General features: G+C 49.8%; 197 protein-coding genes, 7 tRNA genes, 1 other RNA gene and 1 pseudogene (1 of these 206 cut by a window edge). 108 read left to right on the top strand and 98 right to left on the bottom strand.

Annotation, left to right across the window (positions count from 1 at the left end):
* Positions 1 to 176: 176 nt before the first annotated feature.
* The 6 genes from R3B84_14815 to R3B84_14840 all read right to left on the bottom strand — a co-directional run bounded on the left by R3B84_14815 (position 177) and on the right by R3B84_14840 (position 6,644).
* Positions 177 to 2,303: a prolyl oligopeptidase family serine peptidase gene (locus R3B84_14815; GenBank protein ID MEZ6141841.1), complete on the bottom strand. Its 2,127-nt coding sequence runs from the start codon at positions 2,301 to 2,303 to the stop codon at positions 177 to 179.
* Positions 2,304 to 2,443: 140 nt separating this feature from the next.
* Entirely contained in the window at positions 2,444 to 3,844 is a 1,401-nt protein-coding gene (gene fumC / locus R3B84_14820) for a class II fumarate hydratase (GenBank protein ID MEZ6141842.1), read from the bottom strand.
* Positions 3,845 to 4,231: 387 nt separating this feature from the next.
* The gene (locus R3B84_14825) at positions 4,232 to 4,408 is read right to left on the bottom strand and encodes a hypothetical protein (GenBank protein MEZ6141843.1); all 177 of its coding nucleotides are present in this window, start codon (positions 4,406 to 4,408) and stop codon (positions 4,232 to 4,234) included.
* 210 nt (positions 4,409 to 4,618) lie between these two features.
* Positions 4,619 to 5,260: a hypothetical protein gene (locus tag R3B84_14830; GenBank protein MEZ6141844.1), complete on the bottom strand. Its 642-nt coding sequence runs from the start codon at positions 5,258 to 5,260 to the stop codon at positions 4,619 to 4,621.
* A gap of 24 nt (positions 5,261 to 5,284) precedes the next feature.
* Positions 5,285 to 6,154, bottom strand: a complete 870-nt coding sequence (locus tag R3B84_14835) for a hypothetical protein (protein MEZ6141845.1) — start codon at positions 6,152 to 6,154, stop codon at positions 5,285 to 5,287.
* 178 nt (positions 6,155 to 6,332) lie between these two features.
* Positions 6,333 to 6,644, bottom strand: a complete 312-nt coding sequence (locus R3B84_14840) for a PEP-CTERM sorting domain-containing protein (GenBank protein MEZ6141846.1) — start codon at positions 6,642 to 6,644, stop codon at positions 6,333 to 6,335.
* Between the two features lie 337 nt (positions 6,645 to 6,981).
* Between R3B84_14840 and R3B84_14845 the strand changes: the two genes are divergently transcribed.
* Positions 6,982 to 8,487, top strand: coding sequence for a BBP7 family outer membrane beta-barrel protein (locus R3B84_14845; GenBank protein MEZ6141847.1), 1,506 nt, complete (start codon positions 6,982 to 6,984; stop codon positions 8,485 to 8,487).
* A 40-nt stretch (positions 8,488 to 8,527) separates the two neighbouring features.
* On the opposite strand, the gene R3B84_14850 is transcribed toward R3B84_14845, so the two are convergent.
* From R3B84_14850 to R3B84_14860, 3 genes are all read right to left on the bottom strand, one after another.
* The gene (locus R3B84_14850; GenBank protein MEZ6141848.1) at positions 8,528 to 8,827 is read right to left on the bottom strand and encodes a DUF167 domain-containing protein; all 300 of its coding nucleotides are present in this window, start codon (positions 8,825 to 8,827) and stop codon (positions 8,528 to 8,530) included.
* A gap of 45 nt (positions 8,828 to 8,872) precedes the next feature.
* On the bottom strand, positions 8,873 to 11,026 hold the full coding sequence (locus tag R3B84_14855; protein MEZ6141849.1) for a BatA domain-containing protein: 2,154 nt from the start codon (positions 11,024 to 11,026) through the stop codon (positions 8,873 to 8,875).
* 76 nt (positions 11,027 to 11,102) lie between these two features.
* On the bottom strand, positions 11,103 to 12,845 hold the full coding sequence (locus R3B84_14860; GenBank protein ID MEZ6141850.1) for a hypothetical protein: 1,743 nt from the start codon (positions 12,843 to 12,845) through the stop codon (positions 11,103 to 11,105).
* A 218-nt stretch (positions 12,846 to 13,063) separates the two neighbouring features.
* Between R3B84_14860 and R3B84_14865 the strand changes: the two genes are divergently transcribed.
* A complete protein-coding gene (locus R3B84_14865; GenBank protein MEZ6141851.1) occupies positions 13,064 to 14,431 on the top strand; it encodes a sulfatase-like hydrolase/transferase in 1,368 nt (455 codons plus the stop codon).
* Between the two features lie 39 nt (positions 14,432 to 14,470).
* Here the strand turns inward: R3B84_14865 and R3B84_14870 are convergent, their stop codons facing one another.
* Together R3B84_14870 and R3B84_14875 are read right to left on the bottom strand one after the other, a co-directional pair.
* Positions 14,471 to 15,013: a hypothetical protein gene (locus tag R3B84_14870; protein ID MEZ6141852.1), complete on the bottom strand. Its 543-nt coding sequence runs from the start codon at positions 15,011 to 15,013 to the stop codon at positions 14,471 to 14,473.
* An 18-nt stretch (positions 15,014 to 15,031) separates the two neighbouring features.
* Positions 15,032 to 15,511: a hypothetical protein gene (locus R3B84_14875; protein MEZ6141853.1), complete on the bottom strand. Its 480-nt coding sequence runs from the start codon at positions 15,509 to 15,511 to the stop codon at positions 15,032 to 15,034.
* Between the two features lie 132 nt (positions 15,512 to 15,643).
* Between R3B84_14875 and R3B84_14880 the strand changes: the two genes are divergently transcribed.
* From R3B84_14880 to R3B84_14915, 8 genes are all read left to right on the top strand, one after another.
* A complete protein-coding gene (locus R3B84_14880) occupies positions 15,644 to 16,270 on the top strand; it encodes a hypothetical protein (GenBank protein ID MEZ6141854.1) in 627 nt (208 codons plus the stop codon).
* Positions 16,271 to 16,349: 79 nt separating this feature from the next.
* Positions 16,350 to 17,189 carry a hypothetical protein gene (locus R3B84_14885; protein ID MEZ6141855.1) on the top strand — a complete coding sequence of 280 codons (840 nt, stop codon included), beginning with the start codon at positions 16,350 to 16,352 and terminating at the stop codon, positions 17,187 to 17,189.
* Between the two features lie 177 nt (positions 17,190 to 17,366).
* Positions 17,367 to 18,017 carry a hypothetical protein gene (locus tag R3B84_14890; protein ID MEZ6141856.1) on the top strand — a complete coding sequence of 217 codons (651 nt, stop codon included), beginning with the start codon at positions 17,367 to 17,369 and terminating at the stop codon, positions 18,015 to 18,017.
* 14 nt (positions 18,018 to 18,031) lie between these two features.
* Positions 18,032 to 19,021: an NAD(P)-dependent oxidoreductase gene (locus R3B84_14895; protein MEZ6141857.1), complete on the top strand. Its 990-nt coding sequence runs from the start codon at positions 18,032 to 18,034 to the stop codon at positions 19,019 to 19,021.
* Positions 19,022 to 19,050: 29 nt separating this feature from the next.
* A complete protein-coding gene (locus R3B84_14900; protein MEZ6141858.1) occupies positions 19,051 to 20,094 on the top strand; it encodes a DUF1080 domain-containing protein in 1,044 nt (347 codons plus the stop codon).
* Between the two features lie 186 nt (positions 20,095 to 20,280).
* Entirely contained in the window at positions 20,281 to 21,318 is a 1,038-nt protein-coding gene (fba, locus tag R3B84_14905) for a class II fructose-bisphosphate aldolase (GenBank protein ID MEZ6141859.1), read from the top strand.
* A 92-nt stretch (positions 21,319 to 21,410) separates the two neighbouring features.
* Positions 21,411 to 22,889: a serine/threonine-protein kinase gene (locus tag R3B84_14910; protein MEZ6141860.1), complete on the top strand. Its 1,479-nt coding sequence runs from the start codon at positions 21,411 to 21,413 to the stop codon at positions 22,887 to 22,889.
* A gap of 59 nt (positions 22,890 to 22,948) precedes the next feature.
* The gene (locus tag R3B84_14915; protein ID MEZ6141861.1) at positions 22,949 to 23,434 is read left to right on the top strand and encodes a DinB family protein; all 486 of its coding nucleotides are present in this window, start codon (positions 22,949 to 22,951) and stop codon (positions 23,432 to 23,434) included.
* A 56-nt stretch (positions 23,435 to 23,490) separates the two neighbouring features.
* On the opposite strand, the gene R3B84_14920 is transcribed toward R3B84_14915, so the two are convergent.
* From R3B84_14920 to R3B84_14930, 3 genes are all read right to left on the bottom strand, one after another.
* Positions 23,491 to 24,903, bottom strand: a complete 1,413-nt coding sequence (locus R3B84_14920; GenBank protein ID MEZ6141862.1) for a DUF1501 domain-containing protein — start codon at positions 24,901 to 24,903, stop codon at positions 23,491 to 23,493.
* Between the two features lie 16 nt (positions 24,904 to 24,919).
* Positions 24,920 to 27,607: a PSD1 and planctomycete cytochrome C domain-containing protein gene (locus tag R3B84_14925; GenBank protein MEZ6141863.1), complete on the bottom strand. Its 2,688-nt coding sequence runs from the start codon at positions 27,605 to 27,607 to the stop codon at positions 24,920 to 24,922.
* Positions 27,608 to 27,689: 82 nt separating this feature from the next.
* On the bottom strand, positions 27,690 to 28,505 hold the full coding sequence (locus tag R3B84_14930; protein ID MEZ6141864.1) for an arginase family protein: 816 nt from the start codon (positions 28,503 to 28,505) through the stop codon (positions 27,690 to 27,692).
* Positions 28,506 to 28,628: 123 nt separating this feature from the next.
* Here R3B84_14930 and R3B84_14935 point away from each other — a divergent pair, with 123 nt between their 5' ends.
* Positions 28,629 to 31,838: a PSD1 and planctomycete cytochrome C domain-containing protein gene (locus R3B84_14935; protein ID MEZ6141865.1), complete on the top strand. Its 3,210-nt coding sequence runs from the start codon at positions 28,629 to 28,631 to the stop codon at positions 31,836 to 31,838.
* Between the two features lie 171 nt (positions 31,839 to 32,009).
* Here R3B84_14935 and R3B84_14940 read toward each other — a convergent pair whose 3' ends face one another.
* Together R3B84_14940 and R3B84_14945 are read right to left on the bottom strand one after the other, a co-directional pair.
* Positions 32,010 to 32,735: a carotenoid biosynthesis protein gene (locus R3B84_14940; protein ID MEZ6141866.1), complete on the bottom strand. Its 726-nt coding sequence runs from the start codon at positions 32,733 to 32,735 to the stop codon at positions 32,010 to 32,012.
* The gene (locus R3B84_14945) at positions 32,732 to 33,421 is read right to left on the bottom strand and encodes a hypothetical protein (GenBank protein MEZ6141867.1); all 690 of its coding nucleotides are present in this window, start codon (positions 33,419 to 33,421) and stop codon (positions 32,732 to 32,734) included. Before R3B84_14945 ends, R3B84_14940 begins: the two co-directional genes overlap by 4 nt.
* Positions 33,422 to 33,791: 370 nt before the next feature.
* Between R3B84_14945 and R3B84_14950 the strand changes: the two genes are divergently transcribed.
* The 3 genes from R3B84_14950 to R3B84_14960 all read left to right on the top strand — a co-directional run bounded on the left by R3B84_14950 (position 33,792) and on the right by R3B84_14960 (position 36,773).
* Positions 33,792 to 34,586, top strand: coding sequence for a hypothetical protein (locus R3B84_14950; protein MEZ6141868.1), 795 nt, complete (start codon positions 33,792 to 33,794; stop codon positions 34,584 to 34,586).
* 63 nt (positions 34,587 to 34,649) lie between these two features.
* Positions 34,650 to 35,186, top strand: a complete 537-nt coding sequence (locus R3B84_14955) for a hypothetical protein (GenBank protein ID MEZ6141869.1) — start codon at positions 34,650 to 34,652, stop codon at positions 35,184 to 35,186.
* 393 nt (positions 35,187 to 35,579) lie between these two features.
* Complete coding sequence (locus R3B84_14960) at positions 35,580 to 36,773, top strand: choice-of-anchor A family protein (GenBank protein MEZ6141870.1); 1,194 nt, start codon at positions 35,580 to 35,582, stop codon at positions 36,771 to 36,773.
* Positions 36,774 to 36,833: 60 nt separating this feature from the next.
* On the opposite strand, the gene R3B84_14965 is transcribed toward R3B84_14960, so the two are convergent.
* The 8 genes and pseudogenes from R3B84_14965 to R3B84_15000 form a co-directional block, all read right to left on the bottom strand.
* A complete protein-coding gene (locus R3B84_14965) occupies positions 36,834 to 38,129 on the bottom strand; it encodes a hypothetical protein (protein MEZ6141871.1) in 1,296 nt (431 codons plus the stop codon).
* Positions 38,129 to 39,214: a DUF1573 domain-containing protein gene (locus R3B84_14970; protein MEZ6141872.1), complete on the bottom strand. Its 1,086-nt coding sequence runs from the start codon at positions 39,212 to 39,214 to the stop codon at positions 38,129 to 38,131. The genes R3B84_14965 and R3B84_14970 overlap by 1 nt, the downstream gene beginning before the upstream one ends.
* Positions 39,215 to 39,271: 57 nt before the next feature.
* Complete coding sequence (locus R3B84_14975) at positions 39,272 to 40,279, bottom strand: hypothetical protein (protein ID MEZ6141873.1); 1,008 nt, start codon at positions 40,277 to 40,279, stop codon at positions 39,272 to 39,274.
* A gap of 668 nt (positions 40,280 to 40,947) precedes the next feature.
* Positions 40,948 to 41,850 (bottom strand): DUF1559 domain-containing protein, encoded by a 903-nt coding sequence (locus R3B84_14980; GenBank protein ID MEZ6141874.1) that lies wholly within the window; start codon positions 41,848 to 41,850, stop codon positions 40,948 to 40,950.
* Between the two features lie 87 nt (positions 41,851 to 41,937).
* A complete protein-coding gene (locus R3B84_14985; protein ID MEZ6141875.1) occupies positions 41,938 to 43,068 on the bottom strand; it encodes a hypothetical protein in 1,131 nt (376 codons plus the stop codon).
* Positions 43,069 to 43,132: 64 nt separating this feature from the next.
* Positions 43,133 to 43,303 carry a hypothetical protein gene (locus R3B84_14990; GenBank protein ID MEZ6141876.1) on the bottom strand — a complete coding sequence of 57 codons (171 nt, stop codon included), beginning with the start codon at positions 43,301 to 43,303 and terminating at the stop codon, positions 43,133 to 43,135.
* Positions 43,300 to 46,749: a PQQ-binding-like beta-propeller repeat protein gene (locus tag R3B84_14995; protein MEZ6141877.1), complete on the bottom strand. Its 3,450-nt coding sequence runs from the start codon at positions 46,747 to 46,749 to the stop codon at positions 43,300 to 43,302. The genes R3B84_14990 and R3B84_14995 overlap by 4 nt, the downstream gene beginning before the upstream one ends.
* A gap of 185 nt (positions 46,750 to 46,934) precedes the next feature.
* Positions 46,935 to 47,426: pseudogene (locus tag R3B84_15000) on the bottom strand (tyrosine-type recombinase/integrase).
* Positions 47,427 to 48,240: 814 nt separating this feature from the next.
* Between R3B84_15000 and R3B84_15005 the strand changes: the two are divergent.
* From R3B84_15005 to R3B84_15015, 3 genes are all read left to right on the top strand, one after another.
* The gene (locus R3B84_15005) at positions 48,241 to 48,495 is read left to right on the top strand and encodes a hypothetical protein (protein ID MEZ6141878.1); all 255 of its coding nucleotides are present in this window, start codon (positions 48,241 to 48,243) and stop codon (positions 48,493 to 48,495) included.
* A gap of 225 nt (positions 48,496 to 48,720) precedes the next feature.
* Entirely contained in the window at positions 48,721 to 49,089 is a 369-nt protein-coding gene (locus R3B84_15010) for a hypothetical protein (GenBank protein ID MEZ6141879.1), read from the top strand.
* 434 nt (positions 49,090 to 49,523) lie between these two features.
* The gene (locus R3B84_15015; protein ID MEZ6141880.1) at positions 49,524 to 50,663 is read left to right on the top strand and encodes a hypothetical protein; all 1,140 of its coding nucleotides are present in this window, start codon (positions 49,524 to 49,526) and stop codon (positions 50,661 to 50,663) included.
* Positions 50,664 to 50,830: 167 nt separating this feature from the next.
* On the opposite strand, the gene R3B84_15020 is transcribed toward R3B84_15015, so the two are convergent.
* A complete protein-coding gene (locus R3B84_15020; protein MEZ6141881.1) occupies positions 50,831 to 51,607 on the bottom strand; it encodes an IS630 family transposase in 777 nt (258 codons plus the stop codon).
* On the opposite strand from R3B84_15020, the gene R3B84_15025 reads away from it, so the two are divergent.
* Entirely contained in the window at positions 51,554 to 51,703 is a 150-nt protein-coding gene (locus tag R3B84_15025; GenBank protein MEZ6141882.1) for a hypothetical protein, read from the top strand. The two genes, R3B84_15020 and R3B84_15025, sit on opposite strands and share 54 nt — an antisense overlap.
* Before the next feature lie 384 nt (positions 51,704 to 52,087).
* Here the strand turns inward: R3B84_15025 and R3B84_15030 are convergent, their stop codons facing one another.
* A complete protein-coding gene (locus R3B84_15030) occupies positions 52,088 to 52,234 on the bottom strand; it encodes a hypothetical protein (protein ID MEZ6141883.1) in 147 nt (48 codons plus the stop codon).
* A gap of 263 nt (positions 52,235 to 52,497) precedes the next feature.
* Between R3B84_15030 and R3B84_15035 the strand changes: the two genes are divergently transcribed.
* Complete coding sequence (locus R3B84_15035; GenBank protein MEZ6141884.1) at positions 52,498 to 53,007, top strand: hypothetical protein; 510 nt, start codon at positions 52,498 to 52,500, stop codon at positions 53,005 to 53,007.
* Between the two features lie 469 nt (positions 53,008 to 53,476).
* On the opposite strand, the gene R3B84_15040 is transcribed toward R3B84_15035, so the two are convergent.
* The gene (locus tag R3B84_15040; GenBank protein MEZ6141885.1) at positions 53,477 to 54,511 is read right to left on the bottom strand and encodes a hypothetical protein; all 1,035 of its coding nucleotides are present in this window, start codon (positions 54,509 to 54,511) and stop codon (positions 53,477 to 53,479) included.
* A 256-nt stretch (positions 54,512 to 54,767) separates the two neighbouring features.
* Here R3B84_15040 and R3B84_15045 point away from each other — a divergent pair, with 256 nt between their 5' ends.
* From R3B84_15045 to pnp, 9 genes are all read left to right on the top strand, one after another.
* Positions 54,768 to 55,577 carry an AAA family ATPase gene (locus R3B84_15045; protein MEZ6141886.1) on the top strand — a complete coding sequence of 270 codons (810 nt, stop codon included), beginning with the start codon at positions 54,768 to 54,770 and terminating at the stop codon, positions 55,575 to 55,577.
* 179 nt (positions 55,578 to 55,756) lie between these two features.
* Positions 55,757 to 56,149 carry a PDZ domain-containing protein gene (locus R3B84_15050; protein MEZ6141887.1) on the top strand — a complete coding sequence of 131 codons (393 nt, stop codon included), beginning with the start codon at positions 55,757 to 55,759 and terminating at the stop codon, positions 56,147 to 56,149.
* A 244-nt stretch (positions 56,150 to 56,393) separates the two neighbouring features.
* Positions 56,394 to 57,776, top strand: coding sequence for a Na+/H+ antiporter NhaA (gene nhaA, locus R3B84_15055; GenBank protein MEZ6141888.1), 1,383 nt, complete (start codon positions 56,394 to 56,396; stop codon positions 57,774 to 57,776).
* A 217-nt stretch (positions 57,777 to 57,993) separates the two neighbouring features.
* Positions 57,994 to 58,719 (top strand): HEAT repeat domain-containing protein, encoded by a 726-nt coding sequence (locus R3B84_15060; GenBank protein ID MEZ6141889.1) that lies wholly within the window; start codon positions 57,994 to 57,996, stop codon positions 58,717 to 58,719.
* Between the two features lie 148 nt (positions 58,720 to 58,867).
* Positions 58,868 to 59,230 carry a DUF1499 domain-containing protein gene (locus tag R3B84_15065; GenBank protein ID MEZ6141890.1) on the top strand — a complete coding sequence of 121 codons (363 nt, stop codon included), beginning with the start codon at positions 58,868 to 58,870 and terminating at the stop codon, positions 59,228 to 59,230.
* A complete protein-coding gene (purD, locus tag R3B84_15070; protein MEZ6141891.1) occupies positions 59,227 to 60,513 on the top strand; it encodes a phosphoribosylamine--glycine ligase in 1,287 nt (428 codons plus the stop codon). Before R3B84_15065 ends, purD begins: the two co-directional genes overlap by 4 nt.
* Before the next feature lie 13 nt (positions 60,514 to 60,526).
* Positions 60,527 to 61,537 carry a helix-turn-helix domain-containing protein gene (locus tag R3B84_15075; protein MEZ6141892.1) on the top strand — a complete coding sequence of 337 codons (1,011 nt, stop codon included), beginning with the start codon at positions 60,527 to 60,529 and terminating at the stop codon, positions 61,535 to 61,537.
* A 250-nt stretch (positions 61,538 to 61,787) separates the two neighbouring features.
* Positions 61,788 to 62,057: a 30S ribosomal protein S15 gene (gene rpsO / locus R3B84_15080; protein ID MEZ6141893.1), complete on the top strand. Its 270-nt coding sequence runs from the start codon at positions 61,788 to 61,790 to the stop codon at positions 62,055 to 62,057.
* A 125-nt stretch (positions 62,058 to 62,182) separates the two neighbouring features.
* The gene (pnp, locus tag R3B84_15085) at positions 62,183 to 64,270 is read left to right on the top strand and encodes a polyribonucleotide nucleotidyltransferase (GenBank protein ID MEZ6141894.1); all 2,088 of its coding nucleotides are present in this window, start codon (positions 62,183 to 62,185) and stop codon (positions 64,268 to 64,270) included.
* Positions 64,271 to 64,824: 554 nt separating this feature from the next.
* Here pnp and R3B84_15090 read toward each other — a convergent pair.
* Positions 64,825 to 66,126: a DUF1501 domain-containing protein gene (locus R3B84_15090; GenBank protein MEZ6141895.1), complete on the bottom strand. Its 1,302-nt coding sequence runs from the start codon at positions 66,124 to 66,126 to the stop codon at positions 64,825 to 64,827.
* A gap of 298 nt (positions 66,127 to 66,424) precedes the next feature.
* Between R3B84_15090 and R3B84_15095 the strand changes: the two genes are divergently transcribed.
* A complete protein-coding gene (locus R3B84_15095) occupies positions 66,425 to 66,883 on the top strand; it encodes an NUDIX hydrolase (protein MEZ6141896.1) in 459 nt (152 codons plus the stop codon).
* Positions 66,884 to 66,910: 27 nt separating this feature from the next.
* On the opposite strand, the gene R3B84_15100 is transcribed toward R3B84_15095, so the two are convergent.
* A complete protein-coding gene (locus R3B84_15100) occupies positions 66,911 to 67,417 on the bottom strand; it encodes an endonuclease V (GenBank protein ID MEZ6141897.1) in 507 nt (168 codons plus the stop codon).
* Between R3B84_15100 and R3B84_15105 the strand changes: the two genes are divergently transcribed.
* Positions 67,417 to 67,629: a hypothetical protein gene (locus tag R3B84_15105; protein ID MEZ6141898.1), complete on the top strand. Its 213-nt coding sequence runs from the start codon at positions 67,417 to 67,419 to the stop codon at positions 67,627 to 67,629. The genes R3B84_15100 and R3B84_15105 overlap by 1 nt on opposite strands.
* Here R3B84_15105 and R3B84_15110 read toward each other — a convergent pair.
* On the bottom strand, positions 67,617 to 67,805 hold the full coding sequence (locus tag R3B84_15110) for a hypothetical protein (GenBank protein ID MEZ6141899.1): 189 nt from the start codon (positions 67,803 to 67,805) through the stop codon (positions 67,617 to 67,619). The genes R3B84_15105 and R3B84_15110 overlap by 13 nt on opposite strands.
* Positions 67,806 to 68,296: 491 nt before the next feature.
* Between R3B84_15110 and R3B84_15115 the strand changes: the two genes are divergently transcribed.
* Entirely contained in the window at positions 68,297 to 68,785 is a 489-nt protein-coding gene (locus R3B84_15115; protein ID MEZ6141900.1) for an SUKH-4 family immunity protein, read from the top strand.
* 604 nt (positions 68,786 to 69,389) lie between these two features.
* Here the strand turns inward: R3B84_15115 and R3B84_15120 are convergent.
* Together R3B84_15120 and R3B84_15125 are read right to left on the bottom strand one after the other, a co-directional pair.
* Positions 69,390 to 69,686, bottom strand: a complete 297-nt coding sequence (locus R3B84_15120) for a hypothetical protein (GenBank protein ID MEZ6141901.1) — start codon at positions 69,684 to 69,686, stop codon at positions 69,390 to 69,392.
* A gap of 375 nt (positions 69,687 to 70,061) precedes the next feature.
* Positions 70,062 to 71,957: a C39 family peptidase gene (locus tag R3B84_15125; protein ID MEZ6141902.1), complete on the bottom strand. Its 1,896-nt coding sequence runs from the start codon at positions 71,955 to 71,957 to the stop codon at positions 70,062 to 70,064.
* A gap of 277 nt (positions 71,958 to 72,234) precedes the next feature.
* On the opposite strand from R3B84_15125, the gene R3B84_15130 reads away from it, so the two are divergent.
* Positions 72,235 to 73,356 (top strand): serine/threonine-protein kinase, encoded by a 1,122-nt coding sequence (locus R3B84_15130; protein MEZ6141903.1) that lies wholly within the window; start codon positions 72,235 to 72,237, stop codon positions 73,354 to 73,356.
* A 31-nt stretch (positions 73,357 to 73,387) separates the two neighbouring features.
* Here R3B84_15130 and R3B84_15135 read toward each other — a convergent pair whose 3' ends face one another.
* The 6 genes from R3B84_15135 to R3B84_15160 form a co-directional block, all read right to left on the bottom strand.
* Positions 73,388 to 74,938 (bottom strand): porin, encoded by a 1,551-nt coding sequence (locus tag R3B84_15135; GenBank protein ID MEZ6141904.1) that lies wholly within the window; start codon positions 74,936 to 74,938, stop codon positions 73,388 to 73,390.
* 226 nt (positions 74,939 to 75,164) lie between these two features.
* On the bottom strand, positions 75,165 to 76,010 hold the full coding sequence (locus R3B84_15140) for a fumarylacetoacetate hydrolase family protein (GenBank protein MEZ6141905.1): 846 nt from the start codon (positions 76,008 to 76,010) through the stop codon (positions 75,165 to 75,167).
* An 89-nt stretch (positions 76,011 to 76,099) separates the two neighbouring features.
* Positions 76,100 to 77,119, bottom strand: a complete 1,020-nt coding sequence (locus R3B84_15145; GenBank protein MEZ6141906.1) for a 2-oxoacid:ferredoxin oxidoreductase subunit beta — start codon at positions 77,117 to 77,119, stop codon at positions 76,100 to 76,102.
* 77 nt (positions 77,120 to 77,196) lie between these two features.
* Positions 77,197 to 79,095 carry a 2-oxoacid:acceptor oxidoreductase subunit alpha gene (locus R3B84_15150; GenBank protein ID MEZ6141907.1) on the bottom strand — a complete coding sequence of 633 codons (1,899 nt, stop codon included), beginning with the start codon at positions 79,093 to 79,095 and terminating at the stop codon, positions 77,197 to 77,199.
* A gap of 54 nt (positions 79,096 to 79,149) precedes the next feature.
* On the bottom strand, positions 79,150 to 79,617 hold the full coding sequence (locus R3B84_15155) for a CBS domain-containing protein (GenBank protein ID MEZ6141908.1): 468 nt from the start codon (positions 79,615 to 79,617) through the stop codon (positions 79,150 to 79,152).
* 317 nt (positions 79,618 to 79,934) lie between these two features.
* Positions 79,935 to 80,642: a hypothetical protein gene (locus R3B84_15160; protein ID MEZ6141909.1), complete on the bottom strand. Its 708-nt coding sequence runs from the start codon at positions 80,640 to 80,642 to the stop codon at positions 79,935 to 79,937.
* Positions 80,643 to 80,921: 279 nt separating this feature from the next.
* Between R3B84_15160 and R3B84_15165 the strand changes: the two genes are divergently transcribed.
* Positions 80,922 to 81,113 carry a hypothetical protein gene (locus R3B84_15165; GenBank protein MEZ6141910.1) on the top strand — a complete coding sequence of 64 codons (192 nt, stop codon included), beginning with the start codon at positions 80,922 to 80,924 and terminating at the stop codon, positions 81,111 to 81,113.
* Between the two features lie 339 nt (positions 81,114 to 81,452).
* Here R3B84_15165 and R3B84_15170 read toward each other — a convergent pair whose 3' ends face one another.
* Both R3B84_15170 and R3B84_15175 read right to left on the bottom strand, forming a co-directional pair.
* Positions 81,453 to 82,121: an SOS response-associated peptidase gene (locus tag R3B84_15170; protein ID MEZ6141911.1), complete on the bottom strand. Its 669-nt coding sequence runs from the start codon at positions 82,119 to 82,121 to the stop codon at positions 81,453 to 81,455.
* Positions 82,122 to 82,146: 25 nt separating this feature from the next.
* Entirely contained in the window at positions 82,147 to 83,202 is a 1,056-nt protein-coding gene (locus tag R3B84_15175; protein MEZ6141912.1) for a hypothetical protein, read from the bottom strand.
* Between the two features lie 75 nt (positions 83,203 to 83,277).
* Here R3B84_15175 and R3B84_15180 point away from each other — a divergent pair, with 75 nt between their 5' ends.
* The 3 genes from R3B84_15180 to R3B84_15190 all read left to right on the top strand — a co-directional run bounded on the left by R3B84_15180 (position 83,278) and on the right by R3B84_15190 (position 85,964).
* Entirely contained in the window at positions 83,278 to 83,502 is a 225-nt protein-coding gene (locus R3B84_15180) for a hypothetical protein (GenBank protein ID MEZ6141913.1), read from the top strand.
* A gap of 15 nt (positions 83,503 to 83,517) precedes the next feature.
* A complete protein-coding gene (locus tag R3B84_15185; protein ID MEZ6141914.1) occupies positions 83,518 to 84,201 on the top strand; it encodes a hypothetical protein in 684 nt (227 codons plus the stop codon).
* Positions 84,202 to 84,968: 767 nt separating this feature from the next.
* A complete protein-coding gene (locus R3B84_15190; protein MEZ6141915.1) occupies positions 84,969 to 85,964 on the top strand; it encodes a MoxR family ATPase in 996 nt (331 codons plus the stop codon).
* Positions 85,965 to 86,169: 205 nt separating this feature from the next.
* Here the strand turns inward: R3B84_15190 and R3B84_15195 are convergent, their stop codons facing one another.
* From R3B84_15195 to R3B84_15220, 6 genes are all read right to left on the bottom strand, one after another.
* Positions 86,170 to 86,619, bottom strand: coding sequence for a hypothetical protein (locus R3B84_15195; protein ID MEZ6141916.1), 450 nt, complete (start codon positions 86,617 to 86,619; stop codon positions 86,170 to 86,172).
* A 105-nt stretch (positions 86,620 to 86,724) separates the two neighbouring features.
* On the bottom strand, positions 86,725 to 88,389 hold the full coding sequence (locus tag R3B84_15200) for an FAD-dependent oxidoreductase (GenBank protein MEZ6141917.1): 1,665 nt from the start codon (positions 88,387 to 88,389) through the stop codon (positions 86,725 to 86,727).
* A gap of 45 nt (positions 88,390 to 88,434) precedes the next feature.
* Positions 88,435 to 89,148 carry a class I SAM-dependent methyltransferase gene (locus tag R3B84_15205; GenBank protein ID MEZ6141918.1) on the bottom strand — a complete coding sequence of 238 codons (714 nt, stop codon included), beginning with the start codon at positions 89,146 to 89,148 and terminating at the stop codon, positions 88,435 to 88,437.
* A gap of 47 nt (positions 89,149 to 89,195) precedes the next feature.
* The gene (locus tag R3B84_15210) at positions 89,196 to 89,597 is read right to left on the bottom strand and encodes a rhodanese-like domain-containing protein (protein MEZ6141919.1); all 402 of its coding nucleotides are present in this window, start codon (positions 89,595 to 89,597) and stop codon (positions 89,196 to 89,198) included.
* 69 nt (positions 89,598 to 89,666) lie between these two features.
* Entirely contained in the window at positions 89,667 to 90,230 is a 564-nt protein-coding gene (locus tag R3B84_15215) for a rhodanese-like domain-containing protein (protein MEZ6141920.1), read from the bottom strand.
* Between the two features lie 45 nt (positions 90,231 to 90,275).
* A complete protein-coding gene (locus R3B84_15220) occupies positions 90,276 to 90,569 on the bottom strand; it encodes a metalloregulator ArsR/SmtB family transcription factor (GenBank protein MEZ6141921.1) in 294 nt (97 codons plus the stop codon).
* Positions 90,570 to 90,773: 204 nt separating this feature from the next.
* Between R3B84_15220 and R3B84_15225 the strand changes: the two genes are divergently transcribed.
* The 7 genes from R3B84_15225 (at position 90,774) to R3B84_15255 (ending at position 97,437) form a co-directional block, all read left to right on the top strand.
* Positions 90,774 to 92,624, top strand: a complete 1,851-nt coding sequence (locus tag R3B84_15225; GenBank protein MEZ6141922.1) for a WD40 repeat domain-containing protein — start codon at positions 90,774 to 90,776, stop codon at positions 92,622 to 92,624.
* Positions 92,625 to 92,988: 364 nt separating this feature from the next.
* Complete coding sequence (locus R3B84_15230; GenBank protein ID MEZ6141923.1) at positions 92,989 to 93,744, top strand: GDSL-type esterase/lipase family protein; 756 nt, start codon at positions 92,989 to 92,991, stop codon at positions 93,742 to 93,744.
* 188 nt (positions 93,745 to 93,932) lie between these two features.
* The gene (locus tag R3B84_15235) at positions 93,933 to 94,748 is read left to right on the top strand and encodes a purine-nucleoside phosphorylase (protein ID MEZ6141924.1); all 816 of its coding nucleotides are present in this window, start codon (positions 93,933 to 93,935) and stop codon (positions 94,746 to 94,748) included.
* 82 nt (positions 94,749 to 94,830) lie between these two features.
* The gene (gene metF / locus R3B84_15240; protein MEZ6141925.1) at positions 94,831 to 95,736 is read left to right on the top strand and encodes a methylenetetrahydrofolate reductase [NAD(P)H]; all 906 of its coding nucleotides are present in this window, start codon (positions 94,831 to 94,833) and stop codon (positions 95,734 to 95,736) included.
* A gap of 107 nt (positions 95,737 to 95,843) precedes the next feature.
* On the top strand, positions 95,844 to 96,080 hold the full coding sequence (locus R3B84_15245) for a hypothetical protein (GenBank protein MEZ6141926.1): 237 nt from the start codon (positions 95,844 to 95,846) through the stop codon (positions 96,078 to 96,080).
* A gap of 38 nt (positions 96,081 to 96,118) precedes the next feature.
* Entirely contained in the window at positions 96,119 to 96,382 is a 264-nt protein-coding gene (locus R3B84_15250) for a hypothetical protein (GenBank protein MEZ6141927.1), read from the top strand.
* A gap of 815 nt (positions 96,383 to 97,197) precedes the next feature.
* Positions 97,198 to 97,437, top strand: coding sequence for a hypothetical protein (locus R3B84_15255; GenBank protein MEZ6141928.1), 240 nt, complete (start codon positions 97,198 to 97,200; stop codon positions 97,435 to 97,437).
* 495 nt (positions 97,438 to 97,932) lie between these two features.
* Here the strand turns inward: R3B84_15255 and R3B84_15260 are convergent, their stop codons facing one another.
* Positions 97,933 to 98,499 carry an ECF-type sigma factor gene (locus tag R3B84_15260; protein MEZ6141929.1) on the bottom strand — a complete coding sequence of 189 codons (567 nt, stop codon included), beginning with the start codon at positions 98,497 to 98,499 and terminating at the stop codon, positions 97,933 to 97,935.
* 203 nt (positions 98,500 to 98,702) lie between these two features.
* On the opposite strand from R3B84_15260, the gene R3B84_15265 reads away from it, so the two are divergent.
* The 3 genes from R3B84_15265 to R3B84_15275 all read left to right on the top strand — a co-directional run bounded on the left by R3B84_15265 (position 98,703) and on the right by R3B84_15275 (position 102,313).
* Positions 98,703 to 101,198, top strand: a complete 2,496-nt coding sequence (locus R3B84_15265; GenBank protein ID MEZ6141930.1) for a hypothetical protein — start codon at positions 98,703 to 98,705, stop codon at positions 101,196 to 101,198.
* A 125-nt stretch (positions 101,199 to 101,323) separates the two neighbouring features.
* The gene (locus tag R3B84_15270) at positions 101,324 to 101,998 is read left to right on the top strand and encodes a hypothetical protein (protein ID MEZ6141931.1); all 675 of its coding nucleotides are present in this window, start codon (positions 101,324 to 101,326) and stop codon (positions 101,996 to 101,998) included.
* A gap of 69 nt (positions 101,999 to 102,067) precedes the next feature.
* On the top strand, positions 102,068 to 102,313 hold the full coding sequence (locus R3B84_15275) for a hypothetical protein (GenBank protein ID MEZ6141932.1): 246 nt from the start codon (positions 102,068 to 102,070) through the stop codon (positions 102,311 to 102,313).
* Between the two features lie 14 nt (positions 102,314 to 102,327).
* Here R3B84_15275 and R3B84_15280 read toward each other — a convergent pair whose 3' ends face one another.
* The 3 genes from R3B84_15280 to R3B84_15290 form a co-directional block, all read right to left on the bottom strand.
* Positions 102,328 to 104,286, bottom strand: a complete 1,959-nt coding sequence (locus R3B84_15280; GenBank protein MEZ6141933.1) for a hypothetical protein — start codon at positions 104,284 to 104,286, stop codon at positions 102,328 to 102,330.
* A 206-nt stretch (positions 104,287 to 104,492) separates the two neighbouring features.
* Entirely contained in the window at positions 104,493 to 105,815 is a 1,323-nt protein-coding gene (locus R3B84_15285; protein ID MEZ6141934.1) for a DUF1552 domain-containing protein, read from the bottom strand.
* A 112-nt stretch (positions 105,816 to 105,927) separates the two neighbouring features.
* The gene (locus R3B84_15290; protein MEZ6141935.1) at positions 105,928 to 108,423 is read right to left on the bottom strand and encodes a DUF1592 domain-containing protein; all 2,496 of its coding nucleotides are present in this window, start codon (positions 108,421 to 108,423) and stop codon (positions 105,928 to 105,930) included.
* 185 nt (positions 108,424 to 108,608) lie between these two features.
* Here R3B84_15290 and R3B84_15295 point away from each other — a divergent pair, with 185 nt between their 5' ends.
* Positions 108,609 to 109,196: an alpha-ketoglutarate-dependent dioxygenase AlkB gene (locus R3B84_15295; GenBank protein ID MEZ6141936.1), complete on the top strand. Its 588-nt coding sequence runs from the start codon at positions 108,609 to 108,611 to the stop codon at positions 109,194 to 109,196.
* A gap of 54 nt (positions 109,197 to 109,250) precedes the next feature.
* Here R3B84_15295 and R3B84_15300 read toward each other — a convergent pair whose 3' ends face one another.
* From R3B84_15300 to R3B84_15330, 7 genes are all read right to left on the bottom strand, one after another.
* The gene (locus R3B84_15300) at positions 109,251 to 109,619 is read right to left on the bottom strand and encodes a DUF5615 family PIN-like protein (protein ID MEZ6141937.1); all 369 of its coding nucleotides are present in this window, start codon (positions 109,617 to 109,619) and stop codon (positions 109,251 to 109,253) included.
* A complete protein-coding gene (locus R3B84_15305; protein MEZ6141938.1) occupies positions 109,616 to 109,843 on the bottom strand; it encodes a DUF433 domain-containing protein in 228 nt (75 codons plus the stop codon). Before R3B84_15305 ends, R3B84_15300 begins: the two co-directional genes overlap by 4 nt.
* A gap of 157 nt (positions 109,844 to 110,000) precedes the next feature.
* Complete coding sequence (locus R3B84_15310; protein ID MEZ6141939.1) at positions 110,001 to 111,170, bottom strand: hypothetical protein; 1,170 nt, start codon at positions 111,168 to 111,170, stop codon at positions 110,001 to 110,003.
* 131 nt (positions 111,171 to 111,301) lie between these two features.
* On the bottom strand, positions 111,302 to 111,448 hold the full coding sequence (locus R3B84_15315) for a hypothetical protein (protein ID MEZ6141940.1): 147 nt from the start codon (positions 111,446 to 111,448) through the stop codon (positions 111,302 to 111,304).
* A 74-nt stretch (positions 111,449 to 111,522) separates the two neighbouring features.
* Positions 111,523 to 112,218 (bottom strand): YHS domain-containing protein, encoded by a 696-nt coding sequence (locus tag R3B84_15320; protein MEZ6141941.1) that lies wholly within the window; start codon positions 112,216 to 112,218, stop codon positions 111,523 to 111,525.
* A 133-nt stretch (positions 112,219 to 112,351) separates the two neighbouring features.
* Complete coding sequence (locus R3B84_15325; protein ID MEZ6141942.1) at positions 112,352 to 114,736, bottom strand: DUF1588 domain-containing protein; 2,385 nt, start codon at positions 114,734 to 114,736, stop codon at positions 112,352 to 112,354.
* Positions 114,733 to 116,046 (bottom strand): DUF1552 domain-containing protein, encoded by a 1,314-nt coding sequence (locus tag R3B84_15330; GenBank protein ID MEZ6141943.1) that lies wholly within the window; start codon positions 116,044 to 116,046, stop codon positions 114,733 to 114,735. The genes R3B84_15325 and R3B84_15330 overlap by 4 nt, the downstream gene beginning before the upstream one ends.
* A gap of 318 nt (positions 116,047 to 116,364) precedes the next feature.
* Here R3B84_15330 and R3B84_15335 point away from each other — a divergent pair, with 318 nt between their 5' ends.
* The 4 genes from R3B84_15335 (at position 116,365) to R3B84_15350 (ending at position 119,894) form a co-directional block, all read left to right on the top strand.
* The gene (locus R3B84_15335) at positions 116,365 to 116,625 is read left to right on the top strand and encodes a hypothetical protein (protein ID MEZ6141944.1); all 261 of its coding nucleotides are present in this window, start codon (positions 116,365 to 116,367) and stop codon (positions 116,623 to 116,625) included.
* Between the two features lie 128 nt (positions 116,626 to 116,753).
* Positions 116,754 to 119,402, top strand: a complete 2,649-nt coding sequence (locus tag R3B84_15340) for an alkaline phosphatase family protein (protein MEZ6141945.1) — start codon at positions 116,754 to 116,756, stop codon at positions 119,400 to 119,402.
* Positions 119,403 to 119,454: 52 nt separating this feature from the next.
* Positions 119,455 to 119,646, top strand: coding sequence for a hypothetical protein (locus R3B84_15345; protein ID MEZ6141946.1), 192 nt, complete (start codon positions 119,455 to 119,457; stop codon positions 119,644 to 119,646).
* Entirely contained in the window at positions 119,634 to 119,894 is a 261-nt protein-coding gene (locus R3B84_15350; protein MEZ6141947.1) for a hypothetical protein, read from the top strand. The genes R3B84_15345 and R3B84_15350 overlap by 13 nt, the downstream gene beginning before the upstream one ends.
* A gap of 176 nt (positions 119,895 to 120,070) precedes the next feature.
* Here R3B84_15350 and R3B84_15355 read toward each other — a convergent pair whose 3' ends face one another.
* Together R3B84_15355 and htpG are read right to left on the bottom strand one after the other, a co-directional pair.
* On the bottom strand, positions 120,071 to 120,337 hold the full coding sequence (locus tag R3B84_15355) for a hypothetical protein (GenBank protein MEZ6141948.1): 267 nt from the start codon (positions 120,335 to 120,337) through the stop codon (positions 120,071 to 120,073).
* A 123-nt stretch (positions 120,338 to 120,460) separates the two neighbouring features.
* Complete coding sequence (gene htpG / locus R3B84_15360) at positions 120,461 to 122,350, bottom strand: molecular chaperone HtpG (GenBank protein MEZ6141949.1); 1,890 nt, start codon at positions 122,348 to 122,350, stop codon at positions 120,461 to 120,463.
* Between the two features lie 269 nt (positions 122,351 to 122,619).
* Here htpG and R3B84_15365 point away from each other — a divergent pair, with 269 nt between their 5' ends.
* A complete protein-coding gene (locus R3B84_15365) occupies positions 122,620 to 123,708 on the top strand; it encodes a TIGR02996 domain-containing protein (GenBank protein MEZ6141950.1) in 1,089 nt (362 codons plus the stop codon).
* A 277-nt stretch (positions 123,709 to 123,985) separates the two neighbouring features.
* Here the strand turns inward: R3B84_15365 and R3B84_15370 are convergent, their stop codons facing one another.
* The 4 genes from R3B84_15370 to R3B84_15385 form a co-directional block, all read right to left on the bottom strand.
* A complete protein-coding gene (locus R3B84_15370; GenBank protein ID MEZ6141951.1) occupies positions 123,986 to 124,525 on the bottom strand; it encodes an SMI1/KNR4 family protein in 540 nt (179 codons plus the stop codon).
* 1,099 nt (positions 124,526 to 125,624) lie between these two features.
* Positions 125,625 to 126,602 (bottom strand): ROK family protein, encoded by a 978-nt coding sequence (locus tag R3B84_15375; protein MEZ6141952.1) that lies wholly within the window; start codon positions 126,600 to 126,602, stop codon positions 125,625 to 125,627.
* Between the two features lie 119 nt (positions 126,603 to 126,721).
* Positions 126,722 to 127,336, bottom strand: coding sequence for an imidazole glycerol phosphate synthase subunit HisH (gene hisH / locus R3B84_15380; GenBank protein MEZ6141953.1), 615 nt, complete (start codon positions 127,334 to 127,336; stop codon positions 126,722 to 126,724).
* Positions 127,333 to 128,442, bottom strand: a complete 1,110-nt coding sequence (locus R3B84_15385) for a prepilin peptidase (GenBank protein MEZ6141954.1) — start codon at positions 128,440 to 128,442, stop codon at positions 127,333 to 127,335. Before R3B84_15385 ends, hisH begins: the two co-directional genes overlap by 4 nt.
* Positions 128,443 to 128,645: 203 nt before the next feature.
* Here R3B84_15385 and R3B84_15390 point away from each other — a divergent pair, with 203 nt between their 5' ends.
* Positions 128,646 to 128,822, top strand: coding sequence for a hypothetical protein (locus tag R3B84_15390; protein MEZ6141955.1), 177 nt, complete (start codon positions 128,646 to 128,648; stop codon positions 128,820 to 128,822).
* Here the strand turns inward: R3B84_15390 and R3B84_15395 are convergent.
* A tRNA-Lys gene (locus R3B84_15395) sits at positions 128,788 to 128,860 on the bottom strand. The genes R3B84_15390 and R3B84_15395 overlap by 35 nt on opposite strands.
* 610 nt (positions 128,861 to 129,470) lie before the next feature.
* Here R3B84_15395 and R3B84_15400 point away from each other — a divergent pair.
* Positions 129,471 to 130,439, top strand: a complete 969-nt coding sequence (locus R3B84_15400) for a DUF1559 domain-containing protein (protein MEZ6141956.1) — start codon at positions 129,471 to 129,473, stop codon at positions 130,437 to 130,439.
* 197 nt (positions 130,440 to 130,636) lie between these two features.
* Positions 130,637 to 131,599, top strand: a complete 963-nt coding sequence (locus tag R3B84_15405) for a DUF1559 domain-containing protein (protein ID MEZ6141957.1) — start codon at positions 130,637 to 130,639, stop codon at positions 131,597 to 131,599.
* On the opposite strand, the gene R3B84_15410 is transcribed toward R3B84_15405, so the two are convergent.
* Positions 131,580 to 131,807, bottom strand: a complete 228-nt coding sequence (locus tag R3B84_15410; GenBank protein MEZ6141958.1) for a hypothetical protein — start codon at positions 131,805 to 131,807, stop codon at positions 131,580 to 131,582. The genes R3B84_15405 and R3B84_15410 overlap by 20 nt on opposite strands.
* Before the next feature lie 114 nt (positions 131,808 to 131,921).
* Here R3B84_15410 and R3B84_15415 point away from each other — a divergent pair, with 114 nt between their 5' ends.
* On the top strand, positions 131,922 to 135,542 hold the full coding sequence (locus R3B84_15415; GenBank protein MEZ6141959.1) for a hypothetical protein: 3,621 nt from the start codon (positions 131,922 to 131,924) through the stop codon (positions 135,540 to 135,542).
* Between the two features lie 48 nt (positions 135,543 to 135,590).
* On the top strand, positions 135,591 to 137,237 hold the full coding sequence (locus R3B84_15420; GenBank protein MEZ6141960.1) for a formylmethanofuran dehydrogenase subunit A: 1,647 nt from the start codon (positions 135,591 to 135,593) through the stop codon (positions 137,235 to 137,237).
* Between the two features lie 73 nt (positions 137,238 to 137,310).
* Here R3B84_15420 and R3B84_15425 read toward each other — a convergent pair whose 3' ends face one another.
* From R3B84_15425 to R3B84_15465, 9 genes are all read right to left on the bottom strand, one after another.
* Positions 137,311 to 137,664 carry a hypothetical protein gene (locus tag R3B84_15425; GenBank protein ID MEZ6141961.1) on the bottom strand — a complete coding sequence of 118 codons (354 nt, stop codon included), beginning with the start codon at positions 137,662 to 137,664 and terminating at the stop codon, positions 137,311 to 137,313.
* 109 nt (positions 137,665 to 137,773) lie between these two features.
* The gene (locus tag R3B84_15430) at positions 137,774 to 140,254 is read right to left on the bottom strand and encodes a DUF4159 domain-containing protein (GenBank protein MEZ6141962.1); all 2,481 of its coding nucleotides are present in this window, start codon (positions 140,252 to 140,254) and stop codon (positions 137,774 to 137,776) included.
* Between the two features lie 404 nt (positions 140,255 to 140,658).
* Positions 140,659 to 141,474, bottom strand: a complete 816-nt coding sequence (locus R3B84_15435; GenBank protein ID MEZ6141963.1) for an MBL fold metallo-hydrolase — start codon at positions 141,472 to 141,474, stop codon at positions 140,659 to 140,661.
* Between the two features lie 353 nt (positions 141,475 to 141,827).
* Positions 141,828 to 143,141 carry an FAD-dependent oxidoreductase gene (locus tag R3B84_15440; GenBank protein MEZ6141964.1) on the bottom strand — a complete coding sequence of 438 codons (1,314 nt, stop codon included), beginning with the start codon at positions 143,139 to 143,141 and terminating at the stop codon, positions 141,828 to 141,830.
* Positions 143,138 to 144,166, bottom strand: a complete 1,029-nt coding sequence (locus tag R3B84_15445; GenBank protein ID MEZ6141965.1) for a class I SAM-dependent methyltransferase — start codon at positions 144,164 to 144,166, stop codon at positions 143,138 to 143,140. The genes R3B84_15440 and R3B84_15445 overlap by 4 nt, the downstream gene beginning before the upstream one ends.
* 132 nt (positions 144,167 to 144,298) lie before the next feature.
* Positions 144,299 to 144,580, bottom strand: a complete 282-nt coding sequence (locus R3B84_15450) for a (2Fe-2S)-binding protein (protein ID MEZ6141966.1) — start codon at positions 144,578 to 144,580, stop codon at positions 144,299 to 144,301.
* Between the two features lie 9 nt (positions 144,581 to 144,589).
* Positions 144,590 to 145,624, bottom strand: coding sequence for a DUF1573 domain-containing protein (locus R3B84_15455; GenBank protein ID MEZ6141967.1), 1,035 nt, complete (start codon positions 145,622 to 145,624; stop codon positions 144,590 to 144,592).
* 193 nt (positions 145,625 to 145,817) lie between these two features.
* The gene (locus R3B84_15460) at positions 145,818 to 146,648 is read right to left on the bottom strand and encodes a sugar phosphate isomerase/epimerase (GenBank protein MEZ6141968.1); all 831 of its coding nucleotides are present in this window, start codon (positions 146,646 to 146,648) and stop codon (positions 145,818 to 145,820) included.
* A 217-nt stretch (positions 146,649 to 146,865) separates the two neighbouring features.
* Complete coding sequence (locus R3B84_15465; protein MEZ6141969.1) at positions 146,866 to 148,083, bottom strand: deoxyguanosinetriphosphate triphosphohydrolase; 1,218 nt, start codon at positions 148,081 to 148,083, stop codon at positions 146,866 to 146,868.
* Between the two features lie 154 nt (positions 148,084 to 148,237).
* Between R3B84_15465 and def the strand changes: the two genes are divergently transcribed.
* From def to R3B84_15530, 13 genes are all read left to right on the top strand, one after another.
* Positions 148,238 to 148,792, top strand: a complete 555-nt coding sequence (gene def / locus R3B84_15470) for a peptide deformylase (protein ID MEZ6141970.1) — start codon at positions 148,238 to 148,240, stop codon at positions 148,790 to 148,792.
* 183 nt (positions 148,793 to 148,975) lie between these two features.
* A tRNA-Thr gene (locus R3B84_15475) sits at positions 148,976 to 149,047 on the top strand.
* 112 nt (positions 149,048 to 149,159) lie between these two features.
* A tRNA-Tyr gene (locus R3B84_15480) sits at positions 149,160 to 149,243 on the top strand.
* Between the two features lie 7 nt (positions 149,244 to 149,250).
* Positions 149,251 to 149,322, top strand: a tRNA-Gly gene (locus R3B84_15485).
* A 118-nt stretch (positions 149,323 to 149,440) separates the two neighbouring features.
* Positions 149,441 to 149,513: transfer RNA gene (locus R3B84_15490), tRNA-Thr, on the top strand.
* Positions 149,514 to 149,628: 115 nt separating this feature from the next.
* Complete coding sequence (gene tuf / locus R3B84_15495) at positions 149,629 to 150,855, top strand: elongation factor Tu (protein MEZ6141971.1); 1,227 nt, start codon at positions 149,629 to 149,631, stop codon at positions 150,853 to 150,855.
* A 163-nt stretch (positions 150,856 to 151,018) separates the two neighbouring features.
* A tRNA-Trp gene (locus R3B84_15500) sits at positions 151,019 to 151,091 on the top strand.
* Between the two features lie 155 nt (positions 151,092 to 151,246).
* Entirely contained in the window at positions 151,247 to 152,320 is a 1,074-nt protein-coding gene (secE, locus tag R3B84_15505; GenBank protein MEZ6141972.1) for a preprotein translocase subunit SecE, read from the top strand.
* Positions 152,321 to 152,351: 31 nt separating this feature from the next.
* Entirely contained in the window at positions 152,352 to 153,305 is a 954-nt protein-coding gene (locus R3B84_15510) for a transcription termination/antitermination NusG family protein (GenBank protein MEZ6141973.1), read from the top strand.
* A 98-nt stretch (positions 153,306 to 153,403) separates the two neighbouring features.
* Positions 153,404 to 154,642, top strand: a complete 1,239-nt coding sequence (locus R3B84_15515) for an aminotransferase class I/II-fold pyridoxal phosphate-dependent enzyme (protein ID MEZ6141974.1) — start codon at positions 153,404 to 153,406, stop codon at positions 154,640 to 154,642.
* A gap of 4 nt (positions 154,643 to 154,646) precedes the next feature.
* Positions 154,647 to 154,928 carry a hypothetical protein gene (locus R3B84_15520; GenBank protein MEZ6141975.1) on the top strand — a complete coding sequence of 94 codons (282 nt, stop codon included), beginning with the start codon at positions 154,647 to 154,649 and terminating at the stop codon, positions 154,926 to 154,928.
* Between the two features lie 10 nt (positions 154,929 to 154,938).
* On the top strand, positions 154,939 to 155,352 hold the full coding sequence (locus R3B84_15525) for a hypothetical protein (protein ID MEZ6141976.1): 414 nt from the start codon (positions 154,939 to 154,941) through the stop codon (positions 155,350 to 155,352).
* Positions 155,353 to 155,368: 16 nt separating this feature from the next.
* The gene (locus R3B84_15530; protein MEZ6141977.1) at positions 155,369 to 155,644 is read left to right on the top strand and encodes a hypothetical protein; all 276 of its coding nucleotides are present in this window, start codon (positions 155,369 to 155,371) and stop codon (positions 155,642 to 155,644) included.
* Positions 155,645 to 155,944: 300 nt separating this feature from the next.
* Here R3B84_15530 and R3B84_15535 read toward each other — a convergent pair whose 3' ends face one another.
* Positions 155,945 to 156,751, bottom strand: coding sequence for an IS5 family transposase (locus R3B84_15535; protein MEZ6141978.1), 807 nt, complete (start codon positions 156,749 to 156,751; stop codon positions 155,945 to 155,947).
* Between the two features lie 81 nt (positions 156,752 to 156,832).
* On the opposite strand from R3B84_15535, the gene R3B84_15540 reads away from it, so the two are divergent.
* Together R3B84_15540 and R3B84_15545 are read left to right on the top strand one after the other, a co-directional pair.
* Positions 156,833 to 157,897, top strand: coding sequence for a suppressor of fused domain protein (locus R3B84_15540; GenBank protein ID MEZ6141979.1), 1,065 nt, complete (start codon positions 156,833 to 156,835; stop codon positions 157,895 to 157,897).
* 144 nt (positions 157,898 to 158,041) lie between these two features.
* Positions 158,042 to 158,995: an SMP-30/gluconolactonase/LRE family protein gene (locus R3B84_15545; GenBank protein MEZ6141980.1), complete on the top strand. Its 954-nt coding sequence runs from the start codon at positions 158,042 to 158,044 to the stop codon at positions 158,993 to 158,995.
* Between the two features lie 22 nt (positions 158,996 to 159,017).
* On the opposite strand, the gene R3B84_15550 is transcribed toward R3B84_15545, so the two are convergent.
* On the bottom strand, positions 159,018 to 161,342 hold the full coding sequence (locus R3B84_15550; GenBank protein MEZ6141981.1) for a serine protease: 2,325 nt from the start codon (positions 161,340 to 161,342) through the stop codon (positions 159,018 to 159,020).
* A 73-nt stretch (positions 161,343 to 161,415) separates the two neighbouring features.
* Here R3B84_15550 and R3B84_15555 point away from each other — a divergent pair, with 73 nt between their 5' ends.
* The 5 genes from R3B84_15555 (at position 161,416) to R3B84_15575 (ending at position 166,719) form a co-directional block, all read left to right on the top strand.
* Positions 161,416 to 161,634, top strand: a complete 219-nt coding sequence (locus tag R3B84_15555; protein ID MEZ6141982.1) for a hypothetical protein — start codon at positions 161,416 to 161,418, stop codon at positions 161,632 to 161,634.
* A gap of 134 nt (positions 161,635 to 161,768) precedes the next feature.
* Positions 161,769 to 163,118 carry an RHS repeat-associated core domain-containing protein gene (locus tag R3B84_15560; protein ID MEZ6141983.1) on the top strand — a complete coding sequence of 450 codons (1,350 nt, stop codon included), beginning with the start codon at positions 161,769 to 161,771 and terminating at the stop codon, positions 163,116 to 163,118.
* 21 nt (positions 163,119 to 163,139) lie between these two features.
* Positions 163,140 to 164,423, top strand: coding sequence for a hypothetical protein (locus R3B84_15565; GenBank protein ID MEZ6141984.1), 1,284 nt, complete (start codon positions 163,140 to 163,142; stop codon positions 164,421 to 164,423).
* Positions 164,424 to 164,907: 484 nt separating this feature from the next.
* Entirely contained in the window at positions 164,908 to 165,612 is a 705-nt protein-coding gene (locus R3B84_15570; GenBank protein MEZ6141985.1) for a hemolysin III family protein, read from the top strand.
* A 192-nt stretch (positions 165,613 to 165,804) separates the two neighbouring features.
* Positions 165,805 to 166,719, top strand: coding sequence for a peptidylprolyl isomerase (locus tag R3B84_15575; protein MEZ6141986.1), 915 nt, complete (start codon positions 165,805 to 165,807; stop codon positions 166,717 to 166,719).
* Between the two features lie 112 nt (positions 166,720 to 166,831).
* Here the strand turns inward: R3B84_15575 and R3B84_15580 are convergent, their stop codons facing one another.
* From R3B84_15580 to R3B84_15590, 3 genes are all read right to left on the bottom strand, one after another.
* Positions 166,832 to 167,968 (bottom strand): hypothetical protein, encoded by a 1,137-nt coding sequence (locus R3B84_15580; GenBank protein MEZ6141987.1) that lies wholly within the window; start codon positions 167,966 to 167,968, stop codon positions 166,832 to 166,834.
* Between the two features lie 169 nt (positions 167,969 to 168,137).
* Complete coding sequence (locus R3B84_15585) at positions 168,138 to 168,581, bottom strand: amino acid-binding ACT (GenBank protein ID MEZ6141988.1); 444 nt, start codon at positions 168,579 to 168,581, stop codon at positions 168,138 to 168,140.
* Positions 168,582 to 168,746: 165 nt separating this feature from the next.
* Positions 168,747 to 169,097, bottom strand: a complete 351-nt coding sequence (locus R3B84_15590; protein ID MEZ6141989.1) for a DUF3221 domain-containing protein — start codon at positions 169,095 to 169,097, stop codon at positions 168,747 to 168,749.
* A gap of 142 nt (positions 169,098 to 169,239) precedes the next feature.
* Between R3B84_15590 and R3B84_15595 the strand changes: the two genes are divergently transcribed.
* The 7 genes from R3B84_15595 to R3B84_15625 all read left to right on the top strand — a co-directional run bounded on the left by R3B84_15595 (position 169,240) and on the right by R3B84_15625 (position 175,990).
* Positions 169,240 to 170,547 (top strand): aconitase/3-isopropylmalate dehydratase large subunit family protein, encoded by a 1,308-nt coding sequence (locus tag R3B84_15595; GenBank protein ID MEZ6141990.1) that lies wholly within the window; start codon positions 169,240 to 169,242, stop codon positions 170,545 to 170,547.
* Between the two features lie 157 nt (positions 170,548 to 170,704).
* Positions 170,705 to 170,911: non-coding RNA, 6S RNA (ssrS, locus tag R3B84_15600), on the top strand.
* A gap of 125 nt (positions 170,912 to 171,036) precedes the next feature.
* Entirely contained in the window at positions 171,037 to 171,210 is a 174-nt protein-coding gene (locus R3B84_15605; protein MEZ6141991.1) for a DUF6800 family protein, read from the top strand.
* Between the two features lie 266 nt (positions 171,211 to 171,476).
* Positions 171,477 to 172,418 (top strand): hypothetical protein, encoded by a 942-nt coding sequence (locus tag R3B84_15610; GenBank protein ID MEZ6141992.1) that lies wholly within the window; start codon positions 171,477 to 171,479, stop codon positions 172,416 to 172,418.
* A 55-nt stretch (positions 172,419 to 172,473) separates the two neighbouring features.
* Positions 172,474 to 173,580, top strand: coding sequence for a 4-hydroxyphenylpyruvate dioxygenase (gene hppD / locus R3B84_15615; protein MEZ6141993.1), 1,107 nt, complete (start codon positions 172,474 to 172,476; stop codon positions 173,578 to 173,580).
* Between the two features lie 48 nt (positions 173,581 to 173,628).
* Complete coding sequence (locus R3B84_15620) at positions 173,629 to 174,753, top strand: hypothetical protein (protein ID MEZ6141994.1); 1,125 nt, start codon at positions 173,629 to 173,631, stop codon at positions 174,751 to 174,753.
* A gap of 28 nt (positions 174,754 to 174,781) precedes the next feature.
* Positions 174,782 to 175,990 carry a PQQ-binding-like beta-propeller repeat protein gene (locus tag R3B84_15625; protein MEZ6141995.1) on the top strand — a complete coding sequence of 403 codons (1,209 nt, stop codon included), beginning with the start codon at positions 174,782 to 174,784 and terminating at the stop codon, positions 175,988 to 175,990.
* Between the two features lie 11 nt (positions 175,991 to 176,001).
* Here R3B84_15625 and R3B84_15630 read toward each other — a convergent pair whose 3' ends face one another.
* From R3B84_15630 to R3B84_15655, 6 genes are all read right to left on the bottom strand, one after another.
* Positions 176,002 to 176,778, bottom strand: coding sequence for a prolyl oligopeptidase family serine peptidase (locus R3B84_15630; protein MEZ6141996.1), 777 nt, complete (start codon positions 176,776 to 176,778; stop codon positions 176,002 to 176,004).
* Positions 176,779 to 176,791: 13 nt separating this feature from the next.
* Positions 176,792 to 177,742: a DUF1338 domain-containing protein gene (locus R3B84_15635; GenBank protein MEZ6141997.1), complete on the bottom strand. Its 951-nt coding sequence runs from the start codon at positions 177,740 to 177,742 to the stop codon at positions 176,792 to 176,794.
* Positions 177,743 to 177,787: 45 nt separating this feature from the next.
* Positions 177,788 to 178,672 carry an MBL fold metallo-hydrolase gene (locus tag R3B84_15640; GenBank protein MEZ6141998.1) on the bottom strand — a complete coding sequence of 295 codons (885 nt, stop codon included), beginning with the start codon at positions 178,670 to 178,672 and terminating at the stop codon, positions 177,788 to 177,790.
* Positions 178,673 to 178,762: 90 nt separating this feature from the next.
* A complete protein-coding gene (locus R3B84_15645; GenBank protein MEZ6141999.1) occupies positions 178,763 to 179,446 on the bottom strand; it encodes a hypothetical protein in 684 nt (227 codons plus the stop codon).
* A gap of 4 nt (positions 179,447 to 179,450) precedes the next feature.
* A complete protein-coding gene (locus R3B84_15650; GenBank protein MEZ6142000.1) occupies positions 179,451 to 179,831 on the bottom strand; it encodes a hypothetical protein in 381 nt (126 codons plus the stop codon).
* Between the two features lie 7 nt (positions 179,832 to 179,838).
* Positions 179,839 to 180,225: a hypothetical protein gene (locus R3B84_15655; GenBank protein MEZ6142001.1), complete on the bottom strand. Its 387-nt coding sequence runs from the start codon at positions 180,223 to 180,225 to the stop codon at positions 179,839 to 179,841.
* 88 nt (positions 180,226 to 180,313) lie between these two features.
* On the opposite strand from R3B84_15655, the gene R3B84_15660 reads away from it, so the two are divergent.
* Together R3B84_15660 and R3B84_15665 are read left to right on the top strand one after the other, a co-directional pair.
* Positions 180,314 to 180,781, top strand: a complete 468-nt coding sequence (locus R3B84_15660; protein MEZ6142002.1) for a thioesterase family protein — start codon at positions 180,314 to 180,316, stop codon at positions 180,779 to 180,781.
* Between the two features lie 74 nt (positions 180,782 to 180,855).
* Positions 180,856 to 182,496 (top strand): arylsulfatase, encoded by a 1,641-nt coding sequence (locus R3B84_15665; GenBank protein ID MEZ6142003.1) that lies wholly within the window; start codon positions 180,856 to 180,858, stop codon positions 182,494 to 182,496.
* Positions 182,497 to 182,546: 50 nt separating this feature from the next.
* On the opposite strand, the gene R3B84_15670 is transcribed toward R3B84_15665, so the two are convergent.
* Positions 182,547 to 183,731 carry a M24 family metallopeptidase gene (locus R3B84_15670; GenBank protein MEZ6142004.1) on the bottom strand — a complete coding sequence of 395 codons (1,185 nt, stop codon included), beginning with the start codon at positions 183,729 to 183,731 and terminating at the stop codon, positions 182,547 to 182,549.
* A 317-nt stretch (positions 183,732 to 184,048) separates the two neighbouring features.
* Here R3B84_15670 and R3B84_15675 point away from each other — a divergent pair, with 317 nt between their 5' ends.
* The 4 genes from R3B84_15675 to R3B84_15690 all read left to right on the top strand — a co-directional run bounded on the left by R3B84_15675 (position 184,049) and on the right by R3B84_15690 (position 187,405).
* Positions 184,049 to 184,918, top strand: a complete 870-nt coding sequence (locus R3B84_15675) for a DUF488 family protein (GenBank protein ID MEZ6142005.1) — start codon at positions 184,049 to 184,051, stop codon at positions 184,916 to 184,918.
* The gene (locus tag R3B84_15680; GenBank protein ID MEZ6142006.1) at positions 184,837 to 185,715 is read left to right on the top strand and encodes a hypothetical protein; all 879 of its coding nucleotides are present in this window, start codon (positions 184,837 to 184,839) and stop codon (positions 185,713 to 185,715) included. Before R3B84_15675 ends, R3B84_15680 begins: the two co-directional genes overlap by 82 nt.
* Before the next feature lie 404 nt (positions 185,716 to 186,119).
* Positions 186,120 to 186,659, top strand: coding sequence for a PQQ-binding-like beta-propeller repeat protein (locus R3B84_15685; protein MEZ6142007.1), 540 nt, complete (start codon positions 186,120 to 186,122; stop codon positions 186,657 to 186,659).
* Positions 186,660 to 186,670: 11 nt separating this feature from the next.
* On the top strand, positions 186,671 to 187,405 hold the full coding sequence (locus R3B84_15690; GenBank protein MEZ6142008.1) for a PQQ-binding-like beta-propeller repeat protein: 735 nt from the start codon (positions 186,671 to 186,673) through the stop codon (positions 187,403 to 187,405).
* 98 nt (positions 187,406 to 187,503) lie between these two features.
* On the opposite strand, the gene R3B84_15695 is transcribed toward R3B84_15690, so the two are convergent.
* The 3 genes from R3B84_15695 to R3B84_15705 form a co-directional block, all read right to left on the bottom strand.
* The gene (locus tag R3B84_15695; GenBank protein MEZ6142009.1) at positions 187,504 to 188,280 is read right to left on the bottom strand and encodes a BON domain-containing protein; all 777 of its coding nucleotides are present in this window, start codon (positions 188,278 to 188,280) and stop codon (positions 187,504 to 187,506) included.
* Between the two features lie 231 nt (positions 188,281 to 188,511).
* On the bottom strand, positions 188,512 to 189,888 hold the full coding sequence (locus tag R3B84_15700) for a hypothetical protein (protein MEZ6142010.1): 1,377 nt from the start codon (positions 189,886 to 189,888) through the stop codon (positions 188,512 to 188,514).
* A 189-nt stretch (positions 189,889 to 190,077) separates the two neighbouring features.
* Entirely contained in the window at positions 190,078 to 190,845 is a 768-nt protein-coding gene (locus tag R3B84_15705) for a hypothetical protein (protein ID MEZ6142011.1), read from the bottom strand.
* Between the two features lie 360 nt (positions 190,846 to 191,205).
* Between R3B84_15705 and R3B84_15710 the strand changes: the two genes are divergently transcribed.
* Positions 191,206 to 191,802: an RNA polymerase sigma factor gene (locus R3B84_15710; protein ID MEZ6142012.1), complete on the top strand. Its 597-nt coding sequence runs from the start codon at positions 191,206 to 191,208 to the stop codon at positions 191,800 to 191,802.
* A gap of 768 nt (positions 191,803 to 192,570) precedes the next feature.
* Here R3B84_15710 and R3B84_15715 read toward each other — a convergent pair.
* The 5 genes from R3B84_15715 to R3B84_15735 form a co-directional block, all read right to left on the bottom strand.
* Positions 192,571 to 194,235: an EF-hand domain-containing protein gene (locus R3B84_15715; GenBank protein MEZ6142013.1), complete on the bottom strand. Its 1,665-nt coding sequence runs from the start codon at positions 194,233 to 194,235 to the stop codon at positions 192,571 to 192,573.
* A 19-nt stretch (positions 194,236 to 194,254) separates the two neighbouring features.
* Positions 194,255 to 195,580, bottom strand: a complete 1,326-nt coding sequence (locus R3B84_15720; protein ID MEZ6142014.1) for a DUF1501 domain-containing protein — start codon at positions 195,578 to 195,580, stop codon at positions 194,255 to 194,257.
* 30 nt (positions 195,581 to 195,610) lie between these two features.
* Positions 195,611 to 197,146, bottom strand: coding sequence for a DUF1553 domain-containing protein (locus R3B84_15725; protein ID MEZ6142015.1), 1,536 nt, complete (start codon positions 197,144 to 197,146; stop codon positions 195,611 to 195,613).
* A 355-nt stretch (positions 197,147 to 197,501) separates the two neighbouring features.
* Positions 197,502 to 197,774, bottom strand: a complete 273-nt coding sequence (locus R3B84_15730; protein ID MEZ6142016.1) for a hypothetical protein — start codon at positions 197,772 to 197,774, stop codon at positions 197,502 to 197,504.
* 237 nt (positions 197,775 to 198,011) lie between these two features.
* Positions 198,012 to 198,776 (bottom strand): SDR family NAD(P)-dependent oxidoreductase, encoded by a 765-nt coding sequence (locus R3B84_15735; protein ID MEZ6142017.1) that lies wholly within the window; start codon positions 198,774 to 198,776, stop codon positions 198,012 to 198,014.
* Between the two features lie 145 nt (positions 198,777 to 198,921).
* Here R3B84_15735 and R3B84_15740 point away from each other — a divergent pair, with 145 nt between their 5' ends.
* From R3B84_15740 to R3B84_15750, 3 genes are all read left to right on the top strand, one after another.
* Positions 198,922 to 201,726, top strand: coding sequence for a hypothetical protein (locus tag R3B84_15740; protein ID MEZ6142018.1), 2,805 nt, complete (start codon positions 198,922 to 198,924; stop codon positions 201,724 to 201,726).
* 136 nt (positions 201,727 to 201,862) lie between these two features.
* Positions 201,863 to 203,410, top strand: coding sequence for a DUF1549 domain-containing protein (locus R3B84_15745; protein MEZ6142019.1), 1,548 nt, complete (start codon positions 201,863 to 201,865; stop codon positions 203,408 to 203,410).
* Between the two features lie 6 nt (positions 203,411 to 203,416).
* Positions 203,417 to 204,703 (top strand): DUF1501 domain-containing protein, encoded by a 1,287-nt coding sequence (locus tag R3B84_15750; protein ID MEZ6142020.1) that lies wholly within the window; start codon positions 203,417 to 203,419, stop codon positions 204,701 to 204,703.
* Positions 204,704 to 205,367: 664 nt separating this feature from the next.
* Here the strand turns inward: R3B84_15750 and R3B84_15755 are convergent.
* Positions 205,368 to 205,865 carry a hypothetical protein gene (locus R3B84_15755; protein ID MEZ6142021.1) on the bottom strand — a complete coding sequence of 166 codons (498 nt, stop codon included), beginning with the start codon at positions 205,863 to 205,865 and terminating at the stop codon, positions 205,368 to 205,370.
* A 42-nt stretch (positions 205,866 to 205,907) separates the two neighbouring features.
* On the opposite strand from R3B84_15755, the gene R3B84_15760 reads away from it, so the two are divergent.
* The 6 genes from R3B84_15760 (at position 205,908) to R3B84_15785 (ending at position 209,825) form a co-directional block, all read left to right on the top strand.
* Positions 205,908 to 206,621: a hypothetical protein gene (locus tag R3B84_15760; protein ID MEZ6142022.1), complete on the top strand. Its 714-nt coding sequence runs from the start codon at positions 205,908 to 205,910 to the stop codon at positions 206,619 to 206,621.
* 77 nt (positions 206,622 to 206,698) lie between these two features.
* A complete protein-coding gene (locus R3B84_15765) occupies positions 206,699 to 207,301 on the top strand; it encodes a DJ-1/PfpI family protein (protein ID MEZ6142023.1) in 603 nt (200 codons plus the stop codon).
* Positions 207,302 to 207,424: 123 nt separating this feature from the next.
* Positions 207,425 to 207,895 carry a hypothetical protein gene (locus R3B84_15770; protein MEZ6142024.1) on the top strand — a complete coding sequence of 157 codons (471 nt, stop codon included), beginning with the start codon at positions 207,425 to 207,427 and terminating at the stop codon, positions 207,893 to 207,895.
* Between the two features lie 334 nt (positions 207,896 to 208,229).
* Positions 208,230 to 208,967: a class I SAM-dependent methyltransferase gene (locus R3B84_15775; protein ID MEZ6142025.1), complete on the top strand. Its 738-nt coding sequence runs from the start codon at positions 208,230 to 208,232 to the stop codon at positions 208,965 to 208,967.
* Positions 208,968 to 209,048: 81 nt separating this feature from the next.
* On the top strand, positions 209,049 to 209,276 hold the full coding sequence (locus R3B84_15780) for a hypothetical protein (GenBank protein MEZ6142026.1): 228 nt from the start codon (positions 209,049 to 209,051) through the stop codon (positions 209,274 to 209,276).
* Between the two features lie 174 nt (positions 209,277 to 209,450).
* A complete protein-coding gene (locus R3B84_15785) occupies positions 209,451 to 209,825 on the top strand; it encodes a hypothetical protein (protein ID MEZ6142027.1) in 375 nt (124 codons plus the stop codon).
* Between the two features lie 74 nt (positions 209,826 to 209,899).
* Here R3B84_15785 and R3B84_15790 read toward each other — a convergent pair whose 3' ends face one another.
* Positions 209,900 to 211,495, bottom strand: a complete 1,596-nt coding sequence (locus R3B84_15790; protein ID MEZ6142028.1) for a peptide MFS transporter — start codon at positions 211,493 to 211,495, stop codon at positions 209,900 to 209,902.
* 221 nt (positions 211,496 to 211,716) lie between these two features.
* Here R3B84_15790 and R3B84_15795 point away from each other — a divergent pair.
* Positions 211,717 to 211,790 (top strand) — tRNA-Val (locus R3B84_15795).
* Positions 211,791 to 211,970: 180 nt separating this feature from the next.
* Positions 211,971 to 215,609, top strand: a complete 3,639-nt coding sequence (locus R3B84_15800) for a protein kinase (protein ID MEZ6142029.1) — start codon at positions 211,971 to 211,973, stop codon at positions 215,607 to 215,609.
* A 101-nt stretch (positions 215,610 to 215,710) separates the two neighbouring features.
* On the opposite strand, the gene R3B84_15805 is transcribed toward R3B84_15800, so the two are convergent.
* Together R3B84_15805 and R3B84_15810 are read right to left on the bottom strand one after the other, a co-directional pair.
* Positions 215,711 to 216,703 (bottom strand): hypothetical protein, encoded by a 993-nt coding sequence (locus R3B84_15805; GenBank protein MEZ6142030.1) that lies wholly within the window; start codon positions 216,701 to 216,703, stop codon positions 215,711 to 215,713.
* 119 nt (positions 216,704 to 216,822) lie between these two features.
* Positions 216,823 to 217,791, bottom strand: coding sequence for a DUF1559 domain-containing protein (locus R3B84_15810; GenBank protein ID MEZ6142031.1), 969 nt, complete (start codon positions 217,789 to 217,791; stop codon positions 216,823 to 216,825).
* 454 nt (positions 217,792 to 218,245) lie between these two features.
* Between R3B84_15810 and R3B84_15815 the strand changes: the two genes are divergently transcribed.
* The 6 genes from R3B84_15815 to R3B84_15840 all read left to right on the top strand — a co-directional run.
* Entirely contained in the window at positions 218,246 to 219,328 is a 1,083-nt protein-coding gene (locus R3B84_15815; protein MEZ6142032.1) for a prenyltransferase/squalene oxidase repeat-containing protein, read from the top strand.
* 102 nt (positions 219,329 to 219,430) lie between these two features.
* Positions 219,431 to 220,489 (top strand): MoxR family ATPase, encoded by a 1,059-nt coding sequence (locus R3B84_15820; protein MEZ6142033.1) that lies wholly within the window; start codon positions 219,431 to 219,433, stop codon positions 220,487 to 220,489.
* Between the two features lie 63 nt (positions 220,490 to 220,552).
* Positions 220,553 to 221,512 (top strand): DUF58 domain-containing protein, encoded by a 960-nt coding sequence (locus R3B84_15825; GenBank protein ID MEZ6142034.1) that lies wholly within the window; start codon positions 220,553 to 220,555, stop codon positions 221,510 to 221,512.
* 85 nt (positions 221,513 to 221,597) lie between these two features.
* Positions 221,598 to 224,369, top strand: coding sequence for a BatA domain-containing protein (locus R3B84_15830; GenBank protein ID MEZ6142035.1), 2,772 nt, complete (start codon positions 221,598 to 221,600; stop codon positions 224,367 to 224,369).
* A gap of 117 nt (positions 224,370 to 224,486) precedes the next feature.
* Entirely contained in the window at positions 224,487 to 227,597 is a 3,111-nt protein-coding gene (locus tag R3B84_15835) for a hypothetical protein (GenBank protein ID MEZ6142036.1), read from the top strand.
* Positions 227,598 to 227,665: 68 nt separating this feature from the next.
* Positions 227,666 to 230,686, top strand: the 5' portion of a protein-coding gene (locus tag R3B84_15840) for a hypothetical protein (protein MEZ6142037.1). It continues 318 nt past the right edge of the window; the window shows 3,021 of its 3,339 coding nt (coding positions 1–3,021); its start codon is at positions 227,666 to 227,668; its stop codon lies beyond the right edge, outside the window.

The following is a 230,686-nucleotide window of genomic DNA, read 5'->3' on the forward strand; positions in this document are numbered from 1 at the left end:
ATGGAACGAGAGCGGTTCAATTCGAAGAAGCAGATTCCTCCGGTGATAAAAATCGTTCGATGGTGAAAATTCGACTTTGATTCATATGTCACGAAATTAGATAATAGACCCACACAGAGCAGGGGTGTGGGGCGTGATGGATCGATTCTGTTCCAATCGCTGTGTGACTACTGTGACTACTTGCCCATTTTCAGCACTTTGTAGAGGAAGCCGTATTCATCTGCCAATTCTTCAATCACTTTGGCAGTGGGTTTGCCGGCACCGTGGCCTGCTTTGCTTTCAATGCGTGCCAGCACCGGGTTGCTTCCAGAATGGCAGTGCTGTAACATGGCGGCAAATTTAAAGCTGTGCCCAGGCACCACTCGGTCATCGGTATCGGCCGTAAATACCATCGTGGGTGGGTAAGCAGTACCCGGCTTTAGGTTGTGATAGGGGGAATACTTGAGCAGTGCCTGAAACTCATCGGCGTTGTCGGCAGAACCGTAGTCATCTACCCAGTAACGACCGGCGGTAAACTTTTGGAACCGCAACATATCCATTACGCCCACGTGGGGCAGGCAGGCACCAAACAGGTCAGGTCGCTGGGTCATCACAGCACCGATCAGCAGGCCCCCGTTGCTGCCACCTTTGACGGCCAGTTTTTCTTTCGAAGTATACTTTTCGGCAATCAGGTATTCTGCACACGAAATGAAGTCGTCAAACACATTCTGTTTTTTCAACTTGGTGCCTGCTTTGTGCCAGTCGTTACCATATTCGCCACCACCACGCAGGTTGGCAACGGCATAAATCCCGCCCAGTTCCAGCCAGGCAGCAATGCCAGCAGAAAACCCAGGTGTCAGGCTGATGTTAAAGCCACCGTAAGCATATAACAGGGTGGGGTTGGTGCCATCTAGTTTGGTCCCACGTTTCATGGTGATGAACATGGGCACTTTCGTGCCATCTTTGCTGGTAACGAATACCTGTTTTACTTCATAGTCTTTAGCGGCAAACTTCACTGCAGGTGCCAGAAGTTGCTCTGATTTGCCTGTGACAAAATCGTACCGGAAAATCACCGGTGGGGAAGCATAACTGGAGAACGAATAGAAGGTTTCGGTATCAATACGTCGCCCGCCGAAACCACCAGCGGTGCCTATTCCCGGCAGTTCCAGATCGCGAATATATCGCCCGTCTGGTGCATACATCTTGATCTGCGTGTAGGCATCCTTTAAGTAGCTGGCCAGTAAGGTGTTACCCACAAAACTGACTCCTTCCAGCTTTTCTTTGGCTTCCGGGATAATTTCCTTCCACTGGGCACGGTCGGGCTTCCGCAGATCCACCGCAATCACGCGGCTGTTTTTCGCCTGGTAATCGGTTTTGAAAAAGAAGGTGGTGCCATCGTTATCAATCAGAGTGTAATCGTTTTCGAATTCATCAATCAGATCCACCGGCATTGCGTATGGTTCGGTCAGGTCGCGGTAGGTAATGCGATAACGATCGTCTGTACCTTTCCAGGTAGTGATCACCAGATAGCGGCCATCATCAGTTACCTGGGTGGTGAATCCCCACTCCGGGTGATCGGGACGTTTGTAAACCAGCACATCCGCATCCTGTGAGGTCCCCACGCGGTGATACATGACTTGCTGGTTGAGGTTCAGCGATTGAAATGCCTGGCCTTCTGTGGGTTCTGGAAATCGCGAGTAGAAGAAGCCACGAGAATCGGCAGTCCACGCCACTGAAGTAAACTTTGTCCAGCGAATGGCATCTTCGAGCACCTTTTTGCTGTCGATTTCCATGATCTTCCAGACAGCCCAGTCGGAACCGGCTTCGGAAACACTGTAGACAATGTAGCGACCATCCGGACTGATCGATGTACCACCCAGAGCTGCGGTGCCATCTTTCGTCCAGAGATTCGGATCGATTAATACTTTCGCTTCACCAGTCAGGGTTTCCCGCATGTACAGCACGGCCTGATTCTGCAAACCATCGTTTTTGCGGAAGAAATATCGCCCACCAACTTTGGATGGTGTGGAGTATTTTTCGTAGTTCCACAGCTCGCTGATTCGTTTTTCAATGGTGGCCCGCTCGGGAATGCTGGCCAGAAACGCATTGGTGATCTTGTTCTGGTCTTCCACCCACTGCTTCACTTCGGGCGATGTGCGGACATCATCTTCCAGCCAGCGATAGGGATCGGGCACTTCGACACCATGCAACTTGTCTTTCAGATCGAGTCGCTTGGCCTTGGGATATTCAATCGGATTTTGGGAATGAGACGGCAACGTCCAGCCTCCAACTACTACGATGCACAGCAAAATCAGTCGCTTCAAAACGGTTCTCCTTCGAAAGAGACAGTGATGGAATATTCTAGTACTTCACCGTATCTGAATGGAAACAAGAAATAGATCATGAAATCAATTCAATGGGATCGTTTGAGATCTCAATACAGCATTGCTGAGGAACACCATATCTATCCTTCCACGGTGGGGGAGGTCATTTTTTCTGGTCGCACGATGCTGTCGAATTCTTCCCCCGTCAGCAGTTGCAGTGCCAGGGCCGCTTCACGTAACGATGTCCCTTCCTGGTGGGCTTTTTTTGCCACTTTCGCTGCGTTGTCGTAGCCGATTTTCCTGTTCAACGATGTGACCAGCATCAGCGAATTCTGCAGGAAATAGTCGATCTGCTTGCGGTTTGGTTCAATACCCACCGCACAGTGCTCGTTAAACATTTTGCAAGCATCGGTCAGCAATGTAACCGAATGCAGGAAGTTGTGGATGATCACAGGTTTGAACACGTTCAGTTCAAAATTGCCCTGGCTGGCGGCAAAGCCGATTGCGGCATCATTGCCCATCACCTGCACGCACACCATGGTCATCGCTTCGGATTGCGTGGGGTTCACTTTACCGGGCATAATCGACGAGCCGGGCTCGTTTTCGGGAATGGTAATCTCGCCCAGGCCGCACCGTGGGCCGGATGCCAGCCAGCGAATATCGTTTGCAATCTTCATCAGTGCGGTGGCGAGCACCTTCAGAGCACCACTGGCGGCAACCAGTGGTTCGTGCCCAGCCAGGGCTGCAAACTTATTCGGTGCGGTAACAAACGGAAAGCCGGCCAGTTCGGCAATCTTCTGAGCCACTGTTACCGCAAATTGTGGGTGAGAATTCAAACCGGTTCCAACAGCAGTGCCGCCCAACGCCAGTTCATGCAGTGCGGGCAGCGTGGCATTGATTGCCTGCAGAGATAGATCAATCTGGGCCACATAGCCGGAAAATTCCTGCCCCAGGGTCAGCGGAACAGCATCCATCAGGTGCGTGCGGCCAATTTTCACAATTTCATGAAAATCTTCGGCTTTTTTCGCAAGAGTCTCACGTAGTTCACGCACGCTGGGGATCAGGTGCTGCAGCACCACCTGCACGCTGGCAATGTGCATCGCTGTGGGGAACGTGTCGTTTGAAGACTGGCTCATATTCACATGATCGTTCGGGTGGATGGGCGTTTTACTGCCCATTACCCCACCGGCCATTTCGATGGCACGGTTCGAAATTACTTCGTTCACGTTCATGTTGGTCTGGGTGCCACTGCCGGTCTGCCAGATTCGCAGTGGGAAATGATCGTCCAGCACTCCCGCAATCACTTCATCGGCCGATTTGGCAATCAGTGCGGCTTTGTCTGCGGGCAGCAGGCCCAGGTCGCTGTTGGTCAGTGCGGCAGCTTTCTTCAAAATGCCGAACGCACGAATGATGGAGCGGGGCATGGTATCGTGCCCGATGGCAAAGTGAATCAGCGACCGAGCGGTCTGTGCCCCATAATACTTGTTTGCGGGAACTTCGATGTTCCCCATGCTGTCTTTTTCAGTACGTGTGGTGGTCATGGTGTGCAATTCCAGCGGAAATCAGTGTTAAAGGAAGTGTATGGCAATCGCTCCTGGGATGGTACCTTCCGTTTCAAGGGAACAAGTAATCCGCACACAAATGTACGGAATTACAATAATATAGACGATTATAATGAACTTTTGTTCCCTAAAAATTTGCAAAAAGTGGAAAATTCCGGAAATTTTCTCTCATTAATTTCTCATTTTTATCCATTTGCTTTCTGATTTTTCCACGACGCACCCAGGAGGGAATCCAGTGCAGAAGATGGTAGCATCACGAGTCGGAAGCATTAGCGAAGTCCCGAAGTTCAAGCGGGACAATACGAGCCGGAAGCGTCAGCGGCGGAATTTTTTTACGTTGTTCTAACGCAATGCCACGAAGCGATTTTAATAACAACCGTCATTCCCGCGAAGGCGGGAATCCATTGCTTGAGGGACAGAAAGTGCTGAAGTTTCATCTGAGGGTGAATTGTAGGTAAGCTCCTGGTGAGATGATTGGCTAAGATCCAACTCAGAATGAGTGGATTCAATTTCAAGATTCATTGGTAATTCAGGGATTTTCATGGATTCCCGCCTTCGCGGGAATGACGATTCATGTGTGCACATTGATCAGTATGAGTTGCAATTGTGTTAAAAAATGCCTGTAAAAACATGCCAAAGAAACAACATACAACCAAAAAGCACTCATCCCAAGTCGCACCCGCACGGGGCATTATTTCTCTTCAATCAATTCTGACGCGTAATTTGCCTCGATTTTTTGTACTGTGGATCCTTTTAATAGCTGGTGCGAGGTTTCCGTGAACCCCAGCCGTCGTCATCATCTTCATTCTCATCTTCATCATCATAATCGCCATCTCTGCTGGAGCCACGTTCACGGCGTCGACGTTTCCGTTCGTAGTTGTCGAATTCGTAGCCACGCGACGGTCGATCTTCGCGCGAATTTCGCAAAGTACTGCCATATCCGGCGATTTGCACCCAATAGACTATCCAACATACCAACTGTACTAACGACAGAAAGTTACTCAGCAATCCGACGATCATTCCCGGTCCGGCTACGTCTAAATCATTTCCTCGAAGTGCGCCGCTCACACCAGAAAGAGCAATTGTTGCTATGGATAAGCCGGCAACAATCAGTCCCATCGTTTTGCCAAAAGAGTCTCCACGCGTATTCAAGCCACGATCCCGATACTCATTCGCCAGAGATTCTGAGATTTTCAGCACTACAAAGAACATCCAGAAAATATTTAGTATCGGTACCAGTAATAGCCAAACGAGACCAGGTGCCATGGTTCGATTATCAGGGTGAACTGAATTCATCGTGTTCTGCAGAGTCAGCAAAAACAAGATGTAAACCACTAACATTACTATGAGGAAGATACCGACACAAATCAGCATCCCCGCAATCATCTCTCCCATTTTGAGGCTCTCCCGATAAGGTTTCTATTTCTCTTCGATCCGTTCTGCCACGAAGGCGGCGTCACGTTCCAGTAATTTAGTGGTGCCAGCCAGCTTTTTCGCATCACCGGTAAAAATATGACCTGTAAACTGTTGAGTGGTGGCGGGGAACTTAATGTTAAAAGTAAATGAGTGTTTCTGAATTCCCACTTTGCCTTCCACTTCATACTCGCGGCCATCTTTTTCAGACGTGAACGAGCCACGGATGTCGCCCACTTCACTGACCTGCAAAATCAACTCCCCGGTGCGTCGGCCATCATCTTCCAGTTTATACCGTCCATTCAGGTGGTGGGCCTGCAATACCTCACCGGGAGTGAACTTTTCGCCCTTTTTGGGCTGAATTCCGGGAATCACCTTCTCCAGAATATATAGTTTTGCCCCACCGACAGGCACCAGTTCCGATTCCGCAGGTGCCTGAGGTGCGGTTAATTGCAGGTCGCCACCAATGCTTTCGGGTACGATCTGCCCCACATCCAGGCTGATTCGCAGGCCCGGATAAAGTTGAACGCCAGCATCTTTCACCTGAAATGCCCGTTCGGTGTTCCCTTTGTAGGTGATGTATTCATCAATCAGCAACATCGCATAAGGGCCTTTCATGCCAAATTTCTGGCGTGCGGGCCGTACCAGCAATTTGCTGTAGCGTCCATCGTTGGTGACCACTACCAACATCGTGGCTGTCTGGTCTGGCAGTACCCCAGCGTAATCGCTCAGGTCGTCCAGCACAATTTTCGGAACGCTTTTCAGCAATCCCTTACTGACGCCATTCGCCAGCACGGACTGGGTGTAGTGTTCAAATTGCCCCGCCGACAAACTGGCGGCGGAACAGAACAGGATAAGACTGCACCAACGATACATGGGAAATCTCCTTATTTGGAAGCATCTTAACCCGTAATATGTGGTACGGCCATCAATTTCCCATGCTCTGAATACAGAAAAGGCGGGAAATGGCGATTAGATGATATGTAAATAACTGATCAATCAACTAGCCTGTCGTGGGTGCCAGCAGCTGCACCCAGACTTCAACAAGAACTGGTTACGCAACTGGCTGGGTGATGGTTTTTCGTCGCAACCCGTATCCCAGCAAAGCAATCAGGCCCACGCCCAGGCCAATCCAGGTGGCTGGTTCGGGTGTATTGTTGACTTCTGGAACCAGTTCTTCCGGTTTCAATTCTTCTGGACCACCGACAATACCACCGGTACCTGGTGTGGTGGGCACGAACGGGTCGTTTGGCACGGGTGTGGTGGGTGTTACTTGCACCGGGGGTGGGAAAAACGCGTAACTGGTGCTTGTCAGTCCCAATGAGACAATCGCAGCACCGACAATCAATTTGCAGCGGGTGAACATACCCTATTCCTCCTGAATTACCACGCTGCCTGAATTTACCTATGTTGCAGCAGCGACGTGGGTGTCATCGACCGTGCATAACTGATGAATTTCATGGGATATGGGCATTTGAGAGAAAATAGGCAATTTTGAGCACTATTTCGCAGTTCGTTTGCTTTTTACCGTTTATGCGATTTGTTCAACTCGCCCACTTCACTTAATCTCCCCCACTTGCCGGTTTTCATTTTCTTTCATCTGGCGGGCGTCGATACAAGGATTACTTTTTGAACAATGAACGGTGCCGTGGAAACCTTGCCTTGTAGACGATGAAGCGCATCGGTGTGTTAGGAGGACGAATATGAAACGATATTGGATGTGCCTGGTGACAGCCGCAATTGCTGCACTTGGTACCAGTTCTGCACAAGAACGGGCGGCAACACTTGGCTTGCCCGCTGGTTTGTCCCCCGCACCTGCGGTAATTCGTGGCCAGTCGCCCGATTATTCGCCCGGCGAACTGAAGTTGATTCAGAACACAGTTCCCAAGGATATGCCGAAGGCGGGTGTGAAGGAAGACAAGAAGGATCCCGCGATTCTGCCACCGGCAACGAATCCGATGATTCCGATGCTGCCAGGCGGTTCCGCACCGATGATTCTGCCTCCTGGTGCTGCACCGACGATCGTACAGCCTCAGCCATACATGGGTTATCCGGCTGTACCTTACGATGTGGGTGCCCCCACCGATCCAAATGTGATCTATGGTGTCCCGCAGCCCATCGCCAGCACGATGAACATGCCGACCCAGCAAAACTGGTACGTGGGCGTGGAAGGGATGGTATGGTGGGTAAAATCTTACGGTACACCCGCACTGGTGAACGTGGGCCCCACCACCGGCATTGGTGCTGTGGGTGAACCTGGCGTAAAACGCGCTCTGCCGGTAGATAGTATCACCGAAAACCCTCGTTACGGTGCCCGGTTTACGTTGGGTTACTGGCTCTCTCCCCGCTGGGCAATCGAAGCGCAAGGCTGGTTCCTGGCGAACACCAACGGGGTCGGTGGTTCCGTTTCTTCGGAAGATGCTCCAGGGCAGATTGTCTCCCGTCCGTTCTTCAGTGCGAACCAGCAGATCGAGTTTGCTCAACAGGTCAGCAACCCTGGAATCTACCAGGGGAATGTGACCTTCAGCACACGAAGCTATCTCGGAAGTGGCGAAATCAACGGTCGGTATCGCTGGCGAGAAAGCTGTAATGGTCACCTGGATATTCTGTTTGGTGCTCGTTACATGCTGTTGGAAGAAAATCTGGAGATTAACGAGACAGTGGAAGGTTTAGCTGGTGCAGGACCATTCGCTGGCTATCGGAGGACCGTTCGAGACGCATTCAATACATCCAACGACTTCTACGGTGGTCAGATTGGGGTTGATTACGAATATAACTATGGCCGTTGGGTATTCAATGCTCGGGCGAAACTGGCTCTTGGTATTACCAACAGCTCTGCAACGATCGATGGAGCTCAACAGGCACTAGCTGGCCCTGTACCCAACCTGCCTGGTGGCTTGCTGGCTCTGAATAGTAACATTGGTGATAACAAACAGAATAACCTCTCTTACATTCCAGAAGTACAGTTAAATATTGGTTATAACGTTACAGATAATATTCGGATTTATGCTGGCTATACCTTCATCTACTGGAGCGACGTGCTGCGTCCAGGTGGTCAAATCGACCGCACACTGGATGAAAACCGCATCCCCGACTTCACCACTGGTCGCGTGGTGCCCAATGTTGAGGAAACCCGACCAGCCCGGACACTGAGCTCGGAAGGAATCTGGATGCAAGGTGCCACTTTTGGTATTGTCTTCCGCTGGTAAGACTCATTTCGCCCTTCCCCACCCGTGGGATCTTCTGAAATCACCCCAGGTGGGGTGATATTGCCGTAAGTGCTTCTTCTACAGTCACTTGCAGAAGTTCAAATTGTTTATTGCGATTCGTCGCACCTGCCACCAGCCGCACCTGATGTGGGCGGACTTCCAGAATACTCGCTAGAAAACTTTCCAGTGCCGCATTCGCTTTTCCATCCGTGGGAGGTGCAGTCACGGCAATTTTCAACGCACCCCCATGAATACCCACCACGGCATTGCGTTTGGCACCTGGCTGTGCCCGCACAGAAAGGCGACAACCATGTTCTGTGGCGACCAGCTGCAAATCCATGACTACCCCATGTGACAATGAAAATAATTTCATTAATGAGAAAATTCACCCCGACTGCTTGCGGGCAAAGCGTAGTTCCAGCATCAGAAGGCCAATGAAGCCGCACAATAACAGGAAACCCAGTTCTGTGCGTGGGGCGGAATTGGTGCTGCCTAATTGCCAGTCGTCGCCTTCCTGCACTTGAAACGATTTCCACTGCGTGGGGAGCGTGGCCAGTTCTTCCGTGCTGCAACGCGTTAAATTCGCCTCTCTGGGGTCACTTTGTACAACGTAATAACGAAAATCGCCAATATCGGTGCTAAGCTGGTAAATGCCGGTTTGCCAGGTTTCCGCATACAGAAATGGCCACTCATCGCATGGCAGGCGTTGCTGCTTGCCATCCGGAGTACTCACCGTGACTGGCCCTGGTAACTGCCCACCTTGAGGCTGAAAGATAATCGGTTGCCCCGCTGGAATATTCAGTTCATTCTGCCGAACATCCGTAAACAGGTAGATGGTTTCGTGCATCAACCGCACATAATCGCCCAGGTCGGTTAAGTTGGTTCGCCACGAAGAATCGAACGGAACCGCAGTCTGAACCACTTTCCCTTTGCCAAAGCGTTTCTGCAACATTAATGGCATCCGATTATTCAGCACCATCAGTGGGAATGATTTTTCGGGCGGTTGCAAGTGCCAGACCCGTGGGAAATAGGCCGTTGAAACCAGCCCACCCGGCTCATCCCCGCGTAGCAACTCCAGTGGGGTACCTTCGAGGCTATTCGCAACAATTCGAAATGCGTCCGGCAGTTGATCAACTTTGCCCACAGGTTCGACCAACTGTGCGGGCAGCCAGCCTTCTCCATTGCGGTAGAGGGATTCGTTGTAAAAAATTGCTTCTGCCCGCTCTCCAGTGGTAACCAGGCACCCACCACCCAGACTGATAAACTCTTCCAGAGCAAGCACTTGCGATGAAACCAGTCGCTTGATATCGGCCAGCACGACAACCTGAGGTGGGCCCAGATTGGCAATAGGTTGTTGCAGTGTCGTGGGTTCAAAATTGCCCGCACTGACAATTTTCAGCCGAAACGCCGGTTCGCGATCAATGGTGGGGGACAGTGCATCCCGCATGAAGTCGGAAGTTTTGTTGGTTGCACCAATCGGGCTGCCATCAATTACCAACACAGGAATGGCGGGTACCACTTCAAAAGCGAAGTCCTGCCGGTTATCCTGCGGAAGTGAGTCTCCATCCAGAATAAAACTAATCACGTGCGAACCAGGATTGCTTAGCCGTGCGACATGTCGCAGTAATTTTCGGCCATCGACATCCCCGGGGAATTGGCGAATTTCGCCCACTGGTTTTCGGTCGATTTCGACACGCACTGTCCCGGGTGGTGCAGTCATCTGGCCGAATTGCAGCAGTTCACTGCGAAAAGCAACTTCTTTGCCTTTGGCCACCACCGCCCGATTGGTTTGCAGTGGACTTAACGCCCGATTGGGCAGCACCGCTGGCCACGTGGCGGCAACATTCTTGCCCCACACGCGTGGCAGCGACTGCTCGGGTAGGCTGGCAGCAAACAGTTCCCAGTTTTCTCTGGTTTTGGCATCCAGCCAGCCCTGGTGCTGCATATCACTGAAAATGACCACATGCCGCTCGGTGCTGCTACTGCGATCAAACAGTTCACTTGCTTCCCGCACCGCTTTTGGGAAATCCGCCCCACCTTGAGGTGGGGGCAATTGCCGCAGCGAATCACGCACCAACGCCCGATCGCTGCTGAAGTGGTCAACGAGCCAACGTGGCTGATTTCCTGCCAGAATGATGGCAATTCGATCTTTGGGCCCCACCACGGACAGAAATTTGCTGGTTTCTTCTACCAGCAGTTGCTGGGCGGTCTGCCCCTGATACTGGTAAGCCATGCTTTGCGATTGATCGAGCACGATCACAATATCCCGCTGGGGTTGACTGGCTGAACTGCCCACCCCACCCACTTTGGTATACGGTGCGGCAAACGCCAGCACCAATACGGCGATTAATGCCATCCGCAACAGCATCAACAGCCATTGATCGAGTCGGCGTTTGCGTTGGGACGATTGTGAAAGCTGCAGAAACTGCATTGCTCCCCAATCGATCACATCGAAGCGTTTGCGTTGAAAAAGGTGCACCACCGGTGGGATGGCTATCGCCAGAAATCCCAATAGCAGCGCTGGTGCTAACAAACCCATAAGAACAATTTAGCTGGAATGTGCTTTCGGCCAATGGGCGTGTGAAATTCGGTAAAATGCTTGGTGATCAAGAAGATTACCGATAAATGGCACAATTGGGTAGTTTTTTACGCAGGGCGATCTCGCCAGCGAATGTGACGAGGGTACCGCGTAAATCAAGGGTCTTCAAGTTTTTCATTTTGGCAAGATCGTTCAGCCCCACATCGCTCACTAATGTATCGCGCAGTTGCAATGTCGTCAGATTCTTGAGTGGGATCAGTTCCTTCAAGCCAGCATCGGTAATTTGCGTTTTGTTAAGAAAAAAAATCGTAATGTCATCAGGATTCTTTGGCTTTTTAAATTCACTCTTCGCAAAATCTCCAGCGAGAGCACAGGTCAAGGCGTGGATTGAGCCTGCCTGTCGCAATGCTTTCAAACCTACATCGGTAATCTGTTCCCCATCCAGCGTGAGAGTAGTGAGTTTTTTTAAGTGTAAATGAACCAGACAATCTCCCGAAACCTTCGTATCGATCAAACTCAGTTCGGTTAGATTGTTCAGGTCTGCAAGTGCTTTCATACCTTCGTCAGTAACACTCGTAGTGTTCAGGTTTAGCATGGTGACCTCTTCAGGCTTGGTAGGTATTGCGAAATTCGCTCCGTACGCATAACCAAGTGTGTGTAACAGTTTTGCCTGTTTCAGAGCGTGCAGTGCTTCATCGGTCACCTGCTTTAAGTCGATGTAAATTCTGCTGAGGTTCCTGAGTGGTGCCAGATCTTTCAGCCCACTACCTTTCACCTGCGTGCCCCTGAGGGAGAGTCTGCCGAGTTTATCCAGCGGCGCGAGTTCTTTCAGGCCTGCATCCGTTATTTTGGTATTTACCAGAGAAAGGTCGTTCAGGTTCCTTAATTGTGCGATCCCTTTCAGGCCTTCATCGTTAACTGGCGTATCATGGAGGCTAAGTTTGATGAGATCTTTGTGTGAAGCAAGTTCTTTCAACCCTATCCCAGTGAGTTGTGCCTCTACGAAACCAAGTGACTTCAGATTGCGCAGAGGTTTCAGTTCCTTCAGCCCTGCATCGGTGATTTTTGTAGCATTGACCCCCAGCGAAGTAAGAGTTGGGATCTTTGCAATTTCCTTCAGTCCCGCATTAGTAATCGGTGTGCGAACGATGTTCAATGAGGTCAGTTTCTTCAGTGAAGTCAGATCCTTCAGTCCCAGATCGGTTGCTTGGCTCCCGTCGATACCAAGATACGTCAATTCGGAAAGTTGTGCGACTTCTTTCAGTCCCACATCGGTGATCTGTTTCCCACCGATCGTGAGGTAATTCAGATTCGCAAAGTGTGCCAGTTCTTTCAGTCCTGTATCAGTCAAGTCTGGGCCAAGCAAGTCAATCCCCTTCAAATTTTTCAGTGAATTGAGTTCTTTCAGTCCGGTACCTGTGACCCGCGTATTTCTGAGACTTAAATAGTTGAGATTCTGGAGAGGTGCCAGTTCTTTCAGCCCCGCATCGGTTACTGGGCTGCCTTGAATTGTCAGGCTTGTCAGATTCTGGAGAGGTGCCAGTTCCTTCAGCCCCGCATCAGTCACTTCAGAATTTTCTAAATAGAGTTTGGTCAGGTTTTTCAGTGGGGCGAGTAATTTCAGGTCTGCATCAGTCGCCTTGCGGTGGGAAAATTGCACCATGGTCACTGGTTTGCCAGGTGCTTTTTCATCCCGTTCTACACCAACCTTCATTTCAAATAATAACTTAACCGCGTTGTCTTCTGCTTCATCCGCCCACGCCGATGGGTGGGCAAACAGTACCGTAAATACAATTGGGATGATGAACTGTCGAAACATGGCGTCTCCAGAATTGAGGCTTCAACAAGTATAGACGATGCCACGTGGTACAACAACGAAAAAAGACCAGTCGTTTGTACGAATGTTCATCTGCAATCCGGAATCATGAGCTTTTCTTCATCTTTCACTGGAAATGAGAGGCATTTTCAGAAATTTCTATTCCTTTTCTCCCACTGTGGGGGCACAATAGTCCCACAACCTTTCCGGAGAACTGTGCGGTGCGATTATTCCTCTACGCAGCCATTATTTTCATCTGTGGCATGAAAATTCAGGCAGCAGAAAAACCCAATGTGCTCTTTCTGTTTACCGATGACCAACGACCCGACTGCGTAGGTGCGTTAGGGCATCCTGTGTTACAAACCCCCCACCTGGATAGTCTGGTAAAACGTGGTTTTACCTTGACCAACAACTATTGCCTGGGGGCCAACAGTGGTGCGGTCTGTTTACCCAGCCGGAATATGTTGCTCAGTGGGCGGGCCTATTTTCGCTTCAAGGGAATGGCAGAGCCCACGAAGCCCCACCTGCCAGGCTCGTTTAAGAAAGCTGGCTATGAAACCTACCACCATGGCAAAATTGGCAATACCGCCCGCCTGATTCACAAAGAGTTCGACCACAGCAAGTATTTGCAGCCGAATGATGATGCGGAACGGAGAAACGGCGAACCCGGCAAACAGGTGGTGGATGATGCAATTGGATTTTTGAAGCAACGCACCAGCGACAAGCCGTTTTTGATGTATCTGGCGTTTGGCAACCCGCACGATCCCCGCGTGGCAGCTGAAAAATACCTGAAAATGTATGATCGTAGCAAAATTCCGCTGCCGAAAAATTACATGCCTTACCACCCCTTTAATAATGGGGAACTGTTTGTGCGGGATGAACGCCTGGCACCATGGCCACGCACGGAAGATGAAGTCCGCAAGCAACTCCATGAATATTTTGCAGTAATTACCGCGATGGATGGACATATCGGTCGCCTGCTGGCCCACCTGGAAGAAACGGGTGCGATGAAAAACACCATCGTGGTCTTTTCCAGCGATCACGGGCTGGCGATGGGCAGTCACGGCCTGTTTGGCAAGCAAAGTATTTATGAACACAGCATGAAAGCCCCACTGATTGTGGCAGGGCCGGGAGTTCCCCACGGAAAAAGCGATGCGATGACCTATCTGCTGGATATCTTCCCCACCCTGTGCGATTTAAGTGGGGTGGAAATGCCGGAAAATATTGATGGAAAGAGCTTTGCACCCGTCATCCGAGGCAAAGCAACCACCCACCGAGATCGGATTTTTCTATCGTATCAGGGGGTTCAGCGATCAATCCGTATTGGCAATTGGAAGTGCATCCGCTATCCACAGATCAACAAAACGCAGTTATTTGACCTGGCAACCGATCCGGATGAACTGCACGACCTGGCAGGTGAAGCAAAACATGCCGACCGGATCACCATGATGTTGACGACATTGAAGGAAGAGCAAAAACATTATGGGGATATGCAACCTTTGGAAGTAGCAAAACCCAAAGACGGCACTGTGACTCTGGAAACCTTCAAAAAAGCCCCAAAAACAACGCCGAAGAAAAAGAAGAATTGATTAAATTTGTGTCAGAATATACTTCCACACCATACAGAATCAGGGTGCTCCATACGTTAAAGTGAACGATGACATCGGAAAGCACGTCCCTTCATAGTTGCTCAGAAAATTAACGATATCTTTTCGTCCAAAATATGCAGTAGAACGAGGAGATATGTGCATCAATATAATTGGGCGATTGTCAAATGCAGGCCCAAAAAAACTGATCATATTATTTGCTTCTTTGTCAGATTCTATAACCGTTCCTTTAACTGGAATTATCACAAATTCAACACATTGCTCTTCAACTTCACATGCGAGAAAGTTGAGCTTTTTCCGAGTGGGTGATGTAATTGGTTTGTTGGAAATCACAGGACTTTGGCCACTCATGCCGCCAATGTTGCCAATATTCCTAGATTGTCTCTTCTGTTCGTCTTCCAATCGTCTTAACCGCTCATCGTTCTGCTCTAAGTGCTTGTCAATGTTTTCGATGGATTTCAATATAGAAAGTAGTATTTTTCGATTAGTCTCAGCACTTTCTTGCCCATTAGCAAATTGAACTCCGAGATAGAGTATAGTAGCTAAACAAATGTAATATTTCATGATTATCTCCCAAGTAAATTAATTATCATTTAAACCTGTTTCAAGCTTCTTATTGAGCAACTCAAACTGCCGAAGCAATTCTTTATCTTCATCGGTAGGCGTTTCCAACCGTTTGACCTTTTCTTCTAAACGATCTAAGCGATCATTCACCTGTTGTCGGTATTTTTTTTCTAATGACAGATAATCATCTTTTTTCATATCTGAGACAAGCTTATCCCTTAGATCACTGACTGGTTCTGCGCATTCAGGACCTTTTGCACGCATGTCTTTCTCGACATAACTTAATCTCTTGTCGAGTTCTTTGATATCAGGCTTGCCAGTTGCTGAATCCCAGATCCCATCTGCGAGCTTACCCAGCAAAAACTTCGCGGTCCAATCAACAGCCACGACGGCCATTTTGGGAGTGTGTGGCCCACATCCTGCAATCATCGCAAATACAACAACTGCAATCATTCCGGGAATCGACTTTGCCAGAAAGAATCTTCCGGTGCTTTTCACGCTGTTCTCCTTAAGAAAGTAACTAACTGAATGGTATCCAAAGTTTTTTTTGAGTCTCCGGCGCACCGCGCCATAAAAAATGTCACAACAAAATTTAAAATGTATGCAGCTTACAAAAGGGTTGCAAACGAGATGAAACCTGCGGAAAAAATCGGGCTCTCTGATCACTGGTTTGCCAAACATCATCCAGCCTACCGAAAAGCAATTAAAATTGCATTTCAAATCCACTTTCTCGATACTGTAGAACAAATCTTTGAACAAAATAAATCTTGTAAAATTGATAGTTCTCCTCAATCATGGGCAGCATTTAACACAATGCGAGATCCCAGAAATGTAGATAGGGTTGTGGATGGAACAAATGGAATTACATTAGATTTTTTGCTTGGTGTCGCAGCAAAATTGAAGGTTGATGTAGCAAGACTTATACCAGATTTATCTGAATGGATCGCATTAGCAACGGTTCACTTGATCACATCGGTTAACAGGAATATTTACAATTTTCCAAATTTGAAGGATGTGGAGTTGTTCAGAGAAATTGTAGATTTTCGAGCACCTGACTTGGTAGAAAAAGCTCGACTCTATACGGAATTTATACTGGGTTTATCATTTTCAGAAAGTGATTTTGAGGACAAAATGAAAAGCAAGTGTGATTCTGCTGAACTTCAAGCAACACTTGATCGGCTTCCGAAGACACAATCGACTAAGATTCTTGAAATAGCGAGATTGATTGGTGAGATTGTACTAACTAATCGCAAGTAGCAAAGAAGCATTTAATATGAATAAAATAGATAATACTTTGCTAGTTCTTTTCATTAATAATGAACTAGATATAGACTTAATGAACCAGATCAGGCAATTAGCAGAATCTGATGAAGAACTGGCGGCCAAGATTGATCTGCTGCAGGGTTTTGGATTTTCTGATTCCCAGGATATTCCAATACAGGCAGTACCAGTGAAAAAGGTGGGCAGCTTGTATCGTCGCCTGCATTCTGCTGCTGCTGTAGCACTGCTGATTGCATTTCTGACAAGTGCGGCGATTACCAGTTATGCTGTCTTCCGCCAGAAACCGCTTGTAGAAGATTCTTTCAACGATGGGTGGTTTGATACGCGAATCTGGGATCCCTATCTTGGCCGGAAAGGTGTGCGTGAAGAACAAGGGCAACTACGCCTTCTGAATCGCGGGTCAATTGTGCCTCAGGCCGACATTCAAGGCGACTTTGAAATTGAATTTGACTGGGAATGGGTCGATCTGAGCAGCGACCCACTTTATCCTGATGCATTGACTGTGTGTTTGTTTACTTCTGGCAGGCATGCTACTCTTCATCCATTCCAGCCAGAAGATGGTCTGGAGATCACTTTCGAGGTGCGTCGGGGCAATATTGCGATTTGTCCCAGAATTGTTGGGCTGAGCAATACGACCAGTCCGCTTGGTTCACTTCCCCTGGCACCCGGCCAGAATTACCAGATACGCATCAAGGTGGTGGGGAAAGATATTTCCATTTATGCTTCTGGTAGTGGCATCGATCCGAAGTACCGCAAAACCCCTGTGATGACCTACCAAGTGAAACACGAATTCACTGGCAAACGTGTGGCCATCTACAATCGCGAATATGTCGGTGGCAGCAACCACGAATCCCGTCTGGACAATCTCATCATACGAAGTCTAAAAGGCAACTAACTACCTTCAAAATCGCCGTTTCCATCTGTGCGGAAAATATTTTTGAAAAAATCGAAAATTAGTGAACACCTTGCCAGTAAATGGTGTATATTATTGTTGTTGGACATTCTGTGCGAACAAACAGGTTGAAATAATCCTCGGGCACAGGAAGTCTGAAGTGTGGGGAGGATTAGAACAATGCGATGGAAAATGCAATTCACCATCTTGTTGCTGGTAGCATTCGGATGGTGCCAGGTGTTACAGGCTCAGACTTCGCAGGAAGAAGAACAATTACAACAATCGTGGTTCCCACTGAAGGGCGGATATTCCTGGACTTTCCGAATGGAAGGGGAAAAACAGAAGTTGGTTTGGCGGGTCATTCTGCAACCAGAGAGCGACCCTAACAGTTTTATTCTGGATGCCGCGCTTGGCACTCGAACTCTGGATGCCGAGGTGCTGCAAGTGCGTGAGGATGGGATCTATCGCACGCAGGTGGGGCTGGAACGAATTAGTCCCGGAGTACCCATTTTGTTGAACGAACAAACCACCTGGCAATCGAAGTTTCGCCTGCAGCGACGCGAAAACACCTTCGCTGCTACGAAAGAACCTGCTCAGATCAAAGTGCCCGCAGGCACATTTGAGACAATCCTGGTCACCTCCACCGTCACCGATCAGAATGTGAAGCACGAACTACTGACCTGGTATGCAAAAGGAACCGGGCCGGTGAAAATGGTGATCCGTGATGGCAAAAAAGATCTTGTTCTGGAATTGGAACGGTTTCGCAAAATCCCAGTGGTTCCCAAGCCGAAGTCGAAAGCTAGACAGCCCCGGACAACACCGAAAAACTAATTCACAGGTGTCAGATGAACTCTCCCAAATTACTGCTTACTGGTGCCACTGGTAAAGTTGGCCAGCATTTTCTGAAACGTTTTCTTGCCGATCCTGCCTATCAGAGTTGGCAGGTGGTGGCAATTTGTCATCAGCGAACTTTGCCAGAGCACCCACGCATTACCTGTGTGCGTGGGACGATTGCTGATGAAGGACTGGTGGCTCAGGCGATGCACCAGGTGACGCACGTGGTGCACATGGCCACCTGCAAAGAAACGCCACAGGACATCATGGATGTGGCAATCAAGGGGATGTTCTGGTTACTAGAAAAGGCACGCCAGCAGCCCGGTTTTCAGCGATTCATTCTGATTGGTGGCGATGCTGGAATGGGTCATTTTTTCTATCCCCACCCAGTGCCAGTGACAGAACAGCAACCCCACAGTGCCTACCCAGGGTGTTACGCACTCTCCAAGGTGCTGGAAGAAGTAATGCTGGAACAATACGGCATTCAGTACAACCTGGATGGCTGCTGCCTGCGGGCACCCTGGATTATGGAAAAGGACGACTTCAAATACCAGCTTTCTTTTGGTGATGATGTCTTTGGTGGCCCCAGGTGGTGCGACCTGGTTGGAAAAGAAGCTGCGACAGAGTATGCAAAGATCGGTGCAGTACCGGTAATGCAGGATGAAAACGGTCAGGCAGTCAAACGAAACTTTGTGCATGTGGATGATCTGGTAGATGCCCTGCTGATTGCGTTAACCCACCCCAGGGCCAGGCGGGAAACGTTCAATATCTGCATGAACGAGCCAGTGGACTATCAGGAATTGGCCGATTACCTGCACCGCACGCGACAACTGCCTGATGTGCCAGTAAAAACACCTTATCATTCTACTTGGTTAGATAACTCCAAAGCCAGATTCCTGTTGAACTGGCAACCCAAGTACGACCTCTTCCGCATGACAGATGAGGCGTTCTGTTATGTGCGTGCCGCGGACGATCCGCGAAAAATTTGGTATCCGGGCTGATTTGCAGCACGGATCAGGAGAACAACACGATGAAACAACAATGGATGACTTGCCTGCTGGCAGTGGTGCTGACAGCACCTGTGTATGCCCAGGGCAACGGTGTATGGACTAACCCACAGGATAAGGCCTTACCAGTTGATTTTACGATCCAGGGGGAATATTCTGCAGACCATATCGGTGTGCAGGTGATTGCACTGGATAAAGGAATGTTTCAGGCAGTGGTATACCCAGGTGGCTTACCAGGTGCAGGCTGGGATGGCAAAAACAAATCAATTCTGGCAGGCAAACTGGACGACAACAAAAAGACCGCCACTTTTGCAGCAGCTACCGGTAATCGAAAGTATCTGGCTGGTCCTGCCGAACAATTTTCTGCTACCCGCAAGTTCCCACCGGTGGGTCAGATGAATTATTCTGCAACAACAGATGGCACGTCCTTCAAACTGATGGGTAAAGAAGAAACGACCTTAAAGAAAGTAGAACGGAAAAGTGACACGCTGATGTTAAAGGCACCTGAAGGTGCTGTAGTGCTGTTTGACGGCACCAGCAAAGATGCCTGGAATGGTGGCCGCCTGGATGAAACAACGAAATTGCTGAACACCGACGGCAAAGATATTCTGACCAAACAGAAATTCAACAACTACCACATGCACGTTGAGTTTATGCTTCCGTTCAAACCATCTGGCCGTGGGCAGGGTCGTGGCAACAGCGGCTTCTATCAGGTACACCATTACGAAGTGCAGATTCTGGATTCATTCGGCCTGGATGGTGCCAATAACGAATGTGGTGGTGTCTACACCAAAGCAGAACCGAAAGTCAACATGTGTGCCCCACCACTGATGTGGCAGACTTATGATGTAGAGTTCACCAACGCGGTGGTTGAAAATGGCAAAAAGGTGAAGAATGCGGTGATGACTCTCAAGCACAATGGTGTAGTGATCCACGATAAACTGGAAATCAACGGCAAAACAGGTGGTTCCAGAAACGATCCAGAAGGTACTCCCGGGCCAATTTTGCTGCAGGGCCACGGGAACCCGTTGCAGTACCGCAATATCTGGGTGGTCGAAAAGAAGTAAATGATGAAGTCCTCATCTTTGTGTGCATCCGTCCACAATTTCATCTGAAATGATCTTCACACGATCTGCATCTTAGGCGATATTCTTATCGTTCGCAGAATGTTGCTTTCACCGTATTCAGCAGCACCCGATTTTTCTACAATGAAGGTTCACAGATATTTCTGAAAAAGGATAAGAGGAAGAGACATGCCACTGGTACCGTTGAGACTGCTGTTGGATCACGCTGCGGAAAACGATTATGGGATTGCCGCGTTCAATGTGAACAACATGGAACAAATTCAGGCAATTATGGAAGCGGCCAAAGAAGTTGACGCACCAGTGATCATTCAGGCCAGCCGTGGGGCACGTTCCTATTCACAGGATGCCTATCTGCGTCACCTGATGCTTGCTGCAGCAGAATTGTACCCCAATATCCCGATCGTCATGCACCAGGACCACGGTAACAGTGTGGCAACCTGCAAAAGTGCGATCGAGCAGAACTTCACCAGCGTGATGATGGATGGTTCGTTGAAAGAAGATGGCAAAACACCCGCAGATTACGACTATAACGTCGCCGTTACTGCGGAAGTGGTGAAAATGGCCCACCCACTGGGGGTATCTGTGGAAGGTGAACTGGGTTGCCTCGGTTCTCTGGAATCAGGTCAGGGTGAACAGGAAGACGGCCACGGTGCGGAAGGTACCCTGGACCACTCCCAACTGTTGACTGATCCTGCCGAAGCGGAAGACTTTGTGCGGAAAACTAAAGTGGATGCGTTGGCAGTGGCCATCGGCACCAGCCACGGTGCGTACAAGTTCACCCGCAAACCCGATGGTGCGGTGCTGGCCATGGACCGCATTATCGAAATCCACAAACGCCTGCCAAACTGCCACATGGTGATGCACGGTTCTTCCAGTGTGCCCCAGGAACTGCAGGATTTGATTAACAAGTTCGGTGGCAAGATGAAGCAGACCTACGGTGTGCCCGTTGAAGAAATCCAATTGGGCATCAAAAACGGTGTGCGAAAAATCAATGTGGATACCGATAACCGGATGGCGATGACCGCTGCGATTCGCCAGGTGCTGACAGAAGGACCAGAAAAGTTTGATCCTCGCGATTATCTGAAACCAGCTCGCGAAGCGATGAAGCAAGTTTGCAAAGACCGGATGGTTTCGTTCGGTCAGGCGGGACAGGCCAGCAAAGTGAAAATTAAGACCACCGCAGAATTCGTATCGTTCTATTCTTAATTTTCTGTAATTGATTGTGTTACTTGCGCCCCCTCTTCATGTCTGATCGGGCATGAACAGGGGTATTTTTGATCCTACTTTTTCGGCTTTTTATGTCACCTCCGCCACTGCCGTTATCGCCAGAAATACAGCAGCTTGTCAGCACGGTGCAGAAAAGTCGCCTGATTTCTGCGGATGACTTTGCTTCATTGCTCGACCGGGCAAGTGGGAACCTGCGAAAAGATTTCGACGCTTTTTCCGACTGGCTGGTGAAGCAGGGTGCGTTCACCGACTATCAGATGAGCCGGTTGAAACAGGGCACGTATCAGGGGTTGGTGCTGGGGCATTACCATCTTCTTTCCCCGTTGGGCAAAGGTGGGATGGGAACAGTATTTCTGGCTCGCGATATCCGATCGCCCGAAAAACGCACGGCACCCGCTTCTGGCCTGGTCGCTCTGAAGATTTTGCCCCCACAAAAAGCACGCAGTGAAGATCGGGCGCTTGCTCGTTTTTTGCGTGAAATCAACCTCAACAAACAGGTGAATCACCCCCACCTGACCAGAATGTATGAGGCGGGAGCAATCCAGAACGTTCACTATATTGCGATGCAATATGTGCGTGGAAAAACGCTGAAAGATGTCATTACCACCAATGGCCCGCTGCCAATTGCTGATGCTGCCCGGTTTTTTGCTGAAGTTGCTGATGGTCTGAACCATGCCCACGAACGAGGACTAATTCACCGCGACATTAAGCCGTCCAACATCATGGTAACGCCGAATCTGCACGCCAAAATCCTCGATCTGGGTTTGGCGATGATGGAAAATGAGGAACTTCCCGACGATAAAACCATTGTGGGTGGGGAAGGGTACGTTGTTGGCACGATGGATTTTATTGCACCGGAGCAGATTGGCACTCCCACTGGTGTTGATGGGCGGGCTGATCTGTACGCACTGGGATGCACACTGTACTACACGCTGACAGGCCACCCACCGTTTCCAGGTGGGACTTCTGTTGAGAAAATGAAAAAACATCTCAACGAATATCCGCCACTGATTACCGACCTGAATCCCACGGTGCCTGTGGAATTTGCCAAGTTGGTGGAAAAAATCATGCACAAAGTGCCAGAAGGTCGATTGCAGACGGCAATCATTGCCCGCGAAGCACTGGCACGGTGGGGTAACGCCACCACTGCCCGCCCCATGGATGTGGAGGCCGATGCGAATCCCACAGAAGAAATTGTTCTGGATTTGGATTCGAAACCGAAAGAATCGAACAACTTTTTTGAATCGATTCCCGTTTCCATTTTTGAAGCGAAGCAGAAAAAGCACAGCAAAAAAGCAAAAGAAACCGCCGAACAACCACCTTTGCCTTCTGTCCCTTCGGCAGAAGATCAGAAAAAGGCCGATGATGGTTCAGACGCCTCTCAACGGAAGGTAAAACCATCGGAAGGGGCTCCTGATGAACCCCAGGATGAAACGGAGCCGAAACGAGACCGGATCCTGTTTTCACCAGTCGTGTTGATTCCTGCCATTCTTTTTCTGCTGTTACTGCTGGCTACAGGTATCGCGGGGCTGATTGTGTTGTTACGGTAAGTGTAATTTCGCAGAATGAACTTCGGGGAACACAACGCACCGCATGAAAGGAGCTTCACATGAATAATATTGTTGTGGCAGCGATTCAGCAGGAATTTCTGCATGTCCGTCGGCAAATCGAAAAAGCAATTGCAGGTATTTCTGATGAGGCGTTTTTTCGAACCCCGCAGGAGCCACTCAATTCGATTGCGATTATCATCAAGCATATGGCGGGTAACTTAAAATCTCGCTGGACCGATTTTTTGACCACCGATGGCGAAAAACCAGACCGTAACCGCGATGGAGAGTTTGAAAACGCTCCCACGGATACGCGGGAAACCATTCTGGATCGTTGGAAGATTGGGTGGGGCATTCTGGATGCAACATTAGCCAGCCTGTCAGATCAACAACTGGGCGAAACGGTCACAATTCGGGGGGAAGCATATACCGTTCACGGTGCGATGCTACGTGCCTTGTCTCACGCTGCCTATCACGCAGGACAGATTTTGTATCTGGTTCGCTGGACCACGCCCGACGCACCATGGCAGACAATTCCCAAAAAGTAAGTCATCTGTGCTGACTGCAGCAGCTTCGTGATTACTTTTTCTGATACCAGTCAAAATCAACCAATAATTTCTTTCACCACGTGGGCTTCTTCGAGGCCTGTCAGACGGAAGTCCAGCCCAGCATGACGATACGTCAGCTTGCGGTGATCAAACCCCATCAGATGCAGCAAAGTAGCATGAAGATCGTGTACATGAACGCGATTTTCAACTGCCAGATAACCAAATTCGTCGGTGGCACCGTAGCTGAAGCCCGCTTTGACACCCCCACCCGCTAACCAGATCGTAAAGCCGTGGTGGTTGTGATCGCGACCAGTGGGATTACCCCCACCGATCGGAATTTCCACTGCTGGTGTGCGGCCGAATTCGCCCCCACAAATAACCAGCGTTTCATCCAGCAAACCACGTTTGTCCAGATCGGTCAGCAGTGCGGCAATCGGGCCATCGCATTCCCCACCCAGGCGACGATGCTCACCGGCAATATTTCCGTGGGAATCCCAGGGCTGCACATCCCCGTGGTAACACTGCACCACCCGCACCCCACGCTCGATCAGGCGACGGGCAATCAATAATTGTCTGCCATGTACTTTGTTGGCCCCGTACAAATCCAGCGTCTGTTGGGTTTCTTTGGAAATATCAAATGCTTCTGTAGCTTCTGTCTGCATTCGGAAGGCCAGTTCGAACGATTGAATCCGTGCTTCCAGATTCGGATCATCTGCACGTGGGGCCTGATGGTTTTTGTTCAGCCTGCTGAGCAGATCCAATTGCCGACGCTGATCGGTGGGGGTTGTTTTCGGGTTGGCAATGTTGGCGATGAGGTCTTTCGCCTCTTTTTTGCGAGTATCCAGATAAGTTCCCTGAAAAATTCCAGGTAGAAAAGCTGATCGCCAGTTGGAAGAGTCGGCAACGGGCAAGCCGGGGCACATGGTGATAAAGCCAGGCAGATTCTGGTTTTCGCACCCCAGACCGTACAGCAGCCACGATCCATAACTGGGGCGAGACAGTCGTTCGTCACCGGTGTTCATCAACCGCATGCTCTGTTCGTGGTTGGGTGTGTTGGCATACATCGATTTAATGATGCACAGTTTATCCGCATGCTGGCTGGCAGTTTTTTGAAAGATTTCGCTGCACCACAGCCCACTTTTGCCATACTGCTGGAATTTGAATGGTGTGGGTAAGGCGACACCAGTTTCCCGCTCCGTGGCAAGATTTCGAACGGGCAGGGTTTTGCCCGCGAATTTCTGTAGTTGTGGTTTGTAATCCCACGTATCTACCTGCGAAGGCCCGCCGTTCAGGTAGATGTGGATAATATGCTTCGCTTTCGCTGCAAAAGGTGGTTTCCGTGGTGCCAGCGGATTGCTTCCGGCAGAAAGTGGATCTGCCTGCAGCAATGTGGGCAGTGCCAGCAAGCCCAGGCCAGTCCCCACCGTTGCCAACAGGTCACGCCGTGTTATCGGATCGTTTTGAAACATGATTTACTCCCGGGCTTCAATCTACAAACATGAATTCGTTGCTCATCAGCAGCACCTGGGCCAGTTGTTCCAGTTTGCCTGCCTTGAGAAATTCAGTGCAATCCTGCAATTCAGGGGCTGTCGGCTTGCGGCCATAAATCAACTGGAACAATTTCTCCACTTGCTGGGCAGGTTCGCCCGGTCCGATCCGTTTGGCAACAGAAATTGTGAGTGCCAGCACCATCGGTGAATTCAGTGCAAACAGAGCCTGTTGTGGCACCGTAGTTTGCGAGCGTCTTGCGGTGCTGGTATCGGGATTGGCAAAATCGAATGTCTGGACCACGGCGGGGATATTCTGACGTTCAACAAAGCAATAGATTGTACGGCGAAATGTTGTGGGATTATTAATTAACACGGGCCGGCCATACATCGTTTCATCCAGTTGCCCTGCCACCAGTAGCAAAGCATCACGCATCTGTTCCAGGTCAAGCCGACGACGATTTCCGTACCACAAATAGCGATTGGTGGGGTCTTTTCGCCGTTGATTCGCCATTTGCATTGTTTCTGGCAGAATGGAAGACCGTTGATACGCACGCGATGTCATGATCAGCTCGTGAAGTGGTTTGGTTTTCCAGCCACTACGAATGAAAAAGTCGGCCAGATAATCCAGCAGATCCATCTGCACTGGTTTGGCAGATTGCAGGCCAAAGTCACTGGGGTTTTCCACCAGAGGCTCGCCAAAGTGGTGCTGCCAGACCCGATTTACCCACACGCGAGCAGTCAGTGGGTTGGTGGGAGAGGCAATCGCTTCCGCCAGATCCCGCCTGCCACTGCCATTCGGGAATGGGGTGCGATCACCTGATGAGAGAATTTTCAGAAATTGGCGTGGCACTGGGTTGCCGCGGGCGTTTGGGTCCCCACGCTGGAAAATGACAGGGTCGTACAGAAATTCTGCATCCTGCAGAATCATTGCCCTTGCGGGTGCGTTGGCATGCTTGACGGCGATGGCATCCAATTGCCCCACCAGGCCACGGTAGGCATCTGCGGGCTGACGGGAAAGGTAGAATCCAACATCACGGGCAGGAAACCAGACTGGCCCATCGCGGGAAATCAGTAATCGTGCCAGCGGGTCGTTTTCACCCATCTTCTGGTTGTAAGCAGCCAGAATGATTTTGCCGTATGCACTGGCTACTTCGGCCTGGGTACCTGGTTTGGCCGCAACGAGACCATCAATCACCCGCTGATCAATCCCACGTTCCTGCCACTGCTTTGGTTGCAGGCGAAAATCCCGCATCAGGTCGTGCCAGGGTCCAAAAATGGGATCTTCCGGGAAAGCTCTTCGTGCAATGAGTTGTCGCCAACGTTTGGTAATCTGTGGGCGAAGCTGATCAGGTGTCAGCGACAGAAAAAAGATCGTCGTTTCTGTATTATCCGGCTCGGTGGTTGCCACATGGACCAGATAGTCTGGTGTGCGGTCTCGTGCAGTTTTCAATGTGGCCTGATAGTGTTCCTGCTGCTTCAGGTGAATTTCTTTCCGCTTGGCAGCAAACTCCTGTTCAAAAGGTTTGCCTGCATCAGTAATTGGCCCAATCCGTGGGCGATCATCCGGTTCGATACTGTTGGCAAATACACCATGCAGGGAATAATAATCCGCAGTGGGAATCGGATCGTACTTGTGATCGTGGCAGCGGGCACAACTAACCGTCAGACCCAGGAAGCCTCGCCCCACCACATCAATCTGATCATCAATGACATCATGTCGATTGCTGTCAAACATGCGGCCCAGGGTCAGAAAGCCCATCGCTGCCAGGTCGGGTGAATCTTCCGGCAAGCCCAGTTGATCGGCAGCCAATTGCTCGCGAATAAAGCGATCGAACGGCTTGTCGTCGTTGAAGGCCCGGATGACATAATCTCGATATGTATAGGCAAATGGACGAATACGAGCGCTGCCATACATCAGCACACCGTCTTTCGCATCGGAATAACGTGCCACATCCAGCCAATGTCTGGCCCAACGTTCGCCGTGGCGTGGCGAAGCCAGCAACTCCCGCACCAGATCCAGAAACTTCTCGCGTGGGGTAGCTAACTGCTGTTCCGTCGGTGGCAGGCCGATGAGATCATACGTTGCCCGCCGAACCAGGGTGGGCATATCTGCAGGTTCCGTGGGCACGATCTGCTGTTCCTGCAATCGAGCGTCAATCAAGGCATCAATCGGATGACCTTTTGCAGGTACCTTTGGCGGATTGATCGGCTGAAAAGCCCAATGCTTCGCAGCAACTTTTTCAATATCGGTGACAATCTGCACCCCCACGCGGGGATCGAACGCACCCTGCCGGATCCAGGTGGTTAACACGTCTATTTCGGCATTACTTAATTTGGCACTGTCTTTGGGTGGCATTTTCAATTTGTCATCGCGTCGCGATACCACGCGAATCAACAGACTGGCAGCAGGATCGCTGGGTACAATTGCAGGCCCACGCTCGCCCCCACGTTCCCAACCGTTTTTTGTATCCAGCCGCAGATTTCCCTCCGAAATATCCTCGTTATGGCATCGGTAGCAGTGCTTTACCAGTAATGGCCGCACCTTTTCTTCAAAGTACTTGAGTTGTACCACATTGTCTTTCCCCCAGATCGGTGCGGGGCTGCCCACCAGGCCGATGAGCAGCATAGCAACCAATACGAACGGGCTGATTTTCCCAATAATACAACTGCGAACAAAGTTCATTTCATTCCAACCCTGTTTTCCACCACGGAACGTGGCTTCATTCTGCCACAATCAGGCAAGAAAACCCAGCGAAAAGAGGGAATCACACTTCATGAATCTTTAATAACAGCCATTCGAGTACCCAGCCGAGGGTGGTGAGGCTGGTGTCCTGAACATCGCGGGTGGGCAAAAACTCCGAAAATGATACCCCCAACACCTTTTCCGACCAAAGTGCGTCAATGGCCGATACCACCTCGCGTGGGGACAGGCCCAGCGGAAGATGGTGGCCCGTTGCAGGAAAATAGACCGGATCAAACACATCACAATCGATATCCAGCCAGATGTGGGAGTACTTTTCCACCAATGTGGCCATTTCTGCCAGCCTGCCGTGGGGGTCTTTTGACCATTCAAGCGATGAAAAAGTTGTCGTAAAGTATTTGCTGATATGCTTTTGCGGCAAAAACAGATCACGGTGACCAATCTGCACGATCGGCGGCAGCTTTTCGCCCAGATGTATGAGAAAATTGCCATGACTGAGGCTCTTTTCCACCTCATGCAGGTGGTAGACATCCAGGTGGGCATCAAATTGAATGACCAGTGTATCGGCAGGTAAATGCTCGTACACCGGTTTGACAGACAGGTGGTTGCCTCCGCACCAGAGGATGAACTCTTTCCCCAGCAGCTTTTGCAGCACCTGATGTGCGGTGGCTTCCCAATTCTGAATTTTTTCTAATGTCGAAAAGTCGCACGAGTGCGTGTGTATTTTGCCAGCAAACACCCTCGAACGTGCCTTCCGCTTCTCGGTGGCGGCATCTTCCAGGATTTCATCGATTACTTCTTCCATCAGGATGGCACCTTCGCTGGTGCCCGCACCCCCAAAGCAATCAAACGGAAAAGTAACCACCGTGGTGTTTTTCATTATTCTCATCCAATTTTCAGATTTTACTCATTTAGGCATTTCCGCGGGATTTCGCCTATCCCAGCACCCCACTGTGGGCTAAAATAATTACGTAACGTCAAGTGTTCCTACCTGGTTGATGCAATGCGTTTTGGTTTGCTGTCCTGCCTGCTCTTTCCCATCACCTTGTTTTCGCAAGTTGTTCCCAAAGAACCTACTGCGGAACAGTTGGAATTCTTCGAAAAATCGATCCGTCCGGTGCTGTTCGAGCAATGTTTTTCGTGCCACGGAGACAAGAAACAATCTGGCAGTGTGCGACTGGACAACGCGAAAAGTTTCTATCACGGTATTGATGGCATTCCGATTATTGACCTGAAAAATCCGCGTAACAGCCTGCTGTTAAAGGCTTTACAGCACAATGATCTGGTGAAGATGCCTCCCAAAAAGAAACTTCCCGATGCAGTGATTGCCAATTTCACCCAATGGATCGATGCGGGAGCACCCTTTCCAGCAACTCGAGTTGCAAAAGATCCGAATGATGCGCATTGGGCTTTTCAGCCAATCAAGAGTACCGCGCCACCTGTGGTGAAGGGCACCGTTCGCAATGAAATCGACCAGTTTGTACTGCAAAAGCTCACTGCAACCGGACATACGCTGAATCCACAGGCCGATCCCCGCACGCTGGTGCGTCGGGTTTACCGTGATTTGACGGGACTTTACCCCACCGCAGAGCAGTTGACAGAAGCATTAACAAACTTTAATGATGCAAAATATGAGCAAATTGTGAAGGATCTGCTGGCCTCCCCACGTTATGGAGAGCAACAGGCACGCCACTGGATGGACCTGGCACGCTATGCAGATACCAAGGGGTATGTTTTTCAGGAAGATCGTAACTATCCCTATGCCTATACCTACCGCGAGTGGCTGATCAATGCGTTTAATGCCGATCTGCCATATAGCGATTTGGTAATATTGCAATTGGCTGCGGATCAGGTGGTAAAACCAGGAGATTCACCCGCACCGCTGGCAGCAATGGGTTTTTTAACCGTGGGTCGGCGATTCCTCAATAACACCCACGATATTATTGATGACCGCCTGGATACCACGTTCCGCACCTTTCAGGGGTTAACGGTCAGTTGTGCACGGTGCCACGACCACAAGTTCGATCCGATTCCAATTAAGGATTACTATTCGCTCTATGGGGTGTTTGCCTCGTCCACCGAACCGAAAGATTTGCCTTTGCTGATGAAGCCGGAACAGATGCCTGGCTACAAAGAGTTTCAGCAGGAATTGACCAACCGTCAACAGGTAGCGAACGACTATTTCACCACCCTGACAACGAAATATCTGGCCGAGTGGCGGGATGCAAACAATCTGGCAAACTACCTGCAGGGTGCGTACAAGGCCCGAAAATTACCCACTGCCGCTGTGGGGCTGATTGCTAATGAGAAAAAGTTAAACATTCGCATGTTTGAGGCTTGGGTGACCTTTTTGAAGCCCCGGCTGAAGACGGAAGACCCCATATTTGGTGTGTTGGCGGCAATCTGGTCGATCAACGATACCGAATTCGCGAAAGAGGCACCAAGTGCGATTCAGAAAGTGCTTGCAGGCAAAACGATCCATCCCACTGTCCGTGGGGCGTTCGAAAATCGCAAAATTGCCACAAGTGACGATGTGACAAAAGCTTACGCCGATTTCCTTACCCAGGCTTTTCAGCAGAAAGCCGAAGCAACGAAAGCAATTGGTGCGATTCTTGCCGAAGCGGGTCCGCTGAATCTGGATGATAAGACTTGGGAACGCTTTGTTGCGGTTCCAGAACGAAATCGCCTGCGGGAATTTCGCCGCAAAGTGGATGAATGGCAGGCGAAATCTCCTGCCGCACCACCACGGGCAATGGTGCTGAATGATGCCCCACGTCCGATGCAGCCTGTAGTGTTTGTTCGTGGCAATCCAGGCAATCGTGGGCCATCGGTCCCACGTCAATACCTCGAAGTGGTTGCGGGTGACCAACGCAAGCCGTTTACACAAGGTTCGGGCCGTCTGGAAATGGCAAAAGCGATTGCCGACCCCAACAACCCACTAACCGCCCGTGTGATGGTAAACCGTGTGTGGGGCCACCTGTTTGGTCAGGCACTGGTGCGAACTCCCAGTGATTTTGGCACTCGGGGCGAGCCACCGACGCACCCGGAATTGCTGGATTGGCTGGCGGGGCAGTTCATGAAGGATGGATGGAGTATCAAAAAACTGCACCAGCGAATCGTGCTGTCGGCCACCTATCGCCAATCAAGCACGGTCGAACCATGGATGGCCCGCGACGATGCGGAAAATCGCCTGCTTGGTCGGATGAATCGCAAACGCTTTACCTTTGAGGAGTTACGCGATAATCTGCTGCAAACAGCCGGGCAACTGCAACATGAAATCGGTGGGCGTTCGGAAGATCTGTTCAAAGAACCGTTTACCAAAAGACGAGCGTTGTATGGCTTTGTCGATCGGCAGAATCTGCCCGGCACCTTCCGCTCGTTCGATTTCGCTTTGCCGGACACCCACGCCCCACAACGCTTCCAGACCACTGTGCCACAACAGGCACTTTACCTGCTGAACAACCCCTTTGTACTGCAACAGGCCCAGGCCATTGCCAGCATGCCACTTGGGAATTCTCCCACAGAACAGGCAACGCAACTGTACCATCGAATCCTGCAGCGTGCCCCCAGTGCTGCGGAATTGCAACTGGCAACGCAGTTTCTGCAAGGGCCCACGGTGAGCGCAAGTACTGAATGGACCTACGGTTACGGCAATCTGGATGAAAAGACACAGCGGGTCTCGCGTTTTACCAGCTTCCCACATCAGACGGGAAGTGCCTGGCAGGGCGGGGCCACGTTGCCGGATAGTAAGCTGGGCTGGGCGACGCTGAATGCACAGGGGGGACACGCGGGCAGCAATCCGGACTTTACCGTCATTCGACGCTGGACCGCACCCGAGGATGGTAAATTGACGATTACTGGCCAGTTCACCCACCGTAATGCTCAGGGTGACGGGGTGCGTGGCCGATTTGTCAGTTCGCAGCACGGCGTTTTGGGTGACTGGACTGTCCACAACAGCCAGCAAACGCTTACGGTGAAAGAACTTACGGTTGCCAAAGGAGAAACAATCGATTTTGTGGTGGATTGCCGCAAAGAAGTATCGTTCGACAGTTTTGCCAGCACTTACGAGATTCAATTGGTGACCGAAAAGGGCAGAAAAACGTTCGATTCGAAAGATGAATTCGTTGCCGGCCCCCCACCCACACCAGTCAATCCCCGCACTCAACTGGCCCAGATCCTGCTGTTAAGCAACGAATTCGCCTTCGTGGATTGACGCTGTTTGAGTACTATTCGATCGTTTTTATTCAATTTGAATCAACAAACATTTTGTTGTGCAGAATGATGAAACGGAATAAACCTTAGCTACTTCATGCCCTACTGTCCAGGATTCCTGGGTGCGCGGGCATGAGGCTTTTCAGGAAGGTGCGAATGACTGAATGCTACTTCATCTAGCCATCAACACCAACAGGACTCCCACGGTCAAGGTAGCAACAATTCCTGGTCGTTGAGAGGGCAAGTGGAGTAACAATGTCGCTATCCCGATAATGCAGGAACTCGTGAATACTCTGATCAGTGGATTGGTATTCAGCGGACCCGGGTTCACTATCAACGACATTGTGGCTGTAACGATAAACCATCCGAAAAAGTTTGACCAAGGGATACCGAAATAGCCACCTGCCTTTTCCCATGACCATGCTTTCCAGTGCACGAACAACGGATCAAGGATGAGATCCCAGAGCGTGGCAGCGAGTGCCGCGAAACAGATAAAATCGAACCCTCTGCTTCCTCGCGTGAGCTGGTCCGCTACACCCCACACTGTTGGCAGGACTACCATATAACCAACTGGCACCGCAAGTGGCACACCGAATAACCTTGGATACAAATAAGTCCCATATCGATATCTACCAAAAGGAAAGCCTGTTCTCTCTCCCACAAACTCAATCAGCCAACCACCAACAAACAAGATAAGTGCAGACCATAATACAGCTGAAACCTGCCATGTCTTGGCAAGTAACAGGTGCGTTACGGTAGCCGCAAGTAACGTGCCTGCATGAACAGCAATTCGCAGTCCCAGCTTGCTGGGGTCTTTCCGGTATGTCCAGAGTGCGAACAGAACTGGCAGGGAAAGGATGACACTGACTGCCAGTATGGGTTCCGTGGGGAAAATCACGCGTGTGGAACCTCCGAGACTCGTTTGACGATCAAAGTATAGGCGACAACCAGTGGCCATGCTGCACCTGCAGTCGCAGACCAGATGATTTCACCGAGCGGAATTCCAGCAGCACTAGCAGCCCAAAAGGAGTTTGGCTTCCATGCATGAATAAAATCTGGCCAGATTATTAATTCAATCAGAAGCAAAGCCGTGTAGATCAGCGCGAATCCTACGGCACCTGAAACCGCAACTTTCCATAGGTCTGAGCGGATAAGCAATAGTCCCAGCAATATGATCAAGTGCAACAACACGTTCGCACTCATGATATCGATACCTACTGCCAACAAAACCAGCAACAGAATGCTGGCAATCAGATATACAAAAATAAAACGTCCTGTATTGCCTCGGAATGAAAGATGTGGCTTAGCAGTTTTCCAACACGGAATTGCTGCGATTGCCCAACTGAGGGCACCAATGACAAAAGTAAACAGAAAATCTTCAATTCCAGGTATCCAGGGAATTACCCTCTTCGGTGTCCAGTACACTTCTTCATGTGCTATTGCCCATGGAGCCAGAGTGAGTGCCATTACACCACTGAGTAGAATGGTTTTTCGCTGTTTTCCTGCAAGTAACGCAACTAACAGGACCAATAAGAGCCCACCGAGAGTTGTGTAGAAGTATGGGTAGGCAGTCCAGTCGATCATCTACCTGTCCGAAATTTATCCGATTTCATCAAGTATAGCTGGTACGAAATCAGTCGCAACTATTGGAATTGTCATTCAGAACGGTTTCTGAATGGCGAAAACGGATTGTAATACAGAGGAATCGTTCGACAGTTTTGCCAGCACCTGCGAGATTCAATTGGTGACCGAAAAGGGCAAAAAACGTTCGATTCGAAGGATGATTTCGTTGCCGGCCCCCAACCCACACCGGTCAATCCCCGCACTCAACTGGCCCAAATCCTGCTGTTAAGCAACGAATTCGCCTTCGTGGATTGATTTATACAATAGTCTTGGGCACTGTCACTGCCAATAAGATTCATTTTCTGCTACCCCTTGATATGTGGCAAACAGAATGGAACCACGAGCATTTACAAGAACTCGATTTCGCGTCGTGCTGGCAGATAATTCCGATTGCGACCATTGGGCGGGTGGTAAACCATATCATGCAGGTGCACGTTGCCCCAACTGCAAGATTCCTTTGCTTCTGCTGTGGGATATTAATTGCAAAGACCCTCGTTTCCCAAGAAACAAGTTTGGCAAGCTTAAACGCCTCCCTCTTTACTTCTGCTGGGGTTGTGTAAGCGAAATCGCTTATCAGGTAGTTCAAGAGGATCAAATCGAAATACATTCAAGCATTCAAAACGAAGGATTGTCGTTTCCCTACGATCCTTACCCGGAGTTCTTTCAGCGTCGTGGGTTACAGTTCTTTACTGGCATCCCAGATGAGATCCAACGTATTTATCACGAGCTGATTGCCCGCTGGAGAACTGCTGACGACGATGGGCCGGTCCCTCGACCCTCGGTAGCGGACAGGAAGAAATTGGCACAATTCTTCGGCCATCCAGTAGTCCTACCGAGGTGCTTTTTTCATCATCAGTTAGGCGGTAAGCCCATTGTGGATAATTGGGCCCATGAGGTGTTCTTGTGCCCCAATCCCGGCTGTGAAGGTACGGTCTTGGACCGAATGCTGAGCAGAAAGAGAGCGATGAAGTTCTTGGCAGGTGTCTTGAATGATCCATGGGCAGGGTTGCCTTTGGTAGATGAAGCAGATGAAGACACAAGGAAGCACTGGAACTATCACGTGACCGTCCAGTACCATATATGTGATTGTTGTTTTACAGTACTGGCCTGCAATCGTTGCAACTAAAGGTAAACCGGGAAACCTGTTAGATATATTTAAGTGTGATTCATAGAAAATTTCGAGTTGGCAATGGGATTCGGATACAACGATATTTATGTTCTGGCACCAGAACGCAGTGCTCAGTTTGCATTGCAATTTCTCGATCTGTTTTTGCCAGAACGGCAAGCATCTGCTGCTGATTATCCTTTTCCACAATACGCAGATGTACCAAGTGTGATCTTAACCAAGCCGGTTGATGCATTTACTTATGCTGAAGAACACACCCATGAAAAACAAGCGATGTATTTCCAGAACACCAATGCTGGAGATCCCATTCATGGAATGGTCTTTTTTACTGGGGATGGCGGAATGATACTTGGCATTTCAGTTCCTGCAGAACAGGATGACCGCGAGTTAGAAGCTTTTAAAATTAACTATTGGCTCAACAAACTTCGCGAAGCTACTACTGCCACCGAAGGTTATGCACTTCATGAATCCTATCCGGCTTACGACACGGTAACAGAGTTTTTAAACCAAGTAGATCTTGTTACGAAACCAAAATTACAAGATGGGAGGATACTGATTCCAGATTCGGGTGAATTTGATGGGCCAGTTTGTTTTCATTGAAATGCAAATTACACTATGCAAGGGTCGATTGCTTGTGCGTACTTCTCTTGGGATGCTTGCAGCAATCGCTTCATCTTGCTTCCATAAATTAAGCAGCTGTTCCTGAATTGCCTTGGGCTGCAATCAAAAATTCTCACATACCTCCTTGTAATCTTTGCAAATTACGAACCAGCCCAGGTGGGGTCGGTTCGATTGTTCGCACTAATTGCTCTTCGCTGATCGTCACAATTGAAACGTCTATTTCTATTCCACCCAGTTCACCGAATTCACCAGTTTGAAATCCAGGTTTTCATTGAGAAGCCCCTGGCAAAGGTCGATGGCAACTCTAAAGATGGCTAACTTAGCAGAAGACAGTTCCCCACATTGAAGAATGGAGCGAAAAGGATGAAATCCATGATGGATCGGACAACAACACTGACTTTGAACCAATTGGAAGCACGTGATAACCCCACCATTTATGGTTTGGGCGTTGCCACGGACTTTAACCTGTTTGCGTTGGAAAGCATTAATGTTTACAACAGCGATATTGGTGGTCGGGTTGCGGTGGGGCAGAATGCCAACATCAACAACTATGGCCTGGGGCATGAACTCACCAATTCCAACGGCACCCGCGATGACCTGATTGTGGAAGGCAACCTCACCTTCAACAACGGGCAGGTGTTCAATGGCAACATCGTTTATGGTGGGGCAGCATCGCTGAACAGCATTGGCGTGCCCAATGGCACCGTGCGGCAGGAAGCTGGCGTGGTGGATTTTGCAGCAGCTCAGGCCGAACTGGAGCAGACTTCCGACATTTTCTGTGCAGAAACCCCCAACGGCACCACCCGATTTACCCGCCGGGTGCTGACGCTGGCAGGTAATCATCCCACGATCAACATTTTTGAAGTGCATGCCAGCCAGTTGGAAACCGCCCACAGCATTATTCTGCTGGTCCCACCTGGCTCCGACGTGCTGATCAATGTGCGTGGGCTGGATGTCGACATTCACAATCTGGGCCTGCATTTCCGTGGGGCCGATTGCGACGATATTTTGTGGAACTTCTGCAGTGCCGAAACGCTGGATATGTCGGCGGTGGACTGGCAGGGGAGCATTTTAGCCCCACGCACCGATGTTCGGTTTGATAACGGGCAGATGCACGGCACGATGGTTGCCCGCAATTACGTGGGGAATGGCCAGCTTCACAATTGCACCAGCACCTTTGCCTTCGATATCCCGGAATATGCCAACATCAGTGGGCTGGTTTTCATTGACCAATTCGACGGAAATGGCTTCCGCAACAGCACTTACGATCCAGGTGAAGAGTTCCCACTGGTCGAAGTGGACATTACCGGTGTCGACATCCTTGGGCGGGCAGTGAATCGCACAGAAGTGACCGTCGATGATGGCACCTACCAGTTTGTGAATTTGTGGCCCGGCGAATACGATGTTGCCGCCGTGGTGCCAGATGCCTTCCAGACCAGCACCGAAGATGGCATTCCGGGTAGCCTCGGTGGCACACCCGCACCGAACAGTATTCTGAATATTCTGGCGAACCCGGGTGATGATGGTACCGATTACCAGATTTACTTTGTCGACGCACTGAACTAACAGAAATAAGCCGATTGTTATATTGCTTGAGCGTTATATCAGTAGATTGCGATATAATGCTCAATAAGGCACTTTCTTCCTGCAAAACAATTTCCCCGTTTCGGTGGCTGTGAAGTACACCAACAAGAATTTGGCAATGCCCAGCGGGACTTCGTATCGGTCGTAAAAACTAATGAGAATATACGGCAGTGCGGCACCCCAGAACGCCAGAACTGCCACTTTGGCAGGTGGGGATATCCCCCGTACGACCCACAGGATAATCAAATAAACAAACGATAGTCCACATAATAGATACCAAGCACGATTGGTGGCCTTCAATGTCTCCAGCGTGGGCTTAATAATGAAAAATTCCTCGTGCCACACTACCGCAACCAGGCGATTCCATGTCTGCGTGGCATAGTGTGCAGGATCGTTCCGAATGATTTCCAGTGCCTGCCCCATCTTTTTCGAATTGTATTTCACTTCCCCAAGTTGCTGATATTCCAGAAATTCGTTGTGTCCGTCCCCACCTGGGTGCTTGTGCAACGTTTCGGGAGTCAACAAGCCATTGGGGGAATATTTCAGCGATTGATACAGTTCGTAACCTGCATTCGACTTCACAAACACAAAACCATGCAGCATTACCGCGTTGCGAATGGTCCACGGTGCCAGTACCACGCCAGCAACCAGTGCGGCCAGCAATACCCGTTTGCCGTTGGCACGCACGCACCACATACTAATGAGAAACCAGGCTCCTGCCAGCACAGGTGCACACAAACTGGCAAAACCCCCTGCGAAGCCCCACAGACACCACTGTCGACGCGTAGGTGCCTCAAATCGTAATGGTGCGGCCCACAATAACACTGCCAGACCCACGCACGCTGTCATGTAGTCGTGCGTCATCAGGAACAGGTAGGAAAAATGACTGAGCAGAAAACCTGTCAATGTTAGTAGTAACAATAATTGTGAAAATATTCGCTGGGGGCGACACAACGCCACCACACAAAACCATTGAAAAATCAGGCAGGCCACCTGAACCATTGCCATGGTTTGGCCAATCAGGTAAGGGTTTTTGCCATGAATGGCGATCAGCACCATGCAGACCGCCGGGTAAACAGGCGGCATCCAGGCAGTGGGCATATTTTCTGTCGGGTAGGGGTCGGAATAGCCACGCCCATCCATCACTCGATTGGCGATTTTGAAGTTTTCCCCACCCAGATGGCTCAGGGAAAAAGATTTTGCCTTCCCATCGAACGGTGGTAGATACCAGTTGGGGCTCTTTTCTGAACGGTTGATGAGTTGAAAAGTATAGACAGAACAGCCAAAAATCAGCATGCTGCCCAGCAGAAAATTGCCCAGCGGAAAGGCGCGCACCATTATTCCCCTGTTGGTGAAGACACCAATGATTCTGGCAGAAAAATGGTGATAGGCAACGGTAATTGAGGTTCGGTGGCCACATCGGTCGTCAGAAGAACTTCTTCCCGCAGCGATTTGTCCTTCAACCTGGTGGGATCCACAGTCACGGTCACCAGGGCTTTCGTTTCGCCAGAAGGGGTGATCTGCACCTGCACTCCAGATGGCAGCTCCGTTTGCGTGGGCAGTTGCAGTTTCATGGGTGATTTACTGCTGATCAGCACCACCACTTTCTGTGGTTGCTGCTGTTGTTTGCTGATGCTGAAAAACGCCCGCGCCGGGCTGAGCTGAAAAGTGGTTTCCCGCCCCCACGTAACCAGTTGCATCACTTCCAGATCCAGATGGGGCAATTTAGCAATCACCGTATCCTGATAGGTGCTGCGCTCTTCACCTGCTGTCAGGGCCAGTGTTACCGTGTGAACTTCCCGCACCAGGGGGCCCACTTTTTCCTGCTGGCTGCTGGAACTCAAAATTTTGGCGTGCTGGTTTGCCACGCGAAACTGTGGCATCTGTGCGGGTTCGCTGGCCAATCGATGCAGGATAAACTTGGCAGCAACGTCTCGTGTTTCGCCTTTCTTCAAATCCGAAAAGTTGAGTGATTGCTGGTCGGCTTCGAATGGCTGGTAGATATAAGCGTGGCTGACAATCTGGCATTCCATTTTGTCGGCCCGCACCAGACTAACTGAATAATTCCACGGCCCACTGCGTGCAGGCAGCGATGTGCGTGTCTTAATGGAAATTTCCTCTCCTGGGGCAACGGTCACAGGTTGAAAATCAACCACAGAACAGGTGCAGGATCGGTTTGCTTTTACCAGCACAATCGGTTCCGTGGTATCATTCCGAACGCGGATTTCATCATCAAGCTGGCGTTGGGTATTCGCAGGCAGATAACCAACAAACCGCTTACATTGGGCGTGAGAAAGCAGCACCACTTCTGGCGCTGGGCTGGCAGAATCCACAGCGGGTGATTCGCTAACAGAGTTTGTTGCTGGTCCACAGCCAACACAAAAAAGTAAGAGAAAGAAGCCAGCTCTGGGCAGAATTGTCATAGTTGTCGTACTCATGTCTGGAGAGAAAATAAGATAGTATGTTGATTCAAGAGTGGATCAGGAAGGAGTGGCGATGGCCCGATTTCGCCGCCAACGAAGGTACCACACGGTAATTAGGAGCACTAGCACGGCCCCACCTACGATGTAATACCAGCGCCTGCTTTTCGGCTCCGGTTTGGGTAAATCCGGCGCATAGCCCATATCACGCCGCTCTTGTTCTCGTTGCTTTACACGCTTACCAACTTTGTCGATTGTTTCTGCGATCCGGGGAAGATCAGTGATATTGATCAATTTGTCTTCCTTCATCGTGAATCCCCCACTAGGCACCGGGCCGCCCACTACTTCAGTGCCTTTAGGCAAAAACATCGTGAATGCGGAAGGATCCGGTGTTTTGAGTTCTAATTCCGTAAACTCCACGATTGTCATTCGGGTTGGCCGCCTTGACGGATAACTGATTAATCGTTTTGGAAGAAAGGCACCTTCAGGGGTCTGAATAATATCATGGAGTTCTACTTGCCTGTACTGATCATTGATCACGTCTACTGGCCGTTCGCCCTGATAAAATTTTACTGTTACTGGAAGATAACCTTTCAGCGTGTCAATCGTAACCTCAATTAATTCAAATTTGTTTGGTCGTTCAGAAGAAATGTGGCATGAGATTAAGTTTCCTTGGGTTTTAATATTGGATATTTTCAGAGGTATTGGCCCTTGATTTCTAAGCATTGCAACTAGAACACGATGACAGGGAATACCTAAAGGTGTGCCCCATGACCCATAGATCCTTGGATCTGCAACATCTTTGTTCATGTTTACCATGCCTAAGCGTTGAGAATAGCGAAAAAAATACTCCTGATCAAAAAAACCTTGGACAGGTTCACAATGTTCTTTTGGATGATGATGTTCTTTGGGACAAAGTTGGTTTATTCGTTCTTTCGATTGATCCCGAAGGTATGCAAAAGTAAGGATGTGCTTGTTCATTATCAACTTGTTCAGGTTTAGATCGTCAAGTTTTTCTACTTCTACTTCTCTCACAGTATATTTTGCAACAAATATCAGTTTGTTCAAGTTTGCTTCGTATGCATCTGCTAAAAAAAGTGCATCATTAGAGTGTGTAGCACTACATAATTTGAAGCAGCAACATATTATTAAAATGTATTTAATCATGAAATCAACCATTTGTGCAAGGGCTAGCAAACAAAATCAAAAAGGATTCTATAGCATCCTGTTTCTGCAATGTGTATTAGAGTAAAACCAGTTGATACATGCTGAACTAGAATTTCCACACCAACCAGCTGCTTGCCAGCCGTATCTTAGTACCTTTGCACACAGAAAGCGCTCGCCAGGGTTTGGGCAAGTGTAACAAGGTCCATTGTCTGGATGTGCAGGATCAATGTTGACACATGACTCGCCAATGTAACTGTTCCAATGAACTTTTTGGTAAGGGCAGTTGTTTTGGTTAGACCAGAAATCTGAACAAACGCCTTCGCACCCTCCTTGTAAACTTGTAATACAGCCCCAATCACCCCAGCATAGCACACTAGGGTTACAGTATTTCGCAGGATCTCCAACGATTTGGCTTGTAGGCACACCATTCTCGTCGAAGCAATCGTTAAACTCTACAGGGGGCAGTGATTTAGTGGTGGGCGGTTCTGGCTCCTCAATCTGCCCCCAGGCCATTGCTGTAAAGCAGACAGCTAGTGCTGCCATACCCAACATTTTTCTCATTTTCAACATTACAAACCCTCCTCAAAAGTTCGTTCATCCAGAAAGAGTGCGGCCAGGATTACCAACCGATTCGTGTCATAACTGTGGTGGCGAACGCTGCCATCCGCATAGACAAACTGCACCCCGCTTTGGTGGGCAGAGCCCCAGTTATGCTTAAATCGCGATTCGGGGGCATCCGGAATTAAGCGGGCCCCCATGCGGGTGGTGCCGTGCGACCCACCCAGAAAGTAAGGTTCGTCCCAGAACCACGATTGATATTTCCGCAGCAGTGGGTCTATTGCTTTTTCCCCCACCAGTAACATGTTTGAATTGCCTTTCAATAACGCTGCCATTGGCACAGTCTTGGGCCGTGGGGCAAGAATAAAGTGGTTGCCCGCATAATCGGTGGGGTACCATTTCAACCCACCTGCCTGATACTGTCCTTTGATATCCTCATCGACAGGTATGTAGGCCTCGATCGCTGGTCGGCTGGGGCAACGAAACAGCCGCACCGTCGCATCCTGAGCATAGTTATTCTGGACAGAATCAAGTTCAATCCAGGGAAGAATGGTAAACAGCCAGGAGCCCGTCTGATCGGCACCGCCCCGATTGCGGTCGGCAATACCCCAGCGATAGGTGAGTTCCGTTTCTTTGTTATAAGTGGTGGGCAGAAACCATTGCCCATTGATATCCCGCAGGTGTTGTTGGCCATCCCAGCCACCGTTGGTTGGGAATGCCTGCATCGTATCGTGATATTGATGCAGTGCCAGCCCCAACTGCTTCAGATGGTTGCTGCACGCTGCCCGATCTGCAGCAGCCCGCACTCGCTGAATGGCAGGCAGAAGCAAAGAAACGAGTATGCCAATGATGGCAATCACCACCAGCAATTCAATGAGGGTCAGGGCGTTTCGATAGGTTCTGAGCGTTCCCACGGTAAGGCTCCCGGGTTTCAATAATGTCATCGTAACCGTTTTTTTTTTTACAAGTAAAATCCAGAAAAATTGGAAATTTTCATTTTTTCACTTGCTTGAAACTGAATGAATCCTGCTGCGCCGCCAACGAAGGCACCATGCGGCGAGCAGCAGAACAAAAACAGCCCCACCGGCAGTGTAATACCACCGCCTGCTTTTCGGCTCCGGCATGGGTAAATCCGGCGCATAGCCCATATCACGCCGCTCTTGTTCTCGTTGTGCAGTTTTCTTGCCAGTTCGGATCAATGTCTGATGTACTTTATCCAGATCTCGAATATGGATAGGACCACCTTGATGGTTATAAAAGCCCAAGGGTATTGATTGGTCAGATATCTGAATGCCTTTTGGCAGTTCAATTTGAAAATCCTCGATCTTAGCTTTGCCAAATTGAATATCTGTAAACTTTGAAACGTATGCACCACATGGCTTGTTTGCTTCAAAATTACCAGTGAATCCATACGAAATTTGTGGTATCCAAGCGCCCTCAGGGGTCTGAACAATATCCTTGGAAACAAAATACTGTACTTTGCTACCATCAATTACGCACCATGTTTCAACAGGCAAGAATCCTTTATTAGAATCTATCACAATATAGCAAGTAGTATTCTCTGTTGAATTCACTGGAGTGCATTTAATTGTAAATATACCTTTGTCCTGTGAGAGCGATAGCCATCGCAGTTTACTAGGGTTATGATTGCGAAGTGTTTTCAATATTGTGTGATGATCCGGATATCTGATGGGTGTACCATAGGCGTTGTAAAAGTCGGCAGGTGTATCACGTGATGCGTTCGCAACTCCCATTTTACCAGCGTGTTTTAGTTGATCAAAGCCATCATATAAACCTGTCCAAATGTGCTTGTCGCAATCCAACAATGTTGAGGAGTTCTGCTCTTTAGGGCAAATCATTGACACTTTCTCGTAACTACCTAATTTGAGAAAATGATAAGAGTGAGAACGCGTGATTGTAATGTTCTTGTTATCAAATAGATTCTGTATACTATTTGAAGCAACATATGAATGATTATATGTAGAAACAAAGTTTAATTTTTTTAGATTCTCTTCGTATCCATCTGCTAAAGCGGCTATCTGATTTGCGAGTATCTCGTCATCGCTTCTGCCATCGAAAGTCAATCTTAAAATGATGATTGTGCATAATATATACTTACTGTAAGTAGCCATCACTTTTCCTTTTGCGATGTGGGTAATTTAACCTGGTAGGCAGTAATGCCCAACGTAAATCCGTTTATTCTTCCGCAATCACTTCCAGGCCGGCCAAGGTTGCCCCGCGTGGGGTGAGCTTTCGGAATGAAATTTCCAGTTCTTGTTGAATCCGAATGCCACGATATTCCCGCGTGATTGTCTTCCAGGGTTTGCCCGCACGTGCGATGATGTCCAGGCTGCGATCTACTTTCACCCCTGCATTGTAATATCAAACAGTCGCTCCTTGGGCTGCACAGTTTCATCAGGCTCGACAAAATACAATTTCACCGTGTAGCTTCGCGTGGGAGCTTTCTTATCCTGCAGCACCAACGATAACCATTCCAGATCTTCCGCACCAGAACTGGTAATCCAGCCATCGCGGTCTGCCACGACCGAAGTGTGCCTGCGGAACCACTGAAGTTTGGGGCCGCCAGTTTTCAATGGCACATTGGGCGATTTGCCACCCACGCTGGGATATTCCAGCCAGATGCGGCCAGTATCACTTTTTCGATCCCCAGGTGCATTCAGATTCACGCCCAACTCGCGAATGTTCTCGGGTAGTTTGGTACTGCCCAGGAAAGACCATTGATCGATCTGTTCCATCGGCACAAAACCTACCGAGGTCTGGTTCTGGTAACTGCAGGTACAGGTGCGGGTGTAATCGGGCACGCACAGCACCCCACCTGCAGCCATCAGATTGTTGGTGCAACTGGAACGGAAACCGCCCAGGTTGGAGGTGCCACAGTTGTTTTCAAGATCGAAAAAGCCCGCCGCACCAGAACGAAACAGGAGCAGGTTCTGCGAAGCAAGCGGGGTATTACAACCATATTCTCTGGCCCAGCTCCACAGGGCTGAAGTGCCCGTAAACGGATTGGTTTCCAGCAACGGTTTGCCCGTTAACAGGTCGCAGGCACCGCTGCCTTGCAATACTGTGTCATTACGGATCATCGCCGGGCCGATATATTTCTTTTCGTACCAGAGCACCTTCCCGGTGGTTGCAGAATAGGCACGGATTCCGCTGGGTTCATCACTTAGTGTGTCGCGTGCCACGCGGCCTGCTTCCAGCACCACCTGATGCTGGGCAGAATAGCTCAGCCAGGTGCCAAACACTTTGTTGCTGGAACGCCAGAGTGGTTTGCCATCGGACAACTGAAAGGCACATACCGCATCCGTGGGGGCATCCTCGTCTTCATCGTTGTCTGCCTTGCGGTCAATCACAAATAGCTGTTCATCGCCCAGGCAAATACTGTTGTGGCGAAAGTGGTACTGGGCATCGGTCTGCCAGATCACTTGCCCTGTCTGTCGTTCGAATACCACCAGTTTTTTACTGCTGCTGGAACGAGTGTTCGCGACGCGATAAGAATTTTTACCTGCTTTCTTGATTGCTTCTGCGGTTGTACGTTCAAGGTCGGGGTCAATCAGGGCAACAAGGTATTTTTCATTTGCCGTAATAAACCGCCACCGTGGGGCAGGCTCTTTTGCGGCATGAGGTGCACGTATGGTTTGCTTCACTTTCCCTGTTGCTGGGTCAAGCACCGTACAACCATCGCGATAGGAAATGTAAATCCCATCGGACAGACAAACATAGTTACTGCCACTGGCATTCGCACCTGCCTGGTGAGCAGTGTTGTTGAAAAACTCCCCCACTTTGGGCAGTGCGGTTTCCCACAACAGGCGGCCGGTGTAAATATCGACCGCACGCATCTTATCGACACCTTCAATAATACATCGCCCATCGATTACCTGTGGCTGGGGGCCGTGCCCGTGCCTGGGCAACATTCCTTCGTGGCTGGTTCCACCAAACCATAACACCCCCAGGGGAGCTTTCACCAGTCGATCACTGCCCACGCGCGTGTTGGCGGCATCGGCATGTTCGTGCGTCCAATTTCCAGAGCCGGGCAACGCACCTTCACGGATGATCCGCACACCATTGGCAGTCTGAACTGTTTTCGCATTGGGCATTGTTGTCAGGTTCGATGGCAATTTCGCATCTTTCCCAGGTAACAGTAATTGCCCACCATATGGCCGAAGAATGCGAAACATCGTGCGAAGTTCTTCCGCATTTGCCGTCCTGGTGATGATGCACTCAGCTAAGTATGGTGGCAGTTGCACTGTGGCTGGTGTCCCCTGATGGATCGCCAGGCGTGTGCCATAGAGATTCTTAGCCAACGCCCAGGTGCGAAGATCTTCCACCTGTTGGGCTTCCGCAAAGTAACAAATTGCGTGGCACGTGGTCTGCTGCAGGCAGGCTTCAATCTCTTCGATGGTGGGCTCCCAGAGAATGGCATACCCACCTAGTTTCGGTTTGCTGGTAAGCAGTTTTGCCAGATCGGGCGATGCTTTCCCAGCCACTTTGGCTTTCACTGGTGCAGGTAAGTTTTCCTGGACAGTTGGTTCTTTTTCGCCCAGGCAAATCAGATCACCATGTTCGGTGGTCACCAGTAAGTTGCCGTTGGAAAAAGCCAGTCGAAAGTGTTGGGCTTTGTGCTCCAGCACCTGATGTGCGGCATCTTCATCCACATCTTCTACCGTAAGCGGTAGAGGTAAGGCCACCACAGCATCTTTCATTCCCACAATTAAGTGCGAAGGTGTTGCCAGTAACGTGCTGACATCTTTGGCAGCCACTGTTGCCACGGGCTTGGGCAGGGTTGCTTTTGCAAAGAGTTTGGTTTTGCCCACATCCTTGGGAATTTCACTACGCTGATATTGTTGAATTTTTCCAGATGCGTAGGCGAACACAAAGTCATCGCTAACGGCGACAATGTCGCCAATGCCAGCGATGTATTTGCCCGTTTCAGTCTGAAAAAACGCGGGGCCATTGAAGAACACCTCGCCAGCTACAGTTAACAGGTGCCCCCCACCTTTCTTGGAATTATCATTCAGCAGATAGTGCTTCAACTTGCCCGTGGTGCGATCAAGAGCCGCAGGAATTGAACGCCCACCAGGGATCAACAGAAGATCGCCCTGCACAGCCATGTTCCCCTGGGGTGCGATACCTGCAAAAGCGTACGCAGAGTGAGGCTGCTTGATAAAGATCGAACCATCGCCATCGTTGGTCCAGATTACTTCGCCAGTGTCAACATTCAAAGCGTGCACAAAAATGCCCATGCTGGGCCAGATGCTGGCAGCATAGTACACCACGTTATCTGCCACCACGGGTGCCCCACGTGCCGGCCACATGGATACCAGGCGATTGTTCCCCAGCACTTGCTGGTTGCCTGGGCCACCACGGTGCTTCCAGAGTAGTTCGCCTGTTTGCAGTTTGACGCAGTATAAATGACCATCATCGCTGGCGAAAAATGCTTTATCTTTGGCAATTGCTGGTGCAAAACGAATCGGGCCATCAGTCATGTATTGCCACAATTCTTTGCCAGTGGTTAAATCAAATGCCCGCACCTGATCTGTTGTGGTGCAGCCCACCAGGGCAATGTTGCTGGCAACCACCACTTCAGGAACCAGATCGAACTGAGCCAGCTTCTGATCCGGCCACGCAATCATCGGCTGGGGCAGCTTCGCACGCCACTGTGGGTGCAATTTTCCCGCCAGTGGTTCTGTGGTAGCATTGGTGTGCTGGGCATTCCCACGATACATCGGCCAGTCTGCGGCACGCACCGATATGAAGGAAAGCAGAAAAACACAAAAAGTGGTGAAGTATGGCATGATCTTCCAATGGACGAAAGCGTCCTGTCAATTGTACACGAAATGAAATCGAAATGGGAACTTGAATGTGATGAAGATCGCATGAACAGCACCGAGCGTCTCGATGCGTGTGCGATGGTTCATGTCACCCGTTCAAAAACTCTCCTTATCAAAAACTGTCAGAACAAGGCACGCTGCCAGATTGTTCATAGCATGGAATTTATTCCACTGTATATTAATATATCCTTGTGCCAGTTCAAAATGAAAATTTTTTTCTGATTCTCAGCAACAATTGTTCTGAGCGATCGCCGTAAATTATTGTTGATTATGGATTTACGGCGACAAAAACTTTTTTGTGAATTTTTGTAAAATTGCAACCACCCCCACGTGAAAAATCGACTTTCTGGTCGAAGCATCGACCGCCACTTCAATTCCCCACCGGCATTCGAGTATTTACGTGCCAGAGCAGGTGGCAGGTAAACAATTCCGTTGCCCGCTTCCAGATCCTGTTCATGGATCATTCGTACCTTGTTCAGTTGCTCATTCAGACGCTCGATCAGCTTTTCCGGCAAAGGAACCACGCGGTCTTTGTCGCCTTTGCCTGCACGCACGACAATCTGCCTGCGTTCAAAATCCAGATCTTTTACCAGTAGACGGCAACATTCCAACACCCGCATGCCGGTGCCGTACAGTAATTCCGTCGCAAGTTTATAATCTGGCTAAATTCTGTCTAATATTTTACGAACCTTCGTCGATGCGCCCGCAGAGCGTGGATCGGGAGGCAATTTGATTTCCATAACTTTCTGGTAAAGAAACAGAATTGCTGAGAATGCCTGATTCTGCGTACTGGCAGAAACCTGGCGTTCACTGGCTAGATAACTGAGAAACGCTTCGATTTCCGCAGCGCCCATCGTCTCTGGATGCTTCACTTGATGGAATTTGATGAATTGAACAATCCAATCGACGTTGGCTTTTCGTTCCGGTTTGAATAGTGCTGCAGGCGGCACTTCGCCCGCACCCGATCAAGAAGTTTGGGCGGCTTTGAATCTGACATTCCTTCACCACACGGCGAAAAACTTTGAAAACAATTGAGATTTCGACAATTATTGCTTGTGTGCCGCGCCAGACTGCGGTAGTATACAAAATATTGTCTTGGTAGACGATACTAGTTTAGATAAGTTCTAATCTGGATTAGATAGAGTTCATAGGAAATTAGATAGAAATAAATTCTGTCTAATTATAGTTAAGCCGGCCTGCGGCCGGCTTAACGGGGTCCGCGATTGAGCATATAGTATTAGGTGACGGCCGCAAGCGGCCTAACCAGCGATTGGAGCAGGAATCGCTTCGTATTCACTCCGCGACTCTGCTCAATCGCGGACCCCGTTAGCGAGCCATGTCGCACCGACTTGAGCCACATCCGGGACAGCCCTGTCTCGATCCTGATGACGTTATCGAGCGACTCCGCGCCGAATTTGCGTTCGTCGAGGCGGACCGAGATCAAGGCGGGACGACGTGGGTGACATCGTGGTAAAGTTGATCGAGTTGAAAGCGCCGCAGATCATCATTGATCAGCAGATTGCATCTCGCGAGCGAAGTTACCGCGTCGTATTGGCCGACGACATGGCGTCCGACGACTATCTGAGTTTCATCTTACAGCCCGACGAAGGCCCGCTGATCGGCTATTCATCAGGTCAGCATGAGGATGCGGTGCGACCACTGGTCGAGCGTTGCGCCAAGGCGCTGAATTACCGTATCAAGTTGGTGTAGCTAGCTAACCATCGGCTGCAGTTGACCGGCAGCGCCCGCGAGTAGACTGTTGTTGTCGGTTTGGAGCCTGCTCTCCGCGGGCGGCCGGCAACTGAGCCTTTTACGTTAGGCCGCGAAGGGTGAACCTTGAAAGTCGTCGCAGAAGCACGAGACACTCTCGACAAGGGACACAATTTGGCTTGGACGTTACCCTTGGTTCAAGCCCTAGGCCCAGCTAGTCGTCGGTTGAGCATCCAGTGGGTCCGACGTTCCATTCAGCGGTTGCTCCCATTAACAGACTTCGATAACCTTACCGCTGTCACCAGTGCCATTGACGAGTTGCGTAACTACGAGGGTTGTTCACCCACGCAGGAAGAGGTTTGGCAGCGGTCCTACGAGATTAGCTGGCCGCGTTGGTACGCTGCCCGCATAGCTGTCTGCCATCTCTACCGAGCTTGGTGGTACAGTCAATTCCAAACCAATAATCAGTTTGTACTGGAACAGGAGGCGGCACTTCGCTGCATGCTCGAAGCATCGGGGCAGCCGTCGGAAGCTAGAGAACTAATGTTTGCAGAGTTTGAGGAGGTCGCGAGAGAGAATGGATTGTTGGCCTAACAAGTCGCTCAACCCGACCGCTGAAGAAGTTGTTTATAATTGCAAGCTAACTCTCGACGGCGGGTTAGCTCTGGTGTTAAGCCGGCCTGCGGCCGGCTTAACGGGGTCCGCGATTGAGCATACAGTAAAGGTGACGGCCGCAAGCGGCCTAACAAGCGATTGGAGCAGGAATCGCTTTGTATCCACTTTCGCGACTCTGCTCAATCGCGGACCAGTACGGCGGCGGAGCTCAAGTTATGCGGTGTTGTGATTACTCCCGAAGTACGACCGGCTCTCCTGTGTGGCATCTCCGCGCGGGCCAGCTCGTGGTGGCCACGCTATTTCTTTTCGCCTTCGGATGCGGGCAGGATGTGGGCGGGACGAAGGCTCCGAGGCCCGATCCCCCGTCTAGCACCGACGCGGCAACGCCCGCCAGTAACGAGACCAAACCTACGGTGCCCCTCCCTGCGGATCTGGTTGCGGCTTGGACAGCCGCGGGTGCCGAAGTCGGGTGGGCGAAGGACGGCGTGTTCGACTTCCACCGGGACGGTGCAGCGCGTGATGGCGAAGTGCCCACGTTCCGGTTCGATACGTGGCCGGACGGGGTCGTGGCAAAGTTGCCACCACCTCAACAAGCGTTTGGCCTGTGCCTCTTCTCGACGAAGGTTACGGACGGCGGAGTGAAGGAGTTGGCCGGAATGGCGCGCCTCCAGATCCTGGATCTCGGCTTCACGAGCGTAACAGACGCGGGGCTGAAGGAACTGACCCGGTTCAAGGGTCTTCAGGCGGTGAACCTTGCAGAAACCCGTGTCACCGACGTGGGGATGAGGGAACTGGCCGGACTGACTGAATTGCGAGTGCTGTTCCTCGAAGGGTGCGAAGTTACCGATGTGGGCCTCAAGGAACTTGCCAGACTTCAGAGATTGAACTGGCTCAGCCTCAGGTCGACGCAAGTTTCCGATGTGGGCCTCAAGGAGCTTGCCGGACTTCAACAGCTGCAATCGCTCAGCCTCGACTTCACGTTCGTCACTGATAAGGGGCTGAAAGAACTGGCTAGAGTTAAAAAACTCCAAAAGCTGAGCATCGGGAGCAGCGTTACAATTACAGATACCGGCCTGAAGGAGATAGGCCAACTGAAAAGCCTTCAGTGGCTTTCGGTGGGCTGCACACGGGTGACTGCCCTGGGCCTGAAAGAACTGACCCGGTTACCGGACCTGAAGTATCTCATTCTCTTGGGCACGCCGGTGACGGATGCCGGGCTCAAGGAGTTAGCAAGTCTAAAGGGTCTCCAAACGCTGGCCCTCCACGGGACACAGGTTACGGACGCGGGGCTCCATCACCTCATGGGGCTGATCAAACTGCGGTCGCTATCGGTTGGCGGCACGCAGGTGACGGATGCCGGGCTCAAGGCACTGGCTCCCCTGGCTACTCTGCAGTCGGTGGACCTCAGCTTCACTCAGGTGACCGACGTCGGGCTGAAGGAACTTACCGGGCTAAAGAACCTGCGTCACCTTGATCTCCGAAAGACCGGCGTATCGGACGCAGGTGCCGCGACACTGAAGAAGGCGTTACCGGAGCTTATCATCCGGCGATGAGGGCTCTGGTGCAGGAACTGCGTGGTCGGACGCCGGCAGAAGGCCGCCCCAGGAACTTCCACTACTGAATACTAACAATTCAATCCATTTCGGTTGAATCATTCCATCTGTGATTGCTTATTCAGCGCGTGCGGATACGCTTCACTGTGGAGTGTTTTAAACCTAAATCAGATTGAAAATCGGAGTTTTTCCGCTTGAGGATCGACTTCAAATCTTGGCCACAGTCTTTTAATTATTTCATCCGGAGTTTCATTCAATGTATCGATGAATCCTTTGCAAGCGTCGAACAAATCACGCAAGGTTGCAAAACAACAATGTTGCGTGACCTCTTCACGCATCCATTTCCATAACCCTTCAATGGGATTGAAATCGGGACTATAACTGGGCAAAACTACTATTTCGATGTCCAACTCGCTGGCTTTGGTTCGAACGAACTTCGCCTTGTGCCAAGGTGCTCCATCCCAAATTACCACAACACGTCGACCTTGTCTTTCTACCCAATCGTTCACTCGGTGCAAAAATTCAGCCGTGTTTTCCTTGTTGCATTTGCCTTCGTTCCAGATCAAACATGCACCGGCACTGAAATTGTAAGCACCATACCAGTTGATGCGATCGGACAGCGGAGGGCAATCACTCACTCGCCAAGCCGATTCTCCCTTGTGCCACCAAGTATAGCCCAAGTCCATATCACGATGAAAATGGGATTCATCAATATAAATGATCACGATATCGCCGCGACACATTTGCTGGTACATGTCCGCGAACTGTTTCAGGTATTCGGCCCGCTTTTCAGGGTCCCCTTTGCCGAACAGTTTCTTGCATTTCTTCCAGCTCAATCCCGCTAATTGCAGGATCCGCCGCACGGTATTCCGAGATACATACCGCTGGAATTGACAACCGATCCAATTGCACAACTTCCTGATCGTCCATCCGTGGCCTGGCAATTGGTGATCTACCGGATCGCTTTTCAGAACGGCATCAACGATCTGCTCTATCTGCGACTGGACAAAAGGGGGACACGGCCGCCAGTACGCCGATAAATCAAGGCGTCAGGTCCATGGTTGTTATATTTATGAACCCAGTTCAACAACACATCGTCGCAACGTCCAATTTCTGCGGCATAAGCAGTCGCGTTAGTGTGACCAAGAGCAATTTGGTACAAAGCCATAAACCGCTCCCGAGTACGAGGATGCTCGGATTCCAGAGCCAGGCGACGCAAATCATCGGTGGTTTGATTCCATTTAGTAGTGTTCGGTCGGATCATCCTTGATCTCCAAAGGTTGGTCGACTTGCCTAGGTTGAACATTCTGACCAGCTTAACATAACTCACCAAATCTGTAAACACCGATTTTCAATCTGATTTTGGTTTAGAAAATTTTCCACATTGGTTCTTCGTCAACTTGGCAAAGATTTACTCTGTACTTTCACGCCACAGCTGGTTCCATTTTCTTCAGCTCAAAACCCAGTTTTTTCGCCTGGCGATGCAACTGTTTCTCATGCCGGGCTTTTACTTCTGACGCATAGGCCTCTTCCTGCTGCTTTGTGTAATCATCCCCGTATCGCATCAACATGGTAGATAATCCTGGCCAATTTGTGGGCCGTGGCCGCTGCGGCTCGTTTTTGGTAACATCAAGATTTCATTCGGTGGACGGGTCCGTTGAGCTTTGGTGTTAAGCCGGCCTGTGGGCGGCTAACAGGGTCCGCAATTGAGCATATACTTACTATGATGGCCGCAAGCGGCCTAAGTGAGCGATTGGAGCAGGAATCGCCTGGTATTCACTCCGCGACTCTGCTCAATCAATCGCGGACCCGTTAGCTGTTTTGAGACGAACTCATGCCCTTTCGAGATGTGGACCCTGATGAACTGCGATCGCTCGCCGACCTTTTTCGGCAAGCGGGCGCACGTGACCCGGAATCATGGGCGAACTCGCAACTGGCCGAGGGCATTCCACAGCTTGCAATCTTCAGCTTTGCAAAGGCGTTGTGGAACGGCGTGATGCCAGAGGACGACGACAAGTGGATCGATCAAGAGATTGAATGGGCGAAATCCCGGCCGCTTGATCCTTGCGCCCAGAGTGGGCCAGCGATGGAAGAGATGTTGGTCAAGGGCGTGAGTCGCAAGGCCATCGTCGATCTGGTACGAGTCTTTCAGTACAGCGCGCTCTATCACGCCTGTTCGATACTCGACGGGTCTCGGGTGGAAGACGTGCCGATCACTGATTGGAGGTTGCATCAGGTCGACGAAGAAGGCAAGGATGTAGCGATCATTCAAGGGCTGCATGAGGTTCTGCTGAGCATGGACCCGACCGGGCGCGAAATGCGTCCGCGTGGGGCCAGCAGCTAACAAAGCGTCACACCTGACCGCGCCGAAATTACCGTTAGTCGCGACCGGCAGGTGAACGCAGTCGTTAGGCCGCGAAGGGTGAACCTTGAAAGTCGTCGCAGACGCACGAGACACTCTCGACAAGGGACACAATTTGGCTTGGACGTTACCCTTGGTTCAAGCCCTAGGCCCAGATGGTCGTCAGTTGGCATCCAGTGGGTCCGACGTTCCATTCAGCGGTTGCTCCCATTAAAACCGTCATTCCCGCGCAGGCGGAATCCAGGGCGGAAGATTTGAATTACTACCAGTAATCCGATCCCAACCTTAAACCGTCATTCCCGGGCAGGCGGGAATCCAGGACGGAAGACTTGAATTACCACCAGTAATCAGATCCCCAGCTAAATCCGTCATTCCAGAGTAGGTGGGAATCGATCTTGTTCCCCCTTCCTTGCGAGGGAAGGGGGCTGGGGGTTAGGTTCTATTTTATTTCTCAGCCCTGCTTCATCTGACGTTGCTTTCGCATTGCCTTGCGGTGGGCACGGGCGGCTTTCTTTTTTTCCTTTTCCGCCTCATATTTTTCGACGTGGTGCTGCAATAATTTCAGGCGATAGCGTAATTCCACTAATTCCTCTTCAGTGTAGGCTATCTGTTCTTCCAACCGCATCATTCTCTTGCGGGGATTATCCCCTACCAATCGTGCAAACAATTCCAGCGCTAGAATAGCGTGCCAGCCCTTCATTAACAGGCCTCGTAATCGGTAAAGCCTGCCCATGCGGGCCAGTTGATCCGGTGCAATCGCCCGTGTGGTGCGTAGTAACCTCGCAATTGGCGACGCACTGGCCCACCAGGTCAGAATAAACTCCAGTGTGGGCAACAGCACAATCGCAGCATCGATCCAGCGGGTTTTCGCATATTTCATCGGCTGCCCGCTCGATTCCAGCTTGATAATGAACTCTGTGGCAAACGCTACCCAGATAATGGCCATACAGACGTTCAGAATCGTTTCAAACAGTGGGGACTCTTCTACCGTTCCTGCCCACACATACTCAATCACCAGAATGGGTAGAATCAGCAGTGCAAACAGCAACAACGGCAAACCAAAAAACCTGTCCAATCGTTTGAGCAATTCTTTCCCCTGGGTCTGCCAGCCCAGCCACGGCAGCCAGATATTGCCCGTTGCGGGGTGCACAAAGCCCATCCGTGCCGGAGGAAAAAGAGAGACGGCGAGACACCTTGTAAAGGATGGTAGCAATCGCTGGCCGGGCCTTTTCATCCAGAGCGAAAACATGGCTTCGACAAAGAAAACCGGCCAGACTCCTATAAGGAAAAAGGATATAAAGTTGAGTTCGGCCTGCGTAACCGAGCTTTTTGTGGCACGGTGAATCAGGCCGGCAAAAGCCAGCAAGTGAACAAAACCCAGCCAGAACATCAGTGGGGCAAGGCGTTGTACCACCAGAGGCACTTGCTCTTCGATGGTGATTTTCTCTGCCACAGGGGGCTCTTCGATCGTCGATTCAGCACTCATGGCTTTCCTAAAGTCGATTTCGCTTCCCGCACCCGAAACGAAACTCTACCTCTCCTTTATCGCCTTCTCACAGTATTTCGTGAAAAATTCCCAACCATTTCATTGTAAGTAGCCTCCCACCAGCAGTGCACGCGGGCCAAAAATGAGAAATTTCACATAAATCAAGTGAAGACGCCTGCCAAATTGATTATATATCAATAACTGATTGATAAAGCATTTTGTTGTAGCCTTCTCGAACTGTTGAAGGAGAGGCCTGATGGCAAAAAAGCGGAAATCTACCCCTGGGCCCTACCTAAAGGTGATGGAAATTCTCCGCGATCGCATCACCGATCCAGACAGTTTCCCTTTCAGCCTGCCCGCAATCAGGTCGCTGACAAAACTGGAATTTCATCCCAAAGTAACCTTTCTGGTGGGGGAGAATGGTTCTGGTAAATCGACAATTCTGGAAGCGATCGCCATTGACTGTGGGCTGAATCCGGAAGGTGGTAGCCGCAACTTCAACTTTGCCACGCGGGCATCCCACTCGTCGCTCGATCAATACATCCGCATTGGGAAGACAATTGCCAATCCTGGAGATAGCTACTTTCTGCGGGCAGAAAGCTTCTTTAATGTAAGTACCGAAATTGAACGGCTTGATGAGGAACCGGGTAGCGGTAGGATTATCGATGCATACGGTGGCAAATCGCTCCATGAACAGTCGCACGGGGAATCGTTTTATGCACTGTTTGAGAACCGGTTTCGAGAAAATGGCTTATACCTGCTGGACGAGCCAGAAGCCGCACTTTCGCCAAAGCGACAATTGGAATTTCTTGCATTACTTCATGCCTACCTCATTCATGGTGGGCAGTTTGTGATTGCAACCCACTCGCCAATTATCATGGCCTATCCCGAAGCCCGCATTTACCTGTTGGACAAGGAAGGCATTCGTGAAGTCGCCTACACCGAAACCGAGCACTATTTGATTACACGTGGTTTTCTGAAAGATCCCCAGAGTACGATGAAAGTTCTGTTCGAAAAGCAGGAGAAGCCCGTAACGGATGAACACGAATCGGACAACGAACACTGACAGGCCTCAATGAAATGACATTCGTACGAATATCAGTGTTCCACGTGGAACATTTTCGACACTCGTACAACTGTCAGATTTTCGTCCTTTGTGCAAATTTTGCAAGCTGGCGTTGCACCAATGTGCCTCTTCTGGTATGGTGAAGGTGTTTCAGTTCGATGAGATGGAGACCACCGAAGATGATGACCACGATTTTAGTTGCGACCGCAATGACGCTCGGTGCACCTGCCATAAAACCTAAAAACACCGAAACCGGGCCAGGTTACCTGGGGGTACAGTTCATTTCCGAACCCGATGGGATGCGGGTTTCTACCATCCAGCCAGGTGGGCCTGCACAGAAAGCAGGTTTGCTGCCCAACGATCTGATTACCAGATTCGACCGGGTGGAACTGAAAGGAATGGAAAACGATGCCATCATTAAAGTGGTGGCGGAAACTCCCATCGGCCGCACGGTGGAAGTAGAATTGCTGCGGGGTTCTGAAAAAATGACCGTCAAAGTGAAAGTAGCTGGGCGACCGGCAGATTTTGAAACCCTTCGGCAGCCACGTCAGGAATTAGTACCCATCCCCTGACAGTTGTTTCAAACACTCAGGTGATGCATTTTAAGGCAGGTCCGACATCAATCACCTTCCATCAGCATGTGATCTGCTATTAATACCCAAACAATCATGAAAAAATGAAATTGCTTTCATGATTTTCCCCAGTTTGTTTGTTCGATCTGATTCTAACAGATTGCAGCGGAAAGCAGTATGAACACTTTTTGCTGTGGGGATAATCTGTAAAAAAAACGTGTTATCTTTTCGGAAAATTGGAACAATGGCAGAAAAACCACGCAAGAACCCCAAAAATCCCATCGATGCGAAACTGCCCGAAACCACGATGAATCGATTGCTGGGGCCGGTGCAGCGGTTTATGCACGTCCAGGCTGCCAGCGGAATCGTCCTTCTGATCTGTACCGTTACTGCACTGGTGCTGGCTAATTCGCCGTATGCAAAAACTTTCATCTCGATATGGAAAACACCGATTGAATTTTCCATCGGCTCATTTCACATTGCGGATACTGTTGGCCACCTGTTAATTAATGATGGCTTAATGACCATCTTCTTCTTTGTGGTGGGCCTCGAGGTCAAACGGGAAATTATTGCCGGCGAACTTCGTGACCCACGAAAGGCACTGCTGCCCATTGTTGCGGCCCTGGGTGGGATGGTGGGGCCCGCACTGGTTTATCTGGCATTCCAATATGGCGAGCCAGGCGAACGCGGCTGGGCAATTCCGATGGCCACCGATATCGCTTTTGTGGTTGGGTTTCTGGCTTTATTCGGTAAGCGGGTGCCGTTCGGCCTGAAGATCTTTCTGCTGTCACTGGCGATCGTCGACGACATCGGTGCGGTGCTGGTGATAGCCACCGTCTATACCAATAAAATCGCAATGAGCTGGCTGCTGGTTGCTGCTATTGGCTTTGTAGTCACGTATTCACTGAATCTGTTGGGCGTTCGGCGTGTGCCCGCCTATATTGTGGTGGGTGCTGTGATCTGGCTGGCATTTCTGAAAGCAGGCATCCACCCCACTGTGGCCGGGGTGATGCTGGGTTTAATGACCCCATCCAGTGCCTGGCTTGGAGATAAAACTTTTTCCGCAGTGATCGAGGAAGCATGGACCCGCATGCGTGGGGGAGATTACACGCAGACAAAATCCTATGAAGAAATGGAGCGGATTGGTTTTGCACTTCGCGAGTCGGTTTCTCCGCTGACGCGGTTGGAAACCATCCTGCATCCGTGGGTCGCATTTGGCATTATGCCTTTGTTTGCGTTATCGAATGCCGGAGTGACATTCAACTTCAGTCTGCTAAAGGAACCCGTGGCCATTGCCGTGGCGGCAGGACTGGTGCTTGGCAAACCTCTGGGAATTATCCTGACGGCATTTATTGCTGTGAAACTTGGCCTGACCAGACTGCCAGCAAATGTGAACTGGCTGATGATGATCAGTGCAGGCTGTCTGGCTGGGATTGGCTTTACAATGTCGCTGTTTATTAACGGTTTAGCGTTCAATCCAGCCGAATTCCCATCATTTCAAAGTGCAGGGAAAATTGGCACGATGACTGGTTCGCTGATCAGCTCTCTTTTAGGCGGGACCTTATTGGTGGTTTCAATCTATCTGATTAAAAAGAAAGCCCCTGCAGCCAAAACAGAAAATGACTGATCTCAGTCTCTTTTCCAACTAAAAACTTATCCCTGGTTTCCTGTGCTTCTCACCCACATAATCGATCTTCGACAGAGTCGGCAACGAAATAGCCCATATCGAGATTGTTTTATTCGAAGTACGACATGTAGCAGAGTAAAGACATGGATCAGGAATTGCTTCTTATCCACTTCGCAAGTCTGCTCAATCGAGAACATTATTATCTCTGAGGTGCAGGATGTTTCGATGGTTCCGTCGACAGTTGGCAGCCCCACGCTTGGCTGGTCAAACCGCAGGTGAGTGGTATGTATTGCACCGTTCGTCATACAAACTGGACACGACTGTTTGGGACTTACTGGCACAGGCGGTTTTAGAGATTACTTCGCGCGAAGGTTCTGGAACAACACCTACCTGCCTTATTGATGTTCTTGTCACAGATGCCACCGAAGTCGCGCGATGTGTAGCAGCAATTCAGTTGAGTACGGACCCTTCGCCAGAAGCTGAGACAGCACTTATCGCTGCACTTCAGGATGAATCGGAACTTGTGCGACGCACCGCAGCCGAGTCACTGTTCCGGCTCGGATCAGTACGCGGTTTGGCTGCGGTAGTTGGCGGATCCCGACATGGGCATGCTGTCCGAACACATGCAGCGTTCAAGCTGGCAAATTTGAATTCAGGCGAGGCAAAGGAAGCACTGCCCGCCTTGATGGTTCTGTTGCAGTACCAGGACATTAATTGGCGAACGCACCTAGCTGCAGTCGCGGCATTGAAAAAGATCGGCGATGCAGCGATACCAGCCCTGGTGAATGGACTTCACAAGGGTTCGCCTCAGATGCGAAAGTATGCAGCGATCGCGCTCAAGGAGATGGGCAAGACGCCTGACCTACTACCAATGATCGACGAAGTGATTCGCAAGGCGGGATTGTCAGGCATTGATGAAGATTCTGAAATGATCGGGCACTGAACGGGTGCCGCAATTGAGTATATTCTTGATTGTTTTAACGTAGCACGGGCGTCCCGCCCGTGGGAAAAACTGGTTCGATCGTCGGTCGGCACTTTTGAGTCCCAATTCATATAATACAAGAAAGTTATATAACCAACACGGAATAGATATGAGTGTGTTACGCTGGTTTACCCACAATGTTGCCGACACTGCCGCGGGCACCCATGCCGATCTGCAGCCAGTGGTGGTGCACGTGCCGCCAGCCGAGCTGGTAACAACAATCGTCGCTCAAGTGGGTGCGATGCCGCGTTGGCACGTCGAAAGCAGCACGGAACAGCAGATCCACCTGACGCGCAGAACAAGGCTGTTTCGTTTCATTGATGATATTTTTTTAACAATTAGCCACCACGAGTCGGGGGCACTTGTCCATTTCCGAAGTAAATCCCGTCTGGGGAAAGGCGACCTCGGCCAGAATCGGCGCAACATCCTGCAATTGATTGCCCACCTGAAACCCATATTACTAGAGAAATGAACGTATTAGTGATTGGAAAGGGTGGGCGGGAACACGCTCTGGTCTGGAAGCTGTCGCAATCCCCTCGCGTCGAAAAAGTATTCTGTGCACCCGGTAATGCTGGCACCGGCATCGATGGGATTAATGTGCCCATTGATACGAACGAATTTCAAAAACTGGCCCGCTTCGCCAAAAAAGAAAAAGTCGGCCTGACGGTCGTTGGTCCGGAAGACCCATTGGTCGGTGGGATCGTCGACTTTTTCCGGAAGGAAGGTCTGCGGATCTTTGGCCCCACTCAGGAAGCTGCCCGCGTGGAAGGCAGCAAAGTCTTCTGCAAGCAGTTAATGCGTCATGCGGATGTGCCCACCGCCGATTTCAAAGTGTTCGACCACCCCGATGCCGCCAAGTACTGGATTGATACCCGCGATTATCCCGTGGTGGTGAAAGCAGACGGCCTTGCTGCCGGCAAAGGCGTGGTGGTGTGCAAAACCAATGCGGAAGCGAAGCAGGCCATTGATCGCATCATGGTCAAGGAAGAGTTTGGCAGTGTTGCAGGCCGCCAGGTGGTGGTGGAAAAACGACTGGAAGGGGAAGAACTGAGTGTTCTCGCGTTGGTTGGTGGGCGTGGCATTCTTTGCCTCCCACCCAGCCAGGATCATAAGCCGGCGCTTGATGGCGACCTTGGCCCCAATACCGGTGGCATGGGTGCGTATTGCCCCGCACCAATCGGCACGCCGGAATTGATGGCGAACATCGAAAAAGAAGTGTTTGTACCGTTTGTTCACGCGATGAAGCGGAAGCGATTTCCGTTTAACGGCCTGCTGTACGGTGGGTTCATGCTGACGAATCAGGGCTTTCGCACGCTTGAATTTAACGCCCGCTTTGGCGATCCGGAAACCCAGCCACTATTGATGCGGTTGAAATCGGATCTGCTCGACCTGCTGGAAGCGGTCGTGGATGAAACGCTGGATACCCTTGATGAATCGAAGGTGGTGTGGGATCCCCGCCCAGCAGTGTGCGTGGTGCTTGCCAGTGGGGGCTATCCCGGCCGATACGATAATGGCAAACCGATTACGGGGCTGGATGCTGCCGCCCAGATTCCCGATGTAAAAGTATTCCATGCAGGCACACGCAGCGATTCTGGCCGCACACTGACGGATGGTGGGCGGGTTCTGGGGGTGACCGCTCTGGGTGATACGCTGGCCGATGCCAAAGCACGAGCCTATGAAGCGGTGGCGAAAATCAAGTTTAAAGGGATGCAATTCCGCACCGATATTGCCGATAAGGCACTGAAGAAAGAATAAGTGGTTTGTTCCCATGGTTGAACGTGCTGATGCATTGACGCGGTTCATCATTCTGCCCGAAAATGTCTCGGCACACGAAACGATTCTTCATCTTGCCGAATCACTCTCGTCCGATCATGATTTTCCGCTGGTTTACATTTTTGGTCCACCTGGGACTGGCAAAACCCACCTGGGCTATGGTCTGACGGAACGGGTGCAGGCAACCTTGCCCGGTAGTTCGATTCTGCAGATGCCCGCCAACGAGTTCAGTCAATGGAAGCAGCTGCCACTGGGGGAAAGGCAACATTTTCGTAAACACTTACTGGATAACGACTTACTGATTATTGACGATTTGCAGCACCTCCCACTGAAGGTGGGGAATGATTTAGCCTTATTGTTGGACAAACGTGCGAATCGTGCCCGCCCCACGGTGCTGCTGGGCAATGGCAGATTGGGCAATCTGGATATTTCAGGAAGACTGAGTAGTCGTCTCCAGGCTGGTTTAATGGTTGAAATTGCCCCACTGAGCCTGGATAGCCGCCTCGAATTGGCCACACAACTCTGTCTGCAGCGGAATTTGCGGGTCGACAGCGACCTGTTTCCATGGCTGGCCCGCCATCCCGGTGGGGCCCGTGGCATGATCAGCGACATTCGGCAACTGGAACCACTTGCCAAATCCCATTCGGCCCCACTGACCCTTGCTGTGGTACAGGGCCACCTGAACCAGATGGGGGTGCCCGATCTGGAACAAAAGCCCCGCCTGCCACAGGTGCTGAAACTGACTTCCCACAAATTCGGGGTGACGCTGAAAGACCTGCAAGGGCCCAGGCGGCTGAAAAATATCGTCTGGGCAAGGCAGATCGCGATGTACCTGGCACGTCAGGTGGGGTGTACCTTCATGGAAATCGGCCATGGCCTGGGTGGTCGCGACCACACCACCATCATGCACGGGTGCGACAAAATTGCTGAGAAAATTCTCATCGATCGCCAGTTCGCACTGGAAATCAGAAATCTTCTCGCCCAGCTACCGGGCAAACAGAGCTGAAATGATAGAATTTGGGAAATTGTAGCACTTTCGGAATACTAACTCATGACTTGTTTTTCCGAAAGTTTATCGGGCTGGTCGGTGGGGGAGAGCGGCACAATATTTTTGCTTTCGCAAGAAAAAACTGCCCGCCGACTTGCCAAGTCGGGAATGGTTCGCATAATTTTGAGATACACTATCGATGAAACCATAAATATTTGATGAGCATGGGCGGGAGTCGATAAACCGGTAGAGGCGTTGAGGCGAATTTATGTCGATCACGAAGGAACGGAAAACGGAAGTCATTGCACAATACAAGCGCGCCGAGAATGATAGCGGCTCGCCAGAAGTACAGGTTGCAATATTGACGTCGCGGATCACCCAGTTGACGGACCACCTTCGTTTACACAAGAAAGATTTCGCATCTCGGCGTGGATTGCTGAAGATGGTGAGCAGACGTAACGACTTACTGAAGTATCTGCAGAAGAAAGACCGCGAGCGTTATCTCGCACTGATTCAGTCGTTAGGCCTGCGGAAGTAATAACTGTGCCGCCGGTGCGGCACTTGAAATTCACCAAATCTTCTTGCTCACTCCACTTTGCCTTTCAAAGCTGGTTTTCGTAACCATTCTATGCCGCACGTAAGTTCTACAAGAGGTATTTCAACTTGGCCGTTACTCAGGTTCAGCGTCAAATCGGTTCGGGAATTCTTTCACTTGAAACAGGAAAATTAGCCAAGCAGGCATCCGGTGCGGTGGTGGTTCGCTATGGCGATACCATGTCGCTGGTTACTTCTGTTGAAGGCAAGGTTCGCGAAGGGATTGATTTCTTCCCACTGTCCGTGGAGTATCGCGAACGCCTCTCATCCGCAGGTCGATTCCCAGGCGGTTTCATTAAGAGGGAAGGCCGGCCGAGTATCAAGGATACCCTCACCTCTCGTCTGATTGATCGTCCGATCCGTCCGATGTTTCCGCCGGATTATTTCAACGAAGTGCAGATCATTGCCAGCACTCTGGCAGCAGACACTCAGAACGATCCAGATGTGTTGTCGATGATCGGTGCCAGCGCTTCGCTGCACATCTCGCACATCCCCTTTTTGAAGCCCACCGGAGCTGTCCGGGTGGGTCGAATTCAGGGCGAACTGGTGCTGATGCCCACCCACGATCAACTGGAAGTCAGCGATCTGGATATGATTGTTGCTGGCACCCGCGACGTGATATCGATGATTGAAGGGTTCGGACGCGAATTGCCGGAAGAAGAGATGGTTGCGGCGATCATGTTTGCCCACAAAGCGATCGTCGAAATCATCGACCTGATCGAAGAACTGCGAGACAAAGCAGGATTGGGCAAAAAGGCAAAGCCAGCCGCACCTGCGAAAAACCCACTGACCGACATCTTCATTAAAAAACATGCTACCGAGTTGAAGAAACGCAAGCTCAACAAGGTGAAACTCGATCGCTATGCCAAGGTAGATGAGTTCAAAACAACACTGAAAGAAAAGTATCTGCCAGCTGAAGGGGCAGAATATACCCCCGCACAGTTCTCCGCAGCCTGGACCGCACTGGAAGAGAAAGTATTCCGCGACCTGGCACTGGGTGGGCAGCGGCTGGATGATCGTGAACCTGCACAAATTCGTCCCGTTTCGTGTGAAGCGGGCATCCTGCCTTGCGTGCACGGTTCTTCGCTGTTCCAGCGTGGGGAAACTCAGGCACTGGTAACAGTGACGTTAGGTACCGTGCAGGATGAGCAGAAAGTAGAAGGCCTGGAAGGGGAATACAGCAAGAAATTCATGCTGGATTATAACTTCCCACCATTCAGTGTTGGGGAAGTGAAACCGATTCGCGGCCCAGGCCGTCGTGAAATTGGCCACGGGATGCTGGCAGAGCGTTCGATGAAAGCAGTTCTGCCACCGAACAACATTTTCCCATACACCGTGCGGATTGTTTCCGACATTCTGGAATCGAATGGTTCATCGTCGATGGCCACCGTTTGTGGCAGCACACTGGCATTAATGGATTCCGGCGTGCCAATCAAACGGCCTGTTGCAGGTATTTCGATTGGTCTGGTCAAGGAACCAAAAAAATTCGTTCTTCTGACTGATATTCAGGGCGATGAAGACCATTATGGTGACATGGACTTCAAAGTTGCTGGTACCCAGCGTGGGATTACCGGTATCCAGCTCGACCTGAAGATTGAAGGGATTACCGAAGAAATTCTGCGTGCCACTCTCGAACAGGCTCGGATTGGCCGGATTGAATTGTTGCGTACGATGTTGAGCGTTCTGCGTCGACCACGTACCGAGATCAGCCGAAATGCCCCACGGTTACTGCAGGTGCGGATCAGCCCAGAGAAAATTGGCCTGCTGATTGGCCCAGGTGGGAAGACGATTAAAGGGATTCAGGAAGCAACTGGTGCCAAACTGGATATCGACGATGATGGTACCGTCTATATTGCCCACATGGATGCCGATGGTGCCGAAGCCGCCAAATCCAAAGTCGAAGCACTGTGCGAAGAAATTCAGGTGGGGAAGGTTTACACTGGCAAAGTGGTTTCGATTCGCGATTTCGGTGCCTTCGTGGAAATTGCCCCAGGCAAAGATGGGCTGTTACATATAAGCGATATTGACCATTTCCGTGTGAAAAAGGTCGAAGATATCCTGAAGGTGGGCGATTCTGTTCAGGTCAAAGCAATTTCCATCGACGATCAGAACCGAGTGAAACTGTCCCGTAAAGCCCTGATCACGCCACAGAATTAGTCTTTTCACCACGTCCATTACTAATTTTTTACCACCGCAATGGCTTGATGAGCCAATTTCCTCATCGCGGTTAACTGAATTATTTTCCCCAGTTGTCAAAGCTTCTGCCGTAATGGCAAGGAGAGCCACCTGGTGGTTGTTACATGTTGATTTTAGGATCGATAGAAAGGGAAAAACTGATTTCCACCTACGTTGAAAAGCCGGTTATTTGTGCAACCGTCGCAGTGAAAGTAGAAGTGAATTGTTGGTTACAGCATTGCCTGAATGTATGACCTGGATCAATTCGCTTGGTTCATTCTTAGACCTGCAGTAGGCACGAAGTGCCTAAGCATGTTTCTGTAGAGCTTCAAATGAAAACCAACGAAACAAGGGTCAAGTTGAAGTGGCTTTATCCTAACAAAAGATGTAACAAAACACTGGTACTCGATTTTCAGATTGCAGAAGGGCTGGAAACATATCCCCGCACAGATTCAGACGGTTGATGAACAACCGTCATGACGTCTCAGGCGGGTTCCAGGGTGATGCGCCACAATCAGGTGCTTCGAACCAGAAAACTAAACTAATTCGCTGATTGGTTTTCCTTCACTGATCATTGGAATAGGTCGACCCGACTGATCGGTAAAGTGCTGATCCTGCGGAATGCCCAGCACATGGAACACGGTCGCCATCAGATCCTGTGGGGTGATCGGTTTCGATTTTGGTACTTCTGCTTTCGCAGTCGATTCACCCACGGCCTGGCCCATTTTTAACCCCCCACCGGCAAGTGCCAAAGTGGAAAGTGGGGCCCAGTGATCGCGACCGGCATTTTTATTGATCCGTGGGGTGCGGCCGAATTCACCGGTAACAACCACCAGAACATTATCCTGCATGCCACGTTGGGCGAGATCACTTACCAGGGCACTGACGGCGTTATCAAGTGCGACGCCCCGCGTTTTGAGGCCGTTTTCCAGCTTGCCGTGCATGTCCCAGCCACCGTAGTTCACGGTGACGAAACCAGTACCTGCTTCCACCAGCCGACGAGCCATTAACAACTGCTCGCCAAGCCCTTTCCCATAACGGGCCAGTGTCTTTGCATCTTCATTTTTGATATCAAAGACTTCTTTCGCTTTGCCCGCAATCAAATCAATCGCCTGGGTTTCAAAGCTGTCCAGACCATTCATCATGCCCGATTTGTCAATCTCGCGGCTGATCGTATCAAACCCTTTCAGCAGGTCTTTGCGATCATCCAACAGTTCATTCTGAACCTGTAGCACCATATTTTTGCGTGCGTTGCCGGAAACATCAAACGGTGCGTAGGTTTTGCCCAGCCAGGCGGGGCCGTCGAAGCCGATATTGTTCAGTCGCACGTAGGTGGGCAGGCCAGTTGGGGCACTGATACCGCGATGCCGGGCCGCAATTGAACCCAGGCCGGGGCGAGTGCTGCTGCCACCATTCCCTGCCGATGCCGAATTGTAACCTGTCATCACCCAGTGGGTGCCACCACCATGGCTGGAGTTTTTATGGGCGAACGAACGCACAAAAGCGAACTTTTCTGCTATTTCCGCCATCTGCGAGAACGAACCACCCAGTTCCAGACCGGGGATTTTCGTTTTCACGGAACCGGTCATGCTGCGATATTCCACGGGTGCGTCCATTTTCGGATCGAACGTTTCCACGTGGGTGGGTCCACCACTCAGCCACACCCAGATCACGGATGTATTTTTGCTGGAACTGCCAGCAACGGTTGAAGCGGCACGAGCCCGCAACAGGTCTGGCAGGGTTAATGCACCCATGCCGAGGGCACCAATGCGGATAAAATCGCGACGACTGGTTCCTTCGCAGTTGGTATGGCGACTATTTGTCTGGAGTGTCAACATAGTACATCGACCTTATCGGTGAGAAAATGGGATTCGATCCCGGCGTGATGATCAAACAACTATTTGAAACTACCCTTGATTCGGTGGCATGTCAATAGTTAATTAGTATTTTTTCAGATTTCTCTGGATATGGGAAAGGCAGTACGATCGGCTAATCCGACTTTTGAGCTATGACAGTGCACTTGATCGGATGAAGTGTCAGCCCTGCCAATGTTACCCCTGCCAAAGTTGTTTCCAATGATAAGATTGCCAACAGAGGCAACCATACCCACGAAATGCAAACGGATTGGAACGGTACATGGCAAAAAAGAAGCTGAATTATTCCTACGAATTTCCACGCCCAGGCTTTGCCACAGATATTGTGCTGATTACTTTGGAACGTAATCCCAGGGTATTGCTGATTCAACGCAACGCAGAACCTTTTGCCGGCATGTGGGCGTTACCAGGCGGATTTGTGGAAGAAAACGAGCGAATTGTTGATGCTGCCCGCAGAGAACTGCAGGAAGAAACCGGCCTGACCGGAATCGAGCTGGAGCAACTGCACACTTTTGGCGATCCCGGACGGGATCCCCGGGGCTGGTCGATCAGTGTGGCTTATCTTGCCCGCGTCCATCCGAAATTACTCAAACCCAAGGCCGGGGATGATGCTTCTGCTGCTGAATGGCATCCCTTACGCAAACTGCCCCCACTGGCGTTTGATCACCACGATATTATTCAGCGTGCAATGGTTCGGATGCAGGACCGTGCGGATGGGTAAAGCGTGGCTGAATCGGACAAGGACAATTCATTGCAACTGACCAAATCTTGCGAGATGATCGACTGCCTTCAGCATTTTGGGAATGCGAAACTCGCCAGCCATCTGTTGGATCAACTTCCCTGCGGTCAGATAATCAATTCCAATGCTGGTGACAAACAACGGCCGTTTGCTGCCCCCACGGATCACTTCTGCTGCGTGGATGGTTTTCTGGTAGCGATTTTTGGCAATTCCGATCGTCACTGCACCTTCAGGCAGGAAACTGTGCAGGTAGCTGCCCAGACCAGGTCGGCCTTCAGCATCCAGAAAACAATAGGCATCGATCAGAAAGTAGCTGACTTCAGCTGGAATCTGCGGCAGTAATGCCAGAAGTGGCTGAAGTTCCCGCTGATAGAATTTGCCTGGTTCATACTCGCCGTACTGCTCGACTTCTACCACAACGCTACTGTGGGGTTCCATGTCATGCCAATCATGGAACAGCAAGGCCGCCCCGCGGGCAAAATCGGGGAAATACTGCACATCGAAACAAGCAATCATTGCCTGGCTGGATTTTGGGTGCTGCCTGCGAAAATGAAGCCAAACACCAAAAAAACGAAAAAAATGAGAATGCTTCTCATCATTCGCCGGGTTGGCGGCAAAGCGTAAAAAACTGGATTCCCGCCTTCGCGGGAATGACGATCAGCTTTATAGATCAACTTCGTAAACAAATGGATGCCCTCTTTCGCGGGAATGACGATCAGGTTGAATAACGGTTTAATGGCGAATGGTTGAGTTTTCTCTGGATTCCCGCCTTCGCGGGAATAACGATCAGGTTGGATAGTAGTATACAGGTGAAAAATTGAGTTTTCTTGCTAAAAACCGAAAACTGGAAACCCTCACCTGCCGCCACCGCCGCCGCCCAAGCCGCCAGTGCCTGAGCCGCCACCTGTTGCCCCAGGCAGTGGCGTACCTAGTATACCACATACACCAGGCTTGGGCGGCCACGCTCCATATCAAAGAATAGCTGTAGGTGAGAATGAGCTAAGTCAGGCGATTGTCAACGCACGGAAAATCCGTGGCGACCGCTCAGGTCAAAACTGGCTCGCATTCAAAGTTAAGGGAGATGACACAATCCATGTAATTCGAAGTAAGGGAGGCGTTCATTCAGAGCGGAGATTGAAGGAATGGCTTGAATTGAAGGGAATAGAAAAGAAGAATCTTGAGTCATTCTTCTCAGAACGAGGACCATGTACTTATGCTGGTCGTGGAGGGTGCCAACGATTTATGACCGAGAATTTCCCTGATGCCAAAGGCTATTATCTGTTTGAGTATTTTGATGAAACAACACGATCCGCTTCCAGGTCAGACTTTGGGAAATATGTTCGAAGAATCTTCAACCCGAACCTTGACTAGATGGACACAAAGAGAGCGAAGAATATGAACGAAACGAAGTGGGAAGCATCAGCGTTAGCGAATTCTAACATTAATGAATCTGACGCTGAGTATTTGGCGACACACGGCTTACCTAATCTGAAGCATGACAACTTGGAATTCGCTGTTGATCAGTTGGGAACGCAGCCAGAAGGGACAGATTGTCATCAAGTAGGGACATACGGGATTCTCAATGACGTTCCGTTGTATGTTCGAGAATCAACTGCGGGAGTGTGGTCAATTGACGAAGATTCAAACGAATTCATTCTTGTGAATTCGTCTGTACGATCGTTTGCTCAGTTTGTTTCCTTGAGAGAAAGATATCTTCTGGACATGAATAAATTGCTACCTGCAAAAGTGCAAGAGCAGTTTGTCCTGGCCATAAAGGCTGCAATGGAAGACATTGATTCAGCCGCATTTGGCGAGAGTTCCTTGTGGGGGCCGTTCATAGACGACATTTGTAATCAAGTAGCCTTCTACGAAGAAGAGTTTTAGACATTGCTTAAACGCTTTTCACCTCCTCCAACTCCCTCCTAACCGCCTTCACAACCCGACGAATCCGAAAAACTGTAAGACTTCCTAACTCTACACGACCCACCAATACAGAAGAACTAGTCTCCGACACGAGGCAATCGTAAACCGCCACCCCAAGCTCACCGACTTTCTGCATGATTTCGTCCCGTAGCAATGCTTGGCTCTGATCTTGGCTTATGGCTCGATCGTGAGAGGTGAGGGGGAAGGTGGGAACGTATTTTAGATTCCCGCCTTCGCGGTAATGACGATCAGGTTGGATAGCAGTTTATAGGTGAAAAATTGAGTTTTCTTCCTGGATTCCTACCTGCGTGTATGACGGTTGACTTCATAATCTCTTTGCGCCATGGCAGCTTTGCATGAGATCGATTAGAGAAATTCCCATTGTTGAGCTGCGGGCGATAATTTGGTGTGCGGTTCGATTTTTCCAGACAATTCCCAGCAACCGATGGAGTGAGGCTGGGAAAAACAGTTTGCCAAAAGAGATTTGAGTTCAACAACAAAAGGATTTCAGTTCAACAAAATCAGTTAGCGGTGCCATGAACAGGCACAGATGGGTGATTTTGAATTACTCGTCGTCTTCGTCTTCTAACTCTTCTTCGTCATCGAAATCGTCTTCATCATCGTAATCATCGTCGTCATAATCCTCATCATCCAGATCGTCGTCTTCATCATCGAGTTCATCTTCGTCGATGTCATCGAAATCTTCATCTTCGAAGTCGTCGTCTTCATCATCGAGATCGTCTTCATCCTCGAAGTCTTCATCTTCATCGTCATCCCGTGCCACCAACGTGTCAGAGACGATCAATTTCCACCATTCGTTCGCATCCACTGATGCCAACATAAACTGAGAATTCGTTTGCATCCTAACTCCCCTCGTATATTTCACCAGTTCCGAGTCGCTTGCCGCACCTGCGGTGCCAACCCCAACCATATATTCCCACGATGTTACGAATGTTGTGGGTTGCAGATCATTGGGAATAGATCCCAGGTTCTTGCAAACTCGATCAACGTAGACGCTTCTTAGGGATGAACGGAATTACTGTCAAGCGAACTTTTTAGAAAAATTTTTGCCTGCTACAACAAACTGTAGGAAGTGGTACAATTCCCACAAAATCAGGCGATTTGAAACGCGAAACAGGCACAATCGATTGGAAGTGGGAATAAATTCTTAAAATTGAGAAAACAGAAAGGACTAAGAGACAAAAATCAGTGATTGGCTATATAGCCGATTTGCTATTTAGTAAAATAGCGTCCGTTTGCTGAATCCCAGTGCGGAGAACGCACCTTGGGCAATTTCCCCACTGCCCGTAAAATCATCGACCCACTTCCAGCGGTAATCCAGTTCCGAACGGGTCAAAAATTTTCGAACACCATCTGTATCAGTGATCGTAAAGGTATCGGTGGTAGCATCATAACCATTGACCACCACATAGTGCATTGCACCAACGTTGCCAAATGGAATCCCAATTTTGCCCATCGAAACCAGCAGAATTACTGGTTTGCCCTGCTGAATTAAGTCCACAATCCGGTTTGTATTCGATTCTGTTTCAATTCGGGAATCTGGTTTCCAGTGCCTCATTGTATCGAGCATCTGACTCGTCGGAGTGCCAAGTTTCAGCCAGGAAATCAGGTTTCCATCGTATCGGGTGAATGATCGTACTTCTTCGTATGTAGCGTTTATCCCGTATGCCCGCAGTAGCCGTGCGATCGAATTCGGGCCGCAACTCCAACTGTCATTCTGTGGAGAGCCACCTGGTACCGTGATGGTTAGTTTTTCGATACCAATACCCGGTTGACCAGCAAAAACAGTTGCAGTATCTGTTCCATAAAAACCATCGATCGTATCAGTGCGCGTGATTGCCACAAGTGTATCATCACCATAATTACCGTTCAGATGGTTGGTTAGACCTGCATTTCCTTTCAAATAGTCGTTACCAAACCCTCCATCGATCACGATTTCTGCAACACCCATATTGTAACTGGCAACAGCAAGTGAACTCAGATTGATGTAATCATCGCCACTGAGTGCAAATATCTGCTCGATTCTATTAAGGCGGTGCCAGGGGACATCGTTGTTTGCATAACTAAAATCTTCAAATACAAGAGCATCGTTGCCAGATGTCAGCCAGAGTCTATCGTTTCCAGTGCCGCCATCGAAGATATCATCGGATCGGTTTTTTCCGCTTCGCATCGTATCGAAGTGGGCCCCCCAGATTCCATCAACAAAAAAGTACATCTGATCATCGCCAGCATCACCAGAAAGCCGATCCTTTCCCAATCCTCCGTTCAACAAATCGTCGCCACTGCCCCCTGATAATTCATCATTGCCACCTTCACCGTATAAGTAATCATTCTGATCCCCACCATACAGTTTGTCATGATCATCCCCAGCGTAAAGGCGGTCTACTCCCGATCCACCGTAGAGTTGATCGTTACCAGAATCTCCATATAGAAAATCATTATCCCCCTCGCCAAACAAGCGATCATCGCCAGTGCCACCTCTCAGTGTGTCATTTCCATTTCCGCCATCCAATGTATCGTTACCGCTTTCTCCACGTAGTTGGTCGGAACCACCTTGCCCACTCAGATAATCGTTGCCGCCACCACCGATGATAATATCATTGCCATCGGGCAGAAGCGTTGCTCGTTCCAGCCAGTTATATGGCTCCACCAAGGTAAATTCGTTGGAAGCATACATCGTTTCTGTGATTGCAACTGCACGATCATCTCCATACAGAAAATCATCTCCGGTGCTACCGGTAATTGTGTCGTTGCCTTTCCCACCCCAGGCGTGCAGGGCGATATTTTTGTTTGCTGTGGAACCGGGGACATTATTGAGAGAAATCACATCATCTCCCGCTTTCCCGTAGACTTCAATCCGGTTCACCATTTGGGAAGAAATGACAGTGCCTGTATATCCCAAGATCGTACTACCTTTGGAAATACTGGTTTGGCTGGCACCATTGAGGAACAACACTCCATTCTGTTGGACGATCTGTGCGGTATCATTTCCAGCGGTGCCATTCATTGTTAAGACACCAGTTGAAATATCCAGGTTTGCCAGAAATGCAGGTACTTCTCGAGTTTCCAGTTGTTCCACATTCAGATTGAATTGTTTTTTCTGACCGTTCATTTTCGTTCTCTCTTTCAATTTCAGATTTTTTTGAAACCGTCTTCGAAAGGATCAGCGAAAATGTTGGTGTTATTCCATCAGGCATCGGAAAAAAATTCTGATAAATTTTCTCGCTGTGATTTTTTCTGTGGCCGGAATTTCTTGCTCCTGCCAAATTTCCTGCCAGTCGAATCTGGCACAACTTCCATTGAAACTCCCGAATTCTCGTCGTGGGGACGGATTTCGTTCTACGTTAAAAACTGATAATGTTGTTGGCTTTAGGGTTGAGGTATTCCCTTTGCACCCGATACTTGAAGACTCGACCGACCACGCACCAAAGCTTGCTAAGTCAAGCCATGTACCGGTGCGTCATGCACCCCCCATTGTTCCTCACCTGCAACAGGTGAAAAACTACGATGTGCTGACCACCATCGGACGTGGGGGCATGGGTGTCGTCTACAAAGCGCGGGATCGCCGCACCACACAGTTAGGGGCACTGAAAATGATCATTGCTGGTCGCTTTGCCAGCCCTGCCAGCCAACTTCGCTTCTGTCGGGAAGCGGACGCACTCGCCAAACTGGATGATGCCAACATTGTTCGCCTGCTGGAAACCGGCGAAGACAATGGGACACTCTTTTTAGCATTAGAATATGTGGAAGGCACCAATCTGATGGAACTGGTGCAGGGAAATCCCCAGCCACCAGTGGGGGTTGCCCGTCTGGTTGAAGTGCTGGCGCGGGCGATTTCAATTGCCCACAATGCCGGAATTTTGCACCGCGATTTAAAGCCCACCAACATTATTGTGAAAAATCCGAAGGTGCCGCCAGCGAATCTGGAAGAGATCTATCGCATCGCTTCCGGCTTGCATGCGGGGCCATATACACCATATGGCGTGCCGAAAATCATCGATTTCGGGCTGGCAAAATCGGGCGATGAGCAATCACTGACAGCTGATGGCTCTGCCATTGGCACGCCAATGTACATGTCGCCAGAGCAGTTTAACATCCGTGCGGATCGGCCAATTGGCCCCACATCCGATATTTATTCGCTGGGTGTGATCATGTACGAGTTGCTGACAGGCAGGCCACCCTTCCTGGGCAACGACATGCAAATGATGCTGAAATTGAAGTTGACCCACCAGCCGGTGCCTCCATCCCGCCTGATGCCAGGGATTTCGCCAGATCTGGATCGCATTTGCATGATCTGTCTGGCACGCGACCCTGCAGACCGTTTTCAGAGTGGGGTAGAACTGGCAGATGCGCTGCACCAGTTTCTGGAAGGATTTGATTTGCGTCCGAAACCACCCGGGCAGTTGCAGCAAATAAAAAACTGGTTCAAAAACAACTGGTTGCTGGCAAGCATGTCTGCAGCACTGGGCTTGACCACCGCAATGCTGGTCATGCAGCGGTTCATGCGGTGAAAATGAATTAATTCTAATTTTTAATCATTGATTAATAATTGAACTGTAACTGGAAGCGTAGAATGTGGCCCTGATACTGACCATAGGGCACCACTCCTGGTGTATCGATCGCTCTGGTATTGGTGCGGTCGGTAATTGTGTACATTGTGGTGAATTCCAGCCATTTCGAATATTGCCATTCCACACCGAGATCCCATTCATCAATTCGAGAATACGGCGCATTACGTGCGGACTTGTACCCGCCCTGGAAGTAAGACCATCGCACAAATGGTGTCCATGTACCGCAATCTTCTACGTCGAACATGTACATGGTTTGGAGATAGCCACCGGTCAGCGATCGCACTTCCACCCGTCGCTGATCGTCACTTAAGGCGGGGCCGCGACCCACGTTCCATTCAGCCTGAAAGCCGAGTGGTTGAGGATAAACGATGAAAGTACCACCGACGCGTTCATCTCTCAGTCCTGCACGGTTCGAACGTTCCAACGTACCTTCGGGACGAATCGAAGGCCCCACACCTAATGCTCGGATGGATGAAGAAAGCACGGTGTATTTGCCGGTATAGGCTTGAATCCCGGCTTCAACAATCTGGCCGTTATCAAATCGGTAGGGGATCTGCAGTCGGGTGACGATATGCAGATTATCGTTCTGTTCCTGGAGTGCCCCACCCTGCCCGTTGTAGATCCCAATTCCGAAGACACCATAGTTTCCCGAACCTTTTAAACCAGAAGATACAAATTTGAAGATTTCCTGTGCATATTCCGGAGTCCAGTAATAGAAAACGCCAATATCACGTTCATTCTTAGTTGCAGAATTGAAGGCATCGTTTCGATCAAATGCCAATCGGTTAGAACTCGATTGCAGGTTTTCCCACCCATATGGCACTTTGGATTGGCCCACACGGAAACGATGAACTTTATCCTGTGTTAAGTATACATCAGCGTATAAGTCCCGTAGCTGAGCATATTCGTTTGAATCCAACGAACCCGGTACAGTTGCAGCAAAATCGGGCTGAAAATAGAAGGATATATGTTCTGACAAATCACCATAAAAAATTAATCGTGCACGCCTGATGAGAAAATTCTGATTTTCGCCTATGGAGGCATCCCCATCGTGAAATGGTTGAGCAGAGGTAACATCAGTGAGAAACGGGAAACTACTGCGAACCTGGGTATATCCCCGAATTTTCAGCTTGTCATACCATTCTGAAGCTTTTGATTTTTCTGGAGATTTTGGCAATTCAACTTTGGGCTCCGTGGGAGGAGGCAGAATCACAGATTCTTTGGGCATTTCCTGTTTTCCTGAATCACCCGTTTTTGGTGATACCGGTGGCAACACAGGTACGATTGGTTGCTCAGGAATTGGCTTGATCGCACCTGGTTGAGGAGTTACCTCAATCGGCATCGGAGTGACAGGTGGCCGTTCCAGAACCGGAAAAGGATTATTTCCACCGCTTGTGGGTGGAAAAACAGGGGCCTTTGGCTCAACAGGATCTACCTGAACAGGTAACAATGTACTTTGCGCCTGTACAGAAATGCTCCAAGCAAGCATCGCACACAAGACAAGTCGAGAAATCGTGTACATCACTCTGTGTACTCAGTAAGAGGTATCGAGGGCTGAATTGATTTACTATCGGCAATAAAATGCACAAACTTTAACGGCTGTAGCGGTTTTAACGGGGCGCAAAGCGGGAAAAATGATACCTATTGACCCCAAATCAGTGTGAAAAGACAGTGCAAAAGATTACAGGAACGATGTTTATGCCAAAAATGAGGGAATCTTCATCCTTATGCGACTTAGAATGTGGAACTTACGCCACTACATTCGACAGAGTGCCGATTTCAGCCAGGTGAATGGAAACGTGGTCGTTCGCTTGCAGCGTAAATTGATCAGGTGGCACAATTCCGGTGCCTGTCAGCAATATTGCCCCACGTGGGAAGCTCAGTTCCTTATATAACCAACCGATTAACTCTTCCGGGGTGCGGACCAGCATATCTAAGGTGGTGCTGCCAGTGAAAACCGATTCCCCACCACGCTGGATGGTCAGTTCGATCGAAACAGATGCCAGTTCCGGGAAACCTTCCACCAGTGCGATCGTGGGACCAATGGCACAGGAACCGTCGTAAACCTTTGCCTGAGGCAGGTAAAGTGGGTTTTCACCTTCAATATCCCGCGACGACATATCGTTACCCAACGTGAAGCCTAAAAGCTTTCCCTGGGGAGAAATGACTAACGCCAGTTCGGGCTCTGGCACGTTCCAGGTGGCGTCTTTGCGGATACGCACTGGTTGGCCAGGATCGACCACACGCCACGCGGGTGCCTTCATAAACAATTCGGGGCGTGGTGCAGTATACACTTTGTCGTAGAACTGAGCCGCACCGACCGATTCTTCTTCGCGGGCGATTTTGCTGCGTTTGTAGGTGACCCCTGCTGCCCAAACTTCCTGATCAACGATCGGTGCCAGCATTTGTGCTGCGGAAAGTGGCACACTAACAGGTGCATCTGCATAGGGTGAAAATTCCGCACCACTTAAGGTGCCCAGCAGAAAACTTTCCGCAAGTTCTGTGGCCACCGTGCAAATGCCATCCGCCTTCAGGAAACCAAATTGTGGGGCAGAATCCGCTGTGCGAAACTTGCACAGTCGTGTAATAGCCATGGTGAATCCAATTTGTATTGTGATATAGCAATATTGCTAATGAGATAGAATTGCCATATTGCTATTTTGAAACGTAAGCAGTCTGTTATTTATTCAACTGTCCAGAGGTCATCGTTACGGAACAGTTGATCGAGATCACCCGCACCCCGTTTCTTGATGACATCTTCAAGTTGTTTTTCCACCAACTGATCGTAGCTGGGTTCAGTAATTTGTCGCAGCACCCCAAAGACTTCTGGAAAGGCGGGGCAGCTGAAGCTGCTCAGCATGTAATGCAGTGCCGGATTGGTGGTGTTTTCATCGTGCACCAGAATGTCGTCAAGCGCACAGTCCTTACCGATCGTAACTACTTCTGGCGTAAGGCCGTTCAGCCGAATACCCTTGTTGCGATCTTTGCCAAAGATCATCGGCTTGCCATGTTCGATATACAGGGCGTTATCCGATTTAATGGTCTTATCGGTGACGTACTCAAACACGCCATCATTAAAAATTTTGCAGTTCTGGTAGATTTCAATGAATGCCGACCCTTTGTGGCTGGCCGCACGCTGCAGGATGCTGGTCAGATGGTTGGGATCCACGTCCAGAGTGCGTGCAACAAAGGTGGCTTCAGAAGCCAGTGCAAAGGTCAGGGCGTGCACGGGGGAATCGATCGAACCGGTGGGGCTGGACTTGGTTTTAGTTCCCAGCCGCGATGTGGGCGAAAACTGGCCTTTGGTCAGACCATAAATTTCGTTGTTGAACAACAGCACCTTGATGTCCACATTGCGTCGCAGTGCGTGCATCAGGTGATTCCCACCGATCGAAAGGCCGTCGCCATCACCAGTAACCACCCACACCATCAGGTCGGGTTGGGCCAGTTTCAGGCCGGTTGCAAAGGTGGGTGCTCGTCCGTGAATCGTGTGGAAGCCAAACGTGTTCATGTAGTAGGGGAAACGACTGGAACAGCCGATCCCGGATACAAACACGATTTTTTCACGTGGCTTGCCAATGGTGCTGAGTGCTTTTTTCATCTGGGCGAGAATGGAATAATCGCCGCACCCGGGGCACCAGCGTACTTCCTGGTCGCTGGCGTAATCTGCTGGTTTGAGGGTTTGTAAACCTACGGTGGCCATGATGCTCTGTATCTTTTCTTGCGGGAGCTAGTAGCCCCCTTTGCCTTAGGGAGTAAGGGTTTCTGTTTTCGGTTACGTTATTGCAGTATTTGTTCGATGGCACGTTCCAGTTCTGCAACCAGGAACGGCTTGCCCTGAATTTTGTTAAATCCTTTCGCATCAATCAGATAAATGCCTCGCATCAACAGTAACAGTTGGCCGGCATTCAGTTCGGGCACAAGAAACTTCTTGAACTTTTTGAAGATTTCCGGCAGGTTGCTGGGCATCGGGTTCATGTAGCGAATATGCACATGGCCCACTTTAGTGCCTTTTCGGCGAGCTCTGGCGACTGCAGTGGAAACAGAGCCATAGGTGCCACCCCAACTGATCACCAGCAGATCACCTTCGTGATCGCCTTCGACAGGTTGATCGGGGATCGTTTTGGCAATGTTGGCCACTTTCTGGGCACGAGTACGCACCATATGTTCGTGGTTGCCCGGTTCGTAGTTCACATTACCGGTGACATCCTGCTTTTCGATCCCACCGATGCGGTGTTCGAGGCCAGCAGTGCCTGGAATAGCCCACGGACGGGAGAGATGCTCATTTCGCTTGTATGGCAGGAAACGGCCTGGTTCTTCGGCACCGTTTTCGTGCATCTGGCCATTCGCCCCACCATTCGGTTCGGTGGGGTGGGTAATGGTAATCGTTGGCAGTTCGCTGGCGCTTGGAACCGCCCAGGGCTCTGCACCGTTGGCAATGTAACCATCAGACAGAATGAAGGTGGGGACCATGAACTCGGTGGCAATCCGCACTGCTTCGAAAGCCATCGTGAAGCAATCTGCTGGCGATTGTGGTGCCACAATTGCCACGGGAGATTCACCGTTTCGACCGTAAAACGCCTGCAACAGGTCGGATTGTTCCGTTTTGGTGGGTAAACCAGTGCTGGGTCCGCCACGCTGCACGTCAATAATAATCAGGGGCAGTTCCGCCATTAACGCCAGGTTAATCGCTTCTGCCTTCAGACAGACCCCGGGTCCGCTGGTGCCCGTAATGCCAATTGCCCCGCCATAGGAGGCACCGATCGCGGCACCCACAGCGGCAATTTCGTCTTCAGCCTGAAAAGTTTTAATGCCGAAGTGCTTCATATCCGCCAGGAAGTGGAGAATATCGGAAGCTGGGGTAATTGGGTAGCTTGAGTAAACCAGCGTCTTGTTCGACTGCTTTGCTGCGGCAACCAGGCCCATCGAGAGTGCTTCGTTGCCGGTAATCTTCCTGTAGACGCCCGGTTTCAACTTGGCTTTCGCCACGCGGTATTGTACAGGCATGGTTTCTACGGTTTCGCCGTAGTTGTAGCCTGCTTTCAGTGAGCGGGAGTTGGCCTCAAGCACATCGATCTTTTTGGCGAACTTATCGCGAATCCAGCCGAGGGTTGGCTCTAATGGTCGTTCAAACATCCAATAGACCAGGCCCAATGCAAAGAAGTTTTTGCACCGGTCGGCATCACGTGGGCTAAGATTGCACTCTTTCACCGATTCGCGGTTCAGGCGATCGACTGGCACCAGCACCACGCGGTATTTTTTCAGGCTGCCGTCTTCCAGTGGATTAACGGTATATTTGGCCTTTTTCAGGTCGTTGGCACCAAAGGAATCTTCATTAATAATGAGGATCCCACCATCCTGCAGGTCACGCAGATTGGTTTTCAGTGCGGCGGGGTTCATCACCACCAAGCAGTTCAGTTCATCGCCCGGAGTGTGAATGTCAACACTGGAAAAGTGGAGTTGGAAGCCGGAAACACCTGCCAGGGTGCCGGCAGGAGCGCGGATTTCGGCGGGAAAGTCTGGCAGGGTGGAAATATCGTTGCCAAGGATCGCCGAAACGTTGGTGAACTGAGTTCCGGCCAACTGCATACCGTCGCCGGAATCGCCTGCAAAGCGGATGGTGATCGATTCGACTTCCTGAACAGTACGCTCGCCGCGGGGGGAGGCGGTCGCGGTCATTTTCGTCACCTCATTTTCTGTCTGAGATACCATAACTTGTTTTCATATACATGTTTAGGCCCCCTCTGGCGAATCAGGAAACTGATCCGGTGCAGGAGGCTGATTATAAATCGTGGATGAATAATGCTCGACGACGTAATGAATGATTTTCTTCACGGCCACCAGGCCCACGGGTCGGTTGTCGTCGTCGACAAGCGGAATGTGGCGGTACCCACCGGATTTCATCTTTCGTACAACCGTGCGAACGTGGTCTTTAATGTTGGCAGTCACCGGGTTGCTGGTCATTACCTCTTCGATCGAGGTGGTGAGTGGCTTATCAACAGCCAGCACCCGCACCATTAAATCGTTTTCCGTAAACAAGCCAACCAGTTTACCCGCTTCACATATTACCACGCAGCCAACATTTTCTTTCTGCATCAGGCTGACCGCATCTCCCACCGTGGCTTTCAGGTCGATGATTTTCGGATCATTCGGCTGTAAGCGCGAAACGGGATCTTTCTTCAGATTCTTGAGAAGTTCCATGCAGAAATATCCCCAAACGGAACAAGTGGGTAAATCCCAAGGTTGACGACCAGACCTCACCAGAAGGTGGCACCACGAGGCAGGATTTCGTAGGAAAAGGACGGCGAGACCAGCTCCGTGCCGGCCCACAACCGATTTTTCTGAAGGTGTGTCCCAATTCGAGTGCTACCGCATCCTCTAAAGTTAATTGTTGCCACGAACAGGGGAATGGCAAGTGGGATAACCTCTGAAGCCGAAACAATCGAAAAAATAACCGGTATTCTATCCGTATTACTTAGACAGTCGTATGCACATTATATCAATTGGCTCGATGGTGTTCATTCAGCGTGGTTGATCGCCCACGCTTCATCTCGAAATTGTAGATATTCTGAAAACGATCTACGACTGATATCCTCGTATTGCTGATCTATCCGAAACAACATCTTGTCCAGCGATTGTTCAAACCAGCTTACAAATGACCAAGGGCCTTTTCGCAGAAAAGGGTAAATCCCTCTCCTATCTGTGCGGTCGTCTACCCACAAATTCCCCCGCTCAGGACCTTTGGTGGGCATCAATAACGTGCGATGAGAACTATTTTCAAAAAAATGCGTCACCAACAATGTACTGCGAATCTCGCGTGGGTGCATGTAATTCTGAAAAGCATCTTCGTCGCCGGCAGGCACTTCTTGATTCCAATGCTGGATATGGGGAAATGATGTTAGAAAATGATCATCATCCAGCACTTCCCACTGATCGGTACCTGCGAAGGCATCTGGCGTAGATGTTTCCAAAGGATACAACCAGCGATGCGGACCAATTCCACCATCACCAACATTCATCATGAACAGGGCCATTATTTCTGGTACGATACAATTTTCTCGCTCTTCAAATCGTTGCATCTGTTCTTTTGAACATGGTGGATTCATCTGATACTGGTGGTATTCCGAACCAGGAAGCAGACATACAGGATCTGCCGCTCGAAGTTGAAGGACTTTCTTCAGAATGCGTTTCCAGTGAACTTCATGCACTGCATGAGATTTATCCATTCCAATTTCTGGTGCGTTAGAGAGCCAATGATCCCAGTTAAAGATAACTATTTTACCCACGGGCAATCTGACACTAGGCCTGTGCTGATGCGAAATAGTTGAATTATGAAGGCAGCATGAAACCAGAATTTCTCGAAAAGAACTTGCCACAGGAATCACTACTGATTCTACCAATTCCCGCTGAAAATTCATGCCCATCGCTACCAGATTGATGATGGGAATAGCTACTATGGGAGAATCACCTTCTGTGTCAACTGCCTCACGATCTGCACAAATGAGATGTTGTCGATCTTGTGTTTCTGCGAAAACTACGAAGTTGGTCCTGTTGCTAAGTTCTGCCCACTGGAGGAAATAGCGGTAGAAACCGAAATTAAATCGGTGCGTGGGAGTGGGGGGCAGAAGAATCTGCCAGTGCTGCCAGCTCAGGCAGCAGTAACAGACCCGCCAATGATGCAGATAAGCCCGCAATAACGGCGGGATACCACCACATGGAATGGCTAGTGCAAAGATCCTTTTTCTGGAGTCAAACCGATGTTTCCAGATAACCGTTTGTGGATCGGAAGTTTGCCCATCAACCATGTCAGGTGGAACCAGAAAGTGAGAAGCTCTTCCTTTATCTACCATCGGAATTGGATAACCAATCCTGTACGTAGCTGGCATATTCTGAAAATAGGAATCGAGGCATTTTCCCACCAAATCAATGTCGGATTGAGAATATCTTTCACTCATCCTGATATTTTACCAATGGTTAACAATTGCCAGCTGATCTTAGCTTTTATTGTTGCAACTGCTGTTCGATGACTAAATTGCTCAATCGTGTGGGATGCCTGCGAGGCACTCCGGAGTTTCGTTGCGGGCATTGTTGAGAATCGGATTGGCATCCAGAAGTTCCAGGTCGACGGTGGGAAGTTTCTTCAGTTCCGGTTCAAGCTGTGTAAACGTGGTGGTGCGGTCCAGCCAGATATCCCACTGTTCTGGTGGCAGCATGACGGGCATGCGGTGGTGCAGATTTTGCAGTTGCTGGTCGGCGGCGGTGGTCAGGATGGCACAGGTAAAAATCGATTCAGTCTCAGATTGCCATCGTTCCCAGATGCCAGCAAAGGCCAGTGGAACCCGATCTGTTCTGCGAATGAACACGGGGATTTTCTGCTTCCCCACCTGTTTCCACTCGTAAAAACCACTGGCCGGAATCAGGCACCGCCTCTTCTGGATCGCTTCGCGAAACATCGGTTTTTGGGCAATCCCTTCCAGCATCGCATTGACTGGACGGTGGCCCGTGGCATCATTTGCCCAACTTGGCAGAAAGCCCCAGCGAAACATCTGCAGTCCATTTTTCCCACCGTGGGTCTTTTTGCCTACCACCGCCACCAGTTGGGTGGGGGCAATGTTGAACCGTGGGCTCAGTTGAGGTTGAGTTTCCAGGTAAAACTGTTCCTGAAGCTCTTCGTTGGCTGCATGAAGGGTAAATCGCCCGCACATACTCATTAATTCCTCATTAATATCCTTAATGGCCTGCTTTGCGACCTGCCAGGTATAGATTCCATTGTTGCAGTGCGATCAGTGCGACAAACAGCCCCCCATCAATCACCATGATGTTGCTTTGCCCCAACGCACGCAGACTGCTGAACGTATTCAAAAAGACGTGTAGTGAAATGCAGGCGAGGAACACCAGAATCAGGTAACCCAAAAACGAGTCGGTCAGTTTAAACAGCCGAAACGGTCGATCGGTGGGGTCGAGCAACAGGGAAAATTGCCCGATTGCCGTCCGAAGGCGAATATACATCAGCGATTCCAGCACACACACCAGCAGCATCAGACCTGCATATAAGGTGGGGCCGAACAGAATCACACTTTCTTTGCCCACATCCAGTTGGCTGGCTTCGATTTTGCCCATACCACTGATGGCACCAAAACATGAGAAAACCATTAAGCCTGCAAAGGCCAGTTCGCTCAGCAGTCCCTGATTAGATTGATGCAACGATTCGGAAATGTGGTCGCGCCAGGTATTTTCATCCACTGGCCCGCAGGTGCTGGTGCGTATTTTCTGCCAGGCAAACGAAATTGCCTGTGCCCGTGCCCAAAAATAGTACCCCACCAGCAGCAGAAACAGGCTGGCACTGGCCATCAGGCCGAACAAGGGCCACACCTGAAAAGCAGAAGTAAGCACAAAGAGCGAAAATGCGGCAATCAAGGCGACCATCAGGTATTGCAGATACGATACCCCGGTATGGTTGTGACGTGATGCACGGTGCGGGTCGCCTTTTTTCGTAAACTCCTGCTGGGTCATCAGTTGCGCAAACATCATGCCGTTCATTACCATCCCACCGTGCAGGCGGGCGAACCGCAGTGCCAGAATCAGACTGATGAACATCAGCACGAACGCATAAAATGCGAAGACATTCTGCTGCAGAATTGCCAGCGATGGAGGCAATTTGCCATCAAAGACATTTTCCAGAAACAGGCTCATCGCAGCGAAGGCAGTACCCAGAAATGTGATCAGATCGCGCCGACGATCCACCAAACCACGAAATTCACGGCAAATCGTTTCAAAGTCAAGCATACAGTATTCCAGTAAGATCCCACCAGACAGCTACTATGCGTTTTACGGGCTGGCCCCACGAAGATCAGGAGGAATGTGCTCCGCCCAATCCGCCGAGGTTCTTACCTACAGCGTGACCGGCATATTTTCCCGCAGTCGCCTGGCGAAAATCGAGGTGCGTTCAACCAGTCTGTGCAACAGATTGCACGTCGGATTCTAGCTGGCGATACGGTGTATGTTGGTATTGTGCCACGTTACCGACCGGGCGAAACCAGGCTGTATGAGATTCTGTACCAGGTCGTTTTAATGGCCACACTATAACGAGGGTATTTCCTAATGAATACGATTTGGACTCTATTTAAGCGAATTGCGCCGCAGAACGACCAGCAGTCATTTATCGGCGGAAAGCCGTTTCTACCTACCGGAACCAACCTGCCAACCTGCAAGTTGTGTGGGCAGAGAGAGGCATTCATGTTTCAAGTCGCTTTCCCACCTCAAGCAAACTGGGGTGGCAGAACCATCTCATGCTTTGCATGCATGAGATGTGCTGATGAAAGTTTCTTAATTCCGGAAATGCTCGAAGAGCATTGGCAGGGATGCGATATACCAAACGGTTTTTTGCAGTCGTATCAAAGGAATTTCACATTCCTTGTCTTTCCAACGAATGATGCAAAAATCGTGGAGAATTACGAAGAACAAGTCGCATTTGTTGCATTGGAATTACAGAGTGGCTTGGCTAATGGCGGCTTTGGCAAAATTGGTGGCACACCCAATTGGGTGCTGGATGATGAAACGCCTGCAACTTATAGCTCGAAGATACCGATGATATTTATATTAGAACTCTCTCCAGGCATTCAGTTTCCTAAGGTTCAAGGGGCACTCCCACAAACGGAACTTGACATTTTTGGGTCTCCTTCAACTTCACCGTTGGACTATTACCAGTTGTTTCTAGGTAATGCAACTTTCCTGTTCGGGACTTCGTCTGGTGACCCGCTAGTTTATGCAATAACTCAAGTCTAACAGAAATTCGCATTATCGATTTTCCCTTACGATATATTTATAGTATTGCATTATTACAAGTGCTCATTCATTGAAATTGTTGAATGAGATCTTTTACTCAGCTTTCAGAAAACCTACAGTAGTCGGCCTATCACAAATCAGACTGTAGCTGCTGGGCAATTAGAAAATGACTATTAGCAAAGGTGCACGAGTCGTGTTTGGTACCAGAAACGAATATTCATCTTCATTGGAATTTGTTATGCACGGGGATCAATTAAACGTAAGATGTCTTCGGCAATCGGCTGAGCCGAACGGAGTCGATGGCACTTTAACTATTGTGTCGACAGAGAGATACGGCTATACTGTCTGGAAGATAGTTGACAGCGGCTACACTTTCATCGGGAACGAAAACTTTTCCAATCACTTTGGGTGAATGGAAAGTAACAGTTGATGCTTTCTCGTTTCAAATCGATAGGGGACTGAAAATTTCCTCTCAGTCTACATCGCTCTGGACGGTTCCAATGATGTGGTTGCTCGGCGGATCTTTGGCAACTCGGTAATTTCCGCCCGATGCGATCGTAGAGTGTGTACACATGCGCCTATCAGAGGGCGAGCAACTTGTGGCATGCGGCGGGCGGAATAACCAGTGATTGAGCATGGGAGTAGGATTGAAGGAATTCGGTTCTCAAAAGCGTTATTGCGGTCTTGAAATTGGGGTCTAAGATACAGCCTCTACCACCAGCCTGCTTTATACCTACTGATGCAACACCCGTCATAACGAGGGAGGATTGGACACCGATTTAATGGCAATTCTCGACCACTACCGCAATCTACACAGCATGATCCACGCCGAGATGGCGAAAGCTGTCTTAGGTCAGACGCAGCTCATCGATGAGGTGCTGATGGCACTATTCTGCAACGCCCATGTACTGCTGACTGCACCCAGAAATTTGACGTTATTTACCCTGTCCAGGGTGCTGGGGCTATCTATTAATCGAATTCAGCACACGGACGACCTGTTGCCCGAGGACATTACCGGCTCGCAAGTGCTTTGTCAGGACGCTGTGGGCGGCCAATTTTCCAAAACATACCTTGGGCCGATCTTCGCTAACATGGTACTGGCGGACTGTTTCGATTGCGCACCGCCCGTGACTCAATCTGTCCTGCTTGAGGCGATGCAAGCCCGCCAAGTCCAAGTTGGTCAGCAGACGCTGCCACTGAAACAGCCATTCCTGGTTATGGTGATGGAGAATCCACCCGGAGGACAATTCCCTCTGGATGAATCGCACCGGGGCCGGTTTATGTTCAACGCTTGCTTCACAATCCCGAGTGAAGCGGATTTTTTGGCCAACATGCAACTGCATTATCATGAGGCGAGTGGTTTCCCGCCGCTGATCGAGACAGTTCTAAGCAAGGCGGATCTCGAGCAAATCCAGATGCTGGTTCGACGAATGCCGGTCCCCCAGCAAGTGGTCGATTACACACTTCGGCTGGTGCGATTGACTCGACCGGGCCAACAATACACTCCAGCGTTCGTCCAGGATACCGTCAACTGGGGAGTCGGCCCACGCGGGGCGCAGTTCCTGCTAACGGGTGCGAAGGCACATGCGGTGCTGCACGGCCAGCCGCATGTATCGATTGGAGACGTGCGAGCAGTGGCGCCGGCTGTGCTGCGGCACCGCATCGTACTAAAGGCAAGCGCCAAGGATCAGGGGCTGGACGGAAACCAGATTGTTGCTGTATTGCTGAAACTTGCAAGATCTGACGATCACGAAGTGATGTAGGGCAGCTTGATTATGGACGATATTGCAGAGCTCAAAGATACCAGGATGAAATGACATTGGCTAACCAAAAGCCCAAGCTGACCGAAGTCGCCACATGGCGAAGCAGCCTGACAAAGCGTCGCAGCGGATGGTCAGCTCTCCCTCGCTTCAAAAGGTCTGGCGCCCGACGATAAGTTGAGATCGGGGATGATTGATGGGGGTTTTCTCAGAGCTTGGTCTGCCACTCGTCAAATGCATGCAGCACGTTGGGGTTTTCTAAAATTTCTGCACCGATCCTGACGATTAATCGATTTGGTCGATGCCACCTTGGCAATAGAATTTGGAGTGCATATTCTGGTACAACTTCTCTACATTGAATGATATACGCAAGGGCAGCACTGCGTGAACGGCCCATATAGCAGGCCACCAGCAATTTTTCGCTGGATAATGACCACTCAACTGCCTCTTTGATATCTTCGATTGTGGGTAGGACAACTCCCGGACTTGGATTGTCATGATCATCAAAGAACAAATGGAGCGTTCTTCGAGCAATGGAAGTAAATTCTTCCGGTGGATTGACTCCACCTGGAGAACAAATCAAGATCAAATCCCAGGAAGCGGGAGCAGAGGACAATATATCGGTAAATCCATAGTGACTGGTGATTTCGATTTTCACGCGATTATCCACTTCTGATCGGCACATGTTGCATCAGTATTTGTTAATTGCTCGGCCTGTTCACCCGCAACAATTCTGTTACAACATTAGACATGCTAAAAATGTTTAGCTTCTGCTGCGGTCTGCAACTGATGCGGGCTGGTGCAGCAGATACGTTCGGTAGCCGCCGCCCAGGTTTTTGACCTGATAGCCATGTTGCAACAGGATGCGGGTGGCAAGATAGCCACGTTGCCCCACCTGACAGTAGACCACCACAGGTCGTTCCGGTGCGAGTTCCGACATCCGCTGTCGTAGATCATCGACAGGGATATTGATGGCACCTTCAATGTGACCCTGGGTATATTCCAGGGGTGTTCGCACATCCACAATCAGGGGCTTTTCGGTGGCTGCAGCAATTTCTTCCCAATCAATCTGCGGGTGGTCGCCACGTAACAGACCGCCCGCGACAAACCCAGCCATGTTCACAGGATCTTTCGCCGAACCGAACTGCGGTGCGTAGCAAAGTTCCATCTCTTCCAGGTGGTAAACCGTCATGCCAGCCTGAATTGCCACGGCCAGCACATCAATTCGCTTGTCGACGCCTGCACCACCGATCCCCTGTGCACCCAGCAATTTACCTGATTCCGGATCGAAGATCACTTTCAGGCTCATCCCTTCCGCACCCGGATAGTACCCAGCGTGGTGGGCAGGATGAATATAAATCTTGCGATACGACTTGCCGATCCGACGCAGGCTTTTTTCGGAAAGTCCCGTAGTGGCGGCGGTATGGTTGAAAAATCCCAGAACTGCCGTCGCCTGGGTGCCACGATACTTCGTTTGTCGACCGAAGACATTGTCGGCAGCAATCCGTCCTTGTCGGTTTGCTGGTCCTGCCAAAGGAACCTGGGTGCGGTCGCCCGTGGTAAAGTCGGTGGTTTCAACAGCATCACCCACCGCATAAATATCTGGATCGGTGGTCTGCAGGAAATCGTTCACCCGAATACCCCCACGTGGGCCCACTTCCAGTCCCGCATCCACAGCGAGCTTATTTTCCGGTCGCACGCCGATGCCCAGAATTACCAGTTGGGCGGGGCGACTGGCACCGGAAGTCAGTTTCACGGTCATTCCACTGTCGCTGGTGGTGATCGATTCCGCGGTCTGGCCCAGCAGCACTTCTACCCCTTTGGCCAGCAATGCCTGGTGCAATGGGGTGGTCATTTCCGGGTCAAATGGTGCCAGAATCTGCTTATTCAGATCCAGAATGGTGGTTTTGATGCCACGATGAATGAAATTTTCTGCCAGTTCCAGTCCAATAAAGCCCGCACCAACAATCACGACCTGCTGAATGCCATCATCCACCACTTTTTTGATGTGATCGGTATCTGCCAGATTTCGCAACGTATAGACGTTGGGCAGGTCCGCACCCGGCATCGGTGGGACAATCGGTGACGCACCCGGTGCGAGGATGATTTTGTCGTAACTTTCTTCATAGACACGGTTTGTGTTCAATTCCCGCACCACAACCACTTTTTTGGTACGGTCAATTGATTCCACCTGGCTACGCACCCTCACATCCAGTTGAAAGCGTTCCCGCAGGCGTTCTGGCGTGGTCACCAGCAGGCTGTCCCGCTTGGGAATTACTTCGCCGATGTGGTATGGCAGTCCACAGTTTGCAAAGGAGACATCCGGTCCCCGTTCAAACATGATAATGTGGGCATCTTCAGACAAGCGTCGAGCCCGGGCGGCAGCAGATGCACCACCTGCTACGCCGCCGACAATAATCAGCTTCATGATTAATCCTTCATTTTTTCCAGTCGATTCGACTGGAAAGGGAGGTTATTTTTTGGTTTTGGGTGCTACTTTTTCGAACACCACCATGTAATTTTCAGTGACAATCTTTGGGATTTCCGTCTGTTTGCGGAAACCGCTGGAGGTAATTTCTTTTTCGACGACTTCCTGACCGGCACGCACGTGGTTCAGAGTCCATTCCTTCGATTTTCCTTCAATTCGAACGAAATCGATGATGATCAACCGCCCACCTGGCTTGAGTGCTTTGTGGATGGAATCGAGCATCCGGAACGGATATTCGAAGTGGTGGTAGGTATCGCAGATGAATACCACATCCACCGAGTTTTCAGGCAATTTGGGTGAAATATCAGTGCCCAGCACCGTGGTGATGTTTTCGATTTTCTGTTTTTTCGCAGAAGTGTTAATGTGGTCTAGAAACTTCTGTGAAATGTCAACCGCATATACTTTGCCTTCTTTCGATACTGCTTCCGAAAACAGGCGGGTGAAAAGTCCCGTTCCTGCACCGATATCAGCTATTGCCTGACCTTTTTTGATGCCACAGGCATCGACAATCTGGAATCGCTTGTCGTACACTTCGCGACTTTCGCCTTCGAAGCGGGTAACAAACTCCTGCACATTGGGATTTTTGAACGAATCGTTAATCCCAGGCTTAACGCTCTTTTCCTGGGCCACCAACGACCCGGTCAGTGCGGCAAAAATTACTGCCAGAACAACCCCACGACGGTTCCATACGTGCTGCATTTTTTCTCTCTCTCAATGATGAAGATTATCTCATTTTCCAACACAAATTACTTTTCAGTGGGGAACCCGGCTTTCTTCAAAGCGGTGTAGCCGGGTTTCAGCGGTCGAACATCATAACCCAGCTTTTTCAGGTGATCTGCCGCTGTCAGTGCCCGACTGCCAAACGCACAGTGGCAGTAAACAATCTTCCCTTTTGGGCAAACTTTGCCAGCCTCTTCAGCGGTTATCCCTTTATTCAGCAGGCTCAGGGGTAGCAGTTTTGCATCCTTCAAATGGCCGTTGTTCCATTCTTCCTGCTCACGCACATCAATAATGATGGCTTTCTCATTTTTTACTGCCTGCTGCACCACATCCAGCGAATCAGTGGTGTGATCTGCCCCCACTACAGGTGCGACGAAACCCAATGATCCCAGCCACAGTAAGCCAATCAGCATTCTTGAAATCATCATGAAATCCTTTTAAGAATTGATCCAAACGTTTTCTATGAAACCCAACCCCGGTGTACTATTTGCATTACGTCACTTCGTAGAACAGGTGGGGCCTGCCTTACCTGCCACTTTGTTCCATGGCATGCGTGCCAGCATCATTCCCATGCCGCAGGTATCTGTAATTCCGGCAAACATCAGCCCCGCACCGACAAAAGCGGAAAGGCCGATAAAATAAGGACTTACGAGATATCCCAGCACCGCACCGATCAGCACCAGTGCCCCGGCTGCGATACGCACCTGACGTTCGAGCGAAATTGCCTTTTTGCCACGATTCACCGGTAGGCCACATTCAGCCCATGCCATCGTGCCGCCTTCCACGTTCACCACGTTCGTCAGGCCGGCAGCCAGAAACTTCTCGCAAGCTTGTTTGCCACGGCTGCCTGATCGGCAAATCAAATATAGCGGCTGGTCGGCGTTGCCATTGCGTTCTGCCACAATTGCCTTGGGATCGAGGTCCGAAAGTGGCACGTTGCGGGCAAAAGTACAGTGCATTTCGCGAAACTCCACTGGTGTTCGTACGTCAATCACTTCGACGTTCTGACCAGCATTTTTCTTCGCTGCTAATTCCTGCGGGCTGATTGTTACCACATCCATTGCATATTCTCCTTAATAAGTGAATGAATTCTCATCTTTTGCCAATTACTGTTCCGTGGGTGCAAAACGCTCGCGAATGCACCCAAAAAGCTTCTCGAGGCACGGTTCTGTGATCTTGTAATAAACATTGCGGCCATCCCGCTCGGGTGCCAGCAGACTACAACGCTGCATCAGACGTAAGTGCCCTGAGGCAATGTTGTTAGGGATTTCGCAGTGTTCTGCGAGTTCCCCCACGGTCAGGCGATTTGCCAGCAGCAATTCCACAATCCGCAAGCGGTGGGGGTGTGCCAGTATTTTCAGGCACTCTGCCGCATTCGCCAATTTTTCCAGATCAATCATGGTGCCCCTATCTCTATCGGTCTATATAACAATATATCTAGAGTTCTAGATATGTCAAGAGAAAGATATTTTATTTTTCTTATCTTTTTCGCTTCTCTGTAACTTCACCCACCGGCATCTTGAAGCAAAACGAAACGCGCCACAAGATATTTTGAAGTGAGTCACAATTTCATCTGCACCAACATGTTCCATTGGAGCGTGCCTTTGATTACCTTGAAACGTTGTTATGCCCCACTGTGGGCAATTTCTGCACTGTTCTGTGCTGCACTGTCGCCCGCACTTCAAGCGGAAGAGCCGAAAACCCTGAAGCTCGGTGGGATTCCACAATACACCCTCACCAACTACCAGGTGGCACTATCCCGCGATGGGAAACAGCTTGCTTACCGCACTGGCGTGAACACTATCAGCATTTTTGACCCTGTCACAGGGAAGTTGAATCGGGAAGTAACGATCGATCAGAAGGAAATCGGCGAATCGCTTTCTTTTACTGCCGATGGAAAGGAATTGGTGTTTACATCGATGCAGAAAGTGAATCGATTTGATGCCACCACCGGTAAGTTATTACTGAGTACCGGTGGGAAAGAATTCTACAACATTCATCGGTTTGTGTGGAACGATGATGCTACCAGCATCATGTCTTATGATGATAACTTTCATTTTGGGCGAGTTCCCAAACAATTTTTCTGGAACAGCAAAGGAGAGATTGCCAACGAGGAAACGATTCAGCACACAGGGGTACGTTTTCAGGCAATTTCCGGCGACGGTAAAGTGGCTGTGATTGGATCAGGAAATCATCGCAAGGAAAAAGATACCGATTTGCCGCTGGAAGAGTATGTTGCAATCTGGAATGTGGCAACACGCAAGGAAAGAGCACGCATCCACCTGGGTAAAGGGGTCGCTCCGTCGTTTCTGGCTCTGAACCGCACCGGTCGATATTTGGTTACCTACACCAATTCACCCGATCAATTGGAATTGTGGGATACCAGATTCGCCCGCAGGATTGCCGCTCTGGGCAAGACTCCCCCCAGCATTTTTCGGTGCACCTTTTCTCCAGACGATTCCAAGTTCGCTATTCAGTCCGGCCAAGGTTACATTGGCGTGTTCGAAACTGAAACAGGTAAGAAGGTAATGGATTATCAGTTTGGTGGGCTGACGTGGGGTCTGTTTGGTAATGCAGCCGCAGGTGTTGGTTTTCTGGCCAATGGTGAAATTCTTGCGTGCTACGGTTCCCAAAATAGAGTCTTTATCAGAAACATCAGCCAGAAAGAGGCACCACCCGAACAGAAAGTGGTGGGGCACACAGCGAAGATTATTTACACTCACTGGTCGGAAGATGGAAAAACCCTTTTAACGGTGGGGTCCGACAAACAGGTGCTGCGCTGGGATACTGCCACAGGTAAATTGCTGGAAACCGTAGTGGTTGAAGAACCACAGCCAGCTTCCTGGTGGCAAGGTCCGGTAACGATCAGTCCGGATGGTAAATTCCTGGTAGTGCGTTCGGTTTCACTGGCGAAACTGTACGATCTGGAAGCAAAAAAAGAAGTGGCAACACTGGCTTTCAATACACGCCAATTTTACCCTCACTGGAAAGGGTTTTTCTTTTCGGAAGATGGCAAGAAAGTATTTGGCATGGGGGAAGCCCAGGAAAACCGAACCGATTTCAAAATTGTCATCTATGGTGGGGCAGTTTGCTGGAATACGGCCGATGGTTCCCATGTATCGGAATTCATTGATATGAGTGGCGGCGATTGGCAAAAAGCGTTCAATACCCAGTTTGGCAAAGAAAAGCTGATGGTGAATAAATCTGCCGAACAATTGCCCGCAATAGAGATTGGACAAACCATCCGCGATCCCTGGGCATCCAGCACCAATATCGGGGCACAATCGATGGGAAACAAAATAACTCTTGTGAAGAAAGCCACCAAGGAACCGATCTTTTCCACCACGCAAAACATTACGGGTGAAGGAGTCAGCATCAGTCCGGATGGCAAGCGGATTGCACTGCCGATGGCGGATTTCAGCGTTGTTCTGCTGGATCTGCCCACGGGGAAGTAAGCAGAGATTCATCGTTAAGATAAAACAGAAAATCAACATTATCACATTTGTTTGATAGTTATTTTTCCAGAATTCACAAAAAAACACTATTTGTCGCAAGTGTTGATGATTCAGTAGTTTGTGGAAATTCATTTCTCATAAAATCGTCCGGCTTGCCCACAAAATTTCACTTGCTTTTCTCTTCGTGGCAATATTAATATGTGCGTGGAAAGGTTTTCATGCTAACGGTATTTTGGGACCAACCTATTGATGCCGTTGCCATGTTCTCTTTTTTCACTCAATTGCTGCCCACCCTGTTGTTGGCACAGAACTTTCCTACAACAGGTTCATGATGATTCTCTTCCATCATTACGGAGTTTGAACAATGAAAAATTCTTTGAGAATGTGGTGTGTGTTTGCTGTTGTGGCAGGCACCTGTGTTGTTCCGGCAAGTACGTGGGCCCAGAGTAAGGCCACCGTTACCCCACGTGAACGCAAAGACAAGTTTGCTGCCGATCGCCACCAGAAGTTCGTGAAAATTGCTCAGGCAGGTGGTGTGGATGTGCTGTTTCTGGGTGATTCGATCACCCAGGGGTGGGAAGGAAATGGCAAAGAACAATGGGCAAAGCATTTTGCTCCGTTAAAAGCGGCAAATTTCGGCATAGGTGGGGATCGCACCGAAGATATTATCTGGCGAATCACCGAAGGTAAAGAACTGGAAGGCATTACCCCCAAGGTATGTGTGCTGATGATTGGCACCAACAATTCCGGTGCTAATACTCCGGAAGATATTGCTGCTGGTGTTACTAAAATTGTGGAACTGCTCCGCAGCAAAAAGCCAGAAATGAAGGTGCTGCTGCTGGGTGTATTCCCACGTTCGGGCGTGAATGCCAAAACCCTGAAAATGGCAGATCGCGTTGCCGCAGATGAACTGAACAAAAAGATCCCGGCAATCAACGAAATCATTAAGAAACTGGATGATGGCAAAATGGTGAAATACCTCGACATCAACAAGAAGTTCCTGAATGCCGATGGTGCGTTGCTGAAAAGCGTGATGCCCGATTTCCTGCACCTGTCGAAAGATGGATATGCCATCTGGGCAGAAGCAATCGTCAGCGAAGTAAATGCAATGCTGAAGTAATTTGCAACAAGGTTTTTCATCTTTTTCGTTATCTGCCTTACATTTCCCGTGCGGTAACAACAGCCTGTCCGGACCGTGGGGTCGAAATTCAGCCTGCGTAGCTGATTTCCCTTGAAATCAACCCCACATCATCGAAGATATTCTGTTGCACCAAAATCAACTAACGATAGAGGCACAGGAATCAAGGCATGCTTTACGATCAGATTCAGGAAGCGGTAGCAAAGATCCAGGCAACGTGGACCGGTACACCCACGATCGGCATTATTCTGGGTACTGGCCTGGGTGGATTGATAAAGGAAATCGATGTGCAGGCCAGCCTGCACTATTCAGAAATCCCCCACTTCCCGCAATCGACGGTGCAATCCCACAAAGGACAATTGTCGTTTGGCACGCTGGGTGGCAAAACCGTCGTGGCAATGGAAGGTCGTTTCCATTTCTATGAAGGCTATACCATGCAGCAGATCACCTTTCCTGTGCGGGTGATGAAGGCATTGGGTTGCACCACGTTAATTGTCAGCAATGCGTGCGGCGGGATGAATCCCCAGTATGAAAAAGGCGATATCATGGTCATTGAAGACCACATCAACCTGATGGGTGATAACCCACTGATTGGGCCCAATGATGAGCGCCTGGGCGAGCGTTTTCCTGATATGTGCCATGTCTACGACCCCGTGTTGTTGCGAGTGGCACGCACGGTAGCGATGGAAGAGCAGATCCGCTTACAGCAGGGGGTTTATGTGGCAGTATCTGGCCCCAACCTGGAAACGCGGGCCGAATATCGTTTCCTTCGCACCATTGGAGCCGATGTGGTTGGAATGTCAACGGTTCCCGAAGCGATTGTTGCTGTGCATGGCAAAATGAAAGTGCTGGGCTTCAGTGCCATTACAGATATGTGCCTGCCAGACGCACTGGAACCAGTCAGTCTGCCGGAAATCCTGGCCACTGCTGCAACTGCAGAGAAGTCGTTACGGAAGCTGGTGGGTAAGGTTGTGGCTAAGATCTGAAAACCAGAAGACAATCACTTTGGGTCAGCCGCACGCACCCATTTTTCATAATTTGATTAAAAGACGCCGAGCGACCATTCGCATGCACATACAAGATATATTCGAACGAGACAGCACCACATTCAGCTTTGAATTCTTCCCACCGAAGGATGATCAGGCGGCCAATGAACTGTTTCGTACCATTGCTAATCTGCAACAGTTGAAACCATCGTTTGTTTCGGTCACGTACGGTGCAGGTGGCTCCACTCGGGAACGCACGCACGATCTGGTGGTGCGGATCATACGGGAAACCCACCTGACAGCGGTCTCTCACCTGACGAGTGTGTGCCACACTTTGGACGAAATCGGCCAGATTCTCGACCGTTACGCTGCCGAAGGGGTGCACAATATTCTGGCACTGCGTGGCGATCCACCTCGCAACATGCCCCACTACAAACGCAGTGATGATGCCTTTCAATACGCATCGGAGCTGGTCAGCTTCATTCGCAATCGTACCACGGTGCCCGGCCCACGTGGCTTTGGCATTGGTGTGGCAGGATTTCCGGAAGGCCATCCTGAAATGCCCAACCGCTTAAAGGAAATTGATTTCCTGAAAGCCAAAATCGATGCGGGGGCAGATTACATCTGCACGCAGCTATTTTTTGATAACCGAGACTTTCTGGATTTCCGCGAACGGTGCGAGCTGGCTGGCATCAAAGTGCCAATTATTGCCGGAATTATGCCTGTTGCCACGCGAGCTGGTTTGACAAGAATGGCGGAACTGGCCCTGGGTGCACGCATTCCCGCCAAGTTGCTGAAAGCGATCAGTCGCTGTGCCGATGATGAATCGGTTGCCCAGGTGGGGATTCACTGGGCCACCGAGCAATGCCGCGACCTGCTGGACAATCAGGTGCGTGGCATCCACTTCTACACGCTCAACAAGTCCGACGCCAGCATCCAGATCTACCACCACCTCGGCGTCAGCGACTCCCAGGCCCTCCGGGGGTAGTATTAAACAAGCTGTTTGTGAATCGAGTATAATGATTACTAACAGCTTGCTACAAGTAAAATGGTATCGATGATGATAAGATTGCGTAAGAGGGAGTATTTCCTTTAATGGAGCTAGATGATGGATTTGATGCGGATAATCCTTTTCACTCTGTTGCATTAATATTTGCTGGATTTTCATGCTCAAAGTGTGGTGCGTACACAACAGGCGAGTCACATGAACTTGGTGCTCAAACACCATACCGTATTATGGCGGAATCTGTGGAAAAATCTGGTTGGCTTGTATTGACTCGTGACGAAGTGAACTACGACTATGAGGTAATTTGTCCCGATTGCAGAAAATAGTGGATCATTGATTTATACAGAAATGAACGAGAGATTTGATGGAGTCGTTGCCTTACTACAGCGGTCATGTTAGAAATGGGGTTATCATTCTGGATGATAATATCCCCCTGGTTGACGGACAGGCCGTGCGTATTGAACTATTACCAGAAAAACCAGCTTCGGAAAATAATCAAAACCGTGCAGCCCAATTGAAATTGATTTTCGATCAATGGGATCAAGAAGACGAATTCCTTTCGGATGAACAAGCTGAGTTATTGCAACAAGCATTACAAGAAACCAGAGGTGTGTACATGACCGGATGAGACAGCAGGGATTTTCCGAAGTCCAGATTCTGCAATCATTTCCCAAATTGCGAGCAGTAGATCTGGTGCAACCATGGGCGTATGCAAGCAATCATCGGAATGAGATCGAAAAAGCAATTGTTGAAAATGAAGAGGAAAATTCGATCTGCCAGATATAAGTTTGTGGATCAGCTTTGAGGAAGTAACTTTGCAAGTTTATATTCCAATGAAAACTTTCTGATTCCAGTTGTGCAATACCTTCGCGTACTTGGACATGATGTAATAACCATACAGGAAACTGGGCGTGCCAGCGAAGCAGTTTCGTACTCTGAAATCCTCCAGTTTGCCATTGAAACAGAACGGGCAGTATTGACTCTCAATCGAAAAGACTTCATTTACTTGCACAATAAAGATTCTGCTCATTTTGGAATCATCGTATGCACCGTAGACAGTGACTTTGAAGGGCAAGCGAAACGTATTGACACGGCAATTCAATCGACAGGAGATCTGCGTGGTCAATTGCTGCGGGTGAACAGACCGAGCAATTAACAAATACGGATGCAATATGTGCTGATCAGAAGTGGATAATCGCGTGAAAATCGAAATTACCAGTCACTATGGACTTACCGATATATTGTCCTCTGCTCCCGCTTCCTGGGATTTGATCTTGATTTGTTCTCCAGGTGGAATCAATCCACCGGAAGAATTTACTTCCAGTGCCTGGGATAATCATTATTGGGTCTCCTGCGATGTTTGGTTGTCAGAACCCCTGATACCGCAGAAAGACCCATCTTTGTACACCCCAATTTGCTAAATCAGTTACCCAACCCTCCCGAATGACCGGTTGCACTCGTTCCAACTGGCGAGGTCAACCACTGGAAACTGTCGAGATTGTGTTTGAACTGATTGGCAATACCAGAACAGAATCGGGGCTGGAAGTACACGCATGGCTGGACGAAACAGGCTATCAAACTGGTAGAAAGGTGAGTGATCAAGAATTGTCAACCTGCCGGATCAAGCGGAACAAGTTTCATGGTGAATGGAATTATGAGATTCACCCGAATCTTGAATCATAATATTCGGTATTTTATTTATTGTCGGATACTTATCAGCAGCAGATAAATACAATAGCATTTTTACTGCAACAAATCGATTCAAGCCAATCTGACGAGCTAATTAGACTATCCCTATTCCCCCACGGCCTAGTTATTTTTCAACTACATAGCCCGAAATTTCCGGTAATTGATCGGAGGAAGTTGCTAGACTCACACTATTGAATGTCTTCAGAAATTGCTGCCATCCTTGCTCAATTTCTTTGATATACTCCGAGAACGATTGAAGATAGTCTTGAATTTAAATTGTCTGCTCGTTCTTGTACAACAATTCGAACTCGATTCGCATCAAATGCATCATTAACATTGTTCGTTCACTGTTGTCGAGTGAGTTCAGTAATTCAGCAATATTCCGAGGTTCGTTAATTTTCCAGGAATCTTCAAACAGATCACAGATATGATCTATACGAGACAGTTGTTCCATTTGATTTTTTTCAGAATTTAGCAATGGTCTGATCATCAAGCTTCCTCAAATTGCAAATAGTTCCATTGCTGGCGGAGCAGCTGAAGTTTCCGTTCCACAAAGGAAACAGATTTGTTCAATTGTTTTGCGATTTCCTGGTTCGTTTTCCCATCCAGTTTTGCCAACACCAGTTCTTTTATTCGCGGATCATCGATTCGCTGAAGAAGATGCTCCAGTTGTTCTTCAATCATGAATGCTGTTTCTTCGGCGGTCTGCTCTGCGCACAACTGCTCCAGTGCAAATTGCTGCTCGTTGTTCATTGGCATGTTCGTTCGTCGGTTATTCCGAAACGCTTTGCGGAGGGTAATGGTGAGAAGAATTTTCCACAAATCTTCACGATCCTCCAGTTTTGGAAATCGATCTTCCCTTGCACGCAGGCAGAAACTTTTGAAAGCACTCAGTGCCACATCTTCTTCATCGGATGTGATTCCGTGGGCTTTGGAAATGATTCTACGACCCACTCCCACAAGCCGGTGAAAATATTTCTCCCAAATCTGGTGAGCAGCTTTGTCATCACCACTTTTAATACCTTTCAGCCAGATAGTAATTGATTCATCTGCCATGATTGTTCCTGTTAAATGCAAAGTAATTTACCACGCACATTTCGAGCGAGCAAGAAAAATCATCTTCGTAAGCGCTTACGATGTAAGCACTTACGAAAAATCTAGAAATCTTGTGCTTTTTTCATTTTTTTCTGCGGGGTGGGACACCCCTTTCGACATGTACCTGTTGTCAACAGAAACCAACAAAAACCGAGGTAGTGAACATGTTTTTCAAGCGAAACCACAAAGTTGCAACGACCAAACCACAAACTCGACTGTCCATTGAAACACTGGAAGGACGCGACCTGATGGCCGCCGATCCATTCAGTACCGCTTTGCCAACAGAGTTTTTCGAACAAGCCCAAGTGGCCACCATGGAGGTAATTCCAACTGCCTCATTCAGCACAATTGGTGAATTGACAGGAGCCTACAATACCCCCTTCAGCAACCTGCTGATGACAAACGTTCAGACGTATCCAGACGGTGCCATCAAAGGGCAGGTGGAAATCGCCGGTCTCGGATCGTTTGAAGTCCTCGCCGATGTGAATGGCTCCGAAGACTGGACCATTGCTATCAAAGCCACTTCCGGCGATATGATCAACAATCTTCCGCTGATCAATCAGTTCGATTTCAAATCCCCGATCATCATCTACACCAGTGCCGCACGGACATTGGAAAGTGGCGGTACGGATTCTCTGTCGCAATTTGTTGGCACAGCATACACCGGTGACTTTAAACTGGCACTCAACCAAGGCTTCCATGTTCTCGCAGGGGTCGGCATTCGCGATGGCAGCATCGTTGATCAGGCAATCACCCCATTCACTGGTGAAACGCCTGACCTGATGTTCCACGCGGTTGGACTTAAAGATTACTCAGCACAAAGCCTGGTTCAGTCCTTCAACAAGGATAGTATCCTGAGTGACCTTAAAGATAGCATCGAAGTCCGAGTATATCTGCAAGGGCTCACCATTGACCTTCCGGAAGGGTGGTCACTGAATAATCCCTACATGTTCATCAAGGGGGATATGACGGATGAGAATCTAAAAATCGGGATGGGACTCGATGTCCAGACGAACACAGAAACAGTTCTCTCTTTCCGTGCAAACCTTGTGAAAGCTGAAAACCAATTTGGACTGGAAGCGTTTGCAAACGTTACCAACTGGAACAATGCCTTCGGCCTGCAAGGATTCAATATCACAGCTGCGAATCTTGGTTTGAGTGTGGTGAAGAAAACTGTAACGACCACCAATGACCAGGATGTTACCCAGACTGAGACCCGATTCCAGATAGCGATCGACTTCAGTGCGGAAATGCAGGTTGCAGGAAAAACCATCAATGTAGCCGGAAAGTTCGCGAATAACGATGGTAAGTTCGATCTGGCTTTCCGTGGTGAGCTCTCATCGGTATCCAGTCACGAACTGGTTGCTGTTGTGAATCATCTGATCCGGATGAAAAATCCACTGGCCCCCAGCATCCCTGCTGACATGTTGCCCAACATAGAGCTTCGGAACTTCGCGATCAACTACTCCCCCACCATGGGCAGTGATTCCACACTTGGAATTGAAGCTGGCATCGGTGCGAAAGGCGAACTGTACCTGAACGGAAAATACCTGGGCAGTGCCGATATCTTGATCGATTTCCGGGGAGCATCGTTCCAGATCAAGGCCGATGTGCCTCTGCTGGATCTGGGCATTGTGAAGGTTCAGAACGTCGTTGTCGATGTTCTGATCGCTCCTCGACTGGATTCGCACTTTCTGATCAAAGGTCAGGCGAATCTGCTCGGTTCGACACACATGGTGAATATTAATGTCAGTAGAACCAATATGTCTTTCCAGATCACCAGCCAGATCCCCGGACTGGGAATGGCGGACTTCAAGTTCCAGTCACCAACGAGCAGCTCGCCCGATTGGAAGTTCGAAGCAACACTGCGGAACGATCTCGGAACCAGGATTACTGAGGGAGTTCGTCAATTGGCCAATAGTGCCAACGCTGAATTTGAAAAAGCGAAACGTGACCTGACGAATGCACAGAATGAAGTGAATCGCCTGAATAATGAGATTTCTGCCGCTCGAGCACAGGCGAAGAAAGAATATGACGCTTTCATGGGTGAGGTAACCAAGCTGCAGAACAGCTTGAACTCAGCTCAGAATGAAGTGAATCGGTTATTGCCGGGCGTCAATAGTGCATACACGAACTGGCAGAATGCTATTAAGCGGACGAATTCGGCTCCCTGGTGGGAATACGCAATTCGGAAATCGGAAGAAGGTGTTGCATGGGCTTCCTATACCGGCCAGAAAGCCTTGTACAACACTGCAACCTGGGCTCTGAATGTCGCAAAGAACGAACTGAATAATTTTCGAAAAACAGCTGGATGGATTGTCGAAAACGGTGGCATTGATCTGAATCCGAAAGTAGCCAGTCTGCTGGCAGCGCGGGAATTGGCTACTGCAGGTTTGAACGCAGCGAATGGGATAGTCAGTGGCTTCCAGACGGCCACGAACGCCACTCTGGGTGCGATAGCCAACAGCTTCGTGATCAAACAGGTTAAATTCAGTGGTAGCTTGACTCCGAACCAGGATCTGAATCTGACTCTGAAGTTGGACTACCAGATTGGCGGACAGAATAAATCATTCCAGACCAGTGCAAGAGTTAACTTGAACCAGATGGCGTCTGTATTCAGTCCAACGGTACTAGCAAATCGTTTCATGACAATTCTTTGATTAGCTTGAATACGACTTCGAGATTTATCACTTTCCAGAGCAAATAAATTTTCTACTGTTTCACTTCAAGTATTGATTATTTATCAATATGATCGTAATTTCGGGCTTTGAAGTGGAATGATCGCATGTCACAAGAGTTTGACCAGAATACCTGGGATCAGAGCCAATTGTTTCATTTTGATTTGTTCCAATGGCTGCAGATTGTTCACCAGAGGCTGGATTGGGTACAAGAGCAGATTCAAATCATACCCACAACCAGTGCTGAAGAGCGGGATGCTATCCTGAAGCAGTGGTGGGAGCGTATCCAATTGTTACTCCGCCCATTGGATGGTGAATATCTCAAGGCACTGGCGCATGCCAGCTTGATGCCAGAGCCCGTGCCAATGAAATGGATCCTGGAATGGGTTACCGATCGCTCACAGTTTGTTCAATTAGCAAGTCAGGCAGGGCTGATTGCCGTTCAGGACAAGTTTTTTACGGTACACCCACTGATGAAGAAGTTAATTCAACTGGAACAGGGTCCTCACGCCACCCAAACCATGCTTCGCAGCATTCGAGCGGTCATCAGCCGAATGATGGCTAACTATTCCACCGAAAAAAACCGGCTGGTTGGTTATGTTGTCAATGGCAATCAAGATCAATGGTATGTGGCGCCGATCGCGGAACAACAAGTTCGGGCTGCTGAAACAGGGCTTGTCCGGGTGATTGATGAAGGTGGCGGTACTTCTCTGCTGATTCTTGATGAGTCGCTTTCCTGGGAAGAGGCTGCCTTTCAAAAGTTTGTTGAGCACCAGTTCTAATCGGAAGACAGTGAATCAATCCTGTGGGTTCTGCAAACCGAATACTGCGATTACCGGTGGCTTACCAGAATGAAAGACACAATTATAGAAGTCGCCCAACGTTCCGCACCACGCATGGGTGGGATGTTGACTGGCTGTTATTGGTTGGCGCTGGCCACAGCTTCTGCCAAAGTGGGCTTCGGGCGAGCATGCTGGGGTGAAGCGAATCAGGCTTTGGAGATATTCAAAGCACTCGCTGCACAATTCCCTAATGATTCGGAAATAGAACAGTGGGTTAACAAAGCTGGTGAAAAATGTTGGCTTTACGATTGGTAATGCGGTTCTGATATTTATCGTTCATCTTCAGCAACAACGACAAGTGCATCTTCTGCCGACAAATTTACTTCTGTGTCCTTTGGTGGGATCAGCGTGACGCCGAAATTACTGCTGGGGTCCTGTTCCAGGCTTTTCAGCTTGTAACCAATGCATACTTCACCATTTCGCTTTTGTGCCAGGGCCATCAGATCAGCAAATGTACATCGTTGGGGTAGACTATCAAAGTACAGCGAGGCTGGTTTGACATAAATTTCCGAACCGGCTTCTTCAAAGAGATCATTGTAGACATCGAGTATCCGCGGATCGACGCTCAGCTGAGCAAAGATCATGGAGACAATTCGATCGGAAATCAGAAAATCGTTCACACCAGCCCGGCTGATCAGATCCTGGTTCTGCGAATCAAGCACTTCGGTGAGTATCTTCGTTTTCACCGTAATACCTTTCTCTGCAAGTTCCTTACTGATTCGGCGAAGATGCAACAGTACGACGATCGTTTCCGAATCGGTGCGTTCCGCATTCATCTCATCATCGGGACGCTGGGGTAGAATAATGATGTTGTCGTACCCGAAAGGTTCCAATGACAATAGTTCGTCACCATCCAGCGGGTTCTTGTCAATCAGATTCACCTGGATGGTGTCCGATTCTGCAGCTACCGCTTCGACCTTTGCCCGCATCTGCTCTGAAGGATCAGAAATGACCACATCTACTTTCGAGCCTTCCAATACATAGTCGGAATATTCCGAAATAATAATGGGCGCTTTCTGGCTCCAGCCCAGCACCAGCATTCTTTCCTGGCGTTGCTCAAATTTCTTCGAAGGCAGCGGGCGATCCTGAGGTTTGACTACGGGCTGTTGCTGGTAGTCGATTGTCGAATCGTCCTGAGCAACAATCACGATTTCGTCGTCATCTGCCAGGATTGCTGTTGGTTCTGGTCGAACCATGATTTTGCCATCTGCTTTGCGGATGCCAATTGGCACCCCATCCGGGAAGTGGTACTGCATCGCCCCAAACGTGATATTGTTCCACTCTGCCTTGTAAAAGTAGAATTCGCAGCCTTCAAAACTGAGTAGTTCGGCATAAACAACCGACAAGCCACTGGTGCGTGAGGTCTGCACCATGATTTTGGCCAGAATCTCTTCCGCATCCACGACTACCACTCGTTCCGGCGAAATATCCTGAACTACCTGGCGATTGCGGCTGCTGAAGATTTCTGCAACGATCTTGAAGTCATCCCGCTGACCCACCTTGGTATCCAGAGCAAGCACGGTTTTAATTACTCTTGCGTCACTGGCAAACTTTTCTGCTGGTGTGGCAGCAGCACCGCATGTGGCCAGTACTATCGCCGATTTGGCATCTGGGGCATTCACCAGTTCCAGTGCTGTCAGCGAGGCAGTTGAGCCATTGCGGGTGACCAGACGTGTATTTTTGCGATCGCGGAATGTCGTCGCAAGTTCTGCGTCCATTTTATCTTTTTCTTCTTCAGCCAGAATTGTGACCACAGGGTCTGATTCACTTTCGTTGGCCTCGGCCAGTTCACGCAGAATTTCACCCACCCGTGGGCCCCAGCCCAGAATCAGGGTGTGGCCGGTTTCCAGCACGCGGGTGTGGCCCTGTTTCAGGCGGGAAATTGCCTGGTTCAGTGCAGTGTTCAAAAACGCAATCAGCGACGAAAAGATGATCACCCCCGTCATTCCCGCGATAACTGCACCAATTTTGAATGCGGCTGGGGTGGTGTTGTCCTGGTTCATGTTTCCAGGGTCGGTCAATTGCAGGTACGTCAGCCAGATTTGCTGAAAAAACGGCGTATCTGGATCTGGCGATAAGTAATTCAGCACCGCTCGCACGCCAATGATAATTGCAAATGCAATGAGAAAAGAGACAAACAGTGCGAGAAACAGCGATCCACTGCCCTTCGCCAGAAAATTGTCTACGCGATAGCGCAGGCGTTCTCGCCAACTTGCCTTGATCGACATATGGACGACCTCATGTTGTAATTTCGGAGTCCATGCAGTTTTATGCCTTCGAAGAAGATCGGCCATGGATCAAAACAGCCAGCAAAGTGGCTGTTTTAAGGTCTCTTGAACTATTGGAGAATCGAGAAAAAAACTGAATTAATGAAAATTAATTCATGAATGAGGTTTTAATGAATGTGGGAGTTCTGTAGCACATGGTGCGTCAATCAGATAATCAACGTGCCGGTGCTATCACCAAAGCTGGGTGCGGGGCATCCAAAGCGATCGAACATTGCCATATACAGGTTCATCAGTGGGGTTTCTTTTTTGGTCTTAATAAATCGCCCACCGGAAATCGAGCCTCCACCTTTGCCTGCCAGAAGTATCGGCAGGTCATCGTGGTTGTGGCGGTTCCCATCACCAATCCCACTGCCGTAGACAATCATCGATTGGTCCAACAGCGAGCTGTCCCCTTCCTTGATTTCGGACAGGCGGGTCAGGATGTAGCCCAGTTGCTGCACATGGAATGCATTGATGCGGGCAATCTTTTCGATCTTCTTCGGATCACGGCCATGGTGGGACAGATTATGGTGGCCATCTGGCACGCCAATGAACTCATAATTCCGATTGCTGCCATCGTTGGCAAACGGGAAAGTCACCACGCGGGTCAGATCGGCCTGAAAAGCCAGAATCATCAGATCGCTCATGATCTTCAGGTGTTCCCGCACATCACGTGGGACGCGGGCGGGAATATTGATTTTTGGCCGTTCGACCTTTTCGGTGGGTTCCTGCTTGTTGATCCGCATTTCCAATTCGCGGATCGCAACCAGATATTCATCCAGTTTCCGCTGGTCCGCACTGCTGACCTGACGGGAAATCGACTTTGCTTCTTCATTTACAAAATCGAGAATGCTCTTGTTCAACTGGTCCCGCTTTGCCTGCGAGATCGATTTTTCGTTTGCGGTGCCGCTGCCAAACAGTCGCTCGAATACCAGTTTCGGATCGATTTCTTTGGCATTGGGTGTCGAATCATTCCGCCACGAGAAGTTCGACTGGTAGGCACAGCTATAGCCAGAATCGCAGTTGCCCGACTGACGACCAGGTTCAATGCCAATTTCCAGCGATGCAAACTTGGTCTGCTTGCCGATATTTTCTGCCAGGTACTGGTCAGCAGATTTGCCCACGCGAATATTGGCACCATTGGTCTTGCGTGGCTGGCGGCCTGTTAAGAAGGCGGCCTGTGCCCGTGCGTGGTCGCCAGGGCCATCGCCATTCGCACGAGCCTTATCTAATGTCAGATTGCCAAACAGATTAATGCTGTCGCGGTGGGGTTCCAACGCCTTCAGCAGTGGGGGTAATTTGGTCAGTTTCCCTTCAACCGTGGGCATCCAGTCCGGAATGTGCACGCCGTTTGGTACGTACAGGAAAGCAGCCCGCAAACGCTTGGGTGCTGCGGCGGTGGTGCCTGCAGCCTTCGCCAGAGTTTCCAGCCAGGGAAGGGTGATTGATACACCCAGGCCCGTTAATACCGTTCGTCGATCCAACATCATGATTTTTCTCCAGAAGGAGAGAGGTAGGTATTCAAATTACAGTTTAACTGATAATCGGCCCCAGGTCTATGAAGAACTGAGACGATGAGCATTTTTTCATCTGTCGGGGCGATTATTTGGGGTTAAATGCTGCACTCCGACGCATCTGGAAGGCGGGGCTGTTCACTACTGCCAGTACCAGTGCATGCATTTTGTCGTTGCCCGCCTTCAGGTCTTTCACAATTTCCTGTACCGCACAGCGGTCAGATTTTTCCAGCCCCCGCCCTAAAGCGAATGTCAGCATTTGTTCCGCCATATTTTTGCGAAACTGGTCCGATTTCGCCATCAGAACCTGTTTCAGTTCTGCTGGAGATGAAAATTTTGACCCATCTGGCAATTCACCACTGGAATCAATGTTAAATTTTCCATCTTTGGCACGCCATTTGCCTACGCCATCGAAGTTTTCCAGCCCAAAGCCCAGTGGGTCCAGTTTATCGTGGCACACCGCACAATTCGGGTTCAGGCGGTGCTGCTCCATCCGTTGCCGCAGAGACCCAGTCAAGGCATCTTTCCCTTCTTCCAGTTCTGGCACATTCGGTGGAGGTGGGGGTGGGGGTGCACCTAACAGACTTTCCAGAATCCACTTACCTCGTTTGACGGGTGAAGTTCGCGTTGGATTCGAAGTTACTGTCAGAACGGAAGCCTGGGTAATCACCCCACCTCGGTTGCGGTCTTTCAGCACCACTCGCTGAAAGTCGCTGGTGTAGGTGCCTGGTAACTCGTAATGTTTGGCGAGGCGGTTGTTAACGAAGGTATAGTCGGAATCAATCAGTTCCAGAATACTGCGGTTGTCCCGCAGAATGTAATCGAAATAGAGTTCTGTTTCCCGAATCATATCCTGCCGCAGTTCGTTACTGTAGCCTGGGTAAGTTTCCTTATTTGGTGTTACAGTTTCCAAAGTTCGTAACATCAACCACTGGCCAGCAAAGTTCCGTGTCAGTGCGGATGCTTTGGGGCTTTCCAACATTCTTTGCACCTGGCGAGCCAGCACCGCCGGTTCGCGAAGTTTCCCCTGCTTTGCCAGATCGATCAGGGTCTCGTCGGGCATGCTGGACCAGATGTAATAGGACAGTCGACTGGCCAGCTCGAACTGACTGATTGGATAGGCCATTTCTTTCACTTGTGGGCTGGCTTCCTGCTCCACCCGGAACAAAAAGTGGGGCGAAACCAGCACCGCTTTCAGCGATTGCCCTACCGCTTCTTCGTAAGGCAGTCCAGCTTTTGTTGCCAGATCGTAAATTTTCAACAGGCGATCCAGTTCCCCTGGTTTCAATGGGCGGCGATAGCCCCGCTCGGCAAAGCGTTCCACTACGGTGCGTGCGGTGGACAGGTTATTGGCCGTACTGGCAGGCTTCTGGAAAAAGACCCGATCATATGCACTCTTGTCCGTTTCGTTTTTCGCAGGAACGATCGGGCCGATCAGTTCAAACAGTTCCAGGAACAGATTGCGGTCCCGCATTTTCGGGTCTTTCGCTTCCGGTTCGTAATGATCGTTGGGGAAAGTGAAGCGGACATTCTTCCGACCTGCACGCACAAAGGTGGTGATTTCAAAAAATTCCGGCTTCTCTTCCAGTGCACTCACATCGAATTCTTTCAGCAAGGTTTCATCGAGAAAAATCTGCAGTTTGGGCAGTTCGGTACCCGCACGGGTGCCATAGCCACGCACTCGAATCTGGTAATTACCCGCTTCGACAAACTCGTAGGGAATGATGGCGGAACCATTGGCAAACAGTGCTACGTGCTCCCGCTGTTTCGATTCGCGGCCCAGGGTTGATTGCACGTTCTGTGGGCGAAAAACTTCTTTATTCGTTGCCTTGCCCGCTTTGCTGGCCAATAACGCCTTCACCACTTCGTCCGCGGCAGTCAGGTATTTTTCGAACAGCAGTGGTGGCAGGGATAGCACATCGCCAATGTTGTCGAAGCCGTAGCCCACATCGTCGGTGGGGAACTGGCTGGCGAGTTTCAGATCCAGATAGACCAGATCGCGGATGGTATTGTTATATTCTGCACGGTTTAAGCGCCTGATCGTGGGGCGGCCCGGATCGATACTGTCGCAATCTGGCTGCACCAGAATACTGCTGATCCAGTCGACCACGGCCTTTCGTTCTTTATCCTCTGGCTGCTGGTGCTTCCGTGGGGGCATCTGTTTCGTGCTGAGCTGGTCTTTGACCATCTCCCACGTGTCCAGTTCCTTCATAGCTGCTTTCGCATCGGCGAATTCGGTCAGCACCAGACCCGCTGATTGCTTGTCATTATTGTGGCAGGAACCACAGTATTTGGTAACAAATGGTTTGACCACGTTGTTGTAACTGTCTTCTGGTGAAGCAGTTGCAGCTTTGACGGGTGGCTCCGCTCGAGAAACCACGAACTGATCGTCCGTTGTGCTGCTGCCGACTGCCTGTTGTGCCACCGGTGAAGTTCGCGGTGCGGGTATACTGGTCGGGATTGGCTTAAAATCTTTCGAATAGCCGCCGTTCACGATAGTGTCCCAACTGACGATTATGCCAGCCAGCACGCAGCCCGTGATGAAACACCCAGCGACGATTGCGATTTTTACCCACCAATTCATCAATCACCCCACCGCAGATTCAAACAAGTATTAGATACCATAGCTGAAAAAGGCGATTCATCCAAATTTGAAGAATGATAAATCCCTCATCATCGTAGACGTTTTTCAGTTGGGAATCATTCATCGGGTGCTGACCGTTAGTTCAGGCACTTGCGAACGGGATTCTTCTCTCCTAACATCTTGTCATGGAAGTAGTTACGTATTCGCTTGCGGACGGCGGCTGGGTGGAATTTTACCCCCACTGGGTGACGCAGGCGACGGCCGATGACTGGTTGGAAAAGTTGCAAATGGAATGCACCTGGCAGCAGGAACAGTCTCGCGGACGTGTTTACCCACGCCTGACGTGCTGGCAAGCTGATCTGGGAGTGCACTACCGCTACGCGGGCATTCCCCACCAAGGGGTGGGCTGGACCGCAACAACCAACTTTATTCGAACTCGTCTGGAAGCAACGTTGCCCCACCGCTGGAATGGGGTGCTGCTGAATTGGTACCGTCACGGGCAGGATTCGATGGGCTACCACGCCGATGATGAGCCGGAAATGGGCCTGAATCCCACCATTGGTTCGGTGTCGCTGGGCAGCACGCGACGCTTTTTGCTGCGGCACAACACCACGCGGGAACGCCTGACCTTCGAATTGTCCCACGGATCGTTGTTGGTGATGGGTGGCACCTGCCAGCACTTCTGGCAGCACAGCATCCCGAAAACGAAGCAGAATGTCACCGACCGAATCAATCTGACATTTCGCAAAATTGTTTCACGCATAAGTGTTTGATATGTTAGTTATTGGTATGAAATCTATTTGAGAGAACGTCGCACTTCAGTTTGTTCAGATAGGTAGTACTCGAATTCTGGATTTTTTAACATCAACGACGACTAGCGAGCCAGATTCCAGATCACTGCTGTACTGGTTCAACGCAGCTATCACTACTGGACCAATGTCTTCGGGTAGTACACTTTGACCGCGTACCTGCAAGACACTCGGACCCATTGCATGCGTCAAAGCTAAAGTGGTGCCAAAATCCAAGTCGTGCGTGAAAACAATGTAGCCGTTTGCAAGAGCCCACGTCATAATCTCTACATCTTCAGCGCCAGGGTCACCCACCAGGCTCCAGTGCACAGAATCAATTCCATGACGGGCAAATTCTGCAACCCAATCCAATGATAAGTTCATATCAATCAGTAGCCGAATGCTCATGCAACGACCAACGGTTCTTCACGCTCTTCTAACCGCCATGCTGCGTAGGCAAGCGTGGCGTCGATATCTTCGGGCTGCAGATATGGATATGCTTCGAGAATACGTTCTCGTGACTTTCCAGTTGCTAAAAGGCCCAGAATGGTTCCTACGGTAACCCGCAATCCTCTGATACATGGTTTCCCGCCCATTACTGCGGGATGATGCGAAATTCTTTCGAATTGCATGACTAATTCTCAGTGTTTTCAGAAGCCCCCACTTCAGAGGAAATGGAGAGATCAGAAGTTCATTCTACCAGCAACACTGGAATGAGTAAAGTTAATGTCGTTGATTGGTGGGTAACACGATTAACCAATTGAAATGCAAGTGGGGCGGTATTGCCAATTAATAGACGCCCACGGTGGTGGTGCTGACGAACTTGTGGAACGGACGTACGCCGCTGACACCATCCCACGGGAAGGTGTCGTATGGTGCTTCCCGCTCGCCTTCATCGCGTTCCGGGAAGCGGGGCATGAAGAACTCTTTCGTCAGCGTGGTCAGGATCACGCGGCCAGTTTGCCCGTAATCGACCAGTTTGCTGTAGGTTTCATCTTCGTAATCGCACACTTCCACTGCCGCACGTGGCTGAGGTGGGTAATAACTGATCTTGTATTTATCGTGCGGGCCCACTGGTTTGGAACATGCCAGACCCATCAGCGTGTTGCCGTAGGTGGGGGTCATGTAGACGCGGTTTTCCAGCATTTCTTCCATCGCTTCCCGCGTGAACTGTGGGGTAAATTCGGTCCCACCGGAGAAGATGCCGGTGATGCCCGTATCGGGAATCGATCGCAGGCTGCCTTCAGGCACCGGAAAGCCGATTTCACGGCGTTTTGCTTCCAGTTTGCCGTCTCGAAGTGCCTGGTCGAGTGCGGTCAACAGTTTCGGCGTGGTGAACATACACTTGATATTGTGGCCTGCTGCCAGAATGGTTAACGCCTGATCAATACAGTGCTCTGCGTACGCCTTAGCTTCCTGGGGTTTGCCCGCTTTCAGGCACTTCACCACCCAGCGTGGGTCAAGATCGACACAGAAACAGATCCCGCCACGGAATTGGGCCAGGTGTTCAATCGCCAGTCGCAAACGACGTGGACCGGATGGTCCAAGCATCAGCCAGTGGCTCCCACGTGGGAAATATTCATCTGGCAGGGTTTCGCTCATCATTTCGTAGTCGATTTTGTGGTCTTCGATCACCACTCGCGACTTGGGAATACCGGTGGTGCCACCTGTTTCAAAAACGTATACCGGCTTTTTGCCCTGATAGGCTCGTGGAATCCAGCGTGAAATGTCGGTGTCGGGGGATGCCCGCAGCCAATCATCTTCAAACAATGGAAAGAGTTTCAGATCGTCGTAACCCTGAACGTCTTTCAGTGGGTTAAATTTGTACGTTTTTGCTTTTTCAAGCCAGAAAGGTGTGCCGGTGTCTTCCGAAAAATGCCACTGCACAATTTCTCGAACTTGTTTATCCAGAGCCTCTTTGGCTGCATGGATTTTGCTGGAGAGAACTTCCGTACTCACGTTATTCCTCGAAGGGATGAAACAGGTATGCACGTCTATCATACTGAACAGTGGTTCGGCTGGGTATGACAAACTTCGATGCTCGATTAATAGCCCACGAACGAAGGCTGTCCAATCGGTGCATCGATTTCTCAAATTTGCAAAAAGGAAGGAGCAAGATAAAGACTGACGGGCTTATCCTTGAAACGTGGCAGCGGCATCCTGCCGCTAATTAATTCAATCACCGGCTGGAAGCCGGTGCCACCCTGCGCAAAATCACGAAATGTTGGCGCTGACAAGAAATTCCCTTGCTGGCGCTGCGGGCTATGAAGACAAGGGCAGCTTCACAATAATCCTGCCAATCCAGTACAACTCATTTTTTCTTCTGGCGGGCTTCCCACTCGTCGACGTAGCGTTTCGGATTCTCATTAAACTCGTCGCGGCAGCCGGAACAGCACACATAATAGGTTTTCCCCATGTACGTGACGGTCGAGGTGCCTTTGCCCCCACTGACAATGCATTCCGTGGTGCTGTTACCCACCACAACGAATGGCTCGCCGTCTTTCAACAGCCCCACGCGGTGGGTGGTCAGTCCGGTTGCAGTGGGCAGTTTGGCTACTTCTTTTCGATACAGCAGGCGATTGTCGTGCAGTGCGGTAAATACCAGGCGTTCGTACGTGCCATCACCTAATTTTCGCTGACAATTGATTTTTTTGGCCTCAACCGAAATTTCAAAAATCTGCGTCTCTTTGGTGGGTGTTGTCAATGTCAGTTGCAGACTTTTTCCATCATTGGTGCGTTCGATTTTCCCACTGGAAAGTAGTTTGCTGTTATCAGCTTTCAGTTCCACCCAAGCACCTGCTTTGGTGAATTTCCAGATGAACTGAATGGTTTCCTGCCACTGCCCGGCCTGTTTTTCTTCACGGGTGCCTTCCGGATAACCAGTTCCTTTCCAGGTTCCAATCAGGCCCTGAAGCGGGGCAAAAGCATCGCGAACGGGTGGCGTTTCAGCAGATGCCGCCCACGGAAAGAGTAGGCAAATGGCTGCCACACCAAGGATAAATTTCATGAAAATCTCGCTTCCGGTTGACCAGTTCATTAAACATCATGGTAATGGGGAAGTTCCCACTTGTGGGTGATTATTCCCAAAAATGAAAAATTGTTCATTGTTCGCACACCAGTCGAAGTGATCAGCCAACTGTTTAGCTTGCTGGTTTTCGATAGAGAAAGGCATCGGAAGTGAGGAGAGAAATGAGCAGTGCTTTCATGCTGCCCCCACTTTCCTTGTAGGCTTTGTAGGCGTCCTGCAGCACAATTCGATCGTTTAAGGTTTCGTTTCGGCCCATCCAGAAGCGGAACGCATGACGCACAAACACCTGTTCGGCTCGTTCACTTGCGGCGATTTTCTGGATCATTTCGAATGCATTTGCTACCTTCCCGTCCAGTTTGGGGTCGCCAGAAGCAATGATCTCACCCGTCGTATCAACTGGTTTACCCAATTCTGTGGTTCGGAACACCCCAGCGTGGTTGAAAAGCTCAAATGGCAGGCCAAGTGGGTCCATTTTCTGGTGGCAGGTCCAGCAGTAATTTTCTCTGGTGACCCGCATCCGCTGTCTCAGCGTTGTGGGTTCATCAGGCAGCATTGCATCCACGGTAATCGGGACATCGGGGATACCACCACCCAGTAGCCGTTCACGCACCCACTTACCACGGTGAATGGCGTGGTTGTCCATTGCATCAGAATGAGAAACCAGCCAGGTGGGGTGGGTGAGAATGCCCAGGCGTTGTCCCTCAGGTGCTGTCGCCAGCACCCGATTTGGTTTCAGCGATCCCCCACCGAAAGTAGGTCTGCTGACACGGGCAAATATTTCCGGCCCTTTCAATTCCGGGAGAGCCAGGCCATTCGCATTATTTCCTTTTTTGGCACCTTTGGGCGGAGCCTTTTGTTTCGGTGTATTCTGCATGGCACCGTAGTAATTTCGCTCTGAAGGAGCGACAACCACTTTATTGGTCGTTAACATTTGTCTGAAAACATCTTTATCTTCTGCCAGAATCAATTCCACTAGGCGGTCCGTGCTGGCAGTACCATCAAACATCGCCCGATAGTGGTTGCCGACATTGACGCCCGTTTGTTGCAGTGATCTGGTGTCTTTGCAGATATAGCCACCACGGTCGTAGTCGAAGTAATCGCGGAAAAACTGCAGCACCCGTGGCTTGCGGATACTGTCATCGGCCAGCATCCGTTCCAGTTCCCGTTTCACATCATCTCTGGTTCGCATGTTACCGGAAACGATGGCTTCCCGAAGCTTTTCGTCTGGTTTCAGGTAGCGGAATGCATGGTTGACCGACAGGCCAAGTTCCCAATCCTGCAGCAGCACCCGACCGTGGGTATCCGGTTTGCCCTGCCGAGCCAGTTCTGGCCGAAAAAGCGCGTCGCGGTCGAGAAAAATAGCTGACAGCCCCACAACGGTACCGTTTTTCTTCCCGAGGGTAGTAATTGCCTGTTTGGCAATATTCAAATAGGCATCGGATTCATGTCCGGTGGGTGGGCGGAACGTCAGTGCTTCGAACAGAAAATTCACCGCTTTCCGGAGTGATTCATCATTAACCCCGTCTTCCTGCATGAAATCGTAGACTGGGGTCAGCGGACGCACCACTTTGGTGCTGTAAACGATACTGGTGGGCAACCCGCGCAGATCACCCTTCATCTTGTCTGCAATCGATTTCGGGTTATCAGTGATCTGGTAGGCTTCTGCGATACTCAGTGGGCCATCAATCATGTAGCGAAGAATATCTTCGGCAAGCCCCAGGATCAGGGTGGCTTCGGCACTGTTCACCGAAGTCAGGTGGGGGTAATTTTTCAGCCCGAGGGAACGTGGATTTGACAACACTGAGGGCACACTTTTCACGGCGGTTGCGTAGGCCACGGTGCCACCTTGTACCGACAGGATGCGATCAATGCCAAAATAGAGTTTTAACTCCCCACCGTGGTTGGTGGGAATCGCATCACCGTGGGCTCGAAGCCCTGGTTTTTTGGGATCGTAAGCAGGTTCTTTGTTGAACAACTCGTTCAGACGCGTCACATGTTCCAGTGGGGTAACTCGCCAGAGGCGTGTCGGAGAGGAGGTGGGTTGCAGCTCGATTCCTTTTGGCAGTGGTCCAAACAACAGATTGTGATCGACAAAATTGCCCTTATTCGGATCGAGATGATCCTGAAAGCCACCTTTGTCCTGCATCGCACGTTTTAATTCTTCCACAATCCAGTCAGAAAACTGCAGGCGCTGAACGATCGGGGGCTGATTCTTGCTCTTCCTTGGGGGCATTTCCTGCAAAGCAACCTGAGCCCACACCGATTTCCAGACCGCTGCGTTCGTCTCATCCACTGGCCCAAGATTTTCCAGCGATAGCTTCCCACTGCGGGAAAGATCGTCGTGGCAATCCGTACAAAACTGTTTCAAAAATGGTTGAGCAAAATCAGCGTACCCTTTCTTGATTTTCTGGCCAGGAACATACACTTCTTCCGCCTGGATGGGAGAAAAAAGCCCCACCAAAGCCAGGAGTGCGCCTGAAAAGGTGGTCAATTTCATACCAGAAGTTCCTTGATGGGACCAGTGCCACTGTCAAACTTGCTGGCGAGTTTGTCGTCCATATTGAAGCGATCGACATTATGACCAATCGCCCGCAGAATGGTGGCATACAGGGCATTGATCGGCCGTTTGCCATCCAGTTGGGTGAAACAACCTGTTTTCAGGCGGCCATCGAAGTTGCCCAGCAGCATGACAGGCCAGTTGGCACCGCTGGTGTGCTGCGAATCGGCATTATTACTGGTGTAGACAATGAGGGTATTGTCCATCATTGTCCCACGACCTTCAGGTATTTTTTCCAGTGCCTGCATCATCCGAACCAGCATGCGGGAATTGTACTGGCGAATTTTGATCCAGATCGGATCACCAGGCTGCTTCATGTGGCCAAGATTATGACCTTGTTTTTCAATTCCCAGCCCTTTCCAGGAACCGAAGATTTCCCCACGTCCGGAGCCAATGGTCAGCACATTGCTGGTGCCGGAAGTTAATGCTGAAATACCCAAATCCAACAGCGCATCATGCCAGTCGGTTTCGAATTTCGGCTTGGAATATCGTTCATCGACGGTGGGGGCAAACTTTTTCAAATGGTCTGAAACCTGGGCAAGTCGGTCCCGCAGGCCGTTGATATCTTTGAATCCCTGCACATACTGTCCATAACGTTGCGAATCCGCAGTGGGCAACGCCATTCCTTTGCTGGCAGCCAGATTTTCGATCTGGTTGAACATGCTCGATTGAACTTCGTGCTTCTGGCGGATTTCGCCCTGAGAAATCCCACCGTACAGCATCTGGTACAGGTGGTTGGGATTCGAGTGCATGAAAATTGGCTGGCCAGCCCCACGTGCAGACAAGGTTGCAATGGTGGGCTTTGCCGACATGTTCTCTAACGAATCCATGCCGATGCACAGGTGGGGCAGCAATGTTTCCGGCAGCAGCTTACTGAGTTCATAATCGATCGTGGGGCCGCTGGGCGGCACACCATCACTCCCGCGATACCCACCTAACGCACCAAAAAAGGCACTGTGGGATGGGCTCGTGTGCAAGCCATGCAGTCCATTAATAATGTGTAACCGATCCTTGTACGGCTCCAGTGGATCAATTGGCTCGGGCAGCTTTGCTTTCGCCAGCGATCCACTGCGTTTCATTCCTTCCGGGATACAGGTCAGCGGGTCAAAACCCTGATTCTGCATAAAAAACACCACCCGCTTCGGCCCACTGGTGGTGCTGGATGCACCAAAACAGTTGCTTGCAAGGTTAAGCTGGCTAAGAACCACACCAGCAGCAGCCCCTTGCAGCATCTCTCGACGATGAATCATGAATCGGTCTCCAAAATAAAGCCATTGCACTGGAAGGATTGCACAATGGACCAGCAGGTGAGAAAAAGCAACGTTATTATAGTCGAATAAAAGTGCGATGGTGGTTCAATTGAAAAAATGATGAAAAAATGAAAGCCGCACATCTGTCAAATTATGAGAAAAAGATGAAGGGCTGTTAGGGCGATTTTTTTCTGGCGGCAGAACTCACCCAGGCACCGCATCGCTTGCCCAATCGCACCAGCTCGTGTAACTTGGAGTTGGTGGTGTTTTTCAGGAAAGACCATTGCAATTGGATCAGGTCGAGCACTGGGAGATCAAATGCGTCGAATCAAGCTGGTACTGTTAGTGATTGGAATGATCAGCATTCTGGTTTCACTACCACTTCTGGGTTTTGCGGTACTAGCAGGCATGGGGATTCTTGCTGATATGAGCTTTGCCGAAAACGGCAGTATCGGGAAGCAACTCCTTCAGTTCGGTCTTCCCCCACTGTTTGGTGGGCTGCTGCTATGCATTCCAGCAATGCTGCCTGAAAAAGGTCGCCGGCAGACGGAGGTTCTGGATTCATCAACCCCACGTTAGTGTTTCATTCTCCAACAGAATGAACTGGTAGGCAGCATTTACCTCTTCTTAACACGTGATTCTTAATTTTTACTGCCTGCTTTCCTAAGTTAAGCAATGACAGGACACGTGCAATTTCTGAGAAAATCATGAGAAATCAGACGCTTCTGGCGTTGGGTGCGGTGACAACAGTTACTTTTTTCCTGCTGGGTGGGATCGATCAGGCCGTGCGGCAGAATCCCAAGCCGCCCGCAGAAGCTGCCTTTCGCAGTTTGCCCACGCTGCCTGGATTAACAGAGGATGGGTACATTCTGCTCTCGAACCAGTGGCGTTTACGCCCCGCGGGTAAGCAGTTGTCGATGGGGAACCTGCCCATTAATCTTGCGGTTCATCCCAGTGGGCAGTATCTTGCCGTCTTGCACGGTGGGATGAAAGAACACGAAATCATCATTGTGAACCTGAATCCCAAGAAACAGCAGATTCTTTCCCGCGTGACTCTTGATCAGACATTTTACGGGCTGACCTTTTCGCCGGATGGTCGCCAGCTTTACGCCAGTGGGGGTGAATTTCAGGTCATTCACGCCTTCGATTTCGCTCGCGGCCTGCTGGGGAATCCCAGAGAAATCAGCATTGCTTCGGAAGGCAGTAAGCATGTCCCCGGTGGGTTAGCGATGGATGCCAAAGGGCTGGAACTGTTTGTCTGCAACACCTGGGGCGATTCGGTTTTTCGCATTCCGGTAGATAACCCCGAAAACAAAGTGGAAATTTCGCTGGTGCAGAAAAAAGAACAGGCACCTGCACCGAAAAAAGGCGATCCCCCCAGTCCGCCTGATGGTCGGAAAGAACCGGGTGCTGAAAAACTACCCGCAAAGCCTACCGCAATAACACCAGAAAACTATCCCTACGCTTGTATCGTATCTGCCGATGGCAAAACGCTTTACGTCAGTTTGTGGGCATCTGCTCAGGTGGCTGTCATCGATCTGACCACTAATACCGTGCAGGCTCGCTGGAATACGGCACTGCACCCCACGGAAATGGCGATCGATTCTGCCAACAATGCCCTGTACGTGGCATGTGCCAACAGCACGCAGGTCAGTGTGCTCGACCTGAAAACCGGTGCCAGTCTGCAAACGATCCATTGTTCGCTTTACCCACAATCGCCATCGGGTAACACGCCTAACAGCCTGACCCTGTTGGAAGGTGGGCTGCTGCTGGTGGCAAATGCCGATGCGAACAATCTGGCGATGTTCAATGTGGAAGACCCCAAAAAGGCACTCTCTTTAGGGTTTATTCCCACCGGCTGGTATCCCACTTCAGTGCGATTCAACCCAAAAGATAATAAGATTTATGTGGCGAACGGCAAAGGCAGCAGTTCAAAATCGAATCGTCATGGTCCGAACCCAAACCAGCCGCTGGCAAAAAATCTGCAGGAATATATCGGAACGTTGTTTGAAGGCACACTGAGCATTATTGATATGCACAAACCGCTGGAGATGGCAAAGTACACGAAGGAAGCCTACAAGTGCAGCCCACTGCAAAAGGATTTTTCCCCACGTGCGAAGGATATCCCGACAGATAATCCGATCCCAAAAACGGTGGGTGCTCCGTCGCCAATTAAACACGTCATTTACATTATCAAGGAAAACCGCACCTACGATCAGGTTTTTGGTGACATGCCGGAAGGAAATGGCGATCCTACGCTCTGTCTGTTTCCAGAAGCGATCACCCCGAACCACCATGCACTCGCAAGACAATTTGTCTTGTTGGACAATTTCTACGTCGATGGGGAAGTATCTGCAGATGGCCACGAATGGAGTATGGGTGCCTACGCCACCGACTTTGTGGAAAAAGTATGGCCGTTGACGTACCGTGGCAGCCCCACCCAACGCTTTGGTTATCCTTCGGAAGGTGCGTTGGATAAAATCGCCCGCCCCGCGGGTGGGTATCTGTGGGATCGGGCTGCAGCGAAAAATGTCACCTACCGTAGTTACGGTGAATGGATTGCCAACGGTGCCAAACGCAAAGATGGCACCTTCGAAGACAGCACCGCACGGGTAAAGGCCCTGGATGGTCACTTCGATCCCAAGTTCCGTGGGTACGATCTCGATTATCCGGATGTGCTGCGAGCTGAACGATTTATCACTGAATTAAAAGAATTTGAACAAAAAGGCGAATACCCACAATTGACCATTCTGCGACTGCCCAATGACCACACTTCTGGCACCCGCGTAGGCAAACCAACCCCCACAGCACAGGTGGCGGATAACGATCTGGCCCTGGGAATGGTGGTAGAAGCGGTCAGCAAATCGAAGTTCTGGCCAGAGACAGCCATTTTTGTGATTGAAGATGACGCCCAGAACGGCCCGGATCACGTGGATGCTCACCGGGTGGTGGCGTTGGCCATATCTCCTTACACGAAAAAGAATTACGTCGATTCCACGATGTATTCCACTTCGAGCATGTTACGCACGATGGAATTGATTCTGGGCCTGGATCCAATGAGCCAATTCGATGCAGCTGCGATGCCGATGTACCACTCGTTCCAGGCCAAGCCGGACGTGGCACCATATAAACACCTGATACCGAAAACCGACCTGAAAGCTACCAACGAAGCCAATGCGTGGGGGGCAAAATGGTCGGAACGTGCCAATCTGGAACAGGAAGACGCCGCCGATGATATCCTTTTCAATGAAGTGATCTGGAAATCGGTTCGTGGTGCCAATTCCCGCATGCCCGCACCCGTTCGAGCAGCATTCTTTCGTGGCAAGCCAGAAGATGACGATGACGATGATGAATAACAAACTGGCTATATGAGATTTTTCTCATTAAGACGGAGCTTTGGACATCATCGTGAACGCCTCATTTATTGATCAACTGCTGGATGTTCTGAGCACCCACCCGTTAAACGACACCACCCCACTGCCAGAGGGACGTGGGACGATTGAGTTTGACCTGGAAACCCACCAGAGCAATCGGCTGATCCATTCTTTCGAAGTGGAAAGGGCCACTCCGGTGACTGATCTGTCACAGTGGCAGAAATGATTTCGGGTGCCACGCTGGAGCCTGAAACTCTGCACGTGGTTTCTGTTGATCCTTTGTCGCAGATTGCCATCCTTCGCAGCACACCAGATCCCACCGGACAGGCATATTACGAAGTGAAACTGCTGCACCACAAATTTGCTTTTTTCACCTGTATGACGTGGGATGTTGCAGAATCAGAATTCTGTTCAGTTCCCTTTTCGATGAGCGACAAGGCACTTGCCCACGTTGTCGACATTCTCAGCAGATAATTTCAATTCTCAAATTCTGTAACGTATTTCGGGTCACTTGTGAGACCAGAGCGTCGAAGTGGGAATGTTGGGATAGTTCGAATGAATAGATTAACCACCAACCTCAAGATGATTTGGCGGCTGTTTGATTGCTAACAAGCTGCAGCATCAGGGGCTGAGCCAATCCGAGTGCACTATTATCGTCCGCTCGGGCTGCCACTGCTGGCATGTCCTAACGGTGCAATGAAGCGGTTTTCATCTGGATAGGAATAGCGAGAACGGCCTCGGCTTTGCTGTTCATCAATGGTCAGCAGTGGATCAATGCCAGGGTCAGCGGCATTCATTAAGCGGTTGTCAACGGGACTACGGGTGTTCTGGCACCCCGCCACGACCAACAAGATTCCCATCAGCACTGCACGTCGCATCGAATTTTCCATTGTGTTGGTTCTTTTCGTACCGTTCATTATGGAATTCGATTCAAGTCGCACGCAGATCGGGTGGATGAAAAAATTACAAATTGCCTGATTTTACAAACGGAAAATTGGTACAGGATGCAGATTGGGAAAAACTCATGCAATCAGCACTGCTTACACCTGGTTTTCACCCACCGTGGGGGCCATCAACACAATCAACTGGTTCAATCTGCGGGCAAAACCGGCTGGATCGCTGAGCGTACTGCCTTCCGCAATCACCGCCTGTTCGTAAACCAGTCGGCTGCAACTTTCCACCAGCGGATCATGGGGGTTTTGTTCGAACATACCTTTGATCTTGTTGATCACCGGATTTTCTGCATTAATTTCCAGAATCCGTTTGGCAGGTTCGGTGGCACGACCCATCCGCTGCATCAGCTTTTCGTAAGCGGGTGTCATCCCATTTTTACCCGCAATCAGGCACGAGGGGCTTTCTTTTAAACGCTTGGAAAGTTTCACATCCTCCACCTGGGGCAGAATACTTTTCAGATATTCCAGGAAGTTTTTAAACTCGTCCTCACGTGGGATCGCCGGATCTTCTGCTGCGGTGGTATCTGCCCGGTCAATCGCCTTCAGTTCCTTGTCGCGGAACTTGCCCATGGAGGGCATCAGGTATTCATCGATTGTTTCTGTCAGCAGCAGCACTTCCCAACCCTTACTCTTGAAGCTTTCCAGCAGGGGAGAGTTTTCAATGATGTTTTTTTCTTCGCCAATCAGGTAATAGATCTCTTTCTGATCCGCGGGCATTCGCTCGACATATTCAGATAATGTGGTGTATTTGCCTTCTTCCGTTTTGGTAGATTCAAACAGCAGTAAATCACTGAATTTTTCGCGATTGGTGTAATCCTGAACTGCCGCTTCTTTCAACGCAGGAGAATAATCTTTGTAAAAGTGCAGGTAGGCATCGAACTGGTCGCCTTTCAAAAATTCCAGTGCTTCGATAATTTGTCGCACCAGATCTTTCTGAATACGCTCCAGTACAGGATTGGATTGCAGCAGTTCACGCGAAATATTCAGCGGGAGATCGTTCGAATCAACCACCCCCCGGACAAAGCGCAGATAGTTGGGCAGCAGCCCATCGCACGATTCCATAATCTGCACCCGCTGCACATATAACTTCATCCCTTTCGGATCTTCCCAGGTAAAGGAAAATGGTTTTTCCTTGGGAATGAAGGCCAGGACGCGGTAATCGCTTTTGCCTTCTTTGTTGTAATGGATGACCTTAATCGGGTCGTTAAAATCGTTGGTCAGTGTTTTGTAAAAGCCGTTGTACTCTTCTGCGGTGATTTCACGAGGTTGCTGCAACCATAATGCTCGCCGAGCATTAATTGTCTCTTCTTCCGTGGTTTCGGTACCGTCTTCCGCCTTGGTAGTTTCATCCATCACAATGGGATGTTCGATAAAGTCTGAAAACTGCTTCACCAGGTGGCGGATTCGATAGCTGTCCAGAAATTCTTTGGCATCTTCTTTCAAATGCAGAATCACATCGGTCCCACGTTGTTCGCGTGGGGCATCCTCAATCGAAAAGCTCCCCTGACCATCCGATTCCCAGCGAATACCTGTGCCCGGTTCGCCCGCTTTGCGGGAATGCACCGTAACCTTGTCTGCCACCATAAAGGCGGAGTAAAAGCCCACGCCGAATTGGCCGATCAGATCCGGCTCAGTTGCCTGTTGGGCGGCTTTCAGGTTTTCCAGAAACGCCTTAGTGCCCGATTTGGCGATCGTGCCCAGGTGCTCGATGGCATCCTGCCGATTCATCCCCACGCCACTATCAGAAATCGTTAACGTGCTGTTGGCTGGATCGGTGGTGATTTTGATTTTCCAGTCCGCATTCCCTTCCAGTGCTGCCTCATTGGCAATGGCATCGAATCGCAGCTTATTGATCGCATCGCTGGCGTTGCTGATCAATTCACGCAGAAAGATTTCCCGATTCGAATACAGTGAGTGGGTGATTAAGTGCAGCAATTGCTTCAATTCGGTCCGAAATTCCATCTGCTCCGCAGACATGTTGCCCCCAAGTTTATAGTGTACAGATTTACAATTTCGACACCCACGTGCCGAACAACGTTTTTAATTCTTGAACAATGAGTTATTGTATTGTTCCACAGGTGGGAGCAATACCACAATGAAAATGTGGGATGAACCCAAATATATTATCAATAATCTAGTTACCAGTAATATTATTGCATGTAATGCAATTTCCCCCACCATGGGGCACGATTTTTCCCCATTTTGCTTCCTAAACTACATCTACCAGACATTTCTGTGGGGATAGGATGTTTCTTTCGCGACATGAGGCGATGTTGCAGGCAATTGTGGTGCAGCCCAACGATGATTCTCTTCGGCTGATCTATTCCGATTTTCTGGAAGACGATGGCGACTTCGAACGGGCACAATTGATCCGAATTCAGGTTGAAATGCGGCAACTTGGCCCAAAAGACCCGAAATTTCCCCACCTGAGGCAACTGGAACAGGCTCTGATCCGCAAAAATGATGTACGGTGGAAAAGCGAATTGCCCCAGTTTCGCGGGATCGAATATGAAAACTTCGAATCAGGCCTGATTTCCAGCGTGCGGGTACAGGATCCAGAAATGTTTCTGCTGAATTATGAGAAAATTCTGAATGCCGCACCGATTCAGGAGATCAGTGGGCATCGATTCCGCCCTGATTGGCTTGGTACACTGGTGGCACTGCCGGAATTTGCCCGCATCCGACGACTGGATCTTTCAGATGGTAACCGAATTGGCAACCTCGGCTTACAGGAAATCGTCGACTCACCCCACAGTCGGCAACTCACTTCGTTGAAACTGGATAACAACAATATCGGTCCCGGTGGGCTGACCGCACTGGCCCAGCGGGGCAATTTCCCCCACCTGACGGTGTTGTCGCTCGATCGGAATGCCTTGTTTGCGGACGGTTTACAACAACTGGCACAGGCAACAGGACTGTCCAGCCTGAAGTGGCTATCGATGGCGTGGACCCAGATCGACAGTACGGCAATGCAGGCACTTGCCGAAGCACCCTTTCACCTGCGAACGCTCTATGCCTCTGGGAACAATATTTCGGATGCAGGCTGGCGGATGTATGCCTATTCCGAAGCCGCCAGCGAGTTGGAAAACCTGTACCTGGAACGGACCTTGATTGGTGATGATGCTGCAAACGCGTTAGCAGATTCCCCACGTTTGCAGCACCTGCATGGGGTTTATCTGCGTGGCAACCGAATCACCGATCTGGGGGCAACAGCAATCATCGAATCGCCCCACCTTCAGGAAATTGAAGAGATCATTCTGGGTGACAACGCCATCAGTGCGGCGATGCACGACCCACTGAAACAGCGCTTCGGCCGCAGAGTACAGATATATTAATGAGAACTTATGAAACAAACGGCCGATCCACTGCACTACATCAAATCGACTCACCGCCAAACAACACGTGTCTGAAGGCACAAAGTGCCGTCTAGGTGTAGCCCGGTCCGTGAGGGCCGGGGATAGGTTTTGCCACGAATTGTAAATGCCTGTAAGGCCGTCTGACTCTGTTCCTTCTTTCAACTACATATTATCTTGATTATCGCTTATTTAATTCGTCCTAATCCTGAAGAGCAGTTCAATGAGAGAGTGTTAGATATTTCTTAATTGATCACAATCAAATTGTGTTAAACTTGCTAAACATAATATCAGCATGCCCTGCAAGCCACATACCTAGCCATTCTGATAATGGAACTTCCTCAGGAATTAATCCATTACCAACGTACGTGTTCCCATTAAGGTAATTTGAAGTGAGTTCATCGGGCATATTTGGCTCGAATCTATACACAAGAGGATCAGTATTATCACGAAGGTCGAGGCAAGAAAGAATTCCACATCCCCAACATGAAAAAGGAATTACTGTTGCATTCCACTTTTTAGCTTGCCGAAAAAAAGAGTATAAAGAAACAACAAAACGGCCATTTTTCAATTCGCTTGAAGGCAACAAAGGAAGCAATCCATAACCAGGTCCAAATCCCCCATTACCGATTTGAAGATAAAGCTGCTGCAACAGATTTGGCAATTTGCAGCCTATGATATCTTCTGCGATTGCTATTTCGGATAACTGTAGCACTTCATGAGGTGCGAGAAACGGTGGCCCGTGGGAAGTAGGTGACCGTTGAATCTGTATGCGAATCAGGTCAATTATACTATCCATATTTGCTTCCTGCCAATGCAATTGTTTGCAAACTATTTTGTAGTAATTCGTTTGAATCTCTTATAAGAATCCTCTTTCAAAATTGTCGAAAAGTTGCAATGCTTGCACCTGTAGATTCGCAAGAAACACTTTTGTACACCCATGAATCAATCTCAAAGAAGATTTACACAGCCTTGTAATTCCATGGAACTAGATTATAGAAAAATAAAGCGTTATAAATATTTGCATCAGTCGTATTTATATCAGTAAACATAATTTAGATTGAATGCATAAGAATTTCTTTGTTAAGTAGGTTTTTGCAGCGGCCAAACATTGATTAATCACAGTAGTAAAACCTCGTTCTCTTCATTGAGTACAATCCGCGGGTGGTCGTTGTCACAAATGTATATCATCCAAATTTCTTATCATCAATCCAAGTGGGCGATACTGACTTGGCAAATAGAATTTCTTTTGACCCTAATTTTGCAACTGATATAACTATTTCAGATGGGTCATTGTTGTCAGTATCATTTGTCAACAAAAAATCAAGATAATAGCCAGCAAAATACGACGTGCAATCATTCACTATTGTGATTGTACTGCTGTCGACAACTGCTTTTCTTTTGTTTAGATAGTAACTTACAAAATCACTGGTTGTGTCAACAAACATTGCAACAAAGCGAAAAAAAACATGATTTGATTCCTGTTTATGAGTGGTATTGTTCTAATTAACAGTGTGAGTTTACAAAATATTGCAACAATAACCAGGTATAAAATCGTGCTCGAAAACGATGTAAACAGACTACCTCTTTTGCCCAAACCTGTGATATATAAGATATAGCCGACTGGATCAATTACATTCAATGCTATTTCACACCCTGTTGTTGCTCGCTTAACGCCATTGAAGAAGAAATATATCGCCAAGGCAAAAATATGCCATCCACAGTATAGCAAAAAATGAAATGTAGCAAATAGAATGATAAATACTTTACTCATTTCAATGCAATTCCTCTTCTTGCAGCATCCTGTGCTAATAATCAAAAATGCTGTGCGTATTCTTAATTAGGCCCTTTTAAACATGTGTGTTACTCTAGCTCAAGCGATTCTATGTTCACAAATATTAACTCATTAATGAAAGGGCGCAGGCGGCAGCACCGATGAAGCCTGCGTCGCTGCCGAGGCTGGCATACCGGACGGTGGTGTTTTCGGCAGGCACTGGGAAGGCCAATTGCTTGATGTAAAACTGAATTCGCTGCAAAAATGGTTCACCGGCAGCAGTCATTCCCCCGCCATAGACAATCATGTCCGGGTCGATTACGTGCATCATGTTCATTGCACCGACAGCCAGATAGTAGGCGGTTTCATCCACAATTCTGCGGGCAATTTCATCACCCTGGTTGGCTGCCTGAAAAACTACTTTTGCGGGCAGTTCTTCATCGGTGGCTGCCAGTTGTTCCCGCAGCAACGAGGGCTGATTGCTCAATTCCACCGCTTCCTGGGCCCGTTTCACCACCGAAGTAGCACTGGCATACGCTTCGAGGCAGCCCCGTCGCCCGCACCCACAGAGGCGGCCATCGGTCATTTGAATGCCCATGTGCCCAATTTCCCCACCGTGGGAGTGCCTGCCTTCCATAATTTTGCCATCGATGACAATTCCACCACCAATCCCGGTGCCCAGTGTAAACATCACCATGCTGACGGTGCCTTTCCCCGCACCGGCCCAGAATTCACCAAAGGCGGCTGCGTTGGCATCATTTTGAAACGCGGTGGGGACCTGGAACTCTTTCTGAATCGAATCGCGAACCGGCACATTTCGCCACGGTTTTAAGTTGGGTGGGTCCAGAATCAGCCCCGCAGACAGGTCCATGGTGCCCGGGGTGGCCACACCAATGCCGGAAATATCGGAAATGCTTAGCCCAGCGGTACTTACGGCAGCCCGAATCGTGGCATACATCTGCTGCAGGCCATGCTCCTGACCTTTCGCAGCTTCCGTGGGCAGCGTGGCGTGTGGAAACACCTTGCCCGATTCCTGCACCACTGCGGCTTTCATGGTCGTGCCGCCCACGTCGAGTCCAACAAAATTTCGGTTCGCAGTCATATCAATTGACGTTCAGATGGTAGTTAAAGGCAATATTGTACGATTTCGCTCGTTTCGGTGCGTCATGAAAGCGTTACTGGCGGCAAAATTACCACAAAAAGTATACAAAAATATACTTATTAGATTTTTTTCATGAAATTTTCCAGCAGACGCAGGCCCACCTGCTGGCTTTTTTCGGGGTGGAACTGGGTGGCAAGCAGGTTATCGCGCCAGATTGCCGCACAGAATGGGGTGGGGTAATCTGCGGTTGCTGCCACCACATTAGGCTCTGTGGGGCGTGCGTAGTATGAGTGCACAAAATAAAAATGGCTGCCCAAAGGAATATCGTGAAACAGGGGGCAATCAGGCACCGTGTTGATTGAATTCCAGCCCATGTGGGGAATTTTCAGGCCAGGGTGGGGATCGAACCGCACCACTTCCCCAGGCAGGAAGCCCAGCCCACGGTGGGTGCCGTCTTCGTAGCCCGTTTCAAACAGTAATTGCAGGCCCAGGCAGATTCCCAGAAAGGGCCTGCCACGTTGAATGTGGGTGTGCAGCACCTCGCTGATGCCACTCTCTGTAATGTGGGCAATTGCATCCTGAAAGGCACCTACGCCAGGCAGGATCAGGCGATCAGCAGCCGCAATTTTCTCGGGATGTTGTTCAATACTGGCCGAATATCCAATAGTTTCGAATGCTTTTTGCACGCTACGCAGGTTTCCCATGCCGTAGTCGACAATCACAATACTGCTCATGATGGAGAGACACCTTGGGGAGCGGGATTGGTGAATCGCAGGAGCAAACCACCAATAAACATCCCGCCAAAAACTATTGTGGCAAAAACCAGCAGGATAATTTCGTCGAAAAACAAACTTTGCAGTGCAGGTGCCATGCGAGGCCCGTTCAGCACCACGATAACCACACCTAACGCCAGACCAGGCCCGAACGGCAGCGAGCGATCTTTTTTGAAGATCAGCATCAGAATGGCCATCGGCAATGCACACAACCCGCCGACAAAAAAGGATACAATCACGCCCTGCCAGCCGATGAACGCACCCGCCATCATCATCAGATCGGCATCACCCATGCCAATTGCTTCGCGACCCATCCCTTTTTCCACTAGAAACTTGATGGCACGCACCAGCAGGCTGCCCATGGCGGCACCTGCCAGACCGGTCAGCAGGCCCAGCAGCCAGCGAGATTCCACCATGAGCCAGGTGGGGAGCGGGCCCCACACTGGCCACTGATAAACCCCACGTGGGAACTTTTCCGGTGGGAAGTTGAAGGCCCACGAAGTGCGGACTGCGAGATTCCCACTGGTCAGTTCGGTGGGGAACGGCCAGGCAAAGATTGTCGCACTGATCAACCCAATGATGGTGCCAGTGGCAGTCAGGCTCAGTGGGATCGTGCGAGTATGAATATCGCTTAGTGCGGCAGCCAGCAAAAACGAAAACAGAATGGCATGATGAAAAAACAGAATAATCCCCTGCCATGGGATCAAACCCTGATTAATCGACCAATCCGAGGTGGCAATCACCGGCAGATGTAAGCCATTCATGAAAATGTCGAAATAGAGCAGTCCGGCAAACACCGCACCGCAGATCAGTTCGATCCAGAGGTATTGCGATGAATAGCGACTGCCACAATAGCGGCACTTCCCACCCAGCATCAGATAGCCAATAACCGGCAGGTTATCCATCAGCCGCAGGGGGGTGTAACATTTTAAACAGGTGGAACTGGGCCAGAGCAGGCTTTTTTCGTAAGGCAGACGACCCACCACCACGTTGATAAAGCTGCCGACGCAACTTCCCAGAAGGAAAGCCACAACCAGCCAGATGATTTCGATGGTCAAATTCGTCATAGATCGCTACCCAGCCCACTGGGAAAGGATAGCATCTCCCACCACAATTGGCGATAACCGGGAGATATTTCGCCACCGGTTGGATGGTGCCAGGTACTGGGATAAATGCCGATTTCCGGTTCGCACCCTCAGGACGGACACTATTCAGGAATGAGAGATCGGATCATCCGGATACACCAGAGATAAGAACATAACTGAAAAAGATGCTGAATGAGGCCCAAAATGCGGCCATGCAGGATGCAGAAGAGTTGAGCAAAGTAGAACAGAAATCGTCGCAAGTGCTTTTGGATCAAGAAGTTAGCAGTAATTTGCCGAACATTGCCGAAAAATGTACATACAACCAGATGCCCCTCTCAGGACTCGAACCTGAAACCCGCTGATTAAGAGTCAGCTGCTCTGCCAATTGAGCTAGAAGGGCTGGATAAGTAACTATACGCCACTGTGGGGTGGACGCACAGTGGTTTCTTTTCATTTTGAGCAAATTCGACACAGGAAGGTTCACTGCCTTTTCATTTTGGTTCATTGCAGTTTTGAAAGCAATTACCAAACGCGAACTGGCGATCAAGGCATTGCAATCTGGATTCCATCGAATGAAAATTATCATGCTCGTTCGGATATCCTGGTCGAAACCGGCCATCGGAATCCAAAAATGAGAAAGGGACAATTCTCATTTTTATGCAATTGCAGATAAATCGTGCCAGCAGTCATTCTTTGGCGCAAAAATTGCTGCGTGAAGAAATATTAACTTTAAAAGTGGTTTTCGGGTAGAAAACGCCCGATATGTGAGTGGATGTGCTGAAAATTTAAGCAATTGGTGCCAAATCAGCGGCAGGCAATGAACTGTTGCTCATTTTTGCCAATAATTTTGTGAAAACAATTTTAAATTTTTGTCATTATTTGCTTGCAGAGCACTTTTCAAGTTGTTAATATTTGGGGAAGTTTGTTGCAAACAAGATTATTTTTCTCATAATTTTGCGACGATCTACCACTTGATTCGCCTTTTCTCGTAATTTTTTTTGGAGTGGGTAATGCATCTTTCTTCTGTCCGGACGCGAAGTCGTCGGAAAGCGTTCACACTGATTGAACTGCTTGTCGTTATCGCAATTATTGCCATTTTGATTGGTTTGTTGCTTCCTGCCGTGCAAAAAGTGCGTGAGGCTGCCAACCGCAGTACCTGTACCAACAATCTGAAGCAGATTGCTTTGTCGGCACACAACTTTGATTCCCAATACGGTTACTTGCCACCCGGGACTAACCTGGAATATGACCGCACAACAGGTGTTCGTACCGGTGGAAGCTACATTGGTTTGTTGGCATACCTACTTCCATTCATGGAGCAGGAAAACATTCACCGCTTGATTCCGTCGGATCGATTTGAATCAACTACTGGTTCCGTTTGGTATGGTGGCGGTTCTTGGACTGCGGCAAACAATCACATCAAATCATTCTATTGTCCATCTGATGATGCTCGTACTGTAGCACCTTCGAGCGGTGTATTTGCTTATTTCTACACGTTTAGTACGACGCTTCGTGGCGGCTATTTTGCTGGCGCAAACCCTACTTTGGGCCGCACGAACTACACCGGTTGTGCAGGTGCTCTAGGCGACACGCCTTCTACTCCATGGTCGCAATGGAAAGGGGTGTTTTATCCTGGTTCTAAGACAACTGTTGCTACTATCACTGATGGCAGTTCTAATACAGTGTTTGTTGGTGAAATCATTGGTGGCACGAGTCCCGGCACTCGAGATTTCTGTGCAAGCTGGGCTGGCGCAGGGGCACTGCCTACAGCATGGGGTCTGCCAAGCACAACTGGTTGGTATTCTTTTGGCAGCAAGCACACCGGTGTGGTAAACATGGCCTGGGGTGATGGTTCTGTTCGGGCGTTACGAAAACGCGGCACCAGTACCGATTGGTACACTACCGCATGGTATCAGCAACAATATGCATCTGGCGGCTTCGATGGTCAGAACTACGATGTATCATTGATCGGCAACTAATGAATTAGTTTTAATTCTCATGAATCCTTCTTTGGCCTTTGATTTGCTAGATTAGCAAACAGATTGTTTTTATCACAAAATTTGAAGATCAGATGAAATTTTGTTGAAAGAACAATTTTTGTGGGCTAACATTATTGTTGGCTTGCGGTGGGTATTCCACCTTTCTAGCATTCATTGGTCATTATTTTGGAGGACACATGTACGGTTCCCGCTTGTCCAGTCGTCGAAGTGCATTCACTTTGATTGAGTTACTGGTCGTCATCGCCATTATCGCCATCCTGATTGGATTATTGCTTCCTGCTGTACAAAAGGTGCGTGAGGCGGCGAACCGCAGCACCTGTACTAACAACATGAAGCAAATTGCTTTGTCTGCACACAATTATGATTCCCAGTACGGGTATCTGCCCCCAGGCTTGAATTTGGAATACAACCGAACAACAGGGGCCAGAACAAGTGGCAGTTATATTGGCCTGCTTGCATACTTGTTGCCTTTTATGGAACAGGAGAACATTCACCGCTTGATCGAAGCAGACCGATTTGAGCCAACAACAATGAACGTGTGGTATGGTGGTGGCTCCTGGACTGCTGCGAACAACCATATTAAATCGTTTTATTGTCCGTCAGACGATGCACGGACGGTTGCTCCCAGTGTGGGTGTTTTTGCTTATTTTTTCACAATTAATGGTTCTCTCAATGGTGGGGCATTTGGTGGGGCATTACCGACTTTAGGCCGTACAAACTACACTGGCAGTTCAGGTGCTCTGGGTGATGTGCCTGATCCTTTCTGGGGACAATGGAAAGGTGTTTTCTTCGCTGGTTCTAAGTCGACTGTAGCTACTATTACTGATGGTAGTTCAAATACGGTGTTTGTTGGCGAAATTATTGGCGGTAATAGTCCAGGCACGCGAGATTATTGTGCCTCGTGGGCAGGTGCAGGTGCACTACCTACGGCATGGGGTCTGCCTGCAACTACAGGTTGGTGGTCATTTGGTAGTAAACACACTGGTGTTGTAAACTTTGCCTGGGGTGATGGTTCGGTGCGGGCACTCAGAAAAACTGGTCCTGCAACCGATTGGTATAGCACTCGTTGGTACCAACAACAGTACGCCTCAGGTGGATTTGATGGTCAAAACATTGACTTCAGTCTGCTGGGTAATTAACTTTTAGGAGTTTTATGAAGAAGATTCTCTTCAGCTTGCTTGTTGCAAGCTTGTTTATGGTGAACATCGGATGTGATGATTCATCATCTGGTTCGGGTTCAGGGGCTCCTGCTCCTAGCACAGGTGCAAAACCAGGCGAGCCACCTGCTCCTCCGCCGATCCCACCCCCACCACCCAAGATGTAATTGAACTTCACTTTCTTGCCCAATACTTTCCCTTGTCAAATATCCCTAAATGTGCTCAAATACCTGTGGGGCATTGCTGCGCACGTGCAGTGCCGCCAAATTAGCACGGCTGCTGAATAATTAGGCAAGGATTAGCCTTGGTACACCAGAATTCCAACTCGGTTCCTTCGTATCGCCTGGAATATCGCCACGGTTCCTCCAAACCTGTGGTATTCGATGTCGATTCTGAGGAATTTCTCATCGGTTCCATCCCAGGGTGCGACTTACGCCTACCCGGAACAGGCTTGCCAGAGCAGATTTGTATCCTGCGTGCCACATCTCAAGGTTTAGTGCTACGCAAACTGGCTCCACATTTTCTCATTAAAATTAATGAAAAACCCGTCAATGCACCCCAAGGGCTACTCATTAATGAGAATGACGAGCTGCAAATCGGTGGGTCTTTTCTAAAATTATTGCCTGCAAATGAAGCAGGAATGCCTGCACATTGGGCATCAGACGACGACCAGGAAGACATTTCGCAACAGCGGGAACAACTTTTTTCAGAAATTCTTCATCAAAAAAAGTTGCTGCAGCACCAGGAGAAACAACTTCTCGAAGCCACTGAGGAATTGGAACAAGATCGCCTCTTGTGGTACCGGCGTCGGGAAGAGATTGAAAAAGAGATCAAAGCAGCTCAACAGAAGATTGAACTGGCAAAACAGTTGCCTGAACCTGTTCCCCCACTCGATGTGGCACAGATTCGCACCGAGATTCGCAAAGAACTCGATCAGGAATACCGTTCCCACCAGGAAAGATTAGAGCGAATGCAACTGGCCATTCGGGAATCGGCAGTGGATCTGCGGGAACGCAAGCAGGCATTTGAAGAATCCCAACGCAAGATCGACCCACGTCTGAAGCAGTTGGCACAAAAAGAAGAAGAATTGCAGCAAAGAGAAGCCGCCTTCCAGCAATTGCAGACCGCGTTTGAACTGGAAAAGCAGACGCTCGCTGAAAAGTACCGTGCGAAAGATGCAGAACTGCACCGCCAGCAACGGGAAGTGGGGGAACAGGAAACCAAAGCCCGTCAACTGGCGGAACAGGCGGCCCGGGAATCTCAACAATACCAAGCCGATCTGGTGCGTATCGATCGCCAGCGGGCCGCACTGGAACAGCAAGAAGCTACCCACACCAATGAAGTGGTTGCTTTTCAGGAGCGGTGCGTCCAACTGCAAGAAAGTGTGCTGGAATTTCAGGAGCAATTACAACTGTTCGACCAGCGAGAACAGGCAGCCATCCAGAAAGAACAGGAACTAGCCCAGTGGCAGAACAAACTGGAACTTGAACACAAGGAAATTGTGCAGCAGCGGGCACAATTGGAAGCCCAGCAACTCAGCCTTTCTACCGTACGAGCACAACTGGAAGAGGCCCGCGAGCGTCTGGAAGCTGATGAACAGAAACTGGTGCAGGAAAGGTTGCAATTGACCACCATCGCCCAGCAATCGCAGGCGGAATTGCGGCAGGCGGAATTGCTGCGGGAACAAATGGCTGGCGAACGGGATGAACATGCGGAAAGTTACCGCATTTATCAGGAGCGGTCTGCCTTAATGCAGCAAGCCACCGAGCGACTGCGGGTGGCGGAAGAAAATCTGGCCGAACAGGAGCAAATGCTCTCTCAATTGCAGCAGGAATTACAGGAAAACGCCAGAGAACAAGAACTGGAAGCTCAGTCGTTACGGATGCGGGCACAGAGTCTGCTGGAAACCCAGCGTCACCTGGAACAGGAAAGTACCACCTGGACCGCACGTGCCACACAGGTGGAAGAGGAACAACAGGCAAATACCCAGCTTCAGGAGCAACTACGCACCCGTGGGGAGGAATTAGCCCAGAAACAATCAATTCTGGAATTGCGTGCAAAGGAACTGGATGAGCACACCCGCAGTCTGGCCGAACGGGCAGCCACGTTGGAGCAGTTGCAGGCACAATTGGCCGACACCAGACAGCTTTCCGAAGCGGAACTGGCCGAAATCGCCCAGCGCGATGAACAATTAAAGAATGCGGAACTGACGATTGCCCAACAGCGGGAAGAACTGGAAGCGGCCAAACAGGAGTTCCAGGCAGAGCACCAGAAAGCCCAGCAGGAGTTGGCAGTCAACCGCCAGCAGATTGCCGAATTGCAGCAAATGCTCTCCGAACAATCCGCCCAACTACTGGATCAGATGCCCGATCTGGAAAATCGTGCAAAAACCGCACTCGACTTAACAAGTCAGGCTCGCGAAGCCTTGCGGGCCCAATTGGCAGAACTGCATCAATATGCACAACGCTCCAACGAAGAACTGAATCTGGTCAGCAGTCAGATTCAGACCGATTATGCCCGCCTGCGTCAACAGGAGCAGGTGTTGAACAAGTCGCGTTCAGAACATCGTCTGGCGGTTTCCACGTTCCGCCAACAATTGATTGAATGGCAGGCACGTTTCACCGAACTTCGCAATCACCTGCAAAGTGGGAATGAAAAAGTTGATCGAAAGAAAAAGCAGGTCGATGCCGCAACAGAGCAATTGCAGGCACAAACAGCAATTATTCGGCAACAGGAACAGGAAATCGATCTCAAGAGATCCGAAGTCGATCGCCACCTGCACGATATGCGGGAGTGGTTTCGGTCGAAGTTTCGGGAAATTGCCGATAGCCAGTGGTCTCGCCACCGTGCAAGCAATCGGGCGATTCCGATGGCCGAAGAGGTGCCAGCCAGCACACCAGGCGAACCGGTGATTATTCCGATCCACGCTGAGTTGGAAGAAAACGATCAGGCATTGGGGGAACGACTACGTTCTTTGGAATTAATCGACCGCGAAACACTGGAAACCTTGTGGCAGGAAACCCAGCGCAGCCGGAAAAACCTGCGACAGATTTTGTTGCAAGGCGGTTATTTAACGCTCTATCAATTGGCGTTAATTGAATCGAACAATCTGTCCGGCCTGATCCTGGGGCGTTTTCGTGTGATCGATCGCCTCACCAGTAACACGCGGGAATCAATTTATCGAGTGTATGATCCTCAGGTGGAAGACCGCCCTGGTTCCCAAACTACCCGCTTGCTGCGACATCTCAGCGATGTTGAAATGGTGGATGCGCTGCACCCGGATGAATTTGTGCAGCGGTTTGTGGCATTGCGGGATCTCGCCCACCCGAATCTGGTGGGCACACTGGAGATTCTGGATATCCAGGATCGGCCCGCGGTGCTGCAGGAATGGGTGCGGGGCTTTTTATCCAGCGATTGCCCACCCGTAGTGGCAATGCCTGGGGTATGGTATCGGCTGATTCTGCAACTGGCACGTGGCCTGCACGCCGCCCACGAACATAGCCTGTACCATGGCAATCTATCCCACACGGATATCATTTTTGCAGCCAATGGTGTGGTGCGGATTCAGGGCGTGGGCGAGCCAGCCTGGCTGCACCCCGTGAGTGGTAAGGAAGACCCCACAGCATTGGATGATCTGAAGGCGATGGGGCAAGTGGCTGCTTATTGGGCCACTGCAAATCAACGGAAAAAAGGCACGAAAGGAACCGACCTGATCGCACCGGTGCAACAGTTCATTGGCCGATTCCCAGGCGACCATGGGATTATTGTTCCCACGGAAGACCGATTTCAGGATCTCAGCGATGTCCTGCAGGCACTGGCAGAAATGGCAGAACAAATGCCGAAGGATCAAGCCAATTGGGACAAGTTCCTGAAATTCCTCGATGGATCGGCCAGCGATGAACCGATGCTCAAATTATCTGCCTGATTTCAGTAAGATAGCCCAGGTAACCCACCCAACCGGCGAGTCCTGTTCATGCTGCTGAAAATCGCCAATGGCACCATCGTCGATCCCAGAAATCACCCCACCCGCTACGTGGGTGATCTGTGGGTGCTGGGTGGCACCATCATCCCGCCACCGCAAATCAAACAACAGCCAGATCAGATCATCGATGCCAGTGGCATGATCGTGATGCCCGGTGGCGTGGACATGCACGCCCACATTGCGGGGCCGAAGGTGAATTACGCACGCAAACTACGCCCAGAACGGCAACGCTTGCAGCCTCGTGTCGCCCAGGGGTTGCAGCGCAGTGGCACCGCAGGTGTTACCCCCACTACCTTTACCACGGGCTATCTTTACGCGGGCCTGGGGTATACCACTGTTTTTGATGCAGCCGTGCCTGCACTCGGTGCCCGACATGCCCACGAAGAATTTCATGATACACCCGCCATCGACAAAGGCTGTTTCATCCTGGCGGGTAATAACACCTACGCAATGAAGCTGATTCAGGAGCGTCGGCCAGAAGAATTGACCTCCTATCTGGGCTGGTTGCTTCAGGCTACTTATGGCTACGCACTGAAAGTGGTCAACCCAGGTGGGGTAGAAAACTGGAAGCTGGGTTGGGCCCACCAGACCGTGCTGGATAGCGTGGTAGAGGGTTATGGCATTACCCCACGTGATATTATTCAGCAGATCTCCGGTGCTGCCGATCGTCTACAGTTGCCCCACCCGATGCACCTGCACTGTAACCAACTGGGGTTGCCTGGGAACTGGCAAACCACCTTGCAGACGATGCAGGCACTGGAAGGTAGTCGTGCCCACTTGACTCACATTCAATTCCATAGTTATGGTGGGGAGCCAGACGATCAAAGCACATTTTGCTCTCGCGTGCCAGACCTGGTTGCTTATGTGAACGACCATCCCAACCTGAGTATTGATGTGGGCCACGTGGTCTTCGGGCATACCACCTCTATGACGGGTGATGGTCCGCTGGGTAACTATCTCCACCAGGTAACGGGCAACAAGTGGTTTAACAGCGAAACCGAATGCGAAGCCGGGTGCGGCATCGTCCCGATTGTCTATCGCGAAAAAAGCACCGTACACGCACTGCAGTGGGCCATTGGTGTCGAATGGTACCTGCTGATGCAGGACCCCTGGCGAATTGCAATGAGCACCGATCACCCCAATGGTGGCAGTTTTACCGCCTATCCGGAAATGATTGCGGTGCTGATGGACCTGGCCTATCGCAAAGAAGTGCTGGCTCGGCTGCCAGAAGCAATCCGCGGTAAATCATGCATCCACGACCTCGACCGTGTTTATTCTTTCGAAGAAATTGCAATCATCACGCGGGCCGCCCCTGCAAAGTTACTTGGTCTACCCAACAAAGGCCACTTGGGCTGGGGTGCGGATGGAGATATCACCATTTATCAACCGCAAGCAAATATCAAATCGATGTTCGAAGCCCCACGGTATGTCATCAAGTCAGGTGCTGTCATTATCAACCATGGGGAATATGTGCGGGAATATTTCGGCAAAACGATCCATGTTCAACCCACATTTCAGACCGATTTCCTGCAGGAATTCACCCCCTGGTTTGCGAACAATTATTCATTGTCGCTGGCAAACTACCCTGTGACCAGTGATTATCTGCCCCACGGCACCATTCCTGTAAAATGTGGGTGATGAAAATTGCGTAGCTATGGATCCGATATTACCTACATAATGTTTTTACATCACCAACAACAATGGCGGCAAATCACTCTTCATCATAATCAGAATAGGTTCGATACCTTCGAGGTGGATTGCGATACCATTGAAGCATCTCTGGGTTGGTTTGCCGAATTATTTGACTTAGCTTAGTTTGTTCGGCTTCAGTTTCTGGAATAAAGTCACGATAATCCCTTATTCTTGCAAGATAATGATAACCGCAATTCCAACATGTCTTTAACGTTTCTTTTCGAGTCCATCCACCGATCGTAATCCAGTATAAATGAAAGGCAATAAATCGCTTTTGTATTGAAAATGCATGTACTCTTTGACAATAAGGACAAAAATCTGCGACGACACCTAATTTTTCAAAATAATCTTTCTCTCCCCAGATAATGAACATGTTGATTCCAGATTAATTGGGTCAGTTATTTCATCTACGATATCATATATTTGCCACTTTTTCTACTTTCTAATCAACGAAAACTATCATGAATTGAATCAACTACAGTCTACTTCTGCAATGAATAGAGCAGTGCTGCGGTGGCCAGACGGGAGGCGCTTTCCGGGTCGTAGCCTTTACAGGCACTGGAGCGGTTTTTTTCCAGGGCACAGCCGATATCGATCTTGCTGTAAATGATTACCCAGCGGTCGTTGCGTTTAATCCCTTCCAACATCGGCTTGACATCGCGGAAGTTCGCTTCAGCAGAGCCATCGTTCTTTTCCAGCCGGGCACGCACCTGGGATATCTGCTGGCCATTCAATTCGGCGCTATACAGCAGATCGTTCTCCGGGATGGTCACCAGCTTTTCGCCCGGAAACACTTTGTCTGTCAGTTGGCGAAAGGCTTTATCAAAATCACTGCTGCCACAACAGGCATCGGCCAGCAGGGTGCCCCCTGCTTCCAGATGGGCACGCAGGTTTTCTGCTTCGTTCGCATCGATGGTAAAACGCCCTTTGCCGTGCATGTACAGAAACTTATGGGCCCACAGTTCCGGGCCACGTCCAGGACGAACTTCCTGTTTGGCCAGCGATACATCCAGCTGAAACTTGTCGCGGGCATACAGTGCCAGGTTTCGCATCGCATTTTTCGCTGGCTGCCAGTCGCCACCATCGTGGCGAATCTGGGCAAGTTCAATCAGGTATCGAGCACCTTTTGGTACTTTCTGGTCGTTGTCCAGGATCTTCTGCTTATCCAGGCGAGGGCGGGGTGGTTCCAGCCCAGTGGCGTAGGCAATGATGTTTCCCGCCAGGCGATAGGCCATCCGGGCCCGATCGGTATTGACGACAATCTCATTGGGCTTTGGCATCAACTGGCCATCTTCCCAGAAACCTGCCAATGGCTGTGGGATAAACACCACCACCGTTTTGCAGCCACGTTCAATCGCATGGATGCGTTGTGCTTCCGGGATTTTTTCACTTTGAAACATTTCTGCCGGAATCAACGTGTGGGAAGACCAGATTGGGTGCGTTGGTGCCAATGGCAGCAACGGCGATTCATCGCCAAATACTTCTTTGTCTGCCATCAACTCTCGAAAGCCTTTCGCAAACTCCGGACTGCCACAGCACGCCTCGGCCATAATAAAGCCACCTTCATCCACATAGCGACGCAGCAAGCGTTTCTGGGCCGTTGTCAGTTGGGGTGCTTCGTGTCCGTTGATATACAGCACAGGTGATTGCAGCAACGTGGCCAGTTCATCATCAAATACTGCCTTGTTGGTCAGATCGGCCAGGCGGGGGTCGTAATTCTGCCACGCAAGTGGCTGGCGTTTGAACAGTTCCCGCGAAGAATATTCCACCAGGTGCCTGGTGTCGGAATGCTTGCGATTCCAGCCGGAATTAATGCCCGGGCGATCTCCCTGTTTATCGTAAGCGAACTTGCTAATCAAAATCGGCGTGCGGCCTTTTGACAAAAACAATAAGGCAAAACTGGTGGAAATTATCGAGTCACCATCAATGCCATTGCCAGAGCCCCATTCCCCACCTGGTTTCTGGTTCAGGTCCGAAACTTTGCGTTTCCCATCCTGCGTCCAACCTGTTAACAGCTCGCACCCTTCGCGGTACCAGTCGGCATCGCCAAGAAAGCGTTTGCCAGATAAACGCCCCAGCCGTTCGATGCCATAGACATTGTAAAACGAATGTGGTGTAAGTGTGAAAGCCAGATTTGCCCCCACCCAACGGTGGCCTTTCGCCAGTGCATCATCATCGGGGTAGACACCACAGTTTTTGGCAATTCCTGTCTTCGTATCTAGTCCTTGCAGGTTTTCGCCAAGTTCCTGGTTGGAAATATACAGGCCGCACAATCCTGCGACGGACATCGTCAGTGATAGTTTGTTATCCGCATTGTTGTTGTAAACCCAGCCTGCCTGATCGAGACCTTCACGATTTCGGCCACCAGGCACCTGACTTTCGACGTAGTATTTGTGAATTGCTTCCCATACTTTGCGATCGACCTTGGCGCCTGCTTCCTGGCCAGCCCATAGACCTAGCATGGCGTATTGCGTATTGGAATTGTCACTCCAGCTACGCTCGGTAGCATTGTACGTCCAGCCTTGCAGCGAGCCTCCGCCACCGAGTTTGCCGCCTTTGGTGACGGCAGCATCAATCAGCCAATTGACGTTACGCTGGATCAGGTTCAAGTCTCGGACATCACCGGCCTGTTGCAGCACCATTGTTTGCAGGCCCACCACGTACGTGTGCATCGGGACCAGGCTGCGAATATAGGTCAGGCCCCGTTTTACCACGGCATCGTCTGTGGGAACACCCGCAGTCAGCAGGGCCAGCATTGCCAGGCACGATGGTCCGCCTGGCTGCGCCACTGTAATGGTGCTGGATTCCCAATCCCAACGGTCGCCCCCACCGAAGCGTTGTTGTTCCTTCAGGAATTTGATGCCACGATCCATCGATTGCCGCACGCGGGCTGCCAGTGCCTCTTCGGCAGACGCACTTCCGGCGAACATGCTGATGGTCAGCAGACAGATCAGTGGTTTCATCGTACTATTCCCTCGCAAACTTACTTAACTAATTGTAGGCGATTCCCTAACCAGGTGTGGAGCAAAATCCGCTGTCACTGGTGGCAGGCAGTCCTGCCCAGGAAAGGTGTTTTCCCCACTGTCTCATCAGGTGGGAGTACCTTGCAAAGCTTCATCGCCAGTGAACAAATCCGAATGCCAGATTGAGCATGGAAATTATTTCACTCTATATTAATATATCCAGAAGAATTCTATAAAATGCAATTTTGTTCAGTTTTGTTGCAACACAGCCTCAGAAAATATGCCACAAGTTCTTAATTTGAAAGAATTTGTGACAATAGAAAAAATTTTGGGAATTTTTGCAAAATAGCGATCACCCCCACAGATTGCGGGAGAATTTATAGTGTACAGAAATGCAAAATCGGTTACTTTTTCTCAACTGGGGTGCCTGGTTTCCAACCCAGAACCACCGTCGTCGGTGCTGCAGGCTTTTGACTCAGGCCAAAAGAAAAGTGGTTTGTTGTTGTGGCATTCACCTGTGGATCCAGGCCATCGAGAAATTCGTCCGCACTAAGCAGTGTGTCTGGCTGTCCGTTGAATGCATAGGCCATCGGAAACAGATATCGCTTCGGTTTTAATGAAGAAACAACTTCGCGTGCCATTTCACCATTGATCATGTAGACACCGCCCACGGGCACAAAGAGCACATCAACTGGGCCAATTGCTTCGATTTCTGCCTTCGATAGTGTGTGGCCAAGGTAGCCGAGGTGGCAGAATGTGACCCCTTCCATCTCGACCACGAATGTGGAATTTTTGCCCCACTTTTTCCCTTCTAGTGCATCTCGATAATTCCCAACGGTGCGTATCCGATAGGTTTCCTCGCCCACTGCACTTTTTTCGTCGATCAGGTTCCAGTCCCACGGTTTACCAGGATTTGCTTTTTTGTACCCACGAAATACTTTCACTTTACCGGTATCAGCACCTTCGATGCTTTGTTCCAGACGATCTTTGTCCGCATCGGGGTGACATTGGCAGACAATATCTGCTTTGACCTTACCTTCCCGAGGAAACTCTTCCATCACGTGGGGATCAAATGCCACCACTCGCCCGGAAGGTGAAGTAATGGTGAAAAAAGCCTGGCCATACCAACGCACGGTGAATTGCTTGTCCGCATCTTTTGGCTGAGCTGAACAGATGGTGGCTAAGCCAAACAATACTGAAAATAATGAGATTATTTTCATGGTTTTCTCCTGCAAATTGCACGCACTCGTTACATGCCAGAAGTACAAACTGGCTATTAATAGTCTATAGCAACATGCAACCGACTGTAACCCGTCAGAAGGAGTAAATTAACATCTCTTGGTGCCCGGCAAGAAAGTAAGCTAGTGCGGTTTTCGAACATTTGTGATCACGGCTGTTTCAGGCTTATTGTCTTTTGGCCCTGAAGGGGCCAAATTTATTATCCAGCCAGCTCAATTCCTGTTGTTCACTACAAGAATTACAGCATTAAGTAATTGTCTCTAAGGAAAGATTCGTCGAATTGAACTCAAAATACTGAAAACCGCTCTAAGCAACACAATTCTCACCAGCGTGTTTACTGATGCTGCACCACCTGTTGCAGCTTGCGGCGGGTGCGCCAATAAACATCTTCCATCAGAATGTGGGCGAATTCACCATTTCTGCCCACGCTGTGCAGACCATCGATGCCACTGGACTGGGCAAACTGCTGGCGACGCTGTTCATATTCCAGCGAATAAATCGGGTACGCCAGTGGGGTGCGTAGTACTCGACAGCCCCGATAGCGACTGCGAATATCCGGAATCAATTCCTGCAGATGATCCACACAGTAATTGCCAAGCTCATCATCGGACATGGTCCAATGGCCATCGCCCACCTTACTGCCGATATCCACTGTCAGCAGTGTGGAGCCTTCTGGTGCACTCCATGGCATCGACAGTGGGGTTTCGGTCAGTCGGAAGTAGGGCAGGTGCTTTTCGGGAGTCCACAGCACCACATCAGGCAGCAAGCCACGTCCATTGAGCCGCAGATTCACAAAAATCATCGCACGGTATTTGAATTGGGCCAGATCATCCAGTGTGGTGGTGCCGGAAACCAGTTTGGGCAACACATGCACGGGTGCGGTGCTGATGACGGTGCTGCACGGGATATCCTGTTCGTTTACCCGCACACCCACCACGCGTTCCTGTTCCACATAGATTTTCTGCACTGGCGAACTAGTCTGCACCGAATCCATCACATCGCGGGCCATGTGGCCCAGCATTGCCCCCAGCCCACCATTGGGATAAACATGCCACACGTGGGGAGATTCCTGCAACGTGGTGGCATAACCCACTGCGACAGTGCGTTTTGTCCAACTGCCCGCCATCCGCAGCATGATGGTGCGGAGAATGCCCGACGTCATTTTGTTGCCCACTGCAGGCGATAATTCGTTGCCCGGCAGGCCAGACCATGCTTCAGTCAGTGGAATTGCTATTTCACGAGCCAGATTGTCGCCATATGCTTCGCGAAACCAATCAGCGACATTGGTAGCCGGGTGTCGATTCAATAGCCCTTTGAATTTGGAAGCCAGAGCACTCAGCATGTAACGTGGTTGAGCCAGCAGACCGAAGGGATAACGGGCCACTTTGTGCCGCAGCCAGACACTTTCTCCGTATCTTGGGACATTACGACAGTTCGCCGAATACCCCACTGCGGCTGCCAGGCGAGTGGTAATAAAGTGGGCCCCGAAATCGTACGTAAAGCCATCTTTATCGTGAAAACTCTGGGCAAGGCCGGCCAGTTTTGGCCCTGCCTCAAATAAACGGAATGGCACCTGATGAGATCGCAGGTAGCGTGCTGCTGTCAGACCTGCCAGCCCCCCACCGAGAATGACTATGGGGTGTTTCATCGCACTGCCTCCGATGAGTGGTGGGGTTTTTCGAAGATTCCATGCAGGATCGATCCTTTGCCAACCCATTTCAGCATGGTATCCAGAATGGTGAAGATTCCTAACGAAACGGGCGAATGCAGCGTGAAGCGACGCACTAGCCACTTCGGTGCCTGCCAGTCGACCAGCAGATTATGGATGGAGTAGACCCAGTTTACCGGACTGGTAGCGGTGCGTACCGAAACCGTCTGAAAGCCTGCTTTTTCAGCCAGTTTTGCAAGTGAACCGCGATCGAACAGATACCAGTGCCGTGGGAAGTGATACCCACCCCAATGTCGGCCACCAAAAATCTGAAAATCGAACCCGGCGGTGCTGTCGGTGACAATAATCAGTCGCCCACCTGATTTTAATAATTCTGCCGCCCGTTTGAGTAATCGATCCGGGTGGGCCACATGTTCTACCGTCATGATTAGAAAAATGCGGTCGTAATGCTGTGTAGGCAAGTTTACTTCGTGCAGATCGCCGTGCTGCACATTAAGACCGCGTTTCTGGGCGGCAGCAACCGCACGTGGATCCAGATCCAGACCACTTAACTGCCAGCCAGACTTGCCGTATTGCTGCAATAATTTCAGATGGAAGCCATCGCCGCACCCGACATCGAGAATCTGGGCGTTGTCTGGCAGGTTGCGGCACCACTTCAGCAGGCGTTTGGCTTCCAGCCGGCAGCGAACCTTGTAAATGAAGCCAAAATCTTCTTCCTGAAACTGGAAAGCGTGGTAATTGTTCGGGTAAATTCGGGCAAATTCCGCTTCATCCGGCCGCGGATTCAGGTAAACCACCCCACAGTGGGGGCATTTCACAGCCAGAAAAGTATCCGGACAGGTGCGGTATTCAAAATCTTCGCCAAGCCCCACTGGTTCTGCATCATCGGTGCCACATATGCAGCAATGTGCGGGCACTAATGTTAAACCTGGCAGTGTAGGTGAAATTTGCGGCCTGGTTGCGGGTAATCGCTCCGTTTCCGGCAATTGAGTCATCACATTCATTCAAGCAGTCCGTGCGTGCGAGTCACAGGAGGGTACATTGCAAATATAGACCATCAGATCCCTTCTGGATGGGTGAAAAGTGGGAGATTCTGATGAAAAATAACGCCAAAATGAGAATTAACTCATGAAAATCTATTCTTTTTCGTCTGCTGGAGCACCTTTTTGTTCCCGCAGATAGTTCTGCCGTTGGAATTGATATTCTTCCGGCGTGGGCAGTTGCAGCTCAATCAATTGTTCTTTGCTGTAGCGGTCGAACATCTTTTGCAGGAAAGGGATGCACCAGCCACAGCCGGTACCAGCACCCCCACATTGGGATAACTGGCTGGCTACTTTGGGATGTTCAAAGCGCAGAAACTTTTCCAGTTTCCGGCGGGAAACGCGAAAGCACAAGCAGACGTTGTCATCTAAGTCCATACTGCGTAACTACTTAGCAACGCCAGTCGCTGAAACGGAAACATCCAAACTGCCCAGATCGGTTACGATGGTCAGTTTGTGCTCTTTCAGCCCGACAGTGGCGGGCTGGCAGGAAATGGAAACCGATTGCGAAACCCCACCGATGCTCATTCCGGGACTGGCGGTAAATTCTTCGGTCTGGCCATCGATGCGGATAATTTTGAACTCTTTGCTGGCACGCACAATAATGTTGCGTGAGTCTTTTTCGCCCACAATAATATTCTGAAATGCAATATTATTGGATGGCAATATACTCAGCGGTGCCCGCACAATTGCCTGAACGGAAACCGTCAGGTTCTGCCGATCATTCGTTTCCAGGGTAATCTGCTCGTCTAAATCGCCCACGGGTGCATCCTTGCTGAGCGTGGCGGTAATCACATATTCCAGTTTGCCGGTTTTGCCCCACCGTGGGATCGCTGTTACTTCCAGCATCTCTTTATTAAAGGTCACGCGATCAATCTGCCAGTTCGGCACGGTGCCCTGATAGGTCAGCACCAACGATTTCGGCTGGGTGGTAGTGCCCACAGCGATCTGGCCGAAATTGATCGACCCAGGGGTGTAGACAATGTCCGCACGGCTGACAGCAGTCAGTTCCAGCACTGCAGTAGATTTAAAAACTTCTTTGGTCTTCGGATCGGTACCTGCGAAAGTAATTGGCAGCGATACCCGCTTGAAGCCAGTCACTTTGGAAGTATCGATCTTCACTTCCAGAAAACCTTTCTGCATTGGTTCCAGTTGGCGGGTGTAATCGGAAATGCTGATGCAGTTGCAACTGGGCTTCAGTTCTACAATATCCATGCGGACTGCATACAGGTTAGACAGGGTAAAACGGTGCACCTTCACAGTACCTTGTGGCACGGTGCCAAAGTTGTGCTGAATGACAGGTGGGGGTGCGGTATCTTTGCCGGTAAAAAACTTGTTTGCCCACGGTCCGGTGGCGCCTTCTTGTGCAGAAAGCACCAGACAGGTGCATCCCAGAAGTAATACCGAACAAAACTGCCGCATCAGGTTCTCCCTCTGCATATCCGATTCGAGTTTTCTTAACAGTATAGTTTACTTCGTTTTTCAAGTACCGTGGGGATATCCACACAAAATAGACGAAAAGAAATCGTTAGCACGATAAAATGGATCAAATCAGTTCGTCAGCCCGCAAAACAGGGCAGAATGGGTAGTTTGTGCGGATTTTGCAGCCCCGCCATTAATCGTTCCACAAGCCATGAATTAACTGCAGGCCATCAGTGTACACCTGCTTCGGATGTGGGAAGAGATCGCGCCAGACTCGAGTTGCAGCAGCCAGGTCGGGTAGAGCCCGCCCAAACGCTTCAATCACCAGCCAGCCATCGTAACCAATCCGTTTCAGGGTCGAAATCGCTTCGTAAAAGTTCACCTGGCCGGTGCCCGGCGTGCCACGGTCGTTCTCACTGATGTGAACATGGCCCAGTACGGGTGCCACCTGATAGATCCCCCAGTCCTGACTTTTTTCTTCGATGTGGGCGTGGAAGGTGTCGAACATGGTCTTGAAATTGGGGTGGTTTACACGGTGTACCAGCGAAACTGCATCGGCGGCGGTGGTCAGGAAATAGCACTCGAACCGGTTCAGGTATTCGATGCACAGTTGCACTTTGGCCTGCACTGCGTATTCCGCCGCTTCCCGCAGTACATCGGCTGCCCGGTTTTTCTCATCTTCGGTGGGCGGCAGACCAGAAAACACTCCCAGCGGGGAATGGAACGGCCCCACCATATTTTCGGCACCCAGTGCGTGGTTGCAATCGATCGCCCACTTCAGGCGGTCGAGGGCTGCCTTCCGCACCCCTGCATCAGGACTGATCGGACTGGTTTCAGGGGAAACAATCGTCACTGTGGTGCACGATAGACCCAGATTATCCAGTTCTTTCTTGATTTTGCCATAATGGGCGGGATCGCCATCAAAAATAGGGATTTCAACACCGTCAAAGCCCGTCGCCTTGATGTCGGCCATAATGGGAAAATGCTCTTCGGTGATAAAGCCAGACCAAAGCAGCAGGTTCATTCCAGTTTTCATGTCGAAGTCTCGGAGAGAAACGAAATAGTTGCGAATGGGGCTATTTTGCTGCCAGGGAACTTAAAAACAAGTGTGAATCCACCCCACCGCACACAATCGGAACAGACTGCGCCAAATTAGCTGGGCTGGGATCAGGACTGGTTTGAAAGTAAGGTCCTCCGGCCTGAAACAGCCCCAGCCTGGGCCTCACAGAAATACTGGTAAATTACCAGTCTTCGTTGGTTTCAAACAGGCGCGTGTATTCGGTGCGGGCGAATTGGTCGGTCATGCCAGCCAGATAGTCTACTACCACTCGTTCCAGCGATGGTTCCATTCCCCAACTGGGGCTGGTGCGGTTCCTTTGAATGTGGGCGGGGGCCTTTTCCCACCGGCTGAAATGTTTCGGTGGCAGCAATTCCGGCTTCTGAACCAGTTTATCATACATTGCCACCAGCATTTCCCGCCCTTTATTCGCCTGTCGCAAAACCCGATAATCCTGATAAACATGCTGCAGCAGAAATCGCTGGAATTCCTTCTTTTTCGGTACCAGCTCACTGCTGAATCGCACCAGCGGTTCCGTGCACTGTCGAACATCGGCCAGGGTGCGGATCTGACGTACCTGTAGTTGCTGTTCCGTTTCCCGCACCAGATCGTTCACCTGTTTAGCAATCAGTTCCCGCACAATGGCCACCCGTTGCTGGTCGGGGGTCATATTGGTGAAGCGTTGCCGCACAATTGCGGCACTTTCTGCCCAGAAGGGGATCTCTTCCAGATCGCCCAGTTGCAGAATACCAGTGCCCAGGGCATCATCGGCATCGTGGGTGTCATAGGCCAGGCTGTCTGCTGCATCTACCAACTGGGCTTCCAGCAATGGCCCACCGTGGGCAAAAAATTCCTGCACTTCGGCAACATCTTTCCGTTTGCTGTGCTGCACAAACGCCTCACGAACCTCCCACGATAAGTTCAGGCCTGGGTGGTCTGGATAGCGATCTTCCAGCCAATCCACCCGACGCAGCCCATATAAATTGTGGTCGAACCCCGCGTGGTGCCGCAGGCATTCGTGCAACGCACGTTCCCCCGCATGGCCAAAAGGGGGGTGTCCGATATCGTGGGACAGGGCAATTGCTTCGGTTAAATCCTCGTTGATGCCTAATTTTCTGGCAATCGTGCGACTAATTTGGGCAACTTCCAGCGTGTGGGTCAAGCGGGTGCGGTGATGATCATTAATTCGCCCCACCAGCACCTGGGTTTTGCCCACCATACGCCTAAAGGCGCTGCAGTGAACGATGCGCTCGCGATCACGCTGGTAGATCGCACGATAAGGGTGGGCAGGTTCTACATATTGCCTCCCACGGCTATCGTGGGACCGCATCGCATAGCTGGCCAAAAACGATGATTCGTATTCCAGAGAATCCATGTGGCCAGAATAGCGGACTGCAGCCAACAATGCAATTCCGGTTCAAAACAGCCTAACCACTTCCCTTGAAGGGAAGGGAGAACAAGACAGGCTGCGCGGGAATGACGATTGTGGCTAAAATCGCTACCGCATTGTTGTTTTGTTCGATAAGATCTACACTGTACTTTCACAATGGCTTCCGATGGAAATTGTCAATTATCCGCACCCTGCTTTGCGAACCCCCGCCCAGCCAGTAACGTCTATTGATGGTGATCTGCAGCGTTTGGTAGGTCAAATGCTGGAACAAATGTACAAGCGTGAAGGTCTTGGTCTTGCCGCACCCCAGGTGGCTGAGGGGCGTCGCGTGATTGTGATGAATTTTGCTGGTGATCCGGAGCAAAAAGATCAGGAATTTGTGGCTATTAACCCTGTCATTGTAGAAACAGGTGGGGGAATTCTGGAAGAAAGGGAAGGCTGCCTCAGTTTTCCAGGGTTATTTGGCAAAGTAAAGCGGTCTAAGTCGGTGCGGGTACAGGCCTACAATTTGAAAGGCGAACTGTACGAAATGACGTGCGAAGAACTGCCCGCAAGGGTCTGGCAGCACGAAATTGACCACCTGGATGGAAAGTTATTTATCGACAAAATGGTGATGCTTTCCCGCCTGAACAGTAAAAAGCAAGTTCAGGCGTTTATTGATGAGTATCAGGAATTGCTGGCGAAAGGAAAAATCGACCCGATAATGCAGCCAAAATATTGAAAATTGGTGGCAGAATCGGGTGCGATTGGCAAAAAAGGAATGATTTGGTAAAACAAAATTGATGAAGAACGGTTGAAAGTGCCCATATCTGGGAGGAAAGTCTGCACAATTTTCATTGTTCCGGCCGTTTCCCCTTGTCATGGACGTAGTCAGGACGTAAGCATATTTGTTCAACGTCTGAACGCTACTGTAGCACAGCGGTAGTGCAACGGTTTTGTAAACCGTAGGTCGTGGGTTCGATCCCCACCAGTAGCTTGGCATGCTGTGCGATCACGGTATCGTTCAGCACTGGTTGAAGAAGCACAGTAATACTGTGTGACAATATTTTGATATTGCGAAGCAATAATATTATTGCATAGCGATATAAGCGTGGATGGCAGAGTGGTCTATTGCACCAGACTGTAAATCTGGCGGTCTCCGACCTTCGGGGGTTCGAATCCCTCTCCACGCAGGTTTTTGCGGGTGTAGCTCAGTGGTAGAGCTCCTGCCTTCCAAGCAGGTTGTCGTGGGTTCGAATCCCATCGCCCGCTGTGCTGGTTGCGAAGCCACATGGGTTGAAAGTGGGGTTGATCAGTGATTCCGAATGACTGATTGATTAATAATTGACGTGTCAATTATTTTGCCCACTGAAATGACTGGCAAAAAATCGCTGCTGTAGCTCAGCTGGTAGAGCACTTCCTTGGTAAGGAAGAGGTCATGGGTTCAAATCCCATCAGCAGCTTTCGGGATCGAAAGGTTTAGCATGTTCCCGCCTCGGTGGGAGCGCCGTTTTGTTGGAGCGCTCTGGACACCTTTTAACTTAATTAAATGTTCCAAGAAATTGAGAGGGAGGAGCAATGGCGAAGGGCGTATTCGAGCGAACCAAACCACACGTTAACGTTGGTACGATTGGTCACATTGACCACGGCAAAACCACACTGACCGCCGCAATTCTGGCACGTCAGGCACACCGAAATGCACTGCGGGACTTCAAGTCTTATGCAGATATTGCGAAGGGTGGTATTGTCCGCGATGCTAACAAGACGGTAACGATCGCCGTGTCCCACGTCGAGTACGAAACCGAATCCCGGCACTATGCACACATCGACTGCCCCGGACACGCCGATTATATCAAAAATATGATCACCGGTGCCGCACAGATGGACGGTGCTATCCTCGTGGTGGCGGCCAACGACGGCCCAATGCCACAGACCCGCGAGCACATCCTGCTTGCTCGTCAGGTGGGTGTGCCTCGGATTGTAGTGTTCCTGAACAAGGTCGATATCTGCGATCCTGAACTGCTGGAACTGGTGGAAATGGAAATTCGCGACTTGTTGAACAAGTACGATTTCCCTGGCGATGAGATCCCGATTATTCGCGGTCAGGCCAAAGACGCACTGGAAAACCCATCGAAAGATGAAAATCCTGGTCCGAAGTCGATCGATGAGCTGATGAATGCTTTGGACACTTACATTCCGAACCCGGAACGTGAAGCAGACAAGCCATTCCTGATGTCGATCGAAGACGTGTTCTCCATCAAAGGTCGTGGTACCGTGGGTACCGGTCGGGTAGAACGCGGGATGGCCAAAGTGGGCGATGAAGTTGAAATCATCGGTCTGCGAAAAGACAATCGCAAAACCGTGTTGACCGGTATCGAAATGTTTAACAAAACACTCGAATCGGCCATGGCAGGTGACAACGTTGGTGCCTTGCTCCGCGGTGTGGAAAAAGACGACCTGGAACGTGGGATGGTGTTGGCCAAACCAGGCAGCATTACCCCCCACACAAAGTTTGAAGCAAAAGTGTACGTGCTGACTGCTGAAGAAGGTGGCCGTAAGACCCCGTTCTTCAAAGGTTACAAGCCACAGTTCTACTTCCGCACCACCGACGTGACGGGTGGTATCACCGAACTGCGTTCTATCGATAACAGCGTGGCAGAAATGTGCATGCCCGGCGACAACATCAACTGTACCGTTGAACTGTTGCCAGAATGCCCCGTGGCGATGGATGAAGGTCTGCGTTTCGCTATCCGTGAAGGTGGCCGAACCGTGGGTTCGGGCGTGGTAACCAAGATTCTTGTATAATTGATTGAATCAAAGCCGTGATCTGGCTGAAAACTGATCTGTGAACAACGCCAAATGTTTGCAGTTGCGAACGAGATTTCAGGCTTTCCCTGTCTTATTTTCTAGCAACTGCCAATCTTTGTTTTTGCCTGCGACTTTCTTCCCCGGAAGATTGTTGTATTCTAGGTGCATAGCTCAATTGGCAGAGCAGCGGTTTCCAAAACCGCAGGTTGGGGGTTCAAGTCCCTCTGCACCTGCTGCGATTGTCAATCGCACGTATTTGGGATTCGTGCTGCCCGCTTCGGTGATCGAGGCGGGCGGTTTGTTTGATGGGTACTGCTCACCCGCTTTCTCTAATTCATGATGGATTCGCGAAAGCTGTTTAATTTCATCGGCTGCTAAGGATCGGAAAATGGCCGCTGCCACGCAATCGAATCAAAGTTCTGGTGCATCGCCCATGGCGTTGGTGCCAGCAAGTTTTCTTGGTGCGCTGTTTGTTATCGCCGCATTCGGCTTGATACTTCGTGGTATTCCCTATGTTTGGGAAACCAGCATCGAAACCTCTCTGATAAATGCCACCAATTCATTCGTCAGCAATGGATTACTGGTCGTTACGCAAATTGCGGGCTTAATCGGCTTGATTGTGATTGGTTCCCGTATCGGCACTGGCACCAGTGCATTGAAAGGGATTCGTGGGGGCATTTTCCTCATGATTTCCACGTTCTTTACACTCTTTTTCTGCATCAAAGCAATCTATCTGAACAGCACCATCGGGTTAAAGTTCTATCCGATTGTCTGCATTATTTTCAACATGGCCATCGTCCTGCTGGTGGCTCAGATGTTTCGCACTGGCAGATTCAGTCGCTGGGCTGTGAACATCGAAGATGGTGGCTGGTTCCACACCACCACTTATAAACGCACCCAGGGTCATCGAATTCGCCGAATGACCATCCTTGGATTGCTTATCGTTGGCATCAGTGGCCTGTTCGCCATGGGCAACCACAATTTGTTACCCAGTAACAGTACCGTTGTTGTGGATGGCAAAGAAGTGAGCGACCGCATGGGTGACTGGGTGGTAGGTGGCACACTGTTGAAACTGGATGAATCCACACCACCTGCAGAGCGAAAATCTCGCCCACGGGTGCAGGGTGGTTTGTCTGTTCTGCCCGACTTGAAACTGACGGTACCGTTGATTCTGTTCGCCGGAATGGTCTGGTTTGCCTGGCGACTGGTCAATCAGCCCACGTTTGCAGATTTTCTGATCGCTACCGAAGCGGAAATGAACAAAGTTTCCTGGTCCAGCCGTCGAAGCCTGATTCGTGATACAATAGTGGTAATTGTTACCGTGCTGTTTATTACCTTTTTCCTGCTCCTCGTTGATACCATGTGGGGCAAACTGTTCAGTCGCAGCTTCATCGGTATTCTGCCTTCGGATAACGAAAAACCGAAAGTCGCACCGAAAGACGAACGCCAAGTGGATTGGTAAGCACCCTTCGAACTGTTTAGGTACCTCCGCGATGAACGACCCCGAGAACAATAACGTGCCTGAAGATCAGCTTGAATCGCAAGTAACGCCCGCTCAAGAAGTTACTGAAAATCCTGTACCTGCGGAACTGCCTGAATCTCCACCGGCTGTCGGGGAAGAAACGCCCGTTCCAGAAACAGAAGAAACTCCCGAACCAGCACTCAGTACGGAATCCGATGCGGAATCCCAAGTGGAAGCAACCGAACCATCCGATTCTGCTGACGATACAGTTTCAGAAGTGGTCGATGAACCAGTTGCCGAAGAACCTGCAGCGGATGCTGCGGCTGAATCAGTTTCTGAGCCTGAAACCGTTACCGAACCAGCAGCGGAAGAGCCCCAAGAAAAGCCAGCCCCCACTCCAGCCAAACCTGGGAAAAAGTGGTACGCCGTCAAAGTGGCTTCCGCACGCGAAGATTCGATCAAAAAAGCCTTAGAACGTCGGATCAAACTGGATAACCTCGAAGAATACGTGGGGCGAATTGTCATTCCCGTCGAAAAAGTGACGGAAGTTCGGGATGGCAAAAAGAAGATCAAAAAGCACAAAAAATTCCCCGGCTATATCTTCTGCGAAGTCGAATATAACGAATATGTGATGTATCTCTTCCGCGAAACAAATGGCGTGGGGGATTTTGTCGGTGCTGGTCTCAACAAGCCACCGATCCCGATGTCCGATCGCGAAGTGACCCGGATGCTCTCTGATCAGGAAGAATTCCTGAAAGAAGATGCAGACAAGGTGGGTGCCGAAGAACGAGGTGGCACCAAAATCAAATTGGCCTATGCGATTGGCGATCAGGTCAAGGTTCGCGATGGGATGTTTGCCAGCATGACTGGCGAAGTGCGGGACATTATCGATCCCGATACCACCCCCAAAGTCAAGCTGGTGCTCAGTATCTGGGGCCGACCTGTTGATGTTGAACTGGAATATTGGCAAGTAGACCCTGCGTAATATTGCACTTCGATAATATTGCAACATTGCGATTTCATACTTTTTAGAATTTCACCTCTCATTTTTTTCGTTTTCCCACGTACCAGCGGGGCTTTTTCATGAATTTTCAGACAGCTTTTGCCAAAGGACTAACCACCGAAACGGCTTTCGACGTGCTGGCGATCGCAAAAAAACTGAAAGCTGCTGGCAAGGATGTCATCGAATTGCAAATTGGTGATAGTCCCTTCCCCAGCAGTCGCAGTGCATTGCGAAGTGGGCATCAGGCAATTGACGATGGCCTGACTCGTTATTGCCCATCGCCCGGTTTGCCCGCCTTTCGGGAAGCGATTGCACAGAAAGTGCAGGCGGAGTTTGGCATTCCTGCCACACCGGAAAACGTCGTCGTGGGGCCAGGTGCGAAAGTATTCGAGCAGTTTTTCTGCGAATTATTCGTCGAACCTGGCGATGAAGTGCTGCTTTTTTCGCCCGCCTTCCCCACGTTTGAACCGAATATCCGCCGCCGAGGTGGGATTCCCGTCTTCGCACCACTGTCACAGGAAAATGCATTCCGTCCAGACCTGGGTGCGATCGAATCGTTCATCCAGTCGCCCAAAGCCAAGGCCATTTTCTTAAATTCTCCTCATAATCCTACCGGTGGGGTGGCAACGGAAGACGATCTGGTGCAGATTGCTAACCTGATTCGTGGCAAACCAATCGCCTTGCTGAGCGATGAGCCCTACTGCCACATGGCCTGGGAAAGTCGCCACCACAGTATTCTGGCCCAGCCGGACATGCTGTCACAGTGCGTAGGTGCGTACACATTCAGCAAATCTTACAGCATGAGCGGTTGGCGGGTGGGCTTTGCCATCAGTTCACCGGAAAATGTCACCATGATCAGCAAAATGATCAATACATCGCTGTCGTGCGTCCCACCGATCAATCAGACAGCCGCAATGAATGCTCTTATCCACGACGATGCAGAACGGGATGAAACGATGCAGAAATTCCGCACCAAAGTGGAATTACTGGTGCGGGAACTTCAAAACGTACCCGGGGTGCACGTTCTGATGCCTGCAGGAACCTTCTACGTGTTCCCGAAGGTGCAGGAAATTTGTGAGAAATTACACATTTCTTCCCACGGTCTGGCGATGTATCTGTTGCAAGGGGCCGATGACCACCGTGGCGTAGCCTGTCTGGGTGGTGAATGTTTTGGTGCTGCCGGCAATGGATTTCTCCGCTTCAGTTGTGCCGAACCAGACGAACGGATTGTCGAGGCGGTCCACTTTTTTGCAGCGGCGATCACCCGCACGGAGCGGGTGGCAGATTTTTTGCAGCAATACCCCCACTATCAGCGGTAGTGCCATGCCCGAGTATGCGTATGTGATTATTGGATGTGCACTGCTGATCCTGTGGATTATCTGGCAGGTCCGCAGAGAATCCAAACAGCGTCGGCAATTCATGGTAGATTTTGCTGAACAGAACCAATTGCACCATTTCAGCACCGTGGGGCTGGATCTGGCGGAACGATTCCAGCACCTGCCACTTTTTCGGAGGGGCACTGCCACCGAGATCAGCAATTACCTCACTTCGCAGAACAACATGTTGAAGATTCACTTTTTTGATTATTCGTTCAAAAAATTTTGAGTTTCCAGCGATGAAAGAAGGGCATTTTTCTGTGACTGTACTGATATTTGAGGATCAATCCGCTGTATTCCCCAAGTGCAAAGTTTGGCCGAAGCGGTGGTACCATCGCTTCTCTTTTCTATGGATGAAGCAGTTTTCCGATCTGTCGCTGGAACCCGATTTTTCAAGACGGTTTAATCTGGCTACAAACAATCCTCGTGAACTGGCCAAAATATTCGATTCTGATCTTCAGATAACTTTTGTGCAAAGCAGTTTTCAGCATCTGGAACTGGGCGGGAATCTGGCGATGTTGCACTGCGATGAGGTGATCTCAAAAGCGAATCTGCAACCCTGCTACGATCAGGCACTCAATCTGTTTCGGCAATTAATTGCAAATGCCCCACCATGCGAAAACAACGACTTGAACGGCGAACAGCCAGATTAATGTGGAGAAATGGATCATGTCACGCCATTTTGCAGAACGGAGTCCCGATTGGGATGATGAAGAGTGGGAGCCGGATTTTGAGGATGAACAGGAGTGGCAGCCAGATGATGCAGAAGACGATGATACAATTCCCTGCCCCTATTGCGAGGAACCAATTCATGAAGACAGCGTTCAATGCCCGTATTGCGACAATTATCTGTCAGAAGAAGAGGAATCACCACGTCCCAGGACATGGATTGTGGTTGTGACCTTAATTTGTTTAGCAGTCGTGCTGTTCGGCTGGATATTGTAAATTTGCTGAAAAATACCCTTGGATGTTCGTTCTTGACCGGCATCAATCCGTATTTTGATCGAGATAATCTTGCCTTTGCACCTAATCATGAGCACACGCCAGTACAACTCGAAACAATGAAACGAATTGGATGACTTGTTTAAGAATTATGCCAAAACTAGAAGACAAATTGAAGACAATCTGGTAGATTTTGCAGACTGATTCATCAATCATACTTTATAACTTCGAATTGTTACAATGAATATTCAAGAAGCCAAAGAAATATTGCCTTACATAATAGCCAATAAAGATTACAATATGCTAGGTTCTGTTGACGAATGAACGGCATTTGATGAACGTAGCAGCCAGATGAATGAAGCTCAGAAAGCAGTCTGACAATTTGTCGTATCGAGTTGCAATTCTTCGAAATTGCTTCAATTTATTAAAGAATCTTTCTATTTTGTTCCGGCTTTTGTAAGCTTCTTTGTCAATTGGCCATTCTTCCTTCGCATTTGATTTGTTTGGGATATGTACTGGAATATCCCCTTCTTCGATCACTTTTGATCGGATACTATCGCTATCATAAGCTTTATCTGCAACAACTTCCTCGATATCAGGAACTTGTATGATGCTTTCATCAAACAGATTGTCGAATTCAGGTGCATCTCCAGCTTGTCCAGGAGTTACTTCCACTGCGATTAACGTGTTTTCGTCAAGACATGCAACGTGAATCTTCGTACTCAATCCCCCTCTACTTCTCCCAAGATCCTGATCATCGTCGTCACCAGTTTTTGCCGCGCCAGCAGCATGTTGATGTGCTCGAACTACTGAGCTATCGATGAATATTCGTTTGATGTTTTCAAGTGGTGTATCTTTCGGCATGTCCTCAAAAAGTCGCTGAAAAACATTGTTTTCACGCCAACGTTTGAACCGCTGATAAACTGCATTCCAGTCGCCAAATCTTGAAGGTAAATCTCTCCAAGGAAGCCCAGTTCTGATAAGAAATAACAGTGCCTCAAGGAACATAAGATCAGTAAGTTTTGGCTTTGCCCCAGCAGCGGATCTCTTTGCTCGTTCGACCAATGGCCTAAAAATTGCCCAAATTTTGGGTGTAAGCATTGCTCTCATGATGCGCCTGCCTTGACGTTAAGTGCCTGTAATAAAAGGGTTTAGAAAGAAACTCCGATTCGTCAACACGCCCTAGCAGAGGTGTTAAAGAATCATCCAAATCTGCTTATTGAGCCTTATCCATCTACTGCAGCACTATATCTTGGAATCTTTTCAAGAGCAGGCGATGAGTATGGTGTCAAAATGCTATTGGATAATGGTGTAGATGTCAACGTTTTGGTTTCAACTAATGGTCGTGCTCTTGATAATTGCTCAAGACATACAAGTATAATCAAGCTACTTATTGAGCATGGTGCCGAGGTGAACTACTTATCTGATCCTAATTTTCCTAAGTACTGTGTATCTATAGCAACTTGTATACATACCGATAATATTTTCGGTGTCAAATTGCTAGTTGAAGCTGGAGCATATCTGGATGTTTGTGATTTGACGAATCGCACACCATTACAGTGGGCTATCGACTATGGACGAACTGAAATTGCTTATTACTTACGTTCCAAAGGCGCTATTGAAGCACATTTGGCAAAAAACTATATCCCTCGTAGCCCAGCCACAGAAGTGACCACTTACATAGAGGATCGGCTGAGCACTGTTATTTCATTAGGTTGGCAACCCATTGTGCCTGGCAATCAATTTGTCGAGGTGCATGCTTTGATGCATGAAAGATTTGGAGGGATTTTTACTGATGGTATGTCCAAAAGAGAAATACCTGTGCCAACTGGAGATGAAAGATATCGTTTCGCAGAATTAGCGATGCCTCTTGATGCTTACTGGCCAGAAGAGATATCTGAATGGCATCAAGACCAGTATATTTGGCCGATTCAATGGTTGCACAAACTGGCAAACTATCCATTTCTCAATAACCGTTGGCTTGGAAACCCGTTTTGTATTATCCCAAACGGCGATCCCCCACAACCTCTATCCGTATACACGAAAATGACCTGCTGGTTATTACTCGTAGACAAGTCGCCATTGAAGGGGATTAAACGTGCGGATGGCAGCGAACTTGTTTTCTACACAGTTTATCCATTGCATACAGCAGAAAGCGAATTCGCACGCATACATGGTTTACCGGCATTGCTTGGAAAGTTTGCTGAATGCAAGGTTTCTGAATACGGCGACTTCCGACGTGAAAGTGTTATTTAGCAGGGTGCTGCGAAAGGAGTTAACTTTGCCTAAATTGCGCTAGTTTACTACTACAGGCGCTTTGGAATAACACAAAGCGTGGCAAAATTAATAAACAACCAGTATTGATTCATATCTTCAATCTGGAAAATACAGGGCAACGGTATGCAGCATCCACCATTATCCCCCTGGTGGGAACCAGAACAGGAATCGGAACGATACCTTCCAGAAGGACCGCGATTTCTGCAAACAGAATCTCAACCGTGCGTGGCCTGGGTCAACATACAAACCAGTCCGGAAGCCGTTTCCGGCAACATCTGCTTGCGAACATGGAATGGTCCTACGCTGACAGTTTACCAACTGGATCGTCGGCCTGGGTTTCTACTGCCCACAACAGATCCCAATCACCTGCTGGTGGGAATGGAGCACCAGGTGGGGATGTTTGACATCCGCACGAACAATTTTCAGCCACTGGCCACCATCCCCAGCCCACACGCACGCGAAATCATCAATGATGCGGAGGTGCATCCTTCTGGAAAAGCGATCATTTTTGGCACGAAAGATACCGCTTTTCGGGAAGATGTTGCACGGTTGTTTCTCTATACGACCGAAGATCAGGCGATCACCCCTCTGCTGGGTGGGCAAACCTGCTCAAACGGCAAAGTGATTTTTCCCTTAAGTCCGGATCTCTTGTTCGATATCGATACCCCCACACATCAGGTGAAACGCTATCGACTTGATCTGTCACAACGGACATTGACATTCGAAGACGTGGTGCTGGATCTGGCAGACCGCGACGATTTCCCCGATGGCATGATTGGGCTGGATGATGGCACGGTGCTGATTGCGATGTACCACCCTGGGGATGTTGCGGATGGTCAGATTCTGCACGCTTCGCTGGAAACAAGCAAAATCCTGGGCACGATCGCTGTGCCTGGTTCGCCACGGGTCACCTGCCCGCTGATATTTGATACCCCACAAGGTCGGCAATTGGTGGCAACCACAGCCACCGAAGGGATGCCGAATGCATTACGCACGCGGGCGATTCATGCTGGGTGCCTGATGCGTTCCCCTACCCACCTGATGCCGTTGCCGGAAGTTCTTGTACAGACGCATTGAACTTATTGGGTGGGCTGCGAATTCACTTAACTTCTTTATCAATCCATCGTTGAATCGCCCGCAGTCGATGCGTGGGTTTCATTTGTTCGTTCGTCAGAATGTTCTGCCAGGAATACTGCATTTTCTTCCCCAGGTGGGGGACGATCAGACGATCAAACAGCAAAACAAGTTTCATTGGAATCTCGGGCCGATCTGGGTATTTCGTCATTTCCAGTTGTAGATATTCCCCAAATACACGCACCATGCGGGGTGTTTTTTCGGCGTTCAGTTGTACCGCGTGGGCCATTTCCTGCACACACAGTTCCGCTTTCCCTTTTTCCCACCAGGTGCGGGCAAGCAACAATCGTTGTTCTGCATTTTCTGGTTGCCATTCCACAATCTGTTGACGGATGCGGTTCGCTTCGTTCCACTCTGCCTGATGTTCCAGCCAAATGGCCTGCAGATCAAAATCTTCCAATTCTGGATCCGGGTGCTGCAACAGCAGGTCAAGATCTTCCGCCACAAACTGTTCGTAACTCTTGAATTGGTAAGTAGTTCGGATGCGTAACCTGCGGGCACTTCGATCTTTCGGGTGGTTGGCCAGCCATTCATTAAGTGCCCACCGTTGCCAGCGTTCGCCCAACAGCAAAATCGAAAACCACGTTCGGGCAGGATCATCCTCATGAAAATGCATTAATAATAGCTTCGCTTTCGCCGTATCTCCTTGTGTAATAAGCATTTGCACTGACAAATTTCGGGCAATGCGTTCCCCACCTGAAGGTGGGTTCTGCAACACGGTGCGAAGTTCGGTCCAACGCTGTTGACGTACCAATAATTCCCCCAACTGGGTGAAAGCTGCCACGTTTTTTGGCTCTGCCCGCAACCAACGCTGGCAATCGATGGTTGCCAACTGGTCGTGGTGCCACTGAAGATGGAGAGCAATTCTTGCCGTAAACTCTTTAGCAGTAATTGGTTGCAGCAGGTTTTGCTGTTGTTTCAGCCATTCGTTTACCCGCTCAATCTGTGCGGCGTATGCCACTTGCTGCCGTGGGGCAACTTTGCTTGCCAGGATTCCGCACAGTTCACCTTTATTGTTGAACACACCAGCACCTGTTGCCCCGCCTTGATGTGGCAGTTGAAACAGATTCGCGTCAACGGAACTGCTTTTTCCAGAAGAACTTAGGGAAACCTTTGCCTGACCACGGGTGCTGCCCTGGGCATAAAGCCACATAAATTCCACCCCACCGGGGTGCGAGCAGGTGCCAATCAAATCGCCTGGTGCGGGTGACTTAGTTGCCAGTGACAATTCGTGGCACTCTTTTGGGATCGCTGGCACCTGAATGATCGCCAGATCCAGTTCTTCAGAAATCGCCAGCACCGTGGCATCAACGCACAATTTCTTGACCCGCAAATCAATCAGATCTTTGTAATGGGAATGCTCGCTGCGAATTGCCTCACGCTCGATAGCCGGGAAAACGACAGGCAGGCGATTTTTGCCCCGCGTGGCCTGTGCACTGGTGAGTATCAGGCCGTGCGTGCGATCGATAATCACCCCACTGCTGCGGCCTTCCTGAAACGCAGGATTGACCCAAACTGTTGCCAGCAAAGCAGTTCGGGCGATTGTTTCCTGCCTCTGCGGTGGGGGATCTTTCAACGAAATTTCAGCAAACTTCGCCAGTAATGTCCGTGGCAGTGCAATCGCCAGAGCTTCATGCTGGGCCAGTGTCGCACTCAACATGCCCACAATTTCGCCCGAATGGTTCAAAATTGCCGCACCACTGTCGCCTGGTTCTGCGGGAATTTGCAGGTATAGTGCCTGTTGCCCCACCGCCACTTTTTTCTGCTGCACGTAGTAGCCATGCTGCAATGTGCCACGTTGCCGCACCCAACCGGTCGCTGTGGTCCACAAGTTATCGAGGTCGGCCCGGTGCCCCACCATAAATACCGGCTCGCCGATCGGTGCAGGCTTCGGTGCCAGTGTTAACGCCCCCACGTGGGCAGGAAGTTTCGCAATTGAAAGTAAAGCCAGGTCGTTCTCTGGTTCGGTTCGCACGATGGTCGCTGGACAGCAGATCCCCACGCGACGCAAGGCGGGAAGTTGTTCTAAGTAATTGTCTCGCATGTGGTTAAGCAAATTCGGATCTCGAAATACCAGATCCACCACGCGGGCATCACGGATTGCGTGGGCACATGTAATAATTTGTGGAGGATCGGTGGAAATCACCCATCCAGTTGCCTGAAAACCACGTTCCGTCCGCACCCAGCAGGTGGCTTTGGATGCCCGTTCCAGTACATTCGGCAATGGGGCACGGCTTTGCCCCATGACAAGCGAGGGGAAGAAAACGGCGATTGCAAGAATTCCACGCATGGAGATCAGGATAGCAGAGAGAAAAATGAAATCTTACTCATATCTTTGATCGCCAGCACTGATTCGGCCAGCAATGTCCCACCGAAGTGCCTATGTAGACCGATTGGATCGTCGCACGGAATACGCGTACGATGTGGTGGGGCAGTTGCTGACAGAAACCTGGAAAAATTCCGGGGGCAGCACCGTCGAGGAACACGATTATCTGTGGTATGATGATGGGGGTACCTACACCTTCACTTACGATGATCTGGGGCGGGTGAGCACCCATGCGGGGTTGTTTGGCAAGACCTAATCCTTGATGCGTAACCTTCATTCTCGCGAACGCGGGAATCCAGGGCAGAAAACTTGAAGTTGATCCAAGAAGTCTTGTAATCCCCTACCATCTCTGCTAACCTGAACGGGGCTATTTTCTGCCCACGAGCCCATTTGTTGAATCGCACTTGTTACGGCATCGTAAACGAAGACCGGTGCAGTTCAATAACAACACGGGTGGATTACAAAATTGATGTCTTTGGCAACCTGGTACAACAGGATACCGATACCGGTTTGGTAGTCACGGAGCGGTTTGCATTTGAAATTGTCGATACCTCCCCAGGGATTACCCATTCAGTGCACCGTCGTTGGACAGATTTGGATGGTAGTAATGCGATTGTTACCCGCTATCTTGATAGCCTTGCTCGCAGTGATGGCACCGATCTGGAATGGTTATTGACCGACCGCCTCGGCAGTATCACAGAAATGCTGGATGATACCGGAGCGATTGTCAAAGAACTGAAATGGGATGCCTTTGGCAATATCGTCAACCAGTCCGGCAGTACCTCACTGGGGAACATTGGCTTTACTGGAATGTTCTTTGATGTGGCGACTGGTCTCGGCTTCACCAAATACCGCCCTTATAACTTCGGCCTCGGCCAGTTCATCGGCGAAGACCCGATTGGATTTGATGCGGGTGACGCGAATCTGAGAAGGTATGTGAGGAATAATGGGCTGAATGGCACGGATTTGAGTGGGTTAGAATTTGATATAGTCGAACTACAAAAAGAATTGAGCGTGTTGATTGGCAATCTGATTGAAGAACCAAACATAGTAAACCGCGTCTATTATAGAATGAGAATCAAGATTGTATTTACGCAGATAGCAACTGAATGGGATCGAATCCTTAGTAGACCATATCAGGGCAACAATATCCCTGTCTCAACAATTCTAACAAAACCAGACAGAAATAAAAAGCCAAACATTAATTGGTATTTAAATAATTTTTCTTTGGCCGGGCCACTAACAATAAATCCTGAAGATGAAGCCTTTTATAAGAAAATTGATAATGTCATAGAATCAATTCACGCTGAATTCAAAAGACTAGGCGACCCAGCTTTTCTTGAAAGAGAAGCGGCATCAGAAAATCTGAATGATTTATTGTACTCGATTTACAAATCTGCACCTGCCTGGTTCGATGAGCTGATTAATAAATATTTACAGCATGATGATCCAGAAGTAGGCACGCGCACTGCAGCACTTCGTGACAATGTGCTTAACACGTTCATAAGAGTCCATGGTATAAAATTTAAGGAAAACAACTGGGACATCTATAGCATATCGCTGAGTGTGCAAGCGTGGGGCGATAGTGAAATGGTTCGCCGCTACACAAACTTGCTAGTTAGAACAGTTAAAGATCGCAGAGTAGCATTTCAAGATAAGCGTGCCGCAATAGATGCATTGAGACGCTACGACTATTCTATTATCGCACTTAGAGAATACTATTATCAACACGTGCACTAGTAGCCCACTATAGGAGTTAGAATGATATTTCAATCTGCAATATTTGCAATTTCTTTGCTTGGACACCAAGCTGATACGTTAATTGCCAATAATAGCATAATTAAAGAATGGGCAAAAACCGACTCCAGACTCGGTTGGTGCGCAAATGATTTTTTTTTGCACTACATTCCATTTAATCAGATTGCTATCAGTAAAAAGTACATTTGTGTCAAATGTGAAAATACATTGCTATCATTAGCTCAGTTTGATTCCAAGATATTGCAACAAAAGTTTAGCTACGGCCTACACTTAAGTGCCTGCAAAATTGAACACAAGCTATTGAAATTATTGTTACAAAATGACAATATTAAGGTGCTTATTATACACGATTGTGTTATAGATGATTATTTATTTGAGTTAATTTCATCAAGCAATTCTATTGAAGTGCTTCAGCTATTGTCAACCAATGTCAGTGGCAAAGATATTTCAAAGTTTAAGCGAATGAAATCCCTTGAATATATCGTTTTTAAAGGCACTAGCGCTTCAGATCGTGAACTACAACAGCTTGCTCAGATTAGCAGCTTGAAGGGCGTATACCTTTCCGAACGCTCAATCACATTGGATGCTATTAGCAATCTATTGAAAAAACTATCTACGCTAGATGCCTTGGCTCTAAACTTTGTGAAATTGGATATGCAAGCTATTGTAAACGTTAGTAGATTGAAAAGGCTTAAATATCTTGAGCTTCGCGGAGCTCATTTGACAACTAATATGTGGGCGCTACTTTCACGATTTGATTCACTCATGGTGTTGGATGCTTCAGACAATGAAGTTACTCTTAATATATTAGATGAATTTGCCAGATTGTCATCTTTGCAATCGCTCGTATTGCGAAATGCAAAATTATCAAATGAATCACTGGCTTCAATCAGCAAAATGAGACAGCTTAGATCTTTATTCGTTTCTCAAAATCGTATTACTGATGAAGGCATAAGTCATTTAGGCAAGCTTACTAACCTTGAATGTCTTGAATTGGCTTACACAGACATTCAAGGTCATTCCTTGAAGGATTTACAATCATTAACTATATTACTTTTAGTGAATTCTAAAATTAACAAATCAACTATTGCCATCGCAGCAAGTTTGCCGAAACTATTCTTGCTTGATATATCACGATGTTTTGACAAATTAGATTTAGATGATATCAAAGCTATTTTGGCTTCAAAAGTGTTATTAAAATGTTATTGCAGAAGCATTTACTTTGACAAATCAGCGAAGTTGTATATTTTTAATTTTGATATCTATAAGCTGATAGTTACTGACTAATCTTTCTTTGATAAACTAATAATAATATTAATAATTATACAAGTTGTCTGTAGCTCGCTGGTTGACAAATCTGTAATTCGACAATACTCTTTCAATATACAAGCTAATGAAATTATACAAGCACATTTTAAGCAGCTCTCGCCTACACCAGTTCTTCCTGGAAAGCTAGGAAGCCACCGGACTTAGGCCAGTTGAATATCCCGTTGCACACTGTCAGCATCGTTTTCGGTATCGATGAAGATCAGGTCGAACAGCCCTTCGGTGTGTGGGGGGGTAATTTCCTGCTTGATGAACTGGATAATTATTTTGACCGCATGAATGGTGTGAAAACGCGGTTACTGGAGAAAGTGGTATTTCCCAATGGAAGAACTTGTTGTATAATATCGTTGTACTATTTGTTGAATTGCTGACGGAAACGGATTTCAATGCGCTTTAGCATCCATTGAACGCCTGGAATGGAAGCAAAAGGTAAAGCGTTTTTCGAATGTTTCGAGATCCTGTTTCTGCAAGCACTCACCTGTTTGCACTGCCGATTCTGGTTGTCGCTGGGCTGTTTTTACTGCGGTTTTCCCGCACCCCTCAGTCCAGATTTCTGAACACCATTTACATCATCAGTGCGATTATCCTGTATACCGCCAGTGGCACCTACCACGCATACGTGGGCAGCACTGCCTGCATGGATTTTCTGCAAAAAGTCGATCTGAGTGCGATTTTCATTTTTATTACGGGCACCACCACCCCAATTATTGGCTACCTGCTCCCACGATTTCGCAGGCAGTTTCTCATTACCATCTGGTCCATCTGTTTCATCGGCATCGCCAGCGTATGGCTGTTTCCCAAGCCACCCTATGGGCTGATTGTGGGGCAATATGCCTTGCTTGGCGTAGGTTCGCTGGTGATGGCAGTAGTGATGGGCATGCGGGCCAACTGGCACCAGATGAAATGGCTGGTCGGCGGGGGCAGCATTTACCTGCTTGGTGCCTTCTGCGATGCGATGAAATGGCCCAAACTTTACCCGGGGGTCTTCAGTACCCACGAATTAATGCACTGCACCGACCTGCTAGGCACCATCTTTCACTATGTCTTCATTCTGCAAATGACCACCGAAATGAAGCAAATCACTCCAGCGCACAAAGCGGCCCACACAGAAGAGTACGAACCGGAAGTGCTGGTGCCCCAGCAGTGCTAAAGTAATGCGGATACGTCTGGCGAATCGGCCAAATCTGGCCAACGCAGGCGATTTGCAAATGAATTCAAATCAGATTTCACTTTCAACAAAGATCAGGCAAGCTCGCCTTGCACAATTTACCAGATGCGGGTATCACCTTCGAGTGTCATGATGATTCTCAGATGAATGTAAGATCGAAGGAGTGAAACTCGAATGAACCGCTGGACCCGAATGCTGTTTGCCAGCATTGCCGCAACTGGCTTGACTGCAACAACTTACGCACAAACACCTCCCATGTTGCCTCCACCTGCAGGGACTCCCGCAGCACCCACGGGACCAGTGGCGATTGTGCACGGCAAAGAAATTTCTGCAGCAGCAGTCGAACGTGCGCTGCGTCCGGTGGATCCCAGCAAGCGGGAAATGGCAAAAAAAGAAGTGGTCAATTTTCTGGTGGAAAATGCACTGGTCGACCTTTATCTGGAAATGCTGAAAGTTTCCGTTGAAACCAAAGATGTGGATACCCAACTGGCAGCCTTCAAAGCAGAAGTAACCAAAGCCAAGCAGGATTACGCCAAAGTGTTGCAGGATCTGGCAATCACCGAACCAGAACTGAAAACCGAAATTCAGAACCAGTTGAAATGGGATAAATTTGTCGATACCCAGGCCACTCCGGAAACCCTGAAAGCCTTCTTCAGCGGTAATTCGGAAATGTTTGATGGTAGCGAAGTCAAAGCCAAACACATTCTGGTGGGCTGTAAACCGGAAGATGCCACCGCACGCACCGAAGCGAAAACGAAAATCACTGCCATTCGTGCAGCACTGATTAAGCAGGCAGAGGAAATGTGTGCCAAGCAACCCGCTGAAAGCGATCCAATTCGCAAAGAACGCCAGCGTCAATTGTGCTATGAAATGACCTTTGCTGCGTGGGCCAAAGAACATTCCACCTGCCCATCGAAAACCGACGGTGGCGACCTGGGAATGTTTCGCCGGATTGGTGTGATGGTGGAACCATTTGCGAAAGTGGCATTTGCCCAGAAGCCTTATGATGTCAGCGAACCAGTGGAAACCGACTTTGGCTATCACCTGATTCTGGTGACCCAGCAAACCAGGGGAAGCAGTGAAGTTTGAAGATATGAAAGATTTTGTGAAGCAGGTCTATGCCATGAAATTACGTGAGAAAATTGTCGAAGCCATGCGTGCAGACAAAAACATCAAGATTGAAATGAAGTAGTTTTTTGACTTAATACCGGAAGCTGTATTCGGCCTTGTTTTTCATGATGACCATGGTGACCAATGCCCAGATGCTACCGATGACAAGGTAATTCAGGATCCACATGGCATAGAGGAGGTCTAGACCGGATTCTTTACCAATTGCTTCCAGTAATAATGCGAACAATATCCCTAACAACCAGATTGCCCCACATGCAATGGAAAAACCAATACACACTTTCATATTAACGGTTTTCAGATTGCGGTCACCCGATACCATTGCCAGACTACGCAAGTAAAGCAGATACAGTACTCCAATTGCAATTCCTGTCAGGTTCAGCAGGATACCCAGGAAAACATCCCCTGCATCTGGAGAAGCAATTGCAATGCTGATGAACAGGACATTGCCAATCGCAGTCAATGTGGTCGCAAAAGTACCCCAATTGAACGAACCAAAAGCAGGTCCGAATGCGTTGTTTCGGTCCGCTGCTGCAACAAACGACAGAATAATATGAAGCAGCATGGTTGCTGCCAAAGCAATAGCAAGTCCTAATGCTCCACGGGCACGCGGGCCTGCAATCTGGAAGCCAAAAGCAGTAGCGGCGGTTAGCAACGCTCCCAAGCCTGAAGCACCAGCCAGTATAGAGAGCAATTTCGGGCCTTCATCGTAGTTCGCTCCCGCCCAGGTGATGATTGCTGAAATTGCCAGAAGCACTGCACCGCCTACCCAGATCCAACCAGCAATGGTCATCAACAACAGAGACAGTGGGACAAAAGCAAACTGCTTCTGTAATTCCTTTTTGGATGGTTTTTTACTGCTGCGTCGGGAATAGCCGCCATCGTCGTCATCTTCATCATCGTCATAACGACTGGATTTCCGCTTGCGTGGGCGGTCGTCGTCATCTGCATCATCGTCGTAACGACTTGCTTTCCGCTTGCGTGGGCGGTCATCATCATCTTCATCATCGTCGTAGCGACTGGATTTCCGCTTACGTGGGCGGTCGTCTTCATCCTCATCTTCGTCGTAACGCCCACCACGGCGTGGGCGGGGCTCATCGTCATCATCCCGACTTGAAGAACGCGCAGAAACTCCTTCCGTTGAAAGGAAAATATTTCCGCACGCGGGGCATTTGACCTTTTTGGCTGGGGAATCATCCGGAAATTTCATCCCTTTCCGACAAGCTGGACAATGGATTACTGCCATATTCGAACCGCTCCATTGAAAAAACAACAAAAGAATGAGTCAATTTCGAGTTAAGGTTTTTATAGCAGTTCAGAAGTGCTGATTCTGGCAGAAAAAGATGAAGAATTGTAACGGCTTTTAACTTCCGTTCCGGTTATGCGGGTTGCTGAATGCCCACTTCTGCCAGAATAATCGCCGCACGGTTGCCATCATCGACGGTGTCGAAGGTGATATAGCCGACGAATTTTTCACCGACGGAAGTCATCATTGCACTGTGCAGGTGGATGCCCGCCTGGGCCCACGCATGTTTAATCCGGTGGGCCAAACCTGCTGTATCATCGCCCACCACCCGCATTACCACGGGGTTCTGCACTTCATGCAGACCCGCTTCACGAGCAGCTTCCATCTGCTCCGCACCTACGATCGGTGCGACACATAAAAGACTACAGCCCGGATTATCCGGGCATTTTTCCGTTTCAACATACTCCAAATCAGCGTTGGCATCGTCCAGTTTGCCAAGAATTTCCACAATTTTGTTACTGTTGTCTGGGACTTCGACAGACCAGATGTGGACACGATCCATTTTGAAGCTCATCATTTGCTCCTGATTTTGAGAAAGGACAGAGTATGATCCTAAATCCCAACGGGACGGAAAGCTACGAAAAAATCGCTAAACTTCTCCAGTTCCGTTCAGAAGCCCCGGCGTGTTCTGCAAGGGCCACCCCATTTTACCATAAGGGCAATACCCAGCGAAACGCTCTGATTATTTGATGACTATTTTGCCCGCGGTGCCCTGGACCGGATACGATTCTGCCACTGGGCCGACCAGCCATACATCAACCTGCCCACCTTCTTTCAGATCTTTCAAGGTGGCTGGGACCAGTTTGTCGCCTTGCAGACGCAGAATTTTGGTCTTTTCGTTCACCCGCACACTCGCTTTGTCGTATTCAAAGGCGGGATTGCGCTCACCATCGCAAAGAAAGGAACCGGTGAGCCCTTTTTCATCGGTGATGCGAATATTCTTCGCGGGCCCGGTAACCGAAATTTTCTCTGCACCGTGGGAGAACCCGCTAACCAAACACATTAATGCCAATATTACGATATTGCTGCGCACCAATATTCTCCAAAAGAAATCAAATTCACGACCCACTTCAACCGTGGGGATATGATTCAGACGATTTCCCCACCGTCTAAGATTGAGAAAAGGAAAAAAACGCTAGAATAACAGAACAATTATTTTTGGGAGTGGCCGGCGAATGGCTGGAATGACGCTGACGGAGAAAGTACTGGCGAAAGCTGCCGGGAAAGCCCACGTGGCACCTGGGGAAAATACCTGGGTCAACGTGGATGTGCTGATGACCCACGATGTCTGTGGACCTGGCACCATTGGCATTTTCAAGAAACACTTTGGAAAAGATGCCAAGGTGTTTGATCGTGAGAAAGTTGTCATTATCCCCGATCATTACATTTTTACCGCAGACAGCATGGCCAACCGCAACGTCGATGTACTGCGGGAATTCGCCAAAGAACAGGATCTCCCCTACTTCTACGATGTTGGCACGGATCGCTACAAAGGCGTCTGCCACATTGCCTTACCTGAAGAAGGCCACACTCGACCTGGGGAAGTGCTGCTGGGCACCGATAGCCACACCTGCACTGCCGGTGCGTTCGGCCAGTTTGCCACCGGGATTGGTAATACCGATGCGGGCTTTGTGATGGGAACCGGCAAACTGTGGCTGAAGACCCCACCCACCATGCGGTTTGTATTTCACGGGCAACTCCCACCGTATCTGATGGCAAAAGACCTGATTCTGGCCGTCATAGGTGATATTGGCTGCGACGGTGCCACCTACCGGGCAATGGAATTCGATGGTGATGGCGTTTATGCACTGAACATGGAAGAGCGGATGACGCTCTGCAACATGGCCATTGAAGCGGGTGGCAAAAATGGCTGCATCGCACCGGATGAGGTCACCATCGAATATGTGAACAAGCGGAACGCAGGCCAGCGTCCATACACTGTGGTGAAAAGTGACGCAGATGCCCAGTTCATCTTCGAAAAAGTTTACGACGTGACGAAAATGGAGCCGGTGGTGGCAAAGCCCCACAGTCCGGATAATAAGGCGTTTGTTAGCCAATTGAAGGGCGAAAAACTCGACCGGGCTTACATTGGGTCGTGTACAGGTGGGAAAATGACCGATTTTCGTGCTGCCGCAGCATTGCTGCGTGGCAAGGAAGTACGGATCGACACCTTCATTGTTCCCGCCACCACAGAAGTGGCCCGGGGCCTGAAAACAGAAAAAATCGGCGACCAGACATTAGAAGAAATCTTCCTTGCGTCTGGCGCGAAAATTGGCGAAGCTTCCTGCGCTGCCTGTCTTGGTGGGCCATCCGATACTTTTGGCCGCCTGAATCAGGCAATTCGGTGCATCAGCACCACGAACCGGAACTTCCCAGGCCGGATGGGCCACAAGCAGGCCGAAGTTTTTCTGGCCAGTCCCATGACGGTGGCTGCCAGCGCCCTCACAGGTGAAATCAGCGACCCACGTGATCTGGTTGTCTGAGATGCTGCAGCCGCTCTTTCAGAAAACTCATTAATATAGCTGCTCCCTTCGAAGTGAAAAAATCGCCTGATTTACCCATTTTCCATCGGAAGCGGTGAAAGAAACAGCGATTGTTTGATCCCACCTTGTTTTCTGGCAGGTGGGGCGTTACTATGTACTAACCCTGCTGTGTTCGTGATGAAACGTTGCTTTTTGTGGTGAACCGATAAAAACCCGTAGGGAACCGACTACTCCTGCTAGTGCTGCAAGCCCGTCACCTTCTTTCTGAGAAGGACCGCAACGGTGATCCAAAAGCTAGTGGGGCGGTGCCCACATTAATGACGGGTTCCCCAAATACGATTCACACGGCACAAGCGGGGTTTTTCTACTGGTGCCTTGCCTTAATATTCGCTGGCATATTCTCTTCCCCACTTGTCATTGGGTGGGCAGGACGTTAGAACGTACTATTCACGATAAAAAAACTTACTTTATTTCAGGATATTTGTACAGATGGTTGAGCGTCGCAAAGAATTGGATCGTCGGTATCATCACAAAGCGAAGATGATGAAATTAAAGCGGAAACTGAAAAACGCCCAAGGCGAAGAGCGCACACAGATTCTTGCAAAGATCAAGCGGATCAGTCCTTACTGGACCGAACCAGCTGCTGCACCTGCCAATTCCTGAGAATTCTCTCATTTTACCGCCGGCCACACAAATTTGACGCAAAATTTGCGGCTATCATCAGCAATGAAGGCTGATTCGAGTGGAAAATCTGTCTCGCGCACCACCAGATTTCTGATGAATTTCCCACTTTTTTGAAAAATTCCAGTTTTCCTGCAAACGAAAATACTGTTCATTCGTATAATATAGTAGAAGTGGTTGCCCAAACACAGCCACGGGTTGTTAACATGTCTTTAGGCGGGTCGTCCTTCCATCACCAGGAGACAACAATGACACACAGTACCGCAGCACCAATGAAAACACCACAATTGGTGGTATCAGAACGGATTGAATCTCGATTAAATACGGGAGAGCTCAGCCAGCAACAGGTTGATGAGTATACCCAGTTCCTGCAGGTGGCACAGAAAGAACTGATGAGCCACCGCATTATCCAGCACAACCCCTATTGCGAGTGGTTTGCCAAAGGCACCGCCAGTGAAGCGGAATTAAAGTTCTTTGTGCAGCAGTTCAGCGTGTTTTCCAATCAGTTTCTGGTGGCAGCGTTACTCCGGGTCATCAACGCACAGGATCTGGAGCAAATGCGGTCCAGCAAGGAAATTCTGCTGAATGAGCTGGGGGTGATTTATCGAAAAGGCGAACAGGTTGCGGGTGAACGTTCCTCATTGAATCCGGAAGATCAGGATCGCGAAGGTGACCCCGATCTGGTGGGCACGGAAGGTACCGTCGATGGTGGCATTTTCCGCTTTCGTGCGGCCCACTTTGAGTGGTTGCTGCGGATGGGCAGCCACCTGAACCTGGGCTTCGATCACCTGGGCAAACGAATCCACGGTCGTCCCAAAACACTCTTTTTCTGCGATGAACTGCAACGCACGTACGGCAGCGAGGATTCACAATTCGCAGAAGGTGCCAGCTTTGCAGTAGAAAACTGGGCCGCAGCTGGCTTCTGGCAGCAACTGGAAGATGGACTGATGCTCTTGAAACAGCAACGCTATCCGAAGTTGCCACTGGCTTTCTTTACCTGGCACAACCGCGTGGAAGGCCAGCATGCCAGCCACACATTGGAAGAACTGGAAGAGACCTATTTTTCAGAAACATTCGACCGGGATAAGTTCCTGGCAGGTGGGAAAGAAATCCTGGAAGCAGTGGCCGCTTTCTGGGATGGTCTGGAAGAAGACCGTCTGGCGGGCCACAATCAATTAGTTGGGTGCTGACCAACCTGCAGGATAGGATAAACGACATCATTGGCACCGATCAGGGGAGAAATCTGTGGCAAAGGATCCAATTTCCATTCGTCGAATTGACCACATTCACTTTTTCGTGGGAAATGCCCGTCAATCGGCTTACTTCTATCGCAACGCGTTTGGCTTCGATGTGATTGCGTATGCAGGGCTGGAAACGCGAGTGAAACACGAAGCTGGCTATGTCATGCAGCAAGGTGGCATCACCTTTGTGTTGACCTCCCCCCTGCGGGAGCAGCACCCGGAGTACCCACGTTTGCTGAAGCACGGCGATGGTGTCATGGATGTGGCACTTGACGTGGATAATGTGGAAGAAACTTATCAGACAGCCATCGAACGAGGTGCGGAAAGTGTGCAACCACCTGTGCGGCTGGAAGATGAAAACGGTGTCTTTATCAAGGCAACGATTCGCACCTATGGCGATACGCTGCACAGTTTCATTAATCGCGACCATTACCGTGGGGTGTTTGCCCCAGGCTATTTGCCGATTGATCCGAATCGCTACAACCCAGCCACGTATCATACGGTGGGCCTAAAAGCAATTGACCACGTGGTGGGGAATGTCGAAGAAGGCAAAATGGACCAATGGGTAGAGTACTACTCGAAGGTGCTCGGTTTTTCGCAACTGGTTTCGTTTGACGATAAAGATATCAGCACCGAGTATTCCGCATTGATGTCCAAGGTGGTGCAGGGGAAAAACGGTCGAGTGAAGTTCCCGATAAATGAACCTGCTCAGGGGAAACGCCGTTCGCAGATTGAAGAATATATCGACTTCTACGGTGGGGCGGGTGTGCAGCACATCGCTATGAATACCAACAACATTATTGAAACGGTAAAGTCGCTGCGGGCAAATGATGTTTCCTTTCTGCGAGTCCCACAGACGTATTACGATACTCTGACCGATCGCGTGGGCGAGATTGCGGAAGATATCAAGGAGCTGGCAGAATTGGGCATACTGGTCGATCGTGATGATGAAGGCTACATGCTGCAGATCTTCACCAAACCAGTGCAGGATCGCCCTACCCTGTTTTTTGAAATTATCCAGCGACATGGTTCAAAAAGTTTTGGCAAAGGCAATTTCAAAGCTCTGTTCGAAGCAATTGAACGCGAACAATCTCTCCGTGGCACTTTATAGCGAAATCGTTAAGACAACATGGGCAACTTGATTGAGGAAAAGATCGTGATGATTCAAAGGTTTATTTGTTGTGCGGTATTCGCACTGGCCATCACATGCACCGTGCATGCAGATGCCACCAGCGATGCAATTGCAACTATCAAATCGGTAAAAACCGAAGGTGCAACCAACCAGGAAGTGGGGGCCGCCTGGAAAAATCTGGTTGGCCAGGGAATCGACGCCTTATACCCCACCCTGAATGCGTTTGAAGGGGCAGATCCTGTCGCACTCAACTGGCTGCAGGCAGCAGTGTTTGCTATTGTGGAAGCAGAGCGCACGGCAAAGCGTCCGCTTGATACTGCCACCATGACCAAATATGTGACCAATCTGAAAAATCCTTCTGCAGGTCGGCGCATTGCCTACGAGATCCTGGTGGAACTGAATCCCACTTCAAAAATTGAATTGTTGCCTGGGATGGTGGATGATCCCAACAACGATCTGCGAATTGATGCGATTGATTTCGAGTTGGCGAGATTGGAAAAATCTGCAAAGGTAGCCACGAAGGAACAGTACATGAAGCTTTTCGAAGCCACCCGCACGATGGATCAGGCAACGAAGATTCAAACCAAGATCGATAAAGCATTTCAGGTAAAGCCATCGCTTACCGATCACTTTGGCGTGATTACCACCTGGAAAGTGGTGGGACCATTCGACAGCACCAAAGGTGCAGGATTTGAAAAAGTATATAGCCCGGAAGAAGGGGTGAACCTGCTGGCCAAATACATGGGCAAAGCAGGTGAAGTATCCTGGATCACCACGACAACCGACCACGCGGAAGGACTGGTGGATCTGAACAAAGTATTGACCAAGCACAAAGATGCCGCGGCCTACGCATATGCTGTGGTGGAATCAACTGAAGAGATGACGGTACAGATTCGAATTGGGTCTATCTGTGCGGTGAAGGCATTTGTGAATGGGAAAGAAGTTTTCGCCAACGAAGAATACCACCACGGTCAACGCTTTGACCAGTACTTCGGCAAAGTACAACTGAAGAAAGGCAAGAATGAAGTTCTGCTCAAAATCTGCCAGAACAACCAAACTGAATCGTGGGCACAGAACTGGAATTTTCAGGCCCGCCTGAGCGATTTCAATGGTGCCAAACTACCACAATTAACCATCGTCGATTTGAAATAACCCCCCGATACTTAACACGAGAAAAAAGATGTATCAATTGAAATATATCATCCCATTGTTGTGCGTTGCCAGCATTTCAGGTGCGGCAGAGTGGTCGCAGTTCCGTGGCCCCAACGGCAGTGGTGTTTCCAGCGAAAAAAACCTGCCTGTCAAGTGGGATGCCACCACCAACGTGCGATGGAAAGCAGTCACCACCGGGCGCAGTGTTTCTTCGCCAGTTGTTTATGGCAACAAAGTGTTTCTGACATCATCTTCTGGCAGCCAGAACGATCGTCTGCATGTCTATTGCTTCGACCTGAAAACTGGAAAACAATTGTGGCACCGCCAGATGACAGCAACCGGTAACACTGGCTGCCACCCCAAATCAAGTATGGCTGCACCCAGCCCTTGTGCAGATGAACGTGCGGTATACTGCCTGTTTGCCACCGCAGACCTGGCAACGTTTGACCATGATGGCAATTTGTTGTGGTACCGCTCGCTGACCAGCGATTATCCCAAGATTTCCAATCAGGTGGGGATGGCCTCGTCGCCTGTTGTTCACAACAACACCCTGGTGGTACCGATGGATACCGTGGGGGAATCGTTCGTTGCAGCACTGGATACTCAGTACGGCAAGAATATCTGGAAAGTGTCCCGTCCGCGCATGACGAACTGGGTCACGCCCACGATCATTCAGAAGAAAGATGGTGCAGAAGTGCTGTTTACCTCTTCGAAAGAAGTGGTGTCGTATGAACTCAACACGGGGAAAGTGGCCTGGTCGATTGAGCAGGGTGCCAGCACTATTTCTACCACGATTATTAATGATAACAAAGCTTATGTGCCGATCAGCCGAAATCTGGTTTGTCTGGACCTGGTGAAAGATCAACCCACCGAAGTCTGGAAAACCTCCAAGTTAACATCCAGTTCTGCCACACCAGTCATCCTGGGCGATCGTATCTACGCCATTGGTGGTGCGGGTACGCTGTCTTGCGGCAACCTGAAAACTGGAAAAGATCTCTGGACAGAACGGATTGGGCGAGGGAAAGGCCAGTTCTGGGCATCACCCATCGCCGGTGATGGTAAGATCTATACCTTTGATGATGCTGGGATTTGTACCGTCATTCAACCCAACGATGAGGGTGCGGAAATTCTGTCCGTAAACGATATGAAAGCAGAGATCATGGGCACACCAGCGATTGCCGATGGTTGCCTGATCATCCGCACAATTGATGGCTTGTACTGCATTGGGAAAAAGTAAGTCTGAAACTGTTACTTTTTCTGCTGAAATAACCAGTCGTGAAATTTCTGATTCGCGTAGGTGGCAGACCATGAATTGTGGGATACCTTGGGGTATTCCGTGTATTGTGGTTTCCCACCTGCCTTTTTCAGTGCTTCCACCATGTTGCGGGAACGCTCTGGCTTTACCACTGTATCCACCTCACCGTGGAATACCCAGATGGGTAAATCTTTGATTTTATCTGCTGTGGCTTCATCAGCCCCACCACAGATCGGTGCGGCAGCAGCAAACCACTCCGGGTGCCGAGCAACCAGATCCCACGTGCCGTAACCACCCATGGATAACCCGGTGACATAGACTCGCTTGGGATCAATAGGAAAGTCCTTCAACAGCTTGGGAAGCAGTTCAATCAGCAGTCCCATCGGATCGCTGGGAGTTGCTGGCATCGTGTGCGAAGCGGCACTCCAGTCGACTTCCACCCACTTCTTGCCCGCGGGACACTGTGGGGCAATCAGAAAGCAAGGGTTCTGCTTTCTGCGTTCTGGTTTCAGAAAATCCCCCACCCCGTGCACCAGTTGTTTCTGGTTATCATCCCCACGTTCACCAGCACCGTGCAGAAAGATCACCAATGGATATTTCTCGCCCGATTTGGCCTCCAGGGGTTCCAGCCAGCGGTATGGTAATTTTACATTCTTGGTTCCCACGTAGACTTTCTTTTGCAGAATGTCCGTGGGCTTCCCCTGGGCCAGGCCAGTTGCGGCAAAAACAAACAGGCTGATAATTAATGTCAGTAGTAACAGTTTCAACACAAAATTGCTCCCATCAGGATTGTTTCAGGCGAGTCATATCAAAGAGATTGGTGGCTTGTGGGCCGAGAAACCCTTCAAAGCGAGCTTTATTGCCCGTTGTAGGATCGATGATTTCATTTCGTTCTGCAAGTTCAAAATATGCATAGGTCCATGGCATCGTGGTTGGGGTTCCGTTGTTACGCACACCCACCTCCACAACTGTCGCCTCGGTGGCAGTCTGTCGCAGTTTACTGCCCGGTGCCCCTTCGATGTCCGTTTTCATCGGCACACCCACAGACTGCAAAGCAGCAACAGTTTTGTCGATATTGTCCAGTGATGCGACACCGTGGGAATTAATCAGTGCCGTAAAGTGATTGACCTGATAACCATGGACCATCACCCACGCTGCAAACTGGGAGAACTTGTTGACATACCGCACATCTTCGATTTCAGGCGCCTGCCATGGGACTTGCGTCAGTAATGCGAGCATCTTTGCCTTCACAGTGGGGTCTAGTTGCCCGACCTCTTTCAACGCGGCGAGTTGATGTAGCTCATCAATCGACAGTGCCGCAGAAGCACCGACAAGGTTGGTCAAAATGGTGCGACATTTTTCATCCGCCACTTCCCACGTGCGGAACTCGCTGATAAACAATTTGGGCAATTTTGGATTTGCGTGCTGCAAATGAACCGACGACAACGACTTATCTTCAAAATGGTAGGTGCCCGCACTGCGATAACCCAGTGCTTCAAACATTCGCGAAACCGTTGCAATGCCTGCGTAGGAGTTTTCGTGTGCGATCGTGCGGAAGGCAATATGGTCGTTAAAAAAGTGGGCCTGATGGGACTGAATCATCGTTTCGTACATGCGGACATAATCGACTTTGGTGCGATAAATCTCCCACAGTTCGTCGAATAGTTCACCCAATAATTGTTCTTGCGGTGTATTCCCTACGATTGCACGATGGGGGCCTGTTGTCGTTGTCATGGCTGTTTCTCTGCATACTACTTCCAGTTATTCTAGCGTTGCAGTTCACTGAATGAGGACGGGTGGGTCGCTGGCACCCCAACAGATCATTCGCGAACTCAAACTTGCCGGGAGTCGGCGTTTCACTTCACTGGCAAAAAACGCAGGCTCATCGCGGCTGGTGTGGTGCATTAAAATGATCAGTTCATTCTGAAACTGGTCTGCCCGTTCCACAAAATCATCCAGATGCAGATGTCCAAAACGATGGATCTTCACACGGTCGTGCTCTTCACGTAAAAAACTGCATTCTATCAGCAGAATTTTGGCCAGAAACAGATTCGGTTCTGCTGAAAAAACGCCCTCAGCGGTATCACCCGTGTAACAGAGCATCGGCACCAGAAACTCTTCTTCAATTGCGGATCCTGCTTTTTTGGCAGCCACCAGTTCGTGGGAAGGTAAATTGCGGAATTCTGCACGCAGACGATGGCGTTTTTCCGAAACCAGGTATCCGCAAGACTCCACGGGGTGTTCTGTGGGGAAGGCACGCACCACACGCATATCATCAATGGCAATATTATCATTTGGCGATATGCCAATTAAGTCGCAGGCCAGGTCTCCATGATCAATTGCTTTCCAGGCATCAATCACATGTTGCACCCCACCTACTACACCATGGGGTACATACACTTTGGGTGGGGGCATTCGCATCATCATTCGGCGGGCCAGTAACATAGGTAGTGCCGCCAGATGGTCGATATGCGGGTGAGAAATAAACCAGTGCGAACTTTGGTGAAAGTTCCAGGGGATCCCACCCAGATCAAAACAGATCCCTAATTCAGGAATACGCCAATACGATTGAATTCCCGCCCGCGACCAACCTTCAATCGTGTAGGGACGATGAAAATAAGCCAACTGAGGTAGATTTTCCACTTTCGGGTGGGTACCTTTCATCCAAAATGCTCGAAAAAGTCCTGTTGTAGTATGACTTTAACACAATTCATTCTGTAAATCGGAGTTTGATGTTCCAGCAGGCAGGCCTGATCAGCGAATCACTTTTGCCTTGAGTTCACTGATCATCAGATCGAGTTCATCGATTGATTTCTGCTGCAACTCTTCAACAGAGGTGCGTGGCAGTCCTAGCACTTCTTCAAAAGCCTGAATCTGACCAATCCTTTGCCCACGCTCTTCGCCGAGTTTGATCCCTTCATCTCGGCCACGCTCTTCACCGAGTTTGAAGCCTTTTTTCTCGGCAATCTGCTCAAATGACGTTACGAATGGCATTTGATTCTCCCTCATCATTTCATTTCGAACTTTGTTAAAGTCTTCTGCAAGCTCTTCTGGTAATTCTACCAGCCAGTCGAGCAGGCGCATGATATTCCAGACTTCATCAGAAGTTAATTTTCGATCAAAAAGTTGCCGAATCAGGCGGGCTTTATCCGCAAAGCGAAGATCTGCGTTGCCGTGGGTCAACAAACTCCGAATGTTGGCTGCCACGACAAGCCCCACGGGGCTGCGGTGGTTGGTTAATTCGTCCAGTCTTTCAGCGTAGTCGAGCAATTTCACCAGATTGAATTCAAAATACCCTTCGGCGCTGATTAGTTTTCCAGACCACTTGCTGCCCACGTAGTTGGGGGCTTTTTTCTTCGGCACAATTTTTGGTGCAGAATGAATAAAATTGATGCTAAACAATAGCCAGACTGCCATCAGAGGGATGCTCTTTACCATCTGATTACTCCGTGGGGCCAGTTCGCTCACGCTGAAAACTTCTTTCTTCCACCCGCCCTGCTTTGTTTTCCAGTTTGCCAGTCATGGTGGCTTCAGTAATCTCGCCTTCAAACCAGGAGTAACCGTTGTAGATGGTCAGTTTGATGCGGGTCTTTTCGATTACATATGTGTAGTCGTATGGCTCGCGATTACTGCCAGGGATCACAAATTTTGCTTTCCCGTCAGCCTGAATTTCGATGTACTCAACCTCATCAAACAACTTTCCTGCCCAGGTGGTGCCCACCAGGTTGATTGGTTTCTGCCTGGGCACGATTTTCGGTGCAGCAATAGAAAAATTCGCGCTACACAATAATGAGATCGCACACAGAGTCGCACAAAGTCTCATGGTTCACCTATGGCTGTGGGTGCTGGGTCCCTTCACTTGGTACCAGCGTGGTCTCCCACTTCAGGCCAGTTACGTTGTGGCATTTCCCTTCAATTTTTTCGCTGGTAATTTTGGCATTGAATTCGGCATACTTCTGGTTCTTTTCCCAGTACAAGGTGTCACCGGTCTGTTTCCAGGTGCCGTTTTCGTAGGTGGTTCCGCCATATGAATACCGTAAAATCCCGTTGGGAAGAAAAGTGACCAGCATTGTCCGCTTTTCAAATGTTTCCGATATCCATGTGGTGCCGTCCAGTTGGGGGATTGCCAACTTTTTCACGGGCACTTTCGGTGCGGCCAGCAAAGATGGGACCAGAAGCAACCATACAGCAACAGATATTCGACGAAGCATGAGCATAACTGAACTCTTTTCCAATCAATCTGCATGATCGTGGCTATGCGACTGCTTGTCAATCGTGAAAATAAGATTTTTACCGAGGCGTTCCATGAGCATCGAAGAAGAACTGGGCTTTCCCATCGTCAAGCCCCAGGTGGTCGACTGGGCAGATATGGATGTGTTTGGCCACATCAATAATGTGGTGTACTTTCGGTACTTTGAAAATATTCGCATCGAGTATTTTCGGCGGCTGGGCTGGATGCAAGGCTCACCTGGTGTGGGGATCGGCCCCATTGTGCATTCGACGCAGGCTCGTTTCCGGACAGCGGTGCATTTTCCCGCCACACTATTGGCGTGTGCCAAAGTAAAAGAATTAAATGGCGACCGCTTTACGGTCAGCCATCAACTGGTGGATTCGGAAACCAAAGCAGTTACCACGTACGGTGAAGCGTTAATTGTCTGTTACGATTACACCACCCAGCAAAAATGCCGCATTCCAGACGAATTAGAGCTGGCCATCATGAATCTTGAAGCCCAGGTGGGGAATCGGCCCGTGATCCATTCGCCCCCACTGTAATATTGCGAAATGGCAATATAACTAACTCTGCATGCAAATCCAATCGTTGTCGAATTTCAGTGCAAGGAAATCTGATGTCTCTTTTCTCAAAACTCTTTCTGTTGCTGGCCACCGGGTGTCTGTTCTTCCCCACGGTGGCTGCGGCACAAAAACCTAAGAAACCTAACATTCTGCTGATTCTTGCCGATGACCTGGGCTATTCTGACCTTGGCTGTTACGGTGGGGAAATTGCCACACCGAACCTGGATGAACTGGCCAAAAACGGGCTCCGCTTTCAGCAGTTCTACAATGGCACGCGGTGCTGCCCCAGTCGGGCAAGTCTGCTGACTGGTTTGTACCCACATCAGGCCGGTGTGGGTCTGATGACTGGCCAATCTTCAGCACCCGGCTACCGTGGCTTTCCGCAGCCCAACACCGTTACAATTGCTGAAGTGCTGCGAAGTGCGGGATACCACACCTCAATGGTAGGGAAATGGCATCTCAGTGCCGGACCGAAAACCCCACGTCCCACGGATCGGGGTTTTCAGGAGTTTTACGGCATGATCGGTGGCTTTAATTCCTGTTTTCAGGAAAATCCATTTTACACCCGCCTGCCTGCCGATCGGCCAAAACGCACCTATCCCGCCGATCAATTTTACAGCAGTGACGTGTTCGGCGATTACAGCATCGATTTTCTGGCGAAGGCACGTGCGGCAAAACAACCTTTTTTTCAGTATCTGGCGTTCAATGCACCCCACTTTCCACTACATGCCAAGCCAGCAGATATTCAAAAGTATCTGCAAACCTACACAGTGGGGTGGGATAAGATTCGCACCGCCCGCCTCAAAAACCAGATCGAAATGGGTCTGTTCCCGCAAGGCACCCCACTGACGCCTCGATCCGGCTTTACCACCAGGCGGGATTTTCTTCGCTCCGGCGAGAATCCCGCGTGGGAAACGCTGAAGAAGGATCGCCAGACCGATCTTGCTTACCGCATGGCCGTATATGCCGCCATGGTGAACTGCATGGATGAAAACATCGGTCGTATCGTGGCAGAACTGAAAAAACATGGCGAATATGAAAATACACTCATCTTTTTCCTCAGTGATAACGGTGCCTGTGCCGAGTGGGACCCCTTCGGCTTCGATGGCAACAGTGGGCCTGACAATAAGTTGCACACTGGTACAGAACTGGCCACGATGGGAAGTGCAAAAACCTACCACAGTTATGGAAGTGCCTGGGCGAATGCCAGTAACACCCCTTTTCGGCTGTATAAACACTATTGCCACGAAGGCGGCATCCGCACCCCGCTGATTGTACATTGGCCACAAGGAGTTACCGCCAAAGGTGAATTTCGCCCACAGGTGGGGCATATTATCGACATCATGGCGACCTGCGTTGCCTGTGCGGGTGCCGACTACCCAACCCAGCGTGGGGAACAGAAGATTACGCCGATGGAAGGGATCAGTTTGTTGCCTGCATTTGCGAATCAACCACTGCCACGGGCAATGCTGGCGTGGGAGCACGAAAAAAATAAGGCAATCCGCATGGGCGACTGGAAACTGGTCGCCAAAGATTCGCAGGATTGGGAGCTATACGATATTGCCCAAGACCCACTGGAAATGACCAATCTGGCCAGCAAAGAACCCGAAAGGGTGGCTGAAATGGCTAAAGAATGGCTGACGTGGGCAAATCGCACGAACGTTTTGCCGTATCCCACCAAAGGGAAAAAATAGTGGATCGCTCACTTCAACTGCATCACACAAGTGGGGCAGTGGTACTTTTTCTACACCACGATGCGGTGGATTTCGGTTTGTAATTCCCCACCAGTCACATGGACCTGCTTCTGAGCATCCACAAAGACGTTTACTTCACTGCGGACTCCAAATTCCGGCAGATAAATACCCGGTTCAATCGAAAAACAGGTGCGAGGGAGAACATACCGTTCTTCTCTGGTCTCCAGATTGTCCATGTGGGCACCGTTACCGTGGGTTTCAAAGCCAATGTTGTGGCCAGTGCGGTGGCTGAAATATGGCCCATAGCCCGCATCGACGATCACTTTCCGCGTGGCATCATCCACTTCCCACCCTTGCAGTGGGCGATTTTCGGCAAACGCTTTCCGCACACAATCAATGCCGGCATCACGGGCCGCAGCAACAATATTAAAAATTCTCACATATTTTTCGGGCACCACGTCACCCACAAAGCAGGTGCGGGTGTAATCGCTGTAGACCGCACGTGGTTGGTTTAATTTTGCCCACAGGTCGACCAGCACAAAATCGCCCTTGCGAATCATAAACTGGGTGGCCGGTTCTGGTGAATAGTGCGGGTCGCCCGAATGGGGGCCTTGCCCCACGATCGGTGCATGGTCGGTGATCAGGTTGTGTTCTGCGAAGTGCTGCATAATTCGCTGCTGCACTGCAATTTCACTCACTTCCCCTTTGGAGCGGATTTCACTGGCGATAAAATCAAACGCCACATCAAAGGCCGCACGTGTCCATTTGGCCGATTCGAGGTGCATTGCCCACTGTTCATCATCCCACACGGCTTCGAACAGTTGAATCAGGTCGCCGGAGGAGACAATTTCCTTACCAAACGACTTGATCAGTTCAATAGTGCCCCCATCGACGCGGGACACGTAAGGATTGGCATTGCGTGGGACATATTCCATTGCAATTTTCTGAGATTTTTCTAATAATTTGGCAATACCCGCTTCCAGTTCCTGCCAACTCAGGTAAATTGCAGTTTCACCGGGCAGAAAATCGAGTGCCTGGGGCTCAATTTTGTGGCACAGTTTCATCGGCTGACCGTGGGCAGGAATAAAGTAATACCACCGGCGGGTCAGGTGCTTGCCGGTGGGCATTTTCACCACGCTGCGTGCCAGAATATTAGACGCACGGAAATCGTACAGCAGCCAGCCATCGATCTGAAATTGTTGCAGCGATTGTTGCACGGCAGCGATATCAAGCATGAAAAATCCTTCATTGTTACGTTGGTTTTGAAATTAGAACCTTATTTTACGTAATCCCACTGAAAAAGTGGTGGGAATCTGGGGCAAAATCGTGCGAATCAGAATCGGCAACATTCGAAACGTTTTCACAGTGCTACGCCTGAAAATATTCTCATTTACAAACTTGTGCTCACCTGAGGAAGTTGTTACAGTGGACTTCTGAATGAGCATGAGACACCCAGATGGCGATTAACTGTTCATGTAGTTGGCATCTTCAACGGTCACTAAAATAATTTCTAGTGCGGTGATGTATACAGACACCACGGACGGGCAAATCGATGCTGAATCGACAGAAACTTTTACTCTTTATGTTGAAACTGGCTGATCGGTCAGTTTCCAGAACCGAATTGACTAAATGGTGCTTTCTGCTTCGCAAAGAGGGTGTAACCTCCGGTGGACCAGCATTTTACGATTTCGTCCCATATCAATATGGTCCATTTTCGTTTGCTCTTTACCAGGAAGTAGATAAGCTGGTTGCACAGAATTATATGCAGGAAGATGGCGATAACAAATGGTCGCTGAACCCAAATCTAGCAGCATCCGTCGGTACACCTGAGAAGGCTATCGAGGGGGATGTAAAGAGAATATTTTCTCGCTTCGGAAAGCTTGATTCAGCTTCTCTCATCGATTATGTATACGAGCGTTATCCTGCTTTCACCGTTAACAGCAAACTACGCAAACTTGCAAACCGACCGGAAACACAACCTGCTGTTTACACTGCTGGCTACGAGGGGCTAAGTATTGACGGGTTTCTGAATTTGCTGGTTGTTTCGGGAATCAGACGATTAATCGATGTTCGTAACAATCCTATAGCCAGGAGATACGGATTCCACAAATCAACGCTTCGGCGATTAACAGAGCGGTTGGATATTCAATACGTACATCTGCCTGAACTTGGGATCCGGAGTGAAGATCGCAGGTGCCTAGTTGACCAGGTTGCCTACGAGTCGCTATTCGACAATTACGAAAAAACAGTCCTTCAAAATGAGCTAAAATCCATTCAAGAGGTGGGTCGGCTGATGACTGAATTGCCGAGCGTCTTGGTTTGTATGGAGTCTGAACCCAAATGCTGCCACCGTTCGAGATTGGCGGTGTCCGTTTCCAGGGAAACGAATCTCCCGATTACTCACCTTATCGGTGCTACATGATGGTCGAGCACGTCGTGACGAAAGTTCTCATTACTGTGATGACTTATCCCCACCCCTCTCGTGGATACCAGGAATTGGTATGCACTGCGGGTGTTACAGAATCCGGCGATTGGATTCGACTGTACCCTATCGACTATCGCTACCGAGAGAAACAGCAACAATTTAAGAAGTATCAGTGGATCGAAGTTGCACTCGGTCCAAATGGTGCTGGCAACGATAATCGCAAAGAGAGCCGAAGACCAGACCTTGACTCGATCAAACTGCTTGGAAAACCGCTTGATACGAAACATAAATGGCGAGATAGGCGGACGATCATTGATCAACTACCTCATTTCACGCGCAACGAACTCGTCAACTTGCACGAAAAAGATAAGACTTCGCTTGGCGTTGTCCGTCCTACTCGTGTTTTGGATTTGGAAATTCGACCTGCGGACACAGAATGGAAGCCGGAATGGCAATCTCTGTTCACACAACTTACTCTGTTTGGCAAACCTCAGAAACCCTTACGCAAAATTCCTTTCACTTTTCATTACGTGTTCGAGTGTGAAGATAGTGGTGATAAACCGCACACAGCTATGTGTGAAGATTGGGAGTTGGGAATGCTTTTCTTAAACGAAGCCCAACGCCTCGGTTCCGATGAGGCAGCCGCTGAAAGTGTTCGCAACAAGTTTCTGGGGGAACTATGTCGCGAAGATAAGGATACCAGGTTCTTTATGGGTACTCACTTCCCATACAACACATGGCTGGTGCTGGGAGTGTTCTGGCCCCCGAAAGATGCTCAGGGTACATTGTTCTAGAAAACTTTTTGTATCGGAAACGATTTCATTTGGTTGAAACTAATACTTCAAACCCTCATATATTTCTCATAATTGTATTCCAGAATCGGGTGGACTCTCGACTGTGGTACCCAGATGGCCGCAGACGATCCTTCGATTGATCACAACCGCACCGTCACTCTGGCGTAAATGCCCGATTCTCAACTCGATACGGTGAATCGTTGGCATACAGATCCACTCAACAAGCCTTACAGATGCGCCGGTAATACCAGGCTTACAGAAGCAATTGCCTCTAGAGGAAGAATCGTATATCTGCAATATTATCACATCGCAATATAGCCCATGATTCATGTAACTTCTTGGCAAGAAATTGCGATTCTCCGTATATTTTCCCAACGGTGGGATTCATTTTGAGGAGAAAAGGCATGTCCAAACGTCTGTGTGCGGCATTAATACTGGTGATGTGTGGCAATTCCCTGCTGGCTGATGATTGGCCACAGTTCCGTGGGCCAAATCGCGATGGCATTTCTGCAGAAAAAGGTTTGTTGAAAAAATGGCCCCAGGGTGGGCCGAAGTTGCTCTGGTCAACCGATCAATTGGGCACCGGCTACTCCGGCCCCGCCATCGTGGGCGATACCATTTATATTGCGGGTACCAAAGAGAATCGGGAGTGCACCTTCGCAATCAATGCCAAAGACGGCAAAGTGGCCTGGACTGGCGATCTGGGGCCGGTTTTCACCTGGCGCGGCAATAGCTGGAATGCGGGCCCGAATTCCAGCCCTACCGTGGGGCAACAGGTGATTGTTCAAGGTGGCTTCGGCGATCTGGTGTGCTACCAGAAAACCGATGGTAAAGTCTTGTGGCAAAAGAACTTACCGAAAGACCTCGCTGGGGAAGTCAATCCGATTGGTGGCGGATTGGATGAACCTACCCCCTGGGTTGGGGCTATGCTGCTGCCCCACTGATTGTGGGAGAGATGGTGATTTGTGTTCCCGGTGGCAAGAAAGGTCTGCTGGCCGCCCTGGACCTGAAAAGTGGTAAAGTACTCTGGCAGAGCAAAACCATCACCGATCAGGCACCCTACGCAGCACCGGTGCTGGCGAAAATCCATGACACTCTGACGATTGTTGTCGTGACAAACCAGGGGATCTATGGCGTGTTGCCCAAGTCGGGCGAGGAACTGTTTCGCTACACCCGCAACGAACCGTACGATGACGTCGTCATCAGCACCCCCATTGTGGGGAATAATCGTGTATTCACCAGCGTGGGCTTCGGGCAGGGCTGCGATTTCATTGAACTGGTGCGTACCGCTGGCAACCCCCGCATCAGCACCATTATGAGCAATAAACTGGTGCAGAACCGTGATGGCAGCATGGTGCTGGTGGACAACCACTTGTATGGTCATTCGGAAAATCAGGGTTGGTTCTGCCTGGATTTCACTACCGGAAAACTGAAATGGAACGACCGCACCGCACTGGAGCGGGGGTCGGTGGCATATGCGGATGGTAAGTTGTACTGTCTGGGCGAAAAAGGCAACGTGGTGCTGGCGGAAGCCACGCCCGAAGGCTGGAGCGAAACTAGCCGCTTTCGCTTGCCGAAAGCATCCAGCAAACGCCTGCCGAGTGGTGCCGTGTGGACCAATCCCGTGATCGCTGATGGCAAATTGTATCTGCGCGATCAGGAGTTTCTGTACTGTTATGCGATCAAATAGCCCACAGAACAGCAGAAAGATGAGAGAATGATGAAAAATGAGAAAATGAGAAGTTGGGAGCGATGGGGCATTTTACCCACCTGATGTGGGTGTCAGGATCACCAGAAACGCACTTTCCAGTAGTTGTACGGTCCAGCCAGACGACCTAAGTACCAGTGACCGTCATCCCATTCGAGCACCACTTTCCGCCAGCCCAGTGGAACACGTGGGAAGGGATAGTATGGTCCGATGTAAGGGAAGGCGTTGTGGGGGTACGAAGCTGGGTATGCAACCCGTGAATAGTTATTGTAGGGTGCATACGTCGGCCATGCGTACGGAGGCAGCTTCGGTGCTGCTGGGTCCAACGGCATCATGCCCATGCCACCATTCAATGGCACTGGTTCGTTGGTGTTGAATGCAGGCATCCCTTGTGGGGGCATTGGCACGCCCGGGGTGGGGGGTGCCGCACCAATCATCGGCATGCCACTGGAATCGGGCAGAGTGCTGGGGCCGGGGCTGGCTGGCACCTGTCCACCAGTCTGCTGAATCTTGCGAGGCATTTCCTGAGGATAGGTTACTTCGCTTTCGATTCGGCGAAGCCCTTTCGAGCGCAGGGTAGCCACTGTCTTCAGAATGTTGTTGTGCTGGGTGCCGTCCATGGCAGTACCAGTGAGCGAGCACACCCCATCTTTCACAGAGATGCCAATTTTGGCACCATTGACCACGCCGGCATCAATCAATGCCTTTTTCACGGCGTCGGCCATGTCCTGATTCGCCTGTGCCGATTTCGCGTCCACTGCCTTACTGGGGGCCGTGGTTGCGTCCTGAGCCATCCCTGTTCCCACTAAAAACATGCCCAGAGTTGCTGCTGGTATCATCAGCTTACGCAGTCTCACGGGGACCTCCTTGTTCACATTTAATGCGAAAAATAGTAATTTCTGTTCCCTTCGCTACTTATGTTCGACAACTGGGGGCAGATTTACCCAACAAAGCTGGCAAGATGTGTCGTATTGATTGTAAAGGTCGCCCGATTAATTCGTACAGTTTCACTAAATTGCCAGAATTAACATGCGTTTGCCAGAGCGATCATCTCAAGCGAGATGGATTCATGAGAATCGTTGCTCGGTTCAGATCGGTTCCAGGGCAAAGGAAAAGTCCTGGCAGGTGATGTGGCTTGGTTCGTGAATTGCGGAAACACCCTGTGCCAGCGTATCATTAATCCGGTAACGTCCTTTTGAATGGACGTGCAGGGCACCATTCCGCATGGTGATAAACATCGATTCCGTGGCGTGTTCCAGTTGCACATGGCACTGGGTGTGATTGCCAATTTCCAGCATATCCGACAACAGAATGATGCCATTAATCGCCATGCTGAGCCTGCGGTTGCCATTCAGCATCAGGCGTGCGGTTAAGGAGCCTCTGGCGGGGATATCAAAGCACATCTGGCAGTTACTTAAAAGGAGAGTGTCTCCCGATTGCAGCACCGCTTTTTCCAGTGGCTCGTCATTGATACGCACCGATTGGCCCGATTCCAGCAAATAACACTCAGAATCTCGTTGCAAGGCAGCATGCACGCGCGAAACATCGGCAAAAAGTGGGACATCCACAGTCCCACCACCAGTGGCCATGCCCAGCGTCACCCGAGGCTGGGTGCAGATCATGAAGGCACTACCCCCATCGATCCACAGGTAATAATTTTTCGCCGGTGGGCGAAATTCGTTGGGACGCACCAGTTGTGGGGTGACTTCCAGCGAATTCTTCGGGGTGGACACTGCCACATGCAGTGCGGTTGCTCCCAGGTGCTTTTCCAGTGGTTCGGCGTTGAGTTTCAGCATCTCCCACGCCTGCGATTTCGCCTGTTGTGCCTCGCGGTGAAATTTCGCCACCTGCAATACCGCTGTGGCGTGCGTGTGCACCTCATTCCACGAACCGATCGACAAAAACTGTCGCAGTGCGGCAAGTGCGTGGTCGAATTGCTCTGCACGCTGCGTTAATTGAACCTCGAAAGTATCGAGAGCCGAAGAACGCTGATTCAGGACAGGCCGCACGCGCTCCAGTAGTTGCCGGGCGTTGCTGAAGTCGCCCGAATCGGCCTTTTCAATCGCGTGGCACCAGTTGCGTGCCGCATCGCCCAGTGGGGCAAAAGGTTCCTGGTCAATAGGCAACTCATTCAATTCCAGAAAAGCTGCGTGGGCAGAATCGGGCTTGCCCACTTCCAGCATCGCACGGATTTCAGAATATTTCAGCTTACTAAGGTTGGTGCGGAACTGGTTGACCCCGTGGTCGTCTTCGGCTGCAAACTTTAACACCCGTTTGAGCGTGGCCCACGCATCGGAAATCTGATCGTTGCGGAGGTGGCGTTCACCCACGCGGACAAACGCTTTAATAATATCGTTTTTAAGAGACCATACTTTGCGGTAGTTGCGGGCAATCAGGTCTTCGTAAAGCTGCACCGCCTTGTCCAATTCGCCATTGGCCAGAGCTTCATATGCAAGCTGTTTCATCGACCAAGCCGCAATATCCGGCATAGGAAAGTTGTACTCCGATCTAAGATAAGTGAAAGCAGGGCATTGTTGCAGTCAGCCCCGCACATCCTCATTATAGTGCGTTCACACCAAAGTTAACTTCTTGCTGAAGCAGAATTGATGTTGGGAGATGTGCGAGTCAGTTACCAAGACATTCTGGCAACAATCTTATTGATCGTTGCCTTTATTCAAACCTTCGAGAATATCTTCCACCGATTGATTCACTGGCGACTGGGGGTCCATTTCTTTTTCAACTTCCAGACGCACGCGTTGCTTTTCAACTCGTTTCTTCAGATCTTCCATCGATTGTTTAATTTTCGACAATCGGCTGCTGTCTTTCTGGTACTTGCTTTCTGCCTGTTGGATCTGTGCTTCCTTGATTAAACCTTCCAACTCCAGCACGGCGGCTTCCAGTTCTGCTTTCTGGCTGATCATGGTCTGCATGTGCTGAAAAGCCAGATTTCGGTTATGTTCCCGCATTGCCAGCATATCTTTATTGGCTTTCAGATCGCGTTCCAGTGCTTTGCAGGTTTTCACTTCCGAAGCCAGCAATTCTTTGGCACGTACGAAGGAAACGGAGCGGCCATTCCAATCGACGGTTTCTTTGCTGTTGACTTCGGTCAACATTTTGCCATGCTTCTGCACCACTTCCAGAGAGGTGGCATGGTCTTTGGTCAACTGTTCTACTTTGCGGGCCAGGATATTGGCTTCCACACGTTCTTCCACGTACTGGCTTTTCGCTTTTTCGATGTCTCTGTCCAATTTAGAAACATCTTTGCGAATCATGGCCAGTTCGTCGGTCATCGAAATCTTTTCTTTGAGACGACTTTCAGCACGATCGGCCCAATGAGAGGCGTATCGGCCAACAAAGGTCTGGGTCAGTACTACGGCAGCTAACAGCCCTGCCGCGGTCAAATAGCACAACTTCTTACACATTTTTCATACTCCCGGCGGGGGTAAACATGGTTTGCGGCAGTGAACAGATCAACTGCACCACAGAAAGTATTTCGCGGCGGTGCGTCCTGCATTTTGGAAAAAATACTTTTTTCAGAAGTTTTTGAAGGATTTGGAAAGAAAAAGATGAGTGAAATCTCATTAATTAGAGCTTACGAGATGGTTCAATTGCTCGTTTGAACATTATTTTTCCGAAATAATGCATTAAAAACTAGTTATATTACTGTTAATTTGTATATTTTCCGTCTGAATCTCTGGTGCTCGCACCTGCCGTTGAAATTACGGCCTTTATTGAAATTATTCTCGTTGTGTTCTAAAAATGTTCTCATAACGCAGTTCAAATTGAAAACAATATTGGATAGTACGCCCCAAAGTCTGCTTGATCGACTACGAGACACGAAAAACTCTCAGGCACAGGCGGATCTGGTTGACATCTATTCCGATTGGATCCGCGGAAAACTACATTTTCTGGGTATTCCAGCACAGGAAGTGGATGATCTGTTTCAGGATTCTATCCGCATCATTCTGGAAAATATCGGCCAGTTTCAATCTCGCCAGCACGTGGGGGCGTTTCGAGGCTGGTTAAAAGGGATCCTGCTCAACCGTGTGCGGTATTACTGGCGCGAATCTCAGCAGAGGAATGTACCAGAGAATATCGATCAAATCATCAAGCAGCTATCAGATCCTTACAGTGCTCTCTCCCAACAGTGGGATAACGAACACAATCGCCATATTCTTCAACGCCTGCTCCACAAATTGCAACAGCAATCGTCGCCGGAATCGTGGCAGATTTTTGAAGAGCTGGTGGTCCGTGGCACACCTGCAGCCCAGGTGGCAACAGTGCGAGGTGTTACCATCAGCACCGTCTGGATGACGAAATCACGCATGTATCGGAAACTGCGGGAACTGGGAAAAGTATTAATGGATGAATTTTCATAAATGAATAAAATTTCATTTGTTTGGGCAAGGTGGCAGTGGCATTCTGCCGCTGAATGAAAATGGACACCAGCTGGAAGCAGGTGCCACTTTGCGCATCACTCCTTTGTTCCCGTAATAGTTGAAAAGTTTTTTCTGTAAGTAATTACCAGAAAACTACTTACAGAATGATCAACGATAATTGAGTTTGCTGCGCATGCGTTTGGCCGTTCGATTTCGATTCAGGTCGCTGGACCGACGACGGTCGCCACTTCTGCATTACCCAATACGGTGCGATGTACGTCATGCGGCTGGAATCCGCCCCGATGAAGAAATAAGACAGTTCAACCGAGCTAAATTGACAGATTGCCTGCATGTTCGAAAGTCGTCGTACATGTCAAAATGAGCTCTGTTTGCGTGCTATTTGTACTGATGGGTGAAACTCAATCGGCTTCATCCCTTCTTGCCTTTTACAGTGGTGCGGATCTGATCCCAACGAGGAATACCAATAATTGAGTTTCCATTTCAGTGGGGCACCTTAGCAAACATTCCAACATTCGCCTGATCGTTATTTTCACTTTTCCGAACATTTTCCAGCATCATCGCAAATGATTATTTCACAATAACTTACGACGATGATTCCTCCCATCTGACGTGCCAGTTTTCCACAAAAATGTGCCAGCCGAAATCTGAGAAGGATATATAAGTATATGTTGGAAATATTTCCACATGTGGGTGCGGTGCGTTCAGAAAAGTTCCAGATGCAGAATTGCAGATGAAAGGAATCAGAAATTAACGGGCGGCTTCCGCTTCCTGGCGACTGATCAGGCCGTCGCCATTGGTATCCAGTTTTGTGAATAGTTCTGGATCCCCCGGAAACTCACGTGGGGAAATATCCCCATCTCCATTCCGATCAAACTTGCGAAACCAGACCGGACCGTGGGTGGGAATCGGCAATGTGATGGCACCGGGGTTGCTGGACTGACCAAAAGTGGGATTCACGGTCCCACGCACCAGGGTGACCATGCCCTGAATATCCTGACTCGACCGCACGTAACCATCGGTGAAACTGTTGGGCAAGAGCCGATTTGCCAAAGATCGTGCCTCTCTTAATGAAATGATCCCATCGCCATTTTCATCAACCACACCAAACATTCCAGGATCGGTGGAGCCAAATCCAATGGTAAAATCCTTGCCCATCAATGCACTTTTCGCCTTACCATATAGTTCTACTTCCTTTTTGGTTACCACATCGTCGTTATTTCGATCTAACGCATCGAAAAGAGGTGCTACCAGGCGATACTGTGGGTTTTTCAGATCGGCTTTTTCAATTGTTTTTTTGGTGTTGAACAGATAGCTGAAATTGTTGCCCTGCAATACTGGTGGCCGATTCTGAATGGTTAACTGGCACTGCATATGGATATTGTAATTTCGTATTTTTGCATTTAACTGGGTATCCGAAACACTTTTCCACCGCGTGGGAGAAATGGTTAACTGACCTTCGGGCTTCACCAGACCCACTTTGGCAGTGCCGTTTTTCAGATCAATTTCGAATCGCACAATATCATCGGTACGCATTGCCCACAGCAGATTACATTCCGTGGGCGATACCGTACCATCACGATCAATATCCACCCGCTTCATGAAAGTACGTTCAAACGGAATCTCGTCGTTGGTCAGGGTGCCGCTGTTATCCTTGTCGTACTCATTCATGAATAACTGCGACATATTGCTCGGTACCGCGTTTTTGGAAAAGAACATCAGCGTGCCAGATTGCGTGTTAGGACGCATCATGCCACCGTTCATTGGTACTGCCATCCGCCCATATTGCTGAGTGGGCATGATTTCGTTGATCGTAATGCACTCATCATCGTTCGTATCCAGGCGGGCAAAGTTTTTGCCAAAAGATTCCAGTTCCGCACGCTGCAGGATATCGTCTTTATTTGTATCCAGCATTCCAAACAGGGCGGCAGTAATCTGTTGCCCGTATAAGTTCGGCGATACCATCGGCCGCAAACCAAACAGGATCCCTGGTTGCTGACTATAAAAATAGGTAAATTCATCGAGATTCACCAGCGAATCCTGATCCTGGTCAAAGTCACTTGAAGTCAGTTTCAGATTCTCAGGCTGATAGATGTTCCCAGTTTTCATCAGTTGTTGCATTGCTGCTTTGGTAGGGGCATTCGCAATTTCTTTCTCATCCAGCATCCTGTCGCCATCTTTGTCCAGAAATTCAAAGTATGGCTTCAATACCTCTCGCAGAAATTCGTTTGGTTTCATTCCTACAAACGTAATATCCACGCGGTAACGCAATAGCCTGCCTTCTGCAAAGACAACCAGCATATGTTCGTGGGCAAGCGAAATTGATTCTTTCAATTGGAACTGTTCTTTCGCACCTGCGTCGGGCAAGTGGGTGCAGAACAGACAGGCCCAGGCAAGCAGGAGTAATTTTTTCATCGTCTTATCCTGTGAAGGGTTAACTGAGCAGTGCCTGAATTGGTTTGCCCACGCGATCCACAATCCGGATCGGTCGTTCGACATTGGAAAGATTCTGTTTGCCAGGATCAATACCCATTGCCTGACATAATGTTGCCAGGAAATCCGGTACCGATGTGGGTTCACTTTCGACGGTAGTGCCATCTGCCGAAGTTTTGCCAATAGCCTGCCCACCTTTGATGCCACCCCCACCGAGCACAGCAGACCAGGCATTGGGATAGTGATCTCGCCCTGTGCCCTGATTGATTTTCGGTGTGCGGCCGAATTCGCCCATCCACACAATTGTGGTTGTTTCCAGCAACCCACGTTCCTGTATATCGGCCATCAGTGCAGCCCAGGCGGGGTCTAGCGTGTCGCACCGTTGCTTCACCTGATTGAAGTTCTGGGCGTGGGTGTCCCAACCGGTCATCGACACTTCCACAAAAGGTACCCCCTGTTCCACCAGCTTTCGTGCAAGCAGGCAGCCACGGCCAAACAGGTTATCGCCATAGCGGTCCAGCACTTCCGCTTTTTCTTTGGAAAGATCGAACACTTTCGATCCCACCGATTCCATCAGACGAACTGCACGTTCGTAGGCGGCCTGGTGCGACTTGCCCACAAAGCTGGGGTGGTCTGTCTGGAACTGTTCATCCAGGTCTTTCAGAATATCCAGACGTGCCAACGCCTCCACCTGAGTAACGGTTTCCGGACGGTCGAGGTCTTTCACTTTCAGTGCGGCATCCAGTTGCTCAGTGGCCACATTCTGGGCAAAAAACTGGTTCTCTCCCACAATCAGTGGGGCAAAACGTGGGCCTAAAAATCCCGGCCCGAACGCTGCGGGTGAAAAGCCGCGGAACGGTGTAATGCTGACATAACTGGGCAGTTCGAACTTGGTATCGGCAAGTTCCCGTGCGACGAGTGAGCCCACCGAGGGAAACTGAATGGAACCCTGTGGCAGATAACCCGTACGGGTGTAATTCGTTGCCCGGGCGTGGTCGCCTTCTTTGGTGGACATCGAACGCACCACGGAAAGGTGCTTCATCTGCTTCGCCAGAAGTGGCAGGTATTCGCTGATTTCCAGCCCAGGTGCCGTAGTGGCAATTGGTTTTACCGGCCCACCATTTTCATGTTTTTTCAGATCGAACAGATCGATCGTGGAAGGCCCACCATTCATCCACAGCAGAATACACGACCGCTTCCGCTTGGGGTTTTTGGCAACTTCTTCAGAAAAGGCCGGTAGCCATCCTGCCATCGGCAGACCCAGGCACCCTGCCAGTCGCATGAAATCGCGTCTGGGTATTTTCGGTAAGCGGTGCGTGATAGACATCGTTATCTCCCCTGAGTGCTAAGTAACTTTTTAATGATTAACACTGAATTCTGCTGAGTTCAATAACGCCCAGAACAGATCGCTGAGTGCTTTCTTCTGATCGTTACTGCTGCCCCCACGTTCGACATAACTTTCCAGTTTTTCCAGTTCCTTTGCGGTGGGAAGTCGATTCAGGCTGGCCAGAAATAAGGTTTCGATCCGTTCTTTGGTCTTCCAGAATGGAGCATCCACCACACCGGCCAGGATTTCACTTTTCTCCAGGCTGGTCTGATCTGTCACAATGCTGCCATTCATCAGGGTCAGCGCCTGCAGAATTGTCTGGTGGCGTTCAACTGCCCGATCGGTGCTGGCAAACTGGTCGAGAAATTCACGGTAAAGATTGTTAAACTGTTGCCCGGTGCTGTTGACATTTCGCAAACCTGTGGCCTGAGCCAGACTATCGAGTAACTGCTCAGGTTTCAGTCCACGTACGGACATTCTGGCAAAGTGAATCGGCTCCGCCTGGGTGGGGTCTGATTGTTTCGAAGAGAGCCCGTAGACACGTGTCTGCAGAATTGTCTTCACCAGCCATTTGATATCGTATTGGTGGGCTTTGAACTCATCTGCAATGGTTTGCAGCACCTTCAACCCAATCTCGGTGGCATCGGACTCATCGTCCAGGTGGGGCACCAGGGGTAGGCCGGTGAATTCTTCCCACAAACTGTTCACAAACTGACGTGCAAAAAAGGGATTTTCCTTCGAAGTAACCCACTCCGCCAATGCAATGCGTGGGGATTGAGCAGGATTGAACTTGGGTTGTTTCCCATCCAGAAAGCGGGCTTCCACCACCGTTTTGCTGTCGGGTATTGTCACGGTGGATTTCAATTTGAAATCGTTACTGTTCGCAATCTGTGGGTCAACATCACCAAAGAATGCAGAAAACTCCCAGAACTGCGTGCGTTTGTACGAACTGAACGGGTGGTTGTGGCACTCGGCACATTCAATGCTGATTCCCAGAAACATCCGACTGACGGCTGCGGCTGTTTTTTCAGGTTTGCGTTCGTTGGCCAGAATCAACGCACTGGCCCCCGCGTTGTAGACAGGATTGCCGGGTAAAGTGCCGTTGATCGACGCTGTGATCATCTGAAACACAATTTCATCCAATGGCGTATTCTCCCGCCATTGCTCTGTCATGTAGCTCTGAAACTGCGTGGAATAAAACTGCAACTGTGGATTGTTGCTGGCGGTGGCAATCCAGCGATCCCGCAGGATGGTGGCCACAAAGTTACCGCTGATCGCTTTTTCAACCAGAGATTCAATCAGTTTGGTGCGTTTCTCGGGATCAGTATTTTTCAGAAATTGCCGAGTGTCCGCCACCGATGGGATTCTGCCAGTAACATCCAGGTGCACCCGCCGAAAGAACTCGCTGTCAGACGATTGCTCTGCCGGTTTAATGCCATTTTCCTGCCAGTAATTGGCAAACAATTGATCGATCTGCTGGGGCAACTGTTTGGTGGGTTTGTCGGCAGCACAAATGGCAGATCCGACGCCTACACATAGCACAGCGGTGAAAAAAATGGATCGCATCGTTATTCCAATGATCATATCACGAAGGAGCTGCATGGGGCTGTCGTACTTCCATGGTACCAGATATGACGCGACGCAGGTAAATAATTAACCCCACCGTTACAATAACTGTCAGAATGTTGTCTTGCGTGCGTCGATGATCGATGTCGACCAATCTTGCGTAAATAGTTTCCGGGGCGGCACTTCAGAAAAAATTAGCTGAAATCGAAACCCAAAATAGTGAAAATAAATTCACAATTAGATGGTTGTATATGCACTTAAAGTTGATCTTTTGAAAGTTAACCCAGGGGTCCGCCCCGCTTCACTCTGCAAATCAGCTGCAACTTTGATCTGTTGATCGGACGTAAATGCATTATCAATCTGTCAAGGCTTCACGGTATATCTTTTCAATTGCTTGGACGACTTTACTATTTGGATTTGAAATCAGATTTATTTGTTCTCCACCAATTGTTAAGGTGTAAATTCGCCGACAGTCTGGATCGTCTTTTCCTTGATCGTAGCCAACATCAAATTTTTGACCTGATTCGTTCACTGTAAAGTAACCTACATCGATGAACTGAATCTGGTTTAAATTAACAATTCGTTCAACATTCTCGCCATCAATCTTTTTAATTATTCTTGCAAACATTCGATACTCCTCCAAAGTCATACGCTTATTCCACTAGTGGAAAACAAATCGACCAGCATCAGAACTGGACGCAGCACTACTTTTCCAACCTCTTGGATCAGGTTCAACCCAGGTTGCAATCTATTTATTGCTTGGTTTAGAGAACTGGCACTTACAGTGCCACAAAGGCAGTCTGATTCAGCTAATGAGATAATCCAGCTCTATTGCCTTGGGAGTGCACCTACGGCAGTTCTGCAGTCATTGATTCTCATCTTCCTTTTCAGGTGGGATCATTTTTCGCAGAATGCTGTCCGGTAGGAATCGAACCAGATTCATCAACATGGTCATTCGTTTTGGAAAAGAATAACTGGTTTTTTTGCGGCTGATCGCCCTTCGTATCCTCCGTGCGGCCTTTTCCGGAGTTTGCACCCAGAGCCTCGTGGGATTTTTCTCGGTCATCGGCGTTGCCACGAAGCCGGGATTGATAACCGTTGTGGCGATGCCTGTACCGTGCAGATTCATGCGTAGAGAGCGCATGAATGTATTCAGGCCTGCTTTACTGGCACAATAAGCCCCCACATTGGGTAGGGCCCGCCAGGCTGCCATGCTGGAAATTGCTACCAACTGACCCGATTTCTGTTGTAACATGGTGGGTAAGATCGCTTCGAACGTGTACAGCGGTCCCAACAGGTTGGTGCGGATCACCTTGTCTGTAACATGAATATTCAAACTGGTAGCAGAATGATGCCCGCCCACGCCTGCATTGGCAATCATAATATCGCAGCCACCAAGGTGGGTGAGTAATTGCTGTACCGCCTGTTGAACCTGTTGGTAATCCTGGATGTCGGCAGTGGCGTAGGCTGCCTTGCCACCAGATGCTTCAATTTGGGCAGATAATTCCTGTAAGGGGGCTTCACGGCGGGCAACCAACCCCACGTGGGCACCAGCCTGAGCATACTCTCGGGCCAGTGCATGTCCAATACCACTGGAAGCACCTGTAATCATTACGCGTGTTTGCGCCATCTTGGGTATTTCACCGTTTTTGCGGGGTGCACGGGGGATATTATCTCTAACGATAGAAGTTCCCGTGATTTCTCGTTTCAACGCTTGGCAAGAATGCCAATTCCGTTCATGATGAACTTAACAAACTTCAGACGGGCCTGATGTTATGCGCTGGTTATTGTACGATTTCGTTTGCTTGTTGCTCCTGGTCGCCTTCAACTGTGGGGCTGGCTATGCGCAGGTAAAGTATCCTACGCCGCCGGAAAAATATCAGGTACAGATCCGCTACCGCATTGAAGGCAGTCGAAATGTTCGCGTTCTCCAGTATGAGGAGATGACAAAGTATTTTGCCAAGTGCGGTTTTGAACAAACACCGGATGATGACAACGATCTGGCAGCATTTGACTTGACTGCCGAAATGATGGATGGCACCGCCCCCTCCAATAACGTGCGGGAGATTCTGAAAGATCGTCGCGTGCAGACAATGTTGTTGCTTCCGGATGGGCTGCAGATGGATACCCCCACTGATGAGTATCGAATTGCAATTTATCTGCGGCAGAATCCTTCACAACGCCTGTTGTTCGATCAGGCGTTGGTTGTTTTGAAAGCACTGAAATTTTCCCAGGATATCGGTTACGATAACCGTGGATATCAACTGATACGTGGGCGGATGCCAGCCAGCGAAATTCCAAAGCTACTGCGAGATCTCCGCAACCAGCCATCAGGCTGGTTTTTGCCAAATACCCCGGAAGGAGTACGGAGTAAGACGCTTGCAGGTAACCTCACTGGTGGGTTAGCCGCACCATTACGCGATGTCGTTCCTGTGGTGCTGGCGGAAGTATTAGGCAAGTATCAGCCACCTGCGATGTTGGTGGAACTGCCACCGGTACCCGAAGACCAGCCATACCAGATCAAATGGACTCCTGGTCTGCGACGTTTTATGGCTGATCCGGAACGGATGGAACAGCCACTCCGTCTGGAATTGATCCTGAGTGCTGCACCCGAAGCACGATCTGTCACATGGCGTGAACCATTTGAGGCAACCGGTGCTGTGATCGAAGGTCAGTTCGGGCCGATTGTTTCTGTATACCTGAAATCATCGGCAATGCTGGGCAAAATCAGCGCATTGCAGTCGGTAATCACGGTACGGCTGCCTCGCACACCAGACATCGATCGTATTCCGATGCCAGAACCAAAAGAACCGAAGCCGGATCTTTCCGAAATCAAATTGCCGATATCGAATCAACAGTTACGACAGGCCACCGATACTATCCAGTTACCGTTAACTGCCCCCGATGCTGACCCACTGAAAACAATGGGTTTAACCAAACTGCATCAGTTTGGTGCCCGGGGTGCACGTCAGAAGGTGGTGATTATCGATAGCGATTTCAGTGGCTGGGAAGACCACCTGCCCCCCGACCCCAAGAAGCCGAACCAATATACTTTGATTGACCTGACTGCGGCTCGTAATCGGAATGTGGAACCCGATCCAATGCCGGGCGAGCTGGGACGTGGTGCCCATTGTGCCAAGATTGTTCACCTGACAGCACCCGATTCTGATATTTTGATGATTCGTGTGGCCCCTGATTCCGCTTATCAGGTCAGTGACATCATTAATTTTATTCGTGGCACTTCACTGTCGATGAATGCGATCAAGGTTCGGCGAGATGAGATTGCGTTCGATACAAATGCACTACGCAATCGGCGTGCTGCCGCAATTGTGGAATATAATCAGGCATTTGCCGATTTCAGTGCTGACGCCGCCGCTGAAAAACGTAGACGGGATGCCCAGGCCGCATTCATCCCGCTTCGGGAAGATGAAGAAAAATTACTGGCACGAATTAAACGCCTCGATCTGCTGGAGCAGAACCTGATTGGGATTTATGGTGCCAACGTGGTGCTTAACCTGATTCACTGGAACCATGGCTATGGCCTGGATGGGGCCAATCCTTTTACCCGCGCACTCGATAATTGGCTTGTGCCTGTGGCATCATTTGGTCGCACACGGCAGTTGGTGCGTCGCGAGATGCCACCGCCACCGGTTTGGATTCAGGCAGCAGGTGATAATCGTGGCCAATCCTGGGTGGGACGATTCATCGATCGCGATGACAACGGCGTGATGGAGTTTGCCGGTAACGATCAACTTCTGGCAAATGATCGCTGGTCGCGGGAACTGAACTTTCTGGCGATTGACCAGGGAATGAGTAAACAGTTCCTGCTGCCTGCTGGAACGAAAGTTCGCATTTCTCTGCAATGGCGCGAGCCCCACGATGAAACTTTCTCCGAAGATGAATACCGTATACCAATTCTGCCTTTCCAGGTACAGTTGATCAAACAGCGTGATCCAGAAGGTAAAACTTCTGCCAGTGATGAAATCGATCTGGTAGCTGTCACAGAAGGATTGGCAGAACGCCTGCACTTCGAACCAAACTTTGCGGTGTACGAACGAATGCTGGAAATGACGATTCCGGAAGATGGTCATTTCGCAGTACGAATCGTGGGACAATTACCGATATCATTCCGCCCCGTTGGTTTACCCACGATTGGTGATAACCAGCAGAACATTCAGGTATTCCCCCGCCTGTTTGTGGAAGGGATGAACGGAAAACGAATCATTCTTGGCGATTTTGCCAGCGAACGCTCTGTGGTGCCTGTGCCTGCAGAATCACGTGGGGTCTTTACCGTTGGTGCGGTGGGCAGCGATGGCAAACCACGACTGCGAACCAACCTCGGTGCGGGTCCGCTGGCAGAATTAATGATTAAGCCAGATTATTACGCTCCCGACCAGATCCCTGGTCTGGTGGAAGAACCAGTGGCTTATGGCAGCGATGTTTCTGCATCACTCGCCGCAGGCTGGTCTGCTTCGATGCTCAGCGTGGGTGCACGGCCTGTCGACTTCCACCGTGGCCTGGGTCTACCGAAAGGCAGCCTGATCGTTGTTCCCAAGTTCTACACCGAACGACGTCGATAACCCCCTGCATCTTTCGAATTGGCTGACAATTTTCCACAATTTTTACCAGTCGTTCTCACATTAAAGTTGCATTCTGCACTGTCCACGTTATAGTGGTGGTGAGATTGACCACGCCATTTACCCCCACCTGATTCTCATGAGAATTTGCACATTATCCGTTGTACTCTTCTGCATCAGTGGTTTTTCCCCAGCGTGGGGGGATACTCTCAGCAAACAGATTGATCTGGAAATTCTCAAGAATGCCAGGCAGCAGCCAGTAGCACCCGTGGCAGACGATGCTGAATTTGTGCGTCGGATTTACCTGGACCTCATTGGTTCGATCCCCTCGGTCCAGCTAACCACTGATTTTCTGGCAAATAAAGACCCTAACAAGCGCACTTCACTGATTGATCAATTGCTTGCCAGTAAGCAATTTACGCATCATCTATCAGAGCAGCTTCACATTTTGTTAATGGAGCGGCTGGGCGAAAATCCTCTGTGGCAGGAATATCTTTCCGATGCCACAACAAAAAACAAGCCGTGGGATCAGATGGTGCGGGAAATGCTGCAAGGCAGCAATGTGGAAGGTGCCCCCAAGGGTGCGTCTTTTTTCCTGTCCAAACGATTGGAAAATTATGGTCAGAATCCGGTGGATTACCCCGCACTGACGCGGGATATTGGCCGACTGTTCTGTGGGGTGGACCTGCAATGTGCCGAGTGCCACGATCACCTGTTTGTGAAGGAATATAAACAGCGGGATTTTCAGGGGTTATACGCCTTCGTGCAGCACGCCTATCTGGTAGATGCCACCACTGCTCAGGTGGGGGAAAAACTACCAGGTAGCAAAGTTGCTTTCTCATCGGTTTTTAAGAAATTGCCATTGGAAACTGGGCCCGCACTGCCCGGAAAGCCAGAACTGGACCTGCCGATGTTTCCGAAAGGGGAAGAATATATCGTCGCACCCGATCGCAAGACGAAAAGCCCAGGAAAATTGAAGATCAGCTATTTGCAGCAATTGGGGGAAACGGTTGCAGGTGTTGGCAACGACCGACTCGCCAGTAATATTGCCAACCGAATCTGGCACATGCTCATGGGCAAAGGGCTGGTGGAGCCACTGGACATGTTTCATGCGGAAAATCCCCCATCCCACCCGGAACTGATGAAATTGCTGACCAGCGAATTGATTGCCCACCGTTATGATCTGAAGTGGCTGATCCGCGAGGTGGTGCGATCCGAAAGTTACCAGCGGTCCAGCAAATTGGCAGAATCCAGCACCTACGCTTACGGCAGAGGTTTGGAAAAACGCATGTCTGCAGAGCAGTTCAGCAGGTCGCTGGGTATTGCCCTGGGTAAGCCATTCACCAAAGCCGAAACGGATCGTTTGCTGAAAACCTTCGCTAACGCACCGCGGGAACCAGAAGTGGAAATTGCCCCCAGCTTAAAAGGAGTGCTGTTTCTACGCAACGATCCATTGATTCACGAACGGTTGAACCCCACCCCCGAAACGCTGGTGGGGCAAATTGCCACCATGAAAAACGATGAGATTCCAGATCGCCTGATGTTGCAAGTGCTTACCCGCAAAGCATCTGCGGCAGAAAAGGCAAAAATTGTCGCATACCTTTCTGATCCTGCCACACGCCAGCAACGCCTGCCTCATCTGGTGTGGGCAGTCATTTCCAGCACTGAATTCACCATCAATCATTAAAATATCATGCGTAATTCTCATTTTCTTTGCCCCACGCACGAACATCTGCTGAATCGTCGCACGTTGATGCAGTGGGCAGCAGGTCTGGCAGGTGCCGGTGTCCTGAGCAGCACTGCTCAGGCGAAACCTACACCCAAAGAGAATCCGAAGCAGATTCTGTTCATCTGGCTTGATGGTGGGATCAGCCAACTAGAAAGTTGGGACCCCAAACCGGGCACGCCGTTCGGTGGGCCTTTTCGGGCAATTCCTACGTCGGTACCAGGGATTCATATTTCTGAATTGTTGCCCCACACCGCGAAACAGATGCACCATCTTTCATTGGTGCGAAGTCTGCACACGCAGGACAATTCCCACTCGGCTGGAGTGGATCGCATTCAGCGGGGCGATCCCAAAAACCGTGGGGTCACCTATCCTTTTCTTGGTTCTGCAGTGGCAAAACTGCTCGGCCCCACGTCCAGTGGCCTGCCACCCTACATTTCAATCAAGCCAGGCAGTGGCGGCTTTATTACCAAAGATGCTGGCTTTCTAGGGCCGGATTTTTCCGCACTGGCACTGGGCGATGGCAAACCACCAGAAAACCTGTTGCCACCACCAACCATTTCGCCCACGCTAGATGAACAGCGAGATGAACTCCGTGGCTTTTTCGATGCAGAATATGCAAAAGAACGCCAGTCGAAAACCGCCGAATCATTAAAGAAAATTCATGAAATTGCCCAACAGCTTCGTAAGCATCGTGATTTATTTGATGAAAACAGCTATTCCGCCAAAGACAAAGAACGTTACGGCACCCACGAGTTGGGGCGGCACATGCTGATAGCCCGACGGATGATTGAAGCGGGGGTACGATTTACCAAAGTAACCTCTTACGGATGGGATACACACGGTGACAATTTTCACGGATCGGCATCGCTGGTGCCACAGTTTGATCAACCATTTGCCGCACTGTTGGAAGATCTGCATGAACGCAAATTGCTCGATCAGGTGCTGGTGATTGCGATGTCGGAATTTGGCCGCACCCCACGAATCAATGGGCATTTAGGCCGGGATCACTGGCCGGAAGCCTGGTCGCTGGCCATGGGTGGTGCGGGAATCCAGGCGGGGGCAGTGTACGGTCGCACCAATGATAAAGGCACCGATGTTGCGGAAGGTGAAGTTGATATCGGCCACCTGTTCCATACCTGGTTCCGTGCGGTGAATGTGGACCCGTTTTTTGTGGAATACGACAACAACGGCCAGCCACTCCCGATCGCCCATGATAATTGCAAGCCAATCACCGCACTGTTGAGAAAGTGAGAATATTTTCATATCTCTTGCGGTTCCGTACAACCTGTCCCACTGCAAGAGCGATAGGCCCACAACTGAACCAGCATGGGGCATCCCTTGCAAGCCCCTCTACGTCGAAAATAAATTGGTTCGTGATTGAGTGGTGTGCGATTAGCACGATACTGGGTGCTTGGGGTTGTGGAGTTTTCAAAAATGATCTGGCAAACTTTGCAAAATAGTTTCATCAATTTCTTGTTGAGGATGATCGTTTTAACCACGCATTCCGCCGCGTGATCTTTGCTGTGCTCGACAATTCCCCGAGGCAGGAAACATTGGAGGCATTTGAGAACCAGTTTGATTCCAGTTGGATTGTTGATCGGCGAAATTACCGATTATTCACGGCTTTCAGGGGTGTAAAACGGAGTGGGGCAAATGGCAGAGGAAACGGAATATGATCTCGACCTGACTTCACCAAATGATTTGACGGCACTTACCGGGGACAACCAGGGCTTGCGTTGGTGAAACAGATTGCCCACAATGAATGGTTTTGTGGTTTCACCTGAGGTGGGTACTGGATCACCGAACCGTAACAGAGAATCTTCGCAATTTCGGGTGTTGTCAAATGTTTCCAAATTCGGCTTGTTCTTGAATTATCAGTTCGGTCTGCAGATATGATTCTACATGCAGGAACTATTTACTTTTCACTGGAATATACAGCGAATAACGCGCCGTTCCGGAACTCGATAGAACGCGATGTCTTCGTTTTCAGCTGCCACCAGAAATCACCTCCCTTCAGCCGAGAGTTCCGATCTCCTTCCAATACTGTGTCGAGATCGCACCACCAGGTTCCTTTCACGATGCGATTTTCACCTTTCGTAGCCACCCCACCGTCCTTGTGGTAGGTCACCCACTTTATTTTCAGGTCGGTCCCGTATTCAACAATCATGAGCTTGCCGTATTGCTTATCACTGGTGACATAAACCAGAATGGTACCCGTGGGGATCTGATTTTCTTTCGAATCACTGCCATCAATATTTTGCCTGCCTTCTTTTCTGGCATTTTCAACCAGTTCTTTGATATATTTGTGGCTGAGGGCATCAAAAGGTTCCATATCTTTATTCTTCGCTGGCACCGGTGCGGTCCATGCCTTTCCAAGAAACAGGAATAATACTGCAAGCGAGATTCGGAACATGATCAGCACCCTCGAAAACCGACTGACTGTTTTTCCATTATAATGAAATCCTTTGGCACGGATGCATTTGCTCGATTAATCGAGCAAATGCAGACCCATGGTGGGGCAGAAATGGGCACGCTTGTTACCCCTATTCAAACGGAAGATGTCTACCACAACCCGAATTGTGTGAAGGTTGTGTGCGATGAAAGTGGCAGGGCATTGTATTTCAGCCGCAGCAATCGCTTGTTTTCAACTCCGCGACTATGCTACATCGCGGACTCTGTTCGGGCTCATACCAACATCATCGGAGGTTCCATGTCTGAAGTGAAACGCATCCAGTTCTCGACTACTATTAATGCGAGTGCAGAAGTAGTGTGGCACCACATCACCACACCTGAAAGTTACGAGCAGTGGACATCAGTATTCGCAGAAGGGTCGAAATTCGAGGGTTCCTGGGAAAATGGCTCGAAGATCCGCTTCCTATCGCCAAGTGGCGATGGAATGATTTCGGAAATCGCGGACAGTCGGACGAACGAGTTCATTTCTATCAGGCACCTCGGCTTTATATCCAATGGAGTGGAAGATACAACAAGTGAAGCTGTCCGCTCTTGGGCGCCAGCATATGAGAATTACACGCTCCAGGCGACACTTGAAGGCACAGGAATAGTAGTCGACCAGGACGTATCCTCCGAATGGGAAAAACACATTAGCGAAGCATGGCCGAAAGCACTCAATCTGCTGAAAGGGCTTTGCGAATCCTCAAGTGTAGCCTAAATATGCGATTCGAGCAGGAATCGCTTTGTATCCACTTTCGCGACTCTGCTCGATCGCGGACCAGTTTGGCGAAGAAAATGCCCACGAACGTTGCTATCTACATATTTCCAGATGTTGAAGTCCTTGACTTTGCTGGTCCTTATGAAGTGTTCACCACCGCATCCAGACTTTTCAAGCGGAGGAATCCCGATGCGGAGGACTTATTTCGTGTGTTCCTGGTTGCCAAAGACCAGAATGCAGTATGTGCTCGCGCAGGCCTCAAGGTGCTGCCAGACTTCTCACTAAAGAACTGTCCCGCCACTCATTTACTGATCATTCCAGGCGGAGTTGTCGACAGAGAAGTAGGGGACGCACAGGTAATTGAATGGGTGAAGACTCATTCCGCTCAGGCAACGATCACCGCGTCCGTATGTACAGGTGCATTCATTCTTGCCAAAGCAGGCCTGCTTGAAGGCCGAAATGCGACAACCCATTGGGAAGACATTGCTGAACTACAGACTCAGTTTTGCAATGTGCTAGTTCGTGAGGATGTTCACTGGGTTGACGAGGGAACAATCGTAACATCGGCGGGTATCGCGGCAGGAATTGATATGAGCCTTCACTTGGTTACGCGCTTCGCAGACAAGGAATTGGCCGCCAGTACGGCAAGGCAAATGGAAGTTCCATTCGGTAATAACTAACTTCTTCTAACGGAGCCTCGATTGAGTATATATTAATAGAGATGCCCAAAGGATGCGATTCGAGCAGGAATCGCTTTGTATTCAGTTTCGCGACTCTGCTCGATCGCGAACCAGTAAAATTGCATGTTTCGCTGCTCATATATCCTTGACGGCACCGGCTGGGCCACTGTCTCGGTCAGTGAGAATGACCGCCAGGTCGCTATGACCGCTTCGTATCTGCATGATTCGTTGCGTGAACTGTCGCAAGCAGCCCTCGACCTTTGCGATGGGAACTCAGCCGTAACAGTTGTTTTCATGGCCGAACCTGGAGAACACCACTTGATAGTCACTGGTTCCCAAAATTCAGCCTTGGTAGATATAGAAGTCCGATGGTTCGATGACTGGGCGAGCTGGAATATGTATCCCGCTGACCAGTTCAATGTTGTGTTCAAGTGTCAGACTACCGTGTCCGAGTTCGCATCTGCCGTTGTTAGTGTGCTTGATGACTTGCTGGAAAAGTGGGGGCTTGACGGATATCAGAAAAAATGGGCCGAGCATCCCTTCCCAAAAGAACTTCACAACCAACTGGCTGCGCTGAACAGTGGCTGCAATTGACTGGCTTCCCCCACGCGATTATAGTCTTGCCAGTACGTACCCTTGTCTGGACGGTTGGCTTAACGGTCGGAAATCGAGCATATACCTGTTTCGGCACCTAAGTACCAGTTCTCTAAGCTCAGGGTGAGCATCGCGAACCATGGGAAGCATATGCCGCCAACACCAACCCTGAAGGGGTTGTTTCCGACCGTCGAAAATAAATTGGTCAGCGATTGAACATACACTAAGTGTGATGGCAACACGCGGGCTATCCAGCGATTGGGGCAGGAATCGCTTCGTCTCAACTTTCGCGACTGCTCGATCGCGGACCATTTGGCAGCAGTGTTCACCTGTTATGGCTCGTCGCAATATCTATGATCCGGCATTTGTCCGTCAACTATTTGACGAAATGGCGGCTACTTACGGCATCGTGAACATGATCTCATCATTTGGCTTTGCACGACGCTGGCGCCGACAGTGCGTTGGTTGCATGGAAATCACCGATGGCGCAGCTGTCGTGGATTTGATGACGGGCATGGGTGAGTTATTGCATCTCATCGCATCACGAACAGGCCCACATGGCCAGATTATGCTACTCGATATCTCGCCTGCAATGTGCCGTGTTGCTGCGAAACATCAATTGGACTTTCCGTATCAAGTCGTCGAAGCTGATGTTCTGCAACACGGACTGCCGGATGAATCCTACGACTACGTTGTGTCTTCCTTTGGCCTGAAGACGTTTAATTCCGAACAACTCTCGGAACTTGCCGGGGTTGTCTTCCGCCTCTTGCGTCCTGGGGGGCAATTTGCTTTCCTGGAGATTTCATTACCTCGATCGCGCTTGCTCCGCATACCATACTATTTTTACATTTCGTACGTAATCCCTCTCATCGGACGCATTTTCCTGGGAAATCCAGAAAATTACCGTCTCCTCGGAGAATACACGAGAGCATTTCGCGATTGTCGTGAAGCCTATGATCAATTTGCAAAGACTGGTCTTGAGGTCGAGTATCGTTCCTTTTTCTTTGGCTGTGCCACTGCGATTGTTGGCAGACGTTCCAGGGTACCTCCGAACCACGAGACGCAGGCTTAAGCAGTGATTGGTATACATCATGCGACTGCGAAACCACCGTACTTGGCCCCTGCCCACTTACGATCATTACAAGAGGATGAAATGAGTTCTCATATTCGTGTTGGCAGTCGAATTCGGCGCAGATTTGAAGACCGTGAAGGCGTCATGCAAACAGAATGCGGTGTCGTTGTCCATATCTGGAGCGATCCTGAAACTGGAGACGAAGATGCGTATATCGCATTTTTTGGAAATCAGTTTCCTGATGGCAAGCCTGCTTCAAAGCCTTATATCCTGCGTTACTTTGTGGCTGGCCTGGAATTGGTTGATTGAACTTTGCGGGATTCGGGAACCTGAAACTCGAACTTTTCGCTTCCAATCCAAATAATTAGGGACGTCTGTCCGAAATCGTGGAGATCCAGCATCTATAGTAACATGTTGTTCCATGCAAATAGATTTGAATATTGTCAGTAACAACAAGACAAAGTGCCTTTCAAAAAGCTATTGATGCGACCAGCACTACTATTCATTTCCTCGGTTGCCTTTCTCGTAGGCGGCAGCATTACCTTTGCTATTGTGCACGCCTTCGATCTCAAGAACGCCGAGCTTTCTTTCATCGTTGGCGCAATTTTGGGTACCCAAGTGGCAGCATTCGTTCATCATCGTACCGCTGGGGCACAGAACAGCTTTGGAGTGAAATTTGCAGTTGGTTTATCCTTGGCTATTTCAGCCTTGGTTCTGGGAATGACATTACACTCGATTTTTCGGCCGTTCAGCAATGTCGAAGTCAGCGTATCGATTGCAGTCATCGGATCTTTGATCTTTCCCTTTGTATTATTCGGAACAATATGGAAGGCATTGGCGAAGAATAAGAATGCCTAAATTGGCCACATTCGACGGGCGACTTTCAGGATTAAGCTAACTTGGTGGGCAGAAGAAACTGGGCGTTTCAGACCTTACCGGACGCCGTGCATCCATTTCTTCATCAACGGCGAGATCAGCAACAACAGTGCTGCACAGGCAATCGCAAAGAATCCACACTGATTGAACACTTTCAGTGCCTGATCGAAGGTTTCTTGTGGGGTCGCTTTATCTGAAACTTCCGTCAATTTGGCAATATGCTTGCCGGCCTGGTGGGCAATCGACGAGGAGAGGAACCAGATCCCCATCATCATGCCCACAATCTTGCCTGGGGCCAGTTTGGTTACCAACGACAGTCCCACCGGGGAGAGTGCCAGTTCGCCCAGAGTGTGGAGCAGGTAAAGACCAATCATGAAAATTGATGGCATGACAAAATCTTTCGCTGATTGTTTTCCTGTGCTCAACAACAGGAAACCCAGGCCAAGCAACAGCAAGCCAATCGCAAACTTGATTGCGGCATTCGGGTCCAGCTTTCTTCGCCCCAGATACGTCCACATATAGGAGAACAGTGGAGCGAAGATAATAATGAAGAACGCATTCACCGATTGAAAACTACCGGTGGTAATTTTCAGCCCAAACAGATTCTTACTGATGTGTCGATCGGTAAAGATTGTTAGTGCACTGCCCGCCAGTTCAAAGAAGGTCCAGAAGACTGCGGTGAAGAACAACAGAATCAGAATGACGAAAATCCTCTGCTGTTCCGGCTTGGTGTACTGGAAGGAATCGTAAATCATGTAGGCGATCACGAGTAAGCCCAGCACAATCAGCACAATATCGACAATATCATTCTTGTAAATTAACAGTGTGGACAGGCCCACAAACAGGAACGTTCCACCGTAAACGACGTATTCCCACATTTTGGGTGAACTGGCGAACACGGGTGCTGGCTTGGGTGGTTCCGCATGTTGTTGTAGAACGCCAGTAAATACTGTTACCAGAAAGATGATTAGCCCTAGAACCATGCCGATGCCAGCGAGCAGAAAACCGTATTGCCAGCCTTCTTTCTCCCCAATCGCCGTGGCTGTCAGTGGGGCCAGAAACGCCCCCATGTTAATGCCCATGTAGAAAATGGTGAACGCACCATCGCGGCGTGGGTCGCCCTGCTGGTAAAATCGACCGATCAAGCTGGAAATATTCGGTTTGAAGAAACCATTCCCCATTACCAGCAGTCCCAGGCCGAAAAAGGCCAGTTGCAGACGCAAGGTTTGTGTGATTTCAGCTCCCCCTCCCCAGGCACTGCCAGCCAGCGCAAACTGACCAGCAGCCATTAGAATAGCCCCCCAGACAATCGATTTGCGGAAACCGAGCAACCGATCGGCCAGCACCCCGCCGAGTAGTGGGGTCAGGTAGACCAGGGCACCGTACGCACCATAAATGCCGTAGCCAGCATCTTTGGACATCCCAAAGCCACCGAACCCAGCAAAACCAGCTTTTTGATCCAGAATTGTTTTGGTGACGTAGAGGACCAGCATCGCCCGCATACCGTAATAACTGAAGCGTTCCCACAGTTCCACCATAAACAGGCAAAACAGTGCCGCAGGGTGCTGCTTGCGGTTCATGAAAATCACCGCGATCACCCAAATGATCACGAACGCCCACGCACCGATCATTATCTTGTAAATTGAATCCATGAATCACTCTCTAACGCCAAATGCACAAATAACACCACTGGTGGAAGGGAGAGGCGAGATAGCACCAGCAAACGAAACCACGATAGTAATCGTTTTCGTATCTTACGCAACTGTTTTTTGTGGGAAACCGTGGGTAAACAGAAAATAGTGCTATTTTCGGTACCCCACCGAACCAAACTTGCTTGCCAACTGCTCTATATTTGATAACCTTTTAGAACGAGGGGCGTTTAGCTCAGCTGGCTAGAGTACCACATTGACATTGTGGGGGTCACTGGTTCAAGTCCAGTAACGCCCATTCCCTCTTCTCTGCATTGATCACATTTTTGTTATATAGACACTCAAGCACCTATCAGTGTTCCACGTGGAACATTTTCGATATTCATTTGAATATCTGATCGACCTGCAGCCTTTTTGCTGATGGCCCCACAGCCGATTGTGGTATATTAACGCCAATGGATTCCCACTGGAGTTGTTAATGGTCGGCCCGAGCAAATCTCCCATTCCATCGGAAGTGGATTTCACCGAAGAAACCGTCACCAGCCACGAAGCGGTGGCAGGAAAACAGTTACTCGGATTTTCCCCACCTGCCTTAGCAGGTGAAGTGGGTACGTTGGGGCCCTACCGAATTATTAAAGAACTGGGCCACGGTGGCATGGGGGCTGTATACGCAGCACTGGATACGCGGCTGGATCGGCAGATAGCCCTGAAAGTGATGCTGCCCGAATATGCCGCCAACCATGCTGCTAAAGAACGATTCCTGCGGGAAGCCCGTGCCGCTGCCAAAATCAAGCACGACAACATTGTAACGATTTACGAAGCCGACGAGCGGGACGGCATCCCTTATATCGCCATGGAATACCTGGAAGGCTACCCGCTGGACGAGTATTTGAAGAAAAAAGGCACGCCCAGCCTGAAGCACATTATTCGGATTGCTGCAGAAACTTTTGCCGGGCTCGGCGCAGCCCACAAACTGGGATTGATCCACCGGGACATTAAACCGGGTAACCTGTGGCTGGAATCACCCAACGCACGGGTGAAGATTCTCGATTTTGGTCTGGCAAAGCCAATGGATTCCGAGGTGGAACTGACCAAAAGTGGCACCATCGTGGGCACACCTGCCTACATGAGCCCGGAACAGGCCCGTGCGGATGAAATTGACCACCGATCCGACCTGTTCAGCGTGGGGGTGATGCTGTACCGGCTTACCACGGGCCAATTGCCTTTTGCAGGCAAAACCACGATGGCGGTGCTGATGGCCTTAGCCACGGAAGAACCCAAACCGGTGCGGGAATTGAATCCAGAAGTACCCGAATCGTTGGAACGGCTGATTAACCAGTTACTTGCAAAAAATCCCGACCAACGACCGAAAGATGCTGCAACAGCGATTGCCCACCTGCGGGAAGTGGCGGAAGAATTGAAAAACCCGGGTCACACGCAGCCGATTGTGGAAGCGATGCCGGTGACTTACGTACCGATGTCGATGCCCACCGCAGCAGAAAATCCTTTTGCCGACATTGATGCGAGCAGTGGTAGTGCGACAATTGCCCAGCCGCAGGCATCGGAAAAGCAGCCTGAAGTACGCCACGGCCGAAAAAAGGCCCCACCTACTGGAAAAAAGCCGTTCTGGATTGCCGCAGGTTCGCTGGCCGCACTGGTGGCAATGATTGTTGGTGTGGTGATCATCATCAAAAATAAGGATGGCACCGAAACCAAAATTGAAGTGCCCGACGGTGCCACCGTAATTGTGAAGGGGAAAGACGGAAAAGAACTGGCCAACGTGGGGCCGGGAAAAGTTAATCCAGCCCCACAGATGGATGTTGACCGCAAAGCCGCCGAGTGGGTAATTGGCCGCAGAGGCATTGTTCAAGTGAATGGCGAATTGAACGATATTAATTCAGTGAAATTGTTGCCAAAATCGCCATTTCGGCTGACGTCAATTAAGCTAATCATTTCAAAATTAACAGACGAGGATCTTGGTAATATCGAGAATTGTGAACATTTGATGGAACTCAATTTAGGTGGTAACACATCGATTACTGATAAAAGCATCCTTCGTTTAAAACATATTCATGAACTACGTACTCTGGAATTATACTATTGCAAAATTACTAACAAAGCATTAGAACATTTTAAAGATTGTAAAAACTTACAGTTTCTCAATATCAAAGGAACGCTTATCACTTTAGAGGGTATTGAACAGTTGCAAAGCCGTTCCGATTTGACAATACTTAATGTGTCAAATAACAATAAAATCAGAGACAGTGATTTGGTACATCTTTCTGATTTTAAAAAACTACAGGAATTATCGCTCACTGGCACGCATATTACAGATCAAGGAATTCTTCATCTCAAAGAATTAAAGGGACTGAGTGGATTGGATGTAAGTAGAACAAAAATAACACCCACTGGTATTGAAGAACTCCATCAATCGCTACCCAAATGTAGAATCACCCACGACAGTGGGGTCATTGAGCCAATCGATATTGACCGCAAAGCCGCCGAGTGGGTGATCTCAAAGGGTGGTAGCGTGCGGATTAACGGGCAAAGATCCGACATCGTGGCCCTGGAGAATCTGCCAAACGATTCTTTTTTCCTCACTCAAATCAATCTGCCTCAAACACGAGTAACCGATGCAGATCTGAAAAATATCTGGAATGTCAAACACCTGTTAGGTCTCAATCTGGCCCATAATAATCAGTTAACGGATGGTATAATTCAAAATCTGCTACAACTTAAAGATCTTGAAACTCTTGATTTGGCAGGAACCAAGGTAACTGATACCGGAGTGAATCAGCTCAAACAGCTTGTAAATCTCACTAGCCTCAATCTGTTAAAAACTCTGGTTAGTGATGCTGGCAGCAAGGACTTCAAGGATCTCAAAAGACTGACACATCTCGACTTATCCGATACACTGGTCAGCGATGCAGGGGTAAAGGAACTCAAAAGCCTCACAAACCTCAATTACCTAAATTTGGCATTCACTGGCGTTGGTGATGCTGGAATGCAAGAACTCAAGAATCTCAAAAACCTCAAAGCACTTACTCTGGAAAAAACGCTGGTAAGTGACCTGGGGCTAAAGGAACTCAAAGAACTCAAAAACCTTAATTACCTAAGCCTTGGACAAACAGAGGTAAGCGATACAGGACTGAAAGATATCGGATTGCTCAAAAACCTTACTCAGCTTCACGTTCACAAAACAAAAGTCAGTGATGAAGGTATGAAGATAATCAAGGTTTTAGAGAAACTCGACATTCTCGATCTTTCTGGAACGCAAGTGGGTGACTTGGGATTAAAGGAACTTAAAGATCTAAAAAACCTGAACCATCTCTTTTTGAAGGATACAAACCTTACAGATGAGAGTTTGAATCAATTAAAGGAATTCAAAAAGCTGACATATCTTAAACTGCAGAACACAAAAATTTCCCAGAAGGGATTTGCAGACCTAAGGCAGGCCTTACCCAACTGCAAAATCGAGCATGATGGTGGGGTAATTGAACCTGAAAACGGAGTCGATTTCCACCGCACGTTTGCTGCATTTGCCCTTTCCAAAGGTGGCACCGTGGGCATTTTATCTGAAGGGCAATTTCAGGATGTTGCCCCACCGAAAATGCTCCCAGGTGGGGCTTTTCAGGTAATTACCTGTTCGCTGGCGGGCAAAAAGATCGCTGCCCACGATTTGCAGCACCTGCATGCGGTAAAAACAATCTCCACGCTTATTATTTCCGATACATCACTGGATGATGCAGGATTCGCCCAGATTGGCAAACACCAAACGATCGAACTGCTCTACGCGAATGATCTACCAGTGACAGACGTGGGCATTGCATCAATTCAGCATTTACCGCTGAAAAAACTGCACCTTTGTTCCACAAAAGTGACCGACAAGTGTGCGTCCGCACTGGCAAAAATGCCTCTGGAAGAACTGCTTCTGAACAGCACTGCGGTTACAGATGAAACTTTGGTGAAACTGGCGAAAATAAACTCATTAAAAATACTGTCGGTGCCACGCACGAAAGTGACGAAAGCGGGTATCGACCGTTTTCATGCAGCACTGCCCACCTGCAAAATCACCTGGGACGGTGGGGAAATTGCCGCGGAGCCAGCGAAACAATAATTTGATTGGCAATTTGTTATATAGTCATTCGGATATGCATCTGTGTTCCACGTGGAACATTTTCGACACTCGTTTGAGTGTTTGACGAATCAGCGTTTGAACTATTTCGGTTGATTCAACACAAATGCAATCCATGTCTCTTTATCTTGAATCGCCATCCGTGTGGGACGTGGTTGGCCCGGTGCCGCGAAGCAAATTGTTAATTTTTTCTCATCCAACTGATACACACCCAGTTCTTCACCATTGAGTGGGGAAATGAAGTCAATTTCACGCAGCTTCGGTTTGTGGTCGATCTTCACTTTCACGGTGCGTTCATTATCAATGGACTTCAATTGTGCATATATGCCGGTGCCATCGTGGAAAAACCGCACTTCAGGCTTGTTTTTCTGCAGCACATTGTCTGGTGTTTTGGTGCCTTTGATCCAGATTTCCTGGATCTGCCATTTTTCACTGAACCGCACCGCATCGGACGATTTATCCAGCCCCACGGGCAGTGCAGGCACCGCTTTGTTGGGAATTTCTTCTGGCTTCAACAGTGGTAGCGGGGCATCATTTTTCGGCGGAACTTTGACGACCGAAGTGCCTTCCGGCAAGAAGTTCTCCCCACGCCAGTATTGCTGGGTTTGCCGCACGGTATTGTCGAAGCGATCCAGCTCTTTCCGCACCAGTTCCTGAGTAAGCGAATGATTTTTCACTGGGCAATACAGGTGAATCCGTCGATCGGTGCTGTCGAAGCTGAAATGAGCAGGCCCAATGACATCATTAATTTCAAGTAGTTGCTTCCAGGCCTTTGGTGGCACGCGATCCGGTTCGGCAATGGGCGAAAATTTGCTTTCCAGCCAAATTCGGCTGCCATCATTACTTAAGGAAAGCAGGATATAAACCGGCCAGCGATCCCGCACAATTTCCACCTGAAATACTTGTGTAGAAAGGACTTTCGGTTCGTAGCCCAGTTCGCGCAGCCATTTCCCCAGGATATCGGTGCTGATGGCACCGCTGGGAATTGGTCGCATCAGGGGAAGTTTTTCGTCTGCTGGTGCACTCCCCAGGCCGAGGCACGCACCGATAATGCAAGTCACGAGTAATCGGCCCACCGTGGCATCCTCCTGAAAACCGAACGGAAATCTAGCATGTACCAGATTGTGGCAAAAGACGCAAGTGGAAGAAAATGGGAATTAAGGCGGGAGAAAATGAAGGAAATGTCACAAAGAGACTAATTATCTAACGACCCCACTTCGCCCCCACCGCGGGTGCAAGCACCACGCCACAGATCGAGGCGGATATTTCTGGTGACGGAACGCACCGATCCGTCCATCAACAGCACATTTACTACCCCACCTGTATGGTAACTTCGACTGGTTACCGCAGCATAAGTGGGCAAATTGGTTGTCAGTCCCTCTCGGCTCGAATTGAAATCGACATCATAAGTGCCAGACATCACCGCAGTATTCGGTGCGAAAGTACTGGTAAAACCAGTCTGGTGCACGCGGGCATCCACCCACTCGGTATGGCCGGAATTCGTTTTGAAATCGCCACCAAGAGAAACCACATCAGCCGGCGCAGTGGGAATGGGGGCGTTCAAAGCAGCAGGGTTTCCACCATCGCGAAAATAAGGTGTGTAGGCTTTCACTTCTGAAAACGCCACAGTATTACTGGTGCCATCAATCATTTCTGCCATGCTGGTGCCACGGTTCAGGACAAATGCCCCATCGCCCGTTTGGCGAGTCAGTGGGTTATACAGAAACCAGGTTCCGAAATTCCCACCATAGTTAATGGGGTAGTGCGTCAACGCACCGTCGGGACGTGGTTTATCATTCACTTCGCTGGGACAGATAAAGATTGGCACGCGAAATTGGGTTACCGCTGGCTGAACCGAGTAAGGTAGAGCAAAATTAATGAGATTGTGCAGATTTTCCTGTTCGACATACGGCAGCAAACGTGCCTGCAGCGAAAAACTGACACCTGTAGCACCGTTGGGATAGTCGCCCGCACTGGGAAAAACGAAAAGTGCTGATTCATGGTTATGCAGTGCCAGGCCGATTTGTTTCAGATTATTCTGGCACTTCGCTCGATTAGCCGCTTCGCGAACTTTCTGCACTGCGGGCAGCAGCAAACCAATCAGAATCGCGATAATGGCGATTACCACCAGAAGTTCGATCAATGTAAATGCACTTCGACGCATCGCACAGCACCTTAACGATAATGATATGCAGTCTCAATATACTTGAGGCCTTGTGACTGTCAATGGTGAACTCTGTTGGTTTTCTTCTTTTCTCTCGTGCTGGTGCGACAGGGTATCCTTTCCGGTGTGGCACCGAAGAAATGGCATGAGAAAGTTTTTTGGAAAAAATCCAAAATATAGGGAACAAGTTAACACTATGATCGTCTATATAGTATCTAGTGTCTTGCAAGAAGCGATCTCGCTCGGCAGATTGAAAAATATGTCTGTATCGCAATATTGTGATACGCCGAATTTGGTCGCGATTGGAGGTTTTTGGACAAAAACTGGCCAAAAAATTCTCATTAAAAGCAGAAAATGGCCGTAAATGGCCCCAGTGTGTGAGAATAGCTAAGTTGGATCGTCATTACCACATGGGCTTTTGCGCTCAAACGGAACCAAACAGGGAGTCAGACGAATGAGACATTCCATTGTCGCCTGCATTGTCGCAACTGTTTTGACAGCAACCACTTCCGTGCGTGCTGATGAAATAGATAACGATCAGGTAAATGCGTCAATCGAAAAAGGTTTGACCTGGTTGGCAAAGCAACAAACCAAAGCCGGTAGTTTTGAAGCCAATGGTGGACAATATCCCACGTCGATGACGGCCCTGGCTGGCATGGCTTTCCTGATGGAAGGCAGCACCATGCGGGAAGGGAAATACAGCGACAACATCCGCAAAGCCGTTGACTGGTTTTTGAAACGATCGATGCCGAACGGATTGTTGGGCAACACCAATAATCCCACCGAAGCACAACGATATATGTATGGCCACGGGTTTGGCATGTTGTTCCTTGGGTGCGTCTATGGTGAAGAAGACGACGAAAAGACCCGCAAAGATCTGGAAAAACTGCTCACAAAAGCAGTCGATTTCTGTGGCAAGGCCCAGACGAACCGAGGTGGCTGGGGATATGTTTCGGCAGCGGAAGGTGCCAACTTCGATGAAGGCTCTGTGACAATCACCCAGCTTCAAGGATTGAGAGCCTGTCGCAATGCGGGTATTCCAGTGCCCAAGTCAATTATCGATAAGTCTGTTGAATATCTGAAAAACTCCACCACACCAAACGGTGGGGTGATTTATTCTCTGGCCCATGGTCGACCTGCAATTGGTGGCGAACGCCCCGCACTGACGGCTGCGGCCATTGCATCTGGTTTCAGCCAGGGCGAATACAATTCTCCACTCGTCAAGAAGTGGCTGAGCTACTGCCAGAAGAATATTCGATTTAACCAGGCCGGATCCGGCTTTGGCGAATACATGGATTATTACTTCTCCCAGGCCATGTATACGCTGGGCGATGATGGTTGGGAAAAAATCTTCAATGGCGACAAAAACGGTTTGAAGTGGTCGGAATATAAGAAAGTGATGTACAAATACCAGGTTGGTCGCCAGAAAGCGGACGGCTCATTTGGTGCCAGTTATGTTGGTGGTGTTTACGATACCGCCCTTTCTTTAACTATCCTCCAGTTAGAACGTGCCACCTTACCAATTTATCAACGGTAAGTGGGGCAGCATTCCAGCGAGTATGATTGTTTGAAAAAACCCTGGTGGCCGGTTTTCCGGTTTATCCAGGAACCGAGTTAATAATTTTTGAGCAGGGCTTCCATGAGCAACGGACAGACGTTAGGTAACAGCGATATTGATGCCATCAAGAATGTGCAGAAGGCATTCCAGGAAATTAAGAATCAGCTAGCCCGCGTGATCGTGGGTCAGGACAAAGTAATTGAAGAATTGCTGATTGCCCTGTTCAGTCGAGGTCACTGCATTCTGGAAGGGGTGCCCGGTCTGGCAAAAACCTTGATGATTTCATCATTGGCCAAATCGCTGTCGCTCGATTTCAGCCGGATTCAGTTTACACCTGACCTGATGCCCGCCGACATCACTGGTACAGAAGTGATTGAAGAAAACCGTACAACTGGTGCACGCGAATTCAAATTCCTGCCCGGCCCATTGTTTGCCAACATGGTGCTGGCCGACGAAATTAACCGTACCCCACCGAAAACCCAGGCCGCACTGCTGGAAGCGATGCAGGAACGCCAGGTAACCGTGGGCCGTACTCGTCACAAACTGCAAAGCCCGTTCTTTGTGCTGGCTACCCAGAACCCGATTGAACAGGAAGGTACCTACCCACTGCCGGAAGCACAACAAGACCGCTTCATGTTCAAGATTTTCGTGAAGTATCCAAGTTTTGAAGAAGAAATGGAAATTGCCCGCCGCACCACCGCGTTAAATATGGATGAGCCTACTGCTGTGCTGACTGGTGAGCAGATCCTGGAACTGCAGGCACTGGTTCGCAAGGTGCCCGTGGCAGACGAAGTGATTAAATACACCGCGGTACTGGTGCGTCAAACCCGCATCTCGGAACCCGGTGCTCCCAAGTTCATTAAGGAATGGCTATCCTGGGGTGCTGGCCCACGTGCCGTGCAGAACCTGATTATCGCTGCCAAAGCACGGGCGTTGCTGTATGGTCGCGAAAATGTCTCCCACGAAGATATCCAGCAGGTAGCACTGCCAGTGATGCGTCACCGCGTTGCAGCCAACTTTACAGCGGCTTCGGAAGGTGTATCGACCGACCGCGTGATCCAGAAACTGCTGGATGAAACCCCCACCCGCATGGGCGATCTGGAACGCGATGAGCGGTTCCGCAAAATCTTTACTTCGTGATGATTGCCAGTTCGCTGGTTAAGTATTGTGTCGAAAACAGTGTGTTGATGGAATCGCAAGGTCTTGCACCGAGGTTGGTTTCAAGCGATGGCACCGAAAGAGCAGGAAGAAGCACGTCGGTTTTTTGATCCGAAAGTAATTTCCAGGATCAGCCGTTTAGATCTGCGTGCACGTCAGGTGGTAGAAGGGTTTATCTCCGGGATGCACCGCAGTCCGTTTTTCGGCCACTCGGTTGAATTTGCCCAGCACCGCGAATATGTTCGTGGGGATGACATCCGCCACCTGGACTGGAAAGTCTGGTCCAAGACCGATCGCTTTTACATCAAACAGTATGAAGCGGAAACCAACTTGCGTTGTAATGTGATCGTTGATGTGTCGGAATCGATGCATTACGGTCGCGGTGCGATGAACAAGTACGAGTATGCCTGCACCATCGGTGCCTCGATTGCGTATATGGCAGTCAAGCAACAGGATACCGTGGGGATGTTTGCATTCGATCAGGATGTGCGTGCCAATTTACCCGCCAAGTCCAGTCAGTTGCACCTGGATGCCATCGTTCAGACGTTGCACGTTTCCAAGCCACGCGACAAGACTGACATCCTGAAAATCCTGCGAAGGATTACGGAAAGCGTTGGCCCACGTGGGTTGATTGTGTTGATTTCCGATTGTTTTGTTGATCGGGAACCGCTTCTCAAAGGCCTGGAAATGCTGCGTTCACGCCGCCACGATGTGATGGTGTTTCACGTACTGGATGAAGAAGAAGTAACATTCCCATTCAGCGGCATGACCAAGTTTGAAGGGATGGAAGAAATGCCCGACCTGCTGTGCGATCCCAAGGCACTGCGGGATGGCTACCTGGAAGCCCTGGAAGAGTATCTGGTAGAAGTCCGTCGTGGATGCAGTCGACTTGGTGTAGATTATTCACTGGTCAACACCAGTGACTACCTGGATGCCATAATGTCGCGCTTTCTGCACCGACGTATTGCCTCCCGCGCTCAACAGGGCAAACAGACTTACGGCTAACAGTATTTGTGTGGTGATCGCGATACTTCATTAACATGAGCCGCACCCCACCTGGGGAATGGCGATACCGAACCAATAGATATCCATGCTTGCTTTGTTTTCAAACCCATTTGCGATGATTGCCGGTGTGTTGCTGATCAGCAGCCCGATCATCATCCATTTGATTAACCGAATGCGTTATAAACGTATTCGTTGGGCTGCGATGGAGTTTCTGCTGAAATCGCAGAAACGTGCCCGTCGCAAAATGATCATCGAACAACTGATTCTGTTGTTGCTTCGATGTCTTCTGGTGGCGCTGATGGGCCTGCTACTGGCACGCTTCATCGGGTGCGACAAAGCGGGCAATGAAGGGCAGAATACTTTCCACATTATTCTGATTGATGACACGCTCAGCATGTCGGATGAAATTCGCACGGAAGAAGGTCAGACACGCAAAGTATATGACCGTGCCAAAGTGCTGATTACCGATCAGATCCTGAAATCGGCCAACCAGGCTTCAAGCCCACAGTTTGTTACAGTGGTGCGGCTCTCGGAACTGAATGTTCCACGTCCTTTTGGGCGATTGAACAGCACAATCACTGAAGAAGTGGGAACATATCTGGCCCCACTGCAACCTACGTTGAAGCACATTGATCTGGTGGATGGTATTAAAGCAGCCCAGGCCCAGTTTAATGACGAAAAGAACATGCGTGGTGTGCTGCATATCATTTCCGATTTTCGCAATGCCGACTGGAGCGAGAAGAACAAAGAAGCTCTCAGCACCGCACTGGATGAATTGAACACCCAGGGGGTAGAAATTCATATGCTCGACTGCGTTTCGCCAGAACGCACCGAGCAGAATAAGTCACCACTGTCCAATGACAATCTGGCGATTGTAGAACTGATTCCCGATGCCCGAATTGTGGCACGTTATCAGCCAGTGGAATTCACTGTCAAAGTGCATAACTATTCCAACAGCGAAAAGAAAAATATCACCGTCCGCGTGCGAGTGAACGGTGCAGAACGTGCGGAAGGTCTGGTGAATATTCCCAGCGTGCCTCCGAATAATGATGCGATTGGTCGCTTTACGCTGGCATTTGAACGCACCGCAGCAGAAGAGAATGAAGAACTGATTGTGCTGCAACGCTACAACATGGTCAGTTGCCACCTGGAAGGTGAATCAAGTGGGCTGTCGGCAGACAACGTGCTTTATTCGGTGGTGGAAGTTCGCGATCGCGTGCCACTGCTGATTGTTGATAACTCGCCCAAAGACCGTGGTACCAAGCAGGCAGAATCGTACTTCCTGGAAACATTGTTCACCGCACCGATCCGCGGTTATGATGTGCAGTTAAAGAATGCCGTCGATCTGGATACACTCAATCTCAGCCAGTATGCAGCAATCTTCATCTGCGATACCCCACGACTGAGCCAGCAGGCGATTGCCAATCTGGAAAACTATACCCGCGCTGGCGGCGGTGTGGCCTTCTTCATGGGACCATCAATCCGCTCCGACAGTGTGCAGGAATACAACGAAAAACTCTATCGCGAAGGGAATGGCTTGTATCCGGTCCCACTCGAACGGGTGGTTGCGGATATTCCTGATGATCGCCGTGATGTGGAACGGCTCAAACTGAGTTTGACATTTAACAAAAAGTTACTGATCAAGAAAGACAGTCGCTACCACCCGGCATTGTCGAAGATCTACCGCGAAGCCGCAGGTGGCACCATTGCAGATGTTGAAGCGTACGAAAAATTCTTCAACTTTGTCGTGATTGATCGCTATGTCAAAGTGAACACGCGGGCAATGGCTGCTGGTCCCGGTGGGCCGGAAACGTTGGTTTATCTGGCCAATAACAAGCCAATCAAGGATTTTGAACCAGCGGTGCGATCTCTGACTGATAAACTGGCTGAAAAACTGACGAACGCCAGTGAATACCAGGATTATCTGGGACGTTTTCGTTCGGAATTGCGAACCTTGGCAGGTTCGGACCGTGACTTGTACGAACTGTCGATTGCATTGACAAATCTGCTGGAAGACACCGGGGATGAAACTGCCAAACGACCCAACCTGGTGAAGTTTTGGGAAATGGAAGACAATAAGCAGTTGGCCAGGGAATTTGCCGCACTGCGGGATGAAGTCACCTATGGCGACCCGCTCTATGTGACGCGTCGGTTTGGTAATGGTCGCGTGGTTGCCTTCATGGCGGGGGCCGGTTCCAACTGGAACGACCTGGAAGGTTTTGGTCGACCGTATTACCCACCGATGATGTTGACGATGAAAGATTATCTGGCAAGTGCCGGTACCGATACCGCACTGGTGCTGGGGCAGACACTGGATCTGGAACTGGATCAGACTAATTACGACAGCAAAGGTAAGCAGTATTTGCTGTCAGAAGATATCAAGAAAAATCAGACCACCTACAAGAGCCTGGGCGATATCTCTTTCAGCACGGGTGAAAGTAAAGGGAAAATCAATTTCACCTTTAATCAGGCTAATGAGCCCGGGGTGTATCTGTTTAAACTGTTCAGCAAGCAGACCAGTGCTGGTGGGGCACCCGATGCCGCACCCACACCGGTTTATCGAATGATCCCTTGTAATATTGATGTGGAACGGGAATCTGATTTACAACGTGCCAACAGTGACGATATTGCGATGATTGCCCCGAAGGCACTGTTACATTCTGCAAGTGATGATTCCTACGCCGAGGCATTAATGCGGAAGCGGAAGGATTTTTCCGAAAATCCCTGGATCTACTTCATCATTCTGATGGTGCTGGTGGCGGAACAGGCAATGGCAACACGCCTCAGCTATAACAGTCGCAGTGCAGAAGGGCCTCCTGCTGCACAGACCAAGCTGCCAGTTACCACAGATATTTAAGAAATTATTCAAGCCACGATTCTGCTATCAATCGTGGGGAAGGTGCAGGTGGTAGCTGGTGTTCCTGGAAATTTTCTGGCAGACTTCTGCCAGCGATATATAGGTTGAGTGATCCATATGAACGACCAGAACGTTCAAGTAGAATCCGAGTTTATCTTTCGTCGGCTTGCCGAAACCTTCAAGATTTACGGCAGCAAGTCGGAATACAGCGGCACCTGGTGGCTGTTGATTCTGGGCGTGGTGCTGTTCCTGGCGGTCGCATTCGTCATCATGAAATATATTCGTGATGCCCGCAGTGTCCGCTGGTACTGGGCAACGCCGCTGGCGATTCTCCGCCTCAGCGTTTATGCCATTCTGGCAATCATGTTTCTGCTCCCTGCGAAACAGGATTATGAGAAATCGGAAAAACGATCCCGCGTGATTATTGTGCTGGATGTTTCCGGTAGTATGGCAAATGTCAGCGATGATGTGACCACCTCCAACAGTTCAGCAAACCGCACCACCCGCTTGCAGAAAGTGGTTGATTTTCTGCTGGATGATGCCAACGGTTTCATGCAGAATCTTTCGGCAAAGAACCCCGTTTACATTTACCGCGTGGGTAGCAGGCTGGATGAAGAAGTACAAACTTTTGAACGCAATGCCAGCAATCAACTGGTGCCTGTGTACCGTGCAGTTGCTGCCGATGGCAGTGCCCGGCGGGTGCAGGGGAATGCCTGGACGAAAGAAGAATGGCGAGCCTTTGCCAGTTATGATTTTAAACCGTGGCTGACCAGAGGACTTTCGAACGAAGGGATTCAGCAGCTGGCAGCTACTGCTCAGTGGGACGGCGAGGCACCCGGCACTGCCGACTGGGCTCAACAATGGTTCGATGCCAAAGATGCTGCCATTCCCACCACACTGGCACCTGAAGACAAAGCCACGCTGGAACGCAACCGCGATAAGCTGATGGGCCGCATCGAAGTTTACAAAACAATTGGTTCTGCCACCAACATTCCGGATGGTGTCACCAATATTCTCAACCGCGAAGGTGGGAATATGGTCTACGGCATGATCATCTTCAGCGACGGCCAGAACAACTTTGGCGGTGGGGAAAACTCCATCAGCGATCTGCGATTACGTGCCAAGCGGGAGAAAGTTCCTGTCTTCACCGTGGGGATTGGTTCTCAGGAAAAAGTAATTTCCGTGCGAATCACCGATCTTTCCGCACCAGAACAAACCCCACCTGATGATCCCTTTAAGATTATTGTGGAAGTGGATGGCGATGGCCTGCTGGGCAAAAAAGCCCCGGTCAACCTGGAAGTGCTGGTACCTGGTGCCCCAGAACCAATTAAACTGCCATCCGAATTAGTTTACAAGCCGGGTGAACCACCCCATGGTACTGCCGAGTTTGTGATTGATCCGGCGAACGTGCCCGATGTCCTGCGTGCCAAAGATGAAGCGGCTTGCCCACCAATTCATTGCTGGAAGCCGACTGGTACCCGCGCCACCACACCCAGCGTCAAGGGAGAACGGTACGCCGAAAAGGAACACGTAACCGACTGGCAGATCCTGAAAGTGCAAAAACGCCCACTGCGAATCCTGTTGTGCTGCAGTGCACCCAACCGTGATTTCCAATTCTTGCTGACACAGTTAATTCGTGATAAAGCCGATCTCAGCGTGTTTGTACAAAACGATGGTGGGACCGGTGGCAAAATTAACCTGATGGAAGATGCAGAGCGTCAACTGACGAGATTCCCAGATAAGTTCTTCCTGGATGATGCTGCGGTGCCACCTGAAGACAAGTGGTACAATCTCAATCGTTACGATGCCATTATTTCTTTTGACCTCGACTGGACTGCCCTGACAGCAGAACAGATCCGCCTGGTCTTCAACTGGGTCAACACACAGGGTGGGGGACTGATGTTTGTGGCTGGTCACATCCACACGGAAGAAATTGTGCGGCCAGACCCAGAAAACAAGTTCAAGCCGCTGTTGAATATTCTTCCAGTCATTCCTGGTGACCCACAACTTGCAGCAGCACGTCGTGAAACGAACAAGCCATGGCGATTGGAATTCAAGAATATCGCTGGCGATATGGATTTTCTGAAGATCGATGATACCCTGCCGATTGAAGTTGCGTGGGAGCGTTACTTTACTGGTAACGACACACGCACCGATACCTCGCAGGTCATCCGTGGGTTCTACAACTACTTCCCGGTGGCAGACAAAAAGCCAGTTGCAACCACGATTGCTACATTCCCTGATCCTGATGCTATCAAACTGCCTGATGGCAGCAGCCCACCTTGGCTGGCTGTAATGAAGTACGGCGAAGGTCGCACCGCATGGGTGGGGAATCCAGAATTGTGGCGACTGCGTCGTTATAAGGCTGCCTACTCGGAACGATTCTGGACCAAGTTTACCCGTTATCTGTCGATCGCCCGGATGCGGAAGAAAACCAGTCGTGGTACCCCACTGTTTGGTGGCACGTATACGATCGATGGTCCATTATCGGTGCGTTTCAAACTGTTTGATGCCAATGCAGGCCCACTGGCACAAAACAGTGAACCTCGCGTGGTGTTGCGACCAATCAACCTCGAAAAATACCCACCGGAAATTGAACGACTGGTGGGCGAAGAGCAGATTGCTGCTGCCAAGGCCAAATACCATGATAAATTTGCCCAGGAAGTACGGATGTCTGCCCGCAAAGTACCTGATGCCACTCCCGATGCCTGGGATGGAATTTTTGAGCGTCGACTTCTACTGAACCCACAAAAGTTTGCTGCAGGTGTCTGGCGGGCCGAAGCGGAAGTGCCTGGCACCACCGAAATGCCGATTGGCAAATTTGTCATCAAGGAATCGAATCCGGAAGTGGATAACACCATGCCGAATTTCAAGGATTTGTATCTGTTAGCCTCTGATGTCAGCGAAGTGAAAAATAACGTGCAGGATCAGGCGGTATGGAATACCATCTCGTCTTCTGCAGGGAATGGTGCGGAAGGTCAACGCCTGACATTCCGGTTTACCGATGAAGAAGCAGTAAAGAAAATCCCGGATTGCATCAGCTCCAATGTGCAGACACTACGGAACAAAGGTGCCATCGAAGACTATTGGGATCGTGGCGTAACGCTTCCCAGCTTCATGACCAGCTGGATGACCGACAAGCCGATGCGGGTGGGCCTGATGCTCCTCATTGTGGTGGGACTGTTGTCGTTGGAATGGATGACCAGAAAACTATTAAAACTGGCGTAACTGCTGCCCTGTTAATTTGTAACCTTGTGACATTGTTCTTTCTTGATAGCCCGGGTAATTGATTCATTATGGCAACGACGAATTCAAATATTGGTGTCGATCCGAAAATTGCCGATCCATTGGGGAAACTCAAAGGGATTATCCGCCGTTACGTCACGATCGAAAGTTTTCTGGCGCTGGCACTGTTCGCAGTGGCCTGGTTCTGGATTGCAATGATGCTGGACTATGGTGTGTTCCAACTGTTCGCTTTCGACTGGGCAGTTGATGCCCACCGTGGCTTCCGAGTTGTCGCACTGATCATTGCTTCCGCATTCTTTCTGGCATTGCTGCTGACGAAGTTGTTTATTCGTCTGACTCGCGATTTTTCTCAGGAAAGTCTGGCGATGGTGCTGGAAAGACGGCACCCACAACTACTGGGGGATCGTCTGATTACCGCTGTGCAGTTAACTGATCTGAAAAAAGCTGCCAGCTATGGTTATTCGATCGAAATGATCAAGAAAACGATCGATGATGCTCGCGATCGGATTGATCAGGTTAATGTCAAGCAGGTATTCAACTGGAAACGCCTTTGGCGCCAGGCGTTTGTGTTCCTGGGTCTGTCCGTGGGGCTGTTTGTGCTGAGTGGGGTGGCGATCTGTGCCATCACACGCACCAAGCCAGCAGCGTTTGTGAACCGCTTTAATGATGTGTCTACAATTCTGGCAGAGCGTGATCTGTTTTTAAAGAAAACTCCCTGGCCACGGCGAGCCTATATTGAGGTAGTCAATTTTGAAGGTAATGAACGCCGAATCGGGCGGGATGCATCATCCCCACTGATTCAGGTGGCAGCCTATCAATGGGTGATCGCCGATGATACCAGTGATTTCGGCTGGCGACCACTGACTTGGGCCGATGTTTCGAGCAAACTTTCCCAGAAGGATGTTCCTGCACTGCCCCTGCAGGAGTTGCGGGATTCCCGCCAGGTGGTCACATTCGGCACGTTGTTGTTCGGTGCGTCCCACCCATTCAAAATGCCTGAAATTCCCCGCGATGTGGCTGAAGTGCCTGAAGATTCCGCTGCCTGGAAAGTGGATCGCGTGAAGCAGGTGTTTGTCGACAACGAACAAGTGAAGACGTTGCTGGCAGCGAAGCACGGCGAAACGCTGACAAAAATTGAAAGTATCTTTACCCAACTGGATCAGTTGGCAGCGAAATCCTCAATGACACGCACCCTGCGAAAGCTGGACATCCCCAAAGAAGTGGAATTGTTTTATAGTGGTGTCAAAACCAGTGTCGATATGAAGATGCGGCCAGAACAATACAACGAGTTCTCCGCCACCATGACCGATCTGAAGGAAAGCGTTGAGTTTTACACACGTGGGGAAAACTTTGATACACCCACGAGAAAAATTACGCTGGTACCGGCCCCTACACTGCAACTGTTCCAGCGGGATGAATACCACCCGGCGTACTTGTACCACAAGCCGCCATTTGTCGATCCGGCTGGCCTGCCTTCCGAAATGAAACCTTACGCCACCAATCCGCAGGTGTTGCAAGGCAAGAAACATCTGTTCAAAGATTTGAATATCTCACTGACCGGTGAAAAATCCCGAATTGATATCCCCGCTGGTACCGATCTGGTGCTGCGTGGCAAGGCCGACAAGCCACTAGTGGAAGCCGCCATCCTTCCCAAACAGGGTAAATTCCCTGGTAAAGCGGGCGAAGTGGAAAATCCCGATCCGATCCCACTGAAAATTGTGGATAATGGCTTCTCATTTACGTTTAATCAGGAAAATAACACCCAGATCACTCGGGAAACAGTTTTTGAACTGTTTCTGAAAGATACTGACAATGTCACCAGCAAACGGCTCGTGCAGGTCATTGTGGAAGAAGACCGCCCACCGGATGTGAATGTGGCGGTGGATATCATCCGCAAGGTGGGTGATGTCTATCTCTGCACTGCACGGGCGATTCTGCCGTTCACCAAAGACAGTAAGGTGCGGGACGACCGTGGCCTAAACCGTGTCGATATGGTTTACACCTATGCTGAAGTAGAACCGCAGGCAATTGTTAACCAGCGGGCCAGCACGGCTGCGTGGGTGCTGAACAATCTGCCCGCCATTCCCAATCACGGAAGCTGGATTTATGGTGTGGTGGCGTCTCAACAGGTGGCACCTTATGTGGGCTCCGAACGAACGGTCGTCAACAGTCGCGCTCCACTGGGTGCTTTTTCCGGTCCATATCAACGTAATGTGGGCCCCAGCATGGCAGAACTCGATAAACGTCTGACGTTACCACGCCCCCAGGGGCCAGACGATCAGATTTTGAAATCGGTGGAATTCCGAGGTTTGGAGCTTGATCCGGACCGTGCGTTTGACCTCGAGGTACATGCACCTGGTCTGGCACGGCGGGAAGAAAAGGATATCCAGCGGACTTACTTGCTGAATCTGGCCGTGGAAGCGGTCGACACCAATGTGGAAGGTGGCAAGCCAGGCACCACCCTGAATACCGAAACCTTTACCTTCAAAATTGTTTCTGATGGGGAATTGTTAACGGAAATCGGTCTGGAAGAACAAACGCTGGTGGACAAACTGGATGATGCGATTGCCCGCCTGCGAAAAGCAGATTCCGACTATCTGTCGATGGCCGCACGATTCAGTTCGTTATCAGGTGCGAATGCCGATTTCAGCCCGGAGAAGACCCGTTCTACTGGTATTCTGGAACTGATTGCCAAATCTCGCGATGTGGTGTCTGAAGTCAATACCGATTACTCCCGTCTGGCATTAGAGTATCGTGCGAATCGACTGCAGGACTCCTTGATTGCAGCGTTGACCGAAAAGGTGATTCGCCCACTCAATAGCAGCGTGTCAGAAGATTTCCCCAATTGTGAAGCTGCTGTGGGACGCATTTCACAGCAATTGTCTACCAATATCGCACCCAACGTTGAGGAATCCCGCAACGCTCAACTGACATTGACAACATTGATCAACAAGCTCGAAAATATCCGCCGCAGTATCCGAGAAGGTCAGGATTTGAAGAATATCCAAGCAGAAGCAGAACGTATTCGGGATGCATTGATTCGCGAAAGAAATGCTTATGCTACTTACGCA

Source organism: Zavarzinella sp., from assembly GCA_041399155.1.
Classification (GTDB): Bacteria; Planctomycetota; Planctomycetia; order Gemmatales; family Gemmataceae; genus JAWKTI01.

Coding starts and splice junctions, on each gene's coding strand:
- fumC (MEZ6141842.1), bottom strand. CDS start 3,844: ATGACCACCACACGTACTGAAAAAGACAGCATGGGGAACATCGAAGTT.
- R3B84_14825 (MEZ6141843.1), bottom strand. CDS start 4,408: ATGAAAATCCCTGAATTACCAATGAATCTTGAAATTGAATCCACTCAT.
- R3B84_14830 (MEZ6141844.1), bottom strand. CDS start 5,260: ATGGGAGAGATGATTGCGGGGATGCTGATTTGTGTCGGTATCTTCCTC.
- R3B84_14835 (MEZ6141845.1), bottom strand. CDS start 6,154: ATGTATCGTTGGTGCAGTCTTATCCTGTTCTGTTCCGCCGCCAGTTTG.
- R3B84_14840 (MEZ6141846.1), bottom strand. CDS start 6,644: ATGTTCACCCGCTGCAAATTGATTGTCGGTGCTGCGATTGTCTCATTG.
- R3B84_14845 (MEZ6141847.1), top strand. CDS start 6,982: ATGAAACGATATTGGATGTGCCTGGTGACAGCCGCAATTGCTGCACTT.
- R3B84_14850 (MEZ6141848.1), bottom strand. CDS start 8,827: ATGGATTTGCAGCTGGTCGCCACAGAACATGGTTGTCGCCTTTCTGTG.
- R3B84_14855 (MEZ6141849.1), bottom strand. CDS start 11,026: ATGGGTTTGTTAGCACCAGCGCTGCTATTGGGATTTCTGGCGATAGCC.
- R3B84_14860 (MEZ6141850.1), bottom strand. CDS start 12,845: ATGTTTCGACAGTTCATCATCCCAATTGTATTTACGGTACTGTTTGCC.
- R3B84_14870 (MEZ6141852.1), bottom strand. CDS start 15,013: ATGAAATATTACATTTGTTTAGCTACTATACTCTATCTCGGAGTTCAA.
- R3B84_14880 (MEZ6141854.1), top strand. CDS start 15,644: ATGAAACCTGCGGAAAAAATCGGGCTCTCTGATCACTGGTTTGCCAAA.
- R3B84_14885 (MEZ6141855.1), top strand. CDS start 16,350: ATGAACCAGATCAGGCAATTAGCAGAATCTGATGAAGAACTGGCGGCC.
- R3B84_14890 (MEZ6141856.1), top strand. CDS start 17,367: ATGCGATGGAAAATGCAATTCACCATCTTGTTGCTGGTAGCATTCGGA.
- R3B84_14895 (MEZ6141857.1), top strand. CDS start 18,032: ATGAACTCTCCCAAATTACTGCTTACTGGTGCCACTGGTAAAGTTGGC.
- R3B84_14900 (MEZ6141858.1), top strand. CDS start 19,051: ATGAAACAACAATGGATGACTTGCCTGCTGGCAGTGGTGCTGACAGCA.
- fba (MEZ6141859.1), top strand. CDS start 20,281: ATGCCACTGGTACCGTTGAGACTGCTGTTGGATCACGCTGCGGAAAAC.
- R3B84_14910 (MEZ6141860.1), top strand. CDS start 21,411: ATGTCACCTCCGCCACTGCCGTTATCGCCAGAAATACAGCAGCTTGTC.
- R3B84_14915 (MEZ6141861.1), top strand. CDS start 22,949: ATGAATAATATTGTTGTGGCAGCGATTCAGCAGGAATTTCTGCATGTC.
- R3B84_14920 (MEZ6141862.1), bottom strand. CDS start 24,903: ATGTTTCAAAACGATCCGATAACACGGCGTGACCTGTTGGCAACGGTG.
- R3B84_14925 (MEZ6141863.1), bottom strand. CDS start 27,607: ATGAACTTTGTTCGCAGTTGTATTATTGGGAAAATCAGCCCGTTCGTA.
- R3B84_14930 (MEZ6141864.1), bottom strand. CDS start 28,505: ATGAAAAACACCACGGTGGTTACTTTTCCGTTTGATTGCTTTGGGGGT.
- R3B84_14935 (MEZ6141865.1), top strand. CDS start 28,629: ATGCGTTTTGGTTTGCTGTCCTGCCTGCTCTTTCCCATCACCTTGTTT.
- R3B84_14945 (MEZ6141867.1), bottom strand. CDS start 33,421: ATGATCGACTGGACTGCCTACCCATACTTCTACACAACTCTCGGTGGG.
- R3B84_14950 (MEZ6141868.1), top strand. CDS start 33,792: ATGGAACCACGAGCATTTACAAGAACTCGATTTCGCGTCGTGCTGGCA.
- R3B84_14955 (MEZ6141869.1), top strand. CDS start 34,650: ATGGGATTCGGATACAACGATATTTATGTTCTGGCACCAGAACGCAGT.
- R3B84_14960 (MEZ6141870.1), top strand. CDS start 35,580: ATGATGGATCGGACAACAACACTGACTTTGAACCAATTGGAAGCACGT.
- R3B84_14965 (MEZ6141871.1), bottom strand. CDS start 38,129: ATGGTGCGCGCCTTTCCGCTGGGCAATTTTCTGCTGGGCAGCATGCTG.
- R3B84_14970 (MEZ6141872.1), bottom strand. CDS start 39,214: ATGACAATTCTGCCCAGAGCTGGCTTCTTTCTCTTACTTTTTTGTGTT.
- R3B84_14985 (MEZ6141875.1), bottom strand. CDS start 43,068: ATGGCTACTTACAGTAAGTATATATTATGCACAATCATCATTTTAAGA.
- R3B84_14995 (MEZ6141877.1), bottom strand. CDS start 46,749: ATGCCATACTTCACCACTTTTTGTGTTTTTCTGCTTTCCTTCATATCG.
- R3B84_15030 (MEZ6141883.1), bottom strand. CDS start 52,234: ATGTTGATGCGATACGGGGATGATTACACAAAGCAGCAGGAAGAGGCC.
- R3B84_15035 (MEZ6141884.1), top strand. CDS start 52,498: ATGCCCTTTCGAGATGTGGACCCTGATGAACTGCGATCGCTCGCCGAC.
- R3B84_15040 (MEZ6141885.1), bottom strand. CDS start 54,511: ATGAGTGCTGAATCGACGATCGAAGAGCCCCCTGTGGCAGAGAAAATC.
- R3B84_15045 (MEZ6141886.1), top strand. CDS start 54,768: ATGGCAAAAAAGCGGAAATCTACCCCTGGGCCCTACCTAAAGGTGATG.
- R3B84_15050 (MEZ6141887.1), top strand. CDS start 55,757: ATGATGACCACGATTTTAGTTGCGACCGCAATGACGCTCGGTGCACCT.
- nhaA (MEZ6141888.1), top strand. CDS start 56,394: ATGGCAGAAAAACCACGCAAGAACCCCAAAAATCCCATCGATGCGAAA.
- R3B84_15060 (MEZ6141889.1), top strand. CDS start 57,994: ATGTTTCGATGGTTCCGTCGACAGTTGGCAGCCCCACGCTTGGCTGGT.
- R3B84_15065 (MEZ6141890.1), top strand. CDS start 58,868: ATGAGTGTGTTACGCTGGTTTACCCACAATGTTGCCGACACTGCCGCG.
- purD (MEZ6141891.1), top strand. CDS start 59,227: ATGAACGTATTAGTGATTGGAAAGGGTGGGCGGGAACACGCTCTGGTC.
- R3B84_15075 (MEZ6141892.1), top strand. CDS start 60,527: ATGGTTGAACGTGCTGATGCATTGACGCGGTTCATCATTCTGCCCGAA.
- rpsO (MEZ6141893.1), top strand. CDS start 61,788: ATGTCGATCACGAAGGAACGGAAAACGGAAGTCATTGCACAATACAAG.
- R3B84_15090 (MEZ6141895.1), bottom strand. CDS start 66,126: ATGTTGACACTCCAGACAAATAGTCGCCATACCAACTGCGAAGGAACC.
- R3B84_15095 (MEZ6141896.1), top strand. CDS start 66,425: ATGGCAAAAAAGAAGCTGAATTATTCCTACGAATTTCCACGCCCAGGC.
- R3B84_15100 (MEZ6141897.1), bottom strand. CDS start 67,417: ATGATTGCTTGTTTCGATGTGCAGTATTTCCCCGATTTTGCCCGCGGG.
- R3B84_15115 (MEZ6141900.1), top strand. CDS start 68,297: ATGAACGAAACGAAGTGGGAAGCATCAGCGTTAGCGAATTCTAACATT.
- R3B84_15120 (MEZ6141901.1), bottom strand. CDS start 69,686: ATGCAAACGAATTCTCAGTTTATGTTGGCATCAGTGGATGCGAACGAA.
- R3B84_15125 (MEZ6141902.1), bottom strand. CDS start 71,957: ATGAACGGTCAGAAAAAACAATTCAATCTGAATGTGGAACAACTGGAA.
- R3B84_15135 (MEZ6141904.1), bottom strand. CDS start 74,938: ATGTACACGATTTCTCGACTTGTCTTGTGTGCGATGCTTGCTTGGAGC.
- R3B84_15140 (MEZ6141905.1), bottom strand. CDS start 76,010: ATGGCTATTACACGACTGTGCAAGTTTCGCACAGCGGATTCTGCCCCA.
- R3B84_15145 (MEZ6141906.1), bottom strand. CDS start 77,119: ATGGCCACCGTAGGTTTACAAACCCTCAAACCAGCAGATTACGCCAGC.
- R3B84_15150 (MEZ6141907.1), bottom strand. CDS start 79,095: ATGACCGCGACCGCCTCCCCCCGCGGCGAGCGTACTGTTCAGGAAGTC.
- R3B84_15155 (MEZ6141908.1), bottom strand. CDS start 79,617: ATGGAACTTCTCAAGAATCTGAAGAAAGATCCCGTTTCGCGCTTACAG.
- R3B84_15160 (MEZ6141909.1), bottom strand. CDS start 80,642: ATGGATAAATCTCATGCAGTGCATGAAGTTCACTGGAAACGCATTCTG.
- R3B84_15165 (MEZ6141910.1), top strand. CDS start 80,922: ATGTTGTCGATCTTGTGTTTCTGCGAAAACTACGAAGTTGGTCCTGTT.
- R3B84_15170 (MEZ6141911.1), bottom strand. CDS start 82,121: ATGTGCGGGCGATTTACCCTTCATGCAGCCAACGAAGAGCTTCAGGAA.
- R3B84_15175 (MEZ6141912.1), bottom strand. CDS start 83,202: ATGCTTGACTTTGAAACGATTTGCCGTGAATTTCGTGGTTTGGTGGAT.
- R3B84_15185 (MEZ6141914.1), top strand. CDS start 83,518: ATGAATACGATTTGGACTCTATTTAAGCGAATTGCGCCGCAGAACGAC.
- R3B84_15200 (MEZ6141917.1), bottom strand. CDS start 88,389: ATGAAGCTGATTATTGTCGGCGGCGTAGCAGGTGGTGCATCTGCTGCC.
- R3B84_15205 (MEZ6141918.1), bottom strand. CDS start 89,148: ATGCAGCACGTATGGAACCGTCGTGGGGTTGTTCTGGCAGTAATTTTT.
- R3B84_15210 (MEZ6141919.1), bottom strand. CDS start 89,597: ATGATGATTTCAAGAATGCTGATTGGCTTACTGTGGCTGGGATCATTG.
- R3B84_15215 (MEZ6141920.1), bottom strand. CDS start 90,230: ATGGATGTGGTAACAATCAGCCCGCAGGAATTAGCAGCGAAGAAAAAT.
- R3B84_15220 (MEZ6141921.1), bottom strand. CDS start 90,569: ATGATTGATCTGGAAAAATTGGCGAATGCGGCAGAGTGCCTGAAAATA.
- R3B84_15230 (MEZ6141923.1), top strand. CDS start 92,989: ATGAAAAATTCTTTGAGAATGTGGTGTGTGTTTGCTGTTGTGGCAGGC.
- R3B84_15235 (MEZ6141924.1), top strand. CDS start 93,933: ATGCTTTACGATCAGATTCAGGAAGCGGTAGCAAAGATCCAGGCAACG.
- metF (MEZ6141925.1), top strand. CDS start 94,831: ATGCACATACAAGATATATTCGAACGAGACAGCACCACATTCAGCTTT.
- R3B84_15245 (MEZ6141926.1), top strand. CDS start 95,844: ATGGAGCTAGATGATGGATTTGATGCGGATAATCCTTTTCACTCTGTT.
- R3B84_15250 (MEZ6141927.1), top strand. CDS start 96,119: ATGGAGTCGTTGCCTTACTACAGCGGTCATGTTAGAAATGGGGTTATC.
- R3B84_15255 (MEZ6141928.1), top strand. CDS start 97,198: ATGACCGGTTGCACTCGTTCCAACTGGCGAGGTCAACCACTGGAAACT.
- R3B84_15260 (MEZ6141929.1), bottom strand. CDS start 98,499: ATGGCAGATGAATCAATTACTATCTGGCTGAAAGGTATTAAAAGTGGT.
- R3B84_15265 (MEZ6141930.1), top strand. CDS start 98,703: ATGTTTTTCAAGCGAAACCACAAAGTTGCAACGACCAAACCACAAACT.
- R3B84_15270 (MEZ6141931.1), top strand. CDS start 101,324: ATGTCACAAGAGTTTGACCAGAATACCTGGGATCAGAGCCAATTGTTT.
- R3B84_15275 (MEZ6141932.1), top strand. CDS start 102,068: ATGAAAGACACAATTATAGAAGTCGCCCAACGTTCCGCACCACGCATG.
- R3B84_15280 (MEZ6141933.1), bottom strand. CDS start 104,286: ATGTCGATCAAGGCAAGTTGGCGAGAACGCCTGCGCTATCGCGTAGAC.
- R3B84_15285 (MEZ6141934.1), bottom strand. CDS start 105,815: ATGATGTTGGATCGACGAACGGTATTAACGGGCCTGGGTGTATCAATC.
- R3B84_15290 (MEZ6141935.1), bottom strand. CDS start 108,423: ATGAATTGGTGGGTAAAAATCGCAATCGTCGCTGGGTGTTTCATCACG.
- R3B84_15295 (MEZ6141936.1), top strand. CDS start 108,609: ATGGAAGTAGTTACGTATTCGCTTGCGGACGGCGGCTGGGTGGAATTT.
- R3B84_15300 (MEZ6141937.1), bottom strand. CDS start 109,619: ATGAGCATTCGGCTACTGATTGATATGAACTTATCATTGGATTGGGTT.
- R3B84_15305 (MEZ6141938.1), bottom strand. CDS start 109,843: ATGCAATTCGAAAGAATTTCGCATCATCCCGCAGTAATGGGCGGGAAA.
- R3B84_15320 (MEZ6141941.1), bottom strand. CDS start 112,218: ATGAAATTTATCCTTGGTGTGGCAGCCATTTGCCTACTCTTTCCGTGG.
- R3B84_15325 (MEZ6141942.1), bottom strand. CDS start 114,736: ATGAAATTGACCACCTTTTCAGGCGCACTCCTGGCTTTGGTGGGGCTT.
- R3B84_15330 (MEZ6141943.1), bottom strand. CDS start 116,046: ATGATTCATCGTCGAGAGATGCTGCAAGGGGCTGCTGCTGGTGTGGTT.
- R3B84_15335 (MEZ6141944.1), top strand. CDS start 116,365: ATGCGTCGAATCAAGCTGGTACTGTTAGTGATTGGAATGATCAGCATT.
- R3B84_15340 (MEZ6141945.1), top strand. CDS start 116,754: ATGAGAAATCAGACGCTTCTGGCGTTGGGTGCGGTGACAACAGTTACT.
- R3B84_15355 (MEZ6141948.1), bottom strand. CDS start 120,337: ATGAACGGTACGAAAAGAACCAACACAATGGAAAATTCGATGCGACGT.
- htpG (MEZ6141949.1), bottom strand. CDS start 122,350: ATGTCTGCGGAGCAGATGGAATTTCGGACCGAATTGAAGCAATTGCTG.
- R3B84_15365 (MEZ6141950.1), top strand. CDS start 122,620: ATGTTTCTTTCGCGACATGAGGCGATGTTGCAGGCAATTGTGGTGCAG.
- R3B84_15370 (MEZ6141951.1), bottom strand. CDS start 124,525: ATGGATAGTATAATTGACCTGATTCGCATACAGATTCAACGGTCACCT.
- R3B84_15375 (MEZ6141952.1), bottom strand. CDS start 126,602: ATGACTGCGAACCGAAATTTTGTTGGACTCGACGTGGGCGGCACGACC.
- hisH (MEZ6141953.1), bottom strand. CDS start 127,336: ATGAGCAGTATTGTGATTGTCGACTACGGCATGGGAAACCTGCGTAGC.
- R3B84_15385 (MEZ6141954.1), bottom strand. CDS start 128,442: ATGACGAATTTGACCATCGAAATCATCTGGCTGGTTGTGGCTTTCCTT.
- R3B84_15390 (MEZ6141955.1), top strand. CDS start 128,646: ATGCTGAATGAGGCCCAAAATGCGGCCATGCAGGATGCAGAAGAGTTG.
- R3B84_15400 (MEZ6141956.1), top strand. CDS start 129,471: ATGCATCTTTCTTCTGTCCGGACGCGAAGTCGTCGGAAAGCGTTCACA.
- R3B84_15405 (MEZ6141957.1), top strand. CDS start 130,637: ATGTACGGTTCCCGCTTGTCCAGTCGTCGAAGTGCATTCACTTTGATT.
- R3B84_15420 (MEZ6141960.1), top strand. CDS start 135,591: ATGCTGCTGAAAATCGCCAATGGCACCATCGTCGATCCCAGAAATCAC.
- R3B84_15425 (MEZ6141961.1), bottom strand. CDS start 137,664: ATGTTCATTATCTGGGGAGAGAAAGATTATTTTGAAAAATTAGGTGTC.
- R3B84_15430 (MEZ6141962.1), bottom strand. CDS start 140,254: ATGAAACCACTGATCTGTCTGCTGACCATCAGCATGTTCGCCGGAAGT.
- R3B84_15435 (MEZ6141963.1), bottom strand. CDS start 141,474: ATGAAAATAATCTCATTATTTTCAGTATTGTTTGGCTTAGCCACCATC.
- R3B84_15440 (MEZ6141964.1), bottom strand. CDS start 143,141: ATGAAACACCCCATAGTCATTCTCGGTGGGGGGCTGGCAGGTCTGACA.
- R3B84_15445 (MEZ6141965.1), bottom strand. CDS start 144,166: ATGAATGTGATGACTCAATTGCCGGAAACGGAGCGATTACCCGCAACC.
- R3B84_15450 (MEZ6141966.1), bottom strand. CDS start 144,580: ATGGACTTAGATGACAACGTCTGCTTGTGCTTTCGCGTTTCCCGCCGG.
- R3B84_15455 (MEZ6141967.1), bottom strand. CDS start 145,624: ATGCGGCAGTTTTGTTCGGTATTACTTCTGGGATGCACCTGTCTGGTG.
- R3B84_15460 (MEZ6141968.1), bottom strand. CDS start 146,648: ATGAACCTGCTGCTTTGGTCTGGCTTTATCACCGAAGAGCATTTTCCC.
- def (MEZ6141970.1), top strand. CDS start 148,238: ATGGAAATTGTCAATTATCCGCACCCTGCTTTGCGAACCCCCGCCCAG.
- tuf (MEZ6141971.1), top strand. CDS start 149,629: ATGGCGAAGGGCGTATTCGAGCGAACCAAACCACACGTTAACGTTGGT.
- secE (MEZ6141972.1), top strand. CDS start 151,247: ATGGCCGCTGCCACGCAATCGAATCAAAGTTCTGGTGCATCGCCCATG.
- R3B84_15510 (MEZ6141973.1), top strand. CDS start 152,352: ATGAACGACCCCGAGAACAATAACGTGCCTGAAGATCAGCTTGAATCG.
- R3B84_15515 (MEZ6141974.1), top strand. CDS start 153,404: ATGAATTTTCAGACAGCTTTTGCCAAAGGACTAACCACCGAAACGGCT.
- R3B84_15520 (MEZ6141975.1), top strand. CDS start 154,647: ATGCCCGAGTATGCGTATGTGATTATTGGATGTGCACTGCTGATCCTG.
- R3B84_15525 (MEZ6141976.1), top strand. CDS start 154,939: ATGAAAGAAGGGCATTTTTCTGTGACTGTACTGATATTTGAGGATCAA.
- R3B84_15530 (MEZ6141977.1), top strand. CDS start 155,369: ATGTCACGCCATTTTGCAGAACGGAGTCCCGATTGGGATGATGAAGAG.
- R3B84_15535 (MEZ6141978.1), bottom strand. CDS start 156,751: ATGAGAGCAATGCTTACACCCAAAATTTGGGCAATTTTTAGGCCATTG.
- R3B84_15545 (MEZ6141980.1), top strand. CDS start 158,042: ATGCAGCATCCACCATTATCCCCCTGGTGGGAACCAGAACAGGAATCG.
- R3B84_15550 (MEZ6141981.1), bottom strand. CDS start 161,342: ATGCGTGGAATTCTTGCAATCGCCGTTTTCTTCCCCTCGCTTGTCATG.
- R3B84_15555 (MEZ6141982.1), top strand. CDS start 161,416: ATGTCCCACCGAAGTGCCTATGTAGACCGATTGGATCGTCGCACGGAA.
- R3B84_15565 (MEZ6141984.1), top strand. CDS start 163,140: ATGATATTTCAATCTGCAATATTTGCAATTTCTTTGCTTGGACACCAA.
- R3B84_15570 (MEZ6141985.1), top strand. CDS start 164,908: ATGTTTCGAGATCCTGTTTCTGCAAGCACTCACCTGTTTGCACTGCCG.
- R3B84_15575 (MEZ6141986.1), top strand. CDS start 165,805: ATGAACCGCTGGACCCGAATGCTGTTTGCCAGCATTGCCGCAACTGGC.
- R3B84_15580 (MEZ6141987.1), bottom strand. CDS start 167,968: ATGAAATTTCCGGATGATTCCCCAGCCAAAAAGGTCAAATGCCCCGCG.
- R3B84_15585 (MEZ6141988.1), bottom strand. CDS start 168,581: ATGATGAGCTTCAAAATGGATCGTGTCCACATCTGGTCTGTCGAAGTC.
- R3B84_15595 (MEZ6141990.1), top strand. CDS start 169,240: ATGGCTGGAATGACGCTGACGGAGAAAGTACTGGCGAAAGCTGCCGGG.
- R3B84_15605 (MEZ6141991.1), top strand. CDS start 171,037: ATGGTTGAGCGTCGCAAAGAATTGGATCGTCGGTATCATCACAAAGCG.
- R3B84_15610 (MEZ6141992.1), top strand. CDS start 171,477: ATGACACACAGTACCGCAGCACCAATGAAAACACCACAATTGGTGGTA.
- R3B84_15620 (MEZ6141994.1), top strand. CDS start 173,629: ATGATTCAAAGGTTTATTTGTTGTGCGGTATTCGCACTGGCCATCACA.
- R3B84_15625 (MEZ6141995.1), top strand. CDS start 174,782: ATGTATCAATTGAAATATATCATCCCATTGTTGTGCGTTGCCAGCATT.
- R3B84_15635 (MEZ6141997.1), bottom strand. CDS start 177,742: ATGACAACGACAACAGGCCCCCATCGTGCAATCGTAGGGAATACACCG.
- R3B84_15640 (MEZ6141998.1), bottom strand. CDS start 178,672: ATGAAAGGTACCCACCCGAAAGTGGAAAATCTACCTCAGTTGGCTTAT.
- R3B84_15645 (MEZ6141999.1), bottom strand. CDS start 179,446: ATGGTAAAGAGCATCCCTCTGATGGCAGTCTGGCTATTGTTTAGCATC.
- R3B84_15650 (MEZ6142000.1), bottom strand. CDS start 179,831: ATGAGACTTTGTGCGACTCTGTGTGCGATCTCATTATTGTGTAGCGCG.
- R3B84_15655 (MEZ6142001.1), bottom strand. CDS start 180,225: ATGCTCATGCTTCGTCGAATATCTGTTGCTGTATGGTTGCTTCTGGTC.
- R3B84_15660 (MEZ6142002.1), top strand. CDS start 180,314: ATGAGCATCGAAGAAGAACTGGGCTTTCCCATCGTCAAGCCCCAGGTG.
- R3B84_15665 (MEZ6142003.1), top strand. CDS start 180,856: ATGTCTCTTTTCTCAAAACTCTTTCTGTTGCTGGCCACCGGGTGTCTG.
- R3B84_15670 (MEZ6142004.1), bottom strand. CDS start 183,731: ATGCTTGATATCGCTGCCGTGCAACAATCGCTGCAACAATTTCAGATC.
- R3B84_15675 (MEZ6142005.1), top strand. CDS start 184,049: ATGCTGAATCGACAGAAACTTTTACTCTTTATGTTGAAACTGGCTGAT.
- R3B84_15680 (MEZ6142006.1), top strand. CDS start 184,837: ATGCTGCCACCGTTCGAGATTGGCGGTGTCCGTTTCCAGGGAAACGAA.
- R3B84_15685 (MEZ6142007.1), top strand. CDS start 186,120: ATGTCCAAACGTCTGTGTGCGGCATTAATACTGGTGATGTGTGGCAAT.
- R3B84_15690 (MEZ6142008.1), top strand. CDS start 186,671: ATGGTGATTTGTGTTCCCGGTGGCAAGAAAGGTCTGCTGGCCGCCCTG.
- R3B84_15700 (MEZ6142010.1), bottom strand. CDS start 189,888: ATGAAACAGCTTGCATATGAAGCTCTGGCCAATGGCGAATTGGACAAG.
- R3B84_15705 (MEZ6142011.1), bottom strand. CDS start 190,845: ATGTGTAAGAAGTTGTGCTATTTGACCGCGGCAGGGCTGTTAGCTGCC.
- R3B84_15715 (MEZ6142013.1), bottom strand. CDS start 194,235: ATGAAAAAATTACTCCTGCTTGCCTGGGCCTGTCTGTTCTGCACCCAC.
- R3B84_15720 (MEZ6142014.1), bottom strand. CDS start 195,580: ATGTCTATCACGCACCGCTTACCGAAAATACCCAGACGCGATTTCATG.
- R3B84_15725 (MEZ6142015.1), bottom strand. CDS start 197,146: ATGCGATCCATTTTTTTCACCGCTGTGCTATGTGTAGGCGTCGGATCT.
- R3B84_15730 (MEZ6142016.1), bottom strand. CDS start 197,774: ATGTTTGCAAGAATAATTAAAAAGATTGATGGCGAGAATGTTGAACGA.
- R3B84_15735 (MEZ6142017.1), bottom strand. CDS start 198,776: ATGGCGCAAACACGCGTAATGATTACAGGTGCTTCCAGTGGTATTGGA.
- R3B84_15740 (MEZ6142018.1), top strand. CDS start 198,922: ATGCGCTGGTTATTGTACGATTTCGTTTGCTTGTTGCTCCTGGTCGCC.
- R3B84_15745 (MEZ6142019.1), top strand. CDS start 201,863: ATGAGAATTTGCACATTATCCGTTGTACTCTTCTGCATCAGTGGTTTT.
- R3B84_15750 (MEZ6142020.1), top strand. CDS start 203,417: ATGCGTAATTCTCATTTTCTTTGCCCCACGCACGAACATCTGCTGAAT.
- R3B84_15755 (MEZ6142021.1), bottom strand. CDS start 205,865: ATGTTCCGAATCTCGCTTGCAGTATTATTCCTGTTTCTTGGAAAGGCA.
- R3B84_15760 (MEZ6142022.1), top strand. CDS start 205,908: ATGAAATCCTTTGGCACGGATGCATTTGCTCGATTAATCGAGCAAATG.
- R3B84_15765 (MEZ6142023.1), top strand. CDS start 206,699: ATGCCCACGAACGTTGCTATCTACATATTTCCAGATGTTGAAGTCCTT.
- R3B84_15770 (MEZ6142024.1), top strand. CDS start 207,425: ATGTTTCGCTGCTCATATATCCTTGACGGCACCGGCTGGGCCACTGTC.
- R3B84_15775 (MEZ6142025.1), top strand. CDS start 208,230: ATGGCTCGTCGCAATATCTATGATCCGGCATTTGTCCGTCAACTATTT.
- R3B84_15780 (MEZ6142026.1), top strand. CDS start 209,049: ATGAGTTCTCATATTCGTGTTGGCAGTCGAATTCGGCGCAGATTTGAA.
- R3B84_15785 (MEZ6142027.1), top strand. CDS start 209,451: ATGCGACCAGCACTACTATTCATTTCCTCGGTTGCCTTTCTCGTAGGC.
- R3B84_15790 (MEZ6142028.1), bottom strand. CDS start 211,495: ATGGATTCAATTTACAAGATAATGATCGGTGCGTGGGCGTTCGTGATC.
- R3B84_15800 (MEZ6142029.1), top strand. CDS start 211,971: ATGGTCGGCCCGAGCAAATCTCCCATTCCATCGGAAGTGGATTTCACC.
- R3B84_15810 (MEZ6142031.1), bottom strand. CDS start 217,791: ATGCGTCGAAGTGCATTTACATTGATCGAACTTCTGGTGGTAATCGCC.
- R3B84_15815 (MEZ6142032.1), top strand. CDS start 218,246: ATGAGACATTCCATTGTCGCCTGCATTGTCGCAACTGTTTTGACAGCA.
- R3B84_15820 (MEZ6142033.1), top strand. CDS start 219,431: ATGAGCAACGGACAGACGTTAGGTAACAGCGATATTGATGCCATCAAG.
- R3B84_15830 (MEZ6142035.1), top strand. CDS start 221,598: ATGCTTGCTTTGTTTTCAAACCCATTTGCGATGATTGCCGGTGTGTTG.
- R3B84_15835 (MEZ6142036.1), top strand. CDS start 224,487: ATGAACGACCAGAACGTTCAAGTAGAATCCGAGTTTATCTTTCGTCGG.